A 230686-nucleotide genomic window follows, 5' to 3' on the forward strand; every position below is an offset into this window, starting at 1 on the left:
GCGTCGACGAGCAGGCAATGGCGAGCGAGTCAAGGGACTTAATCATCGGAATGTTAAATGAAATTAACTTGGTGTTTACGGCCGCCCCCGCGCCGCCTCGCCTGCTGCAAATTTGCCCGCGAAGTTATGGCATGTTCGCCGGGATCGCCGGGGATCGATCCTCACGCGCGGTTATGGTGAGCCCGGTCGTCATCGCGTCTTGCCGCACGGGCGCCCGCGGCGGCGCGAGGCAAATTTTTCTCTGCTTGAGTTAAACCCGACGGCCCGGCGTCGGCGGCCATGATCGGTTGGCGCACAAACGATCGACAGTCCGACGTCACCAGCGGAGCGTGGTATCGATGCGTGCACACCAACGCCGGCGTCCCCCGGCCGCCGGGATGGCAAACACAAGCCATCCGTCGCGCCCCGGCAAAGACCGGGATGGCCTACTTCGCTGAGCCTCTCGCGCTCGTTTGCTGACGAGGCTGCTGCGGGGACCATGGCTGGTCAACCCCGCGACCGGAAAACTCCCGTAAGTTGACCATCTTTACTTGTAGGCTGGTTCTAATCCGGTTTGCTTGATAAGCAAGATGGTGAAGGTGCGCGGCCGTCGGCGCCGTAGCTGCGTATCGCAAGGGTCGCCGCCGAGCCGGCGCGATGGCCGGCCGCTACCGACTTCGTTGGAACAGGACCTGGACATGTCGAACAACATCACCTGGCACGAACACAAGATCAGCCGCGGCGAGCGCGAGGAACTCAATGGCCACCAGGGCTGCGTCATCTGGTTCACCGGCCTGAGCGGCAGCGGCAAGAGCACGGTCGCCAACATCGTCGAGCAAAAGCTCTACGAGCGGGGCATCCGGAGCTACCTCCTGGACGGCGACAACGTCCGCTACGGGCTCAACGCCGGGCCGGAGCTGCTCGAGGAGCGCCACGGGCCCGAGTTCGCCCAACGGTTCGGGCTGGGATTTTCGGCCCAGGACCGGGAGGAGAACATTCGCCGCATCGGCGCGGTCGCGAAGCTGTTCTGCGAGGCCGGCGTCATCGCTTTGACGGCCTTCATCAGCCCTTACGTGCGTGATCGCGACGCGATCCGGGCCACGCTGGGCGACGGCGACTTTCAGGAGATCTTCATCGACACCCCGATCGAGATCTGCGAACAGCGCGATCCCAAAGGCCTCTACAAGAAAGCCCGGGCGGGGGAAATCAAGGGATTCACCGGGATCGACGACCCCTACGAGGCGCCGGTGCGGCCGGAGTTGCGCCTCGAGGGCGGAACGAAGGACGCGGACACGCTGGCCGACGAGGTGATCGCCCACCTGGAGAGGACCGGCGTCATCCGGGCCCCGGATCGAGATCACGAGGGCGGGGACAGGAGCGAGGTCACGGCATGAGCTACACGGGTCACAACGGGAAGCCGATCGTGGAGCGGGTGTCCACGGACGATGCGGCGGGCCGGATCGAGGGGCTGCCGCATGTGCCGATCTCGAAGGCCACCGCGCACGAGGTGATCAGCCTTTCCTACGGTTTCTTCACCCCGCTGACCGGATTCATGGGCCGCCACGAGGTCGACGGGACCCTGGACAACTTCGCGCTGCCGGACGGGACGCTGTGGAGCATCCCGATCGTCTTCGACATGTCCGCCGAGGACATTGCGAAGCTCGACATCAAGGAAGGCGCCAGCGTCGTTCTCGACTATCTCGGCGCCCCCATGGCCATCTTCGACGTCGCCGAGATCTACGAATACGACCTCGAGCGCATGGCCGAAAAGACCTACGGCACAACCGATCCCCGACACCCTGGCGTCAAGAAGACAATGGGTTACGCGAACCGGTTCATCGGCGGGGATGTCACGCTGATCAACGAACCCGTATTCAACGAGCCCTTCAAAAGTTTCTGGCTCACCCCGAAGCAGCACAAGGACGCGCTGGCCGAGCGGCACTGGCAGCGCGTCGTCGCCCACCAGACCAGGAACGTGCCGCACACCGGCCACGAGGCGTTGATGAAACAAGCGTGGCTGGCCGCGAACGAGGACCAGCCCGTCGACAACCTGAACACCGGCGTGTTGGTGAATGCCATCATCGGCCAGAAGCGCGTGGGCGATTACATCGACGAGGCAATACTGTTGGCGCAGAACGTGCTACGCACCAGCGGGTATTTCCGTGAGAACGTGCACATGGTGTCCTTCACCCTCTGGGACATGCGGTATGCGGGGCCGCGCGAGGCGATCTTCCACGCGATCCTGCGGACGAACCTGGGCTGCACGCATCACATGTTCGGGCGCGACCACGCGGGCGTGGGCGACTTCTACCACCCGTACGACTCCCAGAACATCCTCAAGCAATACCGGAGCCAGCTGGGCATCAAGCCGGTGTTCCTGCGGGAAAACTGGTATTGCCCGGTGTGTTTGGAGGTCACCAACTCTGCTCTGTGCGGCCATGATGCACAAGCGCAGAGTTTCAGCGGCAGCCTGATACGAAGCATCCTCACCGACGAAGTCAAGCCGACGCAGAAGGTGATGCGGCATGAGGTGTTCGAGGTCGTGATGGAGTGCGCCGCCGAGCATGGTCAGGGTTCGCCGTTCGTCACCGAGGAGTATTTGCGGGACCGACGGCCCGTCTTCACGCTCAACCAATTGGAGGGTTCGTGAGCAGCGACGAGACAAAGATCAAGGTCAACGTCTGGATCAACGAGGAGCGGCTGGAAGCGTTGGCGAACGCCGGGATGGCCGACCTGGCAAATGAGGCTTTCGCAGGAATGAAGCTGCTGGAGATCTACACCACCGAAGAGCAGAAAAATATTGTCCTGCAACGCTATCCGGGGTCCAAGTATGATTCCGCCACCACCCGGTCCATCGAGCTGCTGCCCAAGCATGCCAAGGACAGGCTGTTAGAGCTGTCTATCGCCATGCATTCCACCGGGCCCGACGTGATGGGCCGTTTTCTCGAGGAGACGAAGCCCTGAGTTGCCTCCGGCCGTTCTCACAGTTCGGCTAAGCCCACCACCAGCAGGACAAGCCCGACCGCGGCAAGCAGTGCGGCAACCTCGATGCGACGCCGCGACCGTATCCAATCCTGGAGCGCGGTCATCGCCGCGCGCGTTGCCGTTGGCGCCAACAGGTAAGCGACGACTGGGATCTCGACAAGTGAGAACGCGATGACGTTGAACATCAGCAGCGCTCCCAATTGCGTCATGACCGGCGCGCCGGACGCCAGGATGACCGCCAGGGCGGCCAGATAATCCACCGACGGCAGCGCAATCCCGAGGCCCGCGGCGGCGGCGACCCACAGGGAACGTCCGTCCAGCAGTCGTCGGGCCCGAGTCCTCAGCCAGGCGGGGCCGGCGCCGTCGCCGTCGGGAGGAACGTGGCGCGTTCCGCGCCGCCGGTCCGCCACGATCTTGGCCGCCAGGCCCGCGGCGGCCACCAGCGCGAGTGCGCCGATGAGGATTTGCACCCGGGGCAAGGTGAAGTACGTCGAGCGCAGCAGAACGCGCCGGAAGAGGAACAAGGCGGTCGCACCCACCGTCAACCCCATCGCGAATCCGCCGGTTAAAAACGCGAGCAGTTGCATCAGCGGCCTGGGGCGATTCAGCATCAGCACCGTCATGCCGATCCGGAACGGTTCCAGGCTCACGGCAATGGCCATCACACCGATGGTGAACAACATCGCAGATATGGGACCGTTCAGGCGTCTAACCGGGCGAACTGTTGCCGTCGGTACTGCTCGACGCAGGCGGCCCGCCGGATCTTGCCGCTCGTCGTGGTGGGAATCGATCCCGGTGGCACCAGTACCAGGTCGGCGACGTTGAGCCCGTGCGAGTTCGAAATCGCGGCGGTGACATCGTTCTTGACGGCGTCGAGGGTGTGTAGCGCGTCCTGGCCGGAGCCACCGCGGTGTTTCAGTTCGATGATGGTCACCAATTTCTCGGTCTCGTCCACCGGAACCGAGATCGCCGCGACGCGGCCCCCGGTGATCGCCTGCACCGTCGACTCGATGTCCTCGGGATAGTGGTTGCGCCCGTAGACAATCAGCAAATCCTTCATCCTGCCCACGATGAACATCTCGCCGTCACAGACGAAGCCGAGGTCACCGGTGCGCAGCCACGGCCCCTCGGGGGTACCCGGCGCCGGATCGGCCAGGACCGCGCAGAAGGTGCGCCGCGTTTCCTCCGGCTTTTGCCAGTAGCCGTCGGCCACGTTGTCGCCGTTGACCCAGATTTCACCGACGGTCCCGTCCGGGCACTGTGTGCTGGTGTCGGGGTCGACGATTCGTACCGTCGGCGATTGCGGCGTCCCGTAGCTCAGCAACGGCGAGCCGGTCCCCGGTGAGCACGGCTGGGCGTTGCCCTCCGACAGCCGCTCCGGCTCGAAGTGAACGACTTTCGGGGCGCCGGTCTGCGCGCGGCTGGCCACGTAGACGGTCGCCTCCGCCAGGCCGTAGGAGGGTTGCATCATGTCTTCGCGAAAGTTATACGGGGCGAACTGCTTACAGAACCGGTCGAGCGTGGCGGGATGGATTCGTTCGGCGCCGCTCACGATGCTGATGATGTTGCCGAGGTCGAGTCCGGTCATGTCCGCATCCGTCGTCTTGCGCGCGGCCAGCTCGAAGGCGAAGTTCGGCGCGGCCGAAAACACCGGATCGGCTTGGGCCATCGCTTGGATCCACCGCGCGGGCCGCTGCAGGAAGGCAACCGGGCTCGTCAGATCACCGGGGTAGCCGCCCAGGATGGGGGCGATGACGCCTTGCATCAGGCCCATGTCGTGGTAGAAGGGCAGCCACGACACGCACACGCTGTCGCGCGGGGCCACGCCAGCGAAGTCCGGGAAGTAGGCGGCCATCAGCTGCTGGAAATTCACGTGCAGGTTCCGGTGCGAGACCATGACTCCGGCCGGAAGACGAGTCGAGCCCGACGTGTACTGCAGGTACGCGACGCTCGGGGCGCCCCCGATTGGGATGCTCGACGGATTCGGATCGTCGAGGCCCAGGGAATCGACCTCGATGATGGCCGGGGTTGCTCCGTCCGGTTGGTGCAGATAATCGCCAATGGCCGCGGCCGCCGCGCAGGTGGTGAGGACGACGGTCGGGCCGGTGTCGGCCAGCACGGCACTGACCCGCTCATCGCGCGTACCGGGCTGCGGAACCAACAGCGGAACCGCGATCAGCCCGGCCTGCATCGCGCCGAGGAACGCCACGATGTAGGAGAGGCCTTGGGGGGCAAGGATCACGGCCCGGTCCCCGCTGCTGCCGTGCCGCTTGATCTCGTGCGCGACGTTCAGGGTCCGCCGATACAGCTGGACCCACGTCAGCGATTCGGTGACGCCCGCCCAGTCCTGCTCGTAATCGGTATAGCGAAAGGCCACATCGTCGGGCTGCAGACCGGCGCGTTCCCGCAGCAGGGAGACGACCGACGAATGTTGCATGCGGGCTAGGTTACCGCTTCGGCTTTTTCGCGTACGACGGTCGTGCGAGGCCCGGGGCCCGAGAAACCGTCGCGGCCCAAACAGTCTATGCCGCTTAGGGTTTCGGTCCCGTCGGGTCGGCATCCCAGGTTCCCGGCACCATCGGCGTGCGGGGGCCGTCGTCGAACTCGTCGACGACGAGCGCGCTCAATCCCGCCGGTGCGGTGGCGGTCTTCGTGGGGATGGTTCCGGCGAACCCCATCGCGGGGGCGGGCCGGTCCGAGGCCGTCGTCGCCGGCTCGAGGTCCATGTATTCGTACCCGCGGCCGAGTTGGGTGGCCCTGACCCGCTGCCGGCGCTTCTTCGTCTCCTCTTCTTCCGGCAGTGCCACCGCCTCGGCCTCGGCGGCGCGCGCCGCTGCCGCCCTCCGCGCGCGGGCGCTGGTGCTCGCGGCCCTGCGCGCATCCGCGGCCAGGCCACCGACCATGTAGCCCAGACTTTGCATCGCGGCCGCCGGCGGTCCCGCCGGCGTCGGTGGTGGGGCCCCGGGCGCGGGCGGCGCGGGTGCCGTGGCGGGCGCGGAGGCGGGCGTCGGCGCGGGAGCCGGCGCCGGGGCCGGTGTGGGAGGCGGGGTGGGCGCCAGCGCGACGGGGACGAGCGCCGGGGCCGGGATGAGCGGCACGATCGGGATGGCGTGCAGCCCGGCCAGGCCCGTCAGGCCCGCCAAGCCCCCGACCAGGGTGGGGACGACCAGCGGCACCACGGCGACGGTCAACAGCGGCACGATGAGCGGGATCAGCACGATCATCTGCTCGAGCAATGTCTTGATCAGCGCGATGGTGTCGGTGATGATCGTGCCGATCACTTCGATGGTGGTGAACAGGATGGTCCACGCGATCGTCGCTGGGTTTCCCGAGGCGAACGCCGCCGCGAGATCCGCCGCGACGAAGCTGAACATTTGCCCGAGATAGGCGAAGTACGAACCGAAGTCCATCGGATAGCCCAGGGCGAAGGCGATGTTGAACGGGTTCAGGAAGCTCAACGGGTTGCCGAGTGACGGCAGCCACGGGTCGAAACCGGAGAACATGGACTGGAAGAACGGGTTGTTCATCAGCTGGTCGATCAACGGCTGGATGTAGCGGTTGTAGAAGTCGACGAACCCGGTCTTCTCCAGCCAGTCCATCCACTGGTTCTGCGTGTCGGGGGGATACGACGACGACTGCTCGGCCGTGGCGGCCAGCGCGGTGGCCTTCATGACCTCGGGAGCTGGCTCGGCCGGCGGCGCGGTGGCCACCGAGGCGGTCGCGACGCCCTCATACGTGCTCATCACGGTGGCCGCCTGAACCCACATCCGCGCGTAGTCGGCTTCGTTCACCGCGATCGGAATGGTGTTGATGCCAAAGAAATTCGTCGCCGTCAATACGGCGTGGGTGGCGTGATTGGCGGCCAGTTCGGGCATCGTCGGCATGGCCGCCAGCGCCACGGTGTAGGCGGTGGCGGCGATGTCCTGCTGGGCGGCCATGGTCGCGCTGTGCGCGCTGGCCTGCGCCAGCCACGCCAGGTAGGGCGCGTGCGCGGCCACGTACGCCGCGGCCGTCGGGCCGTCCCAGCTGCCGGACTGCGCGGCGCCCAGCAGCGCGGCCAGCTCGTCGGCCGACTCCGCGTATTCCACGCTCAACGAGCTCCAGGTCGCCGCGGCGGCCAGCAGCGGGCCGGGACCCGGACCGCTGCTGAGCAGCGTTGAATGCACCTCTGGAGGGGAGGCCATCCAGATCGGGGCGGTCATCGCTGGCCGCCGGTAGTCGTGTGGGCGCGGCAGCACGGCGCCGCAGTGGCGGCGTCGACGGCCACCCATGCCGGAGGAAACATGGACGCTGACAGCTCTCTCGGGGTACACCCGCCCCGGGTCGCAGTACGCGATGACGTGAGTGTCCTGGCTCTCGGATCGCCGCTCGCCTCGCCTTCCAGCTTTTCAGCCGTGGCCGTTGAGGTTCGCTCCCCGATGACAGTGGCGGGACCGCGCCGGATTCGCACCGGCTTCCTGCGTCGTCATCACCTTACGGGGTGACATTGTTGCATCCCCTGGGAGCAAATGTCGCCAAATCGTCCGGCGGCGGTCGGTGAGGACCGCCGGGTACCGGCGTTAGCGCCGTTCCAGGATCCGTAGCCCCAGCGAGAACAGCAGCCGGACCTCGGGATCGGCCAGCGAGGTCGACAGCAGCTTCTCGATCCGCCGCACGCGGTAGCGAACCGTATTCGGATGAACCTGCAACGCGTGCGCGGCCGCGGCGATGTCGCCGAAGGCGTCCAGGTAGGTCCGCAGCGTTTCCGCCAGCACCGGATCGTCTTCGCCCAGCCGCACGATCCGCGGATCGATCAGGCGCTCGTCGCTGCCGACCAGGGTCACGATTTCGTCGACCAGGACGGCGGTGCGCGCTTCGGCCAGCGACGTCACCTGTCCGAACGAAATGGGGTGGCGCCCAGCGCAGTCCAGCACCCGATCCACCTCGATGCGCGCGGCGGTGGCCTCGGCCAGGCCCGCGACCGGCGCCGCGATGGCCGCCCGCAGCTGCACCCCGAGCTCGGCGCGCATGGCGCCGATGGTGCCGCGCACCCAGGAGGTGACCGACCGGTTCTGGGTCTGGGGCTGGGTCTGGGGAAGCAGCACGTACGTTCGCGAACCGTTCGAGGCCACCTGGGCGTCACGCCGGAAAGCGCTGGCGCTCAACGCGATGATGTCGGCCAGCCGAGCATGACCGGCCGAACTGTCGGCGGCGTCCCATCCGATCAGGGCCGCGGTGGTGTCGGTGGCCAGGCCGAGTTCGCGGGCGATGGCCGTCGCGTCGGCGGGTTCGTCCGCCAGGCCCAGCAATTGCTGGACCCGCCGGGCATGGGTGGACGGGCGGGCCGCCAGCCGCCACATGATGCGGGCGGCCAGCACGGCGGCGCCGCGCAACATCTCCTCGGCGTCGTCGGCCAGCGGCTGCGAGCCTTGCTGCACCCAGATGGTTCCGGCGAACACCGGCGGACGCCGGGCGTCGGTCGCGGGCCGGTGGATCCCGATGGCCAGCCGCGGGCGCAGGCCCAGCTCGGGGCGCTCGTCGACGCGCACCACCTCGGTGCCCGATCGCAACGCATCGAAGATGCCCCATTTGCCGATCCACTCCAGATGCTCGGGCGGGCCGGCCCTGCCCAGGATGGAAAGGCGGCGCAACTCGTCGGCTTCGTCGTTGGAGGCCGAGTAGGCCAAGACATGGGATTGCGCGTCCTCGATGCTGACCATGCCGTGGATGCGCTCGGCGAGCGACTGCGCCAGCCCGAACAAGTCGGTGCCCGAGTCGTCCAGCGCGTCGGCGCGGTCGCCGTGGTGCTCGAGGACGTGGTTGACCAATTGGTAGAGGCGTTCCCACCGGGCGCGCGGATCGACGGCCACCACCGCCGAGCCCGCCGCGACGGCCGTGGTCACCAGCGCGGGCGAGGGCTGTTTGACGAAGACGGCCACCGGCACGCGCTCGCGCGCCTGCCTGCCCATCCATCGCCTCGCCTCGTCGTCGGCGACCCCCAACAGGAAGAAGACGTCCGCGGCGCCCGCCGCGGCCGCGAGACCCAGGCGCACGTCGTCGGAGTCGATCAGCGCGGCCGAACCCACCGGGAGGTCCAGCCCCCGGGGGGCGTCGGCGAGGCTGACGAGGGTCGCGTCCAGCGCGAGCAACAGCTGACCCAGCCCCACACCGGCCATGTTGTGCGATTTTACTATGAAACCAGTTCTGTCTTGTCCGATTGGCTAACTCCATGCGTGGTCGCCGCGAGGACCCTGGCGTTATGGACGCCATCACTGGATTTTCTGAGGTGCCGACGCCGGCAAACGAGCCGGTGCACGACTACGCGCCGCACTCCCCGGAACGCGCCCGGCTGCGCGCCGAACTGGCCGCGCAGGCCGATCATCCGATCGACCTGCCGCACGTCATCGGCGGCGACCACCGGATGGGCGACGGTGAGCGCATTGATGTCGTCCAGCCGCACCGGCACGCCGCGAAGCTGGGCACCCTGACCAACGCCGTGCACGCCGACGCGACGGCGGCGATCGACGCCGCGATGGCCGCGAAAAGCGGCTGGGCGGCGATGCCGTTCGACGAGCGGGCGGCGGTGTTCCTGCGCGCCGCCGACCTGCTGGCCGGGCCGTGGCGGGAGAAAATCGCCGCCGCGACGATGCTCGGCCAATCCAAGTCCGCCTATCAGGCCGAGATCGACTCGCCGTGCGAGCAGATCGACTTCTGGCGATTCAATGTTGGCTTCGCGCAACAGATCCTGGCGCAGCAACCCATCAGCGGGCCGGGGGAGTGGAACCGCAGCGAGTACCGCCCGCTCGACGGCTTCGTGTACGCGATCACGCCGTTCAACTTCACCTCCATCGCCGGCAACCTGCCGACCGCGCCGGCGCTGATGGGCAACACGGTGGTCTGGAAGCCCTCGATCACCCAGACGTTGTCGGCCTATCTGACCATGCAGCTGCTCGAGGCCGCCGGCCTGCCGCCCGGGGTGATCAACCTGGTGGCCGGCGACGGCTTCGCGGTTTCCGATGTGGCGCTGGCCGACCGGCGGCTGGCCGGCATCCACTTCACCGGGTCGACGGCCACCTTCCAGCGGCTGTGGTATCAGGTCGGCACGAATATCGGTCACTACCACAGCTATCCGCGCCTGGTCGGCGAGACCGGCGGCAAGGACTTCGTGGTTGCGCACGCGTCCGCGCGACCGGATGTGTTGTGCACGGCCTTGATTCGCGGGGCCTTCGACTACCAGGGGCAGAAATGCTCGGCGGCGTCGCGGGCCTTCATCCCGCAGTCGGTGTGGCGGCGGATGGGTGACGACTTCCTGGGGAAGACGGCCGCGCTGCGTTACGGCGACGTCACCGACCTCACCAACTTCGGCGGCGCGCTGATCGACCGGCGCGCCTTCACCAAGAACGTCGCCGCCATCGAGCGGGCGAAGGGCGCGCCCCACATCACCATCGCCGTCGGCGGCGAATACGACGACCACGAAGGGTATTTCGTGCGCCCCACCGTATTGCTGTCCGATGATCCGGCCGATGAGTCGTTTTCGACCGAATACTTCGGCCCGCTGCTGTCGGTGCACGTGTACCCCGACGCCGATTACGAGAGGATCCTCGACGTCGTCGACCGCGGTTCTCGGTACGCGCTGACCGGCGCGGTCATCGCCGATGACCGGGACGCGGTGCTGACGGCCCAGCACCGGCTGCGGTTTGCCGCCGGGAATTTCTATATCAACGACAAGCCGACCGGCGCGGTCGTCGGGCGTCAGCCGTTCGGGGGCTCGCGTGGCTCGGGCACCAACGACAAGGCCGGATCGATGCTGAACCTGTTGCGCTGGACGTCGGCGCGCACCATCAAGGAGACGTTCGTCCCGGCGACCGAGCACACCTATCCGCACATGGGTGCCGACTGATGGCCGGACTGTTCGCGAGCACCCTGCGCCCGGTGATCCTGGCGGCCGGCCGAAGCGAGGTAGCGCGACGCGCCGCCGAGCGGTTGCCGGTCACCCGTCGCGTGGTGCGCCGCTTCGTCCCCGGGGAGACGATCGAATCCGCGCTGGATCGCGTTGCGACGCTTCGCTCGTCGGCGCTGTTCGTCAGCGTCGACTATCTGGGCGAGGACGTTCTGAGCGCCGACGACGCCGACGCGGCGGTGCGGACCTACCTGGACCTGATCGAGCAGTTGGGCCGACTCGACGCCGGGGGAGATGTCACGCGGCCGCTGGAAGTCTCGGTCAAGTTGTCGGCGCTGGGGCAGGCGGTGGAGCGCGACGGGCCCAAGATCGCGCGGGAGAACGGGTGGTCGATCTGCGACGCCGCCCGGCGCGCGGGCGTGTGGGTGACGGTGGACGCCGAGAACCACACCACCACCGAGTCGACGCTGTCCATCGTGCGCGATCTGCGGGCCGACTTTCCTTGGCTGGGCGTGGCTTTGCAGGCGTACCTGCGGCGCACGCCGGGTGATTGCGAAGCGTTCGCCGCCTCTGGCGCCCGGGTCCGGCTGTGCAAGGGTGCCTACGACGAGCCCACGTCGGTGGCATATCGCGAGCCCGCCGAGGTGACGGAGGCGTACCTGCGTTGCCTGCGGGTGCTGATGGCCGGCTCGGGTTATCCGATGGTGGCCTCCCACGACCCGGCTGTGATCAACGCGGCCGGCACCCTTGCCCGCGAATCGGGCTGTGGCGCCGGGGAATTCGAATACCAGATGCTCTACGGCATCCGCGACGACGAGCAGCGACACCTCACCGCGGCCGGGAACCACGTGCGCGTGTATCTGCCGTTCGGCACGCAGTGGTATGGGTACTTCATGCGCCGACTGGCCGAGCGTCCCGCCAACCTGACGTTCTTCTTGCGGGCTTTGGTCGGGCGTTGAGCACGCGTCGCGTCGAGTGTGCGATCACGGCTTTCAGTGTGAATCGTGGGCTTTCGGTGTGCGCGTACGGCGGCGACACGCCGACGATCCCCGCCCAGGATTCACACGCAACGCCGACGATTCACACGCAAAGCCCAGGATTCACACGCAACGCCGACGATTCACACGCAAAGCCCAGGATTCACACGCAACGCCGTCACTGAGCGCGGCGGGGCCGCGGGCGATCGCTGGCGAAGCCGCGCACCACATGCGCGCGGACGAACTCCGCCGCCACCTCGGGATCGTCCATATCCAGGGTCGAGGACGGCGTGCTGAAGAGCGAGAACAGGATGCGCGCGAACCACTCACCGGCGGCCTCGACGTCGAGATCCTTGCGCACCTCACCCGTGAGCCTGGCGGCCGACAGGTAGGGGGCGAAGAACTCGACGCATTCGCGCAGCAGCACGGCGGCGTCCTTGGTCAGCAGCAGGCTGATCGCATCTTCGTCAAAGTACTTCTCGGAAGCGATGACTCGTCGCGCCTGGGTGACGAAAACCGCCGCGGAAGAAAGCTTTTCCTCGAGGCTGCTGCCGCGGTCCATCGCCTTGGACATCTCGCGGTAGAAACGCTCGGACGCGTGCTCGGCGCATGCCTCGACGATCGCGGCCTTGTCGCTGAAGTATTCGTAGATGGTGCTGCGGGATACCCCTGCCTGCTTGGCGATGTCGACGATCGTCGCCTTGTCCAATCCCTGCTTGCCGAAGCACGTGAACGCCGAGACGACGATGAGCTCGCGGGTATCGGCGGCCTGGGCCGGTTGAGTCGTCACGGGACCAACGCCCCTCATCCCGCCGGGGCGAGGATCAGCCCACTGGTGGGCACACCGGTTCCGGAGGTGACCAACACGTGCTCGACGTTATCGACCTGATTGTGCGAGGTGCCCCGCACCTGGCGCACCCCTTCGGTGATGCCGTTCATGCCGTGGATGTATGCCTCGCCCAACAGGCCTCCGTTGGTGTTGATCGGGAAATCTCCACCCAGCGAAAGCCGTTCGACGGTCGCGAAGTCCTTGGCCTCGCCGCGCCCGCAGAAGCCGAGCTCCTCGAGCTGGGTGAACACGAACGGCGTGAAGTGATCGTAGATGAAGGCGGTTTGGATGTCCTGCGGCTTGAGTCCGGAATCGCGCCACAGCTGCCGGGCCACCACCCCCATCTCCGGAAGCCCGGTGATGTCGTCGCGGTAGTAGCTCGTCATCATCTCGCCGTTGTAGGCCGCGCCCTGCGCGGCCGCGGTGATGACGGCCGGGGGCTGCGGCAGATCGCGGGCGCGTTCGGCGCTGGTGATGACGAGCGCGACACCGCCGTCGCTTTCCTGGCAGCAATCCAGCAGTCGCAGCACCGGTTCCACGATCCAGCGCGAATTCTGGTGATCTTCCAACGTGATCGGACGCTCGTAGAACCAGGCGTCGGGATTCTTCGCCGCGTGCGCACGATCGACGACCGCGATCCTGCCGAAGTCCTCGTTGGTGACCCCGTACGTCGACATGTAGCGCTGGGCGTGCATCGCAACCCAGGCGGCGGGAGTGAGCAATCCGAACGGCGCGTAATGCGCCATGAACAACGGGGTTTCGGCCATGCTGCGCCCGCTGCCGCCGAACCGGAACCCGGAACGTTCGTTGAAGGCACGCCAGCACACCACCACGTCGGCCACACCCGTGGCGACCGCCATCGCCGCGTGCACCACGGTCCCGGCGGCGGCGCCCCCGCCATGGTGCACGCGCGAAAAGAAACTCAGATCGCCGATGCCCACGTTGCGCGCGATGTCGATCTCGTCGCTGGAATCCATGGTGAACGTGACCATGCCGTCGACGTCGGCGGGCGTCAGGCCGGCGTCGTCCAGCGCCGCGCTGACCGCCTCGCACGCCAATTGCAGTTCGCTGCGCCCGGATTCCTTGGAGAACTCGGTCTGACCGATCCCGACGATGGCCGCGGCGCCCGGCAACGTCCGGCTCATGCGTCCGGACCGTCGAGCAGGCTGAGCACCGCCGTGCCGGAGACGTGGTCGCCCAGGCTGTTGGCGCCCGCGAAGGTCACCTCGACGAAATTCTCGCCGCCCGAGCCTTCACTCTTGCCGGTGACGCTGCCGGTGAACCGCAACGGGTCGTCGGGAAAACAGGGCACGCCCAGGCGGATCGACAATTTCTTCACCATCGCCTCGGGCCCCGCCCAGTCGGTGAGGAAGCGCACGCAATAGCCGTTGGTGGTCAGGATGTTCATGAACAGGTTGGGCGAACCCTGCTGCTTGGCGTAGTCGCGGTCGTGATGCACCGGCATGAAGTCACGGGTGGCGATCGCGCCGGCAACGATCATCGTTGTGGTGATGGGGATTTCGAGGGGCGTGACCTCGTCACCGACCGAAATGTCTCGCCATTGCAAAGTGCGGTTCGCGGTGGTCGTCATGCGTGTCCCTCCGAATACGTCGCGTCAAGGCGAACTGACTGACCGCGGGGCCGAAACTGGTGTAGCACGAGGCCGTCATCGAAGACCTGGTAATAGACCTCCACGGCCAATCCGGGTGTGATGCCGGAGGGATCCACGCCGGTCAGGTTGGACACCAGCCGGACCCCTTCCTCGAGTTCCACCAGCGCGACGACGTAGGGATAGTCGAAGAACGGAAACTTGGGTTCGTGTGGCATCACGTAGCTGTACACCGTGCCGAGGCCGGAGGCCTCGATCGTGTCCCACTCGAGCGAACGGCAGTGCGGGCACATCGGCCGGGGCGGATGGCGGAGCTGCCCGCAGCCACCGCAACGCTGGATCAGGAGCTTGTTCTCCCGCAAGCCATTCCAGAAGAATTCGGTGTCCGGGGTGATCGCCGGCGCCAGACGGGCCGCCATCAATTCGCCGGCCTGAATCGCAGCACCCGGAATCGCTGCCGGCCCAGCACTTCGCCGTTCTGGTCGGTGTAGGTGGTCAGCCAGGTCAGAAAGAAGCCGGTGCCCAGCGCCGTCTTCTTCTCGTCCGAGACCGATTCGTAGACCGTCGTCGCGCTGATCTCGTCGCCCAGTCGCGGGTAACGTTCGATCTCGAACTCCGAATTGGTCGCCACCGTGCTGGTGTAGCCGGCCTCGTCGAGGAATTCGGTTGGGTTGCTTTTGATCTCGATCGGCGCCCCGCCCCGCTCACCGATTCCCTCCAGTATCGGCGACGGCATTGTCCACGTCTGCAGCATCACCGGTGGCGACACGATGCCGCCGAACCGGGACGAGGCCGCGAACTCGGGGTCGAGATATACCGGGTTCATGTCGGCCATCGCGTACGCCCAGTGCCGGATCATCGGCTGGTTCACCGGGTCCGGTGCCAGCGACGGCTTTCCGGTGCCGCCGGTCGGCTGCCCGACGAGGGCCCGCACCTTGGCGCTGACGGATTCTGAGTCGGTCACGTAGCAAGCCCCTCTCGCAGGACACCTTGATCCGACAGATTGGCGCGATCTGTCTCGCGAGATGTGTGTACTCTGCGGCGTCGCATGCTGTCAATACAACAGCAAAGTGCGCGAGGAGCTCCGGAATTCGCGCAAATGACGATTGACGGCGGCCGCTGGTGCGGGTACACCAAGTGATCAGATGACCGGAGGAAACACATGGCCGATTTGCCCGCTCTCGTTCAGTCCTATCGGCTCTACATCGACGGCAACTGGGTCGAGCCGCAAGACGGCCGGTATGAGGACATTTCTCCGTCCACCGAGGCCGTGATCGCCACCGCGCCCGACGCCAGCGTCGCCCAGGTAGGTGAGGCGATCGCCGCCGCGCGCCGCGCCTTCGACAGCGGACCCTGGCGCACCATGAGCGCCGAGCAGCGCGCCGGGTGTCTCAACCAGCTGGGTGAGGCGCTGAGCAAACACGCCGACGACTTCTTCGCGCTGTCCCAGGTGGAATGGGGCTGCGTTGCTAATGAGCGCATCATGCAGATCGACGGCGCCGGGTTCATGTCGATGCACGCCGCTCAGCTGGCCACCCAGTTGACCGACCAAGAGGTCACCGGGATGGGCGCCGGAACCACCTTGTTGCGTCATGCGCCGCTGGGTGTTGTATCGGTGCTGACGCCGTGGAACTTCCCGCACTGTCTCAACGTGATGAAGCTCAATCATGCTCTGGCAGCGGGCAATACCGTCGTGCTCAAGCCCTCGCCGCTGACACCGCTGGCCGGGCTGGCGCTCGCGCGGATCATCGACGAACACACCGACATCCCGCCGGGGGTGGTCAACGTCGTCACGCCTTCCGGGGTTGACGCGGCCAAGCTGCTGACCACCGATCCGCGGATCGACATGGTGAGCTTCACCGGCAGCTCGGTGATCGGCCGACAGGTCATGTCCGCCGCCGGCGACACGATGAAGCGGATCCTGCTCGAGCTCGGCGGCAAGTCCGCCAGCATCGTCCTGGACGACGCGCAAGTCACCGACGAGATGCTGCAGCAGATGCTGTTCGACTGCTGTTCGCTGCACGCCGGACAGGCCTGCATCCTGCACAGCCGGCTGCTGCTGCCCGATTCGCTGCACGACGATGTCGTCGATCGGCTCGCCGCGTTGGCGCGTGAGGTCAAGGTGGGCGATCCCGCCGATCCCGACGTGCAGATGGGCCCACTGATCAGCGCGGCGCAGCGGGACCGGGTCGAGGCGCACGTCGCCGGTGCGCTCGACGACGGGGCGAAGCTGGTGACCGGCGGTGGCCGTCCGGCCGGCCTGGACGTGGGGTTCTACTTCGAGCCGACGATTCTGTCCGACGTGGAGCCGAATTCGACTATCGCGCAAGAGGAAGTGTTCGGTCCGGTGCTGACGGTGCTGCGCTACCGCGACGACGACGACGCGGTGGCCATCGCGAACAATTCGCAATACGGGCTCTCCGGGGCGGTGTGGGGCGGCGACGTCGACCGCGCCGTCGGCGTCGCACGCCGCATCCGTACCGGACAGATCGCGGTCAACGGCTGCGGTCCGGGCGGCGCGCCGTTCGGCGGCTTCAAACTCAGCGGCCTGGGCCGCGAGGGCGGCGGAATCGGCGGGCTACACCAGTACATGGAGCCGATGGCCATCGGGGTTCCCGCGTGACGACGTGGCAGAAGTCCGGCAGCGCCCCACCCCGGAGCCCGTTCGGCACCGGCCCGAAGCGCCTTTGGTAAAGCGCGCGTCCCGTGCCAAGCTGCTGACATGGCCATCGAGATCGCCCGCCCCAAGCTCGAAGGAAACGTCGCCGTCGGCGAAGACCGCCAGATCGGCTTCGCCGAATTCGGTGATCCCCAGGGCCGCGCGGTCTTCTGGCTGCACGGCACCCCCGGCGCGCGTCGCCAGATTCCCACCGAAGCCCGCCTCTACGCCGAAAACCACAAGATCCGGCTGATCGGGCTGGACCGGCCCGGGATCGGCTCGTCGACACCCCATCGCTACGAGAACATCCGGGCGTTCGCCGACGACCTGCGGACCATCGCGGACACGCTCGGCATCGACAATATGGCCGTCATCGGCCTGTCCGGCGGCGGTCCGTACGCGCTCGCGTCGGCCGCGGTGCTGTCCGACCGGGTCGTCGCGGCCGGAATCCTCGGCGGCGTCGCGCCCTTCGTCGGCGACGAGGGGATCACCAGCGGCCTGATGAACCTGGGCAAGCGGTTGGCGCCCCTGCTGCGGCTGGGCGGTGACCCGCTGCGGATCGGTGCGAGCCTGGTGGTCCGGGCGATCCGCCCGGTCGCCAATCCCGCCCTGTATCTGTATGCCGCGATATCGCCCGAGGGCGACCGGCGCCTGCTGACCCGCCCCGAGTTCGGGGCCATGTTCCTCGACGACCTGCTCAACGGCAGCCGCAAGCAGCTGGCGGCCCCGTTCAACGACATCATCCTGTTCACGCGGGACTGGGGATTCCGGCTCGACGAGGTCAAGGTCCCGGTGCGCTGGTGGCACGGCGACAGCGACCACATCGTCCCCTTCGCCCACGGCGAGCACGTCGTGTCCAGGCTGCCCGACTGCGAGCTGATCGTGCTCCCGGGCGAAAGCCACCTCGGCGGGCTGGGCCGCGGCGAGGAGATCTTGTCCACCCTGATGAAGATCTGGGACGAGAAAAGCTGATACCTCTACGCCGGGTAGCCTGCTGACGTGCTGCTGGCGTCGTTGAATCCCTCGGCCGTTACCGCCACCGATATTGCCGACGCGGTCCGCATCGACGGCTCGGTGCTCAGCCGCAGCGACCTGGTCGGTGCCGCCACCTCGGTGGCCGAGCGGGTGGGCGGCGCGGGCCGGGTCGCCATCCTGGCCGCCCCAACCGCCGAGACGGTGCTGTCGGTCACCGGGTGCCTGATCGCCGGGGTGCCTTTCGTCCCGGTGCCCGCCGACGTGGGCACCGCCGAGCGCCGGCATATGCTCACCGACTCCGCGGCGCAAGCGTGGCTCGGGCCGGTCCCCGACGAGCCCGAAGGGCTCCCGCACATCCCGGTGCGCCTGCACGCCCGCTCCTGGCACCGCTACCCCGAGCCCTCGCCCGACGCCACCGCGATGATCATCTACACCTCGGGCACCACCGGGCTGCCCAAGGGGGTGGTGCTGAGCCGGCGCGCGATCGCCGCCGACCTGGACGCGCTGGCGCAAGCCTGGCAATGGACGGCCGACGACGTGTTGGTGCACGGCCTGCCGCTCTTCCACGTGCACGGCCTGGTGCTGGGCCTGCTCGGCTCACTGCGGGTCGGGAATCGCTTCATCCACACCGGGAAACCGACGCCGGCGGGCTACGCCGCGGCCCGCACCGACTTCGGCGGCACGCTGTTTTTCGGCGTGCCCACCGTGTGGTCGCGGGTGGGGGCGGACGAGGCGGCCGCCCGGGCGCTGGGCCCGGCGCGGCTGCTGGTCTCCGGAAGCGCACCGCTGCCGGTGCCGGTGTTCGACCGGTTGGCCGCACTCACCGGACATCAGCCCGTCGAACGCTACGGCGCCTCGGAATCGCTGATCACCATTTCGACGCGGGCCGACGGCGAGCGGCGCCCGGGGTGGGTGGGCCTGCCGCTCACCGGCGTGCAGACGCGGGTGCTCGACGACGACGGCGGTACGGTGCCGCACGACGGCGAAACCGTCGGGAAGCTCCACGTTCGCGGTCCGATGATGTTCGACGGCTACCTGAACCGGCCGGACGCCACCGCCGAGGCGTTCGACGCCGACGGCTGGTACCGCACCGGTGACGTCGCGGTCATCGACGGCGGGGGGATGCACCGCATCGTGGGTCGCGAGTCGGTCGACCTGATCAAGTCCGGCGGCTACCGCATCGGTGCGGGCGAGATCGAGACCGTGCTGCTCGGACATCCGGGCGTGCAGGAGGCCGCGGTGGTCGGGATGCCCGATGCGGACCTGGGGCAGCGCATCGTCGCGTACGTCGTCGGATCCGCCAACGGCGACGAACTGATCGACTATGTCGCGCAACAACTTTCGGTGCACAAGCGCCCGCGCGAGGTCCGCGTCGTCGACGCGCTACCCCGCAACGCCATGGGCAAGGTCCTCAAAAAGCAGCTGCTGTCCGACGGCTGAGCGCGGTGCGTGGGCCCGTCACCACACCGCGAATTTCAGCTCGATTCTTCGCAGTCCCGTTACGCCCGCAGTCCAACCGGCGGCAGGTACCGTCGTAAAAGTGCAAGGACGGAACCTACCCCCGGCCGGCGCCGCCGCGACCGTCGTAACCGGGCCCACGCCGATGAGGCGGATCGCGGTCGCCTGCCTGGTGGGCTCGGCGATCGAGTTCTACGACTTCATGATCTACGGGACCGCGGCGGCACTGGTGTTCCCGATGGTGTTCTTCCCGCACCTGAGCCCCTCCGGCGCCACGATCGCCTCGATGGGGACGTTCGCGACGGCTTTTTTGTCCCGGCCCCTCGGCGCGGCCGTGTTCGGATACTTCGGGGATCGGCTGGGCCGCAAGAAGACCCTGGTCGCCACGCTGCTGATCATGGGCGTGTCAACGGTGTGCGTCGGCCTGGTCCCCAGCTCGGGGGTGATCGGTGCCGCGGCGCCGCTGATCTTGGTCGCGCTTCGGCTGCTGCAGGGGTTCGCCGTCGGCGGCGAATGGGCGGGTTCGGCGTTGCTGAGCGCCGAATACGCGCCCGACGACCGGCGCGGCCGGTACGGCGTGTTCACCTTGATGGGCGGTGGCATCGCCGCCGTGCTGAGCAGTGCAACCTTTCTGGGGGTGAACCTCACCATCGGCGAAGGCAGTCCGGCGTTTCTGCAGTGGGGATGGCGGGTGCCGTTCCTGCTCAGCGCGGTGTTGGTCGGGCTCGCGCTGTACGTGCGCCTGAACATCGAGGAGACCCCGGTGTTCGCGGAGGAGAAGGCGCGTGAGCTGATACCCAAAACCCCGCTCGCGGAGCTGCTGCGGCTGCAACGCCGTGAGATCGCGCTGGCCGCGGGCAGCATCCTCGGCGCGTTGGGGTTCATCTACATGGCCCACACCTATCTGGCGATGTACGCGCACTCGCACCTGGGGTATTCGCGCAACTTCATCTGGTTCGTCGGCGCGCTGTGCGGGGTCGCGAGCATGGCGTTCATGGCGGTATCGGCCACTCTGTGCGACCGGCTCGGGCGTCGCCGCATCATGCTGGTGGGGTGGAGCTGTTGTCTGCTGTGGTCGTTTCTGGTGATGCCGTTGCTGAACACCGGCAAGCCCGTGGGGTACGCGGTGGCGATCGTCGGCATGTGCACGGCCGCGGCGATCGGCTCCGGCCCGACGGCGGCATTCATCCCCGAACTGTTCGCCACCCGCTACCGCTACAGCGGAACGGCGCTGGCGCAAAACCTCGCCGGCATCGTCGGTAGCGCGGCGCCGCCGCTGATCGCCGGGACCCTGCAGGCGACATACGGCAGCTGGGCGATCGGATTCATGTTGGCCGCCCTCACAGCGGTCAGCCTGGTGTGCACCTACCTGCTGCCCGAAACCAACGGCACGGCGCTCGGAGTCGGTTAGTTGGCGTGCAGGTCCTCGTTGAGGGCGATGCCCTGGCCGCCGCGGGCCACCACCTCGACGGCCCCGCTCAGCGAATTGCGCCGGAACAACAGGTTGTTGCCGCCGGAGAACTCGCGCGCCTTCATCTCTTTGCCCTCGGGCGTGATGACCTTGGTGCCCGCGGTGACATAGAGGCCGGCTTCCACCACGCAGTCGTCGCCCAGTGAGATGCCCAGGCCGGCATTGGCGCCGAGCAGGCAACGCTTGCCGATCGAAATGACCTCGGTGCCACCGCCGGACAGCGTGCCCATGATCGAGGCTCCGCCGCCCACATCGGAGCCGTCGCCCACCACCACGCCGGCCGAGATGCGGCCCTCCACCATCGACGCTCCCAGCGTGCCGGCGTTGTAGTTGACGAAGCCTTCGTGCATCACCGTGGTTCCCGGGGCCAGGTGGGCGCCGAGCCGCACCCGGTCGGCGTCGGCGATGCGCACCCCGGTCGGCAACACGTAGTCGACCATCCGCGGGAACTTGTCGACGCCGTAGACCATCACCGGTCCGTGGCGGCGCAGCCGGGCCCGCACGGCCTCGAACCCCTCGACGGCGCAGGGCCCGCGGTTAGTCCAGACGACATTGGTTAATACCCCGAACAAGCCGCCGGCGTTCAGCCCATGCGGCGCCACCAACCGGTGCGAAAGCAGATGCAGCCGCAGGTAGGCGTCGTAGGCGTCGGCGGCCACGTCGTCCAGTGAGCCGATGACCGTGCGCACGGCGACGGTCTCGGTGCCGCGGTCGTCGTCCCGGCCGATCAGCGCCGTCAGTTCGGGGGGAACGTCGGACAGCGCCAGCCGCGACGTCGCCCCGGTGCCCGATTCGGTCAGTTCCGGTGCGGGAAACCACGTGTCGAGGATCGATCCGTCGGCGGCCAGCGTTGCCAGCCCGATACCTGCAGCTCCAGTCACGGCGGTCAGGTTACTTGCCGGCCCGCTTCACCGGTCCGCCCGCCCTGCGGGCGACGACGCCCCGGGGGTCGTGAAATGGGCCGAGTGCGCCGCCGCCTGTGAAAAGCTGGCCCGCGCAACGTGATTCGGAGGTCCTCGCTGCGCGGTCGCTGCAGTGTGCGTTTCGAGGCCGCCGTCTTGCCAGGTCAACCGAGTGAACTGGGCCGTTTCGGGGTACCTCGCTCCCGGGCATCGGCTGGTCACGTCCTGGGCCTGGTGGAGAGCCACCGGCGCGGGTCCGCAAGGGACCGGCTCGTTTAGAGAAGGAGAACACCATGTCCTTTGTCACCACACGGCCCGAGGCGCTGATGGCCGCGGCGAGCATGCTCGAAGCGCTCGGCTCCTCAATGGACGCCCAAAACGCCGCCGCCGCGGCGCCCACCACGAGCATCGCTCCGGCGGCGGCCGACGAAGTGTCCGCGCTGCAGGCCGCGCAGTTTTCCGCCTACGGCGCCTGGTATCAGCAGGTCAGCGCCCAGGCGAAGGCGATCCACCAGACGATGGTGAACAACCTGGATACCAGCGCCGGTTCCTATGGCGAGACCGAAACCGCGAACCGGGTGACGACCGCCGCCTCGTCGTTGTCGCCGTTTGCCGCCGGACAGGCCGCGGCGGCCGACCCCCCGCCCGCGGGAAGCACCACCCTCGGGACCGGGATCGGGTGGGGTCAGAACGTCGGTGCAGCCGCGTCGGACTTCATCACCTTGGGGGAGGGGCAATTCGCCCCCGTCACCGGCGCCGCAGGGATTCCCAACTTCACTCCCGGGCTCACCTCGGCGTCAGCGCCCGCGCCTGCGGCCCCCGCCGCAGTGGGTGCCGCGCCGGTGCTGGCGAGCATGGGCCGCGGGCCTGCGATCGGCGCGTTGTCGGTGCCGCCCAGCTGGGCGGCCGGTGGTGTCCCGTCGGTGAATGCGACCCCGGCGCAACTGGTCGGCGCGGGCTTCACCAGCGCCGCCCCGCAGGCCGCGCCGGTGACCACCGTCCCGGGCGGCCTGCCGTCGATGGCCACGAGCGGACGCGGCGGCTATGGCCTCGGCGCGCCGCGCTACGGGGTCAAGCCGACCGTGATGCCCAAACCGGCCATCTAGCACCCCACGAACAACAACCGAGAATAGGAGCGACGCAATGTCTTTCGACTTTGGAGCACTTCCCCCCGAGATCAACTCCCGCCGCATGTACACCGGGGCGGGGGCCGCGCCGATGATGGCCGCCGCGGCGGCCTTCAGCAGCCTCGCCGACGAATTGAGTACGACGGCCTCGGCCAGCCAGTCGGCGATCTCGAACCTAACCGGCGAGGAGTGGATCGGGCCTTCCTCGTCCGCGATGGCCACCGCGGTCGAGCCATACATCACGTGGATGCACACCACCGCCGCCCAGCTGCAGCAGGCGGCCTCCCAGGCCATGGCGTCGGCGGCGGCCTATGAGGCGGCCTTCGCGATGACGGTGCCACCCCCGCTGATCGCGGCGAACAGAGCCCAACTCGCGGCCCTGGTCGCGACGAACGTCTTGGGTCAGAACACCGCGGCCATCGCGGCCACCGAGGCGCAGTACGGCGAAATGTGGTCCCAGGATGCCGCCGCCATGTACGGCTATGCGGCGGCGTCGGCGGCCGCGGCCAAGCTGAGCCCATTGACCTCGCCGGCGCCGACGAACAACCCGGGCGGGCTTGGGGCGCAGGCCGCGGCCGTCTCCCAGGCCGCGGCCACGGGCGCGCAGACGAGCGGCCTCCAGCAGACCGTCGCCAACGCGCCCAACGCGGTGCGGACGTTTGCCGCCCCGCTGGCCGACCCTCCGTCGGCCCTGAGCGGGCTGGACAGCTTCCTCGGCAACCCGGTGGTGAACAACGTCGGCAACGCCGGTTTCGACGTGGTCTCCTGGAACGTGTTCAACACCATGGTGTCCAACATCCTCTACAACCACACCCTCGACGTGGCGGCGGCCACCGGCACGGCCGGCGATGTGGCGGGCGCGGTCGGCGGCGGCATGTTGGTGGGCGCGGCGGCACCGGCGAGCACCGCGGGCGTCGGCGCCGCGCCGGTGCTGGCGAGCATGGCTTCGGCCTCACCGGTCGGCGGGCTGTCGACGCCCGCCGCGTGGTCCGCGGCCACGCCCGCGCCTGCTGCCGCGACGCCCGTGAGTTCGGGGTGGACCGCGCCGGTCGAAGAGCCGCGCACGACGTGGGCGACGGGCATGCCGGCGGTCGCCTCGGCCGGGCGCGGCGGCTACGGCATGGGCCCGCGCTACGGGGTCAAGCCGACGGTGATGCCCACGCGGTTGCTCGTGTAAAGCGAGTCGCCATTGGCGACGCACTACCTAGATGGTGGCGACCCGCTGCGCCCGGCTCCGCCGCGCTTGCGATCGCCACTGGGTCAGATGGTGGCGACCCGCTGCGCCCGGCTCCGCCGCGCTTGCGATCGCCACTGGGTCAGATGGTGGCGACCCGCTGCGCCCGGCTCCGCCGCGCTTGCGATCGCCACTGGGTCAGATGGTGGCGACCCGCTGCGCCCGGCTCCGCCGCGCTTGCGATCGCCACTACCCTGAGACCGTGCTGGACTTACGCGGCGATCCGATCGCGCTGACCGCGGCGCTGGTCGACATCCCCAGCGAATCGAGAAACGAAGCGCGCCTGGCGGACGAGGTCGAGGCCGCGCTGCGCGCGCAGACCTCCGGCTTCGAAATCGTCCGCAACGGCAACGCCGTGCTGGCGCGAACCCGGCACCAGCGTCCGTCGCGGGTGCTGCTGGCCGGCCACCTGGACACCGTCCCGGTGGCCGGGAACCTGCCCAGCCGTCGCGAGGGCGGCGAGCTGCACGGCTGCGGCACCGCCGACATGAAATCCGGGGACGCCGTCTTCCTCCACCTCGCCGCCACCGTCGCCGAACCCGTGCACGATCTGACGCTGGTGATGTACGACTGCGAGGAAATCGACGCCGCGGCAAACGGTTTGGGTCGCATCGAACGGGAGCTGCCGGACTGGCTGGCCGCCGACGTGGCCATTCTGGGCGAGCCGACCGGCGGCTACATCGAAGCCGGCTGCCAGGGCACCCTGCGCGTGGTCGTCAGCGCCACCGGGACCCGCGCCCACTCGGCGCGATCCTGGTTGGGGGACAACGCCATTCACAAACTGGGTGCCGTACTCGAGCGGCTGGCCGCGTATCAGGCACGCAGCGTCGACATCGACGGCTGCACGTACCGTGAGGGCCTGTCCGCGGTGCGCATCGACGGCGGAGTGGCGGGCAACGTCATTCCCGACGCGGCCGCGGTGACGGTCAACTTCCGCTTCGCCCCGGACAGGTCGGTGCCCGACGCGCTGCAACACGTGCACGACGTGCTCGCCGGGCTGGACGTGCACATCGAACAGACCGACGCGGCGGCCGGGGCGATGCCGGGGCTGTCCCAACCGGCCGCCAAGGCCCTGGTCGAGGCGGCGGGCGGCAACGTGCGGGCCAAGTACGGCTGGACCGACGTCGCCCGGTTCGCCGCGCTGGGCATACCGGCGGTCAACTTCGGCCCCGGCGACCCGAATTTGGCGCACCGGCGCGACGAACGCGTGGCGGTCGACAACATCACCGCCGCGGTGGACATGCTGCGCCGCTACCTGAGCGGCTAGGCGCCACACCGCCGTGCCTGCGCGGCGGCGTCGGCGGCGGCCGCGTGCATCCCGATCGACGTCAGCTCGTCCGACACCGCCCGCAACGCCGCGGCATCACCGGCGGTGAGCGCGCGGGCGTGGGCCAACGCGATTCTGCCTACGACACAATCGATCTCGTCGCAGAGCCGGGCCAACGGATCGGCGGCCCGGCTATCGCCCAGCCGCACGGCCTCGTGCCAGATGCGCACCGCCACGGCCCGCTGGCCGCCGCGCTCGGCCGTGCGGGCGGCGTCGCGAGCGGCGGCCACCGCGCCGTGCGCGTCGCGCATCAACGCCAGCCGCCATGCCCGCGCCACCCCGAGCTCGGGCGCGAACAACGCCGACTTGGTTCCGTGCCGGGATTCGGCCCTGCTCAACGCTTTTGCCGCGGCCGCGGTATCGCCCAGTTGGGACAGCGCGGTGGCCAGCAACGTCAGCGACAGCGGCCCCCACGAATAGCCGGTGCGTTCCAGGGTGGCGGTCGCCGGAATCAATAGTGCTGCCGCAGACGAGAATTCGCCTTCGGTCAACAACACATGCGCCAGCAGCACCTCGCCGATCGCGCGGCCGGGCTGCTGCAGTTCGGCGAAGTCGGTGAACTGCCGGGCGAGCTGGCGGGCCTCGTCGAGCCGTCCCGCCAACAGCAGCGTGGTCGTCTGGGCCAGCCCGATGGTGAAGCGCAGCAGCCCGGGATGCTCGGCACCCAAGGCGCGCTGCGCCAACGGCTCGACGTCACCGAACCGGCCCTGCCGCGCCGCGCACAACGCGGCCGCGCTCCCGGCCCAGGCCACCGCCTGGTCATCGGCCGACGCCGAGGTGAGCACTTCGTCCGCGACCTTGACCGCGTGCCCGACATTGCCCGCGTTCATCGCGAAGGTTGCGCTCAGCGCGTCGAGGGTGGTCCGCGGGCCGGCCTCCGCGACGCGGTTACGCACGGTCCGCAGGAAAGCCGTCGCGCGCTCCGGCTCGCTGAGCATCCAGAACTGGTTCGCCGCCCGCAGCAGCGCCCAGTCCATCAGCGCGGCTTCGGTCAACCCGGTGGAGTCGACGTCGGCCAGCACCGCATCGGCCTCGCGGCCACGGCCCTGCCACGCCACCGCGTGGGCCAGCGCGAGCCGCGCCGCCAGACCGCCGGAGCGCTCCAGCGCTGAGCGGGCCAGCCGCTCGCCCAGCGTCAGGTCACCCAGGCGCAGCGCCTGCTGCGCGGCGGCGACGACGTCGGCCGGCCGCGGGAGCGCGTCGCTGTCCAGCGCCAACGACACCAGCCGCAGCCGGTCGCTGAGATGGTCCGACGGGCGCTGCGACATCAGTTCGACCAGCTCGGTGCGTCGTTGGCGCGCGTCGTCGGGGTCGAGCGCGGCGCGCGCCCGCTCGGCGAACAGCGGGTGGGCCGCATAGACGACCGGGTCCTCGGAGGCCCCGCCCCGCACCCGGGTCTCGGCCGCACCCCACTTGACCGCCTCGGCCACCGCGCCGTCGCCGGCCAGCACGGTCAGATCGGTGAGCGACAGCGGCTCGCAGACGGCGAGATACTCCAGCACCGACCGCGCCGGCGCGGGCAGTTCGGCGAGGAAGGTGTCGACCTCAGCGGGCGCCGTCGTGCCGCCGGGCGGCTCGATGTCGATCCGGTCGAGCAGGCCGTCGGTCCACAGCGCGGCGATCGCGTCGGGGGAGGACTCGGCGCGGGCGGTGACGATCAGCCGCGCCGCGCCGGCCCGCGCCAGCTGGTAGACCAGCGTCGCCGACAGCACGTCCAGATGTTGGGCATCGTCGACGACGAGCAGCAGGTCCTCGCCGCCCAGCGAGACGCGGGCGGCCCGCAGCAGCGCGGCCGGCTTGCCGATGTCGGCGATCTGCACCAGGTGGCTGAAGGCCCCGAACGGGACCGCGCGTTCGGTCGGGGTGCCGGTGACCCAGCGGACGAGGGTCTCGGGGTGCTGACCGGCGAAGTGCTCGGCGGCCACGCGGGCCAAGGTGGATTTGCCGACACCGTCGGGTCCCAACACCACCGCTCCCCGACCCCCGTCGGCCAAGGCGCCATCCAGCCGCTCTGAGGCCGTCGCATGTTGGGGGACGTTCCATCGAATCGGCACTGCCGGATTTTATGGCGCACGGGCCGTCGGCAAGGCGAAAGCCCCAGATATGACGGGCTATTGCGCTTGGTCTACCTTTGGCGGATATGCCCGGGGAACGCGATTCAGCCCGCGAGTGGGCGGTGTGTGTGTACTGCGCGTCGGGTCCGCAGCATCCCGAATTGCTCGGTGTCGCTGCGGAACTCGGCGAGGCGATCGCGGAGCGGGGCTGGACGCTGGTGTGGGGCGGTGGCCGTGTTTCGGCGATGGGCGCGGTGGCGAGCGCGGCGCGGGCCCGCGGCGGCCGCACCGTCGGCGTCATCCCCCAGGTCTTGATGCGCCGCGAGATCGCCGACGCGGACGCCGCCGAGCTGATCGTGAGCGACACCCTGCATGAGCGCAAGCAGATCATGGAGGACCGCGCCGACGCGTTCATCGCGCTGCCGGGCGGCATCGGCACCCTCGACGAGTTGCTCGACACCTGGACGACGGCCTACCTCGGCCTCCACGACAAACCCATCGTCCTGCTCGACCCCGTGGGTCACTACGAAGGGCTGTGGATGTGGTTGTGCGGATTGCTGGACAGCGGTTACGTCTCCCAGGCGGCGATGGACCGATTGGTGCTGGTCGACAAGGTGAGCGCCGCGCTGGACGCGTGCGCGCCCGGCTGAGCCCGCCGGCCGGTCCCAGCCCCTACTAGGCTGTCCGCCGAGCTTGACTTTTTGGAAACGAATCGAGGGGATCACGTGTCCGATCGTGACGGGGGAGCGCGCACGGCGGTCAAACTGACCGACATCGCATCTCGGGTGCCGGCCGTGCTGGCCGACCTGCCGGTGATCGCGCGCGGGGCGCTGACCGGGCTGCTGGCCCAGCCGGGCTCCAAGAAATCGATCGGCACGGTGTTCCAGGAGCGGGCCGCCCGTTACGGCGACCGGATCTTCTTGCGGTTCGGCGACCAGCAACTGACCTACCGCGACGCCAACGCGGCCGCCAACCGGTACGCCGCGGTGCTGGCCTCGCGCGGCGTCGGCCACGGCGACGTCGTCGCCATCATGCTGCGTAACTCGCCCAACGCCGTGCTGGCCATGCTGGCCGCGGTCAAGTGCGGCGCGGTCGCCGGCATGCTCAACTACCACCAGCGCGGCGATGTGCTCGCGCACAGCCTCGGCCTGCTGGAAGCCAAGGTGCTCATCGCCGAGACCGATCTGGTCAGCGCCGTGGCGGAGTGCGGGGGCTCGGGCGGCACCCAGACGCTGACCGTCGAAGACCTGGAGCGGTTCGCGGCGAGCGCCCCGGCCACCAACCCGGCGTCGGCGTCGGCCGTGCACGCCCGGGACACCGCGTTCTACATCTTCACCTCGGGCACAACCGGTTTCCCCAAGGCCAGCGTCATGACGCACCTGCGGTGGCTGAAGGCGCTCGCGGCGTTCGGCGGCATCGGGCTGCGGCTCAAGAGCGCGGATACCCTCTACTGCTGCCTGCCGCTGTATCACAACAACGCGCTGACGGTCGCGTTGTCGTCGGTGATCAACTCGGGGGCGACGCTGGCGCTGGGCAAGTCCTTCTCGGCGTCGAAGTTCTGGGACGAGGTGATCGCCAACGACGCCACGGCCTTCATCTACATCGGCGAGGTGTGCAGGTACCTGCTCAACCAACCGGCCAAGCCGACCGACCGGGCGCACAAGGTGCGGGTGATCGCCGGCAACGGGCTGCGCCCGGAGATCTGGGACGAGTTCACCAAACGATTCGGGATCGCGCGCGTCTGCGAGTTCTACGCCTCCAGCGAGGGCAACGCCGCGTTCATCAACGTCTTCAACGTGCCCCGCTCCACCGGTGTTTTTCCGCTGCCGTTGGCCTACGTCGAGTACGACCCGGACACCGGCGCCCCGCTGCGCGGCGACGACGGGCGCGTGCGCCGGGTGCCGGCCGGGGAGCCGGGCCTGTTGCTCACCCCGGTCAACCGGCTGCAGCCCTTCGACGGCTACACCGACCCGGAATCCAGCGAAAAGAAGTTGGTGCGCAACGCTTTTCGTGAGGGCGACTGCTGGTTCAACACGGGCGACGTGATGAGCCCGCAGGGTCTGGGCCATGCCGCGTTCGTCGACCGGCTCGGCGACACCTTCCGCTGGAAGGGCGAGAACGTGGCCACCACCCAGGTCGAGGCGGCACTGGCATCCGACGAGTCCGTCGAGGACTGCACGGTCTTCGGGGTCGAGGTGCCGCGCACGGGTGGTCGCGCCGGGATGGCGGCGGTCAAGCTGCGCGACGGCGCCGAGTTCGACGGGCGGTCGTTGGCCCGTGCCGTCTACGAGCAGCTGCCCGGCTACGCGCTGCCGTTGTTCGTGCGGGTGGTCGAGTCGATCGAGCAGACCACGACCTTCAAGAGCCGCAAGGTGGAGCTGCGCGAGCAGGCCTACGGCCCCGACGTGGCCGACCCGCTGTACGTGCTGGCCGGACGCGACGACGGCTACGTGCCGTTCTACGACGAGTACCCCGACGAGGTCGCCGAGGGTAAACGCCCGTAGGGGGCGGCCGCGCCGATCAGTCGGTCGCGAGCGTAACCACACTGCGAGATGGCGAGTCGGATTTCGCAGTGCAGTTACGCTCGCGACCTGGCACTGCACGCTGTTCGGCGACCAGGCACCATAGACGCGTGCAATCGTCGTTCTGCGGCCGTCCCGTGTCAGCCGATCGCGCGCTGATCATGGCGATCGTCAACCGCACCCCGGACTCGTTCTACGACAGGGGCGCGACCTTCAGCGACGAGGCCGCCCGCGCGGCCGTGCACCGGGCCGTGGCCGACGGAGCCGACGTCATCGACGTGGGCGGCGTCAAGGCCGGCCCGGGCCAAGAGGTCGACGCCGACACCGAGATCGCCCGGCTGGTGCCGTTCATCGAATGGCTGCGCGACGCCTATCCCGACCAGGTGATCAGCGCCGATACCTGGCGATCCGAGGTCGCCACGGTGGCCTGCGCGGCCGGGGCCGACCTGATCAACGACACCTGGGCCGGCGTCGACCCCGCCCTGCCGGAAGTGGCCGCGGAGTTCGGGGCGGGTCTGGTGTGTTCGCACACCGGGAACGCGCAGCCGCGCACCCGCCCGTTCCGGGTGAACTACGGAACGAGCACGCGCGGCGTGGTCGACGACGTGATCGCCCAAGTCGCCGCCGCCGCCGAGCGAGCGGTCGCGTGCGGCGTGGCCCGCGACCGGGTGCTGATCGACCCGACCCACGACTTCGGCAAGAACACCTTCCACGGGCTGCTGCTGTTGCGCCATGTCGACGATCTTGTTAATACCGGGTGGCCCGTGCTCATGGCTTTGAGTAACAAGGACTTCGTCGGGGAGACTCTGGGTGTGGAATTGACCGAGCGGCTCGAGGGAACGCTGGCGGCCACCGCGCTCGCCGCGGCCGCCGGTGTGCGGATGTTTCGCGTGCACGAGGTCGCCGCCACCCGCCGGGTGCTGGAAATGGTGGCCTCGATCCAGGGGACGCGCCCGCCGGCCCGCACGGTGAGGGGGCTCGCATGACGATGTCAGACCTGGTCGCGGGCGATCTCGCCAGCGACGGGATGCTCGCCGCGAGGCCGGGGGACACCTGGCTGGCCGACCGCAGCTGGAACCGCCCGAGCTGGACCGTCGCCGAACTGGAGGCGGCCAAGGCTGGGCGGACCATTTCGGTGGTGCTGCCCGCCCTCGACGAGGAAGAAACCATCGAGTCGGTGATCGAAAGCATCTCACCGCTGGTCGACGGGCTGGTCGATGAGCTGATCGTGCTGGACTCCGGCTCGACCGACGACACCGAGATCCGGGCCGTCGCCGCCGGCGCCCGCGTCGTCAGCCGCGAGCAGGCGCTGCCCGAGGTGCCGATACGGCCCGGCAAAGGCGAGGCGTTGTGGCGTTCGCTGGCGGCCACCCGCGGCGACATCGTGGTGTTCGTCGACTCCGACCTGATCAACCCGCACCCGATGTTCGTGCCGTGGCTGGTCGGCCCCCTGCTCACCGGCGACAGCGTTCACCTGGTCAAGAGCTTCTACCGGCGGCCCCTCAACGTCGCCGATGTGGGTGGCAGTGCGGGTGCCACCGGCGGTGGGCGGGTCACCGAGCTGGTGGCCCGGCCGTTGCTCGCGGCGCTGCGGCCCGAGCTGGGCGGGGTGCTGCAGCCGCTCGGCGGCGAATACGCGGCCACCCGCGAGTTGCTGACCTCGGTGCCGTTCGCCCCGGGCTACGGCGTGGAGATCGGCCTGCTGGTGGACACCTTCGACCGGCTGGGTCTCGACGCGATCGCCCAGGTCAACCTGGGCGTGCGGGCACACCGCAACCGGCCGCTGGCCGAGTTGGGCGCGATGAGCCGCCAGGTCATCGCGACCCTGCTGTCGCGCTGCGGGATCCCCGACTCCGGGGTCGGCCTGACCCAGTTCGTGGCCGTAGGGCCCGACGGTCAGGGCTACTCCCAGCACACCTCGCCGGTGTCGCTGGCCGACCGGCCGCCGATGCAGGTGATCAGGCCCCGATAAGCCCCAAGGGGTCACGCTGGACATCGCCGTGTCGGCGGCATAGGGCAATATCGATCCCGTGGCGTTGGTGTTGCTGTACCTGGTGGTGCTGGTGCTGGTGGCGATCGTCCTGTTCGGCGCGGCCAGCCTGATGTTCGGTCGCGGCGAGCAGCTGCCGCCCCTGCCGAAAGGGACGACGGCGACGGTGCTGCCGGCCTACGGGGTGACCGGTTCCGACGTCGACGCCGTCAAGTTCACCCAGACGCTGCGCGGATACAAGACCAGCGAGGTGGACTGGGTGCTGGACCGCCTCGCCCGCGAGCTGGAGGCCCTGCGCGGCCAGCTCGCCGCGGTGCACGCCGCGCCCGCGGCCGAACAGGACACCGAGGACGATTCCGCGGAACCCGGCGAGGGCGAGGATCGTCAGGACTGAATGTGAGCGAAGACGAGCTGGTTCGGTGCAGCTGGGCGGCCATTCGGCCCGGGCCGGACTTCGAGATGTACCGCAACTACCACGACCAGGAGTGGGGTCGCCCGCTGCGCGACGGATTGGGCCTGTTCGAGCGGATGAGCCTGGAGGCCTTTCAGAGCGGCCTGTCGTGGCTGATCATCCTGCGCAAACGGGAGAATTTCCGGCGCGCGTTCTCCGGGTTCGACGTCGCGACGGTCGCCGAGTACACCGACGACGACGTGCAGCGGCTGATGGCGGACCAGGGAATCGTGCGCAACCGCGCCAAGATTGACGCGACGATCGCCAACGCCCGCGCGGCCGCGGAGCTGGGAACCCCGGCGGACCTGGCGGAGCTGCTGTGGTCGTTTGCGCCGTCGCCGCGGTCGCGCCCGGCCGACGCAACCCAAATTCCCTCGGCCACTGACGAATCGAAGGCCATGGCCCGTGAACTCAAGCGGCGTGGGTTCCGCTTCGTCGGTCAGACCACCGCCTATGCGTTGATGCAGGCGACCGGCATGGTCGACGACCACATCCGGGGTTGCTGGGTGCCCCCGACCGCCCGCTGAGCACACAGTTGTGGGTCTTTGTACGAGCGGTGACCTGGATAGGGAACAATGGAGGGGTGATAAGTCAGTTCGATGCCGGGCATGGCTTGAAGTTCGCTGGCGGGGCGTGCTCGGTGCCGACCAGGTCCGCGCGGGCGGGCCAGCTCGAACCTGGAGGGAGCACTCGATGGCGGCGATGAAGCCCCGGACCGGAGACGGTCCTCTGGAAGCAACCAAGGAGGGGCGCGGCATCGTGATGCGGGTACCACTTGAAGGTGGAGGTCGACTGGTCGTCGAGCTGACGCCCGACGAAGCCGCTGCCCTCGGTGACGAACTCAAGGGCGTCACGAGCTCCAGCTAGGGCTTGCCGCCGAACGAGAGTCGGCGGTGCTACGCACACACCTTCCGATAGATCTCCAGGGTCTGCTCGGCGACGTGGGCCCAGGAGAACTCCTCGACGCAGCGTTGGCGTCCTGCCTTGCCGTAGCGCTGCGCTTTTTCGCGGTCGGCGATGAGGTCGTTGACCGCCTCGGCCAATCCGGCCTGATAGCCCGCCACATCGTCGGGGTCGTAATGCACCAGGGTCCCGGTGACCCCGTCTGCGACCACCTCCGGAATACCGCCCACATCCGAGGCCACCACCGCGGCCGCGCAGGCCATCGCCTCCAGGTTCACGATGCCCAACGGCTCATACACCGACGGGCACACGAAAACCGATGCGGCCGATAAGATTTCGCGCAATTCCCCGATGGGAAGCATTTCCCGGACCCAGAAGACGCCGGTGCGGCCGCGAGCCAGGCCGGCGACCGCATCCCGAATCTCGTCGGCGATCTCCGGGGTGTCGGGGGCCCCGGCGCACAGCAGCACCTGCGCCTCCGGGCTGAACCGGTGGGCGGCCGCCACCAGGTGCGCGAGCCCCTTCTGCCGGGTGATGCGACCCACGAACACCACCAGCGGGCGGGCGGGATCGACGCCGAGTGCGGCCAGCATCGACCCGGTCTGCGGTGGGGTCGCGGGGAACCAGACGTCGGTGTCGACGCCGTTGCGGATGACGTGTACGGCGCCGGGATCCAGCGCGGGGTAGACGCGCAGGATGTCCTCGCGCATCGCGGAGCTGACCGCAATGACGGCGTCGGCGGCCAGCACCGCGGTGTGTTCGACCCAGGTCGAGATCCGGTAGCCCCCGCCGAGTTGTTCGGCCTTCCACGGGCGCAGCGGCTCGAGCGAATGCGCGGTCAACACGTGCGGGACGTCGTAGAGCAGCGCGGCCAGGTGACCGGCCATGCCGGTGTACCAGGTGTGTGAATGCACCACGCTGGCCGCCGATGCCGCGGTGGCCATCATCAGGTCGGCGGACAGGGTCGTCATCGCCGCGTTGGCCCCCTGCAACCGCGGGTCGGGCTGGTGCACGTGCACTCCCTGGGCTTCCGGGCGGGGCGCGCCCATGCAATGCACGTCCACCGCGCACAGCCGGCGCAGGTGGCTGACGAGTTCGGTGACGTGTACCCCCGCCCCGCCATAGACCTCTGGGGGATATTCCCGAGTCATCATCGCCACCCGCATACCCGCACCGTAGTTCGGCGACGACGAGGGCCGTGAGTCGGGCGGGGTCGTCTGTTTGCCCGCAGACCCAAATACCTTGACGGACAGCCCCACAGAAGCGGGCAATGACGCCGTCCCCCTGGCAGCGTTTCGCGGCGGCCGATAGGTTTGACACCATGAGGGAAGCACCACACGTGCTGGGCATCGTCCTGGCCGGCGGTGAGGGCAAGCGGCTGTATCCGCTGACCGCGGATCGCGCCAAGCCCGCGGTTCCCTTCGGGGGCGCCTATCGGCTGATCGACTTCGTGCTGTCCAACCTCGTCAACGCCCGCTATTTGCGGATCTGCGTTCTGACGCAGTACAAGTCGCATTCACTCGACCGTCACATTTCGCAGAACTGGCGGTTGTCCGGTTTGGCCGGTGAGTACATCACGCCGGTGCCCGCGCAGCAGCGCCTCGGCCCGCGCTGGTACACCGGTTCGGCCGACGCGATCTACCAGTCGCTGAATCTGATCTACGACGAAGACCCCGACTACATAGTGGTTTTCGGTGCCGACCACGTGTACCGGATGGACCCCGAGCAGATGGTCCGGTTCCACATCGACAGCGGGGCCGGCGCGACGGTAGCCGGCATCCGGGTGCCCCGCAGCGAGGCCACCGCGTTCGGCTGCATTGACTCCGACGAGTCCGGGCACATCCGCCAATTCGTGGAGAAGCCGCTCGATCCGCCGGGCACCCCGGATGACCCCGAGACGACGTTCGTGTCGATGGGCAATTACATCTTCACCACCAAGGTGCTCATCGACGCGATCCGCGCGGACGCCGACGACGACCATTCCGACCACGACATGGGTGGTGACATCATCCCGCGACTGGTGGCTGACGGGATGGCCGCGGTTTACGACTTCAGCGACAACGAGGTGCCCGGCGCCACCGATCGTGACCGGGCCTACTGGCGGGACGTCGGAACGCTGGACGCGTTCTATGACGCGCACATGGACCTGGTGTCGGTGCATCCGGTGTTCAACCTCTACAACAAGCGCTGGCCGATCCGCGGCGAGTCGGAGAACCTGGCGCCGGCCAAGTTCGTCAACGGCGGTTCCGCGCAGGAGTCGGTGGTGGGTGCCGGCAGCATCATCTCGGCGGCGTCGGTGCGCAACTCGGTGCTGTCGTCCAACGTGGTGGTCGACGACGGCGCGATCGTGGAAGGCAGCGTGATCATGCCCGGCGCTCGGGTCGGTCGTGGCGCGGTGGTGCGCCACGCGATCCTGGACAAGAACGTCGTCGTGGGGCCGGGCGAGATGGTCGGGGTGGATCTGGAGAAGGACCGGGAGCGCTTCGCGATCAGCGCCGGTGGCGTGGTCGCGGTGGGCAAGGGCGTCTGGATCTAGGGGATCTCCGGGATCAGCAGGTGCGCGCCGCGTTCCGGGCCCCAATGCAGGGTGACGCGCCCGCGCGGTGAGCTCTGGTAGGCCGCCGGGAATTGGCCCGTCAGCGGGTTTCTCGGGCACAACCAGCGCCCGGCGACCACCAGCCGCAGCTGCTCGCCCGCGCGGAACAACGTCGCCGACGGGCCCAGCGCGACGTTGACCTCGACCACCTGGCCGGCGGAGACCGGCCGCGGATCGGTGCCGGTGGTGACGGGTTCGGCCGGGCGGGACAGCTCGGGGTCCAGGGTGCGCAGCGAGACGCGCTGCCAGCCGGTGCTCACCCGGTCTCGGCCGTAGCCATACGAGCCCTCGAATCCGACGAAGCGGCCCCCGCGCCACTTCTCCACCCCGACGAACAGGTTCGCGTCGTCGCAGCCGGTCAGCTCGACCCACAACCGGGCGGCCATCGGCCCGGTCAGTTCGATGTCGTCGGGAACCGTCCAGGTGAAAGTTGCCGCGCGCGAACGTGTTCCGAATGTCACGCGGCCGGGGTGCGAGGGAGGATCGGACGTCAACACCCCGCTGGTGCCCAAATAGATTGGGCGCCATCGGGTTCGGTTCAGTGGCCACTCGGCTTCTTCGCGCACCGCCGCGACGGTGTCGCGGTCCTCGCGTACCTCGAGGCGCACACTGCGCGACGCGGGGGCGCCGTTGAGCACACCGCGAAAGAACGCCAGCTGCTCGGCCAGCGCGTCCTCGGAGTAGAAGGTGGCCCACTTGCCGCCCCGATGCATGTAGAGCCGGGCGTGGCCGGACCCGCCGTGCGTGAACGCGCGGAGGGAGCCGCGGGTGTGCAGGTTGTTGTCGGACAGGCTCCCGCACACCAGCATGGGCACCGTGATCGAGGCCAGGTCCGGTGCCAGGGAGCGCCAGAACTCGTCACGCTGCGGGTGGAGGTCCTGCATGCGTTCGAGGTCGTAGGTCTGCCGCGTAGCGCGTCGCACGTTTCGCGACCACATCCGGGTGAAGCCCCGCTCCCGGACGCCGCCCGGAAACGTCAGGTCGCGGTAGGCGTCGGTGAAGCCTTCCCACGGACAGATCGCGCGCAGCGCCGGCGGCCGCAGCGCCGCGACGGCGTACTGGCTGATGGCCAGGTAGGACACCCCGAGCATGACGACGTTGCCGTCGCTCCACGGTTGGCCGGCGACCCACTGCACCAGGTCGTAGGTGTCCTCGGCCTCTTGCCGCGACAGCAGGCTCCCGGTGCCGTCGGAGTGCCCGCAACCGCGCGAGTCGGCGTTCACCACGACGAAGCCCTGCGCGGTCCACCACGCCGGGTCGGGCGCCTCCCAACCGGTCAGCGCCGAGAAGGTCACCGGCCGCGGCTGGCGCAGTACCCGGTACTGCGCGGAGAACGTCCACGTGTCACCCCGCCGCTGCGGCAGGTTGTCCTTGCCGTAGGGGTGGATGCTGAGGACGACCGGTCGTGCTTCGGCGCCGGCACTGCGAAAGACGTTGATCCGCAACACCGTTCCGTCGCGCGTGGCGACGGCGACGTCGCGCTCGACCTCGAGGTCGGCGGGCGGGTCGGTGACGGTGACGGGCGGTCTGGCGACGCCGCGAATCCGGCTCAGTGCGTACCGCAGCCCACCGCGCCGTCGCCACGGGCGGTCCAGGGCCGGTAGCCGATTGGGCGCCACGGCAATACCCTAGGCGCGCCGGCTACCAGATGTAGGGAACCAACCGATAGCGCACGCGCTCGGCGTATTCGCGGTAGCCGGGCAATTCGTGAATGAGCAGCTTTTCCTCGTCAAAGATGCGCAGCGCGAGCACGATGGTGCCGGGGATGACGAAGAGCAGCCCCCAATACGAGTCGAGTGCCAGGGGGATGCCGATCATCATGATCACGTTTCCGACGTACATCGGATGGCGCACGAATTGATACAGGCCGCCGGACACCACGGTCTGGTCCGCTTCCACCGTGACCGTGGCGCCGGCATAACTGTTCTGGACGATCACCAGCATGGCGATCCCGAGCCCGATCGCCACCAGCACGTCGCCGAGCAGCGACAGCCACGCCGGCACCGACGACCAGTCGAACCGATGGTCGAGCGCGCTGAAGACCATCGTCGCGAACAGACCCAGGAACGAGCCGGTGATGATGAATTTCTGAGCGGTTCTGGGTTCGGCCCGCGGGCCCGCACGCATGCGCCGCTGCAGGGCCGCGGGGTTGGCCCGGCTCAGGTAGACCGTGGGCACGATGGTCGCCACGGTGAACACGGCGATGAAGACCCACGCCTGCCAGTAGTGCAGCGTGCCCGCCGGTAGGAGCAGGATCAAGACCCAGGAAAGAATGCCTCCGAGGGATGTCGTCGTCACGCGGATGCCGGTTTTCATCACGCTCCTAGCAGCGTAGATCGCGGCGCCGAAAAGCCATGGCACCCAGAACCACCAACCCTACGTCGATGGCCAGTAGCCATAGCAAGGGCACGGCGGTGAAATCAGCGCCAATTCTCGGGATGTGCCCGAACGGTTCGAGGTCGAGCAGCCACTGCGGGAACCGGGCCAACGATCCGATCAGGTACAGGGCGATGAAACCGATCAGCACGCCCCAGGCCACCGGTGTGAACCGCGGCGTGACGCCGAAGACACCAACCGTCACGGCCGACAACAGCCAGACGGCGGGCAGTTGGACCGCCGCGCTTGCGACGACCGTCGCGAGTTTGCCACCGACATCGCCGGCCGCGATGCCGTAGACAACCCCGGCGGTCACCCCGCTGGCCAGCATCGCCAGCGCGGACCCACCCAGTGCGGTCACCAAATGGCTTGCGAGCCAACGGGTTCGCGACACCGCCGCGGCCAACACCGTCTCGGCCCGCTGGGTGGACTCTTCCTGGTGCAACCGTAGTGTGAGCGAGACGGCGAACGCGGCTGCCACCATGCCCATCATGGCGAACGCCACGGTGATGAAGGCATCCTCGAGGGCGCTGGTGCCGCCCATCCGGGCGACGATGTCGCGGGCCGCGCCGCTGTCGCCCAGCTCGTCGCCGATGCCGTGCACCACGCTGCCCACCAGCAGCCCGTACAGGCACAGTCCGACCGTCCACAGCAGCAGCGCCGCGCGGTCGAGGCGCCACGTCAGCCCGAACGCGTTGCTCAGCGCCGGCGAAGCGGTCGCGGGCCCGGGGCGTTCGGCGATGAGCCCGGCGCCGACATCGCGGCCGGCGAGTAGCCGATACGCCAGGAGGGTCAACGCGGTCGCCGTCGCCAGGTGCAGCAGCAGCACCCACCAGCGATCACCCGCATACGGTTTGACCAGCAGCGACCACCCCAGGGGAGACAGCCACGACAACGTTCCCGACCCGGCGTCGCCGACGGCGCGCAGGGTGAACGCGGTTCCCAGGACGGCGAATGCGGCACCGCGCGCGAACCTGGCGCTGGGCGACAACTGTGCGGTCACCGCGGCGACCGCGGTGAACACGAGGCCGGAGCAGGCCAGCGCCGCCCCGAACGCCAGCGACCCGGCGGGCGGGACGTCGGTGCTCAGCAGGCCCGCCGCGCCGATCGCGCCGGTGCCGATCGAGGCCCCGAACGACAGCAGCAGCGCCGCGCTCAGGCTGGCGTAGCGGCCGATCGCGGTCGAGTCCACCAACTCCGTCCGCCCGTTCTCCTCGTCGGCGCGGGTGTGCCGGATCACCGTGAGGATGACGGCCACCGCGATCAGCACGTGGAACATCCCGGCTTTCCAAATCCCCACGGCGCCAAGGCTGTCGCTGTAGACCTGGCCGTACAGCGCGCGCTGGGCCGGGCTGGCCATGATGGACGCGGCGAATCCGGCACGGCCGGCCTCGGTGGGGTAGATCTTTTCGATGCTGCCGACGTACACCGTCGCCAACGGCACCGACAGCAGAAACACCCACAGCGGCAACGAGACCCGGTCGCGGCGCAAGTAGAGCCGCAACATCGCAAGCGTTCCGGAAAAATTCGAACTGCGGGGTGGCGCAGGCGATGCCGACGCGTAAGGCCGGTCCAGTGTTGGCGCGCTCATGACAACGACACCTTTTCCGCGTCGCGCCCGTGCCGGCCGTCACCGCCGGAGGTGTCTCCGGACGTGTCATAGTGGCGCAAGAAGAGCTCTTCGAGCGTCGGCGGCTGGCTGACGAGGCTGCTCACGCCGGCGTCGCCGAGCACGCGGATGAGCTCGCCCAGGCTTTCGCTATCGACCTGGGCGCGCAGCGTATTGCCCTCGACGCTGACGTCCTCGACGCCTTTGATCCGCCTGAGATCGCCCGGGTCGCCGGTCATTTCGGCCCTGATCGAGGTGCGGCTCAGATGCCGCATGGAGTCGAGCGAACCACTTTCGATCGTCTTGCCCGCCCGGATGATCGTCACCCGTTCGCACAACGCTTCCGTCTCGGCCAGGATGTGGCTGGACAACAACACCGTCGTGCCCCGGTCGCGGGCGTGCGCCACGCACTGTTGAAACACGTTCTCCATCAACGGGTCCAGGCCGCTGCTGGGCTCGTCCAGGAGCAGCAGCCTGGCGTGGGATGAGAACGCCGAGACGAGGGAGACCTTCTGGCGGTTGCCCTTGGAATACGTGCGCGCCTTCTTGTGCGGGTCCAGGTCGAAGCGCTCGATCAGCTCCGCGCGGCGCCGCTTGTCGATGCCGCCGCGCATGCGGGCCAGTAGATCGATGGTTTCGCCACCTGTCAGGGAGGGCCACAGCGTCACATCACCCGGGACATACGCGATTTGGCGATGCAGCGCGACGGATTGGGTCCAGGGATCACCGCCCAGCAACCGCACGCTGCCACTGTCGGCTTTCACCAGACCCAACAGGATGCGGATGGTGGTGGACTTCCCGGCGCCGTTGGGGCCGAGGAAGCCGTGGACTTCCCCTTCCTGCACGGTGAGGTCGAGGCCGTCCAGTGCCCGCACCGCGCCGAAATTCTTGGTGAGCCCTCGGATCTCGATCGGGGCAGAGCCGATGGAATTTTCAGTTGCCATGGGATTCTCCTTGATCTTCGGCAGCCAGGAACGCGTCGTACATGGTCCGGCCGGTCAGCAATCCTTCGGTGTAGACCTCGAGGGCGGGCAGGATCATCTCACGCGCGTAGTCGCGCAGCACCGCGCGGAGATCCGTTGGTGTTTCATGCATTTGGATGTAGAGAAGGAACCCGCCGCCGCCGGTGATCGCCATATATTTCGCGCGGGCCTGGGGATCGCGGCTGGGCTTGATCGTCCCGGCGCGCACACCCTCTTCCATGTATTCTTGCGCGTTGTCAATCATCCTGCGCCACATCATGTTCGCCAGCTCGCCGCCGGTCTGCATGCTGCGCACCAGGTATGCCATCAGCGGTGCGTACTCCTCGATCTCGGCCATCTGGGCGAACCAGGTGGCCGGGTCGTTGGATTGGAGCGCCTCGGACTTGGTGTTGCGGATCTCCTCGGCGATGTGGTCTTCGCAGGCCTTGCGCAGGCCCTCCTTCGAGCCGAAGTGGTGGATCACCAGCGCGGCACTCACGCCCGCCGCTTCGGCGATGGCACGAAGCCCGACGCCGAACCCGTGCTCGCCGAACTGCTCGATGGCCGCATCGCGGATTCGGGCCGCGGCCGTCAGGTCGGCTGAACGCATGTTCAGTACGCTAAACACACGTTCAGTCCGCGGTCAAGGATGACTCGCGTCAAGAATGCGTAAAAGCGCGCGAATTCAGTCGCGAACCGCGGCCAGGATGCCGTCGCCGAGCGGCACCAGCGCCGGGGTGAGCCGCTCGTCCTCGGCGATGAGGCGGGCCGCCTCGCGCACCGCCACCACCTCGGCGTCGCGGGCAGCCGGATCGCCGGCCCGCCCGCCCAGCGCCGCCCGGTGCACCACGATCACGCCGCCGGGGCGTAGCAACCGGACGCCCTCGACGACGTAGTCCGGCTGATCGATCGGGTCGGCGTCGATGAACACCAGGTCGTAGGACTCGTCGGCGAGCCGGGTGAGCACCTCTTGGGCGCGCCCGCCGATCAGCCGGCTGCGCGAGGGGCCGATGCCGGCCTCGGTGAACGCCTGCTTGGCCAGCCGCAGGTATTCGGGTTCGATGTCGATGGTGGTCAAGACGCCGTCATCGCTCATGCCCGACAGCAACCACAGGCCGCTGACGCCCGCGCCGGTGCCCACCTCGGCGACGGCCTTGCCGCCGCTCAGCTTGGTCAGCAGGCTCAACAACGCGCCCACGGCCGGCGTCACCGCGCCCGCGCCGATGTCGACGGCACGCTCGCGGGCGGCCGCCAACACCGCGTCCTCCGATATCGATCCCTCGGCGTGGGCAAAGAGCGATGCGGCCCGACTGGGCGCTGTTTGGCCAGGGGCTTCTGCGTCGGTGCCGTCCATGCCCGCAGCGTATTCCAATTGATCGCGCGAACCGACAGGCGCGCCTAAAACCGCACGCCGGCGACACGCCCAACCGGCCCGGTGCGTTTAAGGTCACCGTGCGATGGATATTTCCTGCACAGCGCAGGTAACGAAACGGTTTCTCAGGCTCAGCTCAGACTGTTCATATACCGCACATACGCCGATACGCGACGGTGTCCGTATGGATCGCGGAGCGCGTTGGGCGGGGAATACCGAATGGCAGCTGCCTGTTGCCGTCAATGACGAAGTGCCAGTGATCGGCACACCCGATTCGGAGGAATTGATCATCACCACCTTGCTCAGCCCGTCCAGCATGTCTCACGCGCAGGAGCGCCCCACCGACGAGTGGGTGCAGCCGACGGATGCTCCGCAGGGGACCGCGGTTTTCGACGCGACCGGGGACAAGTCGGCCATGCCGTCGTGGGACGAGCTGGTTCGTCAGCACGCCGACCGGGTGTACCGGCTGGCCTATCGGCTTTCCGGCAACCAGCACGACGCCGAGGACCTCACCCAGGAGACCTTCATCCGGGTTTTCCGGTCGGTGCAGAACTATCAGCCGGGCACGTTCGAAGGGTGGCTGCACCGCATCACCACCAACCTCTTCCTCGACATGGTGCGCCGGCGCGCGCGCATCCGGATGGAGGCACTGCCCGAGGACTACGAGCGGGTGCCCGCCGACGAGCCCAACCCCGAGCAGATCTACCACGATTCACGGCTCGGCCCTGACCTGCAGGCGGCGCTGGATTCGCTGCCGCCGGAATTTCGTGCGGCCGTCGTCCTGTGTGACATCGAAGGTCTGTCCTACGAGGAGATCGGTGCCACCCTGGGCGTCAAGCTCGGGACCGTGCGCAGCCGCATCCACCGCGGACGCCAGGCCCTGCGTGACTACCTCGCCGCGCACTCCGATCGGCACGAGCTGCGCGCCCAGTCGGCGTAGACGGCGACGCCCGCCTGTCTCGGCAGCGGAGCGATCAGGTAGATATTCAGCGGCTTTGCGCCCGTAGCTGCGCTATTGCTCACCGGCTCGCGCTACATTCGAGACGAGGCGGCAAGGACAATGAGTGGCAAGGAGCTGGTGATGCCCGATCGAGGACATGTGTTCCGCCGCGCGTTCTCCTGGCTTCCCGCCCAGTTCGCCTCCCAGAGCGACGCGCCCGTCGGCGCACCCCGCCAGTTCGGTTCCACCGAACACCTGTCCGTCGAGGCGATCGCCGCGTTCGTCGACGGCGAGCTGCGGATGAACGCCCACCTGCGGGCCGCGCATCACCTGTCGATGTGCCCCCAGTGCGCGGCCGAGGTCGACGATCAGAGTCGGACGCGCGCGGCGCTGCGCGATTCCCACCCGATCCGCATCCCCAGCACGCTGCTCGGCATGCTGGCTGACATTCCCTACGATTCGCCCGACGACGCGACCGCGCCGGCATCCGACGGTTTCGCCGACCGCGATGCCCGCGAGCGGCGCAAGCGTCGATAGCAATCGAACCCGCTGCGCAATCGCCCCACACGCTCGTTCATGTCGACCCACGACGCGCCGTGGATACTAGGGTGGACACGGACAACGCCGCTGCCGCACATATCGACCGGTAAAGGCCCGTCTCGAGCGCTCAAGTAGAGGATCCAAAAGGGATAACGTGACCTCCGACCAAGGCTTCGACCGAAGCAATGACAGCGGCAACCGCCTAGCGCCGCGCCCCGTCTCGCGTCCGCCGGTCGACCCCGCATCGCGTCGGGAGTTCAGTCGTCCCGACGGGCTGCGCGGGTCGTTCGTGGCCGAGCGCGTCCGCCCGCAGAAGTACCGGGACCAGTCCGAATTCCGGCCGAGCGATCGCCCGGCCGACCCCGTCCTCCAGGAGGCCTTCCACCGGCCGCAGGGCAGCCTCGATTCGCTGCAGCGCCACCCCGTGGACGTCGGCGCGCTGGCCGCCGAGAAAGACGGCGGGGAGCCCGACGAGCTGGACGATCCCTGGCGGGATCCGGCGGCCGCGGCGGCCTTGGGAACCCCGGCGGTTGCGCCATCGACCTCGCGCTCCGCGCTGGGCTACGGCGGCAAACTGGGTGTGCGCGACGTGCTGTTCGGCGGCCGGGTGTCCTACCTGGCGTTGCTGGTGTTGGCGCTGATCGCGTTGGTCATCGGCCTGATCGGCGGGGTGGTGGGCCGCAAGACGGCCGAGGTCGCCGAGGCGTTCACCACCTCCAAGGTGACGCTGTCGACCAACGGCAACGGGGAAGGCCCGGCCGGGCGCTTCGCCAAGGTGGCGTCGGCGACCGCGAACGCCGTGGTGACCATCGAGTCCAAGAGCGACCAGGAGGGCATGCAGGGCTCCGGCGTCGTCATCGACGGGCGTGGCTACATCGTCACCAACAACCACGTCATCTCCGAGGCGGCGAACAACCCCAGCCAGTTCAAGACCACCGTGGTGTTCAACGACGGCAAGGAAGTGCCCGCCAACCTGGTCGGGCGCGACCCCAAGACCGACCTGGCGGTGATCAAGGTCGACAACGTCGACAACCTGAGCGTGGCGCGCCTGGGTGATTCCGACAAGGTGCGGGTGGGCGACGAGGTCCTGGCCGCGGGTGCGCCGCTGGGGTTGCGCAGCACCGTGACGCACGGGATCATCAGCGCGCTGCACCGGCCGGTCCCGCTGTCCGGGGAGGGCTCGGACACCGACACGGTGATCGACGCCCTGCAGACCGACGCGTCGATCAACCACGGCAACTCCGGCGGCCCGCTGATCGACATGGATTCCCAGGTGATCGGCATCGACACCGCGGGTAAGTCGTTGTCCGACAGCGCAAGTGGGCTCGGCTTTGCGATCCCGATCAACGAGGCCAAGGAAGTCGCCCAGACCTTGATCCGGGACGGGAAGATCGTGCACCCGACGCTGGGCGTCAGCACCCGCTCGGTGAGCAACGCGATCGCCTCCGGCGCCCAGGTCGCCAACGTGAAGGCAGGAAGTCCGGCGCAGAAGGGCGGCGTCCTGGAAAACGACGTCGTCGTCAAGGTGGGGAACCGCAAGGTCGCCGACGCCGACGAATTCGTGGTCGCGGTGCGGCAACTGACCATCGGCCAGGATTCCCCGATCGAGGTGGTCCGCGATGGCCGGCACGTCACCCTGACGGTGAAACCGGACCCGGATAGCGGCTAGATGTTCGCCAACGTCGGCTGGGGAGAAATGCTCGTCCTCGTCGTGGTCGGGTTGGTGGTCCTCGGCCCCGAGCGGCTCCCCGGCGCCATCCGGTGGTCGGCCAACGCGCTGCGCCAGGCGCGCGACTACCTGAGCGGTGTGACCAGCCAGTTGCGCGAGGATCTCGGTCCCGAGTTCGACGACCTGCGCGGTCCGCTCAGCGAATTGCAGAAGTTGCGGGGCATGACCCCCCGCGCCGCGCTGACCAAGCACCTGTTGGACGGCGATGACTCGTTCCTGACCGGAAACTTCGACAAGCCGGTGAACGGGGCCGCGCTGGAGACTCCGCCGCCCGCCCCTCCCGCACCGGCGAACGGACAACCGCTCGGGGCGGAACAGCAGACGGGCGGCCACACGCCGTTCGACACCGACGCAACCTAAACCGGCCCGGCCGGTTTCAGCGGCCTTTCGGATCGAGCCCCAGCGATACGCCGGCCAGCCCGCGCCGACGCGAGGACAAGCTGTCGGCCACCCCGCGCAGCGCCTTGCCCACCGGCGAATCGGGCGCGCTCAGCACCAGGGGAGTGCCGGAATCGCCCGCGGCCACCAGCTCGGGATCCAGCGGGATCTGACCCAGCAGCGGCACATCGGCGCCGACCGCGCGCGACAGCCGCTCGGCCACCTGCTCGCCGCCCCCCTCACCGAACACCTTCAGCGTGGAGCCGTCCGGCAGCGTGAGCCCCGACATGTTCTCCACGACGCCGGCGAGGCGTTGGCGCGTCTGCAGCGCGATGCTGCCGGCCCGCTCGGCGACCTCGGCCGCGGCCAGCTGTGGCGTCGTCACCACCAGAATCTCCGCGTTCGGGATCAGCTGCGCCACCGAGATGGCGATGTCGCCGGTCCCCGGCGGCAGATCGAGCAGCAGCACGTCCAGATCACCCCAATAGACGTCGGCCAGGAATTGCTGCAGGGCGCGGTGCAGCATCGGCCCGCGCCATACCACCGGCGTGTTGCCCTCGGTGAACTGAGCGATCGAGATGACCCGCACCTCGTGGGCGATGGGCGGCAGGATCATCGACTCGACCTGGGTGGGCCGGTCGGTGGTGCCCATCATCCGGGGGATGGAATGGCCGTGGATGTCGGCGTCCAGCACGCCGACGGACAGGCCGCGGGCCGCCATCGCCGCCGCCAGGTTGACCGTGACGGTGGACTTGCCCACCCCGCCCTTCCCGGACGCGACCGCATAGACTCGGGTCAGCGAATTCGGTTGTGCGAACGGGATAATCGGCTCACGGGCGTCACCACGCAACTGCTTGCGCAGCTCGGTGCGCTGCTCGTCGCTCATCACGTCGAGGCTGACCTTCACCGCGCCCGTGCCCTGGACGTCGGAGACCGCTTGGCTGACCCGTTCGCTGATCTCGTTCTTCTTCGGACAGCTGGCGGTGGTCAGGTAGATCGCGACATGGACCGAGCCGTCGGGTTCGGTGTCGATGCTTTTGACCATCCCGAGATCGGTGATAGGACGCCGCAGTTCGGGGTCGATCACCTTCCCCAGTGCGGCGCGGATTGCCGCGCTCAGGTCGGCGGAATCAGAAGAGTCATGGCTGGACATCACCGCCGAGTGTAGGCGTGCGCGATGGAGCAGTTCGGTGGCGACCCGTTGAGGATCAGTTGGCGGCGACCCGCTGCGCCCGGCTTTGCCGCGCTGGCGATCGCCGCGGCGTCAGTTGGCCGGACCCGGCGCGGGCTTGTGCACCGCGGGCGCGTTCGGCGCCGCCGCCGGGCCGGCCGGTTTGGGCGACGGCACGGCTTGCGGCGCGCCGGCGGCCGGCGGCGCGACGACATCCGGGGGCGGCGGAGCGAAAGGCTGCGGCGGAGCGAACGGTTGCGGAGGTGCCGCCGGAGGTGAGCTCTGGGTGCCGATGCAAATCACGGTGCACCCGGGAAGTTGGGCCGGCGCCTGCTGAGGCGTGGGAGACATCCAGGGGAACATCGGCGGGGGACTGACCATCGCGGGGCTGCTCAGGTCGATCAGTGGTACGCGCGCCAGCGGGTCGTCCAGCGGCAGGCCGTTGATGTTCATCGGCAGGTTGGGCCCCAGCCCTTCGGGATGCTCAAGGTGCGCGTCGCCCAACGGCGGCGGCGGTCCGGTCATCGGCGGCAGGTCGACCGGGACGACGCCCGTGGCGTAGGCCGCCGCCCACCCCAGCACGTTCTGCGCATAGGGCATCGAGTTGTTGTAGCGCAGAATCGCGCTCAACACCTGCGATTGATCACGCAGGTTCAGCCCCCCGCTGCACAGATACCGGGCAGCCGCGAGGGTGGAGTCGAACAGGTTCTGCGGGTCGGCCACGCCGTCGCCCTTGCCGTCGGAGGCGTAGCGCGCCCAGGTCCCCGGCAAGAACTGCATCGGTCCCATCGCGCGGGCGTAGGTGACGCGATTGGCGGCGCTGCTCTGGATGATGACTTCGTTGCCGGGCAGCGTGCCGTCCAGCGACGGGCCGTAGATCGGGGTGATCGCGGTGCCGCGTGCGTCGACCGCGCCGCCGCCCGCGTGCCCCGATTCAATGCGCCCGATGCCTGCCAGCAGGTTCCAGCTGACGCCGCAGCCCGGGGCGGCGACGGCCATCTTCTGCTCCGCGTTGCGGTATGCGGCCAATGCGATGCTCGGAATGCCCAGTGCGCCACGCGCATTGACGATCATCGCCGGCGGCGGCGCGGACAGCGCGGGCTCGGCGACGTGAAAGGCGGTGGGGCTGCGGTCGACCGCGACGACGGCGGGCCCGGTGAGGTCGGGGAAGGTGGGGGAGACCGCGGCCACCGGAGTGACGGCGGCATGAACCGGCGGCATCTGCGCCGGAAGTTCAGGTGCCGCCCCGCTGACGGCGCCCGCGAAGACCAGCGGAGTGATCATGGCGACGCCGAATATCGGCTTGCGCGTATTCCGAAGTGCTAGCTGCCGCGCAGTCGCGGCGGCCGGGCTCGCACCCCGGTTTCCCCCTATGCGCACTCGACCGTCCTAGGTGTGAGCTGGACTTACTTTCTGTTAGATCGGTGAACCAGATCACCATACATAACTCTTGTGGCGCGAGTGGCGCAATGGTCGAAGCGGATCTCACCTTGATTTCTTAGCCGCGCGCTCCAGGTTGTCGCCCTGCGGTGCCGGGCCCGCATCGGGGGATTCCGGCGTCAGATCGGCGAGCAGTTCGCGCAGGTCATCCAGTTCGTGGCGCAGGTATTCGCGGGTCACCACCTCGCCGACGGCCAGCCGCAATGCCGCCAATTCACGGGCCAGGTATTCGGTGTCGGCCTTGGTCTGGGCGGCGCGACGGCGGTCCTCTTCGAGTGCGACGCGGTCGCGGTTCTCCTGCCGGTTCTGCGCCAACAGGATCAGCGGGGCCGCGTAGGCGGCCTGTGTGGAGAAGGCCAGGTTCAACAGGATGAATGGGTAGGGGTCAAAGCGCGCCTTGGCCGCGAACAGGTTCACCGCGATCCACACCACCACCATGACCGTCTGCAGCAGAAGGTAGCGGCCGGTGCCGAAGAAACGCGCGATCGATTCGGTGAGCTGCCCGACGGTCTCCGGATCCAGCCGGGGGGAATACCTGCGCGATGTCCGCGGGGTGTACAGCCCTCGCGGAGCCGTGGATTTGCTCACGCGGAACCTCCCAATCCTTGGAATTGGCCGGCCGCGTCGAGTTCCTGCATGTCCACGCGCCAGTCGTGCGGCAGCAGGTGATCGAGCAGGTCGTCCACGGTGACCGCACCCAACAGGTGGTTCTGGTCATCGACGACGGGGCCGCACACGAGGTTGTACGCGGCGAGGTAGCGGGTCACCGCGATCAGCGGCGTCTCCGGTGTCAGGGTGAGCAACTCGCTGTCGACGATCCCGCCGACCAGCTCGGCTGGCGCCTCGCGCAACAGCCGCTGCAAGTGCACGCAGCCCAGGTAGCGGCCGGTCGGCGTCGCCGTCGGTGGACGCGCCACGAACACCATTGAGGACAGGGCGGTGCTGAGGTCCGGATCGCGGACCCGGGCCAGCGCCTCCGCGACCGACGTGTCCGGGGTGAGGACCACCGGATCGGAAGTCATCAGGCCACCCGCGGTGTCCGGCGAATGCGTCAGCAGCCGGCGCACGGGCGCGGACTCGTCGGGGTCCATCCGGGTCAGCAGCATCTCGGCGTCGGTGGGGTTCAGCACGCCGAGCAGGTCGGCGGCGTCGTCGGGATCCATCTCCTCGAGCACGTCCGCCGATCGCTCGGTGCCCAGCTGCGACAGCACCTCGGCCTGATCCAGCTCCGGCAACTCCTGCAGGATGTCGGCCAGCCGGTCGTCGTTGAGCGCCCTGAGCACCTCGTAGCGTCGCTTGGCCGGTAGTGCGCGGATCGCGTCGGCCACATCGATCGGCTTGCGCCCTTCAAACTGGCCCAGCAGCTGCGCCACCCCCTGCCCCGGCAAGGCCAGCGCCGACGGGGTCAAACCCTGCACGCTTTGCCAGTCCACGACGTGAACGGGACCGCGCCGTCCCAGCCGTCGGTGCGGGCGCACGGCGACCCGACTCACCATCCAGTCGCGCGTCCGGTTCTGTTCGATGCCCAGATCGGTGACCACGACGTCGAGGCCGGCCAGCTCGGGCAGTTCGGGGTCGTTGACCTTGACCTGGGTGTCCAGCACCTGGCCGATCGCCAGAACTTCCCCGGGCCGCTGCACGAAGTGGCGTAGGGACACGTTGCCGGTGCTCAGCGTCACGCCGTTGGGCTCGATGGACGCGACTCGCAGGATCGGGATGAAGATGCTGCGCCGGGTCGCGAGGTCGACGACCAACCCCAGGACGCGCGGCTGCTGGCGGACGATGCTGATGCTGATCACAACGTCGCGGACCCGGCCGACGGACTCCCCGAGTGGACCCAACACCAACATTCGCGCGAGCCGCGCGATGTACACCCTGTTGACCGATCCCATGGAAGTAGAGCCTAGGCAGCCATCGGTCCGATGGCAGACCGGCCGGGCTTATCGCGCCGGGCACTGATGCGGGGCGACCCGCTGCGCCCGGCTCCGCCGCGCTTGCGATCGCGCCAGGCACTGATGCGGGGCGAACGCCGCTAATGCGTGCGCAGCGCGAAGAGCACGATCACCAAAGTCACCACCAGCGTGGCGATTCCGATGACGATGCCGGCGACCGCCAGGCCGAAACCCTCCTGCCGGGTCCGCTTGATCTGGTCCAGGGCGATCGCGCCCAGCACCATGGCCACGATTGAGCCGATGCAGCACAACAGGCCGGTGAACGACGCGATGAGCGAGGCGATCGCCAGCGGGTTCGTCCCGGGCACAGCGGCCTGGGCCGGATAGCCACCGTGGTAGTCCGGCGGCGGGTAATAGCCGCCCGCATATCCGGGAGACCCGTAGGGGGGCGGCCCGGCGTACTGCGGTGGTGCCGGCGGGTAGGGCGATCCGCCGTAACCGGGTGGTTGTTCATAGCCCGGTGGTGGCGGGACGGGCGGGGGGTACGACGGCGGCGGATACCCGGCTGCGTAGTCGGTGGGATAGCCCGGCGGTGGATACGGCGGGGGCGCCGAATCGGCGGAGGGCGGTTCCCAGGGGGCCGGCTGGTCCTGCTGCTCAGAGGCGTCGCCGCCGGTGGGTGGGTCGGCCTTGTCGTCGTGGGCACTCTCGCCGAAGCCGCCGCCGGGAGCTGTCATGGTGTTCAACCTAACCCATGGGCAGGTGGCGGCCACCGTTGCGAAACGTCAGGGCGCCGCGCAGCCCCGGGCTGGTCACCCCGCGCCAGCGCGCCGTGTTTTCGCAGGTGGCGCCGGGCCGCGGGATAGGGTGGAAAGGCCCTGAGATGAAACGACGACCGAGGCGGAGGACAATGAACGGCGATGACTAATCCTTTCCAGCCTGGGCAGGTTCCCGGCGCGACGCCAGGAGGCGCGACGGGGCGTGGGCGAGGGTCGCCTGGACTGCCGACACCTCCGCGGGGCTGGCCGGTCGGGTCCTATCCCACCTACGCCGAGGCGCAACGCGCCGTCGACTACCTCTCCGAGCAACAGTTCCCGGTCCAACAGGTGACCATCGTGGGTGTCGACCTGATGCAGGTGGAGCGAGTTACCGGCCGATTGACCTGGCCCAAGGTGCTCGGCGGAGGCGTGCTGAGCGGGGCGTGGCTGGGCCTGTTCATCGGCCTGGTGCTGGGCTTCTTCAGTCCCAATCCCTGGGGCGCACTGGTCACGGGCCTGGTCGCCGGCGTCTTCTTCGGGCTCATCACTTCGGCTGTTCCGTATTCAATGGCCCGTGGCACAAGGGATTTCAGTTCGACCATGCAATTGGTGGCTGGGCGCTACGACGTGCTCTGTGATCCGCAAAACGCAGAAAAGGCGCGGGACCTGTTGGCGCGCTTGGCGATCTGAGGCGCGCACGAGAGGTGTGATCGGTGGTGAGTCGTCGTGTGCGCGTACGCCGGACGGGCGCAATCGCGCTGGCGACGCTCACCATCGCCGCGGCGGTATCGGCATGCGCTTCCGGAACGCACGGGCTGGTAATCAGCTTCTACACCACGGCTGCCGACGGTGCGACGTTCACCGCGGTCGCGCAGGATTGCACCAAGCAATTCGGCGGCCGCTTCGCCATTCAACAGATCAGTCTGCCCAGAGCCCCCGGCGAGCAGCGTTTGCAGCTGGCGCGGCGGTTGACCGGTCACGACCGCACGCTGGACGTGATGTCGCTCGACGTGGTGTGGACGGCGGAGTTCGCCGAGGCGGGCTGGGCGCTACCGCTGTCCGACGATCCCGCGGGGCGCGCCGAACCCGACGCGACGGCCGATATCCTGCCGGGCCCGCTGTCGACGGCGCGCTGGGAAGGCAAGCTCTACGCAGCCCCCGTCACAACGAACACCCAATTGCTTTGGTATCGGCCGGATTTGGTGCGTCAGCCGCCGCGAACCTGGGATGGGATGGTGCGCGAGGCCACCAGATTGCACGCCGCGGGGCAGCCCAGCTGGATCGCCGTGCAGGCCAACGAGGGCGAAGGCCTGGTGGTCTGGTTCAACACGTTGCTGGCCAGCGGGGGCGGCCAGGTGCTATCCGACGACGGCCGCCACGTCACGTTGACCGACACGCCGGCGCACCGGGCAGCCACCGTCACTGCGCTGCGGATCCTCAAATCCGTGGCGAGCGCGCCCGGGGCCGATCCGTCGATCACCCGCACCGACGAGGGCACCGCGCGGTTGGCGGTCGAACAGGGCAGGGCCGCGCTCGCGGTCAACTGGCCGTACGCGCTGGCATCCATGCTGGAGAACGCGGTGAAGGGCGGTGTGCCCTTTCTGCCGCTCAACCAGGATCCGCGGTTGGCCGGCAGCATCAACGACGTCGGAACGTTCGTGCCCACTGACGAGCAATTCCGCATCGCCTATCAGGCCAGCCAGAAAGTCTTCGGCTTCGCGCCGTATCCCGGTGTGACGCCGGGCCGTCCGGCCAAGGTGACCATCGGCGGCGCGAACCTGGCGGTGGCCAGCACCACCCGCCACCGAGCCGAGGCGTTCGAAGCCATCCGCTGCCTGCGCAGCCTGCAGCACCAGAAGTACGTGTCGATCGCGGGGGGCCTGCCCCCGGTGCGCACGTCGCTGTATTCGGACCCGCAGTTCCAGGCCAAGTACCCGATGTACACGATCATTCGCCGCCAACTCACCGATGCCGCGGTGCGTCCGGCCACGCCGGTCTATCAGGCGGTGGCCATCCGGTTGGCCGCGACGCTGAGCCCGATCACCAAGGTCGACCCCGAGCGGACCGCCGACGAGCTCGCCACCGAGGTGCAGAAGGCCATCGACGGGAAGGGGCTGTTGCCGTGACGGCCACGGCCCCCGAAACGCGCCCGGCCCGACTGCCTTCCGTCGCATCGCGTTTGCGGACCCGGAATCAGCACTCCGAACAGCGATTGGCTTTGTTACTCGCCGCCCCGGCGGCGATCCTGATGCTGACGGTGACGGCATATCCGATCGGCTACGCCGTGTGGTTGAGCCTGCAGCGCAACAACCTTGCCGTCCCCGACGACACCGCGTTCATCGGCCTGAGCAATTACGTGACGATCCTGACCGATCGGTATTGGTGGACCGCGCTGGCGGTCACCCTGGGCATCACCGTGGTTTCGGTGTCCCTCGAATTCGTCCTCGGCCTGGCGCTGGCGCTGGTGATGCACCGCACCCTCGTCGGAAAGGGCTTGGTGCGCACCGCGATCCTGATCCCGTACGGCATCGTGACGGTGGTCGCGTCGTACAGCTGGTACTACGCCTGGACCCCGGGGACGGGCTATCTGGCCAACCTGCTGCCGCATGGTAGTGCGCCGCTGACCGCTCAGATCCCGTCGCTGGCCATCGTCGTGATCGCCGAGGTCTGGAAGACGACACCGTTCATGGCGCTGCTGCTGCTGGCCGGGCTGGCGCTGGTGCCAGAGGATCTGCTGAAGGCCGCGCAGGTCGACGGCGCCGGCCCGTGGCGCCGCTTGACCGGAGTCATCATGCCGATCATCAAGCCGGCGGTAGTGGTCGCCCTGCTGTTCCGAACACTCGACGCCTTCCGCATTTTCGACAACATCTACGTCTTGACCAATGGCGCCAACAACACCGATTCGGTCTCGATCCTGGGCTATGACAACCTGTTCAAGGGGTTCAACGTCGGGCTCGGCTCGGCGATCAGCGTGCTGATCTTCTTCTGCGTGGGCCTCATCGCCCTACTGTTCATCAAGGTCTTCGGCGCGGCGGCGCCCGGTGGTGACGTCGATGGTCGTTGACGGGCAGGGCGCGCGGCGCACCGCGATCTGGGCGGTCATCGACATCGTGGTCGTGGTGTACGCGCTGCTTCCGGTGTTGTGGATCTTCAGCCTCTCCCTGAAGCCGACGTCAACGGTCAAGGACGGCAAGCTGATTCCGTCGTCGATGTCCCTGGACAATTATCGCGGCATCTTTCGCGGCGACTTCTTCAGCTCGGCACTGATCAACTCCGTCGGGATCGCGTTGATCACCACCGCGATCGCGGTAACTCTCGGGGCGATGGCGGGCTATGCGATCGCGCGCCTGGATTTTCCGGGCAAGCGACCGCTGGTCGGCGCCACCCTGCTGATCACCATGTTTCCCGCGATCTCGTTGGTCACACCGTTGTTCAACATCGAACGCTTCATCGGCCTGTTCGACACCTGGCCGGGCCTGATCCTGCCCTACATCACGTTTGCGCTGCCGCTCGCGATCTACACGCTGTCGGCGTTCTTCCGCGAGATCCCATGGGATTTGGAGAAGGCGGCGACAATGGACGGCGCCACGCCGGCTCAGGCGTTCCGCAAGGTGATCGTCCCCCTGGCGGCGCCCGGCGTGGTGACCGCCGCGATCCTGGTGTTCATCTTCGCCTGGAACGATCTGCTGCTGGCGCTGACCCTGACCGCCACCAAAGCCGCCATCACCGCACCGGTGGCGATCGTGAACTTCAGCGGCAGTTCACAGTTCGAGGAGCCGACCGGATCGGTCGCGGCCGGGGCCGTGGTGATCACCGTTCCCATCATCGCTTTTGTTCTAATCTTCCAACGACGAATCGTCGCCGGGTTGACCTCCGGCGCTGTGAAGGGATGACGCGATGGCCGAGATTGTGCTGGACCATGTCACCAAGAGCTATCCCGACGGCGCCGTGGCGGTGCAGGACCTGAACATCACCATCGCCGACGGTGAATTCCTGATCCTGGTAGGCCCGTCGGGCTGCGGTAAGACCACGACGCTGAACATGATTGCGGGGCTTGAAGATATCTCCTCGGGAGAGCTGCGCATCGGCGGCGAACGGGTGAACGAGAAAGCGCCCAAAGACCGCGATATCGCGATGGTGTTCCAGTCCTATGCGCTGTACCCGCACATGACGGTGCGGCAAAACATCGCGTTCCCGTTGACGCTGGCGAAGATGCCGAAGCCCGAGATCGCGCAGAAGGTCGCCGAGACCGCCAAAACCCTTGACCTGACCGAGTTTCTGGACCGCAAGCCTTCGCAGTTGTCCGGTGGGCAGCGGCAGCGGGTGGCGATGGGCCGCGCCATCGTGCGTCATCCCAAGGCGTTTTTGATGGACGAGCCCCTGTCCAACCTGGATGCCAAACTGCGCGTCCAGATGCGTGGCGAGATCGCCAGGCTGCAAAAGAGGCTGGGTACGACCACCGTTTACGTCACCCACGATCAGACCGAGGCCATGACCCTCGGCGACCGAGTGGTGGTGATGCATTCGGGCGTCGCACAGCAAATCGGCACCCCCGACGAGCTTTACGAACACCCGGCCAACCTGTTCGTCGCGGGCTTCATCGGCTCGCCGGCGATGAATTTCTTCCCCGCCACGTTGACCCCCATCGGGTTGACGCTCCCCTTCGGGGAGGTGATGCTGACACCGGAAGTCCGGGAGGTGATCGCTCAGCATCCGACACCGGGCAGCGTCATCGTGGGTGTGCGGCCCGAGCACCTGTCCGACGCCGCGTTGATCGACGGGTACCAGCGCATCAGGGCGCTGACCTTCGAGGTGAAGGTCGACCTGGTCGAATCGCTGGGCGCTGACAAGTACGTGTACTTCTCCACGGCGGCATGGGCCGCGCACTCGGCTCAACTGGACGACCTTGCCGCCGAGGGAGACGCGCACGAAAACCAGTTCGTAGCAAGGGTTCCCGCAGAATCCAAAGCGGTCATCGGGCAGTCGATCGAGTTGGCGTTCGACACGACACGGCTCGTTGTCTTCGACGCCGACTCGGGGGCCAACCTGACCATCGCGCCGTCGGAGCCGCGGTGACCCAGCCGTTGGAGCAGGTGCGTGCGCATGTACGCGCTCACTTCGGCGACCTCGAACCCGACTCGGCGAGCGTGACATTTCTGGGCACCGAAACCATCGAAGTGCTGCGATTCCGCGAGACAAGCGGGCTGGTCCATTACGTCTCGCTGGGCTGCTCGCGCCACCCGATGACCGAACCGACCCTGGATGTCGCCGACCCGGTGCGCGGCCCGCGCGCCGAAATCGTCCTGCAATTGCGCGATCCCGGCCCGATCACCGGAATCGCCCGCAGCATCGCGATACTGGCGGCAACTCCGGCCGTCGAGGGTGCCGTGCTGAGTGCCGATGCGCTGATCGACCTCGGCTCCCCGCTGTGGGCGTCGCCGTCGCGGAAGGTGCCGTTCACCGCGGTGTTGCTGGGCCGCAGCGAGATCGCGGATCTACCACTGGAACCGCCCCGGGACCCGGTGCGCTTCTTGTCGGCGACGCCCATCACCGCGACCGAGGCGGCGTGGGTGCGGCTGAAAGGCGCCGAGGCGATGCGGCAGGCGTGGGACAACGACGGCGTCGACGTGCTGAACACCAATCGCCCCGCCGCGCAACCCAACTGACCGCGCTGAGCGCATCGTCGAACGTGCACTCAGGGCGAGAATTCTGCGATTTCTTCGCCGTGGATACACGCTCGGCGAAAAAGCATCAGAGCCAGTTGCGGTTGCGGAATTGGAAATACAGCACCAGGCAGACGACGACCATGACGGCCATCACCCCGGGGTAGCCCCACGTCCAATTCAGCTCGGGCATGAAGCGGAAGTTCATCCCGTAGATGGCGGCGACCATGGTGGGCACCGCCAGGATGCCGGCCCAGGCCGCCATCTTGCGCATGTCGTTGTTCTGCTGCATCCCGACGCGGGCCAACGCCGCCTGGATCAACGAGTTGAGCGTGTCGTCGTAGCTGGCGATCTGGTCTGCGGCCTCGGAGTGGTGGTCGGCGACGTCGCGCAGATAGCGCCGAAGTTCCTTGGAGATCACGTCCTTGTTCTCCACCTGGATCCGGTGGAACGCGGCCGACAGCGGGTTGACGCACCGCCGGAGCTCGACGACCTCGCGTTTGAGTAGGTAGATCGGTTCGACGTCGATCTTGCTGCCCGGAGCGAACGCCAGGCCCTCGATGCTGTCGATGTCGGACAACATCAGACTGCTCACCTCGAGGTAGTGGTCCACCACATGGTCGGCGATCGCGTGCATCACCGCGAAGGGGCCCAGCCGCATCTGCTCGGGGTCGCCGTCCATCCGCTTGCGCACCTCGGACAGCCCGCCGTGTTCACCGTGGCGGACCGTGACCACGAAATCGCGGCCGACGAAGACCATGATCTCGCCGGTCTCGACGATCTCGCGGGCCAGCACCACCGATTCGTGGCGGACGTAGTTGACGGTCTTGAGGACGAGGAACAGCGTGTCGTCGTAGCGCTCCACCTTGGGGCGCTGATGGGCGCACACCGCATCTTCCACGGCCAGCGGATGCAGCCCGAACACGTCGGCCACTTCCTGCATCTGGGCCTGGCTGGGTTCGCGCAGACCCACCCAGACGAACCCTTCGTGGCCCAGCGTTTCGATCTCGCGCACTTTGTCCAGGGACGCGGCGTAATCGATCTTGCCGGGCAGCCGGTGGCCGTCGGCGTAGACGGCGCAGTCAACGAGCGTTTCCTTGGGGGGTCGAGGGTCGGCGCTCGGCTGCGGCTCCGGTTCCTGCGCGAGCGGCCGAAGCGCTTCGGGCAGTGCGTCGAATCCTTGGAACACATCCACCTCCCACGCAGCACAGGTCCGACCGGGCGGTGCTCCATGCTACGCGTCCCGGCTGTTCAAAGCCTGACGATCAGCCCTGGTAGCGGACCGGAGGACGCGGTCGGAAAAGGGTGCGCTAGTTTCGAGCCGAAACCCGAATCTGCACGACCTTCTCCACAAGGAGTACATCGACGTGAGCGCAAGTCCTCTCAAGGTCGCCGTCACCGGCGCCGCCGGCCAGATCGGCTACAGCCTCTTGTTCCGCCTGGCGAGTGGCTCGTTGCTGGGCCCCGACCGCCCGATCGAGCTGCGTCTCCTTGAGATCGAGCCCGCTCTCAAGGCGCTCGAGGGCGTCGTGATGGAGCTGGACGACTGCGCCTTCCCGCTGCTGTCCGGTGTCGAGATCGGCGCGGACGCGAACAAGATCTTCGACGGCGTCAACCTGGCTTTGCTGGTCGGGGCGCGGCCGCGCGGCCCGGGCATGGAGCGCAGCGACCTGCTGGAGGCCAACGGCGCGATCTTCACCGCCCAGGGCAAGGCGCTCAACTCCGTCGCCGCCGACGACGTCCGCATCGGGGTGACCGGCAACCCGGCCAACACCAACGCGCTGATCGCGTTGAGCAACGCCCCCGACATCCCCAAGGAGCGGTTCTCGGCGCTGACCCGCCTGGACCACAACCGGGCCATCTCGCAGCTGGCCAAGAAGACCGGTGCCGCTGTCACCGACATCAAGAAGGTGACGATCTGGGGCAACCACTCCGCCACCCAGTACCCCGACATCTTCCACGCCGAGGTCGGCGGCAAGAACGCCGCCGAGGTGGTCAACGACCAGGCCTGGATCGAGAACGACTTCATCCCGACCGTCGCCAAGCGCGGCGCGGCCATCATCGACGCCCGCGGCGCGTCCTCGGCCGCGTCGGCCGCGTCGGCGACCGTCGACGCCGCCCGGTCCTGGCTGCTGGGCAGCCCGGAGGGCGACTGGGTGTCGATGGCCGTCTATTCCGACGGCTCCTACGGCGTGCCCGAGGGCATCGTCTCGTCGTTCCCGGTGACCACCAAGGACGGCAACTGGTCGATCGTGCAGGGCCTGGAGATCGACGAGTTCTCCCAGGGCCGCATCGACAAGACCACCGCCGAGCTGGTCGAGGAGCGCACCGCGGTCACGGATCTCAAGCTGATCTAGCTCGGCGCTTCGCGCTCGGTATGACCCACGTCACCAATTAGGCCTACTAATGGGTAGTCAGTACCCTGAACCCCGTGTCCGAATTGCTTGAATCGATACAGACGCAGGCCGAGCATGGCGCGATCACCGACGAGGAGATCTTCGAGGCACACGTCGGCGGGAAGCTTTCGGTAGGCCTGACGTCCCCGCTGGACACGCAGCGCGCTTTGTCCATCGCGTATACCCCGGGTGTGGCGCAGGTCAGCCGTGCGATCGCCGCTGACCACGCTCAAGCGGCCCGCTACACCTGGGCGAACCGGTTGGTGGCGGTGGTCAGCGACGGCAGCGCGGTGCTCGGCCTGGGCGACATCGGGCCCGCGGCGTCGTTGCCGGTCATGGAGGGCAAGTGCGCCCTGTTCCAGGCGTATGGCGGGCTGAACGCCATCCCGATCGTGCTGGACACCAAGGATCCCGACGAGATCGTGGAAACCCTGGTGCGCCTGCGCCCGACGTTCGGCGCCGTCAACCTCGAGGACATCGCCGCGCCGCGTTGCTTCGAGATCGAACGCCGAGCCATCGAGGCGCTGGACTGCCCGGTGATGCACGACGACCAGCACGGCACGGCCATCGTTGTGCTGGCCGCGCTCATGGGTGCCAGCAAGCTGCTCGGCCGGGACATGAACTCGCTGAAGGTGGTGGTTTCCGGGGCCGGGGCGGCCGGCGTCGCGTGCACCAATCTCCTTATGGTGATGGGTGTTTCGGACATCACCGTCCTCGACTCGCGCGGGATTCTGCACACCGCTCGGGACGACATGAACGACGTCAAGGCGGCTCTGGCGCGGCGCACCAACCCCGACGGGCTGTCCGGCAGCGCGGCGGAAGCCCTGCGGGACGCCGACGTGTTTCTCGGTCTGTCGGGCGGCGTGGTCCCCGAAGAGATGATCGCCACCATGGCCCCTAACGGGATCGTGTTCGCGCTGTCCAACCCGGATCCGGAGATCCACCCCCAAATCGCGGCCAAGTACGCCTCGGTGGTGGCCACCGGTCGCAGCGACTTCCCAAACCAGATCAACAACGTGCTGGCATTCCCCGGGGTGTTCCGCGGTGCGCTGGACGCCGGTGCCCGCCGGATCACCGAGAAGATGATGGTCGCCGCGGCCGAGGCGATCTTCTCCGTCGTCAGCGACGACCTTGCTCCCGACCGGATCGTCCCCAGCCCGCTGGACCTGCGCGTCGGGGAAGCGGTCGCCGCGGCCGTGGCGATCGCGTCCGACACCACGGGGTGAGGATCGGCAGGCTGGCGGCACCGCTGCTCGCCGCCTTAATCGCTGTTTCCGGTTGCGCGACCGACACCGCGGGCGATCGTCGCGCCGGCGCGGAAGTGGTGGTCGGGTCCCGGTCCGACGCCGAGTCGACGCTGCTGGCCAACATCTACGTGGCGGCCTTGCGGTCCTACGGATTTGGCGCGCGGTTCCAGGCGACCGCCGACCCGAAGGGCCAATTGGATTCGGGCGCCGTCACCGTCGTTCCCGCCTTCACCGGCCGGGTGTTGCAGGCCCTGCAGCCCGGTGCGACGGCGATGTCCGACAAAGACGTCTACCGCGCGATGATCGCCGCGCTGCCCGAGGGCATCGTGGCGGGCGACTACACGACGGCCGCCGAGGACAAACCCGTGCTGCTGGTGAGCCGAGCCACCGCCAAGGCGTGGGGCGGCAGCGATGTCAGTGCGGACTTGAGCACGCTGCCGCAACACTGTGCCGGCCTCGTCGTCGGGGCCGTCGCCGGTCAACGGCCGCCGTCGGCCATCGGCCCCTGCCGCCTTCCCGCCCCGCGTGAATTCCCGGATGGCACAACGATGTTCGCGGCGGTCGCGGCCGGACAGCTGACCGCGGGATGGACGACCACCGCCGATCCCGGCGCGCACGCCGGCCTGGTCGCGCTGGCCGACGCCAAACCCACACTGATTCGGGCCGAGAACGTGGTGCCGCTGTATCGTCGCAACGCGCTCAGCGACCGGCAATTGTTGGCGATCAACGAAGTGGCCGGCGTGCTGGACACCGCCGCCCTGGTCGACATGCGCCGGCAGGTGGGTGCGGGCGCCGACCCGCAGGCGGTGGCGGCGGGCTGGTTAGCCGAGCACCCGCTGGGGCGCTGAACGTCAGGGCTGATGTGCCCCGGCTCTCTTCGCGCGTATTCACGCGCTCATCGACCGGGTCAGCGCTTGGGCATCAACCGGTGCACAAACTGCTGAAGCCGGCCCATGATGGGCCCACCCAGCAGCAGCTCCGGTCGCGAACCCGTCAGCCGCACGACCAGGTCCATCGCCTTGACGTCCGGCCCCACCAGCACCCGGGCCTTGTTCTTGCGCACCCCTTCGAGGATGAGCTGAGCCGCCCGTTCCGGGGTGGTTTTGGCCTGCTGTTCCTCGAAGAGGCTGGCCAGCTCGGCGTGGTCGACCCCCTCGACGCCGGTGGCGTTGCGGGCGAACGCGGTTTTGATGCCGCCCGGGTGCACCGTCGTCACCCGCACCGGGTGACCGGCGCGCGCCATCTCCTGGTGCAGCGCCTCGGTGAACCCGCGGACGGCGAACTTGGCCGAGACGTATGCCGCCTGGCCGGGCGCCGAAAACAGGCCGAGCGCGCTCGAGATGTTGATGATGTGTCCGTCGCCGGAGGCGATCAGGTGCGGGAGGAAAGCCTTGGTGCCGTTGACGACGCCCCAGTAGTCGACGTCAATCACGCGTTCGATGTCCTTAAACCGGCTGTCCTCGATGGATCCGATGAACGTGATGCCGGCGTTGTTGTAGATCTGGTTGACCGCACCGAAATGCTCGTTGACCGCGTCGGCGTAAGCCAGGAAGGCGCTGCGCTCGGTCACGTCGAGCTGATCGGACTTGACCGGCGCGCCGATCGCCGCCAGTTGCTCGGCGGTCTGCGCCAGTCCCGCGGTGTCGACGTCGCTGATCGCCACCTTGGCACCGGCGCGCCCCAACTCCACCGCCAACGCCTGGCCGATGCCCGAACCCGCGCCGGTGACCACGGCGACCTTGCCGGCGAACCCATCCATGCAATACTCCCTCGACCAGGCTTGACGCGTTGACGCTAATCGTTACCAGCGGCGGTGGCTAGCGCAGGGCGAAATGGTGAACATGCGGCCGCGCCGCACTGAGAGATCGATCACTGCTTGGGCAGCAGCCGGCCCATGACGGGCCCGAACAGCTGCTGATACCCCGAACCCGTCAGGCGAACCAAGATGTCCAGCACCTTGGCGTCCACCCCGACCAGCACCCGCGCCTTCTTCTTCCGCACCGCGTCGAGGATGATCTGGGCCGCGCGGTGCGGGGTGGTCTTGGCCAGCCGCTTGTCGAACAACTTGGCCAGCTCGGCCTGGTCGAGGCCCTCGGCGGTGGTGGCGTTGCGCGCGATCGCGGTCTTGATGCCGCCCGGGTGCACCGTGGTCACCGCCACCGGGTGGCCGGCCGCCACCATCTCCTGCCGCAGCGCCTCGGTGAAGCCGCGGACGGCGAACTTGGCCGAGTTGTAGGCCGCCTGCCCCGGCACGGAGAAAAGCCCGAACACGCTCGAGACGTTGACGACGTGTCCGTCGCCGGAGGCGATCAGGTGCGGGAGGAAAGCCTTGGTGCCGTTGACGACGCCCCAGAAGTCGACGTCCATCACGCGTTCGATGTCCTTGAACTGGCTGACTTCGACGTCACCGGTGAAGGCGATCCCGGCGTTGTTGTAGATCTGGTTGACCTTGCCGAAGTGCTCTTTAACCGCGTCGGCGTAGGCCAGGAACGCTTCACGTTCGGTCACGTCGAGGCGATCCGCCTTGACCTGCGCACCGATCGCCTTCAGCTGCTCCTCGGTGTGGGCCAGGCCTTCGAGGTCGACGTCGCTGATGGCCACCTTGGCTCCCGAGCGAGCCAGTTCCAGCGCCAGTGCCTGCCCGATACCCGAACCCGCACCCGTCACCACCGCGACCTTGCCGGCGAACCCTTGCATGAGCACCCTTCCTGTTGGCCCGTTTGCGTCGAGGCTAGCCGGTACCGGCGGTACCGCTCTCGTCGGGTGTGAACGTCGAGCAGTTGCGCGAATCCGGGCGTCTCCGCCCAACCAAGTCGACGTTCGTCGATCTAGCCGAAGGCGGTGTCGATGATCTCCTGCTGCTCGACGGCGTGCACCTTCGACGAGCCCGACGACGGAGCCGACATCGCCCGCCGGGAAATCCGCTTGAGCCCGGTCAGCTTGTCGGGCAGCAGCTCGGGCAATTCCAGACCAAAGCGCGGCCACGCGCCCTGGTTGGCGGGCTCCTCCTGAACCCAGAAGTACTCCCTGACGCTCGGGTAGCGGTCCAGCGTTTCGCCCAGCCGGCGCTTCGGCAGCGGAGCGAGCTGCTCGATCCGCACGATCGCCACGTCGTCCCGATTGTCCTTGGCCTTGCGGGCCACCAACTCGTAATAGAGCTTGCCGCTGGTCAGCAGGACCCTGCTGACCTTGCTGCGATCACCGATGCCGTCCTCGTAGGTCGGCTCTTCGAGCACCGAGCGGAACTTGATCTCGGTGAAGTCCTTGACGTCGCTGACCGCCGCCTTGTTGCGCAGCATCGACTTGGGCGTGAACACGATCAGCGGCCGCTGCACGCCGTCGAGGGCGTGCCGCCGCAACAGGTGGAAGTAGTTGGACGGCGTGGAGGGCATTGCGATCGTCATCGAACCCTCCGCCCACAGCTGCAGGAAGCGCTCGATCCGGCCCGAGGTGTGGTCGGGGCCCTGGCCTTCGTGGCCGTGCGGCAACAGCAGCACCACGTTGGACAACTGGCCCCACTTGGCCTCACCGGAGCTGATGAACTCGTCGATGATCGACTGCGCGCCGTTGACGAAGTCCCCGAACTGGGCTTCCCACAGGACGAGGGCGTCCGGGTTGCCCACGGTGTAGCCGTACTCGAAGCCGACCGCGGCGTATTCCGACAGCGGGGAGTCATAGACCAGGAACTTGCCGCCGGTGGGGGTGCCGTCGGGGTTGGTCGCCAGCAGCTGCAGCGGCGTGAACTCCTCACCGGTGTTGCGGTCGATGATCACCGAGTGCCGCTGCGAGAAGGTGCCGCGCCGGGTGTCTTGCCCCGACAGCCGCACCAGCTTGCCCTCGGCCACCAGCGAGCCCAGCGCCAGCAGCTCGGCGAAGGCCCAGTCGATCTTGCCCTCGTAGGCCATCTCCCGGCGCTTCTCCAGCACCGGCTGCACCCGCGGGTGCGCCGTGAAGCCCTCGGGCAGCGCCAGGAATGCGTCACCGATACGGGCCAGCAACGCCTTGTCCACCGCGGTGGCCAGGCCCGCGGGCAGCATCTGGTCGGCTTCCACCGATTCGCTCGGCAGCGCGCCGTGCTTCTCCAGCTCTCGGACCTCGTTGAACACCCGCTCGAGCTGGCCCTGGTAGTCGCGCAGGGCGTCCTCGGCTTCCTTCATCGAGATGTCGCCGCGGCCGATCAGGGCTTCGGTGTAGCTCTTGCGGACTCCGCGCTTGATGTCGACGACGTCGTACATGGCGGGGTTGGTCATCGACGGGTCATCGCCTTCGTTGTGCCCGCGCTTGCGGTAGCACAGCATGTCGATGACGACGTCCTTCTTGAACTCCTGCCGGAAGTCGACGGCCAGCTTGGCCACCCACGCGCACGCCTCCGGGTCGTCGCCGTTGACGTGGAAGATCGGCGCCCCGATCATCTTCGCGACATCGGTGCAGTACTCGCTGGACCGCGAGTACTCCGGCGCGGTGGTGAAGCCGATCTGGTTGTTGGCGATGATGTGAATGGTGCCGCCGACGCGGTAACCGGGCAGGTGGGTCAGGTTGAGGGTCTCGGCGACCACGCCCTGACCGGCGAACGCCGCATCGCCGTGCAGCATCATCGGCACCACCGAGAAGGCCTTGTCGTCGCCCTGGTCCTCGGCGCCCCGGTCCAGCAGGTCCTGCTTGGCCCGGACCAGGCCCTCCAGCACCGGGTCGACGGCTTCCAGGTGCGACGGGTTGGCGGTCAGCGAAACCTGAATGTCGTTGTCGCCGAACATCTGTAGGTATACGCCGGTGGCGCCCAGGTGGTACTTGACGTCTCCGGAGCCGTGTGCCTGCGCCGGGTTGAGGTTGCCCTCGAACTCGGAAAAGATCTGTGAGTACGGCTTGCCGACGATGTTGGCCAGTACGTTGAGCCGGCCGCGGTGCGGCATCCCGATGACCACCTCGTCGAGCCCGTGCTCGGCGCACTGGTCGATCGCCGCATCCATCATTGGAATGATGCTTTCCGCACCCTCAAGTGAAAACCGTTTCTGCCCAACGTATTTGGTCTGCAGGAAGGTTTCGAAGGCCTCCGCCGCGTTCAGTTTGCTCAGGATGAACTTCTGCTCGGCCACCGTCGGCTTGACGTGCTTGGTCTCGACACGCTGCTGCAGCCATTCCTGTTGCGAGGGCTCGAGAATGTGGGTGTACTCCACGCCGATGTGACGGCAGTAGGCATCGCGCAGCAGACCCAGCACGTCGCGCAGCTTCTTGTATTCGGAACCGGCGAACCCGTTGACCTTGAACACCCGATCCAGATCCCACAGCGTCAGACCGTGGTTGAGGATCTCGAGGTCGGGGTGGCTGCGGAACCGGCTGCCGTCCAAGCGCAGCGGGTCGATGTCGGCCATCAGATGGCCCCGATTGCGGTAGGCCGCAATCAACTCCATCACCCGGGCGGTCTTGTCGACGATCGAGTCCGGGTTGTCGGTGCTCCAGCGCACCGGTAGATAGGGGTTTCCCAGCTCGCGGAAGATCTCGTCCCAGAAGGCGTCCGACAGCAGCATCTCGTGGATGGTGCGCAAGAAGTCGCCGGATTCCGCGCCCTGGATGATGCGGTGGTCATAGGTCGACGTGAGCGTGATCAGCTTGCCGATCCCCAGCTCGGCGATGCGTTCCTCGCTGGCGCCCTGGAACTCGGCGGGATATTCCATGGCGCCGACGCCGATGATGGCGCCCTGGCCCGTCATCAGCCGCGGCACCGAGTGCACGGTGCCGATGGTGCCCGGGTTGGTCAGCGAAATCGTCACGCCGGCAAAGTCTTCGGCGGTCAGCTTGCCGTCGCGGGCCCGTCGCACGATGTCTTCGTAGGCGGTGACGAACTGCGCGAACCGCATGGTCTCGCAGCCCTTGATGCCGGCCACCACCAGAGAACGCTTGCCGTCCTTGCCCTGCAGGTCGATGGCCAGGCCGAGGTTGGTGTGCGCCGGGGTGATGGCGGTGGGTTTGCCGTCGACCTCGGCGTAGTGCCGATTCATGTTCGGGAACTTCTTGATCGCCTGCACCAGCGCGTACCCGAGCAGGTGGGTGAACGAGATCTTGCCGCCGCGCGTGCGCTTGAGTTGGTTGTTGATGACGATCCGGTTGTCGATCAGCAGCTTGGCGGGGACGGCGCGGACACTGGTCGCCGTCGGCACGTCCAGCGACGCCGACATGTTCTTGACGACGGCCGCCGCGGCGCCGCGCAGCGTCTGCAACTCGTCGCCTTCGGCCGGCGGGGGAGCGGCGGCCTTCGCCGGCGCGGGCCGCGCCGGGACCCCGTTGCCGGCGGCCGTGCTGACGGGGGGTGTCGTGCTGGAAGGGGGCGCGGGCTTGGGGCTTTGGGCGGGAGCCGGGGCCGGCTTCGCCGGCGCGGGGGCCGCGGCCGGCCGGCCATCGCCGCTGGTCGGGGCCGCGGGCGCCGCCTCGCCGGTGGGCTCGGGGTTGTAGTCGACCAGGAATTCATGCCAGCTCGGATCCACCGACGAGGGGTCATCGCGGAACTTGCGGTACATCTCCTCGACCAGCCATTCGTTCTGACCGAATGGTGAACTTATGTTGCTCACGACCGCAGTTCGCCTCAATCCCTTTGTCCTACAGGGTCACCGCAGCGCTATTGCGCGGCAGCACCCTCGTCGGCCCCGGCGGGCCGAGCACCTCATAGCCATGGCGGCACGCATTGCTTCCGCCCTATAAAGGCTAACCTCTCGCCACCAATCTGCCAGGCGGACCGGGGGGCCTCGGGGAGGGTCAGCCGGCTTCGGGGACCGGGGGCACCAGATGCAGGGCGCGGGGCCAGCGCGCGGGTGGGGCGCCGAACGCCCGCTTGGCGTTGCGGACCATCTTCTTGCCGGCGAGGTAATTGCCCACTGCCCCCACCACGACCCCGATCCCGACCGGCAGCAGTTTGCCGAACAACAGGGCGCCCCGCCGCACGGTGTACTTCCTGACCCACGACTTGAGCAGTCGCGAGTTCAGTCCCGACATCGACGACAGCGGCAGCGCGGCCAGGCTCTCGGAAATCCAGCCGCCGCTGGTGCGCCGCGGACCGAGCAGCTCCGCGACGGCGTGCTCGCTGTTGTCACCGACGAGCACCGCCAGCACCAGGGCGCGGCGTCGTTCGCGGTGATCGGCCGGAATGTCGTGGACCACCGCGACCGCCAACACGAAGAACGCGGTGGCCTCGAGGAACGTCACCGTTTCCGCGGCCGCCGCGGACAGGGCACTCAACGTGCCGATTCCGGGGACGGTCGCCGCGGCCCCAACCGCAACGCCGCCGGCCGTCACGATGGCCACGTAACGCTTCTGCAGCTTGGCCAGGATCTCCGCCGGGCTGGCCTCGGGATCGGCGTTGCGCAGCCGGTTCACATAAGCCTCGGCGGCGGGGCCCTGTATCCGCGAGCTGCGCTCGATGACCTGCGCCAACGCCCGCGCGGACATCTTGGGCCGACCGTCCTTGCCGGTCGGCGCCTCTCCCGCGTTGGCCATGTTGAAAAACCGCTTCCGCGACCTGTTCCGTCGGGCCCGCATACTGTCTCTCCTGCAAATGGGGTTCCTTCAGGCTAACGTGCCCGCGGCACATCCTGACGCGTTATCTGTCCCCACCGGATCCGTGGCTGCCGGCCCTCTTGCGCCGCCGGGAATAATGCAGGCTGGATGTCTGCGACGGCCGTGCCGTTGGTCGGTCGTCGTGGTGAACGGTTCGCCGTGCGCGCGGTCGATGACCTGGCAGTTCAGGCCGGTCGACCAGACGGGCCGATGCGGCGTAAACGGCATCGTCGGGAGCGAAACGAGGTGGGGTGGATGACCACGGCTGCGCCCCGCACGCCCGAGGGTGAGGGGCGTGCGGGTTCCGGGCCGGCGCGGGCCGCCCATCGCTGGGATTTCATCACCCGGAGCTCGCCGCACTCACAGAACCCCTGGAACCCGCTTTGGGCGATGATGATCGGCTTTTTCATGATCATGGTCGACTCGACCATCGTCGCGATCGCAAACCCGACCATCATGGCCAACCTGCGCATCGGCTACGACACCGTGGTCTGGGTGACCAGCGCCTACCTGCTGGGTTATGCCGTCGTGTTGCTCGTGGCGGGTCGCCTCGGCGACCGGTTCGGCCCCAAGAACCTGTACCTGATCGGCCTGGTGGTCTTCACTATCTCCTCGGTGTGGTGCGGACTGTCGGGCAGCGCCGCCATGCTGATCGCGGCCCGCGTCGTGCAAGGCATCGGAGCGGGCGTGCTCACCCCGCAAACCTTGTCGACGATCACCCGGATCTTCCCGCCGGAACGGCGCGGCATCGCGGTGAGCTTGTGGGGCGCCACCGCGGGAGTCGCCAGCCTGGTGGGCCCGCTGGCCGGCGGTGTCCTGGTCGACGGGCTGGGCTGGGAGTGGATCTTCTTCGTCAACGTCCCCATCGGGGTGATCGGGCTGGCGTTGGCGTATTGGCTGATCCCGGTGTTGCCCACCCAGTCACACCGGTTCGATCTGATCGGGGTGGGCCTGTCCGCGGTGGGCATGTTCCTGATCGTGTTCGGGCTGCAGCAGGGGCAGGCCGCGCACTGGCAGCCGTGGATTTGGGCGTTGATCGTCGCGGGCTTCGGGTTCATGACGGTGTTCGTCTTCTGGCAGTCGGCGAACCCCCACGAACCGCTGATTCCGTTGGTGATCTTCGGTGACCGCGACTTCAGCCTGTGCAACGTCGGGGTGGCAATCGTCTCGTTCGCCGCGACGGCGATGATGCTGCCGCTGACGTTTTATGCGCAGGCTGTTTGCGGGCTGTCGCCGACGCGCTCGGCCCTGCTGATCGCGCCGATGGCGATCGCCAACGGGGTGTTCGCGCCGTTCGTCGGCAAGATCGTCGACAACTACCATCCGCGGCCGGTGCTCGGTTTCGGTTTTTCGGTGCTGGCGATCGCGCTGACCTGGCTCACCTTCGAGATGGCGCCGACGACGCCGATCTGGCGGCTGGTGTTGCCGTTCTTCGCGATGGGCGTGGGGATGGCGTTCGTGTGGTCGCCGCTGACCGCGACCGCGACGCGAAACCTGCCCGCGCAGCTGGCCGGTGCGGGCTCTGCGGTGTACAACTCGGTCCGGCAGCTGGGCGCGGTGCTCGGCAGCGCCGGCATGGCCGCATTCATGACCTGGCGGATCAGTGCCGAGATGCCGCGGCGGCCGTCCGGTGGGGGCGTCGACGAGGACGCCATCGCGTTGCAGTTGCCCCCGTTTCTGCGCGAACCGTTTGCGGTCGCGATGTCGCAGTCGGTGCTGTTGCCCGCGTTCATCGCGTTGTTCGGGATCATCGCCGCCCTGTTCTTGGTGGGCTTCGCCCCCTGGTCGCGCACCGGCCGAGGCGGCGATCCCTTCGGGCCCGACGACGATGACATCGTCGACGACGACTATGACGACGACGAGTACGTCGAATTGCTCCTCCAACGCGAATCCGATGTCGAGCGCGGCGGGCCGCCGTCGGGGGAGAGGGCTAATGCGGGGCCCCCTCCCGCCGGCCCGCGGTCGCGGGGCCCGGCCGATTCGTCGCACAGCGTGTTCGACGAGCCGGTAGCGCCGGCGCAACCAATTGGCTTTGCCCACAACGGCTCTCATGTCGACAGCGGCAGGCGCCTCCGTCAGGTGGCGGTGCGACTCTCGGTCAAGCCCAGCCCGCCGGTGGAGCGGTTTACCCGACCGCCGCGCCGCCCCCACAGGGGTCCGGCGGGTCACCACTTCACCGAGGGCGACTCGCTGCGAGGTCACCACCACCGCGCCGATCCCGACGACGATCCCACCGGTTACGGCCGGCACTCGTCGGGAAATTAGGCGCCTCAGCGCAGATCGGGTTGGGTGAGCGCCAAGAATGCGCCCAGGTCGGTCAGGCCCGCGGGCGTGGCGGGCAGGTAGTCCGTCAGCGACGGCGACCGCACGATCACCGCTGCGTATTGCGCCCGGCTGACCGCCACGTTGAGTCGATTCCTGTTGAGCAGGAAGGACATTCCGCGTGGCACCACGTCCGTGGAGGAAACCGTCATCGAGATGAACACCACGGGCGCCTGGCCGCCTTGGAACTTGTCGACGGTCCCCACCCGCACACCGCCGAGCCCGGCAGAGCTCAACCGGCGACGCAGCAATGCCACCTGCGCGTTGTAGGGTGCCAGCACCAGCACATCGGCGGCCGTCAATGCCCGGCGGCCGTGCTCATCGGTCCATGGCGCGCCGAGCAGTTGCCCGATCTCGGCGGCGATCGCGTCGGCCTCCTCCGGGCTTTCGGTCGAATTACCCTGGTGCTCAACCGAAAGCAGCCGCACACCCGGCCCATACCCGTCCAGGCGGCGGGCGGCGGTGCATTCATCCGAATGCAGCCTGCCTTCGTAGGACAGCGAGGACACAGCGGCGCAGACGGCCGGGTGCATCCGGTAGGAACGGTCCAGAAAGTAGCCACGTTCGTCGGGCAGCGTCCGTTGACCGTCGACCAGCCAAGCCAGCGCGGACGTGTCCACCTGCTCCGGATGGGTGCCCTGGCTGACTTGCGGCAACTGTTGGGGGTCTCCGAGCAGCAGCAGATTCGCGGCGGCCGGAGCCACGGCGATGGTGTTGGCCAGACAGAATTGGCCCGCCTCGTCGATCACCAGCAGATCCAGGCTGCCCGGCGGTATCCGGTTGGCGTTGGCGAAATCCCATGCGGTGCCGCCGATCACACAACCCGGCGTGTCAGCGAGGAACGCGGCGTACGCGCTGCCGTCGATCTCTTGCCAGCGCGGAGCCTGGTGGTCGTTGCGCTTCTTCGCGATCCGTTGCGGATCCAGGCCGGCGTCGATCACGCAGTCCAGCAGGTTCTCCACCGTGGCGTGCGATTGCGCGACGACGCCGACGCGCCAGCCGCGCTCGGTGACCAGGTGTTGGATCACTCGCGCGGCCGTGTGCGTCTTGCCGGTGCCGGGCGGCCCGTGCACCGCCAGGTACGACGAATCCAAATCGAGTAGTGCGGCGGTGATGTCGGCTGTGATGTTCGAGGCGTCGGTGCCGCGCGGCAGGGGAGTGCCGCTGCGCGTGCGGGGCGCGCGGCGCAGCAGGACGTCGACGATGGCGCTGCAGGGTAGGCGCGGGAGTCCGTCGGTCAGTGCTGCGGCGGTCGCCTCGATCGACTCCCGCAGCGCCGTGGTGGGAATCGGCGGGCCGGGGGTCAGCGCGAAGGGCAGCTGGTGAAATGGCTTGCCGTCGCCGCCAACTCGTTCGAGGACGATCACTGTGGTGGGCACCGCCGGGTCGTCGGCTTCGAGGACCGTGGCCCGTCCGGCCGCCCGTCGGTCCGGGCTGTCGGTCATGCCGGGCGGCGCCGGCGGTTTGTACAGCGCAAAGACGTCGCTCTTCAGGTCGCCGCGGGCCAGCTCGCCGTGTAACTGCAGGCGTCGCTGCGGTTTGCGCGCGCGGGGCGGGGTGTGCCAGTCGACGCTGACGGACGCGTCCTCGGCGACGAAAACATCGGTGTTGTCCGCCCATTCGTCGACGGGGAAGTTCAGCCGGTCGAAATGCGCCCACCAGAACGGTTTGTCCTCGCGGCGGTGGTAGCCGCGTGCGGCGGCCACCAACGCCACCGCCGTCTGCTCCGGGGTGCGCTCGTCGATGCCGGCAGCCCCGGTGAACGCCGACAGCGTCACCGCCAGTGGGTCGCGGTCCTCGACGGTGTTGCCGTCGCCCACGGGCTGGGCGCCGATCGGTACGACGCCGGATTCATAGGCGCGCAGCAGCAGCCAGTTACGCAATTCCTGAGTCGACCGGCAGTCGTAGTGGTTGTAGTCCTCGATCTCCTTGAGCACGGACGAGGCCTCGTCGCCCCGGCCCTCTGCGCGCAGTTCGCAATACCGTGCGTAGGAGGTGATCGAATCGGTCGCGGTGGTCACGTCCCCCGCGCGCAGTTGGGACCCCATGTAGAGGGGCTCGAGCGCCTTGAGGCTGAATGACTCCGCGCCGACGCGAATGCTCCTGCGCACCAACGGGTAAAGGTCGACCAACGTGCCGCTGCGCAGCAGTTCGTCGACTTCGTCCTCGCCGACGCCGTAGCGCCCGGCCAGCCGCAGCAACGCGGTCTTCTCGTAGGGCGCGTAGTGGTAGATGTGCATGTTGGGGCGGCGCTTGCGCCGTTTGGCCACCATCGCCAAGAAATCGGTCAGTGCTTTGCGTTCATCGGTCCGGTTGTGCGCCCACAGCGGGCGGAACGTGCCCGTCGGGCCGGCCTCCAGGACACCGAACAGGTATTCCAGGCCCCACTCGCGGCCGTCGGTGGTCCACAGCGGGTCGCCTTCGAAGTCGAAGAACAGATCGCCGGGGTCCGGCTCGGGGAGTAGCGCCAACGGCTGTGGGTCGATGACCTCGACCTGCGCCACGCCTGTGTCGCGTTGGCGCACTTGCAGTTTCGCCTGAGTCGTCAACGTGGCGACGACACCGGGGGCAAGCCCGGGCACGGGTCCGTTGTGGGCGGCCAGTTCGGCGACGGTGGTGATGCCGGCATGGAACAGCTTGTCCCGCTGGCTTACTCGTAAGCCGGCGACCAGCAGCACATCGTCGGCGGCCCGTAGCTGCTCGAGGCACAACGGACAATGAAAACAGGCGGCCACGCTTTCGTCGTCCCACCGCACCGCGGCGCCGCTCGCATAGTGGTCGACGAGCAGCCGCTGCAGGCGCGCCCGCTGCGAACGGTAGACCGGGACCAGGTCGCAGACGCGGTGCCGCACGGCCGTTCCGTCACCGAGCCGCAGTTCGGCCTCCGGCGCGACCGGCACGCCCGAGGCGGCCAGCGCGTCGGCGTAGGCGGCGAGCTGCAACAGCGCGGTCACCTTTTCGGAGCGGGCCAACTTGGTGTCGACGACCCGATACTGCTCGCCGTCACGCACTAGGAAGTCGGCGAATCCGAGGAAGCGGCCGTCGAACATCGCGGCTTGATACACCGCGGGGGCGCGGTCGGCGACGGCGCGCAGCGTCGCGTCGGTGGCCGCCGCCAGCCCGGCGGGCGTGTACGCCGGGCGGCCGATGACCGCGACCTCATCGCCGAACCGCTCGCGCAATCGGGCGAGCTCGCGCCGCTCATGCTCGTCGCCGAGGGCGGCTGTCCGCGTGAGCAGTTCGTCCTCGATCGCGGTCGCCGGGCCGCGGCCGAGTTTCGCGTCGAAATCCCGCAGCAGCGCGAATTCGCAGCGGGCGGCGGCGGCAAGGTCCGACGCGCTGTAAACGATGCTGTCGCCGGTCACGAACACTGGAGCCACTGTAGGACAGGGCTCCGACAGGATGGTCGCGCTGGGCGGGCGTGCCCGGGATCAGTGCCCGGGCGTATTGCCGATCAGTTCGACCGCGTTGCCGTTCCAATGGAACTTCACGTCGGTGTTCAAGCCCTTGATCCCGCCCGGGTAGGTCAACGCCACGGTGTCGCCCGTGGTTTGCGCCGGGTCGATGCCGTTGAAGCCGTAGGTGTCGGGGACACCCTGCGGGATGAATTGGCCGAGGTGGAACAGCACCGCGCGGGTGGTCGGGCTGACCGCGTTGGTGTTGGCCTTGATGATCACCGCCGAGAGCTGCGCGCACTGGTTGTAGTTGCCGGCCAGCGGCTCGGGATTCCACGGCTGCTGGCTGCGCGGGTCGCGCGGCAGTTCGGACACCACCTTCGCGATGGTGGGCGAGGCGAGATTGACCGCGCATGGATCGGCCGGTGGCGCGTTGCCGGGCTGGGCAGCCGGCGACGGCGTGGCCGGGGCAGTGATCGACGGGGTTTCCGACGTCCTGGCCTGCGGTGTCTTTGCGACGGTGGAATCTCCTGAACCGCAGCCGGTCAAGGTGATGGCGATTAATGCAACAGCGGCCGAGCAGGTCAGTGGCTCGGTACGACACGGTAGCGACCACACATCGACGCACCGTACCGTCATCGGCTCCGCGGGTGTGGCAGGCGTGGCCGGGCCCCGCTCGGCTGTGCTGATGATCACGCGGACCGCCGGACGGCCGGTCACCACTAGACTCCTTGGGCGATGACCCTCTCAGACAGCTCGACCGGGGCTGCCTCTCCGACGTTTGCCGACCTGCAGATCCACCCTTCGGTGCTGCGGGCGGTCGCTGACGTCGGTTACGAATCACCCACCGGCATCCAGGCCGCGACGATCCCGGCGCTGATGGCGGGCTCGGACGTCGTCGGACTGGCGCAGACCGGCACCGGCAAGACCGCCGCGTTCGCGATCCCGATCCTGTCCAAAATCGACGTCACCAGCAACGCCACCCAGGCCCTGGTGCTCGCCCCGACCCGGGAACTGGCCCTGCAGGTTGCCGAGGCGTTCAGTCGGTACGGTGCCCACCTGCCCAAGATCAACGTGCTGCCGATCTACGGCGGCTCGTCCTACAGCGTGCAGCTGGCCGGGCTGCGCCGCGGCGCCCACGTGGTGGTCGGGACGCCCGGTCGGGTGATCGACCACCTCGAACGGGGGACGCTGGACCTGTCCCACGTCGACTACCTGGTGCTCGACGAGGCCGACGAGATGCTCACCATGGGCTTCGCCGAAGAAGTCGACCGCATCCTGTCCGAGACCCCGGAATACAAACAGGTGGCTTTGTTCTCCGCGACCATGCCGCCCGCGATCCGAAAGCTCACCACCAAGTACCTGCACGATCCGCTCGAGGTCAGCACCAAGGCGAAAACCGCTACCGCCGAGAACATTTCGCAGCGCTACATCCAGGTCGCCGGCCCCCGCAAGATGGACGCGCTGACCCGGGTCCTCGAAGTCGAGCCGTTCGAAGCGATGATCATCTTCGTCAGGACCAAACAGGCCACCGAGGAAGTCGCCGAAAAGCTCAGGGCGCGAGGTTTCTCCGCGGCCGCCATCAACGGCGACATCGCCCAGGCGCAGCGCGAGCGGACCGTCGCCGCCCTGAAGGACGGCAGCATCGACATCCTGGTTGCCACCGACGTGGCCGCGCGCGGGCTCGACGTGGAGCGGATCTCGCACGTGCTCAACTACGACATCCCGCACGACACCGAGTCGTACGTGCACCGGATCGGGCGCACCGGCAGGGCCGGACGTTCGGGAACCGCGCTGCTCTTCGTCTCCCCGCGAGAGCGCCACCTGCTCAAGGCGATCGAAAAGGCCACGCGGCAAACGCTCACCGAAACCGAGTTGCCCACCGTCGAGGACGTCAACGCGCAGCGGGTGGCCAAGTTCGCCGATTCGATCACCAACGCGCTCGGGGCCCCCGGCATTGACCTGTTCCGCAAGCTGGTCCAGGACTACGAACGCGAGCACGACACCCCGATGGCCGATATCGCCGCCGCGCTGGCCTTGCAGTCCCGCGACGGCGAGGCGTTCCTGATGGCACCCGAACCTCCGCCCGAGCGACGCGAGCGGCGCACCGAACGGCGCGATCGGCCCGAAAAGCCAAGGTCGACACGGCCGTTCGCCACCTACCGCATCGCGGTGGGCAAGCGCCACAAGATCGGTCCGGGGGCGATCGTGGGCGCCATCGCCAACGAGGGAGGGCTGCATCGCAGCGATTTCGGCCACATCTCGATCGGGCCGGATTTCTCGCTGGTGGAACTGCCGGCCAAGTTGCCCCAATCGACGTTCAAAAGGCTTGAGCAGACCCGCATTTCGGGGGTGTTGATCAACCTTCAGCCGGACAGGTCCTCCGCCAAGGCCCGCGGCGGCCGCGACGGCGGGAAACCGCGCAGGAAACACGGCGGATGACGCTGTCTGAAGAACAGGACGCCCAGGGCGGGCTCGAGCAGACCTCCCGCGTCGACCGCGTCGCCTCGCTGACCGGCGTCCGCGCCGTCGCCGCGCTGCTCGTCGTCGGCACCCACGCGGCCTACACCACCGGCAAATACACACACGGCTATTGGGGCCTGGTCGGTTCCCGGATGGAGATCGGGGTGCCGATCTTCTTCGTGCTCTCCGGTTACCTGTTGTTCCGTCCGTGGGTGAAATCCGCCGCAACGGGTGGCCCGCCGCCGTCGCTGAGTCGCTATGCGTGGCACCGGGTTCGGCGCATCATGCCCGCCTACGTCATCACCGTGCTGTTCGCCTACGTGCTGTATCACTACCGCGAGGCGGGGCCAAACCCCGGACACTCGTGGCTCGGGCTGGCGCGCAACCTGACGCTGACCCAGATCTACTGCAACGGCTACCTGGGCAAGTATCTGCACCAGGGGCTGACCCAGATGTGGAGCCTGGCCGTGGAGGCCTCGTTCTACGTCATCCTTCCGCTGCTGGCCTACCTGCTGCTGGTGCTGATCTGCCGGCGGCAGTGGCAGCCGAAATTGGTGCTGGGCGCCCTGGCGGGGATGCTGTTGATCAGCCCGGCGTGGTTGGTTCTCGTGCACACCGATCACTGGTTTCCCGACGGTGCCCGGCTATGGCTGCCTACCTACCTGGCCTGGTTCCTCGCCGGCATGATGCTCACGGTGTTGCAAGAGATGGGTGTGCGCGGCTACGGGTTCGTGGCCATCCCGCTGGCGATCATCAGCTATTTCATCGTCTCCACTCCCATCGCCGGCGCGCCCACCACCTCCCCGGCAACCCTGAGCGAAGCGTTGTTCAAGACCTGTTTTTACGCCGTGATCGCCGCGCTGGCGGTGGCGCCGCTGGCGCTGGGGGACCACGGATGGTATTCGCGGCTCCTGGCCAGCCGCCCCATGGTGTGGCTGGGGGAGATCTCCTACGAAATCTTCCTGATCCACCTGATCACCATGGAATTCGCGATGGACTACGTGGTGGGCGCGCGCGTCTACACCGGGCCGATGCTGTACCTGTTCATCGCGACGCTGGTGCTGACGATCCCGTTGGCATGGCTGCTGCACCGTTTCACGCGCGTCCGCGACTGAGCCCACAGATCGACAAAGATAGGTTACCCTTACCTAAGTTCAACTTGAGGAAAGGGCATCCGACGCATGAGCGATCACCAGGCTTCACGGGGATGGACCGGCACGGTGCTCAAGCTGCTGGGGGCCGGCGATTACCGGCTCACCGTGACCGCCCGCCGCGAGATCACCCCGCACTACCTGCGCCTGAGCTTCGCCGATGGCGGATTGCTCGGCCAACACGGGGTCCATCCCACGATGTGGGTACGGCTGTGGTTCGCCGACGGCGACAAACTGCACCAGCGCGGATACACGCTGGTGGACCCTGACCCGGCGGCCGGCGCACTGGACATCGAGTTCGCTCTGCACGACGGCACCGCGTCGCGGTGGGCGCGAACGGCGCAACCCGGCGACACGATCGACGCCACCGTGCTCGGCAGCAGGTTCGCCGTTCCCGATCCGGCCCCAGCCGGCTACGTCATCGTCGGGGACTGCGCGTCGCTGCCGGCGATCAACTCGCTGCTCACCTCGATCGGTGAGGTGCCGGCGCGGGTCTTCTTGGAGGCGGGCCACGAGGGTGACAAAGACCTGCCGGTGGCGCGTTGCGCCGATGTCATCTGGGTGGACCGCAAGGATGCCGGTCAGGCCTTGCTGGAGGCGGTGCGGTCGGCGGCCTTTGACGCCGGGGACCACTTCGGTTGGGTGGCCTGCGACAACCGCACCACCCGCTCGGTTGCCAAAGCGTTGCGGGAGGACTTCGGTATCCCGCGCAAATCGATTAAGGCGCAAGCCTATTGGGTGGCCTGATGAAGGAGAGGGGGACGGCTGCCAGCTAGCGGCGGGCGCTTGCCGGGGCGATGATCGGGACGACGAACTCCTCGATCATCGCCCGCTCCTCGTTATCGTCGCGGCCCGGATACATCAGCATCGACACGATCACCCGGACCACCCAGCGCGCCCGGCGCTCGACGATCGCGGGATCGTCGGCCCCCAGAGAGTGCAGGAACGCCGCCGCCAGGGCCGCGATGACGTCGGACTGGCCTGCCAACTCGCCGCCGACCGGCGGGCGGCTCGTCGCGAACCAAGACGCAAGCGCGGGACTCTCGCGCACCATCCCCAAGGTGACGAGAATGCTCACGATCAGCCGTTCGTGCGGGTCCTCGATGCCGCCGGTGCGCGCGAGGATCTCGCGGCCCAGTCGGTGGGTCTCACGGTGCACATAGGCGGTGCGCAGGGCCTCGCGGTTCTCGAAGTACCGGTACAGCGTCGCGCGGGAACACCCCGCGGCCCTGGCGATCTCGTTCATGCCGATCGAACCCGAGTCGCGCACGGTGTAAAGCTCCTCCGCCGCGTCGAGTATCCGGTCGACGGCCGCCTCGTTGCGGCGCGAGGAAAGCCAGTCGTTACCCGCCATCAGGACCGCATTCGGATCGGCACCGACAGCTGCCGCCGCACGTAACTGCCGCCGGCCCAGACGATGCCCGCCTCGTCGACCTCGAAGTCCGGACACCGCGCCAGCAGTTCGGTGAGCGCCACCCGGGACTGCATCCGGGCCGCGGCGGCGCCCAGGCAGTGGTGCGCTCCGTGGCTGAACGTCAAAATGTTGCGCGGGCATCGCGTCACGTCGAGTTCGGCGGCGTCCGGCCCGTATTGGCGTTCGTCGCGGTTGGCCGACCCGTACAGCAGCAGCGCCCGACGCCCGGCGGGAATGGTGGTGTCGCCGATCGTCACGTCGCGGGTGGTCGTGCGCGCCAACCCCTGGACCGGTGAGGTCATCCGTAGCAACTCTTCGACGGCGTCGGTGATCAATTCGGGGTTGTCCACCAGAAGCTTTCGCTGGTCGGGCCGCTCGTGCAGCAATGGCATCGACCCGCCGAGCATCCCGGTGACGGTGTCGTTGCCGCCGGTGACCATCGTGAACGTGAAGGCGAGGATCGACAGCGTGCCGGCGATGTCACCGTCGGCTCCGACGCCGGCAGAAACCAGGTGGGAGATGGTGTCGTCCTCGGGTTCGGTGCGACGCCATTCGATCAGGCCGGTGAAGTAGGCCATCATCGACCCGACCGCATCGCCGACGGTTTCCAGCGCGCCCGCGACGCCGCCCTCGGCGGTGTTGGCCGCGACGATCGCCTGGGTCCATCCGTCGAACTGCGCCCAATCCTCTTCGGGCACACCCAGATAATGCGCGACCACCATCGACGGCAGCGGTTTGAAAAGCTCGGTGACGATGTCACCGCCGCCGGCCGCGCGCAACCCCTCGATGCGCTCGACGACGAAATCCCGCACCTTGGGTTCCACCGCCTCGACCTGTCGCGGCGTGAACCCACGCGACACCAGCTTGCGGAACTCGGTGTGCACTGGCGGATCCTGCATCACAAACGGCGGATTGTCCTGCAGCCCAATCAATTCCAGATCGTCATAGTTGACGGTCAGGCCCTTTGCCGAGGAGAAGGTTTCGTGGTCCCGTGCCGCGGCCCACACATCGGCGTGCCGGGACAACACGTAGTAGTCGTCCGCGGGGGATTTCGGGGGAACGACGTGGTGCACGGGATCGTGGTCGCGCAGGGCGCGGTACATCGGCCACGGGTTCGGCCAGGTGGCGGCGGTCGCGAGCTGGAATGCGACCGGCACGTTCTGGGACATAACAGTAGCCATGTCTCATTCGTACGACAGTGGTAGCAATATGTCAACCGTCGCTGGCGACGACAGCGCGGCCAGCTTCACGTTCGGGACCGAGCGTGCGGCCAGCTTCACGCTCGACCAGCGGCTCGCCGCCGAGCCAAACCAGAACTAGATGCCCGACCCTGGGTTGAGGATGCCGAGCGGATCCAGCGCCTGCTTGATGCGCCGGTTGAGGTCCATCACGTCCGGCCCCAGATAGCCCGCCAGCCAGGGCCGCTTCAGCCGGCCGACGCCGTGCTCGCCGGTGATCGTGCCGCCGAGCCCCACGGCCAGATCCATGATCTCGCCGAACGCCAGGTGCGCGCGCTCGGTCATGTCGGCGTCGGCGGGGTCATAGACGATCAGCGGGTGGGTGTTGCCGTCGCCGGCGTGCGCGATCACCGAGATCATCAGGTCGCGTTCGGCGGCGATGCCCGCGATCCCGGTGACCAGCCGGCCGAGCGCCGGAAGCGGCACGCCTACGTCCTCGAGCAACAGCGATCCCTTGGCTTCGACGGCCGGGATGCAAAACCGCCGCGCGACGACGAACGCTTCGCCCTCATCGGGATCGTCGGTCGAAAACACTTCCGTCGCAGCGCTTTCCGCGAACACCTTGGCCATGATCTCGGCGTCCTCGCTACCGGCGCGGCCGCGCTCGTCGGACCCGGCCACCAGCATGGCCGCCGCCCCGCGATCCAGGTCCATGCGCAGGGTGTCTTCGACGGCGTTGATCGCCGTCGAATCCATGAACTCCAGCATCGACGGGCGAAGCCGCGCGGTGACGGCGAGCACCGCGTCGACCGCGTCCTGCACCGACGCGAAGCTGGCGACGACGATGCTGGACGCGTTCTGCTTGGGTACCAGCCGCAGCGTCACCTCCGTAACGACCCCCAGCGTGCCTTCGCTGCCGACGAAGAGCTTGGTCAACGACAGGCCCGCGACGTCCTTGAGTCGCGGCCCGCCCAACCGGACCGCGGTGCCGTCGGCCAGCACCACCTGCATGCCCAGCACATAGTCGGTGGTGACGCCGTACTTCACGCAGCACAGCCCGCCGGCGTTGGTGGCGATGTTGCCGCCGATGCTGCAGATCTCGAACGAGGACGGATCCGGCGGATACCACAGGCCGTGTTCGGCGGCGGCCTTTTTCACCTCCGCGTTGAACAGCCCGGGCTGACATACCGCGGTGCGGGTCACCGGGTCGACGGCGACGTCGCGCATCTTCTCCATCGAGAGCACGATGCCGTTATCCAGCGCGGTCGCCCCGCCGGACAAACCGCTGCCAGCGCCCCGGGGCACGACCGGAACCCGGTTCGCTGTGGCCCAGCGCAACACGGTCTGCACCTCTTCGGTGCGCCGCGGCCGGACCACGGCCAGCGGTTTGCCGGCCGAAGGGTCGAACGCGCGGTCCTGGCGATAGCCCTCGGTCACGGTGGGATCGGTGACGACCATCCCGTCGGGCAGGTCGGCGATCAGGCTGGCCAGGGCGTCGGAGCTCACGGCCCGATAGTAAGCCCGTGTCGCGGCCCCGGACGGCGCCCGGGTCGGCACGACGTGGCCGCTGAATGCAGGATGTTCATGTGCTCGACCACCCGCGTACCGGCCAGCCGTTCGACTCTCCGGTCGGCGCGGGCACCGGATGGCCGGGTGATCCGGCCACACCGCAGACCCCGGTAGCGGCCGATGCCGCCCAGGTCGTCGCGCTCGCGCAACGCGCCACCTCGATCCCCGAACTCGACGCCCTGGTCAGCGTGTGCCGGGCCTGCCCGCGGTTGGTCGATTGGCGCGAGGAGGTCGCGCTCATCAAACGGCGGGCCTTCGCCGACCAACCGTATTGGGGCCGGCCGGTGCCCAGCTGGGGAGCGGCGCGGCCCCGGCTGTTGATCGTCGGGCTGGCGCCCGCCGCGCACGGCGCCAACCGCACCGGCCGGATGTTCACCGGCGACCGCTCGGGCGACCAGTTGTACGCGGCGCTGTACCGGGCCGGACTGGTGAACCAGCCGACCAGCGTCGACGCCGCGGATGGCTTGCAGACCAAGCAGATTCGCATCGTCGCCCCGGTGCGGTGCGCGCCGCCCGCCAACGCCCCGACCCCGACCGAGCGGGACACCTGCTGGCCCTGGCTGCAAGCCGAATGGCAGCTGGTGGCCGACCACGTTCGCGTGGTCGTGGCCCTCGGAGGTTTCGGGTGGCAGATCGCGCTGCGGCTGCCGGGTCCCTCCGCTACAAGAGCGGGGCGCAAGCCCCGGTTCGGTCACGGCGTCGTTGCCGACCTGGCGCCCGGCGTGCGGTTGCTCGGCTGCTACCACCCGAGCCAGCAAAACATGTTCACCGGTAGGTTGACTCCAGCAATGCTTGACGACGTCTTCCGCGACGCGAAAGAACTGGCAGGGATCAAGTGAGCGAGGTTCTGGTTTCCGGTGCCAGCGTGGCGGGCACGGCGGCCGCGTTTTGGCTTGGGCGGCACGGCCATTCGGTGACGGTGGTGGAGCGTCATCGCGGGCCGCGCCCGGGCGGCCAGGCGATCGACGTGCGCGGCCCGGCGCTGACCGTACTCGACCGCATGGGGCTGCTGGCCGCCGCCGAGAAGCGCAGGACGCAAATCCGCGGCTCCTCCGTCGTCGACCGTGACGGCAATGAACTGTCCCGCGACACCGAGTCGACTCCGACCGGCGGACGCATCGACAGTCCCGACATCGAACTGCTGCGCGACGACTTGGTCGAATTGCTTTACGGCGCAAGCCAATGGACCACCGACTACCTTTTCGACGACAGCATCACCGCGCTGGAGGACGTTGGTGCGGCCGTCCGCGTCACCTTCGAGCGCGCCGCGCCACGCGAATTCGACCTCGTCATCGGTGCCGACGGATTGCACTCCAACGTACGGCGATTGGTGTTCGGGCCGGAGGAGAATTTCATCGAGCGGCTGGGCACGCACGCGGCGATCTTCACCGTGCCCAATTTCTTGGACCTGGATTACTGGCAGATGTGGCACTACGGGGACTCCACCATGGCGGGGATCTACAGCGCGCGTAACAACGCCGAGGCCCGGGCCATGTTGGGTTTCATGGAGCCAGAGCTGCGGATCGACTACCGCGACACCGAGGCCCAATTCGGCGAGCTGGAGCGGCGGATGGCCGGTGAAGGATGGGTCCGCCCGCAACTGCTGGAGTACATGCGGACCGCGCCGGATTTCTACTTCGACGAGATGTCGCAGATCAAGATGGACCGCTGGTCACGCGGCCGGGTGGCGCTGGTCGGCGACGCCGGGTACTGCTGCTCGCCCCTGTCGGGTCAGGGAACCAGCGTCGCGCTGCTGGGCGCCTACGTGCTGGCCGGCGAGCTCAAGTCCGCCTCCCAGGACGGGACAGCCGATTACGAACGCGGATTCGCCGACTACCAGCGCGAGTTCGGTGACTACGTCCAGCGCAACCAGTGGCTGGTCGTGGACAACATTCCGGGCGGCGCACCGATACCGCAAGTGGTGTTCGACCGTATCGTCTCCTCGATCACCCTCAAGGACTACTAGGGCGGGTTCGGGAACGTTTGCCGGGCCGCGCACGTTGACGCCATCGTGCGTCTTTCCGTCCTTGATCTCATCCCGGTGCGCACCGACCAGACGACCGGCGACGCCCTGGCGGCCACCGTGCAGCTGGCGCAGGCCGCGGATCGGTTGGGCTTTACCCGCTACTGGGTCGCCGAGCACCACAACATGCCTTCGGTCGGCGCCACCAGCCCGCCGGTGGTGCTCGCCTATCTTGCCCCGCAGACCTCGCAGCTACGGCTCGGCTCGGGCGGGGTGATGCTGCCCAACCACGCGCCGCTGGCGGTGGCCGAACAATTCGCGCTGCTGGAGGCGGCCGCCCCGGGTCGCATCGACCTCGGCATCGGCCGGGCGCCGGGATCCGACCCGGTGACCTCATATGCGCTGCGGGGTGGGCATGACGGTCGGGACATCGAGAACTTCCCCGAATACCTCGACGACGTGGCGGCGCTGATGAGCGCGCGCGGCGTGCGGGTTGCGCTGCGCTCCGGCGACTACACGCTCAAGGCCACCCCGGCCGCCGCGACCGAACCGCGCCTGTGGCTACTGGGTTCGTCGATGTATTCGGCGCATCTGGCCGCCGCCAAGGGGTTGCCGTACGTCTTCGCACATCACTTCTCCGGCAGGGGAACCGAAGAGGCGCTCGAGGTTTACCGCTCCCGCTTCAAGCCCAGTGCCGTGGCCGCCGAGCCGCGGACGTTTTTGACGGTCAACGCGGCGGTGGCCGAAACCCGGGAGGAGGCAACGGCGTTGATGTTGCCCAACCTGCAGATGATGGCCAGGCTGCGCACCGGGCAGCCGCTTGGGCCGGTGCCGCTGGTGGAGGAGGCGGCGACGGCCGAGCTGACGGGACCGCAGCAGGGGATCGTCGAGAGTGGTCTGCGACGGGCCGTCCTGGGTGCGCCGGCGGAGGCCGCCGAGCAGATCCGGGCGCTTGCCAAAGGGTTCGGCGTCGACGAGGTGATGGTGAACCCGGTGGCTTCGGCCCGCCGCGGCACCGACCCCGACGCCGCACCGGCGCGCGTCGCGACGCTGGAGCTGCTGGCCAAAGAGTTGTTCTGAGCCCCGCTCAGGCCCGCGGGTTGGACTGGCTGGGGCGGGGTTCGGGTGCGTTGTCGGCCATCCAGTGCCGCAACTCTTCCGGAGGCATGGGCGGGCTGTGCACGAAACCCTGGGTGATCATGCAACCATACCGGTGCAGGGCGTTCAGCGTGGTCTCGTTTTCGACGCCCTCGGCGACCAGGTCGGCGCCCAGGTTGTGCGCGAGCGCCACGGTCGAGCGCACGATGGCGACCGATCGCGTGTCGTGGGCCAGGCGGGTTACGAAAATCCGGTCGAGTTTGAGCTCGTCGACCGAAACCTCTTGCAGGCGAGCCAATGACGACCAGCCGGTGCCGTAGTCGTCGATCGATATGCGAATTCCCAGGCGTTGCAATGCGGCGACGGTGTTGCGGGATCGCGCGGAATCCATCAGCGCGCTCTCGGTGATCTCGAGGATGAGCGCGTCTGCGGGCAGGTCATAATTTGCGAGCAGCCGCTCGACGGTACCGACGAGCTCGATGTCGAGCAGGTTGGTCGTCGACAGGTTCACCGCGACGGTGAGCGTGATGCCCTGCTCACGCCAGCACCGGACCTGTTTGAGAGCCATGCTCAGTGTGCGGTTGGAGATCTTGCGCATCAGTCCGGCGCGTTCGGCGATGGGCAGAACCTCCTCGGGCAGCAGGGTTCCGCGGGTGGGGTGCTGCCAGCGCAGCACCGCCTCGACGCTGTGAACGCTGCCGTCGCGCCCGTCGATCTTGGGTTGGTAGTGCAATCTCAGCTCGTCGGTGTCGAACAATGCCGTGCGCAGGTCCTCGATGAGGTCGGGGTCGTTGTTCCGATAAGCCTCGAACGACGAGTCGTACACCGCGATCTTGCTGCGGGCGGATTTGGCGTGCGCCATCGCGGTTTCGGCGCGGCTCAGCAGCTCCTGCGGGCGGTCGCAGTGGTCGGGACACAGCGCGATGGCGATGCGGCCTTCGACTTGGACGGTGATCGGATCCAGGGCGATCGGCTCGCTCAACGACTCCAGCAGCCGGCCCGCCTGGGCGCTGGCGGCGGTGAGGTTGGCCCCGTCCGAGAGCAGCACGGCGAATTGGTCATCACCGACCCGCGCAAGCATGTCGTCGCGGCGGACGCTGCCGGACAATCGGTTTGCGATATGGCACAGCAACTCATCGCCGAATTGGCGACCGATCGAGTCGGTGATCTCGCGAAAATCGCTGAGGCTCAACAACAACAATGCCCGCCGCGCGTGCGCTTTGCTTGGCAGCGACGACGGCCCCGGCGACGCCGAAGCGGGCAACGCGGTCAGCGCCGCCGCCAGTGAATGCCGGTTCGGCAGCGCGGTCAACTCGTCGGTCATGGCGTGCTTGCCGTGCGTGTGCAGCAGGCTCACGTCGCGGAAGGTCAGCGAGAACCGCCCCGTCGCCACGACCAGGCTCAACGCCGCCAGCGTCGCGGCTGGTCGCGAATGATGCGCCAGGACAATCACTCCCAGTGCGACAACCGAGGTCATCGCCGGGGTGATATACGGGCTGAATCGGTACTTGGGCAATGGCGCCGCCGGCGACGAAGGGGACCAGCTGGCCATCGCGATGAGTAACGACGACGCCGGCCAGCAGGCATCCAGCAAGGTGCCGACCCGATACGAGCCGGCGGTCGTCTGGAACAGATACGCCCCGTCCGCCACCGCAAACAAGACGAACCCGGCCACCAGCAGAGCCCAACGAAATTCATTGCGCCAACCGAGTATTGGCAACATGCCGGCGGCCAGGGCCAGGAGCACCAGGTCGATCCAGGGGTAGACCAGGCCCATCCAAACCGTCGCCGGTGTGCGTAACGTCGCCGCGCGCATGGGGCCCTCGGTCAAGGCCACGGCCACCGCCGCCAACGTCAGGGCGCACACCAGCGAGTCGAGCTGGATCGGGATCGGCAGCCGCTTGAACCGTGCCCGCATGAGCAGCAGCAGCCCCGCGTAGACCAAGGGGTAGTACGCCAAGTACACCGGGTCGGCCACCGACGGGGACCGACCGTTGGGCACCCACACGGCGTAGACGATGTCGCCCGCGGCCGAGAACGCCATAGCGGCGGCGATCAGTGACCACGCCAAGCGGTCGCCCGGGACGCGGCACACGCGAAGGGCAACCAGACCGGCCGCCAACACGTTCAGCGCCGAATACAGCGTCGTGGCCGAGAACATGCCATGTCCCGTATCCGGATGTACGACGCTGGACGCGGCGAAGGCGATCACCCCGATGGCCAGCACCGCGAAGCCGGCCTGGACAACGCTCGGCGGTCGACGGGGGGCTTGCGCGACATCGGCGGCGGGCGAGGTCGTGGGTGTTGTCGCGACGTCGGACACGGGCGGCGGCGGTGTCGCCTCGGCGCTGACGGCGACACGCGACGCAACCGCGGAATCCTGCGAACCGGGAGACGGCGGAAAGGCATACGGCAGCGGCCGGTCGGGCATGAAGCTGCGGATGCATTGCCCGCCTTCGCGTTTGGCGGCGTACATGGCGAGGTCGGCATGCCGCAGCAGCTGATCGACCGTGCAGGCCGACGCGCCGGTGCACACCGTGAATCCGATGCTGGGCCGGACGGTGATCGGAATGCCGTCGATCAGAATGGCCCCGGTGAAGGCGTCGAGGATCCGATGCGCGGCCGCCTGCGATTCCGTGACGGAAGCCTCGATGACGGCCGCGAATTCGTCGCCACCAAGGCGGGCGATGGTGCCGGCTTCCCCCAACGCCGCGGTGAGCCGCCCGGCCACCCGGATGAGGAGCTCGTCGCCGGCGGGATGCCCCAGGGCATCGTTGACCGCCTTGAAGTTGTCGAGGTCCAGGCACAACACCGCGATGGGCATGCCGTTGGGATGCCGGCGCGCCACCGCCTGTTCCAGGCGCTGCAGGAAGAGGGCCCGATTCGCCAGACCGGTCAGGTTGTCACGAAAAGCTTCCCGCGCGACTTCCGACAACAGATGCTGGTTGTCGACCAGGACGACGAATTGGCGGGCCAGGACGGCGGCCACCAGTACGCCCAGCGCGGCCAGCATGGGATCGTGCAGCGAATTTCCCGCCGCGTGTGCCCAGACCGCCGCGGCGGCGAGGATCAACGGCAAGTAGGGCAGCCACAGCCGGGCCCGGAATTCGATCTCATCCGGCGATGCCGGCGCGGGACCCTCGTGCACCGCGGACAGCGCCGCGAGCGCCAACAACGCCAGCCCGGCCACGCGGATCAGGTCACCGACACCGCCCGTGTGATAGCTGGCGATGCCGGTATAGAAGACCAGCGCCATGTCGGCGAGGCAGATGGTCGCGACGCCACCGGCGAGCAGGGTGCGGCTCGGCCGGTCACCGGGACGAGCCCGGGACAGCATCAGGATCGCCGTCGTCACCTGGATGATGTCGGCGAAGACCTCCGCCGAGGTCACCAGCCGTGCACCGGAATGCTTTTGCAGCTGCGCTTCGACCACGAACACCCAGGCGATGACGAACAGCGACGTCGCCACGATGAGACCGTCGAGAAGCAGACGCCGGGGACTGTTGCGAGACAACTGGGACAGCAGCACCAACGACGTCATGGCGCCGACCGGCCACAGCAGCAGCACGAACTCTGTCGCCGCGGGGTGGGTGGCGTGGTCGAATTCCGGCCGCACGTCATAAACCGCCCAGATGACCTCCCCGGCCGCCCAACCGAGCAGGGCCGCGACCAGCGCCAGCCAGCCGTATCGTTGCCGCGGGGGCTTGGAGCGGGCCGCGCGCCCGGCGTATGCCGCCGCGACGGCAAGGCACATCGCGATGACGAACCCATTGACCGGGTGCGTCCCGTACGGGCCGCGCCATCCCCAGAACGACGACAGCACGATCAACAACCCGGCTACGCCGTATACGGCGACGAGGAGCCACCCGGCGGGCGCGGGCACCCCCGACCGCCGCCACGGATTCACCGCCCGCCGTTTCATGCCGCTCCAGCCGCTCCCCTGCTGTGTGGTGAAAACGAACAACTTCACCACGAGTTACAGGGCATTAAACCGCTGCGGATGTGCGCTGAGTGTGGCTTTTGCCAGGTTGGTGCGGCCCCTGCCCACCGAGCGGCGGCGGGCGCCGAGCCTAGTCCGGCTGACTTGCGTCGATACGGGCCAGCGCGTTGCGCAGAATCTGGCCGGTGGCGTCGCGGTCCGGGTCGCGGCGCAGCAGCATTCCTTTGGCCACCGACAGCTTGTCGCCGTTGCGGCGCGGCAAGACGTGCAAGTGGATGTGGAACACCGACTGAAAGGCCGCGCTGCCGTCGTTGATGGCGATGTTGGTCGCGTCGGCCAATTCCGTCGTGCGCGCGGCCCGGGCGATGCGTTGGCCCAGGGTGACCATCCCGGCCAGCGTTTCCGGTGCGGTGTCGGTGAGGTCGACGCTGTGCCGCTTGGGCACCACCAGCGTGTGGCCGCGAGTGAACGGGCGGATGTCGAGGATCGCCAGGTAGTCGTCGTCTTCGTAGATCCGGATGGCCGGAGCTTCCCCGGCGACGACCGCACAGAACACGCAGGACATGTCGCCCACGGTACTTGTTGCTGCGCCGCAACCCCGCCGGGACCAGCCAGGGCCCGGCCCGTTTACGGGGTTACGCTGCCGCAGTGACCGACGATCTCGCCTTCGCCGGCACGGCGGCGCAGGCGCGCATGCTGGCCAACGGTGAACTGACCGCACCGGAATTGCTCGAGGTCTACCTGGAGCGGATCGCGCAGCTGGACAGCCAGCTGCGGTGTTACCGCGTGGTGCTCGCCGACCAAGCCCGCTACGAGGCCGCCGTGGCGCAGGACCGCCTGGACGCGGGTGAACGGCTGCCGCTGCTCGGTGTGCCGATCGCGATCAAAGACGACGTCGACGTGGCCGGGGAGGTGACGACCTTCGGTAGCGGCGGGCACCGGCCTGCGGTGAGCTCCGACGCGGAGGTGGTGCGGCGGTTGCGCGCCGCGGGCGCCGTCATCGTCGGCAAAACCAATGTGCCCGAGCTGATGATGCTGCCGTATACCGAGTCGCTGACGTTCGGAGCTACCCGCAATCCGTGGGATCCCAGGCGCACGCCGGGCGGCAGCAGCGGCGGCAGCGCCGCCGCGGTCGCGGCCGGGCTGGCTCCGCTGGCGTTGGGGTCCGACGGGGGCGGGTCGATTCGCATCCCGGCGACCTGGTGCGGCGTGTTCGGCCTGAAGCCGCAACGCGATCGGGTGTCGCTGGAACCCCACGACGACGCCTGGTACGGGTTGAGCGTCAACGGCCCGATCGCCCGCACGGTGATCGACGCGGCCTTGTTCCTGGACGCGACCTCGACGGTGCCCGGCCCGGAGGGGGAGTTCGTGGCCGCGGCGACGCGCAGCCCCGGCCGGCTACGAATTGCGTTGAGCACCAAGGTCCCAACGCCGCTGCCGGTTCGGGTCGGCAAGCGAGAGTTGGCCGCGGTCGACCAGGCCGGCGCGTTGCTTCGCGATCTCGGGCATGACGTCATCACGGCCGACCCGGAATATCCGGCCTCGGCGATCCTCACCAACTACCTGCCCCGCTACTTGCGCGGCATCTGCGACGACGCGGACGCCCTGGCTCATCCGGAACGCTTGGAACCACGCACCCGCAACATGGCCCGCTTGGGATCGTTCTTCTCGGACCGCCGGATGGAGTCCCTCCGGGCGGCCGAAGGAGCCGTGGTCTCGCGGATCCAGGCGATCTTCGACGATGTCGACGTCGTCGTCACGCCCGGAACAGCAACGGGCCCATCCCGTATCGGCGCCTATCAACGGCGCGGTGCCGTGTCGACACTGCTGAGAGTGGGGCAATACGTTCCCTACCAACAGGTCTGGAACCTGACCGGACAGCCCGCGGCGGTGGTTCCGTGGGACTTGGACGCAGACGGTATGCCGATGTCGGTGCAACTCGTCAGCCGGCCTTATGACGAAGCGACGCTGTTGTCGCTGTCGGCGCAGATCGAAGCCGCTCGACCGTGGGCCCTTCGCCGGCCGCCGGTGTCATAAGAGCGGCCCAGCCTCCGCGATCGGCTGGATCTACGCGCGCCGACCCGCTTCGCCCGGCGGCGCCTCCGCGATCACTGCCCACGCCGCGAGCTTCGCGCCCGGCCGCATCACGTGGGCCGGGCTGGTCGACGGCAGCCGGGTGCACCGGATCTCGCTAGGCGATGCCACCCGCCTGCGGTAGAGCTCCGCGGCCTTGACGCCGTTGAAGTACACCGTCGTGAGGGCGGGGTAGTCGGCGAACAGCTCGCCGAAGTCGTTGACCGCCAGGCTGGTTGGGTCGATGGCTGAGTCGGAACTGCCGCGGCGACGACACGCGTGAAGCACATCCCAGAGCGCAATTCCGTGGGATTGCAGTTCGGCCAGGCGCCTGTCGTAGGGCGCGGCGGCATCGAAGCCGAAGAGCTCGCCGGTGATCGACCAGAACGCGTTGCGCGGATTGGCGTAGTACTGGCCCGCCACCAGTGATTGCGCACTGGGAAACGATCCCAGGATCAACGTCCTGGCGCGCTCGTCGATGACCGGCGGGAATCCCCGCAGCAACGGTGTGCTCATCACCTCACATCATGACGCCCCCGCGTTGTACGTTGGCGACGTGCACGACGGGGACGACCACACCATCGAAGACCTGCTCGAAGGGCTCGAGGGAACCGCGCGCACGGAACGGGCCGAACTGGTGCAGTGGCTGCTCGAACAGGGCATCACCGCCGAGGAGATCCGGGCGACCAATCCGCCTCTGTTGCTGGCCACCCGCCACATCATCGGCGACGACGGCACGTACGTGTCGACGCGGGAGATCAGCGAAACCCACGGCATCGACCTGGGATTGCTGCAGCGAGTGCAGCGCGCCATCGGTCTGGTCCGCGTCGACGACCCCGACGCGGCCGTTCACATGCGCGCCGACGGCGAGGCCGCCGCCTTCACCCAGCGGTTCGTCGAGCTGGGACTGGACCCCGAGCACGTGGTTCTCGTGGTTCGGGTGCTCGCCGAAGGTCTGTCGCGCACCGCCGAGGTGATGCGGTATTCGGCGCTTTCGGCGATCATGCGCCCGGGTGCCAGCGAGCTCGAAATCGCCCAAGCGTCAAAGGCTTTGGTGACCAAAATCGCGCCCATGGTGGGCCCGATGATCCAGCACATGTTGTTCATGCAGCTGCGCCACATGCTGGAGACTGAAGCGGTCAACGCCGCGGAGCGCGCCGCCGGCGAGCCGCTGCCGGGCGCGCGCCAAATCAGCGTCGCCTTCGCCGACCTGGTCGGCTTCACCCGGATCGGTGAGGCGGTCACGCCCGAAGAGCTGGGGCATTTGGCCAACCGGCTGGCCATCCTCGCCCGCGACATGACCGTTCCTCCGGTGCGTTTCATCAAGACCATCGGTGACGCGGTGATGTTCGTCTGCCCCGAGCCGCAACCGTTGCTCGACGTCGTCGTGAAACTAGTCGAAGCGGTCGATTCCGACAACGACTTCCCTCGGTTGCGGGCGGGCGTGGCCTCCGGCATGGCGGTGAGCCGGGCGGGCGATTGGTTCGGCAGTCCGGTCAACGTGGCGAGCCGTGTCACGGGCGTGGCGCGCCCGGGCACGGTGCTGGCGGCGGATTCGGTGTGGGACGTCATTGGGGAGCGCGGTGAGTTTTCGGCATCGTTCGCGGGTTCCCGCCACCTCAAGGGCATCAAGGGCGAGGTCAAACTGTTCCGCATCCGGCGGGGCGACGCCGACGACTGACGGCCGCGGCGGTGCCGGTATGGGCAGGCCCGGTGCGACTCTAGGGGGCGTCTGACTCCGTCTTACGCGTGTCCTACGCGGCCGGATTCCTACCCCGTGTTCCGGCACTTCGAATTGGTCGCTTCCCGGGCCTGCTTCGCTACCCAAAATACGCCGTCGAACAGCCCGGATCAACGGTTTTTCGGGTCCGGCGACGAGATCGGCGGCCGGTCGCCTTCAGCTCCCGGCGAACGCCTGTTCCGTTTCAAGTGCAACGGTGTAATCATGTAATCATGAAAGCTCATCACGCACACGGGCGGCGCTACGGCCGCCCCGGGGGCTGGCAGCAAGCCCAGCAACCCGACGCCGGCGACGCCGCGGAATGGTTCGCCGGACGTCTACCGGAGAAGTGGTTCGACGGCGACCCCACGGTGATCGTCGACCGCGAAGAGATCACCGTCATCGGAAAGCTCGCGGACACGGCGAGCGCCGAAGGTGGGGAGAGCGAGGCCCGCGCGGCCGGGCGGGCGTCACGATTCCGCGAGGAAACGCGCTCCGAACGGATGCATATCGCCGACGAAGCCCAGGATCGCTACGGACGCAAGGTTTCCTGGGGCGTCGACGTCGCCTCCGCATCCGGCACGGAACGAATCCTGTTCACCCACATCGCAGTACCCGTCATGACCCGGCTGAAGCAACCAGAACGTCAGGTGCTCGACACGTTGGTCGATGCCGGCGTCGCACGGTCCCGCGCCGACGCGCTGGCGTGGTCGGTGAAGCTGGTCGGTGAACATGCCGAGGAGTGGCTGGCCAAATTGCGCGACGCGATGACGGCGGTCGACGACCTGCGCGCGCAGGGCCCCGATCTGCAGTCATAGCAATCCCACAGCGCCCCAACGGCATTGGCGCGCAACCGCGTGCTACTCGTTGTCGATCCTGGCGACGATCTTGTCCGCGATCTGGCCGCCTTGATCGCTGATGTGGTACCCGCACGCATTGATATCGACGATCACGTTGTTGGCCACGCTCAGCGCGCGCTGACACTCCCAGCCGTCGGCGCCTTCCTGGGTGTCCATCAGCGTGATCTTCGGCGGACCGCCTTGCACCTGAGCGAACGTCCACCGGTATGTCTTGCTCTTGTTCGTGACGGTGACCGTCTTGCCCGCGCAGCCCTTCCACTTCTCCGCCGAGTTCTCCAGGAAGCTCTTGGCCTTGTCGGCGGACGGGAACAGCACGACCGCTTGGTTGAGCCAGTGGTCGTAGTTGTCGCCCGGCTCCGAGGACACCAGTCCGCTCACCGAGGTGTAGCCGGTGCCCGCGTACACCGGATCCTGGGTCGTGTAGAGCGCGCCCTGGCAGTCGGGCGTCGACACCGTCACCGACGAACTGTCCGTTGACGTAATGGGTTTGCCCGGCTGCATCGTCGACGAGCCCATCACGGCGTTGATGTCGGACGGGCTGAGCAGCAGGGCGCTGAGACGGTCGGCCGCCAGCGGGGCGGCAGGTGGCGGTTCCGGATCGGGCCGCACGGCGAGCCAGATGCCCAACCCGCTCCCGAGGAGAACAAACACCACGGCAACGGCCACTATGACGGGCCAGACGTTGCGGCGCGGCCTGGGTGGGGGCGGACCCCAGGGAGCCGCGTTGGCGAACTGCGGAGGAGGGGCGCCCCAATTGGCGCTGCCGCCTTGGTAATACGGCGCCCCGAGTGGCGACGGCGGCGGGGTATTGAAAGCGGGCTGGTACGGCGGGGGAGGCGGTACCGGCGGCGCCGGAGCGGTGTTCTGCCGGGCATCGGCGTTGCCGGCCGTGGGCAGTGCGGCTTCCTGGCTGCGACGCAAAATGGTGGCCGCGCGGTCTCGATCGGGATTGCTCAGCGCCTGCTTGGCGGCCAGCGCGAGGTCACCCGCGCTCGCGTAACGGTCCTCGGGCTTTTTCGCCATGCCGCGCGCGATCACCGCATCGAAGGCCCTGGGAATATCCGGGCGCTGCCGGCTGGGCGCGGGAATGGGGTCCCTCATGTGGGCGGAGACCAGCACGCCGGCGCTGTCGGCCCGATACGGCGGGGACCCGGTCAGGCATTCGAACAACACACACGCCAGCGCGTAGATATCGGCACGGTAGGTGACCTCAGCATCGGAAAACCGTTCGGGCGCCATGTATTTCCAGGTCCCGACCGCGGTGCCGAGCTGGGTGAGTTTTTCGTCGGTGGTCGCGCTGGCGATGCCGAAGTCGACGAGGTAGGCGAAGTCGTCGCTGGTGACCAGGATGTTTTGCGGTTTGACGTCGCGGTGCATGACACCGGCGGCGTGCGCGGCATCGAGAGCGGCGGCGATCTGTGTGATGATGGCGACCGCGCGTGGCGGGGCCAGCGGGCCGAAGCGTTTGAGCACGCTGTCCAGGTCGGTGCCCTCGACCAGGCGCATCTCCAAAAAGATCTGGCCGTCGATTTCACCGTAGTCGTGCACGGGCACCACGTGGGGTTCCTGCAAACGGCCGGCGGTGCGGGCCTCACGTTTCATCCGCTCGCGAAAGACGGGGTCTCTGCTGAAGCTTTCCGAGAGAAGTTTGACCGCCACGGTCCACTCCTTGACGGTGTGTTCGGCCTCGTAGACCTCACCCATCCCACCGCGGCCCAGCAGCCGTTTCAGGTGGTAGGGGCCGAACATCGACCCCGCCCGTGAGGCCTGCTCGTCGCTCATTCCTCATCCTTCCAACCCGACCCCGCACCCGCCGGTCCCATGACGATGTCTGCGGGCGGACGCACGATCGTGACCCATGACCGAGCAATCATGACGGTAAGCGCCCACCCGCCCCGGCGCACGATAACGGCGACAATCGCCGGGCACGCCCGCGCGGCAGGGCGCCCGCACTTCCTAGGCCTCGTTTTGGCCGTTACCGGCTATCTGGAAGGTGAATTCGTGGTCGCAGATGCGGATACGGTCACCATTCTGCAGGCTGGCGGCTGCGACGATTCGCCGGTTCTGCACGTGCACCCCGTTCGAGGACCGCAGGTCGTTGATCATGTAGCTGCTTCCTGTGTCGACGATGACGGCGTGGTGCCGGCTGACTTCAGGGGAGTCGAGGACGATGTCGTTGCCGCCAAGGCGCCCAATCGTTGTCGACGCGTGGAGCGGATACCGGCGCCCGGACGCGTCGTGCAGATGCGCGACCGCCTTCCGGTCGGATGCCACGGTGTATTGCTCGAGCACGGTGATCGTGGCCGCCGCGGTCGTCATGGCGTTCTTCTTGGCGTCCAGCGGTTCCTGGCGCAGGATCCGGTCGTTGAGGGTGCGCAAGTTTTGGCCGGGGTCGATCCCGAGGTCATCGGCGAGCGATCTCTGCACGCGGCGGTAGGCCGCCAGCGCGTCGGACTGGCGGTCGGTGAGGTAGTAGGCCGTCATCAACTGAGCCCACAGCCGCTCGCGGTACGGGTGTTCCCGGGTCAGCGCTTCCAGTTCGGTGATGACGGTAAATGCTCGCCCGCAAGCTATTTCGGCCTCGGCCTTCGCCGTGTGGGCCAGGATCTTCTCCTCGACGAGGGAGGTGGCGAACGCGTCGACGAACCGAAAGTCCGCCAGGTCCTCGAGCACCGGGCCGCGCCATTGGGCCAGCGCGGCCGATAGGTGCTGACTGGCGTGTTCGAACCGGCCGGAGGCCGCCGCGTGCACCCCGGCGGCGTTCTCGGCGATGAACCGGCCGAGATCGCATGCGTCTTTGGGGACATTGAGCCGATAACCCGGCGGCGCGGCGACCAACACCGCGCGCGGGTCGACCCCGGCGCCGGCTAGCAGCTTGCGCAGGTTGGACACGTAGGAGTGGATGCTGGCTCGCGCCCCCGACGGCGGCGACTCGTCCCACAGGGCGGTGATCAACCGGTCGACGCCGACCGGGTTGTTGCGGTTCATCAGCAGCATGGCCAGCACCGCCCGCTGCTTGGGCGTGCCCAACGGAATTAGGACGCCGTCGACGCTGCACTCCAACGGTCCGAGTAGCCGGAAGTCGAGACGTTTGTCGGTCATCGCGCCTACCAGCCTTTCGCGTTCGCGGCGCGGGGGGCGGTTGTCATGCCCGGGTCATCGCGTAGTAGGCGCCGTGGCGGGCCAGCAGTTCGGCGTGGTTGCCTTGTTCGACGATCCGGCCGGCCTCGACCACCAGGATCCGGTCGGCGTCGCGGATCGTCGAAAGACGATGCGCGATAATGAAACTCGTCCGATCTCGGCGCAGTTCGCACATCGCGTGCTGGATGTGGGCCTCGGTGCGGGTGTCGACCGAGCTGGTCGCCTCGTCCAGGATCAGCAGCTGCGGGCGGGCGAGGAATGCGCGCGCGATGGTGATGAGTTGTTTTTCGCCGGCGCTGATGTTGGCGCCGTCGCCGCTGACCCGGGTTTGGTAGCCGCGCGGCAACGACCGCACGAACCGGTCGACGTAGGCCGCTTCGGCGGCCGCCACCACCTCGTCGTCGCCCGCCTCGGGGCGCCCGTAGGCGATGTTCTCCGCGATGGTGCCGTCGAAGAGCCAGGTGTCCTGCAGCACCATGCCGATCCGCGACCGCAGCGAACGCCGGTCCAATGTGGTGATGTCCACCCCGTCGATGAGGATCTGGCCGGAGTCGACGTCATAGAACCGCATCAACAGGTTCACCAGCGTGGTCTTGCCGGCCCCGGTCGGTCCGACGATCGCTACCGTGCTACCGGGCTCGGCCACCAGCGACAGGTCGTCAATCACCGGGGCGCCGGGGCGATAGGCGAAGCTGACGTGCGCGAATTCGACGCGCCCGCCAGACCGCGGGGCGCCGTCGGTGGGCGGCGGGGGCCCGGCGGGCTCGGGATCCTGCGATTCTTCGGGTTCGTCGAGCAGGGCGAAGACGCGTTCGGCGCTGGCCACCCCGGACTGCAGGGTGTTGTACATCCCGGCCAGTTGGCTCAGGGGCGAATTGAACTGCCGCACATATTGAATGAAAGCCTGGATGTTGCCCAGGGTGATGTGGCCGGTGGCCACCTGCAGGCCCCCCACCACGGCGACGGCGACGTAGCCGAGGTTGCCGATGAACGTCGTCGCGGGCGCCACCAGCCCGGAGAAGAACTGGGCGCCGAAACTGCTCCGGTAGACGTCGTCGTTGAGGGCGCGGAACTGCTCCCGGGCCGCGGCCTGGTGGCCGAACGTCTTCACCACCGTGAACCCGCTGTAGGTTTCCTCGATGTGGGCGTTGAGGCGCCCGATGCTCGTCCACTGGGTGAGGAACAGGCGCTGCGAACGTTGGGCGATCGCCCGCGTCGCCAGCAGCGACAGCGGCACCGTCAGCACCGTGATCCCCACCAGCAGTGGCGAAATGGACAGCATCATCGCCAGCACCGCCACCACGGTGAGCACCGATGTCAGCAGCTGGCTGACCGTCATCGACAGTGACGATTGGACGTTGTCGATGTCGTTGGTGACCCGGCTGAGCAGCTCGCCGCGCTGGCGTCCGTCGAAGTACGACAACGGCAATCGGTGGATCTTGTCCTCGACATCGGAGCGCAGCGCCACCATGGTGCGCTGCACGGTGAGGTTGAGCAGCCGGGCTTGCGCCCAAATCAACACCGAGGCAACGAGATAGAGGGCCAGCGCCAGCGTCAGGGTCCGCGCGACCGCCCCGAAGTCCATGCCGTGGCCCGGCACCACGTTCATCCCGGACAGCAAGTCGGCGAAGGTGTCCTCGCCTCGGCCGCGCGCGGCGGAGACGGCTTGTGCCTTGCTGATCCCGGCGGGAAGCTGCCGCCCGATGACGCCGTTGAACAGCAGATCGGTGGCATGGCCGAGGATCCGTGGAACGATCACGCCGATCGCGGTGCCCGCGATGCCCAGCGTAATCACCCCGATGCTCAGCCCGCGTTGTGGCGCAAGTTGTTTCACCAACCGGGCGGCCGAACCCCAGAAATCGCGGGACGCCCCGGCCGGCGCCGCGCCGCGGGTCGCGGTGTTGGTCATTGCGCGCCCCCGACTTGCCCTGATGGCAGGGCGCCCACCGCTTGCGAGTCGGCGAATTCCGCGTAGGTGGGGCACTCGGTGAGCAGCGACTCATGCGTGCCGGCGCCCACCAGTCTTCCGCCGTCGACGACGAGCACCTGGTCGGCCTGGGCGGCAGTCGAAACCCGTTGAGTGACAACGATGACGGTGGCTTCACCCGATAGGTGTTCGAGGGCGGCGCGCACTCGGGCATCGGTGTGCACATCGAGGGCGCCGAAGGAGTCGTCGAACAGATAGATGGTGGGGCGGCGGATGACCGCGCGGGCGATGGCGAGTCGTTGCCGCTGCCCGCCCGAAAAGTTGATGCCGCCCTGGGCCACCCGCATGTGCAGCCCGTCATGGTGTGCGCGCACGAACCCGTCGGCGTCGGCCACCCGCAACGCTTCCCACATGTCCTCGTCGGTGATGTCCTGCCCCGGGGCGGCGCCGTACCGCAGGTTGTCGGCGACCGTCCCGGAAAAGAGGTAGCCGCGCTGGGGGACCAGACCGATCGCCGACCACAGCCGCTCGGTGTGGTAATCGCGGACGTCGATGCCGTCGATCAGGACAGCTCCGCCGGTCACGTCGTAGAGCCGGCAGATCAGGGAGATCAGCGTCGACTTGCCCGAGCCCGTGCCGCCGACGATCGCGGTGGTGGTTCCGGGCCGGGCGCAAAACGAGATACCTTGCAGCACGGGGCGATCGGCGCCCGGGTAGGTGAATGTGGCGCCATCGAGGCGGACCACGCCGGTGATGCCGCCCGGGGGAGATGTTGGGCTCGGTGGGTCGGTGACGGCGGGACGGGTGGAGAGCACCTCGGTGATCCGCTCGGCGCATACCGACGCTCGCGGCAGCACCACCAGCGTCATCGTCGCCATCAACACGGCCATCAGGATCTGGGTGAAGTACGCCAAAAATGCGGTCAACGAGCCGACCTGCATTTGGCCGCGATCGATGCGCAGCCCGCCGAACCAGATCAGCGCGACGCTGGACACGTTGATGGTCAGCGTGGTCACCGGCAGCATCAACGCCTGCCAGTTGCCCGCCGTCAGTGCGGTATTCGACAGCGCGGTGTTGGCCCGCGCGAAGCGGTCACGCTCAAAACCTTCCCGCGCGAACGCCCGGACCACCCGGACGCCGGCCAGCTGGTCCCGCATCACCCTGTTGATGCCGTCGATCAGGCCCTGCATCCTGCGGAACAGGGGCAGCATGTGCGACATCACCCAGTAGTTGGCCACCGCCATGATCGGCACGCTGACCAGCAACAGCCACGTCAGCGCCGCCTCCTGGTGGATGGCCATGACGATTCCGCCGAGGCACATGATCGGGGCCGTCACCAGCACGGTGCCCGTAATCTGGACCAGGTACTGGATTTGCCGCACGTCGTTGGTGCTGCGTGTCAGCAATGTCGGCGCGCCGAATCGGGCGCTCTCACGCTCGGAAAAGGTGACGACGTGTTCGAACATCGCCGCGCGCAGATCGCGACCGAAGCCCATCCCGGTCCGGGAGCCGAAATAGGTCGCCCCGACCGAACACAACACCTGCAACCCGGTGGCCCCGAGCATCACGATGCCGAGCCTGACGATCGTGGCGGTGTCGCCCTTGGCCACACCCTCGTCGATGATGGCGGCGTTGACGGTCGGCAGGTACAGCGACGCGAGGTTGCTGATCAGCTGCAGCACCATCAGCACCGCGACCAGCCGGCGGTACGGCTGGATGTACTGGCGCAGCAGTGCCAGGAGCATGGGGTAACTGTCGCACACCGGCGGCCCGGCCGTCCGCGCCAACCGCCGACGGCCAACGCCCGCACGGCACGGGTTGGCGGCGTTGAAATTCCTGCTCAGGCGCGTCGGTGGTTGACCCGCTGGGCTGCCGCTACAGTGCATCGTGTGGACCAGCAGCGGGCGGAACGGAAGCAGGGTAGCGGTGCGGCGTAATGCGAGGGCGCTGGCTTTTGTCGCGTCAGCATTGACGATCCTGATTCCCGCGGTTGCAGCCTGCTCCGATTCCGGCGGCAACAAACCCGGAGCGACGGCGTCGTCGACGCCGCAGAAGGGGCAAGGCAACCACGGGCCGATGTTCCCGCAATGCGGCGGCATCAGCGACCAGACGGTGGCCGAGCTCACCAGGGTGACCGGACTGATCAATACCGCCCGCAACTCCGTCGGGTGCCAGTGGCTCGCCGGCGGCGGCATCCTCGGGCCGCACTTCTCCTTCTCCTGGTATCGCGGCAGCCCGATCGGACGCGAACGCAAGACCGAGGAGCTTTCACGTGCCAGCGTCGACGACATCAACATCAACGGCCACGGCGGTTTCATCGCCGTCGGGAACGAGCCGAACCTGGGTGACTCGCTGTGCGAAGTAGGCATCCAGTTCCAGGACGACTTCATCGAGTGGTCGATCAGTTTCAGTCAGAAGCCGTTCCCGCCGCCGTGCGATATCGCGAAAGAGCTGGCTCGGCAGTCGATTGCGAACTCGAAATGACGGCCCCGATGCGCGCCGTGGCGGCCGTCTTCATGGTTGCGCTGCTGGTGTTGACGGGCTGCTCCAGGTCGGTCGGGGGCAACGCGGTCAAGGCGGGCGGCAACGTGCCCCGCAACAACAACTCCCAGCAGCAGTACCCGAACCTGCTCAAGGAATGTGAGGTGTTGACCAGCGACATTCTGGCCAAGACGGTCGGGGCGGACCCGCTCGACATCCAGAGCACGTTCGTCGGCGCGATCTGCCGGTGGCAGGCGGCCAACCCGGGCGGCCTGATCGATATCACCCGGTTCTGGTTCGAGCAGGGCAGCCTGAGCAATGAGCGCAAGGTCGCGGAGTTCTTGAAGTACAAGATCGAGTCGCGGCCGATCGCCGGGATCGACTCGATTGTGATGCGTCCCGACGACGCCAACGGCGCGTGCGGGGTGGCCAGTGACGCGGCCGGTGTGGTCGGCTGGTGGATCAACCCGCAGGCGCCGGGCATCGACGCGTGCGGGCAGGCCATTAAGCTCATGGAGCTGACGCTGGCCACCAACTCCTAGCTCTCCGCGCCGCTCGTAGCCATTTCACCCCGCCGAACGTCGATATCGTGTTTCGAGCTCAACAAGTCCACGTTCGGCGCAGCGGTGGGCGCTTAGCGCGGAACGACGAAGTCGACCAGGGACGCACCCCCGAGTTCGAGCTCGTTCCACGCGCACGGCACCGCAAGGACAGCGATCGCCGACGTCGGGAACTTGGCCGAAATGCGTTGGGCCGCAGCGGCGTCGGTGCCGCCGGCACGGCCCAGCCCCAGGGCGAGGGTCGACATCGTCGGCTCGTGTCCGATGACGAGCAGCGTGCGGATGCGGTCGTCCACCGCGTTGATCTCGTCGATGATCGTGCCCGGGGTGCTGGCATAGAGGCGCTCGCTGTATCGCACGGGCGCATCGATGCGGGTGTTCCGCAGCGTCTCGCGGGTCCGCGTCGCCGTGGAGCACAGCACTTCGTCAATGGTGGGCGCGTGGGCGCGCAGCCAGTCTCCGGCGAGCCCGGCCTGCCTGATGCCGCGGGGCGCCAACGGCCGATCGTGGTCGGCGACCCCGGCCGGATACTCGGACTTCGCATGCCGCATCAACAGCAAGGTGCGCTCGGCAGTCACGAACAATCAGATTAGTCAGAGCGGCAGCCCGGCCGGCCATGCCCTGCGCGCCGGTATTTGGCCAGTGCCAAGACCTGCCGATCGAGGTCCCGCGTCTTGTCGGTGCGCAGACCTAAACTCGCGATGCCCCGGTAAACACGCAGTTCGAAAGGGGGTCGCCCGCATGCGATTCCTGCATACCGCCGACTGGCAACTGGGCATGACCCGGCACTTCCTCGCCGGCGACGCCCAGCCACGCTATTCGGCGGCCCGCCGCGACGCGGTTGCCGGTCTGGGTGCGCTCGCCGCGGAAGTAGGCGCCGAGTTCGTCGTCGTGTCGGGCGACGTCTTCGAGCACAACCAGCTTCCGCCGAAGGTGATCGGTCAGTCCCTGGAAGCCATGCGCGCCATCGGAATTCCGGTCTATCTGCTTCCGGGCAACCACGATCCCCTGGACGCCTCATCGGTGTACACCAGCGCGCTGTTCACCGCCGAGCGTCCGGACAACGTCGTGGTGCTCGACCGTGCCGGCGTCCATCAGGTGCGTCCCGGGCTGGAGATCGTCGCCGCGCCGTGGCGGTCGAAGGTGCCGACCACCGACCTCGTGGCCGACGTTCTCGACGGCCTGCCCGCGGCCGCGGGCACCCGAATCCTCGTCGCGCACGGCGGAGTCGACGTCCTGGACCCCGACAAGGACAAGCCCTCGCTGATCCGGCTCGCCACGCTCGACGAAGCGCTGTCCCGCGGCGCGGTGCACTACGTGGCGCTGGGGGATAAGCACTCACTGACCCAGGTCGGCAGCAGCGACCGGGTGTGGTACTCCGGCGCGCCGGAAGTCACCAACTTCGACGATGTGGAATCCAAGCCCGGCCACGTGCTGGTGGTGGAGATCGATGAGGCCGACCCGGGGCGCGCGGTCTCCGTGACCGCGCGGCACGTCGGATGCTGGCGCTTCGTCACGATGCACCGGCAGGTCGACACCAGCCGCGACATCGCCGACCTCGACGTGAACCTGGACCTGATGACCGACAAGGACCGAACCGTGGTGCGCCTGGCGCTCACCGGCTCGCTGACGGTCACCGACCGTGCGGCGCTGGACGCCTGCCTGGACAAATACGCGCGGCTGTTCGCGTGGCTGGGCCTGTGGGAACGGCACACCGATCTGGCGGTGATCCCGGCCGACGGCGAATTCAGCGACCTCGGCATCGGGGGATTCGCCGCCGCGGCGGTCGAGGAATTGGTGGCCACGGCCCGCGAGGAGGATTCCGCCGCCGCCGTCGACGCGCAGGCGGCGCTGGCGTTGCTGCTGCGCCTCACCGATCGGGGCGCCGCGTGAAGCTGCACCGGTTGATCCTGACGAACTACCGCGGCATCTCGCACCGGGAAATCGAATTCCCCGACCACGGCGTCGTGGTGGTGTGCGGCGCCAACGAGATCGGCAAGTCGTCGATGATCGAGGCCCTGGATCTGCTGCTGGAGTCCCGGGATCGCTCGACGAAGAAGGAAGTCAAGCAGGTCAAGCCCACTCACAGCGACGTGGGATCCGAGGTGTCTGCCGAGATCAGCTGTGGCCCCTACCGTTTCGTCTATCGCAAGCGGTTTCACAAGAAATGCGAAACGGAGCTGACGGTCATCTCGCCGTGCCGCGAACAACTGACCGGCGACGAAGCCCACGAACGGGTCCGGGCGATGCTGGCCGAGACGGTGGACAGCGACCTGTGGCATGCCCAGCGCGTGCTGCAGTCGGCGTCGACGACCGCGGTGGATTTGTCCGGGTGCGACGCGCTGTCGCGCGCGCTCGATGTCGCCGCCGGTGACAGCGGCGGCCTCTGCGGCACCGAGCCGTTGCTGATCGAGCGAATCGACACCGAATATGCACGGTATTTCACGCCGACCGGGCGTCCGACGGGGCAGTGGGCCGCCGCGATTGCCCGGCTGGCCGATGCGGAGGCCGCGGTCGCCGAGTGCGCGGCCGCCGTCGCCGAGGTCGATGACCGCGTGTCTCGTCACGCCGTCTTGACCGAGCAGGTGGCCGACTTCTCCCAGCGGCGCATCGCCGCCGGCCCGCGAGTCGCGGCCGCGCAGGAAGCGGCCGACAAGATCGCGGAGCTCACCGCGCAGCGGCGCGAAGCCCAGTTGATGGCCGCCGCGGCGGAAGCCACCAGCGCGGCGGCGGGCGCCGCCCACGCCGGACGCTTGCAGCTGCTCGCCGAAATCGACACCCGCGCTGGCACTGTCGCCGAAACGGAAGCCCACGCGCACCAAGCCGCGGCCGCGCACTCGGCGGCGCGTGCGGAGGCGGAGGCGTGCGACGCCACGCTCCAGCGGGCCACCCAGGTGCTGGCCGACCTGCAGTGCCGGGTCGACGCTGCACGGCGCGCCGTCGACCGGCTCGCCGACCGCGAGGAGGCCGACCGGTTGAGCGCCCGGCTGGCCAGGGTCGATGCCATCGAGCGGGATCGTGAGCGAATCTGCGCCGAGCTCAGCACGATCGCCGTCACCGAGGAAGTGCTGCGCCGAATCGAGGACGCCGCCGCCGCGGTCGATCGCATCGGCGACCAGTTGGCGTCGACGTCGGCGGCGGTCGAATTCACCGCCTCCGCCGACATTCACCTCGTGGTCGGCGGCGAACGGATCACCTTGGCGGCGGGGCAAAGCTGGTCGACCACCGCCGCCGGGCCCACCGTCGTCGAGTTCCCCGATGTCCTGACCGCCCGGGTCACCCCGGGCGCCACCACGCTGGATATTCACGCGAAACACGCCGCGGCACAACAAGAAATGACCACGGCGCTGGCAGCGGGCGAGGTGGCCGATCTCGCCGCCGCGCGCTCGGCCGACCGGCGACGCCGCGAGCTGCAAAGCACCCGCGATCAGCTCAGCGCCACCCTGGCCGGTTTGTGCGGCGACGAAGTGATCGAGGAGATGCGCTCGCGCCTGGCGCAGCTTCGCGCCGAACACCCGGCCGAACCGGAGCCGGGCGTCACGGACATCGGCGCTGCCCGCGCCGAACTCGACGCGGCCCGACAGGGTCACGCGGCCGCATCGAGCGACTGCGAGGCTCGCCGTCAGGCCGCCACCACCGCCGCCGCGGCACTGGCCGAATTATCAACCCGGACAAGCGTTCTGCAGAACACGTTGGAAGCCCAACGCGCCGAGCTCCAGGCGGCCGCGGCCCGGCTGGACACCGAACGCGCCTCGGTCAGCGACGAGGAACTGGCGGCATCGGCGGACTCGGCGTTGCGGGCCCGGCAGGCCGCCGAACAACGGCTCGGCGAGCTCGACGCCGCCTTGGCCGCCGCGTCCCCCGAAGCGGTAGCCGCCGAATTGGCCGAGGCCACAAAGGAAGCCGAGTCGTTGCAGGAGCGCTACGAAGAAGCCGCCCGCGCGTTGCGCGAGATCACCATCGAACTCTCGGTGTTCGGCAGCGAGGGGCGCCAGGGCAAGCTGGACGCCGCGGAAACGGAACGCGAGCACGCCGCCACGGAGCACAGGCAGATCGGCGGGCGGGCCCGGGCCGCGCAACTGCTGCGCTCGGTCATGACGCGCCACCGCGACACCACCCGGCGACGCTACGTCGAGCCCTATCGCGCGGAGCTGCAGCGGCTCGGCCGTCCCGTGTTCGGCCCCAGCTTCGAGGTCGACATCGACAGCGACCTGTGCATCCGTAGCCGCACGCTCAACGGCATCACGGTGCCCTACGAATCCTTGTCCGGCGGCGCCAAGGAGCAACTCGGCATCCTGGCCCGGCTGGCCGGCGCCGCCCTGGTCGCCAAGGAGGACGCCGTCCCGGTGGTCGTCGACGACGCACTGGGTTTCACCGACCCCGACCGGCTGGCCAAGATGGGGCAGTTGTTCGACAGCGTCGGCACTCACGGCCAGGTGATCGTGCTGACCTGCAGTCCCGACCGGTACGACGGTGTCCGGGGCGCACACCGCATCGACCTCAGCGCCTAACCCAGGCGGCTGACCTCAACCGATACGGCCGGCGTGACGACTCGTCACCGCCGGATGCGCTGCCTGCAGAATGGGACCATGGCGGTCCGACACGAATGACCATGAACGCGAAGCGCAGCCGGGTGCAGCAGAAGCTGGCGGAATTGCCCGGCGTGCGCGCCGTGCGCCGGCCGATCTCGCCCCACAGCGCCGAAGAGTTCGATCTGTACTACCTGCGCACGGGCCGCAAATCCCCCCACCCGCTGGTCATCATCCCCGGCGGGCCGGGGGTCGCGTCGGTGCAGATGTACCGGGGGCTGCGCAGGCGCGCCGCGGCGGCCGGTCTCGACGTCATCATGATCGAACACCGCGGGGTGGGGATGTCGCGCCACGACGATTCGGGTGCCGATCTGCCCCCGCAGGCGATGACGGTGAATCAGGTGGTCGACGACGTGGCGGCGGTGCTCGACGACGCCCACGCGGACGCGGCCGACATCTACGGCGCCTCCTACGGCACCTACATCGCGGCCGGGGTCGGTGTGCGCCATCCCGACCGCGTACACGGGATGGTGCTCGATTCGCCACTGCTGTCGCGGCACGACATCGTCATCGTGCGACGGGCGATCCGCCGACTGCTGCTCAAAGGCGATAGTCCCGAAACCGCCGCATTGGCACCGAAAATGCGCAAACTCGTCGACGCCGGCGTCATGACCCCGGCGGCAACGCATGTCGTCGCGACCATTTACGGCTATGGTGGGGCAGCACTGCTCGAGCGTCAACTCGACCTGTTGCTGGAGCGCCGAAAACTCTTGTGGTGGGCGCTATCCCGGTTCACCACCCTGAGCAACCTGCCGTACCGCTACGAGGAAGACCTGGTGAGCCGCATCGCGTTCCGCGAGCTGGACTACGCGGCCGAACCCGACGGCCTGCCGCTGGATCCCGCGGTGGCCGAACGCGAATCACGCACGCAGCGGGTGTCGTTCGAGGACGAGCCCTATGACCTGCCCGCCGAAATGCCGAATTTCAACTGGCCCACCGCGGTGATTTCCGGCGGCCGTGACCTCATCACCCCGCCCGCGGTGGCCGAACGCGTGGCAGCGCTGCTGCCCAGCGCGGTGCTCGTGAGCCTGCCAAGCATGGCGCACAGCGCGCTGGATTTTCGTGAGCCCGTCGCGCTCGCCGCCGCCGACGCCGTTCGGCGCGGTGACCTGGATGGCCTTGCCGCCCAAGCGTCGTCGCTGGACGCGCTTCCGCCGCGCCCCGAGGTGCGCCTGCTGTGGAAGTTGGTCGGGACGGCGGCCGCCGCCGAAGGGGCGCTGCCGATCCCGTCGCGGCTGCTGCGGCGGCTCAACTCCGCGTGAAACCGATGGCGGTGTAGTCCAGGTCGCCGAGGCCGGCCGCGCCGAAGTTGGCCAGCGTGCTGCGCACCGCGACATCGCCGGGCGATTGGGTGAGCGGGAGGCTGAACCCCTCCGCCCAGATGAGTTTGTCGAGGTCGTTGGCCAGCGCCCGCGCCTTGTCGGGGTCGAGTTCTTCCAGGGTCCGCTCGATGGCGGCGTCGATCTGCGGGCTGCCGATCTTGCCGAAGTTGCTCTCCCCATCGGATTTGTAGATCTGGGTCAGCCCCGAGAGCGGGAAAGCGTCTCCGAGCCAACCGAATTGGGCGAGATCGAAGTCTCCGACGTTGACGTAGTTGGTGAAGAAGCCGCTGCCCGCCCGGGCGACGAGTTCGAGCTTGACGCCGATTTAGGCGAGGCTGTGCTGGGTGATCTGGGCGAACTGTCGGCTGCCCTGGGCGTCGTAGAACAAATCACGAATGACCAGCTGTCGACCGTCCTTCTCCCGGAACTGGCCGACCTGCCGCCAGCCCAGGGCGTCGAGCTCGCGTTTGGCGGCGGCCGGGTCGTAGGGAACCACGGCGGCGTTGTCCTGGTAGCCCTTCTGGCCCGCGACGTAAATGTGATTGCCCAGCGCCACCGGGTCACTGGTGAGGCCATATTGGACCACCTTGGCGATGGTCTGCCGGTCGATGCCCTTGGACACCGCGACCCGCAACGCCTTGTCGGCCAGGATCGACCCCGGCGCGCCGTTGAACGTGATGTGAGACCAGGCCGGGCCCGGGGCGCGCCGGATCGTGATTCCCTTGGCGCGCTGCGCGATGGTCAGTTGATCGATCGTGCCGACCCCGGCGGCGTCGATCGTGTTGTTTTGCAGCGCCGGCAGCCGCGCGGCGTCGTCGAGCACCAAGTAGGTGATGCTGTCCAGGCGGGGCCGCGGACCCCACCATCTCGGGTTGCGACTCAACACAATCCGCTGGGTCGTCCGATCCAACGACGATGCGACGAACGGGCCGCTCGACGGGCCCGGCCCGTCGAGCTGGCCCTTGTTGAACGCCTCCGGGGTGGCGGTCATGCTCTTGGGCAGCAGCATCCCGTTGCCGGCGAACATGCCGCGCCACTCCGCGTACGGCTTGGCGAAGGTCATGACGGCCTGCCGGTCGTCGACCCCGCGGGTTACCGAGGCGACGCGGTCGGCGCCGCTGGGCCCGGCGATCTCGAAATTCTTGTCGGCGCCGCTCAGGGCGTGCACCTGGCTCGCGATGTCCTCCCAGGTGATCGGTGTGCCGTCCGACCACACCGCGTGGGGGTTGATCGTGTAGGTCACCACTTGCGGTGCGGTGCCGGTCAGTTCGATGCTGGTGAAGTAGTTGGTGTCGACCGTCGTCGAGCCGTCCGGCCCGATGATGAAGGCGCGCGGCAAGGTGGCCTTCATCATCGCGGCGACCTCGGCCGAATTGCCGTCGATGTGCAAGATGTTGAAGTTAGGCGGGAACGCGGTGAGCGCGAGCCGCAGGTCGCCACCGTCTTGCAGGGTCGCCGGATCGTGCGGATTGATGTCGCTGGTCGAGCCGATGCGCGCGTTTTGACCCGTCTCCGGAATCACGTTGATCGCCGGTGAGCAGCCCGGCAGCGCCAGCGCCATCGTGAAAAGCGCTGCCGCGAACCGGATGCCGCGGTTAGACACGATTGCCCGGATCCGGTTGCGGCACCGCATTCAGCAGCTGCCGGGTGTATTCGTGTTGCGGGTTGGCGAAGACCTGCCGGCTGTCGCCCTGCTCGACGATCGCTCCGGCATGCATGACGACCACCTCGTGCGCGAGGTGCTTGATCACCGAAAGGTCGTGCGAGACGAACAGATAGGACAATCCGAAGGTTGCCTGCAAATCGAGCAGCAGGTTGATGATCCCGGCCTGGATGGAGACGTCGAGCGCGGAGACGGGCTCGTCGAGTGCGAGAATCTTCGGTTGCAGTGCCAGCGCACGCGCGATGCCGATGCGCTGCTTTTGCCCGCCGGAGAACTCGGCGGGGTAGCGGATCGCGTCGGCGCGGCGCAGCCCCACGATGTCCAGCAACTCGGCGACGCGCGCGTTGGTGTGGCTCTTGTCGAACCCGTTGGCGCGCAGGGGTTCGGCGAGCAGCTCGAACACGGGCAGCCGCGGGTCCAGCGAGGCGACCGGGTCTTGGAACACGACCTGAATGTCGCGCCGCAGCGAACGTCGACCGGCCGGGCTCAGGGTGGTGACGTCGGTGCCCAGCACCTCGATCGATCCCGATTCGGGCCCGGTGAGCTCCAGGATCTCGTGCAACGTGGTCGATTTCCCCGAACCGGACTCGCCGACGATGCCCAGGGTGCGCCCCTGACGCAATTCGAAGCTGACACCGTCGACCGCGCGGACCTCGCCGACACTGCGGCGCAACACGCCCTGCGTCAGTCGGTAGGTCTTGGTCAGGTCACGCACCCGGACGACGACCGACGAATCACCGGATTCCGCCGCATGGGCTTCGGTGCTGACGCCGTAGATGTCCGCGGCGCTGCGGCCCTCGACCTGGTCGGTGCGGATGCAGGCCGTCCGATGATCGGCGCCGACGGACAGCAATTCCGGCTCCTCGAGCCGACATTCGTCGATGGCCAGCGGGCAGCGCGGCGCGAAGGGACAGCCGGGATCCAGGCCGGCCAACGACGGCGGTGCCCCGGGAATCGGCACCAGCCGGGTGCCCTGTGCGGCGTCCAGGCGCGGAACCGAGCCCAACAGCCCGACGGTGTAGGGCATGCGGCGGTCCCGGTAAAGCGTGTGCACGTCGGCGGATTCGACGACCCGTCCCGCGTACATCACCAGCGCCCGGTCGGCGAACTCGGCGACCACACCGAGGTCGTGCGTGATGATCAGCACCCCGGCTCCGGTGACGTCGCGTGCGGTTTTGAGGACCTCGAGGATCTGCGCCTGCACGGTGACATCGAGTGCGGTGGTGGGCTCGTCGCAGATCAACAAGTCGGGGTCGTTGGCGATCGCGATCGCGATGACGACCCGTTGCCGTTCGCCGCCGGAGAGTTCGTGCGGAAACGCGCGGGCGCGTCGCTCCGGCTGGGCGATGCCCACCAATTCGAGCAGCTCCACCGCGCGGCGGCGGGCCGCTCTCCTTCCCACCCGCGGCTGGTGGATCTCGATCGCCTCGGCGATCTGGTCGCCGACGGTGTAGACGGGCGTCAGCGCCGACATCGGATCCTGGAACACCATGCCGACCGTCTTGCCCCGGAACCGCGACATCGCGCCGTCGTCCAGGCCCAGCAGCTCGGTGCCGTGCAACCGGACCGAGCCGCTCACCCGCGCATAGTCGGGCAACAGGCCCACCACCGCCATCGCGGAAACGGACTTGCCCGAACCTGATTCGCCGACCATGGCGACGACTTCTCCCGGTTCGACGCGGTAGCTGACGCCGCGCACCGCGGTCACCGGGTCGCCGCCGGTTGCGAAGGTCACGGCCAGGTCGGTCACCTCGAGCAGGGTGCTCATCGGTCGCCCCCTCGGCCCGCTGTGCTGCCGGGGTCGAGCGCGTCCCGCAGGCCGTCGCCGGTGAGGTTGGCGCACACCAAGATCAGCACCAGCACCCCGGCGGGGAACAGGAACACCCACGGGAACGTGGTCGCCGACTGGGTGCCATTGGCGATCAAGGTGCCCAGCGACACATCCGGCGGCTGAATGCCGAAACCCAGGAAGCTCAGGCCGGTTTCGGCCAGGATGGCCGACGCGACGTTGAGCGCCGCGTCGATGATCAGGATGGAAGCCACGTTGGGCACCACATGCCCGACGATGATGCGGCGACTCGATACGCCCATATACCTTGCGGCGCGGATGAATTCGCGCTCACGCAAACTCATGGTCATCCCGCGCACCATGCGGGAACTGACCATCCAGCCGAACCCGGCCAGCAGCAGAACCAGCATCAAGATATTGGCCGAATCCTTGGTTCGCGGCGTCACGATGGCGATCAGGATGAAGCTGGGCACCACCAACAGCAGGTCGACCACCCACATCAGCACGCGGTCGCGCCAACCGCCGAAATAGCCTGACACCGACCCGACGGTGGCGGCGATGCCGGTGGAGATCACCGCGACACAGACACCGATCAGCATCGACTTCTGCATTCCCCGCAGGATCTGCGCCAACAGGTCCTGCCCCAGCGCGTTGGTGCCCAGCCAGTGGCGTGCGCTGGGCGGCTGCAGCAGCGCGGTGAAATCGAGGTCCTCGTAGGAATAGGGCAGCACCGCGGGCAGCGTGTAACAGCCGACGAACAGCAGCACCAACAATGTCAGCGACGCCACCGCGAACCGGTTGCGCGCAAACCGGCGCAACACCAGCGTGCGGCGCGAGGTGAAGCCCGCCACCTCGTGACCCGAAAACCCCTGGGCGCCATCGATATCCGCCGCGGAGGTCCGTGGACGCCCCTCCTCCTCATCGCTTCGCCCTGCATCGTCGGCGGCGCGGGTCATGACACCCTGACCCGGGGATCGAGGGCCGCGTAAAACACGTCGGAGAGCAGGCCGGCCAGCAACACCACCGCGCCGGAGAACAAGGTGATGGCCGCGACGATGTTGGTGTCCTGCGTCGCGATGCCCTGCACCAGCCATTCGCCCATGCCGTGCCAGCCGAAGATCTTCTCCACGAACACCGCTCCGGTGACCAGCCCGGCCACCCCGTAGGCGAACAGGGTGGCCAGCGGGATCAGCGCGGTGCGCAAGCCGTGCTTGACCAGCGCACGCCGGCGGCTCAGCCCCTTGGCGCGGGCGGTGCGGATGAAATCCTGGCCGAGGACGTCGAGCATCGCGTTGCGCTGATAGCGGCTGTATCCCGCCGCGGCCACCAGCGCCAGGGTCAGTGACGGCAACACCAAATGCCGCAGCCGGTCGAGCAACTGCGCGCCGGCCCCGCCGGACACACCCGGTGAGGTCTCCCCGGTGTAGTCGAAAATATGCAGGCCCACGGCCCAGTTCACCCGCAGCGCGGCGAGGATCAACAGGTTGGCGATGACGAACGTCGGGGTGCTCAGGACCAGCAGAGCCACCATGGTGACGACGCGATCGCTGAGCCGGTACTGCCGAATGGCGCCCCACGCCCCGGCCGCGATGCCCGTGGCGGTGCCCACCAGCGAACCAATGATTAACAGGCGCAGCGTCACTCCGACGCGGCGCCACAGTGACTCCCCGACGGGCTGGCCGGTGATGGTCTTGCCGAAGTCACCGCGGACGGCGTGCGAAGCCCAGTGCGCGTAGCGGATCGGTATCGGCTCGTCGAGACCGAGCGCGTGGGCCTTGGCGTCGATGACGGCTTGTGGCGGTCGCGGATTGCGCTGCAGCAGGCTGTCCAGCGGCTTGAAAGCCACCGACGTCAGGCAAAACGTCAAAAACGATGCCAGCGCGAGCAGCACGACGTAGTTGAGCAACCGGCGCGCGAGGAACCGAGTCATACCCGTCCGCACAGCCCGCGTCGCATTGGGACAGGTTATCGAGCCGACGGCACAGCGTCGCGGGTGCAGCACCCGGCGCGTTCGGTGACCTTTGGATCTGCTTGATTCTCATGCGTGCATCGCGTGTGATCGGTTGTTAGCATCCACCGCGGTACCGAGCGGTGCGGCACTTGCGGCACGCCTCAGACCGCGACACTCCCGAGGAGGCTTGCGTGACGGTTACCGACGATCTCCTGGCCAACAACGCCGAATATGCGAGCACCTTCAAGGGCCCGCTGCCGATGCCGCCGGGCAAACATGTGGCGGTCGTCGCGTGCATGGATGCGCGGCTCGATGTGTATCGCCTCCTCGGCCTCAACGAGGGGGAGGCCCACGTCATCCGCAACGCCGGGGGAGTCATCACCGACGACGTCATCCGCTCGCTGGCCATCAGCCAACGACTCTTGGGGACGCGCGAGATCATCCTGATTCACCACACCGATTGCGGGATGCTCACCTTCACCGACGATGACTTCAAGCGCGGCATCCAGGAGGAGACCGGGGTCAAGCCGTCGTGGGCGGCCGAGGCGTTTCCGGACGTCGCCGAGGACGTCCGTCAGTCGCTGCGCCGCATCGAGGGCAATCCGTTCGTCACCAAGCACGTCTCCCTGCGCGGCTTCTTCTTCGACGTCGCCACGGGCAAGCTCAACGAGGTCAAGATCTAGAAGCGTGCGCCGAGCGTGTAGCCACGGCGAAAAATCGGCCCAATCCCCGCCATCAGTGCACGTTCGGTGGCCCTTCAGCCGACCTTGTAGGTCGCCAAGGCCTTGGCGACCAGCGTGCCCCCCGAGTCGACGATCTCGGCCTCGCAATTGACCAGCGATCGGCCGCGGCGCAGCACCCGGCCGATGCCGATCACGTCGGTGGCCCGAGCCGGGGCCATGTAGTCCAGCGCCATCGACACCGTCACGCCTCGTAGTTCCGGCGGGGCCGGGACGCCGCACCACGCCGCCGCCATCACGGTGAGGTCGGCGAGGGTGGCGATGGCCCCACCGTGAACCATGTCGCCGAGCGTCACGTTGGACGGGTCCCAGGGCAGCCGCAGCCGCACCTCGTCCTCCTCGAGCCGGTCGGCGACGATGCCCAACTTGACGACGAACGGGGACTGGGGGAGGAACTGCGCGATAACGTCGCGGCCGCTCGGCGTGGGCGGGTGAGAAGGTCCGGAGGTAGAAGTCATTCGTTTATGCTTTCGCACCCCAGGTTGACAGGTCCAGCGCCAGCTGGTCTCATATATCGCTAAGGTGCTAAATATGGTCAATTCTGCCAGGTTTTAGCGATTGCGAAGGAAGCGATGACCAGTGATCTGAAGGCGGCCCCCGCCGTCGGACAGTACGAATTGAGCCATCTGCGCTCGCTGGAGGCAGAGGCGATCCACATCATTCGGGAGGTGGCGGCCGAGTTCGAGCGGCCGGTGCTGCTGTTCTCGGGCGGCAAGGACTCCATCGTCATGCTGCATCTGGCGCTGCGGGCGTTCCGTCCCGGCCGGCTGCCGTTCCCGGTGATGCACGTCGACACCGGGCACAACTTCGACGAGGTGATCGCCACCCGCGACGAGTTGGTCAACGAGCACGGGGTGCGCCTGGTCATCGCCTCGGTCCAGGAAGACATCGACGCCGGCCGGGTGGTCGAGCCGCGGCAGGGGCGCAACCCGATTCAGACCGTGACCCTGCTTCGCGCCATCCGGGAGAACAAGTTCGACGCCGCGTTCGGCGGGGCCCGCCGCGACGAAGAGAAGGCCCGGGCCAAGGAGCGCGTGTTCAGCTTCCGCGACGAGTTCGGTCAGTGGGATCCGAAGGCGCAGCGGCCGGAGCTGTGGAACCTCTACAACGGCCGGCACCACAAGGGCGAGCACATCCGGGTCTTCCCGCTGTCCAACTGGACCGAGTTCGACATCTGGTCCTACATCGGCGCCGAGAACATCGCGCTGCCGTCGATCTATTACGCGCACCGGCGCAAGGTCTTTCGCCGCGACGGCATGCTGCTCGCGGTCGACCGGAACATGCAGCCGGGCGCCGACGAGCCGGTGTTCGAGGCGACGGTGCGCTTCCGCACCGTCGGGGATGTCACGTGCACCGGATGCGTTGAGTCGCAAGCCGCCACCGTCGACGAGGTCATCGCCGAGACCGCGGTGTCCCGGCTCACCGAACGCGGGGCGACCAGGGCCGACGACCGGATCTCGGAGGCCGGCATGGAAGACCGCAAACGACAGGGATATTTCTGATGGCCACCTTGCTGAGGCTCGCAACCGCGGGTTCCGTCGACGACGGCAAGTCCACCCTGATCGGTCGCCTGCTGTACGACTCTAAGGCCGTCATGGAAGACCAGTGGGCCGCGGTGGAGCAGACGTCCAAGGACCGCGGTCACGACTACACCGACCTGGCGCTGGTGACCGACGGCTTGCGGGCCGAACGCGAGCAGGGCATCACGATCGACGTCGCCTACCGCTACTTCGCCACTCCCAAGCGGAAATTCATCATCGCCGACACTCCCGGTCACATCCAGTACACCCGCAACATGGTCACCGGGGCGTCGACCGCCCAATTGGTGATCGTGCTCGTCGACGCGCGGCACGGCCTGTTGGAGCAGTCGCGCCGGCACGCGTTCCTGGCGTCCCTGCTGGGCATCCAGCACATCGTGCTCGCCGTCAACAAGATGGACCTGATCGGTTGGGACAGAGAGAAATTCGAAGCCATCCGCGACGAGTTCCACGCGTTCGCCGCTCGGTTGGACGTGCACGACGTCGCCACCATCCCGATTTCCGCGCTGCACGGCGACAACGTCGTGACCAAGTCGGACCAGACGCCGTGGTACGACGGGCCGGCATTGTTGTCGCACCTCGAAGAGGTGTACATCGCCGGTGACCGCAACATGGTCGACGTTCGGTTCCCGGTGCAGTACGTCATCCGGCCGCACACCCGCGAACATCAAGACCACCGCAGCTACGCCGGCACCGTCGCCAGCGGCGTCATGCGTGCCGGGGATGAGGTCGTGGTGCTGCCCGTCGGCAAACACACCCGCATCACCGCGATCGAGGGGCCGAATGGTCCGGTCGAAGAAGCGTTCCCGCCGATGGCCGTATCGGTGTCCCTCGCCGACGAGATCGACATCTCGCGGGGAGATCTGATCGCGCGCACCCACAACCAGCCCAGGGTCGCGCAGGAGTTCGACGCGACGGTGTGCTGGATGGCCGACAACGCGACGCTCGAGCCCGGCCGCGATTACGTCATCAAGCACACCACCCGCACCACGCACGCCAAGGTGACCGCGCTCGATTACCGGCTCGACGTCAACACCCTGCACCGTGACAAAACCGCGACGGCGCTGAAGCTCAATGAGCTTGGCCGTATTTCGCTGCGCACCCAGGTTCCGCTGTTGCTGGACGAGTACACCCGCAACCCGAGCACCGGCTCGTTCATCCTCATCGACCCGCACACCAACGGCACCGTGGCGGCCGGCATGGTGTTGCGCGACGTGTCGGCGCAGGCGGCGAGCCCAAACACCGTGCGGCACAAGCCCTCGGCCACCGCCGAGGCCCGGCCCCGCGGTAAGACGGTGTGGTTCACCGGCCTGTCGGGTTCCGGCAAGTCGTCGGTGGCCATGCTGGTCGAGCAGAAGCTGCTCGAAAGCGGTTCTCTGGCTTACGTTCTCGACGGTGACAATCTGCGGCACGGGTTGAACGCCGACCTGGGCTTTTCCATGGCCGACCGCGCCGAGAACCTGCGCCGGCTCGCGCACGTGGCGGCGCTGCTCGCCGACTGCGGCAACGTGGTGCTGGTGCCGGCGATCAGCCCGCTGGCCGAGCAACGCGAACTGGCGCGCAAAGTGCACACCGACGCCGGATTCGACTTCATCGAGGTGTTCTGCGACACCCCGATCGACGAATGCGAAAAGCGTGATCCGAAGGGCCTGTATGCGAAGGCGCGCGCGGGTGAGATCACGCAGTTCACCGGAATTGACAGCCCGTATCAGCCGCCGGTGAATCCCGATCTGCGGCTCACCCCGGACGGCACTGTTGAGGAGCAGGCGCAGCGGGTCCTCGACCTGCTGGAATCACGCGGCTAGCCTGCCGGTCCAGCCCGGCTGCACCGAAATGCACGCTCTGGATGGCACAATCCTGAGAGTGCGCATGTCAGCGAAGGCGGAGTACGCCGTGCGGGCGATGATCCAGCTCGCCACGGTGTCCGACGGGACGCTGGTGAAGACCGACGACTTGGCCCAGGCCCAGGGCATCCCGCCGCAATTTCTCGTCGACATCCTGACCAACCTGCGCACCGACCGGCTCGTGCGCAGCCATCGCGGCCGCGAGGGGGGCTACGAATTGGCCCGCTCTGGCAGCGACATCAGCATCGCCGACGTGCTGCGCTGCATCGACGGGCCGCTGGCCAGCGTCCGCGACATCGGCCTCGGCGACCTGCCGTATTCGGGACCGACCGCCGCGCTCACCGACGTCTGGCGTGCGCTGCGCGCCAGCATGCGATCCGTGCTGGAACAAACGACCCTGGCCGACGTCGCTACCGGTGGCCTGCCCAAGCATGTCGCGCAACTGGCCGATGACTATCGGAAACAGGAGAGCCAGCGGCACGGCTCGGCGCGCACCGGCGACTAGGCGACGCGCTCAGCGGCTCAGCCGGCTGACCCGTAGGGACGAGTGAGAATCTCCATGGCATGGCCGGACGGGTCGAGAAAATACACCCCGCGCCCGCCGTCGTTGTGGTTGATCTCGCCGGGACGCTGGGCGCCCGGATCGGCCCAGTGCTGCAGGCCGCGCGACCGGATCTTGTCGTAGATGGCGTCGAACTCCTGCTCGGACACCAGGAACGCGTAGTGCTGACGCGGGATGTCCGCGCCGTCAGGAGCGTCCGCGTAGTCGAGGTTGGCGCCATGTTCGAGTTCGACAACCATGAAGTGGCCGAACGGCTTTGGGCTGGGCAGCCCGAACAGCTCGGTGAGAAACTCGGCGGATTCTCGTTTGTCGCGCGACGCGACGAGGGTGTGGTTGAAACTGATGCTCATAGTTCTGTCCAGTCAACCACCGGTCGCCCTGCGCGACAACGCTGAAAGAGCGTTGCGCTACTTCGGCGCGGTCAGCTCCAGGGCGATGTTGTCGGGGTCGCGGAACTCCAAAATGTATGACGGCCCGATGTCCTTGACCGGCTCGTGGGCCACCCCAAGATCATCGAGATGCGCTGCCGCCGAATCCAATTCGGCCCTACTGGTCAGCCGGAACGCGATGTGGTCCAGCCCGACGCGATCCTCGTCGAAGCGGTCCGCGGCGACGGGCCGCAGCCCGAGCAGCGTGCCGCCGAGGTCGTAGATGACACCGCCGAACAGAAAGCTCAACTGATTGCGGGTGGATTCGTCGGCGTTGTCGGGGACCTCGAGCAACACCGGCCAGCCGAACACGCTCTCGTAGAACTGCCGGGATCGCTCGATATCGGTCACCGTCAGCCGGACATGCGCGATGGAAGTGCTGGTGAAGTCCACTCGCTCCATGGTTCCACTGATGGGCCGTATGTTAAACATGCCAGAATCGCCGTCGTGCAGATAGCGATGACCATGCCGGTGATGGAACCAGACCTGGATGCGACAGTGCTCGAGGCCTGGGCGCGCACCATCGACGACGGACCGTTCTCGTCACTGTGCTGGGGCGAGCGCATCGCATTCGACAACCCGGACAACCTCACGCTGCTGGGCGCGCTGGCCGCCTGGACCAGCCGGGTGCGGCTGCTGACGACCGTGATCGTGCCGCAACTGCACGACCCGGTCATGCTCGCCAAGGGTCTGGCGACCGGCGACATGCTCAGCGGCGGCCGGCTGACCGTGGGCGTCGGGGTCGGCGGCCGGCACGAGGATTACCACGCCGTCAGCGCCGACCCGGCCACGCAGACGATGCGCGGGATGGCCGAACGGGTGGCCGTGATGAAGCGCGTCTGGGCGGGGGAAAAGACCGCCGACTCGGTGCTGCCCGTCGGGCCGGCGCCGGTGCAGCCCGGCGGTCCGCCGCTGTTCGTGGGCAGCATCGGTCCGAAAACCATCCGCAGCGCCGCGGCGTGGGCCGACGGGCTGGCCGGCACCACCCTGGACCTCGACGTCGCCAAGCAGAACGAGCTGTTCGACGTGACGCGGGACGCCTGGGCGCAGGCCGGCAAGCCCAAGCCCCACCTGATCACCTCGTTTTGGTTCGCGTTCGGCTCGCCCGAGGAGTCCCGCGCCCAGATACACCGCCATCTGCGCCGCTACATGAATTGGATACCGGCCGAATACGTCGACGCGATGGCGCCGATGACCGGCTGGGCCGGCAGCGAGGACGAGCTGCTGGAGGTCTTGCGCCAGTTCGAGGAGATCGGCACCGACGAGGTTCAGCTCATCCCGACGAGCTCGGATGTCGAGCAGCTGCGCCGCGCCGCGGAGGTGGCCGCGCGGCTGTAGCTCGTCCGACGCAGGGTGAATTGCCGCATCGGCGCCGCGGCGTTTTCATTAGCGAATGACGCAGCAGGAGTTGCCCGCCCCGCTGGCCGAAATGACCGGGCTGATGGCGCAGTGCGCGAACAACGGCGATTTCGCGGGGGCCGCGGTGCAGGCCAACGAGCTGGTGACCCTGTGCCGGGCAACGCTAGGGGAGCGCGATCCCAACGTCCTCGAGCTCAAGGTGGCGCTGGCCACCGTGCAGCTGCGGGCGGGCGAGGACGCCGCGGTCTACGCCGACCTCGACGGGCTGATTCCCGATCTCGTCGAGGTGCTCGGTCGCGATCACCTGAGCACCTTGACCGCTCGTCACCTGCTGGCGGGTCGCCAACAATCCCCGCTGTCCTCGCTGTCCGAATGGTCACAGCTCGTCGCCGACGAACAGCGCATTCTGGGGGCCGATCACGAGAGCACGCTGATGGCCCGCGAGAGGGTCGCTGAGAAGCATTGGGAGACCGGTGATTTCGCCGGAGCTATGACCGAGGGGCAACACGTGCTCGCGGCACGGCGCCGGGTGCTCGGCGACGATCACGCCGACACCCTCGGGACGCGGTTGATGCTGGCGATCTGGCGGGGCCGGGCGGGTGACATCCCGGCGGCGGTCACCGAACTCGAGTGGTTGATCGGCGAACTGCGCGACAAGCTGGGAAGCGACCACGTTCACCTGCTCATGGCGCGGCACATGTTCACGCTCTGGGCCCCGGACCGGGCCGGCGTGACGGACGGGGTCGCCGCATGGGAGGCGCTGGTCGAGGAAGAGGCGCGCGTGCTTGGCGACGAGCATCCGGTGACGGTCGCGGCCCGCCACGAATTGGCCGGCTGGTGTGCCCGGCACGGCGGCCGCGCGGACAAACCCGACACCCACGGGTCGGTGGACTGGTCTGCGTCCTGACCTCGATGTGCCGCTGTCAGGTCACCGCTTTATCCGCCGGGCGTTCGTCGTCGACGGAAGGCTCCTGGTGCGGCTGCCCCTTGCGGAGCGTCTCGAGCAGCTCGCGGTACGGCCCGACCAGGTAGACGGTGTCGCCGCCGCGAAGCCAGGCGTCGCGGCGCGGGTGCAGCTCGACCGGGGTATCGCGACGGGTGATCGCGATGACCCGGGTCTGGGTGGACATTTCGAACATTCGCAGCCCATCGAGTTCGCTGCCGGCCGCTACGTGCATGGCGCCGACCATGAACGAACGCTGCCCGACCGAGAACGTGCCCAGCACCTGCAGGCCCATCGCGGCGCCGATGAACCAGGGGGCGGCCAGGTCGACCGTCGACCGGACGTTCTCGAACCCGAACCGTTTGGCCACCGCGTCGCCGAGGGTGCGGTCGTAGATGCGCAGCACGATCGGCACGTCGGGCCGGTTGACCTCGGGCATCACCCGGGGGCCCAGCATCTCGCGCAGCACGATGCCGATCTCGATGTTGACCATGTCGTCCTGGGTCAGCACGGCGACGGCCCGCGCGCGATCGACGCGGGCCGACTCCAGCGTCTGGCGCAGCGTCGCGTCCCCGAAGATCACCGGCACGTCGAGTTCGGCCGCGGTCGACAAAAACCGGTTGTTCTCGTCGCGTTCGATCACCGCGACGTCGTATCCGGCCGCGGTCAGATCGCCGACGACGCGGCTGCCGAAAGACCCCAGCCCCACCACGATGATGTGGTCGCGCAGGTGGCGCGCGCGCCGCACTCCGGCCGATTGCAGGACGCGGCGCGACAGCAGCAAGTCCGCCACGAAGGCGACGAGCAGCGCGGTGGTGGTCACGCCGGCGAACATCAAGGCGACGGCGAAGATCCGTAGCCACGCGGATTGTTGGGCGAAGGTGAATTCGCCGTATCCCACCGTGGTGATGGTCTCCGCGGTGAAATACATTGCGTCCAACCAGGACAGCCGCGGCTTCGTGTAGGAGAAGTGCACGATGATCGTCGATGCGAGCAGCAGGCCGAGCGCGAGCAGCATTGCGGGGAAGAGCATGGGGTTCACGTCGTCGCGCATGGCGCGCGCGGCGTCCGAGGCCCGCCGCACCCACGATCGGCGAGAGCGCGTCCCGGCCGGTTGGGGCGTTTTGATGCCGCGCGCGGCCAGCTCGTCGGCGCTGCCGATCATGGCGGTCCAATCACCGGCGCGCACTCGATGGTCGCGGCCCGGACAGGGCACCACCTCGTCCGGGGTGGCGGCGTCTTTGCCGTGGATCACGGCCACCGGTGCCAGGTCGCCGTAGATCTCTCGAAGGGTCGCGTCGCGTGGCGCCTCGGCCCCCGACACGACGAAGTTGATGCCGGCCGCCTCGACCGGGTGGGTGTTGCTCGCCAAGCAGGCCTCGACGACCGACGGCGCCGCCAGGTCGGCGACGTCGAGAATGGCGCCGGGACCGTTGTCGGCGGCCACCGCTCCGCGCAGCACGTCGTTGCCCAACCGGGCGACCACACGCAGATCCGGATTCGTTTTCCTTGCCAACAAAGCGTTTTCGAGATTCTTCGCGTCGTCATGCCCGGCGCAGACGATGGCGCTCGCTCGGGCCAGGTCGGCGCCGGCGAGCTCCTCGCTGGGCAGTTTGACGATGGTGGCGCCCGCGCGGTTCAGTTCCGTGGCGATCGTGGTCGCGAGCACGTCGTCGCCGCTGACGATGATGTGACTGCGCGCGCTCATGGACGTTTCGCCGCGACGGTGACGGCACAGTCGCGGTCGTTTTGGCGTGGTGAGTCGTCACGCATAAACCCCACCTCTGATGACTTGGCGCTCACTTGTTGCTACGACTATCGGGCACCGTGTCGATTGACGCCAGTGCGACATGTGCTCGAGCGCGAATTGAATTGGGTGGCCGCCACGCCACGGCGGCGGCCACGGGCACGCGCGATCACCGCCCGCTTCCGAGTTGAGCCGTCCGCCAACGGAATTGGCCAGGTTAGTTACAAAACCTGAACGTCCGCAGGTGACCAAAACGCCCGCATCGACGTGATCTTGGCGTCCGCGTCGAAGGACATCGTCGAGATGGGCGAGATCCGGGTGCGGCTGTCACCGGCGTCCAGCGTGAGGTGCCAGAGGAAGGCGGCTTCGCTGCCAGAGACCCGCAATTCGGCGAGTTCGGTGTCTTTCTTGGCGTCTTGGAAACCGGCATAGAAGCCGCGGATGGCGTCGTGCCCGCGGCGAATGTCGGCTCCGATCGGATCCTCGATGGTGGCGTCGGCAGCGTACAGGGTCACGATGTCGTCGGCGGTGCCCGTGGCGACCAGCGCCAGGTAGCGATTGACGGTCTCGGTGATGGCTTCTGGGGACGGCATGGATTCGGACGCTACTCCCTCGCGCTTCAGGTGCGGTATGGCGGCGATACTGGCGGCGTGACTTTTATCGAATGCCTCGCGAGCCGCGAGGTCTACCGGAATCCGTGGATGGTGCTGCGCGAGGATGACATCCGCCGCCCGGACGGCAGCACGGGCCTCTACGGGGTCGTCGACAAGCCGGCGTACGCGCTTGTGATGCCCTATGACGGGCACCGCTTCCGGTTGGTCGAGCAGTTTCGCTACCCCATCGGGGAGCGTCGTTGGGAGTTTCCGCAAGGCACCGCTCCAGGCCTGGCCGACGCCGCACCGGCCGAGTTGGCCGAGCGTGAGCTGCGCGAGGAAACCGGATTGCGCGCAACGACGTTCGAGGTGCTCGGCGAGCTCGACGTGGCTCCGGGGATGACCAGTCAGCGCGGCCGGGTGTTTCTGGCCACGGGGATCATCGAGGGCGAAGCCGACCGCGAACACGAGGAGCAGGACATGCGCAGCGCGTGGTTCGCGCGCGACGAGGTCGAGCAGATGATTCGCGGGGGAGTCATCGCTGACTCGCAGTCGATCGCCGCCTACGGCCTGTTCCTCTTGCGCTGAGGACCGACGTCGCGCAACACCGTGATCGTGTCCTCGCCGAGATCGCACTGCGTCATCGGACACCCACCATTGACCAATGCGGCCGAGGTTTCGGGTAGTTGCGGTGCTCACTGCCGTGACTGCCTCGGTCGCCGGTACACCCGCTGTCGGCGCGCACGCGGTGTCGCCGTCGTGGAACGGCAAATATTCACTGGTGCGGTATGCGGCCGGCAAATCCGGCACCAGCGTCGCCGCGACGCAAGCCGAACCCACGTTCAGCGCCGACTACGTCTTCACCACCGCATGCTCGTCGGGCACGTGCGTGGCCACCGCCACCAACGGCCCCACGCCCAAGAATCCGACCCTTCCCCAGCCGTCGCATTACACCTGGGATGGGGCGAAATGGGTGGAGCGCTTCGACTTCCAGTGGGATTGCTATATGGGAGACAGCGCTGCGAAGGTGTGGGCCCCGGCGCGATCCTGGGCCTTCTACACACCGCAGGCGGACGGATCGTTGCGCGGGCTCTGGCACACCGACATCAACGGCGGCCCGTGCGGCGGGACCGTCGAGATGCCGGTGGCGGCGTTTGCCGCCGAGCGGGGCTGACGAAGACGCCGTCGATCAGTCCGGCGGCGCGCTGGTCATGGAGGCGATGTAATAAATCTCGTGACCGGTGGGATAGCCACCACCGTCGGTGGCGATGTGAACGTGGTCGTAGTGGTCGGCGGTTTCTGAGCCCAAGTCGGCCATCCAGTTTCCCCCGCCGACGCCCGGGTAGATCTTCTGCCGCCAGATGACGTGGTTGATTCCCCACCGCTTCGCATTTGCCAGCGCATACCCGGCGATCTGATTGCCGAGCTCGATGCCCTCCGGGGTGTGGAAGTTCGGGATCATCACGTCGATCGCCAACCCCTTGGGATGCCACGGCAGCGGGTCTTCCCGATACCCGTAGATGGTCTTGATCTGGGGGAAGAGCACGCCGATGGCACGGGCCGCCCAGATGGTCTTGACCTGCAGCCGATCCTCGGACGCGACGCCGCGGGGTAGCGGGAGCTGGAATTGCTGACCGGCGGAAGGCGCGGGGGGCGCCAGCGCGGTCAGCGCCTCCAGCTCGGCCGGACTGGCGGTGCGCGGCGCGCCGGGTGGCGGAGTCGCCGCGGTGGAGGTGGTGGGGGTCGCTGCCGGGGTCTCGACGCAGCACCGCGGCTTGGTGCCCTGGGCGTGGATCATGGCGGCGGAGACGACGAGCGACGCCGCGATCGCCAGCCATCGGCCACTGCCCTTAGCGAACACCTTCGCCCCCACGACCAGCAGCTTAACGTTGTCTGTGACCTGTGGGGCGAGGTTTTCAGAAGACTGGCGTGCGAAGCGTCGTTCAAGCAAATGACCGTCTCGGCGACGGCAGAAGTGGGTAAACAACGCACTAGCGCGCGGAGTTCACGTTCGAGAGCGAGTCACCGGTCGAAAGGCGGCATCACATGGTTCGTCACGAGGGAGGCCGATGGGACGTCGGAATCAAGGATGCCGCGGTCTACGTCGAACGTATCTCTGACAGCGACGAGCGCCTCTTCGAGGATTCGTTGGCCGCTGAGGAGGCCCGCGACCTAGCCGGGCTGCTGACCAAGTATGCGGACAAGCTCGACGAGGCGAAGGATTCCGACAAGGCCAAGGAGGCCGAGGAATCCGAGGAATCCGAGGACTCGGAGAAGTCCGATAAGTCCGACGGGTCGGAGGACTCCGACGGATCCGACAAGTCCAACGGGTCAGAGGACTCCGACAACTGACGACCTGAGCTGGTTAACCGCGCACGCTATAACGTTGTTGCGCAGTGCAATACCTCGTGAGAGAAGTCAGCCTCGCCGCCCGGCCCGCTCGGCGAATGCGTCGAGCGCGGCCAGCACTTCAGGAGAACGCCACACTCGGTTGCGGGGTCCACTGGCCGTTTCGACAAGGATTCCCGCCTCGGTGAGCGGGTTGAGGTAGCGGTGAGCGTTGGTGGATTCGATGCCGAGCTCCTGCGCCAGGAGCGCAGCGTTGACGACCGGGCGGCGGGGCAACAAATCGGCGACCTTCCACACCGCCGAGTCGGACCGCGCGGTGATCACATCGTTCCAGCTCTCCCGGATCCCGCGAATCTCGACGACCAGCTGACGCCCGTTCGCGATAGCCAGGACGCTGGCGTTGGAGAAGCGCTCGACAATCGGGGCGGCATCACCGTCGCGGTACGCGGTGAGAGCGGCGAAGTAGGAGTCGGTGTCGGCCAGCAGCCCTGCCGAGACCGGGACCGTCACCTGGTGGGTCAAACCTTTGTTGCGCAGCATGGCTTGCACCAGTGCCCGGCCCGTGCGTCCGTTTCCGTCGGTAAACGGGTGAATGGTCTCGAACTGCGCGTGGGCCACTGCGATCTGCGGCAGCGCGGGGACATCGGCGCGCTGCGCGAACGTGAGCAGGTCATCAATGGCCCCGGGGATTCGCTCGTGGCGCGGCCCGACGAATGTCGCGCCGATGGGAGTGGATCCACCGCCGATCCATACCGGCTCGGTGCGGAATTCGCCTGGGGTATGGCGTGGCTCGTTGGCCATCAATGCACGGTGCATCGCCAAAATGGCGTTGGAGTCGACAGTGTCGGACAGGGCGATCGCTGCTTGCATCGCGGCTGTGTTGGCGACGATCATTTCGGCGTTTCTCTTCGCCTTGCCGCCGGGCAGCTCGGCCTCGGCGATGGCTCGAGACGATGCGGTCAGGTTTTCGATTTGCGAGCTGGCGGCGGATTCCGACCGCATCAACACGGCGGCAAATGGTGCGATCTCGCCTCCGAGCTCGGCGTCAAAACGCGTGATCTCGCGGCTGGCGGATTCGGCCTCCGCCAACACGGACGGCGGCAAGTCCAGGATCAGGTCGGCAACGTTGGCCGGCACTGCCGGGTGGTACGTGCCGTACTTCGGCCGCGCCGCGTTCGCATACCGCGTCCCCTGTGGTTCCCAACGAACATGTTCGTGAGTGACCGGCTGAAGTGAAGTCATTGGTCCCAGTTAACCTCACTTGCGCGGTTAAGTGAAGTCAATAGTGGTGGTCGACGTCACTTACAGATCTGGTGCGTCAAGCGCGTGCGATCTCGGCGCCTTAGCGCAATTGTTGTGCCGAGCTTGACAGCGGCGACGAAGTCGAATCACACCTCAGCAAAACCATGCCTGAAGTGCGGTGACACTACTATTACGATCTCTCGCGGCACTACCCGTCGCGAAGGCGTATGCAGAATCGACACTCCCAAGAGCGGCAAGGGCCGCACTGTCGTGGTGCCGCCGCACATTCGGGTGGCGTTGAAGGACCACCTGGCGAACCATGTCGGTGAGTCTGCCGACTCGCTGTTGTGGTCGCCGGCGCGCGGCGGCTGCCACCTCGACGGCAAGGTGTTCCGCGATAGCTACTTCGTGCCCGCGCTGGACCGCATCGGCCGCGACGGCGAGAAGCTGCCCCGGCCGACGATCCACGACTTGCGACACTTCGCCGGCACGTCGGCGGCGAGGGTAGGCAACCTCCGCGAAACAATGGACCGCCTCGGACATTCCACGGCGAAGGCGAGTCTGCGGTATCAGTCGATCGCGGCGGGCCGCGACGCTGAGGTGGCCGTCGCGTTGTCGAAACTTGCTGAGCCGCCAGCAAAATCGTCCAGGCGACACTAGAAGGGTTTCGAACTCTGGACCCGATGATTTTTGTCAGCAAGTTTGCAATTGACAACCACTACAGCGTGCGCGTTTGTCTGCGCCTGTGTTCAACGGTGCCCTAAGTACAGCTAACTGGACCTAAGTTTCTAGGCGACACTTTTTGCTGACAGCAATAAGCGACACCGAAATATGCTGCAGTAACGTCTAATTGCTAATCGTCGACATTTGCGCGCGTTCGTTCGCTGTGCTTAGCCGTGCGATTGCAAGTTGATCCGCACGAGGAGCCGAAAATGACCTCCACAAGAACCGAACTCAGCCCCGCCGAGGCGGCCGAATACAAGGGAGTGCACCCCGCGACGATACGGCGGTGGCTGGCGTCGGGCGCACTGATCGGCAGGCGCTGTGGGCCAAAACTAATCCGCATCAAAGTCTCCGACCTCGACGCTATGGGCGCACCTGTCGGCGGTGCGGCGTGAGCCCGCCGGGGCCGGCGCGGCGATGGCGCCACGTCGGGGAGGGTGGTAATTGGGACACGGTGGCCGATAGGCCGCTCACCGCGGTGCGCGCCGCTGGGCATAACGGGGGGCGGCGCTGATGGCGCGCCTACGGGTGCCGGCCGCGCAACCGGTGTCGGATTACGACGACTCGGGTGACTGGTTTCGGGCCGTCCACTGCCTGCGGTACGCGAAACACGCCGGTGTTGTGGATGATTCGTGCTCCGCGGTCGCGAACTTCCTGGACGGCTGGGAGGCTGCGAACGGCGGGGCGCCGAGGCGGCTGGATGGGGAGCGCATGTCGTCGTGGCCGGCGTTCTGCGGCAGCCGTGAACGGTTCCTGGTGCCCGGGTTCCGCGGGGAGCGGAAGCTGACCGAGCTGGCGGTCCGCGAGGGCTGGTACGCCCCAGTTGATTTCATGGACCTGTGATGCGCTGGGTGTCGTGGCCGCGGTGGTGGTCGCTTCGTCGGCGGGTCGCGGACCTCGAGCGGCGGATCGCTGCGTTGGAGGCCAGGCGGCCGCGGGTGTGCGGGTGTGCGGCGTCGCGTCACCCTCGGAGCGGGGCGTCTGACCCGACAACGACATTAGGGTCATGGCCACGTTCTTCCAGCAATCCTCGTGCCATCTCGATTCGGCTCGGTTGATCTGAACCGGGGCCGACGACAAGCTTCGCGATTGTCGTCGGAACATCCGTGTCGTTCATGTTCACCGCCATGTCGAGATACGGAAGATCCTTCCCGCCGGGGCCGTTCCGAGTTTTGGCCGGGTACTGTGGCTCGCTCACTGCGACCAGTCGCCACTCTCGTTCGTGGCTCCACGCGCCGTGCTTGACCGACGCGAGTTGGCCTAATACAACTGTTGCTAGGAACATCTGTCCGATGTAGCCGCCCTCTACCATCATGCGCACAACCCCGGGTTGTGCATAGGTATCCCGCAGCCAGCTGACAACATCATCCGCTACTGCCGCGGCGTTTTGGTTGTCGTATGACACCCGGCGCAGACCGGATGGAAACGGGGTGGTGCCTGCGACCGTTGTCCCTGGATGAAATGCGAAGGAGTGCTCGGCTACTGCATCCCACGAAAAACCAATCGCGTAACCACCGGTCCCACCTGCGTAGCTCTGCCATTGGGTCATTTGGTCACCCGCCTCAGTCAGCGACGCCGCGTAACACTTCAAGTCCCAGCTGAGAACGTCCTCGTTGCTGAATACGTCTGCGAGCCAAGTAAGGGTGGGTATTAACCCCGTCGGCGTGACCGAGTCAGTGGCGGCCGCACGGAGCCGCTGCACCAGCGGCACGGCTCCGAACAGCAGCTCTTTCACGTCGTTCATGTACCTCACGTCGGACGCCCACAACTGTGCAGCCCGATCGAGCGCGGAACTGTTAAAGTCCCACGACGGCGGGCTCACAATTCCCTTCAGCCCTGCCTCGCTGGTCTAGTGGTAGAGAATTTTCGGGTGGTTCCCCCGGGCGCTCAGCTGTCTGGCGAATACCCGGGGGTCGAATAGAGCCGAGATTGGGAATGTCTGGATGAAGTTCGGCCGGCCGGTAGTCATAGGGGCATGAGTTTATTCGGCCGAGGTAAACCGTAGGTTGGCGTCCCTACGGGAATCGCCCCGTGTCTGAACGCAGCGATGCGCACACGGCCGTTTCAGTGCCCTCCGCCCAGTTCGGCGGCGAACTGGATGGCGATGTCGCGCCAGCCGTCCGCCCGTTCCCGCAGTTTGGTGATCTGCCGCTGGGCGGCGACGAGAAGCGCCACGCATACCGCGCAGGCGATGAGCGCGATGACGGCGAGTTGCACTGCTGGGGTCATGCTGTTCTCCCGGGTGGTCGTTGCGCCCGATGCTGGCACGCCGTACCCCTGTCCGGGCACTTATCGGGCAAACTTGGTGAAAATCGTTGCGGCAGGCTCGGAGATGGTGGCGGCCCGCATCGTCAGGGGCTGTCGCGCATCTCGCGAGTTGGTCAATTGCGTTGCGTTCCTTTGGATGTTGGGTGGGATTGGTCAGTGGAATAGGCTCACGATGAAGCCGAGAAGCATGCAACCGCCGACCAGTGCGCCAATGACGACCAGGGTCGCCTCGTTCTCCGACATGCGGCCGAGCCAATTCGCGGTCGGCGACGCCGGCGGCCGGTTTGTGCGTTGCACATTGCCGTTTTCGTCAACGCTGACGGTGGTGCGTTTCTCGCCGCCGTTGACGGCCATGATGATCCATACCGGCAACCAGAAGCCGACCAAGAGCACGGTTATCAGCAGGTGCAGAATGTGGTTGACGGGCTTGCCCGTGGTCACGATCGCCGAAGTCGATGTCCGTGTCTCAACGCGGCCGCCATGCGCCACCATCCTCATCAGCTCCTGGTCGCGAGCGCTCGCGCGCTGCTGTTCAGACAGCATGTACGGCACCTCCGGGTAGGGCGATGGGAAACGGCTCACGGTACCAATGCGCGGCTCCCGCGCGGGCGGGAATCGACGCCCTCATACGGATGTCACAGACAGCGCCCCGCCGAGGTTGCGAAACGCAGCTACGTTGCGTTGTGGGTCTATTGCTGGTTGGTGCGGCGCTTGCCGAACCAGGCTCGGTAGGCGAGGTACCCCATCAACACCGCTAGGCCTCCGGTACTGATGAGGCCCAGCGTCGTGCCGTGGGTGCAGACGTTGAGCACGAACAGGGCAAGGACTAGCACGGCCAGCCCTGTGTAGAACGCTGGACCGTACAGGAAGGGGGGCAGGCCCCGATGGTCACCCGATTTATTCACGTCGTCTAATCCTTCACGGGCGCTTCGCGTTTGGCCGGTAGCTGCCGCCAGCGGTTTTGTATGGCCAGGTACGCGGCGTTGCCGGCCATTACCGCCCCGGCGATGATTTCCGACGTCGCTACCACGCCGGTGGAGCTGTACCACCCGGCGACGATCACGAAGAGGCCGCATCCAAGAGAAATGAAGGGCACCAAGCGTTTCCATTCTTCGGCCGCGTCCAGATCGCTCCGAACGAGAAGGCGCACCATCCCGACGACCAGAACCCCGACAACAATGACTGCCGCAGAAATCTCGAGGGCTACCCCGACCGTCAACGTGCCTGCTAGTTACGCGGTGAAGAACCGCTGCGGTCGTCGACGTTGCCACTGCGGTTGTCTAGCGCTCTCGCGGTGAACGCGATCGTCCACAGCAGAACGACGTAAGCGAGCGCGTAGCTGGGGGCCATGACCCACAGCGATTTTCCGCCCATGAACAGTCCAGCAATCGCGCTCACAGTGTCACCTACGAAGCCCGATACCACCACCCCTGCCATGATGGCGATGTAGGCGTGTTCACGTTTCGGTGTGACCTTCCCGGCGCTCCGTTGCGTGAAGTACCAGATTCCAACGGCGACAACGATAATCGCGGAGGCGATGAAGCCGACCACTATCCAGACCGGAAGAGGTTTGGTGGGGCTGACGTGGGCTGAGTTGAACACAATGTCCACGGTGATCATGGCCGCGACGTACAGCGGCAAAAGAAGAACCGCCCGCTTCAAGTTGATCATGGCACCCCTGGGATCGGATCGACGGCGCATTCCACCGCGCCCTCAACTGCGGCTTTAACCGGCGCTTCCAAAAGCCCTTTCGCGAAGCCGCCGACAAAGCCTAGGACAGCGCCGGGTATCGCACCGGCGCCGCCGATTTCCGGGGTGATTACCCCGCCACCTACAGCACCGCCGATAGCGCCCTTGATCGCGGTCTCGTATCCACTTTTGATCATATCTTTGCCGATGTTGGCCTTCACTTTTCCTTCCACGCACTGCCCGAAACTCGGTGGGGGTGTGACAGTCGGCATCGGCCCCGGCGCCGGTTGCGGTCCGGGGTCGGGTGGCTTACCGAACGCTGGCATGGGTGTGACGGGTGGCTGTGATTGCGGGCCGGCCGAGGTCAGTTGGCGCTCATACTGATCCATGAAGCTGGGCTGTTGCCCGGGCTGCGGGAGCCCAGGTTGGGGCTGGGGTTGCGGGCCGCCGTCCTGCTTGAAGTCGACCAGCTTGACCCCGTTGTGGTTCGAGCCGGGCGCAGTCCGGTTGTCGGCCGGGGCACTGCGATTAGAGCCGCCTTGTGCTGGCGCAAAGCCGCCGCCGGTGAGGCCGGCAGTAGCGGCGGTGAGTTGACCGGAGACCTTGGTGTCGGCCCCGTCGAGTTGCTCGGCGCGCAACCGAATGTCAGCGGCGAACGCTTCCGCCTGTGCTTGCCGCGTGGCACGTTCTGCCGGGCTGGTGCTGCGGGTGTCGGTGACCGACAAGTCTTCTCCGACCGCGAATCCTGCGTTTTGCGCGTCTTCGACGCCGTAGAGGACTCGGCGTTGGGCTGCGCTGATGTCGCTGGCGCCATTGCGCGCAATGCCTGCTGCTTGGCGGAGTAGGTCGGCTTTGCCGGTGACGACGGATACGTCGGCTCCCGTGCGTTGCCGCAGCGCGTCGCCGCCGGCGCCGTGCCAGGTGATGGATTGCGCCTGGTTGCGCATCGTCAGGAATGCGTCTTCCCAGCGGTCGGCGGTTTGGGTCCAGTAGGCGGCGGCGTCGATGAGGTGTTCGGTGCTCCACGCGTGGATTTGTGAGAGGGTGGCGGGCATCTAGATCACCGTTATCCCGGTGGCGATGCCCATCTCGGCCGCTGACGTGGCTTCTTGGGCGGTGTATCCGCAGGCGGCCTGGGTGACCCCACCGACGGTCTCCTGCGTCCGCGCCGCAAAGGATGCTGCAGTGACGCCGATCGCCGCGTTGACGGCGTTCACGGCCGCCGTGGTGGCCTGGAATGGTTGCCCAGGTGCCGGCGGCGCTCCCACGAGTTGGGAGCTGAGCGCCTGCCACTGGCCGGCTGTAGCTACTAGCTCGGCGGGGACGACCTGCAATGGATCTTGCCCCATGCTGCAGCAGTTTATGCGGTTCGCGCGTGGATCGGTATTCACCGACCGGGTGTTGAAGCCGGGCGGCCAGTGATCGTGCGCGTGGGCGGCGCTACTTAATCGGCTGGTGTCGCCGCTGGCGGACGATCACGGCGACGTCGCTGGCGGCCATCACCAGCAACGCGGCCGCGGCGGCCGCGACTGGCAGGCCGTGGGTTGTGACCAGCAGCCAAACGGCAACTGCGACCAGTGCAGTTGCCCGCAGCGCTAGTTTGGTCACTTCCCGCATTTGGGTGGCTCGCTTTCTGTTGCGCCCTCGATGAATGCTTCGATCCCGCCAGGCCGCCCATGATGCCGCCAGTTCCGACGCGGGATAGGAACTTTCGCCAGAAGTTGCTGTTGTAGTTAGGGTCGTCGCACGCGCGTAACGCGGTTAGTTCTCCGCGTCGTCGTCTTCGATGATTATGTCGGCGAACATGAAAGCATCCTTACTCGCTTCGTGAGTACGGAGAATGAAGCCGGCCAGAAGCGGGACGGCGAAGGAGTATTTGCCGAATCTGTTTTTGTGTACTAGGCCACGCTCGATCAGGCTCGCGAGCATCTGGCTCGCGTGGCTTGAGGAGAACGGTTTTGGCAGCAGCACTCGGGCTTTCTCGACAATCTCGGAGATAGAGAATTCGGCGTCGGGCTCGTCCACATGCGCGATGACCCACAACAGATCCCGCTGCCTGTCTGTCGCCCTCTCCCAGCGTCCGGCAAAGAAATCGTCGTCGAGCCGCGCCTGGATGGCGTCGATGTGCACGGTCGGATCCTTGCCCATGCTCATCTGTGAAATCCAGACGTCGAACACCTCGCGGCAGATGAACTGGATGAAGTAGGGGTAGCCGCCCGATCGCTGGCAGATGTCTTCGATCGTCTCGTCCCGAAATCGAATGGGGCAGCTCGCGGTATCGAGCGGCTTGATGATGGCTTCGCGGGCGTCCGACCGCTCGAGCCTGCCGAGTGTCACGACGCGAAACATGCGCTCGCTGTAGGTCCGCGCCTCGACCAGTTTCGAGAACATGGTCGGTAAACCGGTGAGGACGAGCATGAACGGAATCTGTTCACGCTGTAGGTACTGGAAGACGTCCAGCAGGGTGGAGAGCGGATATTCTTCGCGCGAGTGATTGTCGCTTAGGTTCTGTGCCTCGTCGTAGGCGAAAACAACACGGCTGTGGCCGTATTGGGCTTTCATCTGCATCGCCACAAAAGTCAACAAACTCTTGAGCTTGTCCGCGACAAGTCCGGGCGCATTCTCGTATATCTGGCGCAGCACCTGATATGACAACGGGATGTCAGTGGTTGCCGGGGCCTGCTGCTGACCGAAGCCAAAGCCTGCGGGCGTAGGTGTCGGTACGGACATCGCCGACGTGACTACGGCAAGATCAGTCATCACGCGGACGGCCAGATTGTCTTCTGAGACGCTCGCGCTCTGCGACAAGTCCGTTCCGACCCAGTTCCACCCGGCCTTCACGGCGCGCGGCTTGAATGTCTCGAGCAGGACGGTCTTGCCGACACCACGAAGCCCCGTAAGAATTAGGTTCTCGAGGACCGGATCTTGTGCGAGCAGTCCGTCGAAGACTTCGTATTCGCGTTCCCTGCCGGCGAGGTAGGGCGGCATGTGACCCGCTCCGGGGCGATAGGGGTTGGTGAATCCCAGGTCGACTTCAACAGTTTGTTCGGCCATGTACTAAATTTAGCGTGTACCCTAAATTTAGTAAAGACACTACACACAGCTAATCGGATGGGGGTCTTCTGTGAACAAGCCAACCTTGCGGGAGGGTCAACCGCTGCTCGCGCCCGACTACGTGACCATCATTCCCGGCGATACCGAGCCTGAACTGCGTGCGGATGGAAGCGTTGGCGAGCGTCACCTGAAACCCGGCATCTACGTCCCGGGCCAGGTCATTCCCGCCGTAGAAAAGCCGTAGTTTTCTGCTGACCCGGCCAGCGTGGCATGGGCGTGTGGCCGCGGCAAGTGCATGCGTTGCGAGACCAACCCAGGTGCCTGCCGACTCGCAGCGCGTTGACGGCGTTCACTGCCGCTGTGGTGGCCTGGAATGGTTGGGGCCGCATCAGGTGGCGCGGGTGGTGTGCCTGCCGTACACATCTGTTGCAGAAACCAGCGGTACATGACTGCGCCCAGCGGGTTTTGGACGTCGAGCCGCGGGTCGGCTGGTATGAGCTGTCCGCTGCATTCGACGTACCCGGGCGGGGCTGGTGCTGGGTCGGCGGCAGCGGCCGGCGCCCATGCCACCCATGCGGCGGCCATCGCCCAACGGATCACCAGGCACCGCCTGCAAGCTGACCGAACAGGACGCGCGGCCAACCGACGACCGCTGGGTCGAACGCGGCCGGGTCGGCGTGCAGCAGCACCCAACCCACGGCGGCCAGCGTCAGGGCAGCGAACCACGCCCAGCCTCCGCGGGTCACCGTGCACTCCCGGCGGGGTGGCGCTGCTTAGCCTCGCCGATCGCCTGGCGGCGGTCGTCGAGGGCAGGGCTGCGGAAGCCGTCGAGGTGGTCGAGCAGGTTGGCGCAGGCCCGGGCCGCCGCGGTGACGTCGACGCACAGCTCCGCGGCGCGCAGGGCGGCGGGTGTGGCTTCGCCGAGGTCGGCCATGGAGCGGCCCGCACAGCGCAGCGCGTGCCGAAGGTGCCGCAGGGCATTGGTCAGCGCGGTGTGCGCCTCGGTGGGGACGATCTCAGTGGTTGGCATGGTGTCCTCTCGGTGGTGTCGAAATTTGCTGACACCGGACCGGAGGATTTCGAGGGGCATGCCGGGGGCATTCGATGTTTGGCCAGGTAGCGGAAAACCCGCGTTCACCTGCTTTAATGCTCAGTGCCCCCGGCAGGATTCGAACCTGCGGCCTTCTGCTCCGGAGGCAGACGCTCTATCCCCTGAGCTACGGGGGCGCGACAACTTTGTTGGTGCACCATTGGGCTCCGACAGACTAGCGCATCGAGGCGGCTGCCCCGCCACCGCAATGGATTCGGGGCGCGGGCGCCCCAGCCAATAGGATGGACGCTCGTGACCCCCGCTGACCTCGCTGAGCTGCTCAAAAACACCGCCGCCGCGGTGCTGGCCGAGCGTGGGCTGGACGCTGCCGTGCTGCCGGCGACGGTGACCGTCGAGCGGCCCCGCAACCCCGAGCACGGCGATTACGCCAGCAACCTGGCGATGCAGCTGGGCAAAAAGGTGGGCGCCAACCCCCGCGAGCTCGCCGGATGGCTCGCCGAAGCACTCATGCAGGCCGACGGCGTCGCGTCGGCGGAGGTGGCGGGGCCGGGCTTCATCAACATGCGCCTCGAGGCGTCGGCGCAGGCGGTCGTCGTCAACAACGTCATCGGCGCCGGCGCTCGCTACGGCCACTCCGACGCGCTGGCCGGCCAGCACATCAACCTGGAATTCGTCTCGGCCAACCCGACCGGACCGATCCACATCGGCGGAACCCGCTGGGCCGCGGTCGGCGACGCGCTGGGCCGGCTGCTGTCCACCCAGGGCGCCGACGTGGTGCGCGAATACTATTTCAACGACCACGGCGCCCAGATCGACCGATTCGCCAGCTCGCTGATCGCCGCCGCCAAAGGCGAACCCACCCCGGAAGACGGCTACGCGGGCGCCTACATCAACGACATCGCCGCCCAGATCATGCAGAAGGCGCCCGACGCGCTGAGCCTGCGCGACGCCGAGATGCACGAGACCTTCCGCGCCATCGGTGTCGACCTGATGTTCACCCACATCAAGGAGTCGTTGCACGAATTCGGCACCGACTTCGACGTCTACACCCACGAAGACGCCATGCACACCAGCGGCCGGGTCGATCAGGCCCTCGCCAAGCTGCGTGAGACCGGCAACATCTACGAGAAGGACGGCGCAACATGGTTGCGCGCCAGCGCCTTTGGTGATGACAAGGATCGCGTCGTGATCAAGAGCGACGGGAAGCCCGCCTATATCGCCGGGGACATCGCCTATTACCTGGACAAGCGGCAACGCGGCTTCGACCTGTGCATCTACATGCTCGGGGCCGACCACCACGGGTACATCGCCCGCCTCAAGGCCGTGGCCGCCGCCCTCGGCGACGACCCGGCCACCGTCGAGGTGCTCATCGGCCAGATGGTCAATTTGGTCCGCGACGGCCAGCCGGTCCGGATGAGCAAGCGCGCGGGAACCGTGCTCACGCTCGACGACCTGGTCGAGGCGATCGGCGTCGACGCCGCGCGCTACAGCCTGATCCGGTCCTCGGTGGACACCCCGATCGACATCGACCTGGCGCTGTGGTCGTCGGCGTCCAACGAAAACCCGGTCTATTACGTGCAATACGCGCACGCCCGGCTCTCGGCGCTGGCCCGCAACGCCGCCGAACTCGGCCTGATTCCCGACACCGGGAACCTCGGGCTGCTCAGCCACGACAAGGAGGGGACGCTGCTGCGCACCCTCGGCGAATTCCCCCGGGTGCTCACCACGGCGTCGTCCCTGCGCGAACCGCACCGGATCTGCCGCTATCTGGAAGACCTCTCCGGCGACTACCACCGGTTCTACGACTCCTGCCGGGTGCTGCCCCAGGGCGACGAGCAGCCCACCGATCTGCACACCGCGCGCCTGGCGCTGTGCCAGGCGACCCGCCAGGTGATCGCCAACGGCCTGGCGATACTCGGCGTCACTGCCCCGGAGCGAATGTGAACGTTCATCCCGCCGGTCCCCGGCACGCCGAAGAGACCCGCCACGCCGAAAGCCCGCCACGGCCGCAGTCCGCCGAGGAGCTGCTGCTGCTGGCGCCAAACGTGTGGCCCCGCAACACGGCTCGCGATGAAGCCGGCGTCGCCAGCATCGCGGGCATCGCGGTGACCGACCTCGCCCAGGAGTACGGGACCCCGCTGTTCGTCGTCGACGAGGACGACTTCCGTTCCCGCTGCCGCGAGATCGCGTCGGCGTTCGGTGGGGGCAAGAACGTGCACTATGCCGCCAAGGCCTTTCTGTGCAGCGAGATAGCACGCTGGATCGACGAGGAAGGCCTGTCGCTCGACGTGTGCACCGGCGGCGAGTTGGCCGTCGCGCTGCACGCCAACTTCCCGCCGGAGCGGATCACCTTCCACGGCAACAACAAGTCGGTCGCGGAGTTGACCGCGGCGGTCAAAGCCGGTGTCGGCCATGTGGTTTTGGATTCGATGACCGAGATCGAGCGTCTCAATGCCATTGCCGGGGAGGCGGGCATCGTCCAGGACGTCTTCGTCCGTCTCACCGTCGGCGTCGAGGCGCACACCCACGAGTTCATCTCGACCGCGCACGAGGACCAGAAGTTCGGGCTGTCCGTGGCCAGCGGGGCGGCGTTGGCCGCCGTCGGCCGGGTATTCGAAACCGAACACCTGCGGGTAGTCGGTCTGCACAGCCATATCGGTTCGCAGATCTTCGATGTCGCCGGCTTCGAACTCGCCGCGCGCCGTGTCCTCGGACTGCTGCACGAGGCGGTCGAGCAGTTCGGTGTCGAGAAGACCGCGCAGATCTCCACAGTGGACCTCGGTGGCGGACTTGGTATTTCGTATCTGGCGGCGGACGACCCGCCACCGATGGGAGAGCTGGCCGCCAAGCTGAGCGCGATCGTCAAGAACGAGTCAGCGGCGGTCGGGCTGCCGACACCGCGCCTGGTGGTCGAGCCCGGACGCGCCATTGCGGGACCCGGCACCATCACCCTCTACGAGGTGGGCACGGTCAAGGACGTGGATGTGAGCGCCACCGCACACCGGCGTTACGTCAGCGTCGACGGCGGCATGAGCGACAACATCCGCACCGCCCTCTACGACGCACAATACGACGCCAGGCTGGTCTCCCGGCTCAGCGATGCGCCCGCGGAGCTGGCGCGCGTCGTCGGAAAGCATTGCGAGAGCGGCGATATCGTCGTGCGCGACACCTGGGTGCCCGGCGACCTGCACCCCGGCGACCTGATCGGGGTGGCCGCCACCGGCGCCTACTGTTATTCGTTGTCGAGTCGTTACAACATGATCTGCCGGCCCGCCGTCGTCGCGGTGCGCGACGGGCGCGCGCGCCTGGTCCTGCGCCGCGAGACGGTCGACGATCTACTGAGTCTGGAAGTGAGGTGAACTGTGCCCCGTGACGAAAAGCCGGTCGGTGTAGCGGTACTCGGGTTGGGCAACGTCGGAAGCGAAGTTGTCCGAATCATCGAGGACAGCGCCGATGACCTCGCGGCTCGTGTCGGTGCGCCCCTGGTGCTGCGCGGCGTCGGAGTGCGCCGCGTCGCCGACGACCGCGGCGTTCCCGCCGAGCTGCTCACCGACGACATCGAAGGGCTCGCCGCACGCGACGACGTCGACATCGTCGTGGAGCTCATGGGGCCGGTCGAGCCATCTCGCAAGGCCATCCTGTGCGCCCTCGAGCACGGCAAATCGGTCGTCACGGCGAACAAGGCGCTGCTGTCCGTCTCCACCGGCGAGTTGGCGCAGGCGGCCGAAAGCGCGCATGTCGACTTGTATTTCGAAGCCGCGGTCGCGGGCGCCATTCCCGTCATCCGGCCGCTCACCCAGTCGCTGGCCGGCGACACGGTGTTGCGGGTCGCCGGCATCGTCAACGGCACCACGAACTACATCTTGTCCGCGATGGACAGCACCGGCGCCGACTACGACACAGCGCTGGCCGAAGCCAGCGCGCTGGGCTACGCCGAGGCCGACCCCACCGCCGACGTCGAGGGCTACGACGCCGCCGCCAAGGCCGCGATCCTGGCGTCCATCGCCTTCCACACCCGCGTGACCGCCGACGACGTCTATCGCGAAGGCATCACCAAAGTCACTCCGGCCGACTTCGAATCCGCCCGGGCGTTGGGCTGCACCATCAAGCTGCTGTCCATCTGCGAGCGCATCGCGGGCGACGATGGCCAGGAACGGGTTTCGGCCCGCGTCTATCCGGCGCTGGTGCCGTTGGCGCATCCGCTGGCCTCGGTCAGCGGCGCATTCAACGCGGTCGTGGTCGAGGCCAAGGCCTCCGGAAGGCTGATGTTCTACGGCCAGGGCGCCGGCGGTGCGCCGACCGCGTCCGCCGTGGCCGGTGACTTGGTGATGGCCGCACGCAACCGGGTGCTGGGCAGCCGCGGACCCAGGGAATCCAAATACGCCCAACTCCCCGTGGCCCCAATGGGTCTCATCTCCACGCGCTACTACGTCAGCATGAACGTGGCGGACAGGCCCGGTGTGCTGTCCTCGGTGGCAGCCGAATTCGCCAAGCGCGAGGTCAGCATCGCCGAGGTGCGGCAGGAGGGGGTCGCGGACGAAGGCGGACGACGGGTGGGGGCCCGGATCGTCGTGGTCACCCACCGCGCCACGGACGCCGCGCTGTCCGAAACGGTCGACGCCCTCGCCGATCTCGATGCCGTGCAGAACGTGGCAAGCGTGCTGCGACTGGAAGGGACCACCCTATGAGCGCGCCGCGCACCGCCGTCCATCAGCCGTGGCCCGGCCTCATCGAGGCCTACCGGGACCGGTTGCCGGTGGGCGACGACTGGACCCCGGTCACCCTGCTCGAGGGTGGCACCCCGCTGATCGCGGCGACCCGCCTGTCGGAAAAGACCGGCTGCAGCGTTCATCTCAAGGTCGAGGGCCTCAATCCCACCGGCTCTTTCAAAGACCGGGGCATGACGATGGCGGTCACCGATGCGGTGGCACGCGGCCAGCAGGCCGTGTTGTGCGCCTCGACCGGCAACACCTCGGCGTCGGCGGCGGCGTATGCGGCCCGCGCCGGGATCACCTGCGCGGTGCTGATCCCGCAGGGCAAGATCGCGATGGGCAAGCTGGCGCAGGCGGTCATGCACGGCGCCAAGATCATCCAGATCGACGGCAACTTCGACGACTGTCTGGAACTGGCCCGCAAGATGGCCGCCGACTTTCCGACGATCTCGTTGGTCAATTCGGTCAATCCGGTGCGCATCGAGGGCCAGAAGACGGCCGCGTTCGAGATCGTCGACGCGCTGGGCGTCGCGCCGGACGTGCACGCCCTTCCCGTCGGCAACGCGGGAAACATCACCGCGTACTGGAAGGGCTACACCGAATATCACCACGAGGGCCTGATCGAAAAGCTGCCGCGCATGCTGGGCACCCAGGCGGCCGGCGCCGCCCCCCTGGTGAACGGTGCGCCGGTCAAAAACCCGGAAACGATTGCGACCGCAATCCGCATCGGCGCCCCCGCATCGTGGACCGCCGCGGTCGACGCGCAGCAGCAATCCAACGGCCGCTTCCTGGCGGCCGCCGACGAGGAGATCCTGGCCGCCTACCACCTGGTGGCCGAATCCGAAGGTGTCTTCGTCGAACCCGCCTCGGCGGCCAGCATCGCCGGTCTGCTCAAGGCCGTTGACGACGGCTGGGTGGCTCGCGGGTCGACGGTCGTGTGCACGGTGACGGGCAATGGCCTCAAGGATCCCGATACGGCACTGCGGGATATGCCCACCGTGACTGCGCTGCCGGTCGATCCGGTCCTGGTGGTCGAAAAGCTGGGGCTGGCCTAGTGACGATCGCAAGCGCGGCGGAGCCGGGCGCAGCGGGTCGGCACGCATTGGGATCGGTTGAAGCTTGCGCGACGAAGGGCTGTTGGTGACCTCGACGCTGCCCGCCGGGCTGGTGGCCACCGCCGTGGTTTCGGCGTCCAGCGCTAACCTCGGCCCGGGCTTTGACAGCATCGGTCTGGCCTTGAGTCTCTGCGACGAAATCACCGTGGAGACAACACCTTCCGGCTTGTCGGTTACGGTCGAGGGTGAAGGCGCCGGCCAGCTACCGGCGGGTCCCGACCATCTGGTGGTGCGCGCTCTCGAGCGCGGCCTGCAAGCCGTCGGGGTCCGCGCTCCCGGCCTCGCGGTGCGCTGCCGCAACGCCATCCCGCACTCCCGCGGCCTGGGCTCGTCCGCGGCGGCGGTGGTCGGCGGCCTTGCGGCCGCGAATGGCCTTGTCGCGCAGACGGATTGGGACCCGCTCGACGATACTCAGCTGATTCAGCTGTCCTCGGAATTCGAGGGTCATCCCGACAACGCGGCGGCCGCTGTGCTGGGCGGGGCAATCGTGTCGTGGGTTGACCGCAGCGGTGATCACCCTCGGTACGCGGCGGTGCCGCTGCGGCTGCACCCCGAAATCCACCTGTACTGCGCCGTTCCCGAGGACCGCTCCCTGACCGCGGAGACCCGCGTGCTGCTGCCGGCGCAGGTCAGCCATGACGAGGCACGCTTCAACGTCAGCCGCACCGCGTTGCTGGTGGTCGCACTCACCGAACGCCCCGACTTGCTCATGGCGGCCACCGAGGATGTGCTCCACCAGCCGCAGCGCGCGCCGGCCATGCCCGCCTCGGCGGAATATTTGCGTCTGTTGCGGCGTTATGACGTGGCAGCGACGCTATCCGGGGCTGGTCCATCGCTCATCGCGATGACCACGGCGGCGGAGTTGCCCTCGGAGGTGGTGCAGTACGGCGCCACCAACGGATTTGCCCTCTTCAAGATGGCCGCCGGCGAACGAGTTCGCTGGAGTCCGGGAGTCGCCGTCGCGGGTTGATCAACAGCGTGGCCGGAGGGTTTGCTTGCTTCCAGCAGGGATGGGGGCTATCCTCGGAGCCGTCCAGCAATCGCAGCATCTGCATCTGCATCCATACTGCCTTGCCGCTAGGACAACACCAATTCTTCTCGTGGACGAGGTTCGCCGTTTACTCCGCCGATCCAGGCGATCACCGTTGCAGAGTCGATGATTGGGCGCACTCGGCAATTTGGCTGAATGCAACGAACCCCCCTATGACGTGATCAGCGGGGGAAGAAAGGAACTCCGTGACTGATACGGACCTGTTCACGGCTGGCGAAAACACTGACGCCAATCAACTGTCTAATGCCGTGACCACCACCGACACTCCCGACGCGAAGACGAACGCTCCGGCCGGTGCCTTGTCCACCATGGTGCTGCCCGAGCTACGCGCGCTGGCCAACCAGGTCGGCGTCAAGGGGACGTCGGGCATGCGTAAGAACGAACTGATCGCCGCGATCAAGGAAGTCAGGGGACGGGCCAACGGCGCTCCCGCCAACGGCACGAAGTCCGCTGAGGACAGCGGTAAGTCGGACATCAAAGTCAACGACGCCAAAGACAACAAGGACGACAGCGGCGCTGAAGCACCGCCGGCCAAGGAAAGCCAGAACGGTGCCACCACCGAGGCGCCCCGCCGCGAACGACGCGGCGCGTCCCGCGACGCCGGATCGGCCGCCCGCGGCAACGACGACGCCGATCGCGAGCGCACCGCCAGCCGAGAGGGCGGCGCCACCGGCGAGACCGACGGCCGCGAGCAAGGCAAGCAAGACAAAGACACCCAGAGCGAAGACCGCGGCCAGGGCGGCGGCAACGAGGATCAACAGAACTCCGGCGGCCAGCAGGGGCGCGGTGGGTCGAACCAGCAGGACGACGACGGCGAAGGACGTGGGGGCCGGCGGGGACGCCGCTTCCGCGACCGCCGGCGCCGGGGCGAGCGATCCGGCGAGGGCGGCGATGCCGAACTGCGCGACGACGACGTCGTTCAGCCCGTAGCCGGCATTCTTGACGTCCTCGACAATTACGCCTTCGTGCGGACGTCCGGTTACCTGGCCGGTCCGCATGACGTCTACGTGTCGATGAACATGGTGCGCAAGAACGGCCTGCGCCGCGGTGACGCCGTCACCGGCGCGGTGCGCGTGCCGAAGGAAGGCGAGCAGCCCAACCAGCGCCAGAAGTTCAACCCGCTGGTGCGCCTGGACAGCGTCAACGGTGGCTCGGTCGAGGACGCCAAGAAGCGGCCCGATTTCTCCAAGCTGACGCCGCTGTACCCCAACCAGCGGCTTCGTCTGGAAACCACGCCCGACCGGCTGACCACTCGGGTCATCGACCTGATCATGCCGATCGGGAAGGGCCAGCGTGCGCTGATCGTGTCGCCGCCCAAGGCGGGTAAGACGACGATCCTGCAGGACATCGCGAACGCGATCACCAGGAACAACCCGGAATGCCACCTCATGGTCGTGCTCGTCGACGAGCGGCCCGAGGAGGTCACCGACATGCAGCGTTCGGTCAAGGGTGAGGTCATCTCCTCGACCTTTGACCGGCCGCCGTCCGATCACACCCAGGCCGCGGAGCTGGCCATCGAGCGGGCCAAGCGGCTCGTCGAGCAGGGCAAGGACGTCGTCGTGCTGCTGGACTCGATCACCCGCCTCGGGCGCGCCTACAACAACGCGTCGCCGGCGTCGGGCCGCATCCTGTCCGGTGGTGTCGACTCCACCGCGCTGTACCCGCCCAAGCGCTTCCTGGGGGCCGCGCGCAACATCGAGGGGGGCGGCTCGCTGACCATAATCGCCACCGCGATGGTCGAGACCGGGTCCACCGGTGACACGGTCATCTTCGAGGAGTTCAAGGGCACCGGTAACGCCGAGCTCAAGCTGGACCGCAAGATCTCCGAACGGCGGGTCTTCCCGGCGGTCGACGTGAACCCCTCCGGTACCCGCAAGGACGAACTGCTGCTGTCGCCGGACGAGTTCGGCATCGTGCACAAGCTGCGCCGTGTGCTGTCGGGCCTGGATTCCCACCAGGCCATCGACCTGTTGATGTCGCAGCTGCGCAAGACGAAGACCAACTACGAGTTCCTGGTTCAGGTGTCCAAGACGACGCCTGGGATGGACAACGACTAGCCCGGTCGGAGAGACCTGAGCGCACCCGGGAATGCGCGGGCGCGGCTCGCTGTTTGGGATGATGGCGGTTGACCTGGCATAATCGGGGCTCGATTATCCGCCAACCGCATGAGGTTCGGAGTTCACGCCCGACCGTCTGATTCCTGGACGGGGGCGGGCGACAAACGATCGAAGAGGACACCATGAAAGCTGACATTCACCCCGCTTACGCGGAGACCACGGTGCTCTGCGGGTGCGGTAACACGTTCCAGACCCGCAGCACCAAAGAGGGCGGTCACATCACCGTCGAGGTCTGCTCGCAGTGCCACCCCTTCTACACCGGCAAGCAGAAGATTCTGGACAGCGGTGGCCGGGTCGCGCGCTTCGAGAAGCGCTACGGAAAGCGCAGCACCGGAGCTGCTGCCGACAAATAGCTCGGTTTCCGACGCCCGAACTGTGCGTGCAGTCGCACAGGCCGGGCGTCGGTTTGCGTTTGCGGCAGTGACGGGCGACAGCGAGGCAGGAGGTGTGGCATGACGAAGCCGGTACAGACCATTGACGTGCTGCTGGCCGAGCACGCCGACCTCGAGCAACGGCTGGCCGACCCCGAACTGCACAGCAACCCCGACGAGGCCCGCAAGGCCGGACGCCGGTTCGCGCGGCTGGCCCCGATCGTCGGCACCTACCGCAAGCTGATGGCCGCCCGCGAGGACCTCGAGGCCGCACGCGAGCTGGCCGCCGACGACGATTCGTTCGCCGCCGAGGCGGCCGACCTGGAATCCCGGGTGGCCGAGTTGGACACTGCGCTCACCGACATGTTGGCCCCGCGCGACCCGCACGACGCCGACGACATCGTGCTCGAGGTCAAATCCGGGGAGGGTGGTGAAGAGTCGGCGCTGTTCGCCGCCGACCTGGCCCGGATGTACATTCGCTACGCCGAGCGGCACGGCTGGACCGTCACCGTGCTCGACGAAACCACCTCGGACCTCGGCGGTTACAAGGACGCGACGCTGTCCATCGCCAGCAAGGGTGATTCGGCGGACGGGGTCTGGTCGCGGATGAAGTTCGAGGGCGGGGTGCACCGCGTGCAACGCGTCCCGGTGACGGAATCCCAAGGCCGCGTTCATACTTCGGCGGCGGGTGTGCTCGTGTACCCCGAACCCGAAGAAGTCGGCGAGGTGCAGATCGACGAGTCGGACCTGCGCATCGATGTCTATCGCTCTTCGGGGAAGGGCGGCCAGGGTGTCAACACGACCGACTCCGCGGTGCGAATCACGCATCTGCCCACCGGAATCGTGGTGACCTGTCAGAACGAGCGCTCCCAGTTACAGAACAAGGCGCGGGCGCTGCAGGTGCTGGCGGCTCGCCTGCAGTCATTGGCCGAAGAGCAGGCGCTGGCCGATGCGTCGGCGGACCGGGCCAGCCAGATCCGCACGGTGGACCGCAGCGAGCGCATCCGCACCTACAACTTCCCGGAGAACCGGATCGCCGACCACCGCATCAACTTCAAGTCACACAATCTCGATCAAGTGCTCGACGGCGACTTGGACGCGTTGTTCGACGCCCTGGCCGCGGCCGACAAGCAAAGCCGGCTGCAACAAGCATGACGTCCCCGCGATGCAGAGGGAAGCGCTGAGGATGATTCAGCTCAGTCTGCGGCGCGCGATCGACGATGCGGCGGCCATCCTCGCCGACGCGGGAATCGATTCTGCGCGTTGGGATGCCGAGCAGCTGGCCGCGCACCTGGCGGGCGTCGACCGCGGTCGCCTGGCCGTGCTGGAATCGCCCGGCGAGAACTTTTTCGGGCGGTACCGCGACGCCGTGGCCGCCCGGTCGCGACGTGTGCCGCTGCAGCATCTGCTGGGGACGGCGGCGTTCGGGCCGGTGCTGCTGCGCGTCGGCCCTGGCGTATTCATACCCCGACCCGAAACCGAGGCGCTGCTGGAATGGGCTGGCGCGCAACAACTGACGCCACGGCCGGTGATCGTCGACCTGTGCACCGGGTCCGGCGCCTTGGCGGTGGCGCTGGCCCACCACCGGCCGGGGGCGCGCATCATCGCCATCGATGTCTCCGACGCCGCTCTCGAGTACGCGCGCCGCAACACCGAGGGCACCGCGATCGAGGTCGTGCGGGCCGACATCACCGAGCCCGGCGTGCTCCCGGAACTGGACGGTCAGGTCGACTTGGTCGTGGCCAACCCGCCCTATGTTCCCGACGGCGCCGTGCTGGATCCTGAAGTCGCCCAGCATGATCCCCACCAAGCGGTGTTCGGCGGGCCGGACGGTCTGGCGGTGATCGCTCCGATCGTCGGCCTCGCCGGCCGCTGGCTGCGCGCCGGAGGGCTGATCGGCGTCGAGCATGACGACACCACCTCGCGGGAGACGGTGGAATTGTTCGAGCGCACGGGGCTTTTCGAGGACGTCCGGGCGCGGCATGATCTGACCGGCCGGCCACGCTTCGTGACGGCCCGCAAGAAGTCGGCCGTTGGGACGAGTGGCGCCGATGACGCGCGTCGCGACGATGCAGAGCGCAGCGATGAGGAGGAGTGGCGCCGATGACAGACGTTTTTGACTGCGCCGATCCCGAACAGCGCGCACTCGGAATCGCCGCGGCGGCGGGAGCTCTCAAGGGCGGGCGACTCGTGGTCATGCCGACCGACACCGTGTACGGGATCGGCGCCGACGCCTTCAACAGCGCCGCGGTCTCGGCGCTGCTCTCGGCAAAGGGGCGGGGCCGTGACATGCCGGTGGGCGTGTTGGTCGGCTCCTGGCACACCATCGAGGGACTCGTCTACACCATGCCGGACGGCGCCCGCGATCTGATCCGCGCGTTCTGGCCGGGCGCACTCAGCCTGGTCGTGACCCAGGCGCCGTCGTTGCAGTGGGATCTCGGCGACGCCCGCGGCACCGTGATGCTGCGGATGCCGCTGCACCCGGTCGCCATCGAGCTCCTGCGTGAGGTGGGGCCGCTGGCGGTGTCCAGTGCCAACATCTCGGGCCGTTCGGCCGCCGTGGACGCCGGCGAGGCGCGCAGTCAACTCGGCGATCTCGTCGACGTATACCTGGAAGCGGGCCCGTCCGAGCAGGGCGCCGCCTCCACGATCGTGGACCTGACCGGCGCCGCGCCGCGCATCCTGCGGCCGGGCCCGGTGAGTGCCGAGCGCATCGCCGAGGTGCTCGGCATCGATCCGGAAACCCTGACCGCCCAGGCCTGACTGGAGCGGTTGTCGAGCTCCCAGGTTGGTGCACTACGGTCTCGTTGGTGTCCAGCGATGTGACCAACCTTGCCGGTGGTTTGCTCGCCCTTTCTGATCGCGGCGCCGGTGTTCCGCTGCGCGAGCTGGCGCTGGTGGGATTGACCGCGGCGATCATCACCTATTTCGCCACCGGACCGGTCCGCGTGCTGGCGACCCGGCTGGGCGCCGTCGCCTATCCGCGGGAACGCGACGTTCATGTGACGCCCACCCCGCGCATGGGCGGGCTGGCGATGTTCCTCGGCGTCGTCACCGCCGTGTTCCTGGCCTCCCAGCTTCCGGCGCTCACCCGCGGGTTCGTTTACTCCACCGGCATGCCCGCGGTCCTGGTGGCCGGCGCGGTCATCCTGGGGATCGGGCTGATCGACGACCGTTGGGGTCTGGATGCCCTGACCAAGTTCGCCGGCCAGATCACCGCGGCCAGCGTGCTGGTCACCATGGGCGTGGCCTGGAGCGTCCTGTACATCCCCATGGGCGGGGTCGGCACCATCGTGCTCGACCAGGCCTCGTCGATCCTGCTGACACTGGCGCTGACCGTATCGGTGGTCAACGCGATGAACTTCGTCGACGGGCTCGACGGGCTGGCCGCCGGGCTGGGCCTCATCACCGCGTTGGCGATCTGCATGTTCTCGGTCGGGCTGCTCCGCGACCACGGCGGCGACGTCCTGTTCTATCCGCCGGCGGTGATCTCGGTGGTGCTCGCCGGGGCGTGTCTGGGCTTTCTCCCACACAACTTTCATCGCGCCAAGATCTTCATGGGCGACTCCGGCTCGATGCTGATCGGCCTGATGCTCGCCGCCGCGTCCACGACGGCGGCCGGCCCCGTTTCGCAGAACGCCTACGGCGCCCGCGACGTGTTTGCCCTGCTGTCACCCTTCCTGCTGGTGGCGGCGGTGATCTTCGTGCCGATGCTCGATCTGCTGCTGGCGATCGTGCGTCGCACCCGCGCGGGCCGCAGCGCGTTCAGCCCCGACAAGATGCACCTGCATCACCGGTTGCTGCAGATCGGCCATTCGCACCGCCGCGTGGTGTTGCTGATCTATCTGTGGGTCGGCATCGTCGCGTTCGGCGCGGCGAGCACGATCTTTTTCCGTCCCCGCGACACCGCCGCGGTCATGCTGGGCGCCATCGTGGTCGCCGGTGTCGCCACGGCGATCCCGCTTTTGCGCCGGCGCGACGAGTACTACGACGAGGAGTAGTAGTAGGGGCCTATTGTGTGGTACGGTCCAGGTAGAACCCCAAAAAGCCGCACAGGCAACCGGCCCCTCGGAGGCTAATCCGATCGGGCTGGTTCAAGACCGGCCTCGGGAGATACCCCTTGGGTGATTCAACTGTGACGTGCGATACGCTCGGCGGGCCACCGATCAGTCGGTCGAGGGGTTCCCGTATCACCAACCTGGGATTGAGGTGCTGCAGTGACGACACCAGCGCAGGACGCGCCGTTGGTGTTTCCCTCTGTTGCTTTCCGTCCGGTTCGGCTCTTCGCGATCAGCATTGCCATCACGGCGGTGGCGGTGCTCGCCGCCGGATTGTCCGGGCACTTGATGGTCGGCGTCTTCTTCGGGATCGGGCTGCTGCTGGGTTTGCTCAACGCGGTACTGGTGCGCCGCTCCGTTGAGTCGATCACCGCGAAGGACCACCCGCTGAAAAGGTCGTTGGCCGTCAACTCGGCGTCACGGCTGGCCATCATCACCATCGTCGGGCTGATCATTGCCTACGTCTTCCGGCCTGCCGGCCTGGGCGTGGTGTTCGGGCTGGCGCTGTTCCAGATCCTCTTGGTGGCATCGACGGCGCTGCCGGTGTGGAAGAAGCTGCGCGCCGGCGACTGGGCGGAATCCGCGGACGGTGCCGGAAGCAACGCAGGAACGGAAGGTACGGAAGGAAGGAACACCACCGATGCCTGAGACGACGTTCCTGGCCGAAGGCGCGATCGAGGTCGGCGAACACAGCCACGCCACCTGGCTCGGCATGACCGTCAACACCGACACCATCCTGTCGACGGGGATCGCCGCGCTGATCGTGCTCGCGCTGGCCTTCTTCCTACGGGCGAAGATCACCTCGACCGGCGTCCCGAGCGGCGTGCAGTTGTTCTGGGAGGCCATCACGGTCCAGATGCGCGATCAGATCGAGGCCGCGGTGGGCATGCGCATCGCGCCGTTCGTGTTGCCGCTCGCGGTCACCATCTTTGTGTTCATCCTGATCTCCAACTGGCTGTCGGTGCTCCCGCTGCAATACACCGACGCCGCCGGGCACACCACCGAGTTGCTGAAGTCGGCGGCGGCGGACATCAATTACGTTCTGGCGCTGGCCCTTTTCGTCTTTGTCTGTTACCACGTGGCCGGCATCTGGCGCCGCGGCGTCGTCGGACACCCGCTCGCCGTGCTCAAAGGCCACGTGGCGTTCCTGGCGCCGATCAACGTCGTCGAGGAGTTGGCCAAGCCAATCTCGTTGTCACTCCGACTTTTCGGCAACATCTTCGCCGGCGGCATCCTGGTCGCGCTGATCGCGCTGTTCCCGCCGTACATCATGTGGGCGCCCAACGCGATCTGGAAAGCCTTCGACCTGTTCGTCGGGGCGATCCAGGCCTTCATCTTCTCGATTCTGACCATCTTGTACTTCAGTCAAGCCATGGAGATCGAGGATCACCATGACTAAAGCCAGCATGAATTGTTTTGTCCCACGCACCATTACAGAGGCCTGGTAGACCCCTACCAGATATCAAGGAGGATAAGAATGGCTCTGGACCCCCAAGTCGCTGCCGCTGCACTCATCGGCGGTGGACTCATCATGGGCGGCGGCGCGATCGGTGCCGGTATCGGTGACGGTATCGCCGGCAACGCGCTGGTTTCCGGGATCGCCCGGCAGCCCGAGGCGCAAGGCCGGCTGTTTACGCCGTTCTTCATCACCGTCGGTCTGGTTGAGGCGGCCTACTTCATCAACCTGGCCTTCATGGCGCTGTTCGTCTTCGCCACGCCCGTCGGCACCTAGTTCGCTGTGATGGGTGACGCGAGCCTGAGCGTTCTGGCGTCCAGCCAGGTGGTGGCAGAGGGAGGCAACAACTTCCTCGTTCCCAACGGCACCTTCTTCTTCGTGCTGGCCATCTTCCTGATCGTGCTGGCCGTCATCGGCACGTTCGTCGTGCCGCCGGTCATGAAGGTGTTGCGCGAGCGCGACGCCATGGTCGCCAAGACGGCCGCCGACACCAAGAAGGCGGCCGAGCAGTTCGAAGCCGCCCAGGCCGATTACGAAGAAGCCATGACCGAAGCCCGAGTGCAGGCGTCGTCGTTGCGCGACAACGCGCGCGCCGAGGGCCGTAAGGTCTTGGAAGACGCGCGCGCCCGGGCCGAGCAAGAGGTGTCCTCGACGTTGCAGCTGGCCGCCCAGCAATTGAAGCGGGAAAGGGACGCCGTGGAACTGGATTTGCGTGCCAACGTGGCGTCCATGGCGGCGACGTTGGCCAGCCGAATCCTCGGCGTCGATGTCGCCCCCGCCGCAGCGACCACATCCGCAACCAAGACATCCGGACGGTAATCACGTATGTCGACTTTCATCGGCCAGTTGGTGGGCTTTGCGGCCATCGTGTTCCTGGTGGTGCGTTATGTCGTGCCGCCGGTGCGTCGCTTGATGGCCGCGCGGCAAGCCGCGGTGCGCCAACAATTGAAGGACGCGGCCGCGGCGAGCGATCGGTTGACCGAGTCGACCACCGCGCACAGCAAGGCCGTGGAGGACGCCAAGGCCGAGTCGAAACGCGTTGTCGAAGAGGCGGAGTCGGACTCCAAGCGCATCACCGAACAGTTGGGGAACCAGGCCGGCGTCGAGGCGGAACGCATCAAGTCGCAGGGCGGCCGCCAGGTCGACCTGCTGCGCACCCAGCTGAGCCGTCAGCTCCGCTTGGAGCTCGGTCACGAAGCGGTGCGCCAGGCGGGCGAGCTGGTGCGTAACTTCGTCGCCGACGCCGCACAGCAATCGGCCACGGTGGATCGATTCCTCGACGACCTCGACGCGATGGCGCCCGCCTCGGCCGAGGTCCAGTATCCGCTGATGACCAAGATGCGCTCGTCGAGCCGCGTCGCGCTGACCAACCTGCAGGAGCGGTTCAGCACCCTCGCCAAAGACCTTGACAACAAGGGGCTTTCCACCCTGTCCGGTGAACTCGTCGCCGTGGCCCAGACGCTGGATCGCGAAATCGTTGTCACGCGGTATCTCACCGTGCCCGCCGAGGATGGGGCGCCCAGAGCCCGATTGATCGAGCGGTTGCTCGCCGGCAAGGTCGGCGACCCGACCCTCGACGTTCTGCGCGCTGCCGTATCGGAGCGTTGGTCGGCCAACTCCGACCTCATCGACGCCCTCGAGCACGTGTCGCGGCAGGCGCTGCTCGAAGTTGCCGAACGTGAGGACAAAGTCGACGACGTCGAGGAACAGCTGTTCCGGTTCTCCCGCATCCTGGACGCGCAACCGCGACTGGCCATCCTGCTGGGCGACTACGCCGTTCCGGTGGAAGGCCGAGTTGCGCTGCTGCGCAAGGTGCTCGACAGCGCGAGCGCCAGGGTCCAGCCGATCGTGGCCGCACTGCTGACCCAGACGATCGAGTTGCTCAGGGGCCAGCCCGCCGAGGAGGCCGTCCAGTTCCTCGCCGAGGTTGCGGTGGCGCGTCGCGGCGAAGTCGTTGCGCACGTCAGCGCGGCAGCCGAACTGAGTGACGCCCAGCGCACCCGCCTCACCGACGTGCTCGGTCGCATCTACGGTCATCCGGTCGCGGTGCAGCTGCAGGTCGACAGCGAACTGCTGGGCGGACTGCTCATCTCCGTGGCTGACGAAGTGATCGACGGGACGCTCGCGTCCCGTCTGACCGCGGCCGAGGCGCAGTTGCCCGACTGACCACCTGACCAATCACAAACCATTCCGACACAAGCGTTACGAAGATCAAGTAGGAAGACGAAAAGCCATGGCCGAGTTGACAATCTCCGCTGATGACATTCAGAGCGCCGTCGAGGAGTACGTAGGCTCTTTCACCTCCGACACCGCCCGCGAAGAGGTCGGTACCGTCGTCGACGCCGGTGACGGCATCGCCCACGTCGAAGGCCTGCCGTCCGTCATGACCCAGGAGTTGCTCGAGTTCCCCGGCGGCGTGCTCGGCGTGGCGCTCAACCTCGACGAGCACAGCGTCGGCGCGGTGATCCTGGGTGACTTCGAGAAGATCGCAGAGGGCCAGCAGGTCAAGCGCACCGGCGAGGTCCTCTCGGTCCCCGTCGGCGATGCGTTCCTGGGCCGTGTGGTCAACCCGCTGGGCCAGCCGATCGACGGCCAGGGCGACATCGAAACCGACATCCGGCGCGCCCTGGAGATCCAGGCGCCCTCGGTGGTTCAGCGGCAAAGCGTGAAAGAGCCGCTGCAGACCGGGATCAAGGCCATCGACGCGATGACGCCGATCGGCCGCGGCCAGCGCCAGCTGATCATCGGTGACCGCAAGACCGGCAAGACCGCCGTCTGCGTCGACACCATCCTCAACCAGCGGCAGAACTGGGAGACCGGCGACGAGCAAAAGCAGGTGCGCTGCGTGTATGTGGCCATCGGCCAGAAGGGCACCACGATCGCCTCGGTGCGGCGCGCGCTCGAAGAGGGCGGCGCGATGGACTACACCACCATCGTCGCGGCGCCGGCGTCGGACTCCGCCGGGTTCAAATGGCTTGCGCCCTACACCGGTTCGGCGATCGCCCAGCACTGGATGTACGACGGCAAGCACGTGCTGATCGTCTTCGACGACCTGAGCAAGCAGGCCGAGGCCTACCGCGCGATCTCGCTGCTGCTGCGCCGCCCGCCCGGCCGCGAGGCCTACCCGGGTGACGTGTTCTACCTGCACTCAAGGCTTTTGGAGCGTTGCGCCAAGCTTTCCGACGAGCTCGGTGGCGGCTCGTTGACCGGCCTGCCGATCATCGAGACCAAGGCCAACGACATCTCGGCCTACATCCCCACCAACGTCATCTCGATCACCGACGGGCAGTGCTTCCTCGAGTCCGACCTGTTCAACCAGGGTGTGCGGCCGGCCATCAACGTCGGTGTCTCGGTGTCCCGCGTGGGCGGTGCCGCGCAGATCAAGGCGATGAAGGAGGTGGCGGGTTCGCTGCGTTTGGACCTGTCGCAATTCCGCGAACTGGAATCGTTCGCCGCCTTCGCCTCCGACCTCGACGCGACGTCGAAGGCTCAGCTCGACCGCGGTGCACGGCTGGTGGAGCTGCTCAAGCAGCCGCAGTACCAGCCCATGCCCGTTGAGGAGCAAGTGATTTCGATCTTCCTCGGCACCGGTGGTCACCTGGACTCGGTGCCGGTGGAGGACGTCCGGCGCTTCGAAACCGAACTGCTGGACCACATGCGGGCCTCCGAAGAGAAGATCCTGTCGGGGATCCGCGACACCCAGAAGCTCTCCGACGAGGCGGCCGAAGAACTCGAGAAGGTGATCAACAACTTCAAGAAGGGCTTCGCTGCCACCGGTGGGGGATCGGTGGTGCCCGACGAGCACGTCGAGGCGCTCGATGAGGGCGAGCTGGAAAAGGAATCGGTGAAGGTCAAGAAGCCTGCACCCAAGAAGGCAAAGAAGTAGCAACCTATGGCTGCCACACTTCGTGAATTACGCGGACGCATCCGCTCGGCCGGGTCGATCAAAAAGATCACCAAGGCCCAGGAGTTGATCGCGACATCGCGGATCGGTCGGGCGCAGGCTCGGCTGGACTCCGCCAGGCCGTACGCCTTTCAGATCACCGCGATGCTCACCACGCTGGCCGCCGAGGCCGCGCTGGACCACCCGTTGCTCGTCGAGCGGTCCGAGCCGAAGCGTGCGGGCGTGCTGGTGGTGACTTCTGACCGGGGTCTGTGCGGTGCCTACAACGCGAGCATCTTCCGCCGGGCCGAGGAGCTCTTCTCCTTGCTGCGGGAACAGGGCAAGACGCCGGTGCTGTACGCCGTCGGCCGTAAAGCGCTGAATTACTACACGTTCCGCAACTGGGACATCAAAGGGTCCTGGACCGGTTTTTCCGAGCAACCGCAGTACGAGAACGCCGCCGAGATCGCCGAGACGTTGGTCGAAGCATTCATGCTGGGCACCGGCGACGAGGACGACGGTCAGTCTGACGCCGAGGGTGTCGACGAGTTGCACATCGTCTACAGCGAGTTCAAGTCGATGTTGTCGCAGGCGGCGGTCGCCCACCGGATCGCCCCCATGGTGGTCGAATACGTCGAGGAACAGCCCGAAGTGCGGACGTTGTATTCGTTCGAGCCGGACGCGACAACGCTTTTCGAGTCGCTGCTGCCGCGGTACTTGACCACCCGCGTTTACGAGGCGCTGCTCGAATCGGCGGCATCGGAGCTGGCGTCGCGCCAGCGCGCGATGAAGTCGGCCACCGACAACGCAGACGACCTCATCAAGGCCCTGACGCTGATGGCGAACCGCGAGCGGCAGGCCCAGATCACCCAGGAGATTAGCGAAATCGTCGGTGGCGCAAACGCGCTCGCCGACGCCCGCTAGGTAGCACCACTAGGAAGCGAAAGAAAATATGCCTGCTACGACAGCAACCGACGAGAAGTCCACGAAGTCGGCCAAGAGCGACACCAGCGGCCGGGTGGTACGGGTCACCGGGCCGGTCGTCGACGTCGAGTTCCCGCGGGGGTCCGTGCCGGAACTGTTCAACGCGCTGAACGCGGAGATCACGTTCGAGGAACTGGCGAAGACGCTCACGCTCGAGGTCGCCCAGCACCTCGGGGACAACCTGGTGCGCACCATCTCGCTGCAGCCCACCGACGGCCTGGTGCGTGGGGTCGAGGTGACCGACACCGGTCGTTCCATCTCGGTGCCCGTCGGCCAGGAGGTCAAGGGCCACGTGTTCAACGCCCTGGGGCACTGCCTGGACAAGCCGGGCTACGGAGAAGACTTCGAGCACTGGTCGATTCACCGCAAGCCGCCGCCGTTCGAAGAGCTCGAGCCGCGCACCGAGATGCTCGAAACGGGTCTGAAGGTCGTCGACCTGCTCACCCCGTATGTGCGTGGTGGCAAGATCGCGCTGTTCGGTGGTGCGGGCGTGGGCAAGACCGTGCTCATCCAGGAGATGATCAACCGTATTGCCCGTAACTTCGGTGGTACGTCAGTGTTCGCCGGGGTGGGGGAGCGCACCCGTGAGGGCAACGACCTCTGGGTCGAGCTGCAAGAAGCCAACGTGCTCAAGGACACCGCGCTGGTGTTCGGTCAGATGGACGAGCCGCCCGGCACTCGTATGCGGGTGGCGCTCTCCGCGCTGACCATGGCCGAGTGGTTCCGTGACGAGGCCGGCCAGGACGTGTTGTTGTTCATCGACAACATCTTCCGGTTCACTCAGGCCGGTTCGGAGGTGTCGACGCTGCTCGGTCGTATGCCGTCGGCGGTCGGTTACCAGCCCACGCTGGCCGACGAGATGGGTGAGCTGCAGGAGCGCATCACCTCGACCCGTGGCCGGTCGATCACGTCGATGCAGGCGGTCTACGTGCCCGCCGACGACTACACCGACCCGGCGCCGGCGACGACCTTCGCGCACCTGGACGCCACCACCGAGCTGTCGCGTTCGGTGTTCTCCAAGGGCATCTTCCCCGCGGTGGACCCGCTGGCCTCGAGCTCGACGATCCTCGACCCGAGTGTCGTCGGTGACGAGCACTACCGCGTGGCGCAGGAAGTCATCCGAATCCTGCAGCGGTACAAGGACCTTCAGGACATCATCGCGATCCTCGGTATCGACGAGCTGTCCGAAGAGGACAAGCAGCTCGTGCAGCGCGCACGGCGCATCGAGCGGTTCCTGTCGCAGAACATGATGGCGGCCGAGCAGTTCACCGGTCAGCCGGGTTCGACGGTACCGCTGAAGGAGACCATCGAGGCGTTCGACCGCGTGACCAAGGGCGAGTTCGACCACGTGCCCGAGCAGGCCTTCTTCTTGATCGGTGGCCTGGACGACTTGGCCAAGAAAGCAGAGAGCCTTGGCGCCAAGCTCTAACTTGCAGCCGGGCCGAAACCGGCCCGCAAGCTATCGAAGGGGTCTGTGGCATGGCCGAATTGAACGTTGAGATCGTCGCCGTTGACCGAAAGATCTGGTCGGGTGAGGCAACCTTCCTGTTCACCCGCACCACCGTCGGTGAGATCGGCATCATGCCCCGGCACATCCCATTGGTGGCGCAATTGGTCAACGACGCAATGGTGCGCGTCGAACGAGAGGGCGACGACGATCTACGGATCGCGGTGGACGGCGGATTCCTGTCGGTCACCGAGGAGGCGGTGACCATCCTCGCGGAATCCGCCGAGTTCGAGTCGGAAATCGACGAGCACGCGGCCAGAGAGGCTTCTGAGTCGGACGATCCGCGTATTGCCGCCAGGGGGCGCGCCCGATTGCGCGCCGTCGGCGCGATCGACTAACCGCCGATGAGCGCGCCCATGACCGCCATGGTCGTGCTCGTCGTCGTGCTGGCGGCCGCCGTTGTCGCGCTGAGTTATCGGCTGTGGAAGCTGCGTCAGGGCGGCACCGCCGGGATCATGCGAGACATCCCCGCGGTGGGTGGTCACGGGTGGCGACACGGGGTAATCCGTTACCGCGGCGGCGAAGCCGCGTTCTACCGGCTTTCCAGTCTGCGATTGTGGCCGGACCGACGGTTGAGCCGGCGGGGCGTGGAGATCGTGGCCAGGCGCGCGCCGCGCGGCGACGAGTTCGACATCATGACCGACGAGATCGTCGTCATCGAGCTGCGCGATACCACCCAGGACCGCCGGTCCGGCTACGAGATCGCGTTCGACAAGGGCGCGTTGACCGCGTTCCTGTCCTGGCTGGAGTCGCGTCCGTCGCCGCGTTCGCGCCGGCGCAGCATCTAGGCCGCATCACCAAACGTGTTGCCGTTTCGGCTAGCTCGGAGCATCCTTCCCGCCGCCCGGCTTCCAGAGCACATCGCCGTCTGGGTTGGCCACTCGCGACAGGATGAACAGCAGATCCGACAGGCGGTTCAGGTACTTCGCGGGCAGGACGTTGACCTGTTGCGGCGCCGCATCGACCGCCGCCCACGCCGAGCGCTCGGCCCGACGCACCACGGTGCGGGCGACATGCAGCAACGCCGACAACGGCGAACCCCCAGGCAACACAAAGGAATTCAGCTTCGGCAACGACTCGTTATATGTGTCACACCACTTTTCGAGCCGGTCGATGTAGGGCTGGGTGACCCGCAGCGCCGGATACTCGGGGTTTTCGACCACCGGGGTGGACAGATCCGCGCCGGCGTCGAAGAGGTCATTCTGGATCTGGCGCAATACGGCGCTGAGCTCGTCGCCGGGCTGACCGATGGCGACGGCGACGCCGATCGCCGAGTTCGCCTCGTCGCAGTCGGCGTAGGCCACGAGGCGGGGGTCGGTTTTGGGGACCCGCGAGAAGTCGCTCAATCCCGTGGTGCCGTCGTCGCCGGTCCGGGTGTAGATGCGAGTCAGGTGCACTGCCATGAGCAAAACGGTACTGCGGCGCGTAAAGGGGCCGGGACTTGCCTCGAGTGCTCGCTGCTCCGCACTCCGCTGCGCGGTGCGCATCGTCGCCACGTGGCCCCGATGGCTTGGCTCCTCCGCACTCCGCTGCGCGGAGCGCATCGTCACCACGTGGCCCCGATGGCTTGGCTCCTCCGCACTCCGCTGCGCGGAGCGCATCGTCACCAAGCTGGCCGACTGACAAGCCGATACCGCTTCACTAGACTGACGCGGATGGCTGAGCGATTCGTGGTGACCGGCGGCAACCGGTTGTCAGGCGAAGTCGCGGTCGGGGGCGCAAAGAACAGTGTGCTCAAGCTCATGGCCGCGACGTTGTTGGCCGAGGGCACCAGCACCATCACCAATTGCCCCGACATCCTCGATGTGCCGCTGATGGCGGAGGTCCTGCGCGGCCTCGGCGCAACCGTCGAACTCGACGGCGACGTCGCCCGAATCACCTCGCCCGACGAGCCGAAATACGATGCCGACTTCGCCGCGGTGCGACAGTTCCGGGCTTCGGTGTGCGTGCTGGGGCCATTGGTCGGTCGGTGCAAGCGCGCCCGCGTCGCACTCCCCGGCGGAGACGCGATCGGCTCGCGGCCGCTGGACATGCACCAGGCCGGCCTGCGCCAGTTGGGCGCGCAATGCAACATCGAGCACGGATGCGTGGTGGCGCAGGCTGATACGTTGCGCGGCGCGGAGATTCAGTTGGAATTTCCGTCGGTGGGGGCCACCGAGAACATCCTGATGGCCGCGGTCGTGGCCGAAGGCGTCACCACCATCCACAATGCTGCGCGCGAACCCGACGTCGTCGATCTGTGCACGATGCTGAACCAGATGGGCGCCCAGGTCGAAGGCGCCGGTTCGCCGACCATGACCATCACCGGCGTCCCGCGGCTACACCCCACCGAACATCGCGTCATCGGGGATCGCATCGTCGCCGCCACGTGGGGCATCGCCGCCGCGATGACCCGCGGAGATATCTCGGTCACCGGCGTCGACCCGGGGCACCTGCAGGTGGTGCTGCACAAGCTGCACGACGCCGGCGCCACGGTCACCCAAACGGAAAGCAGCTTCCGGGTGACCCAGTACGAGCGGCCGAAGGCGGTCAACGTGGCGACGCTGCCTTTTCCCGGGTTTCCCACCGACCTGCAGCCCATGGCGATCGCGCTGGCCTCGGTCGCCGACGGCACGTCGATGATCACCGAGAACGTATTCGAGGCGCGCTTTCGTTTCGTCGAGGAAATGATTCGGCTGGGCGCCGACGCCCGCACCGACGGGCACCACGCCGTCGTGCGCGGACTGCCGCAATTGTCGAGCGCGCCGGTGTGGTGTTCGGACATTCGGGCCGGCGCCGGCCTGGTGTTGGCGGGGCTTGTCGCCGACGGCGACACCGAGGTCCACGACGTCTTTCACATCGATCGCGGCTACCCGTTGTTCGTGGAAAACCTGGCGATTTTGGGAGCGGAGATCGAGCGGGTAGAGTAACCAAAGTCAGTGCCCCACAAGCGCGATCACCAACGCGAAGGTGGACGAGAGCGGGGCCTTGACTCCCTCGCTGGATTGGTACTAGCCTGGCACGGCTGCTCCCGACACGGTCTCTGGAAGACCAAAAACTGGGAGTTGACTCCACTGCCGGACTTGTATTAAGCTGGCAGGGTTGCCCCAAAACGGGCGAAACAAGTGTTGTTTGAGAACTCAATAGTGTGTTTGGTCTTTTTATTTGTTGTTGTTTTTTGGCCATACCTAACACCCCCCGTGTGTGGGTATGGCAATTTTTGATGCCAGTTTTTGGTGTCTTTTTGTTAGGTCAGATTTTCTCTGATTGTGAATTCGCCTCGTTCATCGAGGAGTTTTTGTTTGGAGAGTTTGATCCTGGCTCAGGACGAACGCTGGCGGCGTGCTTAACACATGCAAGTCGAACGGAAAGGCCCCTTCGGGGGTACTCGAGTGGCGAACGGGTGAGTAACACGTGGGCAATCTGCCCTGCACTTCGGGATAAGCCTGGGAAACTGGGTCTAATACCGGATAGGACCTTTAGACGCATGTCTTTTGGTGGAAAGCTTTTGCGGTGTGGGATGGGCCCGCGGCCTATCAGCTTGTTGGTGGGGTGACGGCCTACCAAGGCGACGACGGGTAGCCGGCCTGAGAGGGTGTCCGGCCACACTGGGACTGAGATACGGCCCAGACTCCTACGGGAGGCAGCAGTGGGGAATATTGCACAATGGGCGCAAGCCTGATGCAGCGACGCCGCGTGGGGGATGACGGCCTTCGGGTTGTAAACCTCTTTCACCATCGACGAAGGTTCGGGTTTTCTCGGATTGACGGTAGGTGGAGAAGAAGCACCGGCCAACTACGTGCCAGCAGCCGCGGTAATACGTAGGGTGCGAGCGTTGTCCGGAATTACTGGGCGTAAAGAGCTCGTAGGTGGTTTGTCGCGTTGTTCGTGAAATCTCACGGCTTAACTGTGAGCGTGCGGGCGATACGGGCAGACTAGAGTACTGCAGGGGAGACTGGAATTCCTGGTGTAGCGGTGGAATGCGCAGATATCAGGAGGAACACCGGTGGCGAAGGCGGGTCTCTGGGCAGTAACTGACGCTGAGGAGCGAAAGCGTGGGGAGCGAACAGGATTAGATACCCTGGTAGTCCACGCCGTAAACGGTGGGTACTAGGTGTGGGTTTCCTTCCTTGGGATCCGTGCCGTAGCTAACGCATTAAGTACCCCGCCTGGGGAGTACGGCCGCAAGGCTAAAACTCAAAGGAATTGACGGGGGCCCGCACAAGCGGCGGAGCATGTGGATTAATTCGATGCAACGCGAAGAACCTTACCTGGGTTTGACATGCACAGGACGCGTCTAGAGATAGGCGTTCCCTTGTGGCCTGTGTGCAGGTGGTGCATGGCTGTCGTCAGCTCGTGTCGTGAGATGTTGGGTTAAGTCCCGCAACGAGCGCAACCCTTGTCTCATGTTGCCAGCGGGTAATGCCGGGGACTCGTGAGAGACTGCCGGGGTCAACTCGGAGGAAGGTGGGGATGACGTCAAGTCATCATGCCCCTTATGTCCAGGGCTTCACACATGCTACAATGGCCGGTACAAAGGGCTGCGATGCCGCAAGGTTAAGCGAATCCTTTTAAAGCCGGTCTCAGTTCGGATTGGGGTCTGCAACTCGACCCCATGAAGTCGGAGTCGCTAGTAATCGCAGATCAGCAACGCTGCGGTGAATACGTTCCCGGGCCTTGTACACACCGCCCGTCACGTCATGAAAGTCGGTAACACCCGAAGCCAGTGGCCTAACCCTTTGGGAGGGAGCTGTCGAAGGTGGGATCGGCGATTGGGACGAAGTCGTAACAAGGTAGCCGTACCGGAAGGTGCGGCTGGATCACCTCCTTTCTAAGGAGCACCACGAAAAGCACTCCAATTGGTGGGGTGCGAGCCGTGAGGGGTTCTCGTCTGTAGTGGATGGGAGCCGGGTGCACAACAGCAAATGATTGCCAGACACACTATTGGGCCCTGAGACAACACTCGGTCGATCCGTGTGGAGTCCCTCCATCTTGGTGGTGGGGTGTGGTGTTTGAGTATTGGATAGTGGTTGCGAGCATCTAGATGAGCGCATAGTCCTTTGTGGCTGATGCGTTTATCAAAATGTGTAATTTCTTTTTTGGTTTTTGTGTGTAAGTAAGTGTTTAAGGGCGCATGGTGGATGCCTTGGCATCGAGAGCCGATGAAGGACGTAGGAGGCTGCGATATGCCTCGGGGAGCTGCCAACCGAGCATTGATCCGAGGATTTCCGAATGGGGAAACCCAGCACGAGTGATGTCGTGTTACCCGCATCTGAATATATAGGGTGCGGGAGGGAACGCGGGGAAGTGAAACATCTCAGTACCCGTAGGAGAAGAAAACAATTGTGATTCCGTAAGTAGTGGCGAGCGAACGCGGAACAGGCTAAACCGCACGCATGTGATACCGGGTAGGGGTTGTGTGTGCGGGGTTGTGGGAGGATACATCTCAGCTCTACCTGGCTGAGGGGTAGTCAGAAAGTGTCGTGGTTAGCGGAAGTGGCCTGGGATGGTCTGCCGTAGACGGTGAGAGCCCGGTACGCGAAAACCCGTCACCTACCTTGTATCAATTCCCGAGTAGCAGCGGGCCCGTGGAATCTGCTGTGAATCTGCCGGGACCACCCGGTAAGCCTAAATACTTCTCGATGACCGATAGCGGATTAGTACCGTGAGGGAATGGTGAAAAGTACCCCGGGAGGGGAGTGAAATAGTACCTGAAACCGTGTGCCTACAATCCGTCAGAGCCTCCTTGTGGGGTGATGGCGTGCCTTTTGAAGAATGAGCCTGCGAGTCAGGGACACGTCGCGAGGTTAACCCGTGCGGGGTAGCCGCAGCGAAAGCGAGTCTGAATAGGGCGCATCCCCTTTGGGGTGTAGTGGCGTGTTCTGGACCCGAAGCGGAGTGATCTACCCATGGCCAGGGTGAAGCGCGGGTAAGACCGCGTGGAGGCCCGAACCCACTTAGGTTGAAGACTGAGGGGATGAGCTGTGGGTAGGGGTGAAAGGCCAATCAAACTCCGTGATAGCTGGTTCTCCCCGAAATGCATTTAGGTGCAGCGTTACGTGGTTCACCACGGAGGTAGAGCTACTGGATGGCCGATGGGCCCTACTAGGTTACTGACGTCAGCCAAACTCCGAATGCCGTGGTGTAAAGCGTGGCAGTGAGACGGCGGGGGATAAGCTCCGTACGTCGAAAGGGAAACAGCCCAGATCGCCGGCTAAGGCCCCTAAGCGTGTGCTAAGTGGAAAAGGATGTGCAGTCGCAGAGACAACCAGGAGGTTGGCTTAGAAGCAGCCACCCTTGAAAGAGTGCGTAATAGCTCACTGGTCAAGTGATTGTGCGCCGATAATGTAGCGGGGCTCAAGCACACCGCCGAAGCCGCGGCACATTCACCGTACGGTGGATGTGGGTAGGGGAGCGTCCCTCATTCAGCGAAGCCTCCGGGTGACCGGTGGTGGAGGATGGGGGAGTGAGAATGCAGGCATGAGTAGCGATAAGGCAAGTGAGAACCTTGCCCGCCGTAAGACCAAGGGTTCCTGGGCCAGGCCAGTCCGCCCAGGGTGAGTCGGGACCTAAGGCGAGGCCGACAGGCGTAGTCGATGGACAACGGGTTGATATTCCCGTACCCGTGTATGGGCGTCCCTGATGAATCAGCGGTACTAACCACCCAAAACCGGATCGACCATTCCCCTTCGGGGGCATGGAGTTTCGGGGCTGCGTGGGACCTTCGCTGGTAGTAGTCAAGCAATGGGGTGACGCAGGAAGGTAGCCGTACCAGTCAGTGGTAATACTGGGGCAAGCCTGTAGGGAGAGCGATAGGCAAATCCGTCGCTCATTAATCCTGAGAGGTGATGCATAGCCGATTGAGGTGAATTCGGTGATCCTCTGCTGCCAAGAAAAGCCTCTAGCGAGCACATACACGGCCCGTACCCCAAACCAACACAGGTGGTCAGGTAGAGAATACCAAGGCGTACGAGATAACTATGGTTAAGGAACTCGGCAAAATGCCCCCGTAACTTCGGGAGAAGGGGGGCCGGAATACCGTGAACACCCTTGCGGTGGGAGCGGGATTCGGCCGCAGAAACCAGTGGGTAGCGACTGTTTACTAAAAACACAGGTCCGTGCGAAGTCGCAAGACGATGTATACGGACTGACGCCTGCCCGGTGCTGGAAGGTTAAGAGGACCCGTTAACCGTAAGGTGAAGCGGAGAATTTAAGCCCCAGTAAACGGCGGTGGTAACTATAACCATCCTAAGGTAGCGAAATTCCTTGTCGGGTAAGTTCCGACCTGCACGAATGGCGTAACGACTTCCCAACTGTCTCAACCATAGACTCGGCGAAATTGCACTACGAGTAAAGATGCTCGTTACGCGCGGCAGGACGAAAAGACCCCGGGACCTTCACTACAACTTGGTATTGGTGTTCGGTACGGTTTGTGTAGGATAGGTGGGAGACTGTGAAATACAGACGCCAGTTTGTATGGAGTCGTTGTTGAAATACCACTCTGATCGTATTGGACACCTAACGTCGAACCCTTATCGGGTTCACGGACAGTGCCTGGCGGGTAGTTTAACTGGGGCGGTTGCCTCCTAAAATGTAACGGAGGCGCCCAAAGGTTCCCTCAACCTGGACGGCAATCAGGTGACGAGTGTAAGTGCACAAGGGAGCTTGACTGCGAGACTTACAAGTCAAGCAGGGACGAAAGTCGGGACTAGTGATCCGGCACCCCCGAGTGGAAGGGGTGTCGCTCAACGGATAAAAGGTACCCCGGGGATAACAGGCTGATCTTCCCCAAGAGTCCATATCGACGGGATGGTTTGGCACCTCGATGTCGGCTCGTCGCATCCTGGGGCTGGAGCAGGTCCCAAGGGTTGGGCTGTTCGCCCATTAAAGCGGCACGCGAGCTGGGTTTAGAACGTCGTGAGACAGTTCGGTCTCTATCCGCCGCGCGCGTCAGAAACTTGAGGAAACCTGTCCCTAGTACGAGAGGACCGGGACGGACGAACCTCTGGTATACCAGTTGTTCCACCAGGAGCACGGCTGGATAGCCACGTTCGGACAGGATAACCGCTGAAAGCATCTAAGCGGGAAACCTTCTCCAAGATCAGGTTTCTCACCCTTTTAGAGGGATAAGGCCCCCCGCAGACTACGGGTTCGATAGGCCAGACCTGGAAGCTCAGTAATGAGTGCAGGGAACTGGCACTAACCGGCCGAAAACTTACCAACACACAATCGCAACCACAGTCCATTTCCGCGGCAATTTGCTGCGGAAAGCTTCGACACCGCACCCCTCCACCAAACAAATTTAAATAGAGTTACGGCGGCCACAGCGACAGGGAAACGCCCGGTCCCATTCCGAACCCGGAAGCTAAGCCTGTCAGCGCCGATGATACTGCCCCTACGGGTGGAAAAGTAGGACACCGCCGAACATACACAAAAACACCCCCGGCAACGGGGGTGTTTTTGCATTTGCGCCCAAAACCATTGGGGCGCCGGCATTTATAGACATATGTCGACGCGCGCGAGGGATCGCAGTGTGCGGTTTGCCTTGGCCGGCGACACGGGGTGCGCGGTGGGCGGACCACCGCGCAGCATCCGAACCTCCGTCGCCACACCGCGTGTCGACGTGCGCACGCAGCGCCCGTCTGGTCGATCGAACGTCGTTGCCCTGAACCGGGTCTCGACCAAACTACGAGGTGTCGCCGTCCGGCTATCCGGCAAACGGAGGGCGCGCCATCACCGTCGGACGGATCCCGTAGCGCGGGCCAGTGCCGGCCGAACTTCCGCCGACACCCGCCAGCGGCATCCCGCCCAACAGGTTTCCGGGCCCTGACGTGTCCGGGGTGGTGATGAAGCGGCTGACCGGAATTGATGATGCCCCAGAAGGGACCGCCGGGGTCGCGGCAGACCAGGTGGGCGGCACGGACAACCCACCGACCGGTGCTGCAGAAGCCAGGCTTGCCGATATGGCGCCCCCACCACCCGTGAGGCCGCGCAGCGACGCGCCAACGGTGGGCAGGGCCGCGGCAGCCTTGGCTCCCTCGCTGGCCGCCTTGGCGGCAGGCGCCAAACCCTTTGAGAGCGAGAGGAAATGGGTCGACATCCCGGTAACGCGATACATCATCGCGAGCGTGTTCTGCGCGGGGCTGGCGTATTCGGCCCACATGTCGAACACGGGATTCTGTTCGAGCACCTCGGTGATCGGCGGCGGCGGCGTGTTCGCCGCGGGCGACGCGAGCGCCTGCAGCGTGGGCGGTACCGAGGACAGCAGCTGCGCCTGCGTCGACTCTGCGCCGGCCGAGGTGCCGGCCGCCTGGGCGACCGAGGCGGCTTGCATGGCCTCGCCGGCCGGATTGGTGGTCTCCGTCGGCCGAGTGAACGGCGTCACTTGGGTCACCGGTGCGGCCTGGCCGGCGTACCCGTACATCGCGGTGGCGTCTTGCGCCCACATTTCGGCGTACTGCGCCTCGAGTTGCACGATCAGCGGCGTGTTTTGGCCCAGCACGTTGGTCGACACCGCCTGCGCGAGCTGGGTGCGGTTGGCTTCGATCAAAGGCGGGGGCACCGTGGCGGCAAACGCGGCTTCGTAAGCGCCCGTCGCGGCCCTGGCCGAGATGGCGGCCTGTTCGGCCTGCACGGCGGTGGTGCGCATCCACGTCACATAGGGTTTGGCAGCCTCGGCCATTTGTGCCGACGCGGGACCCATCCACTCTTCGCTGACCAGTTGCGTGATGATCGTGTCGTAGTCATTGGCTGCGGAATCCAACTCCGCGGCCAGCATGTTCCACGCCCATGCCGCGGCCATCATCGACGACGGGCCGGGGCCGGAATACATGCGCCCAGAATGGATCTCCGGGGGTAACGCTCCGAAATCCAGCATGTATCGCCCTCCTCAGCTGGACGCGGCGGCGTTGATGGCTTCGGTTGCCGCATACGAACCGGCGCCGAAGTGCAACATCCTCACGAAGCTGTCGTGAATCACCGTGGCCTGGGCGCAGACGGTCTGATACATCTGGGCGTGCGTGGCGAATTGGGCGGCAACCAGCACCGAGACTTCATCGGTCGCCGCGGGAACCACTCCCATCGTCGGCGCCGATGCCGCTGCATTCTGTGCGGCCAGCGCCGCGCCGATGGCAGCCAGGTTCTGGGCTGCGGCGGATAACGCTTCCGGCTGGGTGGTCACGAAGGACACGGTGAATTCTCTCCTCGCTGGTTCCGGTTTCAACGGTGTTGAACGGCCGCTAAAAGCCGCTCCTCCGCGAGGTTAAGTGCTGCGCGCCCAATAGTGTATGGGCCAAGACAAATGTTCATCTTCAGCTAGATTCAGTTCAGATTCGTGAACTATGACGTACATATATGTTCCTACGATCACATATGTGTACAAACGTCCACTCATGAAACACAGCCGCCGCGGCCGAAGAACGGCATCGCGTTCGTGACTCCCTCGCCGACGGTGTCGGCTGCGCCGGACGGTACCCGCGCACCAGTATCTGACCACAGTTTCGGGCGGCGTTGGTGTGCGTGTGACAGCCGTCGAAAAGACGAGGGGACCCATTAGTGGATTACGGGGCGCTTCCGCCGGAGATCAACTCCGGGCGGATGTACGTCGGCGCGGGTTCGGGGCCGATGCTGGCGGCCGCCGCAGCCTGGGACGGGTTGGCCATCGATCTGTACACCACGGCAGCCTCCTACAGTTCGTTGATCGCCGAACTCACGGGCGTGTGGGTGGGTCCGGCGTCGGCGACGATGGCCAACGCCTCGGCCCCGTACACGGCGTGGCTGACCGCGACCGCCGCACAGGCTGAGCAGACGGCCATCCAGGCGAAGGCCGCCGCGGGCGCCTATGAGGCGGCGTTCGCGATGACGGTTCCGCCACCGGTGATCGCGGCGAACCGCGCGCAACTGATGACGTTGATCGCAACGAACTTCTTTGGTCAGAACCTGCCGGCGATTGCTGCCACCGAAGCCCACTACGCCGAAATGTGGGCCCAGGACGCAGCCGCGATGTACGCCTACGCCGCGGCGTCGGCCGGCGCCTCAACGTTGACCGCGTTCGACCAGCCGCCGTCCACCACCAACCCGGCGGGGCAAGGGGGTCAAGCCGCGGCGGTCGCCCACGCGGCCGAAACAGCCGCCGAGACAAGCGCCCAGCCCGGTACGTCCTCGGGGCTGGCAAACTCCGGCTTAGCCGCCGGCGGAGCGGTGGAGGGATCCGCCGGGACAACCGGATCGTCCGCGTCGGAGTCCTGGAAGAAGTGGACAGGACTGTATACCAACCACCTTGGTATGGCCTACAACCACCTGGGCGACTGGGAGCACATGATGAAGATCTGGGAAGGCGTGGTGCCGGCCGCCGCCGACAGCAAAGGCCTGGCGGCCGCCGCCACCTTGCGCGGTATGGGTGGAACGCTGGGCGGTGGCCCGATGCCCTCGGGCGCGTCCTCGACGGTCTCGGCGGGTCTGGGCAGGGCGGCCACGGTGGGCCACTTGTCGGTGCCGCAGAGTTGGGCCGCCGCGGCTCCCGCGACAAGCGCGGAAACAGCGCCGCCAGCGGTCAGCAGCGTCGGCGCCGGCCCCGAAGCCAAGGGAAGCGGGTTGCTCCGCGGCATACCGCTGTCCGGCACGGGCCGGGGGGCCGGGGGCAAGATCGTCGGACAGCGGTACGGGTTCCGTCCGATGGTCGTGGCACGGCACGTGGTGGGCGGATAAACGCTCAGGTTGCCGAAGGCGCGGGGTGGCCTATTCGCCGGACGTGAACCAGGCGACCTTGGCCTGCCAAGATCGCGCGGATCCGTAGGCGAAGCCGATGGCGCTCAGGCAGGCGCACAACCAGACGGGCAAGGCGATATCGGTGCCCGCCCAGGCGGTGCCGATTTGAATCACGCTCGCCGCCACCCCGAATCCGGCCGAGATCAGGTAGAGGTCGACGGTCGTCGTGGAGCGGGGATCCGTTCGCAGGATCAGCAGCACTCGCCCGGCGTAGGAGAGGAGGTAGATCATCAGGGCGCCCAGGACCAGCCAATAGGCCAGCAGCCAGAAGTCGGCGGGGGCCGCGAAGAAGTCGAGGTGATGGCCTTCGTCGGCGATGACGAACAGCACCACCAGCAGCGGAACCGCGATGCGTAGCGGGCGCGTGACGTGCTTGCGCAACAGTTCGCTCTCGTGGGTTTCGTCGACCAGGCGGATGAGCCCGTGCCGGATGATCGCCGTCACCGCGAAGATCCAGCAGATGTGGCCGAGCAGATGTTGGACGTTCCACAGCCCGAAGATGCGGTGCAGCGGGGGTCCGAGCGCGGCCGCCGCCCAGTGCGACATCAGCAGCACGGCACAGCCATGCAGGGCGATGTTGCGGGTCGCGCCGGCCTCCCATCGGGAGCGCCAGGTGTCGCGTCGGATCCACAGGCTGCACGCGAGGGCGGCCAGGGTGGCGATGATCAGTGCGGTTTTGATCATTCAGACGGTCCCGGCAGTGCCGCTCATACGGGCGGACTGTTGGGATCGGGGCGAAGGTCGCGCAGCCTGGGCGGGCCGGCCTGGGACTCCAGGTACTCGGTGACGGAGTCGGGGTCGATCAAGCCATAGCGGACTTGCAGGTCAATCGGGTTCAACCCCAAATACTTGGCCGCCCTGATCAAGTTGTCGGCGGTGATCAGCCTGCCCTCGCGAGCCGCCTTGTAGTACGCGGACTTGCGGTAGCCGAACGCTTCGTAGACCTCGGTGGCCGCCAGGGGCCGACCGACCAGATACGGCAGCACCACCGCCGGATCCTTCGCACTGTCGTCCACAAATATGGACGATAGCGTCGTACGACGGACCTCGCAAAAGAAACGCGACCGCGCCCGGCGGTTAATCGAACAGCGTTGCGCAACTGTGGACCTTTTCCAGGTCCAGCAGGGCGCGTTTGCGCTGCAGGCCGCCGCCGTAGCCGGTGAGGGTGCCGTTCGCGCCGATCACCCGGTGGCACGGCACGACGATGGCGATCGGGTTATGCCCGTTGGCCAACCCCACGGCGCGCGCGGACCCTGGAGCGCCGATCTGCTCGGCGATCCATCCGTAAGACCTCGTCTCCCCATAGGGAATTGTCAGCAGCGCGTTCCACACGCGCCGCTGAAACTCGGAGCCATGCAGATCGAACTCGAAATCGAAGTCGGTGCGCTCGCCGGCGAAGTAGGCGGCCAGCTGCTCGACGGCAGCGCCGAACGCCCGCGGGTTCGGCGACCAGCCGGCGCGGCTCGGCTCGTAGGTCTGGTCGACCATCCGTAGGTTCGTCAGCACCGAGCCGCGACCGGCCAGGGTGAGCAAGCCGATGGGGCTGTCGACGGTGCGGTACTCGATCATGCGACCTCCTGTGGCGGCCAATGGTTTACCGGATGCGCGAGGGTGGTCCAAAGGTATTGGGTGGCATACGAACGCCAGGGGCGCCAACGGGCACCGCGTTCGACGAGGGAGCGTTCGTCGGACGGCAACCCCAGCTGTTTGGCGGCCAGGCGCAGCCCGAGATCGCTGGCGGGGAAGGCGTCCGGATCTCCGAGGCCGCGCATCGCGATCACTTCCGCGGTCCAGGGGCCCACCCCGGGTAGGGCGAGCAATTGTCTGCGGGCACTGTCCCAGTCGCATCCCGTGTCCAGCACGATGCTGCCGTCGGCGAGGCCGGCGACCAATGCGCTCACCGTGCGCCGCCGGGCCTTGGGCACCGCCAGATGGACAGGGTCGATCTCGGCGAGATCCTCGACGGAGGGGAAGGTGTGGGTCAAGGTTCCCCCGGCATCGGTGACGGGGCGTCCGTACGCGGCGACCAGGCGGCCGGCATGGGTGCTCGCGGCCCTGGTCGACACCTGCTGTCCGAGCACCGCGCGCACCGCGAGTTCGGCTTCGTCGACGGTGCGCGGGATGCGCTGCCCGGGCGCCTTGGTCACGACGGGACGCAGCTCGGCGTCCCCGCCCAGCGCTTCGTCGACCGCTTCCGGGTCCGCATCGAGGTCCAGTAGCCGCCGGCAGCGGGCGATCGCCGTGGTCAGATCGCGGAAGTCGTCGAGCACGAGGACGCAACGGACATGGTCGACGGCGGGCGCCAGGGTCACGATGGCGTTGCCGAACGGAAGGCGCAAGCTGCGCCGGTACGCGCCGTCGCGGACCTCCTCGCAACCGGGAACGGTGCCGGCCGCGAGATGGCCGAAGACGCCCTCGTAGGCGAAGGGTGTGCGAACCGGGAGCCGAAGGCACACGGTGCCAGGCGAATTGGCCTCGGACGCGGACCGTGCCGCGGCGCGCTGGCGCAGCGCGCTCGGTGAGCCTTCGAACACCGAACGCACGGTGTCGTTGAACTGACGGATGCTGGAAAAGCCCGCGGCGAATGCAACGTCGCCGAACGGCAGGTCCGTCGTTTCGATCAGCACACGGGCGGTCTGTGCGCGTTGCGCACGGGCCAGCGCGAGGGGGCCGGCGCCGACCTCGGCCTGCAGGAGCCGTTCGAGCTGCCGAGTGGTGTAACCGAGGTGGGCGGCCAGACCGCCGACGCCGTCGCGGTCCACCGTGCCGTCGGCGATGAGCCGCATCGTGCGCGCCACCACGTCGCCGCGCACGTTCCATTCGGGCGACCCCGGAGAGGCGTCGGGGCGGCACCGCTTGCAGGCCCGGAAGCCGGCGCGCTGGGCTGCCGCCGCCGTGGGATAAAACCGCACGTTGCGGGCGAACGGCGGACGCACGGGGCAGCTGGGGCGGCAATAGATCCCGGTGGTGAGCACCGCGGTGACGAACCAGCCGTCGAACCGCGCGTCCTTGGACTGGACGGCGCGGTAACAGCGGTCGAAATCGTCGTGCACGCTTCCAGACTTACACCCGCGCACCGACAAAACTAGCGGGAAAGCGACATCGTGGTGGGCGGGTGTGCCGGGGCGGCGCTTCGGCGTTGGTCGGCCTCACCTCGGACCGGCTTTCTTGTCGATTCGAGGTACTTAGTGCACGCGATGGTATTTACTGTGAGCCAACTCGCCGGCTCTGACGGCGTGACCCGACGGGGTGAGTTCGGGGAAAGGCGAACGATGAAGCGGCTGGCGACGTGGTGGGGGCAGGACGACCACTTCGATTGGCTGACAGGCTATTTGCAAGCGCATGGGCTGAGCACCAACACCCGCAGGGTGCTGGCTGTGGTGGCGGCCTCATTGGTGCTGGTGCCCGTCAACGTGTACTGGGGCCCCGCCCCGTTGTATCCCCATGTGGCGCTGACGGTTTCCCTCGTGTCCGCCGTGATCGGACTGGGCATGACCGTGCTGTGGTTGAGCGGGTGGCCCACTCGGCGCCAGTCCATTTTTTACATCATGACCGGCTGCGTATCCATTGGCGGCGGCTGCCTGTGGCAGCCCCAGCCGCTCGTCGGGCTGATGTCCTGCTCGGCGCTCTCGGTGACCGGCGGCTATATCGCGTTCTTCCACACCACCAGGCTCATGGCGCTGAACTTCTGTGTGGCCAGCGCGATCGGGGCCTGGCAAGCGGTGCGCCTGGCGGCCGAGGGCCAGGCGGTGTTGGCCTTCACCGGCTACTTCTTGGTCCTGGAACTCAACGTCGTCGTTCCGCTTGCCATTCAGGTCGTCGTGCGCGCGCTGTGGGTGGATCTTTCGCGCGCCAACCGCGACCCGTTGACCGGCTTGCTGAACCGGCGCGCCTGCGACAGGGCGATCGTCGGGCGGATGCTCGCCGGCGCCCATCACATGTTCCTGGCGGTCGCGATGGTTGACCTGGACCGCTTCAAAGAGCTCAACGACACCCGCGGGCACGCCGCCGGCGACGAGGCGCTCATCGAGGTGGCCGGCACCCTGACGACCGCCTGCGGTGAGACCGCCATCGTCGGCCGCGTCGGCGGTGAGGAATTCTTGGTCGCCGACATCGTCACCGCAGAACAACTGCCGGAGTGGGGCCGAGACCTTTGTGACGCGATTGCCGCGATGAACGCATCGGTCACCGCCAGCGTCGGAATCGCCACCCTGGCGTTGCGCGGCGTCGTCTCGGACTATGCCGAGCACGCGTTCCACCAATTGGTGGCCCAGGCCGACACCGCGATGTATGAAGCCAAACGGTGCGGCGGCAACCAAAGTCGCCACCGCCAGGTGGCGGTCTGAGCCCGCCGAAAATTTACTGAGCGGGCGGAGCGGCGTCGACGAGTGACGCCAGCCGGGTGGGACGCTCGTGCCCGCGCAGGGTGACGGTGTCGCCCAATGACCAACGGGCGCGCTCGTTTTCGCTCGCACCCTCGAGGGCGTCGGCCGTCGCAAGCACCCGTCGGTGGTGCGACTTGGCGAGCTCGCACAGCCGGGCCGCCTCGTTGACCGGCTCACCGATGACGGTGTATTCGAATCGTTCTTTGGCGCCGACGTTTCCGGCGACGACTTGGCCCGCCGCCACGCCGATGCCGGCCTCGAGGTCGGGCATTTCGTCGGCCAGTCGCTCGGCGATACACCGCGCGGCCGCCAGCGCCGCATCCTCAGGGCGGTCCAGGCGGTTCGGCGCTCCGAAGATGGCCAGCGACGCATCGCCTTCGAATTTGTTGACCAGCCCGCAGTAGCGGTCCACCTCCTCGACGACGATCGCGAAGAAACGGTTCAGCACCGCAACGACTTCGGCCGGAGGCCGGCTCGTCACCAGCTGCGTCGACCCGACGATATCGATGAAAACGACGGCCACATGGCGTTCTTCGCCGCCCAGCTTCGGCCGTTCGCGCTCCGCGGCCAACGCGACCTCGCGCCCGACGTGGCGGCCGAAAAGATCACGGACACGTTCGCGCTCCCGCAAGCCATCGACCATCGTGTTGAAACCGCGTTGCAGCTCACCGAGTTCGGTGCCGTCGAAGACCACGAGGTTCCCTCGCAGATCGCCCCGCTCGACGCGTGCCAGCGCCGCGCGGACCACCCGCACCGGTGTCGCGGTGAGCCAGGCCAGAATCCACATCAGGACGCATCCGAAGATCAACGGGGCCATCGACACGATCAGCACGCCCACCGCGAACTGAGTCTGGGTCAGATTCCGCAGCACGAGCTCGAAGAAGGCCAGCATCATGATCCCGATGACGGGCACGGCCGAACCGAGAAACCAGACCACCATCGTTCGGCCCATGATGCCCGCCGCCAACCGTCGTGGCGGTGGCCCGGCCTCGAGCGCCTGCGCGGCGACGGGCCGCAGCGCGAATTCCGCGAGCAGATAACTAGCGGTGGCGACCACCACTCCGCCAAAGCTCACGACGAGAAGAAACCGCGGAATGAACTGCGTGTTGACCAGGCCGTACAGCGTCGTCAGCAGCGCCGTGCCGACACCCCACAACACGAGGTCGACAAGGGCGATGCGCCACGGGGCGACAAAGGTGTTGCGCTCGTCCTCTGCAGTCGGCTTGCGCTCTTCGATCGCCCAGCGCAGGGCGATCACGGTCCGCCGGGTGATCCAATACGTGCCCCACGCCGAGGCCGCCACGATGTAGGCGGGTGACACACCGAACGTGAGCCACGCCGGCGCGTCGTCGAACACGCTCGGCACCGGGATGGCGACCGTCACCAACAACAGCGCGACGGCGATGCCGATCAGGTTCGCCCCCAGCACCAGCACCGTCATGATGATCTGGATGCGCACCCGGCGACGGCCCTGGCTTTCCGACACCCGCCCGAGCAGCAGGGAGCCGTACGCCGGCGTCTCAGGAAGACGGCCGCTCTGACGGGTGACGCGCTCGAGCACCCGGCCTATTCGTTGCGCCAAGGACGTGTTGGCCGACATGGTGGCGTCAGCCTAATTTGTCGGTCACGCTCTAAGGTGAGTCGGGTGCGTCTAGTGATCGCTCAATGCACCGTGGACTACGTCGGCCGGCTCACCGCGCACCTGCCCTCCGCGCGCAGGCTGTTGCTGTTCAAAGCCGACGGATCGGTCAGTGTGCACGCCGACGACCGCGCCTACAAGCCGCTGAACTGGATGAGCCCGCCCTGTTGGCTGAGCGAACAGGCCGGTGATCACGCACCGGTATGGGTCGTCGAAAACAAGGCGGGCGAACAACTGCGCATCACCGTGGAGGAGATCGAACACGACTCCAGCCACGACCTCGGCGTCGACCCGGGGCTGGTCAAGGACGGCGTCGAAGCGCACCTGCAGGCGCTGCTCGCCGAGCACGTGCAGCTGCTCGGCGAGGGGTACACGCTGGTACGTCGCGAGTACATGACCGCCATCGGCCCCGTCGATCTACTGTGCCGCGATGAACGCGGCGGCTCGGTGGCAGTGGAAATCAAGCGACGCGGCGAGATCGACGGCGTCGAGCAGCTCACGCGTTACCTCGAGCTGCTCAACCGGGACAGCGTGCTGGCGCCGGTGCAAGGGATCTTCGCGGCGCAGCAGATCAAGCCCCAGGCGCGCACCCTCGCCGTCGATCGCGGGATCCGTTGTGTGACATTGGATTACGACAAAATGCGCGGCATGGACAGCGACGAATACCGGTTGTTCTGAAGCCTCGTCACTAGACTGATCGCATGCCTCGGCGCCGCCCACCGCCACGTCGGCAGCGCCCGTCGGCGCCGCCGCCGCCGGCATTGCGCCGGGTGGAGGTCGGGCCCGACGGCCACGAGTACGAAGTTCGTCCCGTCGCGGCGGCCCGTGCGGTCAAGACTTATCGGTGCCCCGGCTGCGATCACGAAATCCGCTCCGGCTCAGCACATCTGGTGGTATGGCCGATCGATTCGATCTGCGGGGGAGACGCGGGTCACGTCGAGGACCGCCGCCATTGGCACACGCCGTGCTGGGCGCACCGCGCTACCCGCGGTCCCACCAGGAGGTGGTCTTGAGTATCGGGTCTCAGGCGGCCGGTTCGACGAGCTCGATCAGAACTCCGCCGCCATCCTTGGGGTGGATGAAGTTGATCCGGGAGTTTGCCGTGCCGCGACGGGGCGCGTCGTAGATCAACCGCACGCCCTGCTCGCGGAGCCGCTCGACCATGGTGTCGAGGTCGCTGACCCGAACGGCCATCTGCTGGATGCCCGGCCCGCGCTTGTCGAGGAACTTCGCGATCGTCGAGGAGTCGTCGATCGGGGCCATCAACTGGATCTGTGCGGTGCCCGCCGGGGCACCCCGCACCGCCAGCATGGCCTCGCGGATTCCCTGCTCCTCGTTGACTTCCTCGTGCACCAGGATCATGCCGAGGTGGTCGTGATACCAGGCGATGGCGGCGTCCAGGTCGGCGACTGCGATGCCGACGTGATCGATCGCCGTCACCAGCGAGGTGGCCAGGATCTGACGGGCGTCAACTTGATCGGTCGTCATCACATAACGGTAACCTGGCGGCAAAGATTGCGCTTCTCCGGGAGGCCGAAACGGCCGTCGGGGGAGCGCCCAGCAGGCCTTAGGAGTAGTCATGACGACGTCGGTGATCGTTGCTGGAGCGCGTACACCCATCGGCAAGTTGATGGGTTCGCTGAAGGATTTTTCGGGCAGCGATCTGGGCGCCATCGCGATCGCCGGCGCGCTGGAGAAGGCCAATCTGCCGGCCTCCGCGGTCGACTACGTGATCATGGGCCAGGTGTTGACGGCCGGGGCGGGTCAGATGCCGGCACGCCAGGCGGCCGTGGCCGCCGGCATCGGCTGGGACGTGCCGGCGCTGACCATCAACAAGATGTGCCTGTCCGGAATCGACTCCATCGCGCTGGCTGACCAGCTCATTCGCGCCGGGGAATTCGACGTGGTGGTGGCCGGCGGTCAGGAGTCCATGTCGAAGGCGCCGCACCTGCTGATGGACAGCCGTTCGGGCTACAAGTACGGCGACGTCACGGTCTTGGACCACATGGCCTACGACGGCCTGCATGACGTGTTCACCGACCAGCCGATGGGCGCGCTCACCGAGCAGCGCAACGACATCGACAAATTCACCCGCCAGGAGCAGGACGAGTTCGCTGCGGGTTCGCATCAGAAGGCGGCCGCGGCGTGGAAGGACGGCGTCTTCACCGACGAAGTGGTGCCCGTCAACATCCCGCAACGCAAGGGTGATCCGCTGCAGTTCACCGAGGACGAGGGCATCCGCGCCAACACCACGGCGGAGTCGCTGGCCGGCCTCAAGCCGGCGTTTCGCCGCGACGGCACCATCACCGCCGGTTCGGCTTCTCAGATCTCCGATGGCGCGGCAGCGGTCGTGGTGATGAGCAAGGCCAAGGCGCAGGAGCTGGGGCTGAGCTGGCTGGCCGAGATCGGTGCGCACGGTGTGGTGGCCGGCCCGGATTCCACCCTGCAGTCGCAGCCGGCCAACGCGATCAAGAAGGCGATCAGCCGCGAGGGCATCTCGGTTGACCAGCTCGATGTCGTGGAGATCAACGAGGCGTTTGCGGCGGTGGCGCTGGCCTCGACCCGCGAACTCGGCGTGAATCCCGACATCGTCAACGTCAACGGCGGTGCGATCGCCGTCGGGCATCCCATCGGAATGTCGGGAGCGCGCATCACGCTGCATGCGGCCCTGGAATTGGCCCGCCGCGGGTCCGGCTACGCCGTCGCGGCGCTGTGTGGGGCCGGCGGGCAGGGCGACGCCCTGATCCTGCGGGCGAGTTAGCCAGGGATCGGGGTTCGCTGCGACGTTGCTGGGGCGGTGCGGCCTGGAGAATTGTGTGATCTTCGTCATACGGGCCGATCACACCCCATTTTGAGGTGATTTCGGGCCCCGTCCACCCGCCGCCCGAACGCCGCCGCCACCGGGTGGATCGGTAGCCCGCGCGCATGACAAACTTGACGGCGTGACGCGTCCGCGACCTTCCATCGGCCCCGCACTGGCGGGTGCTATCGATCTGTCCGGTCTCAAGCAGCGCGCGCAGCCGCCCGGCGCCGCTCCCGGCGGCCCCGCGCCGTCGACTGCCGAGGGCGGCGCCGGCATCACCGCGGTCACCGAGGCCAACTTCGAGGCCGAGGTTCTGCTGCGGTCCGAGGAAGTGCCGGTCGTCGTGCTGCTGTGGTCGCCGCGCAGCGACGCGTGCGTCCAGCTTCTCGACACGCTGTCCGGGCTGTCCGGCCAGGACAACGGCAAATGGTCGCTCACGACCGTCAACGTCGATGTCGCGCCCAGGGTCGCGCAGATATTCGGTGTCGACGCGGTCCCGACCGTGGTGGCGTTGGCGGCCGGGCAGCCCATCTCGAGCTTCCAAGGCGTGCAGCCGGCCGAGCAATTGCGCGGCTGGCTGGACCAAATCCTTTCCGCGACGGCCGGGAAGCTCAGGGGGGCAACGGGTTCCGCGGAGTCTGACGTCGTCGACCCCGAGCTGGCCGCGGCCCGCCAGCAGCTGGAAGACGGCGACTTCGAGGCCGCCAAGGCGTCGTATCAGTCGATCCTGGATGCCAATCCGGCCAGCGCGGAAGCCAAGGGCGCGATCCGCCAAATCGATTTCCTCACGCGCGCTACCGCGCAGCGCCCGGACGCCGTCGCGGTCGCCGACGCGGCGCCGAGCGACATCCAAGCCGCGCTCGCGGCCGCCGACGTGCAAATCCTCAACCAGGATGTCGCCGCGGCGTTCGAGCGTCTGATTGCCCTGGTGCGCAGCACATCCGGCGATGACCGCGCCCTGGTGCGCACGCGCCTGGTGGAGTTGTTCGAACTCTTCGACCCGGCCGATCCCGAGGTTGTCGCCGGGCGACGCAACCTCGCCAACGCGCTGTACTAGAGCGCATCTCAGCTCCACGAACGTCGAGTTGTGGCGGCCGACAGCGCCGAAATCGCGCAACTAGTCCACGTTCGGCGCGCAGGTAAGTTGCCCTACTCCGGTTCCAGCCACAGGGCCGACGTCGGCGGCAACACCAGCACCGCCGAGGCCGGGCGCCCGTGCCACGGGTCCTCGGTGGCGTCGACGCCGCCCAGGTTGCCGATTCCCGTGCCGTTGTAGACCGTTGCGTCGGTGTTGAGCACCTCGCGCCAGCGGCCGGCCGACGGCAGGCCGAGCCGGTATCCGCCGTGCTCGGCGCCGGCGAAATTGAACACGCACGCCATCACCGAGCCGTCCTTGCCGTAACGCAGGAAGCTCAACACGTTGTTACCCGAGTCGTTGGCGTCGATCCAGGAGTAGCCGTCGGGCACGGTGTCCTGGCTCCACAGCGCCGGGTGGCTGCGGTAGATGGCGTTGATGTCGCGCACCATGCGCAGGATCCCGTTGGAGAATCCCTGCTCGTCCAGCTGCCACCAATCCAGGCCACGCTCTTCGGACCACTCCGCGTGCTGGCCGAATTCCTGTCCCATGAACAACAATTGCTTGCCCGGGTGCGCCCACTGGTAGGCGAGCAGGCTGCGCAGGCCAGCGGCTTTGACGTGATTGTTGCCCGGCATGCGTCCCCACAGCGTTCCCTTGCCGTGGACCACCTCGTCATGGCTGATCGGCAGCACGTAGTTCTCGCTGAACGCGTAGAGCATCGAGAACGTCATCTCGTGGTGGTGATAGCTCCGATAGATCGGATCGCGACTGATGTAGTCGAGCGTGTCATGCATCCAGCCCATGTTCCACTTCATCGAAAAGCCCAGGCCACCAAGGTTTGTCGGCCGGGTGACCCCGGGCCACGAGGTCGACTCCTCGGCGATGGTGACGATGCCCGGGGCGGTCTTGTGCGCCGTGGCGTTCATCTCCTGCAGGAACTGGACCGCCTCCAGGTTCTCCCGCCCGCCGTAGATGTTCGGCGTCCAGCCGCCCTCGGGACGCGAGTAATCCAGGTACAGCATCGACGCGACCGCATCCACCCGTAAGCCGTCGATGTGGAATTCCTCGAGCCAATACAACGCGTTGGCCACCAGGAAGTTGCGCACTTCGCGTCGTCCGAAGTCGAATACGTAAGTGCCCCAGTCGAGTTGCTCGCCGCGTTTCGGGTCGGAGTGTTCGTAGAGCGGGGTGCCGTCGAACCGTCCCAGCGCCCACGCGTCCTTCGGGAAGTGCGCCGGCACCCAGTCCACCAGCACGCCGATGCCGGCCTGGTGCAGGGCGTCGACCAGGGCGCGGAACTCGTCCGGCGTGCCGAACCGCGACGTCGGGGCGTAGTACGACGTCACCTGGTAGCCCCAGGAACCGGCGAACGGATGTTCGGCGACCGGCAGCAGCTCGACGTGGGTGAAGCCGTGCTCCACAACGTAATCCGTCAGCTCGCGGGCCAACTGGCGATAGTTGAGGCCGGGTCGCCATGAACCCAGGTGCACCTCGTAGGTGCTCATCGGCTCGAACACCGGGTTGCGCCCGGCGCGCTGGGCCATCCAGTCCGCGTCTTCCCAGGTGTACTTGCTGCGTGTCACCCGGGAGGCCGTGTGCGGGGGCACCTCGGTGGCAAAGGCCATGGGGTCGGCGCGCTCGGTCACGACTCCGTCGGCGCCGTGGACGCGGAACTTGTAGAGCCCCTCGAGCGGAAAGCCGGGCCAGAACAGCTCCCACACACCCGACGAGCCCAGCACCCGCATCGGGGCTTCGTTACCGGTCCAGCCGTTGAACTCGCCGATCAGGCTGACGCCCTTGGCGTTGGGCGCCCACACCGCGAACGACACCCCATTGACGACGCCGTCGGCGGTGGTGAACGAGCGGGGGTGTGCGCCAAGGACTTCCCAGAGTCGCTCGTGGCGCCCTTCGGCGAATAGGTGCAGATCGACCTCGCCCAGGGTGGGCAAGAAACGGTAAGCGTCGGCGACGACGTGCGGGTCGGAACCTTCGTAGGTGATGCGTAGGCGGTAGTCGATCAGGTTGGTGAACGGCAGCGCCACGGCGAACAGGCCGGATTCGACGTGCTGCATCGGGAATCGATCATCGCCGACGAGGGCGACGACTTCGACCGCGTGCGGGCGGTACGCCCGAATGACGGTGTGGTCGCCGTATTCGTGTGCCCCCAGCACGCCGTGCGGGTTGTAGTGTGTGCCGGCGACCAGGCGCGACAGATCGGCAGGATCGGGCGCCAGGTGCGTCCGAGCGAGTTGGTCGGCTTGGCTCATGTCCCTATCGCCTCCGGTCCGTTTCATGTCCCGTCTCAATGCCTGCGCAGCAGTGTCAAGCGAGCGTCACGCGGCACGAGCGGCATGTTGATGATGTGCGCGACCGCCTGCCCAGGATCGATGCGAACGTAATTGGCTTGCCCCCATTGGAATTCCTGGCCGGTGATCTCGTCGCGCACCCAAAACCGCTCGTAGGGCTCCATACCCAGTGCGGCCATATCCAAAAACAGCGTCGCTTCCTCGGCGCCGAACGCGTTGAGGGTCACCACCACCAACACGCAGTCGCCCGTGGCCGGGTCGAACTTGCTGTAGGCGAGCAGCGCGTCGTTGTCCACGCTGTGGAAATGGATGGTGCGCAGCTGCTGCAGCGCGGGGTGGACCCGGCGAATCGCGTTGAGCTGCGTGATGAATGGCTCGAGCGAGCGTCCTTCGGCGAGCGCACCCGCGAAATCGCGAGGCCGCAATTCGTACTTCTCCGAGTCCAGGTACTCCTCGCTGCCTTCCCGCACCGCGCGGTGCTCGAAGAGCTCGTAGCCCGAGTACACGCCCCAGGCGGGCCCCATGGTCGCGGCCAGCACCGCGCGCACGGCGAACATGCCGGGCCCGTTGTGCTGCAAGATCGCGTGCAGGATGTCGGGGGTGTTGACGAACAGGTTCGGCCGGCGGAAGTCGGCGAGCGCGGCGATGTCGGTGCCGAATTCGGTCAGCTCCCACTTCGCCGTGCGCCAGGTGAAGTAGCTGTACGACTGCGTGAATCCCAGTTTGGCGAGCCCGTACTGGCGGGCCGGTGGCGTGAAAGCTTCGGAGAGAAACAGCACATCGGGGTCGATGGCCTTGACCGCGGAGATCAACCACGCCCAGAAATCCGGCGGCTTGGTGTGCGGGTTGTCGACGCGAAAGAACTTGACGCCGTGGTCCATCCAATGCCGGACGACGCGCAGCACCTCGTCGTAGAGGCCGGCCGGGTCGTTGTCGAAGTTGATCGGGTAGATGTCCTGATACTTCTTCGGCGGGTTCTCCGCGTAGGCGATGGTGCCGTCGGGCAATTCGGTGAACCAGTTGCGGTGGCTACGCGCCCAAGGATGGTCCGGAGCGCATTGCAGCGCGAGGTCCAGCGCCACCTCCATGCCCAATTCGCGTGTTGCGGCGACGAACGCGTCGAAGTCCTCGATCGTGCCCAAATCCGGGTGGACGGCGTCGTGGCCGCCCTCGTCGCTGCCGATCGCCCAGGGGGACCCCACATCTCCGGGGGCGGCGGTGGGGGAGTTGTTGCGCCCCTTGCGATGTACCTTGCCGATCGGATGGATCGGCGGCAGGTAGACGACGTCGAATCCCATTGCCGCGATGCGCGGAAGCGCGGCGGTTGCCGTGGCGAATGTGCCGTGCACGGGGTTGCCGTCGGCGTCCCACCCGCCCGTCGAGCGGGGAAACATCTCGTACCAGGAGCCGAACCGGGCCAACGGCCGGTCCACCCAGACGCTGTACTGCTCGCCCCGGGTGACGAAATCGCGGAGCGGGTAGTCCGCCAGGATCTCTTCGATCTCCGGGCCCAGCGCCAGCGCGGTTCGGGTGACCGGGTCCCCAGGCGTGCGCAGCGCTGCGGCGGCGGCCAGCAGCGGTTCGCGCCGGGCCCGCGGCACCTCCGCGGCGGCGCGCTCGAACAACCCGGCACCGACGAGAAGATCGTTGGACAGTTCCTTCTCGCCCTGACCGGCGTCCAGTTTGGCGACCAACCCGTGCCGCCAGGAGTGGATCGGATCGCCCCACCCGTCGACGCGGAAAGTCCACAGCCCGACCTGGTCGGGGGTGAACTGGCCGTGGAACACATAGGGTTCCAGACCCATCGTCATCGGCAACGCCAGCGGCTTGATCCGTTGCTGGTCAGCCTTGCCGTCGCGGTCGGTGACCGGCTTTGCCGGGGCCTGAACCGCTTTGACGCGGCGAGTCTCCGTTACTTGCGGATAGCCTGGCCCGAGGTAGCGCACGACCAGGGTTGCCGCTACGGCCTCGTGGCCTTCTCGCCATACCGCGGCGCTGACCGGCACGACCTCGCCGACCACAGCTTTCGCGGGATACGCGCCACAGGAAACGACCGGCTGGACGCTATCGATCTCGACACGACCGGGCACCACCACTCCGTTCCGATTTTCCCGCTTCCTCCGCGCCCCGCGCCGCGGGCCGCGTCGTCACCGGGTGCGTTCCGATTTTCCCGCTTCCTCCGCGCCCCGCGCCGCGGGTCGCATCGTCACCGGGTGCGTTCCGATTGTGTGCGGCCAATCCGGGTGTGCTCCCCGCGGAACGCCGCTCGTCGGGAAACTTCCTGTCGTGGGGAACTTTCTGTGCGGGGAGGCATCGTTGCGACCCCGATAACTAACCGATACCCACCCTAGTCTTCGGTCACACCCCGCTGCGGAAAAGCGGTCTTTCCCGCCGCCGTGCGCGGGGCGGAATCCTCAGTAAGGTAGGGACGCGTGAAAGCCCTCCGCCGGTTTACCGTCCGTGCTCATCTTCCCGAGCGTTTGACCGCGCTGGACCAGCTCTCGACCAACCTGCGTTGGTCGTGGGACAAGCCGACGCAGGATTTCTTCGCGACGATCGACCCCGACCTCTGGGACCGCTGTGGCCGTGACCCGGTGGCGTTGCTGGGCGCGGTGAACCCGGCGCGGCTCGACGCGTTGGCGATCGATGAGGCGTTCCTTCGCCGGCTCGACGAACTGACCGCCGATCTGAACGATTACCTGACCCGCCCGCTGTGGTACCAGCAACAGCAGGAACACGGGGCCGAAATGCCGGCGGCCGTCGCCTACTTCTCGATGGAGTTCGGCATCGCCGAAGTGCTGCCGAACTACTCCGGCGGGTTGGGAATCCTTGCGGGTGACCACCTGAAGTCCGCATCGGATTTGGGCGTGCCGTTGGTGGCGGTGGGCCTCTACTACCGCTCCGGCTACTTCCGGCAGTCGTTGACCGCCGACGGGTGGCAGCACGAGAACTACCCGTCGCTGGACCCGCAGGGGCTGCCGCTGCGGCTGCTGACCGATGCCACCGGCGATCCCGCCCTGGTCGAGCTGATGCTGCCGGACTCCGCGCAGTTGCACGCCCGGATCTGGGTCGCGGAGGTCGGCAGGGTCCCGCTGCTCTTGCTCGATTCCGACGTCCCCGAGAACGAGCATGATCTGCGCGGCGTCACCGACCGCCTGTACGGGGGCGATCAGGAACATCGGATGAGGCAGGAGATCCTGGCCGGCATCGGCGGGGTGCGGGCGATCCGCGCCTACACCGCCATCCAGGGCCTGCCCGCACCCGAGGTGTTCCACATGAACGAGGGGCACGCGGGGTTCCTGGGCGCCGAACGCATTCGCGAGCTGATGACCGGTCCGGGGCTGGACTTCGACACCGCGCTGACGGTGGTGCGCTCGAGCACCGTGTTCACCACCCACACCCCGGTGCCCGCCGGCATCGACCGTTTCCCCATCGACATGGTGCGGCTCTACTTCGACGACCATCGTGGCGACGAATCGGAATCCGGCCAGAAAGGCGCGGCGGCCGATGCCACGAGCGCGCCCGCGTTGCTGCCCGGGGTGCCGACGGCGCGCATCCTGGCGCTGGGGGCCGAGGACGACCCGGCCAAATTCAACATGGCGCACATGGGTCTGCGCCTGGCCCAGCGGGCCAATGGGGTCTCGTCGCTGCACGGCCGGGTGAGCCGGGCGATGTTCAACGAACTGTGGCCCGGATTCGACGCCGGCGAGGTGCCGATCGGGTCGATCACCAACGGAGTTCACGCGCGCACCTGGGCGGCGCCGCAGTGGCTGCAGCTGGGCTACGAGCTGGCCGGGTCGGATTCGTTCAGCGATCCGGGGGTGTGGTTGCGCCTGCAGCAGGTCGATGCGGGCCACCTGTGGTGGATTCGCTCACAATTGAGGTCTCTGCTGGTCGACGACGTGCGGCGCAGGCTGCGCCGCTCATGGCTGGAACGTGGCGCCTCGGATGCCGAATTAGGTTGGATAGCAACGGCTTTCGATCCAGAAGTGCTGACCATCGGGTTCGCTCGGCGGGTGCCGACGTACAAGCGGTTGACGCTGATGCTGCGGGATCCGGATCGGCTGGAACAGCTACTCCTGGATAGCGAACGACCGATTCAGCTGATCGTCGCCGGTAAGTCGCACCCGGCCGACGACGGCGGCAAGGCGCTGATCCAGCAGGTGGTGCGGTTTGCCGACCGGCCCGACGTGCGGCACCGCATCGCGTTTTTGCCCGACTACGACATGTCAATGGCCCGGCTGCTGTATTGGGGCTGCGACGTCTGGCTGAACAACCCGCTGCGGCCGCTGGAGGCCTGCGGCACTTCGGGAATGAAGAGCGCACTCAACGGCGGGCTGAACCTGTCCATCCGCGACGGCTGGTGGGATGAATGGTACGACGGCGAAAACGGTTGGGAGATACCGTCTGCCGACGGTGTGGCCGATGAGGGGCGCCGCGACGACCTCGAATCCAGCGCGCTCTACCGGTTGCTGGAAGAAGCCGTGGCACCGAAGTTCTACGAGCGCGACGAACGCGGGGTGCCACCCCGCTGGATCGAAATGGTGCGCCACACCCTGCAGACGCTCGGCCCGAAAGTCCTTGCGTCCCGCATGGTGCGCGACTACGTCGAGCAGTACTACACGCCCGCGGCCCAATCGCTGCGCAAGACGATCGCACCCGACGACGCGGGCGGCGGCGAGTTCGGCGCCGCCCGCGAGCTGGCGGCCTATCGCCGGCGCGCCTACGAGGCGTGGCCGAAGATCGTGATCACCGACGTCGACAGCACCGGCCTGCCGGACAGTCCGGTGCTCGGTTCCAAGCTGACCCTGACCGCCACCATGCAGCTGGCCGGGCTGGCGCCCGACGAGGTCACGGTCCAGGCGGTTGTCGGACGGGTCGACGCCAGCGATGCGCTGCTGGAACCGGTCACCGTCGAGATGTCGTACACCGGCACCGCCGAGGGCGGCAACCAGGTGTTCTCGACGACGACGCCGCTGCCGCTGGCGGGATCGGTCGGATATACGGTGCGTGTGCTGCCCCGCCATCCGATGCTGGCCGCCGGCAACGAGCTCGGTCTGGTCACCCTGGCCCGGTGATCGGGACGCCTCAGGCCGACAGGTCTTCCGCTGCGGTACGCAGCCGCCGCAGGGCCTCGCGCACCTGCGCCCCGTTGGTGGTCTGCCAGAACGGCGGCAGCGAGGCTCGCAGGTAGCCGCCGTACCCGGCGGTGACCATGCGCGAGTCGAGCACCGCGACCACCCCGCGGTCGGTGACGCGGCGCAACAGACGGCCGGAACCCTGCGCCAGCAGTAGCGCCGCGTGGTTGGCCGCGACCGCCATGAAGCCGTTGCCGCCCCGCGCGGCGACCGCCCGCTGGCGCGCCCCCAGCAGGGGGTCGTCCGGGCGGGGGAACGGGATGCGGTCGATCAGCACCAGCGACAGCGATGGCCCGGGCACATCGACGCCCTGCCACAGCGACAGGGTGCCGAACAGCGACGTCTGCGGCTCGGCGCTGAACTGCTCGACCAGCGCGGACGTGCTGTCGTCGCCCTGGCACAACACCGGCGTCGAGAGCCGTTCGCGCATGGCCTCGGCGGCCGCGCGGGCCGCCCGCATCGACGAGAACAGCCCCAGGGTGCGCCCGTCGGCTGCGGTGACGAGCTCGGCGATCTCGGTCAGCTGCTCGGCCGAGCCGACGCCGTCGCGCCCCGGCGGCGGCAGGTGCGCCGCCACGTACAGGATCCCGGCCTTGGCGTGCTGAAACGGCGATCCGACGTCGAGGCCGCGCCATCGCGCGTCTCCGCCGTCGTCGTCGCTCGCGGGAGCGGTCAGACCCCACGCCGCGGCCATGGCGTCGAACGAGCCGCCGATCGTCAGCGTCGCCGACGTCAGCACCACGGTCGAGCGCGAGAACACGCGCTGACGCAGCAGGCCGCCGACCGACAGCGGGGCCACCCGCAACACCGGGCGCGGTGAACCCCGGTTCTCCTCGTGTTCCAGCCACACCACGTCGGTGCGGTCGGGGATGGCCGGTCCGAACGACGCGAGCACCCGCGACGCGGTCTCCGAAATCTCGCTGAGCGCGGCGACCGCTTCGGCGCGCGCCGACGCCGCCTTGGCGTCGTTCGTGGTGTCGATCGCCGAGCGCGCCGCGGTCGCGACGTCCCGCAGCGCGGCGAGGTAGGTCGTCATGTCCTCGTCGAGGCGGTCGATGCGCCCCGGCGTGCCGTCGTGGATGGCGGCGGCGAAGTTGGCCGTCGTCGCGTCGAGGCGCTGGACCAGTTCCGGGCTCACCAACCGGCTGATCCGCCGCGAGGCGACCCCGAGCGCGGCCGACGTCAGCTCCGCGGTGGCCACCGAGGTCACCCGGTCCACCAACTCGTGCGCCTCGTCGACCACCAGCAGCGCGTGCTCGGGCAGCACCGCGGATTCGGACACCGCGTCGATGGCCAGCAGCGCGTGGTTGGTGACCACGACGTCGGCGCGGCCGGCCAGGCCCCTGGCCCGCTCGGAGAAGCACTCGGTGCCGAACGGGCAGCGGGCCACCCCGAGGCATTCCCGCGCGGACACGCTGACCTGAGACCAGGATCGGTCGGGGACGCCCGGCTTCAAGTCGTCGCGGTCGCCGGATTCGGTGGTCGACGCCCACTCGGTGAGCCGCTGCACGTCGCGGCCCAGGGCGCTGACCGCCATGGGGTTGAAGAGTTCCTCCTGCGGCCGCCCGTCGGGGTCATCACCGTCGGCCGCCCCGCCGTTGTGAATTTTGTTGAGGCACAAGTAATTTCGTCGCCCCTTAAGCAAGGCGAACTGCGGGCGGCGCGGCAGCGCGTCGGCCAGGGCATCGATGAGCCGGGGCAGATCGCGGTCGACGAGCTGGCGCTGCAGGGCGATGGTGGCCGTCGACACGACGACGGGGGAGTCATCGCCGAGGGCCTGCACGATCGCGGGCACCAGATAGGCGAGCGACTTGCCGGTGCCGGTGCCGGCCTGCACGACGAGGTGCTCGTCGGTGGCGAAGGCCCGCGCGACCGCGGCGGCCATCTCCTGCTGGCCGCTGCGTTCACTGCCGCCGAGCGCGGCCACGGCGGTGGCCAGCAGCTCGGGCACGGACACGTCGGACGTGGTCACTCCCTCGGTCAGGCCCGGATCTGCGTCGTCGTGACCGCGGGTTCGCCGTGCGACAAGTTCAAACCCTCCCACGGCAGACTGCGCAGCCCGGAAGCTACCAGCTCGCGCGCCGCGGCGAGGTTCGGTTTGGACACCAGCTCGCCACCGCGGACCAGCGGGACGGTCAACACCCGGGCCGGTTCACCGACATCGGGCTGACGGCCGACCGGATACAGGATCTCCTCGGTGATGGTGCCGGAGCTGCGCGAGGTGCGCAGCGCCTCTTTGTGTCCGCCGTGGGATTCCTTGTGGCTGCTGCGCTTCTGCACCGCCAGGCCGTCCACTTCGACGAGTTTGTACACCATGTTCGCCGTCGGGGCGCCCGAGCCCGTCACCAGCGACGTGCCGACGCCGTAACTGTCCACGGGCTCGGCGGCCAACGCGGCGATGGAAAACTCGTCGAGGTCGCCGGAGACCACGATGCGGGTATTCGTGGCGCCCAGCCGGTCGAGCTGCTGGCGCACCTGGCGGGCCAGCACGCCCAACTCGCCGGAGTCGATGCGCACAGCGCCGAGCCCGGTGCCGGCGGCGGCCACCGCGTTGGCCACGCCGGCCGTCACGTCGTAGGTGTCCACCAGCAGGGTGGTGTCGACGCCGAGCGCCTCGACCTGGGCCCGGAAGGCCGCCAATTCGGTCGATTCCGCGGGGGTGTCGGCGCGGGCGTGCAGCATGGTGAACGCGTGCGCGGAGGTGCCCTCGGCCGGTATTCCGTAGCAGCGCTGAGCCTCCAGGTTGGAGGACGCGGCGAAGCCGGCGATGTAGGCGGCGCGGGCGGCGGCGACCGCCGCCTGCTCGTGGGTGCGCCGTGACCCCATCTCGATCAGCGGGCGCCCCCGCGCCGCGCTCACCATCCGCGCGGCGGCTGAGGCGACGGCGGTGTCGTGGTTGAAGATGGACAGCGCAAGCGTTTCGAGCACCACGCATTCGGCGAACGTCCCGCTCACCGACAGCACCGGGGACCCGGGGAAGTAGAGCTCGCCTTCGGCGTAGCCGTCGATATCGCCGCCGAACCGAAAATCGCGCAAGTACCGCAACGTATCTGGATCGAGGAATTGGCCGAGCGACTGGCAGGCCTCGTCATCGAAGGTGAACTGCGGCAGCGCCTCGAGCAGCCGTCCGGTTCCGGCGACCACGCCGTAACGACGGCCCTCGGGAAGGCGGCGGGCGAAAAGTTCGAAGGTGGTCCGCCGATTGGCGCTGCCGTTCCGCAGCGCCGCCGCCAGCATCGTCAACTCGTACTTGTCGGTCAGCAGGCCCGTGACGACCGGGTCGTTCATTCCATAACGGTATCGGCTGCCCGCTGGGCTCGGTAACGTCGTCCATCCCTCGGTATCGTGGAGGCCATGGTTGTTATGTCAGCGCCCACTAAGCCGGGCACTACAGGACAACGCGAGTCCGCTCCGGTCGAGGTGACGGCGAGTCCCTGGGTCACGATCGTCTGGGATGACCCGGTCAACTTGATGACCTACGTGACATACGTGTTCCAGAAGTTGTTCGGCTACAGCGAGCCGCATGCCACCAAGCTGATGCTGCAGGTGCACAACGAAGGAAAGGCCGTGGTGTCCGCCGGCAGCCGGGAGTCCATGGAAGTCGATGTGTCCAAGCTGCACGCCGCCGGTTTGTGGGCGACACTGCAGCAGGACCGCTGACGCTCGAGGCGCTGGCGAATCCCTGTGCGCAAATGGAAGCGCGTCGAGACCGCGGACGGTCCCCATTTCCGGTCGGCCCTGGCGTCCCACGAGGCGGCCCTGCTCAAGAACCTGGCCACCGCGATGATCGGTCTGCTCAACGAGCGTGAATCCTCTTCGCCGGCAGACGAACTCGAGGAGATCACCGGCATCAAAACCGGCAACGCCGAACCGCCGAAGGACCCGACCCTGCGCCGGCTGCTGCCGGATTTCTACCGCAACGACGACCAGGACACCGCGCCTCCCGATGCCGCGGACAGCCTGAACGCCGCGCTGCGCAGCCTGCACGAGCCGGGCATCGTCGAGGCCAAACGCGTTGCGGCACAGAGGTTGCTGAGCACCGTCCCCGAGGACGGCGGCCGGTTCGAGCTGAGTGAGGACGACGCAAACTGTTGGGTCGGGGCGGTCAACGACATCCGGCTGACGTTGGGGGTCATGCTCGAGGTCGGGCCGGAGGGCCCGGAGCGGCTGCCGGCCGATCATCCGCTGGCCGTGCATTTCGACGTCTATCAGTGGCTGACCGTCCTGCAGGAGTACCTGGTGTTGGTGCTGATGGGGTCCCGGTGACCGCGATGGGCGCCATCACCGACGTCGGGGGGATCCGCGTCGGCCACTACCAACGCTTGGACCCCGACGCCGCGTTGGGTGCGGGCTGGGCCTGCGGCGTCACCGTGGTGCTCCCGCCACCGGGGACCGTCGGCGCGGTCGATTGCCGCGGCGGTGCTCCCGGCACCCGGGAGACCGACCTGCTGGACCCGGCCAACACCGTGCGGTTCGTGGACGCGGTGCTGCTCGCCGGGGGCAGCGCCTACGGCCTGGCCGCCGCCGACGGCGTCATGCGCTGGCTGGAAGAACAGGAACGCGGCGTGGCGATAGGCGAGGGCGTGGTGCCCATCGTGCCGGCAGCGGTGATCTTCGATCTGCCGGTCGGCGGCTGGCAGTGCCGCCCGAGCGACGAGTTCGGCTACCTGGCCTGTGCGGCCGCCGAGCAAGGCGCGGCGATGACCGTCGGGAACGTCGGCGCCGGGGTGGGGGCCCGGGCCGGGGCGCTCAAGGGCGGCGTCGGCACCGCCTCGACGGCACTGCCGAGCGGCGTGACCGTCGGCGCGGTGGCGGTGGTGAACTGCGCGGGCGAGGTTCTCGACCGGGCGACCGGCTTGCCGTGGATGGCGGACTTGGCCAAGGCGTTCGGGCTCCAGCCGCCACCGCCCGAGCAGATCGACGCGCTCGCCCAGCTGCCGTCGCCGTCGGACCCGATGGACAACCCCCTCAACACCGTCATCGCGGTGATCGCCACCGACGCCGCCCTGAGCCCGGCGGCGTGCCGGCGGGTGGCCATCTCGGCCCACGACGGCCTGGCCCGCAGCATCCGGCCGGCGCACACGCCGGTCGACGGGGACACGGTGTTCGTCCTGGCCACCGGGGCGGTCGAGGTCGATCCCCCGTCGGCCGCTTCGAAACCCGTGCCGGCCGCGTTCTCCCCGGAAACGCGGCTCGTCACCGAGGTCGGCGTCGCGGCGGCCGATTGCCTGGCGCAAGCGGTGCTCGGCGGTGTGCTGGCCGCCGAATCGATCGCCGGGATACCGAGCTACCGCGACGTGCTGCCCGGCGCGTTCGGCCGGTGAGGAATCCGCCTGCCACGCCGGTAGCCTTGACCATGCTGGAAACGCGCTGGAAGGGCAGCTATGGGTAAGACCGCGCCGAGGGCACCCGCCGCCCAGGCGAAAAAGCGGTCCACGCCGATCGTCGGCGCCGCCACGATCCTCACCTTCGTCGTGTTGCTGTACCTCGTCGAGCTGATCGACCAGATGAGCCGGCATTCGCTGGACGCCAACGGCATCCGGCCCCTGGAGCTCGACGGCCTGTGGGGGATCGTCTTCTCCCCGCTCTTGCACGCGAGCTGGGAGCACCTGATGGCCAACACGGTGCCGCTGCTGGTGCTGGGATTCCTCATGACGCTGGCCGGGCTGTCCCGGTTCGTCTGGGCGACCGCCATCGTGTGGATCCTGGGCGGCCTGGGCACCTGGCTCATCGGCGACGTCGGCAGCAGCTGCGGCCCCACCGACCACATCGGGGCTTCCGGCCTGATTTTCGGCTGGCTGGCCTTCCTGCTGGTGTTCGGGATATTCGTCCGCCGCGTGTCCAACATCATCATCGGGCTGGTCGTGATGTTCGCCTACGGCGGCGTCCTGTTCGGCGCCATGCCGGTGCTCGGAGTCTGCGGTGGCGTGTCCTGGCAGGGGCATTTGTGCGGGGCGATCGCCGGCGTCGTGGCCGCATATTGGCTGTCCGCCCCGGAACGCAAGGCCCGGACGGGAAGGACGGCCGGCACCGCGTCGCCGCGCCCCAAGACATGAGCGGACCACTGGCTCCCGTCGGGGTCTTCGACTCCGGTGTCGGGGGACTCACCGTCGCGCGGGCGATCATCGACCAGCTGCCCGACGAGGACATCATCTACGTCGGCGACACCGGCCACGGGCCCTACGGTCCGCTGAGCATCCCCGACGTCCGGGCGCACGCGTTGGCCATCGGCGACGACCTCGTCGGCCGCGGCGTCAAGGCGTTGGTCATCGCCTGCAACACGGCATCCGCGGCCTGCCTGCGGGACGCTCGCGAACGCTACGACGTGCCCGTCGTCGAGGTGATCCTGCCCGCCGTGCGCCGCGCCGTCGCCACCACGCGCAACGGACGCATCGGCGTCATCGGCACCCAGGCGACCATCAACTCGCACGCCTACCAGGACGCGTTCGCCGCCGCCCGCGACACCGAGATCACCGCGGTGGCCTGCCCGCGGTTCGTCGACTTCGTCGAGCGCGGCGTGACGAGCGGGCGTCAGGTGCTCGGACTGGCCGAGGGCTACCTGGAGCCGCTGCAGCGCGCGCAGGTCGACACGCTGGTGCTCGGATGCACGCACTACCCGCTGTTGTCGGGCCTCATCCAGCTGGCGATGGGTGAGCACGTGACGCTGGTGTCCAGTGCGGAGGAAACCGCCAAGGAAGTCCTTCGGGTGCTCACCGAGCGGGATCTGCTTCGCCCTCATGACGTGTCGCCCGCGACTCGGGTCTTCGAAGCCACCGGCGACCCCGAGGCATTCACGACATTGGCGGCCCGATTCCTCGGTCCCGCCGTCTCCGGAGTACGGCCTGTTCAACAGGTGCGCATTGACTGACGGCCGGGCGAGATTCTCGTCACACCAATGCGGCCATGTTTTCGTCATGGCCCCGTCGGGCATGGCACAGTAGTGTCCGTGCGAATAACCGTGCTCGGCTGCTCGGGCAGCGTGGTGGGTCCGGATTCGCCTGCGTCGGGTTATCTGCTCCGGGCACCGGACACTCCGCCGTTGGTCATCGACTTCGGCGGGGGTGTTCTCGGCGCACTGCAGCGCTACGCCGACCCCGGTTCCGTGCACGTGTTGTTGTCGCATTTGCACGCCGATCACTGTCTGGATTTGCCCGGATTGTTCGTGTGGCGGCGCTATCACCCGACGCGCCCGCTCGGAAAGGCGTTGCTGTACGGCCCCGGCGACACCTGGTCGCGGCTGGGTGCGGCGTCCTCACCCTACGGCGGTGAGATCGACGATTGTTCGGACATTTTCGACGTTCGCCACTGGGTCGACGGCGAGCCGGTGACGGTCGGGGCGCTGACGGTGACGCCGCGCGTGGTGGCTCATCCGACCGAGTCCTACGGATTGCGCATCACCGATTCGTCGGGCGCATCGTTCGTCTACAGCGGTGACACCGGCGCCTGCGATCAGCTCGTCGAGCTGGCGCGCGACGCCGACGTCTTTCTCTGCGAGGCGTCCTGGACGCATTCGGCGGACCGGCCGCCCGCGCTGCATCTGTCGGGGACCGAGGCGGGGCGGGCCGCGGCCGAGGCCGGCGTTCGCGAACTGCTGCTGACGCACATCCCGCCGTGGACCTCGCGTGAGGACGTGATCAGTGAGGCCAAGGCCGAGTTCGACGGTCCCGTGCATGCGGTGGTGTGCGGTGAGACGTTCGATATCCGCCGCTCCGAGAGGGTCTGAGTACTCCACGTTAGGGTTGCGTCGTGACGAGACGAGAAGACGGCCGCCTTGACGACGAGCTTCGGCCCGTCGTCATCACCCGCGGTTTCACCGAGCACCCCGCCGGTTCGGTACTGATCGAATTCGGCCAGACCAAGGTCATGTGCACCGCCAGCGTGACCGAGGGTGTGCCGCGCTGGCGCAAGGGTTCGGGTCTGGGGTGGCTGACCGCGGAGTACGCGATGTTGCCGTCGGCGACCCATACGCGCTCGGACCGCGAATCGGTGAAGGGGCGGCTGTCGGGGCGGACCCAGGAGATCAGCCGGCTGATCGGGCGGTCGCTGCGGGCGTGCATCGACCTGGCGGCGTTGGGGGAGAACACAATTGCCGTCGACTGTGACGTGTTGCAGGCCGACGGGGGTACCCGCACCGCGGCCATCACGGGTGCGTTCGTGGCGCTGGCCGATGCGGTGACGTATCTCGGGGCGGCGGGCAAGCTGTCCGATCCCCGACCGTTGTCGTGCGCCATCGCGGCGGTCAGCGTCGGAGTGGTCGACGGCCGGGTCCGGGTGGATCTGCCCTATGAGGAGGACGCCCGCGCCGAGGTGGACATGAACGTCGTCGCCACCGACACCGGGACCCTCGTCGAGGTCCAGGGGACCGGCGAGGGGGCGACCTTCCCGCGTTCGACGTTGGACAAGCTGCTCGACGTGGCGTTGGCCGCCTGCGACAAGTTGTTCGCCGCCCAGCGCGAGGCATTGGCGCAGCCGTACCCCGGTGAGCTCCCCGAGGGAGCTCCGGCGCCGAAGGCGTTCGGCAGCTGACCGTGCCCGATGGTGACGACCCGCCGCGCCCGTCACGCCTACTGGTCGCCAGCCGCAACACGAAGAAGCTGGTCGAGTTGCGCCGGGTGCTCGACGCCGCCGGCCTGACGGGCTTGACGTTGGTGTCGCTCGACGATGTGGCCCCGTTCGAGGAGGCGCCGGAGACGGGCGCGATCTTCGAGGAGAACGCGTTGGCCAAGGCGCGTGACGCGTTCACCGCGAGCGGGTTGCCCAGTGTGGCAGACGATTCCGGGCTGGAGGTGGCCGCGCTCAACGGCATGCCCGGAGTGCTGTCGGCGCGCTGGTCGGGCAACCACGGCGACGACGCCGGCAACACCGCCTTGCTGCTGGCGCAAATGCGCGACGTGCCCGATGAACGGCGCGGCGCGGCGTTCGTGTCCGCCTGCGCGCTGGTGTCGGGGGCCGGTGAGGTCGTCGTGCGCGGCGAATGGCCCGGCAGCATCGCCCGGGAACCGCGCGGCGACGGCGGTTTCGGGTATGACCCGGTTTTCGTGCCCGACGGGTGCGAGCGCACGGCGGCCGAGCTCAGCCCGAGTGAGAAGGACGCGGTCTCGCATCGCGGTCGCGCGCTGCGGCTGCTGTTGCCGTCGCTCGAGACGCTGGCCCGGTCCGAGGGCTGAATCCCCGGTCCCTTGCGAGGCATGGGCCACACGGGTCACGGGTGCGGCCTACAAGCCGAAGCGGGCTTTGACCTCTCGGGTTTGGAAGTGCTCGACGATGATCCCGAGCAGCGGGATGGTCCCCGACAGCAGCACGCCGACCGTCTTACCGATCGGCCAGCGCACCTTGATCGCCAGGTTGAACGCGGTCAGCACGTAGATGAAATACACCCAGCCGTGGACCACTTCGATCCACCGGATCTCGTGGTCGAAAACCAGGTGCGAGACGATCTCGTAGCACAGCGCGATGAGCCACAGACCCGTCGTCCAGGCCATGATCCGGTAGCCGAGCAAGGCGGTGCGGATCTTGTCGGCGGGCACTGCGGGCACTGATCCGCCGGGCGTCTGCGGAGTGGTCATGCGGTTGTCCTCTTTTGTTTTTCGGCGTCTTGCGCGGCGAGCTCGGCCAGGTAGTTGTTGTACTCCCGCAGCGCCGGGTCGTCGGGCGGCTGGGGCGTGCGCGTGGGTCGCTCGGGCAGCAGCCCGGCGGGTATCTCCGTCATGGCGTCGTTGCTGCGCGGCTGTGGTGGTTCCTCTTCGTAGCGCACGAATTTGCGGTACGCGTACACACAGAACCAGGCGAACAGCGGCCACTGCAGCGCGTAGCCGAGGTTCTGAAACGAGCCGGAGACGGATTGGAACCTGGTCCACTGCCACCAGCCCAGGGCCAGGCAGCCGCACGCCGCGACGATCACCAGCGCGATCAGCGCGGGTCTGCGACGGTGTGTAGTGGACACCTCTTGACCGTACCGCGCGCCAGTAAGCGCCCGTCGCCAATAAGTTGGCCATGTCACAAGCGATACGATCGGCAAGCCGCGGGCGTGGCGAAATTGGCAGACGCGATGGTTTTAGGTGCCATTGCTCGAAAGAGCTTGAGGGTTCGAGTCCCTCCGCCCGCACTGATGTTTATGCAGTTCAGGTGGTGTTTTCGGCTCCATCCTGGCCAGCCGTGGTCACACTATGAGCACACTTCAAACGCGCGTGGTCGCTGTGGCAAACACCGTCTTGGCGCTCGCCTTCGGCGCGTACCGCGCCTGCAGGTTCTCGGCGCCGTGGTGGTGAACCGAGCTGAGAATTGAGTAGATCGTCCCGACGGACCTTAGACCTACTTCATGAGCAACAAACCTAAGTCCCGAAGCCGCTTGCGGTACCCACAAAGGAAACAAGAAGTCCCCAAACCGCCCAGGTCAGGTCGAGTGCTTGTCGGCTGTCGAGGTTCCGGTCGAATGTCTGGATCTGAGTGGCCGTGTGTGCCTTCATGTTTCGCTCTAACTCCGTCACGGTATCTTTGACCCCATCGATATCCAGCCTCAATTTGGTGATATTGATCGCCATCTCCGATGCCTCGCCGGTTCTGTCGTTCACGTACTGAACAAGGCGTTTGACCTGCTCGTCGAGGCTCTGGGTGATGTCGATGATGTGCGCCGGCGGCGTTTGCGTGACACCCACGCGCCCAAACTTTGCCGTTGACTGGATAGTTGGGACAGTGATCGTTTGGGGCAGGCGCAAGAGCCGTCCCCAGAACATCTTGATCCCGTTGACAATTCGCACCGAGACGGATTGGGCATACGTTGCTCGGACATAGGCGCGGAGCAAACCATAGAAAGCGACCAGCGCCCCCATCGCCTGGATTTCGACGGCGATGTTTTTCCGGCTGAGTAAGCAATGTCGGACAAAGAGCCAATGTGCATTCCACCCGATGGCGGCGCTGCCGGTGTGTTGCCCAACCAACACGGTGGCCGCAAGTATTGCGGCGACGCTACACAGCGCTTTGAGCAACAAACGGGCATCATCACGTCCCATGCGGATTTTTGCTCAATTCGCCTTGCGGCGAATCACATTGCCCGCCGCCCAGCCTGGCCCCGGCTGCGGCTCGCCTTCGAAGAAAATCGTGAACGTCCAACGGCCTGCGTCATCGCGGTCGATCCGCCACGACCGCGACGAACCGTCCCGGACGCGCTCGATTGTTACCCATTGATCATTGAACACGTCAAACAGGCAGTCGCCTACTTGCACGGCAGAGGCCGGAACAATCGCGCGGTCGGATTCGGGAACATCGTGGATGTGCACCGGGGGCTTGGCGGTCATGCCTGGCGACGCTAGCGCCGGATAGTGGGCATACGGAAGTGGTATGCCACCGGCGTGTCTCGCAACACTTCGCGCACCCGGTCCAGCGCGGCCACTATGGCAGCGTTATCGGGTCACGCCCGAGCCGATCCTCGTACCATGTGGCGGCGGGGGCAGGATCGAATTCATGACCCTGCAACGCGGCGGCTTCAATAGTTGTCCACGGTTGATTTGACGCCGACACGTCGGCGTCTGTCTCACGCCGACGAAAACACCCTAGCGTTGCGTTGAGCCAGGGTGTCTAGTCACCACGCACCAAGTCTGAGCGCCGCGCTGTCCCCGAATTGGTGAGTTCTGGTTTATGAGGGGATTGCGCGGGCACTACGATTCGGCGAGTTCCTTGACTCGTGGATCGACCTCGCGGCCCGTCTTTTCACTGGCAGCTACCGCCGCCTGCGCGGCGGCCTTGCGCACGTCGAGGCTGCGTTGCTCGGTTCGGGGGCCGTTATCCGATGTGTGTTCCGTTGTCATCTTCATCCCCTTCACGTCCCGCCCAATGCCGTCTGCTCCGCGATGATCTGAATGATCTCGGAATCGTCTTTAGTCGCCAGTTTAGAAGCCGCCAGCTTAGAGAGCATCTTCCAGCCAACTACGGCTTCGTCATACTCAGTGGTGAACGTACGCTCAAATGCCCACTGTGTGCGCCTCCACCACTCACTGCGCCTGTCGGCCTGATTCTTCTGTTGCCACGTGACGATGACGCCGATGGTCGCTAAGCCCCCGACGATCAGCGTCACCCATGCTTGCGCGGGCATCTGTCCACTATCGCAGATCGGACCCAGCTACGTTGCACGTCGCGAGCAATCACACTCGTGAGCACATTTTGAGCACAACTTCAGCGGAGTTGCACATAACTCATTTGAACCCATCTGACCCTAAAGAGCAGGTCAGTTCGGACTTGAGCGATTGAACAGGATAGCTGAATAGGGTTCGAGTCCCTCCGCCCGCACAGATCTTCAACGCCCGTCAGCAGCGGACGCGCCTCAGTCCTCCACGAAGCGGGCGCGAACCTCCGGCGACGGCAGCGGACAGCTGTCGTACTTCCCGAAAGCCCGGTAGCGGATCGCGGCGAACCTGTCGTAGAGCCAGTCGCGCAGGGGAGCCGGCAGGATGCGGGCGACCGTTAGCACCCGCCATGCCCCGCCGAGGTAATCCGCGACGCGTAGCGCGGCTTCGGATCGGACAGCCACCCGTTCCGACGGCTGGCCGGGGTCGTCGACGAACACCATCGAGTCGACGTTGCCGATCTCCGGGTGCCGCTCGACGATCGCCTTGGCGAACACGCTCTGCAGGGCCGCAAACCGCAGCGGACCGGCGGCATCGAAACGGATTATCGTGCGGACCGATCGATTGCAAAACCCGCAGACACCGTCGTACAGCAGGACCGGGGCCACTGACTCGCCGCTCTCACCGCTCATACTTCCCAGGTTACTGACCGCCGCGCAGCGTGGACAGCGACCGAGGTTGACCTATGGTAAGGCAACCCTTAGTTTGTGGGGGTAACGTACCGAGTCGTGACCGGCTGGCCGGTGATCCGCGGCGGGGTGCCGCCCGCGCGGGATCGTGGCAGGCGTCGAATCCACAGTGTGTGCGGTCCTCACCGGCCGCATCGATCCGCGGCCTCGTGGCGGTGATCCCGCCGGATCGTCAGATCGCCGCCGCGGCGCGGAGCGCCGCGAGAAAGGACCGCCAATGGCACGCGGATTCTCCGGTGTGATGTTGCGCAGCTTCGGCGCACGCGACCACACCGCAACGGTGATCGAAACCGTCCGAATAGCACCGCACTTCGTGCGCGTGCGCATGACGTCTCCGACGCTGTTCGAAGACGTCGATGCCGAACCCGCCGCCTGGCTGCGGTTCTGGTTCCCGGATCCGGACGGATCGAAAACCGAGTTCCAGCGCGCCTACACGATTTCGGAAGCGGACGTTGCGGCCGGCCGCTTCGCGGTCGACATCGTGCTGCACGATCCCGCGGGCCCGGCGTCGCAGTGGGCGCGCACCGTGCAGCCCGGCGCCACCATCGCCGTCATGGCGCTGATGGGTTCATCGCGGTTCGACATGCCCGACGAGCAGCCGGCCGGATATCTGCTCATCGGCGACTCGGCTTCCATCCCCGGAATGAACGGCATCATCGGCGTCGTCCCCGACGACGTCCCGATCGAGATGTACCTCGAACAGCACGACGACAACGACACACTGATCCCGATCGCGCCGCACCCCCGTCTGCGACTGCATTGGGTCGCCCGTCATGACGAGAAATCCCTTGCCGCGGCGATCGAAAGCCGGGACTGGTCCGACTGGTATGCGTGGGCGACGCCGGAGGCCACGACCCTGAAGCAGGTGCGGACCCGGCTGCGCGACGAATTCGGATTCCCCAAATCCGAGGTGCACGCTCAGGCCTACTGGAGCGCCGGGCGCGCGATGGGCACCCGCCGCGGCGACGAGGCCGAGGGATCCGAAAGCGTCGCACCCGCCGTCTCTGCGGAAGAGGTTGCGGCGCAGCTGGAGTCGGCTCAACGGGTCCCGGAGACGACGCCCGCCCCGGTGTCCCGCGGGAACTGGCGCGCCCAGGCTGCCGGCCGATTGCTCGCGCCGCTGCGTTCGGCGTTGATCCTGTCCGGTGTGTTGCAGGCGGTGATCACGCTGGTGCAGCTGGCGCCGTTCGTGCTGCTGGTGGAGCTGGCCCGGCTCCTGGTATCCGGGGCGCCCGCGTCGCGGCTATGGAACGTGGGCATCGCCGCGGTGTCGTTGCTGGGCCTGGGGGCGTTGCTGGGCGCGGCCCTCACCCTGTGGCTCCATCTGGTCGACGCGCGCTTCGCCCGCGATTTGCGTACGGGATTGTTGCGCAAGCTGTCTCGGCTCCCGCTGGGCTGGTTCACCGCACGCGGATCGGGGTCCATCAAGCAGCTGCTGCAGGACGACACGCTGTCCCTGCACTACCTGGTCACCCACGCCATCCCGGACGCCGTCGCCGCGGCCGTCGCGCCGGTTGCGGTGCTGGTCTACCTGTTCGTCGTCGACTGGCGGGTGGCGCTGGTGCTGTTTGCGCCCGTCCTGGTTTACCTGGTGCTGACGTCGTCGCTCACGATTCAGTCGGGTCCGCGCATCCCGCAGTCGCAGCGCTGGGCGGAGACGATGAGCGGCGAGGCCGGCGCCTACCTGGAGGGCCAGCCGGTGATCCGCGTCTTCGGCGGGGCCGCGGCATCGAGTTTCCGGCGGCGCCTGGACGAGTACGTCGGCTTCCTGGTCGCCTGGCAGCGCCCGCTGGCCGGCAAAAAGACGTTCATGGATCTGGTCACCCGCCCGTCGACGTTCCTGTGGCTCATCGCGGCCACCGGCACCCTGCTGGTGGTCGGGGGGCGGATGGATCCGGTGAACCTGCTGCCATTCTTGTTGCTGGGAACCACCTTCGGCGCACGCCTGCTCGGGATCGCCTACGGCCTCGGCGGCATCCGCGCCGGCATGTTGGCCGCCCGGCGCCTGCAGAACACGCTCGACGAACCCGAACTCGCCGTGCGCGATCACGGCGAACCCGCGGGGGAGTCGTCGAAGGCGGTCGTGTTCGACGACGTCAGTTTCGGCTATCGCCCCGGCGTTCCCGTGATCCACGACGTGTCGCTGACCCTGCGCCCCGGCACCGTCACCGCACTCGTCGGCCCGTCGGGATCCGGCAAGTCGACGCTGGCCGCCTTGCTGGCCCGGTTCCACGACGTCGACGGGGGCTCGATACGCGTTGGGGGACAAGACATTCGGTCGATGACCGCCGACCAGCTCTACGCCCAGGTCGGTTTCGTGCTACAGGAGACGCAGTTGGTGCACGGCACCGTGGCGGAAAACATCGCGCTGGCCGCACCCGATGCCACCGCCGCGCAGATCGAACGGGCGGCGCGCGAGGCGCAGATCCACGACCGCATCATGCGCCTGCCGGACGGCTACGACACCATGCTGGGCGCCGGCACCGGCCTGTCCGGCGGGGAGCGCCAGCGCCTCACCATCGCCCGTGCGATCCTGGCCGATACCGAGATTCTCATCCTCGACGAGGCCACCGCGTTCGCCGATCCGGAGTCGGAATACCTTGTGCAGCAAGCGCTCAACCGTTTGACCCAGAACCGCACCGTACTGGTGATCGCGCACCGGCTGCACACCATCACCCGCGCCCACCAGATCGTCGTGCTCGACCACGGCCGCATCGTCGAGCGCGGCACCCACGACGAGTTGCTGGCCGCCGACGGCCGGTATCGGCGGCTGTGGGAGGGCGGCCGCCGCGACCGGGTGGCCGCCGGCGCGGCCGGGGAGGGTGCCCGATGATCCGCACGTGGTTGAGCCTGGTCCCGGCGGATCGCCGCAACCGGGTCGTCGCCTACACGGTGCTGGCGTTGATCTCCGTGGTGGTGCGGGCGGTCGCCACCGTGCTGCTGGTCCCCCTGGTGGGCGCGTTGTTCAGCGACACCCCGCAGCGCGCGATGGTGTGGCTGGGCTGGCTGACCGCCGCCACCGCGCTCGGCTGGGTGATCGACACCGCGACGGCGCGTATCGGCTTCAACCTGGGCTTCGCGGTGCTGGACCACAGCCAGCATGACGTGGCCGACCGACTGCCCGGCGTTCGGCTGGACTGGTTCACCGCCGAGCACACCGCGACCGCGCGGCAGGCGATCGCGGCGACCGGCCCCGAACTCGTCGGCCTCGTCGTCAACCTGCTCACGCCGTTGATCTCGGCCGTGCTGCTGCCCGCCGCCATCGCGGTGGTCCTGTCGCCGGTCTCATGGCAACTGGGACTGGCCGCCCTGGGCGGACTGCCCCTGATGTTGGGCGCGCTGTGGGCGTCGGCCCGCCTGGCGCGTCGCGCCGATTCCACTGCGGCCGAGGCCAATAGCGCGCTCACCGAGCGGATCATCGAGTTCGCCCGGACCCAGCAGGCGTTGCGCGCCGCGCGGCGCGTCGAACCGGCCAGGAGCCTGGTCGGCGACGCGCTGGCCGCCCAACACGGCGCGACCATGCGGCTGCTCTCCATGCAGGTCCCGGGTCAGCTGCTGTTCAGCCTCGCCAGCCAGCTGGCTTTGATCCTGCTCGCCGGGGCGACCACCGCGCTGACGGTGAACGGAACGCTGTCGGTGGCCGAGGCCATCGCGCTGATCGTCGTCATCGTGCGCTACCTCGAGCCGTTCACCACCATCAGCGAGCTGGCGCCGGCGCTGGAGAGCACCCGCGCCACGCTCGACAACATCCGCTCGGTGCTCACCGCGCCGCTGATGAACGCCGGCGCCGCGACGCTGCCGGGCGCCACGGCGCCGCGTATCGACTTCGACGACGTGACGTTCGGGTACCCAGCTGTCGGTGGCGCCACCGACCTGGTGCTCGACGGGGTGAGTTTCTCGTTGGAGCCGGGAAGCACGACGGCGATCGTCGGACCGTCCGGATCCGGCAAGAGCACCATCCTGGCGCTGATCGCCGGGCTGCACGAGCCCACCCGCGGCCGGGTGCTGATCGACGGTGTCGACGCGGCGACGCTGGACGCCGACGCCCGGCGCGCGGCAAGCAGCGTCGTGTTCCAGCATCCCTACCTGTTCCACGGGTCGATCCGCGACAACGTGTTCGCCGGGGACCCGGGCGCCGGCGATGACCGGTTCGCGCGGGCGGTGGCGCTCGCCCGCGTCGACGAGCTCGTCGCACGCCTGCCCGACGGCTCCGACAGCGTCGTCGGTGAAGGCGGCTCGGCACTCTCGGGCGGTGAACGCCAACGCGTCAGCATCGCCCGTGCGCTGCTCAAACCCGCGCCGATACTGCTGGTGGACGAGGCGACCAGCGCTTTGGACACCGAGAACGAAGCCGCCGTGGTCGACGCGCTGACCGCCGACCCGCAATCGCGCACCCAGGTGATCGTCGCGCACCGGTTGGCCAGCATCAGTCACGCCGACCGCGTCCTGTTTCTCGACAGCGGCCAGGTGGTCGAGGACGGCACGGTCGACGAATTGCGTGCTGCGGGCGGGCGTTTCGACGAATTCTGGCGCCAGCAGCACGAGGCCGCCGAATGGCGCATTCTGGCCGACTAAATCACCGCGGTTGACCGCAAATCTTGCGGTATGCCTTACAGTTGGTCAGTCGAACCGAGCTGTCCCCGTACAGGAGGCGTGCCGCTTATGAGTGCTGTGCTGTCGTCGATACCGCGTTACCCCGGCGACGTGACCCCGGCATGGTTGTCGGCCGCGCTCAGTGGGCGCGGCGCGCCGGTGGAGGTCGCCGAGGTGGACGTGGTCGCGATCGGAACGGGGCAGACCGGGGCGACCTACCGGGTGACCGCCCGCTATGCGACGGATCCCGGTGACCTGCCGCGGACCTTTGTGATCAAACTGCCGGCCCAGGACGACACCGTGCGCGACAGGGTGGTCATCGGCTACCGCAGCGAATGCGCGTTCTACTCCTCGGTGGCGGATCGGGTGCAGGTGCCGACCCCGCGCTGCTTCTACTCCGAGATCACCGAGGATGCAATGGATTTCGCCCTGCTGCTCGCCGATCAGGCGCCGGCCGTGCAGGGCGATCAGCTCATCGGTTGCGGTGAAGCCGAAGCGCGGCTGGCGGTGAACGCGCTGGCCGGCCTGCACGCGCCGACCTGGTGTGACCCCGCCTGGCTCGATTTCCCCGGCATCGCGTTTGGGCGCCCCGATGAGTCCGGCGCAGCCGGCATGGGCGAAGTGGCGAAGATGAGCGCCGACATCACGCTGGAGAAGCTGGGCGCTCGCATGAGGGCCGAAGACCGCGATACCTTCAGCGCGGCCATGGGTGTGATCACACCGTGGCTGCTGTCCGAGTACGACCGGTTCGCCCTGCTGCACGGCGACTACCGGCTGGACAATCTGCTGTTCGATCCGGACCGGACCCGGGTCAGCGTGGTCGACTGGCAGACGCTCGGGGTGGGCCTGCCGACCCGGGATCTCGCGTACTTCACCGCAACCAGCCTCAATTCGCAGCTGCGAGCCGCCATCGAGGAGGAGCTGGTCGCCGACTACCATCGCGCGCTGACCGCCGGCGGTGTCAGCGACTACGACCGCGAAACATGTTGGCGCGATTACCGGCTCGGGGTCCTGCAGGCGCCGCTGATCTCGGCGCTGGGATTCGCGTTCGCCGCCGCGACCGAGCGTGGCGACGACATGGTGCTGGCCATGCTCAGCCGCGGCTGTCAGGCGATCCGCGAGCTGGGCACGCTCGAATTAATCGAGCACTGATCGCCGGGTTGCCTCCTGAGCCAGCTGCATCCGCGACGTGAGCCCGAGTTTCGCGTAGACGTGGGTCAGGTGCGTCTGTACGGTGCGCGGGGAAATGAAGAGGCGTTCGCCGATGTCCTTGTTGCCCAGTCCCTCGCCGACGAGGCGGACGACATCGCGCTCGGTCGGGGTCAGCGAGTCCCAACCGCTGGGCGGGCGTTTGCGTTCACCCCGCCCGCGGCGGGCGTAGGCGATCGCCTCGTCGGTGGACAGAGCGGCTCCTGCGGTCCAGGCGTCATCGAACTCCTTGTCCGTCAAGGCGTCGCGGGCCTTTTCCACCGACGCCTGGTAGTCGGCGTCGTACACCCGGAAGCGGACTATCCCGGTGCGCTCGCGGACGGCGTGCGCCGCGCCGAGAAGCCGCGTCGCTTCCGGGTGGCTGCCGGCGTCTCCGGCCACCCGGGCGAGGCACTCCAATAGGTCGGGAACGAACAAGTGGGCCTGCGTGTCCGCGGCGCGGGTCAGCGCGTCATGGAGATCGCGTTCGGCTCGCCCGGGCTCGTTTTCCGCCAGGGCCACGCGCGCCCGAGTGAGCAGCGCCTGCACCGTGAACCAGCCCACCCCCGTCGCGACGTCTTCCTCGGCGAAGCGACGCGCGGCCGTCAGATCGCCCCGGGCGAGCGCGGCCTGTGCCGAGGGTTTGTTGGCAGGGCTCGCCAGCGGCAAGCCGGCGAACCGCTCGCGCGCCGCATCGCTGGCATCGGTGGCCGCGCCCACGTCGCCACCGGCGAGCGCTGCGAACGCCAGCGCCGCGTAGACGACACCTTCCTGGTAGCGGCCGATCCCCGCGGCGTCGTCGAGCGCCTCCAGCGCAAGCGCCCGCCCCACGTCCGCCTGTCCGCTGTGGGCCAGCACGTGGCCCAGGGCCGCGCGGGCATTGACCTGCCAGATCAGGGCGTGTGCCGCATCCGCTTCGATCATCAATTCGCGATGCCCCGCTTCGGCCCCCGCGACGTCGCCCCGCACCCATTGCACGCCGGTGAGACACCACCGGCATGCGCGCGAGTAGCCCCGGTCGCCGGCCTCGTCGGCGAGGTCACGGCCTTCCGTCGCTGCCGCCGCGGCGGCGTCCAGATCCCCGCCGCCGAGCAGGGCGGCGAGCGCCTGGCTGTAGAGGAGCTGGCTCAGCCTCCACCGGTCGCCCATCGCTCGGGTCAGGTTTTCCGCCTCCGATAAGTAGGGCCGGGCCAGTTCGGCGTCCAAGGCGGCGAGGCGTCCGCATGCGGTGAGGGTCCGCGCCAATAGCGCCGGATCGTCGAGCTCGCGCGCGATGGCCAGCGAACGCTGCGCGCGGGCAAAGCCTTCCGCGTCGCGCATGTTGTCCAGGAATGCCTTGTCGGCCAGCGCCCGCGCGATCGCGTGGAGAGCCACGTCGGCGCCCGGACGCTCCGCGTCGGCAAGACCCGCGTCGAGCCAGTCCGATCCCTCCCGGAGGCCGCCCCGGGTGAGCCACAGCGGCTGCAGCGACGTCGCCAGCTGCAATGCGCTGTCGGTGTCGGAGTTCTCCCGGCTCCACGCGAAGGCGGCACGCAGATTGTCGATTTCGGTCTGCGCTCGATCGAGCAGGGGCTCCAGGCCGATGTCCCCCGGAACGTCGAGCGCCGTCGCCAGCGCGGTGAAATGGTCACGGTGCCGTTGCCGCACAGCGATGCTTCCGGGGATTCGCTGAGCTTTTCCTGCGCATACTGGCGAATCGTCTCCAGCAATCGGTATCGCATTGGGCCGCCGGCGGATTCGGCCGTCACCAGCGACTTGTCGATGAGCAGCGCCAGCACATCCAGCACCTGGTGCTGGGCCAGGCCTTTGTCACAGACCACCTTTCGGCAGGCGTCGAGGTCGAACCCGCCCATGAACACGCCGAGCCGGCGGAACAAGATCCGCTCCGGCTCGGTCAACAGCGCGTGCGACCAGTCCACCGAGGCGCGCAGCGTCTGCTGGCGGCGCACCGCCGTCCGCGATCCGCCGGTCAGCAAGCGGAACCGGTCCTGCAGGCCGGCGAGAATCTCGTTGGGCGACAACGCGCGTACGCGTGCCGCGGCCAACTCGATCGCCAGCGGCATGCCGTCGAGGCGGCGGCAGATTTCTTGCACGGCGGCCGCGTTGCCGTCCTCGAGGTTGAAGCCCGGGCGCGCGTGCCCGGCGCGGTCGGCGAACAGCCGCGCGGCGTCGTCGTCGAACGACAGGGACGGCACCCGCCACGTCACCTCGCCGCTCACCCCGATCGGCTCGCGGCTCGTCGCCAGCACCGTCAACCGCGGGCAGGCGCCCAGCAGCGCACCGGTCAGCGCGGCGCTGGCGTCCAGCAGGTGCTCACAGTTGTCGAGCACCACCAGCATGCGCCGGTCGCCGATGAACTGCAGCAGGCTTTTCTCCGGGGATCGCCCGGGCTGATCCGGTAGCCCCAACGCCCGGGCGGTGGTGAGCGACACCAGGTCGGGGTCGGTGAGCGGAGCCAGGTCCACATACCAGATTCCGTCGGCGTAGTCCCCGGCGACACTGGCGGCGACCTGAACGGCCAGCCGGGTCTTGCCCGCGCCGCCGGCGCCGGTCAGCGTCACGAACCTGTTCTGCGCGAGCATGTCTCGCACCTCGCGCATTTCGGCTTCGCGCCCCACAAAGCTGGTCAGTTGCGCGGGAAGGCGTTGAGAGACAACAGATTCGCGTTTCCGAAGCGGCGGAAACTCGTTGCACAGGTCGGGATGGCACAGTTGCACCACCCGCTCCGGGCGCGGCAGATCTCGCAGCGCATGGGTTCCGAGGTCGGTCAACCAGGCGTCGTCGGCGAGCGTGTCGGCGACCAGATCGCCGGTGGTGCCCGACAACACCGTCTGGCCGCCATGCGCGAGCTCGCGGAGTCGCGCCGTGCGGTTGATGGCCGGCCCCACATAGTTGTTCTCGTCGCGCAGCTGAACCTCGCCGGTATGCACACCGATCCGCAGTCGCAACGGTGCCAATGGCGCCCGTTGCAACGCGAGCGCGCACGCCACCGCGTCGGACGCGCGGCTGAACGCGATGACGAAGCTGTCGCCCTCACCCTGCTCGACCGGGCGGATTCCGCGATGGGCCCCGACCAACTCGGCCAGCGTTTGATCCAGATTGGCGATCGCCGCGGTCATCTCCTGCGGCTGGGAGTCCCACAGCTGCGTCGAGCCCTGGACGTCGGCCAGCAGCAGCGTCACGGTGCCGGTCGGCAGGGGCTCGTTCATCGCTTCGCCTACGCCCAGGTCGCTCCACTCGATCTCGCTCATGTTAGCCAGCATGGGCCGGGCGCACGCCGCAAAACATCGGCGGATGCGCGTAGATTTCCGGCGGTTTACAGATCGCCGGTGAAGTCGGCGCTCAGCCAGCGGTCGGGCCGGATGGTGAAGAGCACCTCCTCGACGCCTTCCATGCTTTGGACGAACGCCCGCCCGCCTTCTTCGCCGAGGTAGCGAACGGCGATGGCTTCCTGCAGATCGGCCGGGGCCGGCTTGGTGGTCTCGACCACCGCGCCCTCGACCACCACGTACTGGTACGGCGGCTCCTCGCGCTGGACGACGAGCGTCACCACCCCCGCCCGCTCGATGAGCCGCGCCTTGCGGCTGGACGCGCCGGTCATGATCCGGACGTTGCCGCCGGGCGTGTAGTCGTACCAGATCGGGACGCTAGCCGGCGGCCGGCCATCGGTGGCCGCGACGGACAGGACGCCGACGTGCTTGGCGGCCAGGAACTCCTGACGTTCGGTCTCGGTGAAGGCTTTCATGTGGCGTGAAAGCGCGGATGCTCCGCGATCTATTCCCGCCGCGCTGGTCTCAGTACTGCGTCGAGCCCTGATCGACGGGGATCTGCGCGGCGGTGACCTTGCGGGACTCGTCGCTGGCCAGCCAGCACACGGTGTCGGCGATCTCCTCCGGCTCGGCGATCCAGTCCGGCAGGAACGGGGTGAGGACGTGCGACAGCTGCGGGTTGGTCTCCATCGTCTTGCCCACCGCCGTGACCATGTCACCCGACCCCATCGGAGTGTTCACCGGGCCCGGGTGGACGCTGTTGACCCGGATCGAGTGCTTGCCCAACTCGGCGGCGAACGCCCGCGCCAGCCCGGTGACGGCGTGCTTGCTGGCGGTGTAGTGAATCATGAACGGCTGCATCTTCATCCCGGCAGCGGAACTGATCAGGATGATGGAGCCGCCGCGGCCGCCGTCGATGATCTTGTCCGCGCCGGCCATCACGGTGTTCCACGTGCCGGTCACGTTGATGTCCATGACGTCCCGGAAGTCTTCCGGCGTGATGTCGTCCCATGCCTGCGGCGCCGCGACCCCGGCGTTGGCGACGATGATGTCCAACCGGCCCAGCGCGGCGACACCGTCCGCGACGACCTTTCGCAGTCCGTCGAAGTCGCGCGTGTCCACGACCGACGCGATGATGCGGCGGTTCGATTCTTCGACCAGGCGAACGGTTTCGCTCAGGTCGTCCGGGCTCGCCGGGTCGTAAGGTACGCAGGACGGCAGCTTGCCGGCGATGTCGACGGCGATGATGTCCGCGCCTTCGGAGGCCATGCGCACCGCGTGTGCCCGGCCCTGGCCGCGCGCCGCGCCGGTAATCAATGCCACTTTTCCGGCAAGCCTGCCTGCCATTAACGCTCCTTCGTTGTGCTGGTCCGCCCCGCCGCCTTGACCAGATTCGATCCGATGATCAGACGCTGAATCTCGCTGGTGCCCTCGTAGAGCCGCAGCAGGCGCACGTCGCGGTAAATGCGCTCGACCACAACGCCACGCATGTAGCCGCTGCCGCCGTGGATCTGCACCGCGAGATCCGCGACGTTGCCGGCCATTTCGGTGCAGAACAGCTTGGCCGCCGACGGGGCGATCCTGCGGTCCTGATCGGTGACCCATAGCCGCGCCGCGTCCCGCACCAGCGCGCGGCCGGCCATCACGCCGGCCTGCTGGTCGGCGAGCATCGCCTGCACCAACTGGAAGCTTCCGATCGGCGCCCCGCCCTGCGTCGCGGTGGCGGCATACGCGACGGATTCGTCGAGCGCGCGTTGGGCGGCGCCCACGGCGAGGGCGGCGATGTGTACCCGGCCGCGGGCCAGCGAGGTCATCGCCGCCCGATAGCCGATGTCTTCGCTGCCGCCGATCAGCGCGCCGTCGTCCACCCGGACATCGTCGAAGACGACGTCGGCGGTCCACGCGCCTTCCTGGCCCATCTTGGCGTCCTTGGCACCAACCTGCACGCCGGCGGCATCGGCCGGAACCAAAAAGACCGCGATCCCGGGTCCCTTGTCGTCGGCCGGGCGGGTGCGGGCGAACACCACGAAAAGGTTGGCGACTGGCGCGTTGGTGATGAACCGCTTCTGCCCGGAGATCACCCAATTGTCGCCGTCGCGAACCGCTTTGGTGCGCAGGCCGGCGGGGTTCGATCCGGCGCCGGGTTCGGTCAGCGCGAAGGAGGCGACGACGTCGCCGGACGCGATCGACTCCAACCAGCGCGACTTCTGTTCGTCGGTGCCGAACCCGACCAAGACCTGTCCGGCGATGCCGTTGTTGGTGCCGAACATCGACCGCAGCGCCAGCGACGTGTAGCCCAGCTCCATCGCCAGCTCGACGTCTTGCATCAGGTTGAGGCCGAGGCCGCCCCATTCCTGGGGGATCGCGTAGCCGAACAGGCCCATCCTCTTGGCCTCATCGCGCAGGTCGTCGGGGACGCGGTCGTCGTCGAGGAACTCCTGCTCGCGGGGGACGACCGCGCTGCGCACGAATTGCCTTGTCTGAGCCAGGATCTCGCGGAAGTCCTCGTCGGAGACTTCGGCGATTTCGGCGGTGGCCATCGGCTCCACGCTCCTCTCCCGATCCGGGGCACCCCGGTTCAGGGGAGGATCCTATATCAAATATGATATTTGCCTTGAGGGTGCCCGATGGCGGCGATAACAGAGAAGGATGTGTGATCCAGGTGGCGTTGTTGACAGGTCAGACCGCGGTAATCACCGGCGGAGCGCAGGGACTCGGTCTGGCCATCGCGGAGCGCTTTGTCGCCGAGGGGGCGCGGGTCGTTCTCGGCGACGTCAATCTCGAGGAGACCCAGGTGGTGGCCAAGCAGCTGGGCGGTGACGACGTCGCGATCGCGGTGCGCTGCGATGTCACCCAGTCATCCGACGTCGAGACCCTGATCCAGACCGCGGTCGAGCGGTTCGGCGGCCTGGACATCATGGTCAACAACGCCGGGATCACCCGGGACGCGACGATGCGCAAGATGACCGAGGAGCAGTTCGACCAGGTCATCAACGTCCACCTGAAAGGGACCTGGAACGGCACCCGGCTGGCCGCCGCCATCATGCGGGAAAACAAGCGCGGCGCCATCATCAACATGTCCTCGGTGTCGGGCAAGGTCGGCATGGTCGGCCAGACCAACTACTCGGCGGCCAAGGCCGGCATCGTCGGCATGACCAAGGCGGCCGCCAAAGAGCTGGCGTACCTGGGCGTGCGGGTCAACGCGATCGCCCCCGGTTTGATCCGGTCGGCGATGACGGAGGCCATGCCGCAGCGCATTTGGGATTCGAAGGTGGCCGAGGTGCCGATGGGCCGGGCCGGTGAGCCGAGCGAGGTCGCCAGCGTTGCGCTGTTCCTGGCCTCCGACCTGTCGTCATACATGACCGGCACCGTCATGGAAATCACCGGCGGCCGACACCTGTGAGAACCCCCGCGAGCAGTCCCCCGCAAGCGGGAGGTGCCCCCGGCAAAATCGCACAAATCTTGCCGCATCAATGCGATTCTGCGTCTGCTCGGCATCAGGACAGGAGTCACAATGCGTGAAACCGTCATCTGTGAGCCGGTGCGGACGCCGATCGGCCGCTACGGCGGAATGTTCAAGGCGCTCAGCGCCGTCGATCTCGGTGTCACCGCCCTGAAGGGTCTGCTCGGGCGAACCGGGCTGGCGCCCGACGCCGTGCAAGACGTGATCCTCGGCCACTGCTATCCCAACAGCGATGCGCCGGCGATCGGGCGCGGGGTGGCGCTGGATTCCGGTCTGCCGGTGACGGTTCCGGGCATGCAGGTCGACCGGCGTTGCGGTTCGGGCCTGCAAGCGGTGATCCAGGCGTGCCTGCAGGTGGGGAATGGCGACCACGATCTCGTCGTCGCCGGGGGCTGCGAAAGCATGAGCAACGTCGCCTTCTACTCCACCGATATGCGCTGGGGCGGAGCCCGCGGTGGCGTCCAGGTCCACGACGGGCTGGCGCGCGGACGCACGACGGCCGGCGGGCGGCACTACCCGGTGCCGGGCGGAATGCTGGAGACCGCCGAGAATTTGCGCCGCCAGTACGGCATTTCGCGCCAGGAGCAAGACGAGCTGGCGGTGCGGTCGCATCAGCGCGCGGTGGCGGCGCAAAAGGATGGCATCCTGGCTGACGAGATCATTCCGGTTGCCGTCCCCACGCGCAGCGGCGAGGAAGTCATCGACACCGACGAGCACCCGCGCGCGGACACGTCGGTGGAGTCGTTGGGCAAGCTCAAACCCGTTCTGCTGAAGGAGGACCCGGAGGCGACGGTCACGGCCGGCAACTCCAGCGGGCAGAACGACGCGGCGTCCCTGTGCGTGGTGACCACACCGGAGAAAGCCGACGCGTACGGACTGACGCCGTTGGTGCGCCTCGTGTCCTGGGGGGTGGCGGGGGTGGCGCCCAACATCATGGGCATCGGGCCGGTCCCCGCGACGGAGGTGGCGCTGTCCAAGGCGAACCTGGCGCTGTCGGACATCGATCTCATCGAGCTCAACGAAGCCTTTGCCGCGCAAGCGCTTGCGGTGATGCGGGAATGGAATTTCGGCGCGGCCGACCATGAGCGCACCAATGTGCACGGTTCGGGAATCTCGCTGGGCCACCCGGTGGGCGCCACGGGCGGACGGATGCTCGCCACGCTGGCGCGCGAGCTCGATCGCCGGCAGGCGCGCTACGGGCTGGAGACCATGTGCATCGGCGGCGGCCAGGGACTTGCCGCCGTCTTCGAACGGGTCGCATCGAGATGACCGAACCCGGGTTACCTCTGAACGGCCTCACCGTCGTGGAGGTGTCCAGCTTCGTCGCCGCGCCCCTATGCGGCATGACGCTGAATCAGCTTGGCGCAGAGGTGATCCGGGTCGACCCGATCGGCGGCGCGTCCGACGTGCAACGCTGGCCGCTGTCGGCGGACGGTACGTCGATCTATTGGACGGGCCTGAACAAGGGAAAGCGTTCGGCCACCATCGATCTGCGCTCCGAAGACGGCCAGGCATTGGTTCAGCGGCTGATTGTCGAGGGCGACGGCATCGTCGTGACCAACGCCGCCGGGCTGTCCTGGCTGAGCCACGACGTCCTGGCGGCCCGGCGCCCCGACGTCATCCACGTCCAGTTACTCGGGCGCGGTGACGGTTCTACGGGCGTGGATTACACGGTCAACGCAGGGCTGGGCTATCCGCTCGTCACGGGCCCCGCCGATCATGCCGGTCCGATCAATCACGTCTTGCCGGCCTGGGATGTGTGCTGCGGACTGTACGCCGCGCTGTCCGTCGTCACCGCCGTCCACCGCCGTGACAAGTCCGGGGCGGGGACGCGAATCAGCCTGGCGCTGGAGGACGTGGCGCTGGCCACCGCCGCCAATTTGGGGTTGCTCACCGAGCCGCAAGTCAATGGGACGCAACGGGAACGGCTGGGCAACGCCATCTACGGCCAGTACGGGCAGGACTTCACCTGTCGTGACGGCGCCCGGTTCATGGTCGTCACCCTCACCAAGCGGCACTTCCGCGATCTGGTCGAGGTCACGGGTACCGGCGCCGCGGTGTCGGCGCTCGCCGGGGCGCTCGAGGTGGATTTCGGATCCGAAGGCGATCGGTACCGGTACCAGGATGTGCTGTCCGGGCTGTTCGCCACCTGGTTCAGCGATCACAGCGCCGACGAGGTCACCGCCGCTCTGTCGGAGACCACGGTGCTGTTCGAGCGGTACCGAACCTTCGCCGAGGTCGCGGCGGGGCCGAAAGTCGCTGATAATCCGCTGTTTTCGCGATTGCATCAGCCGGGTCTCGGCGACTACTTCGCGCCCGGCCTGCCGGCCGCGTTCGACGGCGCCCATCCCGCCAGCGCGCCCGCGCCCGCTTTGGGACAAGACACCGCCCAGGTCCTCCAGCGGGTCTTGGGGCTGACCACCGCCGACGTCGAGCGCCTGACGGACGCCAAGACGATCGCGGGCTGAGCGGCCGGAAGGGAACCACGCACATGACCAAACTCGCCCAGACGCTTGGATTGACCGACGTCCAGACCGAGATCATCGCCACCGTACGGCAATTCGTCGAAAAGGAAGTCATCCCCAACGCGGTTGAGCTGGAACGCGCCGACACCTACCCGCAGGCCATCGTCGACCAGATGCGTGACATGGGCCTGTTCGGTCTGATGATTCCCGAGGAGTACGGCGGCCTGGGGGAATCGCTGCTGACCTACGCCCTGTGCGTCGAAGAGCTTGCGCGCGGGTGGATGAGCGTGTCCGGGGTGCTCAACACCCATTTCATCGTGGCGTACATGCTGCGCCAGCACGGCACCGACGAGCAGAAGCAACGGTTCCTGCCGCGCATGGCGGCCGGTGAGACTCGCGGCGCCTTCTCGATGTCGGAGCCCGAGCTGGGCTCGGACGTTGCCGCGATCCGGACCCGGGCGCGACGCAACGACGACGGCACCTACACGATCGACGGCCAGAAAATGTGGCTGACCAACGGTGCCACCTCGACGCTGGTGGCGACGCTGGTGCGCACGGACGAGGGCTCGGACAAGCCGCACCGCAACCTGACCGCCTTCCTGGTCGAGAAGCCGGTCGGCTTCGGCGAAGTCGTTCCGGGCCTGCGCATTCCGGGCAAGATCGACAAGCTGGGCTACAAGGGCATCGATACCACCGAGATGATTTTCGACGGCTACCAGGCGAGCGCCGATGACGTCCTCGGCGGGGCGACGGGGCAGGGCTTTTTCCAGATGATGGATGGCATCGAGGTCGGTCGTGTCAACGTGTCGGCCCGCGCGTGCGGGGTCGGGATTCGCGCTTTCGAGCTCGCGGTGCGCTACGCACAACAACGCGAGACCTTCGGCAAGCCTATCGCCGAGCATCAGGCCATCGCCTTCCAGCTGGCGGAGATGGCGACCAAAGTCGAAGCCGCACACCTGATGATGGTGAACGCGGCGCGGCTGAAGGACTCGGGGGAGCGCAACGACGTCGCCGCCGGAATGGCCAAGTACCTGTGCAGCGAGTACTGCGCCGAGGTCACCCAGCAGAGCTTCCGGATCCACGGCGGCTACGGCTATTCCAAGGAATACGAGATCGAGCGGCTGATGCGTGACGCGCCGTTCCTGCTCATCGGCGAGGGAACCAGCGAGATCCAGAAGAACATCATCAGCAAGCGACTGCTCGCCGAATATCAGGTGTGAAACCATGAGCGTTCCGGATTTCGCTGCGCGCCCTCAACTTTCCGAGGACGTTGCGCGCTTGATCCGCAGCAGGATCTTCGATGGCACCTATGCCGCCGGGTCGTACGTCCGGCTCGATCAACTGGCTGCGGAGCTGGGCATCAGTGTCACACCGGTGCGTGAGGCGCTGTTCGCGTTGCGCGCCGAAGGCTTGATCGCCCAGCAGCCGCGCCGCGGTTTCGTGGTGTTGCCGGTCACCGGGCGCGACGTCACGGACGTGGCGAACGTGCAGGCGCATGTGGGCGGTGAGCTGGCCGCGCGGGCCGCGCTCAACATCACCGCCGACCAGCTACGCGAGCTCAAGGAGATCCAGGCGCAGCTGGAGGATGCCTATGCCGGCGATGAGCACGAGCACACCGTGGGCCTGAACCACGAATTTCACCGGGCCATCAACATCGCCGCCAATTCGCCGAAGCTGGCGCAGCTGATGTCGCAGATCACCCGCTACGCACCCGAATCGGTGTTTCCCGCCATCGAGGGCTGGCCCGAGCAGTCCATGAAGGACCATCGGCGGATCTTGTCCGCGCTGAAAAAGCGTGACGGCGAGCTGGCGCGGGCGGCCATGTCGGAACATCTCGCCGCCGGCGCGGTTCCGTTGATCGATCACCTCGTCGCGCGCGGTGTGGTGGTGGAGGAATAGCCACCACCATCCCTTGTCGCACAGCCGGGCTCGGCCTACGCTGCGATCAGGGTGGGCGACGGACGGAGAGAACAAGATGCCCGCAACGCTTCGCGCATCGGCCCTATTCGTTGCAACGCTGACAGGCCTCGCCGTCGCCGCGCCGGCCCGCGCCGACCAAATCGACCCGATCCCCGGCAACGGTGTGTTTGTCGTGGGGCCCGATATCGCGCCGGGCCTCTACCACACGGGCGGCTCGGGTTCGGCCTTCGGCGTGTGGATAAACAATGTGCCGACGCAGGACTCGATGTGTTCGTGGTTCACCTACAGCACCCCTGATGCGAACAAGGACCATGTGCTGCAGACGAATACCTCCATCGGCCCGATGTACGCCAACATCAATTCCGCCGTCAAGGCCTTCGAGTCGCAGAACTGTCAACCCTGGACGCGGGTCCCCTAGGGCCGGTTCGCGTCGATCAACATCTCCCGCAGCCGGCGGACGTCGACCTTTCCGGTGCCGCCGCGGGGAACGTCGTCGTCGGAGTTCAGCAGCAGCCACACTGTGGGTACCTTGAAGGCGCTCAGCAACTTTCGGGCCGACGTCTGAAGCTGCTCGGGGGTGAGCGCGTCGTCGCACACCACCGCCGCGCCGACCCGTTCGCCCGCCGCGCCGGGCACATTGGTGACGAGGGCGTTGCCGACGCCGTCGATGGTGCGCAGCGCGCGCTCGACCTCGCTGGGGTAGACGGTCGCGCCGCTGACTTTGAACATGTCGTCGGATCGCCCGTGGTAGAACAGGAATCCCTGCTCGTCGAGGTGGCCGAGGTCACCGGTCGAATAGAAGCCGTCGGGGGTGAAGAGTTCTTCGCGCCGGCGGCCGCAGATGCCGCGCAGGGTGTGCGGTCCGCGGATCTGGATCATGCCGGCGGTTCCCGCCGTGGCGGGCTTGCCGCTTCCGGGGTCGACGATGCGGACTTCCATGCCGGGAAACGGCTTTCCGCAGCTTCCCCACGCGGTCGTGGGCATATCGGTGTCGGCGGGGTAGCCGCAGTACGGCCCGAATGCCTCGGTCATGCCGAACAGCGTCGCGCGCGCCCCGGGCTGAGCGCGCTGCTCCGGCGGCAACAGGGCTTCCAGGCTGCCGGGTCGCAGCGCCGAGAGATCAACGCCGACCGAGTTGGCGTGCCGTGCCAGTGCCTCGGCCTGATCGGGCCAGCCGCGAAACAGGGTGACTCGTTCGCGCTCCAGCAGTCGCAGGGTGGTTTCGGGCCGGGGGATCTCTTCGGTCACCAGGGTGGCACCGGCCAGCAGGACGGACAGGATTCCACTGCCGAACCCGCCCACCCAGAAGAACGGCATCGGCAGATACAGGCGGGTTTCGGCGGTGATGCAGCGCGCCGCCAGCCCCGACTGCACGGCGCCCAACGCGTTGCCGTGCGAGTGCAGGACCCCCTTGGGCGATCCGCTACTGCCCGAGGTGAACATGATCACCAGTGGGTCGGCGGGGGTGACCGTTTCGGTCATCGCGTCGATGATCCGGCGGGCCCGGTCGCTCGCGGGTGCGCTGTCGAGCCGATCGGTCGACCAAACCTGCTGCAACGCCGGAAGTTCGGGTCTCCCCACGGTCCGCAGGTCGTCGAGATAGCGATGGCCGCGGAATTCCTCGACGCTCACCAGGAACTGGACGGCGGCGACCCGCAGTTGCGCGACGAGTTCGCGGGGCTGCAGCAGCGTGCTCAGTGGCACCAGGACGGCGCCGATGCGGGTCAGCGCGACGGCGATCTGTATCCAGCGGGTGCCATTGGGCATGATCAATCCGACTCGCGTGCCCTTGCCCACGCCGGCCTCGACGAACACCGCGGCCAAATCGCTTGTGGTGACGTCGAGTTCGCGGTAGCTGAGCCGCGACGCGGGATCGATCACCATCGGTGTGTCCGCATTGTGCTGGGCCCGATACCTCACCAGTTGGTCGATGGTGCTAGGCATCGAAGAGCTCTCTCAGCCGTCGCGTGTCGACCTTGCCGCTGGACAACAGCGGGAGGTCGGTGCGGGAGAGGGCGAGGAACCGCTTGGGAATCTTGTACGACGACAGCTCGCCTTTGAGCCGTTCCCGCACGGCCGATTCGTCGAAATCCGGTTGGACAACGACCGCGGCGACCAGCTCTCCCCGTTGGGTATCGGGGACGCCCACCACGTAAGCCTCGGCGCCCGTGACCCTGGCGATCGCCTGCTCGACCTCGGCGGCCGACACGTTGGCGCCCGCCGTCTTGACCATCGCGCCGAGCCTGCCGACGAAGTAGACGAAGCCGTCGGCGTCGGTGCGCACCAAATCGCCGGTGTGAAACCAGCCGTCGGCGTCGAAGCACTCCTCGCGGCTGCGCTTGTAGTAGCCCTGCATCACGTACGGTCCCCGGATGCAGAGCTCACCGACTCCGGAGGTGTCCGGGTCCACGATCATCGTCTCGAAGCCGGGGGCGGGCTTACCGTATGACCCGCGCCGCGTTTCGGGTTGGTCGGATTCGTCCTCGCTGATCAGCACGACGCTGCCGGCCTCGGTCATCCCGAGCATGTTGTGCCGCAACTCCGGGTCGGCCGGCCTTTTGTCGGGGGCCATGATCGGGTAGAGGTTACCGCGCCGCATCGACGACAGATCACGCTCGGCGTAGCTGGGGTGGTCGGCGAGGTGAGCGACCCCGGCGGCGAACCCGTTGGTCATGGTGGGCCTTTCGGCCTCCAACAGGTCGAGTGTGGCCCCGGCGTCGATGGCGTTGGAGCAGACCAGGGTCGATCCGGCCACCACGGTGGCCAGCAGGCCGAACGCGAATCCGCCGATCCAGAAGAACGGCGAATTGCAGAACAGCTTGTCCGAAGCGGTCAGGCCACGGATCGTATTGAGGTTCCGCTGATGTCCGAGCAGCGCGGCATGCGTATGCACCACCCCTTTGGGGACACTGGTCGATCCGGACGTGTAGACGATCGCCAGCGGATCGCAGTCGTAGACAACGTCTTCGGTCGCCCGCAACAGCGGCGGTTCGACTCTGCCGGCCAGCGCGCGCAGCGTCTCGTGAGCGAACGCCACGCGGCGCAGTTGCGGCACTGCGGCGCAGAACAAGCGATCGCCGGAATCGAAATCGGCCCCCGGAAGAACCTCGGACAGTCGCTGTATGTAGTCGTGAGACCGAAATGATGTGGCGCTCAACAGGATTTCGACGTCGCTGTCGACCAGCTGCTCGCGCAGTTCTCGGGCGGTGACGAAAGTGGAGAACGGGACGACCACGGCGCCGATCCGCGCCGCCGCCAGCATGCCGACCACGAAGTCGGGTCCGTTCGGATGGAGGAGGCCCACATGGGTTCCCTTACCGGCGCCGAGTGCCATCAGACCGCGGGCGAGCTCCGCCGACCGGCGGTCGGCTTCGGCGTATCCGATGCGGTCGTCGTCGCAGACCAGCAGCGGGTGATCCCCGCGCACCCGGGCCTGGTGTCGCAACGTCGCGGCGACGGTCAAACAATCAGCGCCCATGGTTGCGCGGCGCCGCGGGCTCGCGGAAGTAGTCCTGGATGGCGCCGAGATCGGCCTTGCCCGACGGCGTTCGCGGAATGGCGTCGACGATCGCGATCTCGGTCGGAATCTCGTAGCGCGCCAGCCGCTCTCGCAGGTGCTCCACCAGTACGTCGGCGTCGGCGGCATCCGATTCGCGCAGTTCGACCATGGCGACCGGCGTCTCGCCGAGCCGCTCGTCGGGCCGGGCGATCACCGCCGCGCCGGACACCGCGGGGTGGCTCTCCAGCGCGGCGCGAACGTCGTCGGGCATCACCTTGAAGCCGCCGCGGATGATCGCCTGGTCGGCGCGGCCGACAATCCAGAGGAACCCGTCGGCGTCGATGCGCGCCATATCCGTGGTTCGCATCCATTGCGCTTCCGGCCCCAGCTGACCCGGCTTGACCTCCAGCAGGCCGACTTCGTCCGGGCCTAGCGGTGTTCCGTCGTCGGCGACCACCCGCAGCTGAGCGCCCGGATTGGCCCGGCCGACGCTGCCCCGTTTGGCCCGCCAGTACCGCTGATAGTCGGGAAGGGTCCAGCCCGCCACGCCGCCCCCGAACTCGGTTGCGGCATAGGAGGTCAGCACCGGGATGCCGTACTTGTCGGTGAAGGCGTCGGCGTCGTCGGCCGACAGCGGCGCCGTCCCGCAGGTGACAACCCGGACGCTGTCCAGGTCGGCGGGCGGCACATCCGAGTGCAAGACGGTGCGTAGGGCCGCCGGTACCAGCGATACGGCGCGGGGCCGGTGCTTGCGCACCGCCTCGGCCCATGCGTTGAGCTCGAATCGCTCCAACAGCACGAACGGTCTGGCCTCGGCGATGCATTGCAGCACCCGGAATACGCCGCCGATGTGCACCAGCGGCGAGTTCACGATGGCGACGCCGCGCCGCAGCTCGGTGGGCGCGGGTGCGCGGTCGGGTTCGGCGCCCATCACGCTGTGCGCCAACATGTCGTAGCTCAGGTCGATTCGTTTGGGCGGTCCCGTCGTGCCGCTGGTCAGCATGCGCACCGCGACACCGGTCGGTGGACCCGCCCCGACGCCGGGTTGCCCGGACACGTCGACGTCGTCTGCCGGTCCCGAAATCGCGACCGTCGGGGTGCCCACCGTCACCAGCGACGCCAGATCGTCGCGCTCGCCGACGATCAGCGGAAGCTGCAGTCGCGCGATGTCGGCCTTGGTGCGCTCGTCGCCGCGCGACGGGTTGATGACCACGACGGTCCCACCGCCTAACAGCACGCCAAGAAAGGCCGCCACATGCCCCGGCCGGTTGCGCAGCAGCATCCCGACCTCGGCGCCGGCGGCCAGGCCGGCGATGCGCCGCGCCAATGCGTCGATCTGGCCCCACGAGATCCATTGGCCGCCATATTCGATGGCGTGTGAGTGGGGCTCGAGGTCGAGCACGTCGGCGATGCGTTGGATGAGCGGGTGACGCGGCATCAGCGGATCTTCGGTGTGGGCTTGGTGGCCCGGACGCGGGCGCCCTGCTGCGCGGCCAGTTCCGCGGTGCCGAGCGGGTTTCCCAGCCGGGTATAGATGAGGCCCTGTTCCAGGGCGGCGCGATACGGCTTGTCCAGCGATTCCCAAATCGCCTTCACCGTACCCTGAGTCGCCGTCGGAGGCTTGGCGGCGATGGTCGCCGCGATCTCGTGGGCGCGGTCCCAGAGCTGATCGGATGAGACGACCTCCGAGACCAATCCGATCCGCAGCGCGGTGTCGGCGCTGACCCGTTCATCGTTGCCCATCAGGGCGATGCGCAGCGTCTCCCCGAGGCCGACGCGGCGCATCAGACCGATCGGCTCCAGCGCACAGATTAGACCGGCCGACACGTGGGAGTCGAAGAACGTGGCGTCTTCCGAGCAGATGACCACGTCGGATTCGTTGATGAAGTAGAACGCGCCCGCGGTGCACATGCCCTGGACCGCGCAGACCACCGGCTTCCACATCTTCTGCCACTTGGGGCTCAGAGCCTCGCCGGGATCCTCGTGGTTCCAGATGTTTTCGGGCTGACCGTAGGGCGTCTTGATGTCCAGCCCCGCGCTGAATGCCCGGTCGCCGGCGGCACGCAGTACCACCGCGTGCACCGACTCGTCGAGTTTGACCGTGCGCCAGGCGCGGGCCATTTCCTCACACATCGTGCGGTTGAACGCGTTCAGCTGCTCGGGCCGGTTCAACGTGATGGTCGCGACGTGGTCGGCGGGGTCGGCCTCGAGGAGGATCGTTTCGAACTTCATCGGCTCGCTCATCGACACTGCCAATTCGGTTTGCGCTTTTCGACGAAGGCCTTGGGTCCTTCGGCCGCGTCCTCCGTCCGCAGCACACGTTCGCGGAACGTCTCGGCGAGTATCTCCGCCTCGTGCAGCGGCACATTCAGGCCCTTGAGGATGGCCAGCCGGGTACCCCGAACCGCCAGCGGTGCATTGGAATTGACGATGTCGGCGATCTCATGGGCCCGGTCCAGCAGCCGGTCGTGCTCGACGACTTCGCTGATCAGTCCGAGTTCGTAGGCGCGCTCTGCGCTCATCCGCTCGTGTTTGCCCATCAGGGCCATGCGCAGGGCGATGGAGCGGGGCAGCACGCGAGACACCCGCACCAACTCGCGGCCCGCCACCAGTCCGATGCTGACGTGCGGATCGAAGAAGGTCGCCTGCTCGGAGGCGATGACGATGTCCGTCGTCGTGACCCAATCCATGCCGGCGCCGCAACAGATCCCGTTCACCGCGGTCAGCACCGGCTTGGCCGTGGTGCGGAACGGCGGCGTGCCCTCCTGCGGCGCCTCCCACTGGTCGTACGTCGACAGGTATGGGCGCTCGTAGATCACCTTGCCGTCTTCGGGAATCTCCTTGACGTCGGCGCCGGTGCAGAACGCGCGGCCGGTGCCGGTGACGATGGTCAGCCAGACGTTGTCGTCGTTTTCGGCCTCGTCGTAGGCGGCCCGCAGTTCGGTGATCATGTGCGGGCTGAGCGCATTGAGGGCGTCTGGGCGGTTCAAAGTGATCGTCGCGGTGTGCCCGTCGACGTCGTACTTGATCGTGTCGAACGAATCAGTGGGCATCAGTCATTCCTTCGCTTTGTATCGAACGTCGCGTGGGGCATATGGGCGAATTCGAGGCAGTTTCCGTGCGCAGGGCCCACATTCGACGCCCAAGGCCTAGCGTCCACGAAAGTCCGGATCCCGCCGCTGCCGGAAGGCCTCCAGGCCCTCCTTGAAATCGACCGTCCGGCAAGACAATTCCAGATTGAACAACTCCTGGTTCAGCGACTGGCTCAGCGTTGCATGCTGCCCGAAGTTCAGGGCCTGCTTGGCCAGCCCGATCGCCGCCGTGGGTCCGGAGGCCAGCCGGCCGACCAGCTCCTCGGCGGCGCGGTCGACGTCGGGGCCGCTCACCGCCTGGTGAATGAGCCCCCACTCGGCCGCGTCGTGCCCGCTCACCTTCTCGCCGAGCAGCAGCATCCGCCTGGCCCGCGCCAGGCCGACGAGCCGGGGTAGCAGCCAGGTGGACCCGGAGTCGGGGCTGAATCCGCGGTCGAGGAACGGCTCCCAGAACACCGCATCGCCGGCGGCCACGGTGAAGTCAGCGGCCAGCGCGAGATTGCAACCGAATCCCACCGCCCATCCCCGCACGCTGCACACCACCGGCAGCTGAATGCCCGCGACGAGTTCGATCACACGGTGAGCGGCATGGGGAATCCGCCGCACCAGATCGCCGACGCGGGGGCGTTGGCCGCCGGGATCGTTGGCGGCCACCCAGTCGGCGCCGGCGCAGAAATCGTCTCCCGCGCCGCGGATGTGCACGGCGCGTAGCGAGTCGTCGGACGCGGCAGTGGTCAGCGACTCGACCAGGGCCCCGATCATCAACTGCGTCAACGAGTTACGCCGTGATGGGCGATCGAGCGTCACCAGTAACACCGCACCCTCTCGGTGCACTGTCACCGAACCCTCGACTCCGGCCGCGCCGGCCCCTTGACTCACCGTCGATCCGGCCTCTCTCCGCCGATACGGTTACCCATACAGTAGGCAATACGATTGATACGCTGTATAAGTTAGCAAGGATACGCTGCCTGCGAAACTACTGAGGTGAAAGAGGGAATCATGGCCCGCGCCGGCGATGATGCGGCGGGCGCACCTCCCGCCTGCTGGGGACGCAGCGATGAGGAGGAGTGGTGCCTATGACCCTGCCGGAGGGGCACGCGTCGACGCGTGGCGACGACGCCAGATTCGGCGAGGCGCCGCTTGCCCAGACCGTGGCCGCGGCCGCCGCCATGCGCCGCCTGAGCTCACTGCTGGTGTCGATGGAGCATCCGCACCCCGCGGTGGACGCCATGTTGGACAAGTTCACCGAGTGGGAGGGCGAATTGTCCGCCGCCGCGCCGGCGGACAACGCACCGCGCATCGGCGACCTGCCGGACGATCCCCGGCGCGTGTATCTCAATCACGCGACCGACATCGGCGCCTACAACCCGTGTTTTCCCGAGTACCGGTTCACCGAATTCGATGCCGAGAAAGCAACGGGAGGCGTCGAATTCCCCGTGATATACGAAGGGCCACCGGGATTGGTGCACGGCGGATTCCTCGGCGTCTTCTTCGACTGCGTCATCCAGCACCACAATTGCGTCACCGGCCTTTCCGGCAAAACCCGGTCCTTGGCGGTGACCTTCCGCAGACCCACACCGGTGTTGACCGACCTGCGATTCGACATCGTGCGCTCGGAAAGCGAACGGGGCATCACGTCGACCGCGCGACTGTTGCTCGACGACGAAGTGCTGTGTACGGGCGAGGTCAACACGTTGGCGTCACGGCCCGAAAAGCTTGCCGGATCGCGATTCGGCAGGCGCCGAAAGGAGTCCGACAAATGACCGCTTCGAGCACCTCTGACGATCGCGTGCTCTTCGACATCGATCCCGACCGGCGCATCGCGACGGTCACGCTGAACAATCCCCAACAGCGAAACTCCTATGACGCCAGCATGCGCGAGGCCATCGCCCGTTGCCTGGACCGGGTCGCCGATGACGACGACCTCACGGTGGTGTTGTTGCGCGGAGCCGAGGGGGTCTTTTCCACCGGGGCCGACATGAACAATGCGTACGGGTGGTACGGCGACAAGTCCAGGCCGCCCGACGACGCGGCGGCCAAACGTCGCCCGAGTCAGCGGCGCCGACTCACCGTGGACCGCAAGTCTTTTGGCTTCTACCACAATTTCATGGGCTTCCCCAAGGTCACGGTGGGGGAGATCGCAGGCTACGCGCTCGGTGGCGGCTTCGAGATGGCCCTGATGACCGACATCTCGGTCATCGCGCGCGACACCAAGATCGGCATGCCGGCAACCCGCTTCCTGGGCCCCGCGCTGGGCAGCCTGCACATGTTCTTCCACCGGCTCGGCCCGGTGCTGGCCCGGCGCCTGCTGTTGACCGGTGACATCATCGAGGCGGGCGAGGTCGAACACCTCGGAATCTTCACGGACACCTGCGATCCCGGTGCGGTAACGGCGCGGGCGCGCTACTGGGCCGAGAAGGCGGCGAAGATGCCGGCCGATGGTGTCGTCATCGCCAAGGAGGCGTTCCGGCTTGTCGAGCAGAGCCAGGTGTACCAGGGTGAGGAGGTCGCCAGCTATCTGTTCCACGCCTTCGGCACCAACCTGCAATTCGGGCCGGGCGAATTCAACTTCGTCAAGACCCGTGCGCAGCACGGCGCCAGGGAGGCGTTCCGGCTACGGGACGAGCACTTCCACGTGCCCGAACCCGAGGCGTAACAAGCGGTTTCGGGCGGGATTAGCGACTCGCCGGCGCCTTGGACCGCCCTCGCGCGGTCGAGGCCTTGCGCTGGCGGCCCGCCGCGGCGGCCTTGCCTTTTGATGCGTTGCTCTCGTCGATCAGCCTGCTGGCGTGATCGAGGATGCAGGTGAGGCCGTACTCGAAATTGGTTTCGTCGGGGGCCCCGATCCGGTGTCCGATTCGGGTTACTTGAGAAAGCAGCGGGGTCTTTTCGGGGTCGATGGCGACGGCGTCCTCGATGGCGCGGGGTCCGATATCCGACGATTGGTTCTTTTCGTAAAGGCGTTGCAGCACCACCGATCCGCGAACGTGAACCGAGACCGCCGAATAGGTGTCGAACGCGTCCTCCGGCGACAAGCCGGCCTCCACCAGATTGGAGACCGCCTTTTCCATCTCCTGTGCGCCCATCCGTGCCGCTTTCGGGGACAGCGCCGCCCGGATCAGAATCAGGTCGCACAGAATTGGGTTGCCCATGAACGTCTTACGCATCAAGCGCGCGTGGTTGCGCAAGGTCTCACGCCAGTCGCTGGCTTCGACATAGGGAGTGGCGAACACATACTTGCTCAGGGCGCGGTCGGTCATCGCGTTGAGCAGGTCGTCCTTCTTGCGGAAGTACCAGTAGATGCTCGTCACGCCCACGCCGAGGTGTTTGCCGAGCAGCGGCATGCTGAGGTTGTCGATCGACACCTCTTCCGCGAGTTCGAATGCGCCGCTGATGATGTCGTCGGGGTTGATGGACCCGCGCTCGCGTCGTTGGCGCTTATCGGCGGTTGCCTGCTTTGCCACTACGGGCACCTCCATCAAAATCTGTTTCGTGCATTCGGTCTGCCAGCCGTGCTGCAGGTAAAGTCGAATTTACCGGCTGTTCTGTTCTGACCTGCGTATACGCTTTCGTGTCGTATTTTCCCTCTGCTACTGTAATACCTATCGTAGGCTTTTTGGTAAATCGGCTGGACAGGCGAAAATGACCAGGTTAGAGCTACGGATTAAGCAATGGATCTAGGGCTGGCGAACGCCACCGCGGTGGTGGTCGGCGGTAGCCGCGGTATGGGTCTGGCCACCGCGCGCTGCCTCGCCGACGAGGGGGCCCGCGTCGCGGTGGTCGGCCGTAGCCGTGACGCGCTGGACTCCGCGGTGACCGATCTCACCCAACGAGGTAGCCCTGACGCACTCGGGCTCGCCGCCGACATCGGGGACGACGCCGCGGTCGACACGGTGTTCGGTGAGCTTTCCCAGCGCTGGGGCGGCGAACTCAACGCTCTGGTCATCACGGTGGGGCCGGGCGCCGCGGGCACCTTCGAGGATTTGACCGACGACCAATGGCGACAGTCGGTCGAAGACGGGGTGCTGGGCATGGTGCGCTGTGTGCGGGCGGCGCTTCCGCTGCTGCGTAAGGCGCAATGGGCGCGGATCGTCAACTTCTCGGCCCACTCGACTCAGCGACAAAGTGTCATGCTGCCCGCATATACGGCGGCGAAATCGATGTTGACGAGCGTTTCGAAGAACCTGTCCCTGCTGCTGGCCAAGGACGAGATCTTGGTCAACGTGGTATCGCCGGGCAGCATCGCATCGGAATCGCTGGTCGGCTGGGCGGATTCGGTGGGTGTCGACGGCCACGATCCGTATGCCCTGATGGAGGCGATCGGCAAGCATTTCGGTCACCCCGCGCACATGCCGCGGGCGGGCCTTCCCGAAGAAATAGGCCCGGTCGCGGCGTTCCTGGCCTCGCGGCGTAACTCCTACATGACCGGAGCCAACATCAACGTCGACGGTGGTTCAGACTTCACCTGACTTCACCTGACCACAGGTCGATGAAATCGATTGACAGACAGAAGGAGTCGAGTGTGGCTACGGCAGCAGAGGCTCGGGCGTGGGCGCCCGGCGCGTTGCGGGGGATCGGTGACTCCCTCTACACCCCGTTTTGCGGCACCGAGGGTGACGACATCGACTGGGACGCCTATCGGACGTTGGTGCGCTACTGCGTCGGTGACCTCGGGCACCCGATGTTGTGGTGCACCAGTGGCATTGCGGAGTTCTGGTCGCTGACCCTCGACGAGCGGAAGCGCCTGCTGGAGGTCGCGGTCGAGGAGGCGCGCAGCATCAACCCCGGTGTGGTGGTGCAGGCCTGCACGGCGGCCATGTCGGCGAAGGACTGTCTGGATTTGACGCTGCACGCCCAGGAGGCGGGCGCCGACATCGTCTACATCCAGACGCCGATGATGGAGGCCCACGGGGGAGAAGGCGTGCTGCGCTTTTTCCACTACGTGGCTGCGCGCACGAACATCGCTCTGGGCATGTTCAATTCGCCGTCGTCGGGCTACGTGTTGACCCCGGCCGAGAGCGCACGCATCTACGACGAGGTGCCCGCGGTGTGCGCCACCAAGGAGGGCGCCTTCCGGCCGGCCGGCAGCCGCCTGCTGCATGAGCTCGCGCCCGGCCTGGCGGTATGGGAATGCGACAAGACGGTGTACCGGGCCGGGTGGCTGCGTGACGGGATCGTGTGCCCGGCACAACTAGGCACCGCGGGCTACCTGTTCGAGACGCCCGAACGGCGAATATATTCCGAATATTGGGATTTGGTGCAGAGCGACAAGCTCATCGAGGCCATGGACTACGGTCGCGAGTCCGGGCTGGATCAGTTCGACCTCGACGTCGGATCGTGGTGGACGTGCTACCCCGGACGCGCGGACTACTTCACCCACTGGGGCGGCGCGTTCAAGTACGCCGCTTCCCTGCTGGGGCTGCCGATCGGTGCCTACCCGCATTCCCGCCCCCCGCAGGCCGAATTGCCCGCCGAGGCGAAGGCCCAGATCGAGAACGCCTACCAGCGCCTGGGTTTGATCCAAACGGTGTTGCAGTAGAACGGATTACAACGCGAAGCGGGCCCGGTGGATAACCGGGCCCGCTCGCTCAGCCGACCGATTACTGCTGTTCGGCCCGCTCACGTTCCTCGTACGCCTTGGCCTTGCCGCGGGCCTTCTCGGCGGCGGCTTCCTTTTTCCCGGCGCTGCGCTGCGCATCCGCCTTGTCCTGCTGGGCCTTGCCCTCTTCGATCAGGTCGTTGTGGCCGATGATGATGCCGACGACCTGCTTGGTCTTTCCGAGGACCTCTTCCACGATGCCCCGAACGAATTCGACCGGACCGCTCTTGGTGTCAACCATTGCCTCTCCTTCCCGGATGTGATGATTGGCTTCTTAACGCGTTCCCGATCACGGGGTCGAGGCAAACATGGGTCAGCGTGTCGATGGCCACAACCGTCGCCAACGCCCGACCCGCGGGGCGGTCGCCGCGCCGAGCCGACGCCCAAAATCGCTGTTTAGTCGCCGTTCACGGGGGTGCGGACGCAGTTGTGGAATGCGGTACCGATAGGTATACAGTATGGGTACAAACTCGCCAGTTGGTCAGCTATGAGGGGACGGTCATATGGGCGCCGCCGACCGTGTGGTCACCGATGAGGCGGTGCTGTATGAAACCACCGAAACCGGTGTTGCGGTCGTGACCTTCAACCGCCCCGAGCGGCTCAACGCCTGGGGCCCCGACCTCTCGCGGGGCTTCTACGCGAGCATCGACCGTGCCGAGGCCGACCCCGCGGTCCGAGTGATCGTGTTGACCGGTGCCGGCAAGGGATTCTGCGCGGGGGCGAACCTGGGTGGCGCGGGATCCATCGACGAAAAACTCGGCGACGGCGACACCGACGTCACCAAGTTGGTCGGCGACCGCCACCCGCACTTCCTCACCGAGCTGCGAAAGCCGATCATCGCCGCGGTCAACGGCGCCTGCGTCGGCATCGGCCTGACCCACGCCCTGATGTGTGACGTCCGGTTCGCGGCCGCCGGGGCCAAATTCGCCACCGCGTTCACCCGGCGGGGCTTGATCGCCGAGTACGGGATCTCCTGGATCCTGCCGCGGCTCGCCGGCTGGGGCGCGGCGATGGACTTGCTGCTGAGCGGGCGCACGTTCTTCGCCGAGGAGGCCGCGGAACTCGGCCTGGTCAAGGACGTCGTCGCGCCCGAACAACTGTTGTCTTGCGCCATGGCGTACGCCGAGGACATCGCGCGCAGCTGTTCGCCGGCGTCGCTGGCGGTCATCAAGCGGCAGGCCTACGGCGATGCGCTGCGCGATGTCGCCGACGTCAGCGCCCGCGCCGAAACACTCATGCACGAGTCGCTACTGCGGCCCGACGTCGTCGAAGGCATCACGAGCTTCCTGGAGAAGCGGCCAGCGCGGTTCCCGCCGTTGGCCACCTAACCAGCCGGAAAGGAACATCATGACCACCCTGAACTATCAAGCGATCGATGTCGACAATCACTACTACGAGCCGTTGGACTCGTTTACCCGCCACTTGGACAAGCGATTCAAACGGCGCGGTGTCCAGATAGTCAGCGACGGCAAACGCAGCTGGGCGTTGATGGGCGACCGCATCAACCACTTCATCCCGAACGTCACCTTCGACCCGATCATCGTGCCCGGCTGCCTCGACCTGTTGTTCCGCGGCGAGATCCCGGAGGGCGTCGACCCGGCGTCGCTGATGAAGGTCGAGCGGCTCGCCGAGCACCCGGAGTACCAGAACCGCGACGCCCGGATCGCGGTGATGGACACCCAGGACATCGAGACGGCGTTCATGCTGCCGACATTCGCGTGCGGGGTCGAAGAGGCGCTCAAACACGACATCGAGGCGACAATGGCCTCGGTGCACGCGTTCAACCTGTGGCTCGACGAGGACTGGGGCTTCGACCGTCCCGATCATCGCATCATCTCCGCCCCGATCGTCTCGCTGGCCGATCCGGTCAAAGCCGTCGAAGAGGTCGAGTTCGTGTTGGCGCGCGGCGCCAAGCTGGTGCTGGTGCGGCCCGCACCGGTGCCCGGGCTGGTCAAGCCGCGGTCGCTGGGCGATCCCAGCCACGATCCGGTGTGGGCCAGGCTGGCCGAAGCGGGAGTGCCGGTGGGATTCCACCTGTCTGACAGCGGTTACCTGGCGATCGCCGCGCTATGGGGCGGCAAGTCGACCTTCGAGGGCTTCGGCGCGAAGGATCCGCTGGATCAGGTGCTCCTGGACGACCGGGCCATTCACGACACCATGGCCTCGATGATCGTGCACGGCGTGTTCACCCGCCATCCGAAACTCAAGGCCGTCAGCATCGAAAACGGGTCCTACTTCGTGCATCGACTGATCAAGCGACTCAAGAAGGCGGCCAACACCCAGCCCCAGTATTTCCCCGAGGACCCGGTGGAGCAGCTGCGCAACAACGTGTGGATCGCCCCCTACTACGAGGACGACCTACCGGAGCTGGCCGAAGTCATCGGCGTCGACAAGATCCTGTTCGGTTCCGACTGGCCGCACGGGGAGGGCCTCGAATCGCCGGTGTCGTTCGCCGATGAGCTGAAAGGCTTCAGCGAGTCCGACGTCCGAAAGATCATGCGAGACAACGCCCTCGACCTCCTGGGCGTCCAAGTCGGCTCGGCCGCTTGATCATCGGGGCCCGGTTACTTCCGTGAGCGAATGGACCATCGGGGCGGTGCTCGACGAGATCGCCGACGTCATCGGTGACCGGACGATGACGGTGTGCGGCGACCGTCGCAGCACCTTCGCCGAGTCGGCGGACCGCACCCGCCGGCTGGCGAACTTCCTGGTCAGCAAGGGGTTCGGCGCACACCGGGAGCGGGCGGACCTGCAGAACTGGGAATGCGGGCAGGACCGGGTTGCCCTGGTGATGCACAACGACCTGTACCCCGACATGGTCATCGGGTGCCTCAAGGCCCGCACCGTCCCGGTGAACATCAACTACTACTACACGCCGCGCGAGGTCGGTGAACTTCTCGATTACGTACAGCCCCGGGTGGTCATCTACCACCGCGCGCTGGGCGCCAAGTTCGCCGACGTCCTCGCCCGTGCGGGCGTCGATCTGTTGATCACGGTCGACGACGGCAGCGACGCACCCGACCTACCGGGCGCGATGTCGCTGGAAGACGCTCTGGCGCAAGGGGAAACTGACCAGCGCGTCATCGCATCGCCCGATGACCTGCTGATGATCTGCACCGGGGGCACAACCGGTCGGCCCAAGGGTGTGCTGTGGCGGCAGTCCGACATCTATGTCTCGTCGATGGTGGGGGCAGACCACGCCTGTGCCCAGGAGATTCACGACAAGGTGCGCGGGGCGGCCGGGGCGCCGTGGTTCGCGGTGTCGCCGCTGATGCACGCCGCCGGCATGTGGACGGCGTTCTCGGCGATCATGGCCGGCACGCCCGTGGTGATGTACGACACCGGCAAAAAGCTCGACCCGCGAACGGTCTTGGAAACGGCGCAGCGCGAGAGGGTCGGCTTGATGACGATGGTCGGCGACGCCTACGCCGCGCCGCTGGTGGCCGAACTGCGCCGCGGCTCCTACGACCTGTCGTCGCTGTACGCAATAGGCACCGGCGGCGCCGCAACGAACCCGAAATACCAACGCGCCCTGGTGGAATTGATCCCCCAGGTCACGGTGATCAACGGGTACGGCTCGTCGGAGACCGGAAACATGGGATTCGGCCACAGCCGGCGCGACACGCAATCCGACACGTTCACCCTGCGGGAGGGTGGACTGGTTCTCTCCGAGGACTACAGCCGCTTTCTCCGTCCGGGCGAGGCCGAGGTGGGTTGGGTCGCCAGGGAAGGACGAATCCCGTTGGGGTACTTCAACGATCCCGACGCGACCCGCAAGACCTTTCCCGAGATCGACGG

The 230686-nt window shown here is 67.3% G+C and carries 208 protein-coding genes, 2 tRNA genes, 3 rRNA genes, 2 pseudogenes and 1 riboswitch (1 of these 216 only partly in view); of the genes and pseudogenes, 118 read left to right on the plus strand and 97 right to left on the minus strand.

The features are described from left to right. Positions 1–677 precede the first annotated feature (677 nt). Genes cysC (AC0KTM_RS04135) through AC0KTM_RS04145 form a run of 3 tightly spaced genes read left to right on the plus strand, consistent with a single transcriptional unit; the run spans position 678 to position 2943 of the window. Positions 678–1373: an adenylyl-sulfate kinase gene (cysC, locus tag AC0KTM_RS04135; RefSeq protein ID WP_238958139.1), complete on the plus strand. Its 696-nt coding sequence runs from the start codon at positions 678–680 to the stop codon at positions 1371–1373. Further along, complete coding sequence (gene sat, locus AC0KTM_RS04140) at positions 1370–2629, plus strand: sulfate adenylyltransferase (protein WP_225329951.1); 1260 nt, start codon at positions 1370–1372, stop codon at positions 2627–2629. The genes cysC (AC0KTM_RS04135) and sat overlap by 4 nt, the downstream gene beginning before the upstream one ends. Further along, a complete protein-coding gene (locus tag AC0KTM_RS04145) occupies positions 2626–2943 on the plus strand; it encodes a DUF6955 family protein (RefSeq protein WP_225329950.1) in 318 nt (105 codons plus the stop codon). Before sat ends, AC0KTM_RS04145 begins: the two co-directional genes overlap by 4 nt. A gap of 17 nt (positions 2944–2960) precedes the next feature. Here the strand turns inward: AC0KTM_RS04145 and AC0KTM_RS04150 are convergent, their stop codons facing one another. The 4 genes from AC0KTM_RS04150 to AC0KTM_RS04165 all read right to left on the minus strand — a co-directional run bounded on the left by AC0KTM_RS04150 (position 2961) and on the right by AC0KTM_RS04165 (position 9119). Next, complete coding sequence (locus tag AC0KTM_RS04150) at positions 2961–3647, minus strand: GAP family protein (protein WP_225329949.1); 687 nt, start codon at positions 3645–3647, stop codon at positions 2961–2963. Positions 3648–3664: 17 nt separating this feature from the next. Further along, positions 3665–5401 (minus strand): fatty-acid--AMP ligase FAAL21/FadD21, encoded by a 1737-nt coding sequence (gene fadD21, locus AC0KTM_RS04155; protein ID WP_472415023.1) that lies wholly within the window; start codon positions 5399–5401, stop codon positions 3665–3667. A gap of 94 nt (positions 5402–5495) precedes the next feature. Beyond that, a complete protein-coding gene (locus AC0KTM_RS04160) occupies positions 5496–7166 on the minus strand; it encodes a PPE domain-containing protein (RefSeq protein WP_472415025.1) in 1671 nt (556 codons plus the stop codon). A 120-nt stretch (positions 7167–7286) separates the two neighbouring features. Then, a riboswitch (cobalamin riboswitch) is annotated at positions 7287–7468 on the minus strand. 55 nt (positions 7469–7523) lie between these two features. Further along, positions 7524–9119, minus strand: coding sequence for a PucR family transcriptional regulator (locus tag AC0KTM_RS04165; RefSeq protein ID WP_472415027.1), 1596 nt, complete (start codon positions 9117–9119; stop codon positions 7524–7526). Between the two features lie 83 nt (positions 9120–9202). Between AC0KTM_RS04165 and pruA the strand changes: the two genes are divergently transcribed. After that, positions 9203–10843, plus strand: a complete 1641-nt coding sequence (gene pruA / locus AC0KTM_RS04170; protein WP_472415030.1) for an L-glutamate gamma-semialdehyde dehydrogenase — start codon at positions 9203–9205, stop codon at positions 10841–10843. Then, positions 10843–11802, plus strand: coding sequence for a proline dehydrogenase family protein (locus tag AC0KTM_RS04175; RefSeq protein ID WP_472415031.1), 960 nt, complete (start codon positions 10843–10845; stop codon positions 11800–11802). Before pruA ends, AC0KTM_RS04175 begins: the two co-directional genes overlap by 1 nt. A gap of 196 nt (positions 11803–11998) precedes the next feature. On the opposite strand, the gene AC0KTM_RS04180 is transcribed toward AC0KTM_RS04175, so the two are convergent. Genes AC0KTM_RS04180 through AC0KTM_RS04200 form a run of 5 tightly spaced genes read right to left on the minus strand, consistent with a single transcriptional unit; the run spans position 11999 to position 15222 of the window. Beyond that, complete coding sequence (locus tag AC0KTM_RS04180; RefSeq protein ID WP_225330203.1) at positions 11999–12610, minus strand: TetR/AcrR family transcriptional regulator; 612 nt, start codon at positions 12608–12610, stop codon at positions 11999–12001. Positions 12611–12624: 14 nt separating this feature from the next. Beyond that, on the minus strand, positions 12625–13794 hold the full coding sequence (locus AC0KTM_RS04185) for a lipid-transfer protein (protein WP_225330204.1): 1170 nt from the start codon (positions 13792–13794) through the stop codon (positions 12625–12627). Continuing rightward, complete coding sequence (locus AC0KTM_RS04190) at positions 13791–14240, minus strand: MaoC family dehydratase (protein WP_225330205.1); 450 nt, start codon at positions 14238–14240, stop codon at positions 13791–13793. The genes AC0KTM_RS04185 and AC0KTM_RS04190 overlap by 4 nt, the downstream gene beginning before the upstream one ends. Further along, on the minus strand, positions 14237–14677 hold the full coding sequence (locus tag AC0KTM_RS04195; RefSeq protein ID WP_238958134.1) for a Zn-ribbon domain-containing OB-fold protein: 441 nt from the start codon (positions 14675–14677) through the stop codon (positions 14237–14239). Before AC0KTM_RS04195 ends, AC0KTM_RS04190 begins: the two co-directional genes overlap by 4 nt. Beyond that, a complete protein-coding gene (locus tag AC0KTM_RS04200) occupies positions 14677–15222 on the minus strand; it encodes an FAS1-like dehydratase domain-containing protein (protein WP_225330207.1) in 546 nt (181 codons plus the stop codon). The genes AC0KTM_RS04195 and AC0KTM_RS04200 overlap by 1 nt, the downstream gene beginning before the upstream one ends. A 198-nt stretch (positions 15223–15420) precedes the next feature. Between AC0KTM_RS04200 and AC0KTM_RS04205 the strand changes: the two genes are divergently transcribed. The 4 genes from AC0KTM_RS04205 to AC0KTM_RS04220 all read left to right on the plus strand — a co-directional run bounded on the left by AC0KTM_RS04205 (position 15421) and on the right by AC0KTM_RS04220 (position 20761). After that, the gene (locus tag AC0KTM_RS04205) at positions 15421–16881 is read left to right on the plus strand and encodes an aldehyde dehydrogenase family protein (RefSeq protein WP_238958133.1); all 1461 of its coding nucleotides are present in this window, start codon (positions 15421–15423) and stop codon (positions 16879–16881) included. A 99-nt stretch (positions 16882–16980) separates the two neighbouring features. Next, entirely contained in the window at positions 16981–17889 is a 909-nt protein-coding gene (locus tag AC0KTM_RS04210; protein ID WP_225330209.1) for an alpha/beta fold hydrolase, read from the plus strand. A gap of 27 nt (positions 17890–17916) precedes the next feature. Next, positions 17917–19332 carry an acyl-CoA synthetase gene (locus AC0KTM_RS04215; RefSeq protein ID WP_225330210.1) on the plus strand — a complete coding sequence of 472 codons (1416 nt, stop codon included), beginning with the start codon at positions 17917–17919 and terminating at the stop codon, positions 19330–19332. A gap of 163 nt (positions 19333–19495) precedes the next feature. Continuing rightward, on the plus strand, positions 19496–20761 hold the full coding sequence (locus AC0KTM_RS04220; RefSeq protein ID WP_225330215.1) for an MFS transporter: 1266 nt from the start codon (positions 19496–19498) through the stop codon (positions 20759–20761). On the opposite strand, the gene dapD is transcribed toward AC0KTM_RS04220, so the two are convergent. Further along, positions 20758–21711 (minus strand): 2,3,4,5-tetrahydropyridine-2,6-dicarboxylate N-succinyltransferase, encoded by a 954-nt coding sequence (gene dapD, locus AC0KTM_RS04225; protein ID WP_225330216.1) that lies wholly within the window; start codon positions 21709–21711, stop codon positions 20758–20760. The genes AC0KTM_RS04220 and dapD overlap by 4 nt on opposite strands. A gap of 305 nt (positions 21712–22016) precedes the next feature. Here dapD and AC0KTM_RS04230 point away from each other — a divergent pair, with 305 nt between their 5' ends. The 3 genes from AC0KTM_RS04230 to dapE all read left to right on the plus strand — a co-directional run bounded on the left by AC0KTM_RS04230 (position 22017) and on the right by dapE (position 25351). Beyond that, on the plus strand, positions 22017–22829 hold the full coding sequence (locus tag AC0KTM_RS04230; protein WP_225330211.1) for a PPE family protein, SVP subgroup: 813 nt from the start codon (positions 22017–22019) through the stop codon (positions 22827–22829). 37 nt (positions 22830–22866) lie between these two features. Beyond that, positions 22867–24027: a PPE family protein gene (locus tag AC0KTM_RS04235; protein ID WP_225330212.1), complete on the plus strand. Its 1161-nt coding sequence runs from the start codon at positions 22867–22869 to the stop codon at positions 24025–24027. Between the two features lie 259 nt (positions 24028–24286). Beyond that, on the plus strand, positions 24287–25351 hold the full coding sequence (gene dapE / locus AC0KTM_RS04240) for a succinyl-diaminopimelate desuccinylase (protein WP_238958130.1): 1065 nt from the start codon (positions 24287–24289) through the stop codon (positions 25349–25351). On the opposite strand, the gene AC0KTM_RS04245 is transcribed toward dapE, so the two are convergent. Next, entirely contained in the window at positions 25348–27465 is a 2118-nt protein-coding gene (locus tag AC0KTM_RS04245) for an AAA family ATPase (protein ID WP_472415033.1), read from the minus strand. The two genes, dapE and AC0KTM_RS04245, sit on opposite strands and share 4 nt — an antisense overlap. 86 nt (positions 27466–27551) lie before the next feature. On the opposite strand from AC0KTM_RS04245, the gene AC0KTM_RS04250 reads away from it, so the two are divergent. From AC0KTM_RS04250 to AC0KTM_RS04280, 7 genes are all read left to right on the plus strand, one after another. Next, positions 27552–28115: a TIGR00730 family Rossman fold protein gene (locus tag AC0KTM_RS04250; RefSeq protein WP_238958127.1), complete on the plus strand. Its 564-nt coding sequence runs from the start codon at positions 27552–27554 to the stop codon at positions 28113–28115. Positions 28116–28190: 75 nt separating this feature from the next. Beyond that, on the plus strand, positions 28191–29969 hold the full coding sequence (gene fadD6, locus AC0KTM_RS04255; RefSeq protein WP_225330165.1) for a long-chain-acyl-CoA synthetase FadD6: 1779 nt from the start codon (positions 28191–28193) through the stop codon (positions 29967–29969). Positions 29970–30148: 179 nt separating this feature from the next. Further along, positions 30149–30973, plus strand: a complete 825-nt coding sequence (folP, locus tag AC0KTM_RS04260; RefSeq protein ID WP_238958383.1) for a dihydropteroate synthase — start codon at positions 30149–30151, stop codon at positions 30971–30973. Then, the gene (locus AC0KTM_RS04265; RefSeq protein ID WP_472415035.1) at positions 30970–31959 is read left to right on the plus strand and encodes a glucosyl-3-phosphoglycerate synthase; all 990 of its coding nucleotides are present in this window, start codon (positions 30970–30972) and stop codon (positions 31957–31959) included. The genes folP and AC0KTM_RS04265 overlap by 4 nt, the downstream gene beginning before the upstream one ends. Before the next feature lie 58 nt (positions 31960–32017). Then, positions 32018–32371 carry a DivIVA domain-containing protein gene (locus AC0KTM_RS04270; RefSeq protein ID WP_238958125.1) on the plus strand — a complete coding sequence of 118 codons (354 nt, stop codon included), beginning with the start codon at positions 32018–32020 and terminating at the stop codon, positions 32369–32371. A 2-nt stretch (positions 32372–32373) separates the two neighbouring features. Next, positions 32374–32955 carry a DNA-3-methyladenine glycosylase I gene (tag, locus tag AC0KTM_RS04275; protein ID WP_472415036.1) on the plus strand — a complete coding sequence of 194 codons (582 nt, stop codon included), beginning with the start codon at positions 32374–32376 and terminating at the stop codon, positions 32953–32955. A 166-nt stretch (positions 32956–33121) separates the two neighbouring features. Beyond that, positions 33122–33295, plus strand: a complete 174-nt coding sequence (locus tag AC0KTM_RS04280) for a DUF3117 domain-containing protein (RefSeq protein WP_003878471.1) — start codon at positions 33122–33124, stop codon at positions 33293–33295. A gap of 29 nt (positions 33296–33324) precedes the next feature. Here AC0KTM_RS04280 and glgA read toward each other — a convergent pair whose 3' ends face one another. Next, positions 33325–34497 carry a glycogen synthase gene (glgA, locus tag AC0KTM_RS04285; RefSeq protein ID WP_238958123.1) on the minus strand — a complete coding sequence of 391 codons (1173 nt, stop codon included), beginning with the start codon at positions 34495–34497 and terminating at the stop codon, positions 33325–33327. Between the two features lie 155 nt (positions 34498–34652). Here glgA and glgC point away from each other — a divergent pair, with 155 nt between their 5' ends. Beyond that, positions 34653–35867: a glucose-1-phosphate adenylyltransferase gene (gene glgC, locus AC0KTM_RS04290; protein ID WP_225330170.1), complete on the plus strand. Its 1215-nt coding sequence runs from the start codon at positions 34653–34655 to the stop codon at positions 35865–35867. Here glgC and AC0KTM_RS04295 read toward each other — a convergent pair. From AC0KTM_RS04295 to AC0KTM_RS04320, 6 genes are all read right to left on the minus strand, one after another. Further along, positions 35864–37546 carry a CocE/NonD family hydrolase gene (locus AC0KTM_RS04295; RefSeq protein ID WP_472415038.1) on the minus strand — a complete coding sequence of 561 codons (1683 nt, stop codon included), beginning with the start codon at positions 37544–37546 and terminating at the stop codon, positions 35864–35866. The genes glgC and AC0KTM_RS04295 overlap by 4 nt on opposite strands. Positions 37547–37568: 22 nt before the next feature. After that, complete coding sequence (locus tag AC0KTM_RS04300; protein WP_225330172.1) at positions 37569–38243, minus strand: methyltransferase family protein; 675 nt, start codon at positions 38241–38243, stop codon at positions 37569–37571. 7 nt (positions 38244–38250) lie between these two features. Next, positions 38251–39894 (minus strand): ABC transporter permease, encoded by a 1644-nt coding sequence (locus AC0KTM_RS04305; protein WP_238958122.1) that lies wholly within the window; start codon positions 39892–39894, stop codon positions 38251–38253. Further along, positions 39891–40856 (minus strand): ABC transporter ATP-binding protein, encoded by a 966-nt coding sequence (locus AC0KTM_RS04310; RefSeq protein WP_238958121.1) that lies wholly within the window; start codon positions 40854–40856, stop codon positions 39891–39893. Before AC0KTM_RS04310 ends, AC0KTM_RS04305 begins: the two co-directional genes overlap by 4 nt. Next, positions 40846–41484, minus strand: coding sequence for a TetR/AcrR family transcriptional regulator (locus tag AC0KTM_RS04315; RefSeq protein WP_238958120.1), 639 nt, complete (start codon positions 41482–41484; stop codon positions 40846–40848). Before AC0KTM_RS04315 ends, AC0KTM_RS04310 begins: the two co-directional genes overlap by 11 nt. Before the next feature lie 75 nt (positions 41485–41559). Further along, entirely contained in the window at positions 41560–42228 is a 669-nt protein-coding gene (locus AC0KTM_RS04320; protein WP_238958119.1) for an O-methyltransferase, read from the minus strand. 202 nt (positions 42229–42430) lie between these two features. Between AC0KTM_RS04320 and sigE the strand changes: the two genes are divergently transcribed. The 4 genes from sigE to tatB all read left to right on the plus strand — a co-directional run bounded on the left by sigE (position 42431) and on the right by tatB (position 45815). After that, positions 42431–43186, plus strand: a complete 756-nt coding sequence (sigE, locus tag AC0KTM_RS04325) for an RNA polymerase sigma factor SigE (protein ID WP_238958118.1) — start codon at positions 42431–42433, stop codon at positions 43184–43186. A gap of 141 nt (positions 43187–43327) precedes the next feature. Continuing rightward, a complete protein-coding gene (rseA, locus tag AC0KTM_RS04330) occupies positions 43328–43723 on the plus strand; it encodes an anti-sigma E factor RseA (protein ID WP_238958117.1) in 396 nt (131 codons plus the stop codon). 157 nt (positions 43724–43880) lie between these two features. Next, the gene (gene htrA / locus AC0KTM_RS04335) at positions 43881–45395 is read left to right on the plus strand and encodes a serine protease HtrA (protein WP_225330177.1); all 1515 of its coding nucleotides are present in this window, start codon (positions 43881–43883) and stop codon (positions 45393–45395) included. Then, positions 45396–45815, plus strand: coding sequence for a Sec-independent protein translocase protein TatB (gene tatB / locus AC0KTM_RS04340; protein WP_238958116.1), 420 nt, complete (start codon positions 45396–45398; stop codon positions 45813–45815). A 16-nt stretch (positions 45816–45831) separates the two neighbouring features. On the opposite strand, the gene AC0KTM_RS04345 is transcribed toward tatB, so the two are convergent. From AC0KTM_RS04345 to AC0KTM_RS04365, 5 genes are all read right to left on the minus strand, one after another. Continuing rightward, complete coding sequence (locus AC0KTM_RS04345; RefSeq protein WP_238958115.1) at positions 45832–46986, minus strand: Mrp/NBP35 family ATP-binding protein; 1155 nt, start codon at positions 46984–46986, stop codon at positions 45832–45834. Positions 46987–47097: 111 nt separating this feature from the next. Continuing rightward, positions 47098–48384 (minus strand): lytic transglycosylase domain-containing protein, encoded by a 1287-nt coding sequence (locus AC0KTM_RS04350; RefSeq protein ID WP_238958114.1) that lies wholly within the window; start codon positions 48382–48384, stop codon positions 47098–47100. Positions 48385–48489: 105 nt separating this feature from the next. Next, the gene (locus tag AC0KTM_RS04355; RefSeq protein WP_225330218.1) at positions 48490–49032 is read right to left on the minus strand and encodes a DUF1003 domain-containing protein; all 543 of its coding nucleotides are present in this window, start codon (positions 49030–49032) and stop codon (positions 48490–48492) included. After that, positions 49029–50336 carry a magnesium transporter MgtE N-terminal domain-containing protein gene (locus AC0KTM_RS04360; protein WP_225330219.1) on the minus strand — a complete coding sequence of 436 codons (1308 nt, stop codon included), beginning with the start codon at positions 50334–50336 and terminating at the stop codon, positions 49029–49031. The genes AC0KTM_RS04355 and AC0KTM_RS04360 overlap by 4 nt, the downstream gene beginning before the upstream one ends. Before the next feature lie 140 nt (positions 50337–50476). Beyond that, entirely contained in the window at positions 50477–51073 is a 597-nt protein-coding gene (locus AC0KTM_RS04365; RefSeq protein WP_238958113.1) for a DUF4190 domain-containing protein, read from the minus strand. A 183-nt stretch (positions 51074–51256) separates the two neighbouring features. Here AC0KTM_RS04365 and AC0KTM_RS04370 point away from each other — a divergent pair, with 183 nt between their 5' ends. Genes AC0KTM_RS04370 through AC0KTM_RS04395 form a run of 6 tightly spaced genes read left to right on the plus strand, consistent with a single transcriptional unit; the run spans position 51257 to position 56760 of the window. Next, positions 51257–51784, plus strand: coding sequence for a YflT domain-containing protein (locus AC0KTM_RS04370; protein ID WP_225330221.1), 528 nt, complete (start codon positions 51257–51259; stop codon positions 51782–51784). A 23-nt stretch (positions 51785–51807) separates the two neighbouring features. Further along, positions 51808–53220: an extracellular solute-binding protein gene (locus AC0KTM_RS04375; protein WP_225330222.1), complete on the plus strand. Its 1413-nt coding sequence runs from the start codon at positions 51808–51810 to the stop codon at positions 53218–53220. A gap of 32 nt (positions 53221–53252) precedes the next feature. Further along, positions 53253–54158: a carbohydrate ABC transporter permease gene (locus AC0KTM_RS04380; RefSeq protein ID WP_238958382.1), complete on the plus strand. Its 906-nt coding sequence runs from the start codon at positions 53253–53255 to the stop codon at positions 54156–54158. Then, entirely contained in the window at positions 54148–54987 is an 840-nt protein-coding gene (locus AC0KTM_RS04385) for a carbohydrate ABC transporter permease (protein ID WP_238958112.1), read from the plus strand. The genes AC0KTM_RS04380 and AC0KTM_RS04385 overlap by 11 nt, the downstream gene beginning before the upstream one ends. A 4-nt stretch (positions 54988–54991) precedes the next feature. Further along, positions 54992–56170, plus strand: a complete 1179-nt coding sequence (locus AC0KTM_RS04390) for an ABC transporter ATP-binding protein (RefSeq protein WP_238958111.1) — start codon at positions 54992–54994, stop codon at positions 56168–56170. Then, a complete protein-coding gene (locus AC0KTM_RS04395) occupies positions 56167–56760 on the plus strand; it encodes a suppressor of fused domain protein (protein WP_225330225.1) in 594 nt (197 codons plus the stop codon). The genes AC0KTM_RS04390 and AC0KTM_RS04395 overlap by 4 nt, the downstream gene beginning before the upstream one ends. Before the next feature lie 85 nt (positions 56761–56845). Here the strand turns inward: AC0KTM_RS04395 and corA are convergent, their stop codons facing one another. Next, positions 56846–57946, minus strand: coding sequence for a magnesium/cobalt transporter CorA (gene corA, locus AC0KTM_RS04400; protein ID WP_225330226.1), 1101 nt, complete (start codon positions 57944–57946; stop codon positions 56846–56848). 178 nt (positions 57947–58124) lie between these two features. On the opposite strand from corA, the gene AC0KTM_RS04405 reads away from it, so the two are divergent. The 3 genes from AC0KTM_RS04405 to AC0KTM_RS04415 all read left to right on the plus strand — a co-directional run bounded on the left by AC0KTM_RS04405 (position 58125) and on the right by AC0KTM_RS04415 (position 61248). Then, entirely contained in the window at positions 58125–59114 is a 990-nt protein-coding gene (locus tag AC0KTM_RS04405; protein WP_472415039.1) for a malate dehydrogenase, read from the plus strand. A gap of 74 nt (positions 59115–59188) precedes the next feature. Continuing rightward, positions 59189–60379, plus strand: coding sequence for an NAD(P)-dependent malic enzyme (locus tag AC0KTM_RS04410; protein WP_472415041.1), 1191 nt, complete (start codon positions 59189–59191; stop codon positions 60377–60379). Beyond that, positions 60376–61248, plus strand: coding sequence for a glycine betaine ABC transporter substrate-binding protein (locus AC0KTM_RS04415; protein ID WP_472415043.1), 873 nt, complete (start codon positions 60376–60378; stop codon positions 61246–61248). Before AC0KTM_RS04410 ends, AC0KTM_RS04415 begins: the two co-directional genes overlap by 4 nt. A 59-nt stretch (positions 61249–61307) precedes the next feature. Here AC0KTM_RS04415 and AC0KTM_RS04420 read toward each other — a convergent pair whose 3' ends face one another. The 4 genes from AC0KTM_RS04420 to AC0KTM_RS04435 form a co-directional block, all read right to left on the minus strand. Beyond that, positions 61308–62159, minus strand: coding sequence for an SDR family NAD(P)-dependent oxidoreductase (locus tag AC0KTM_RS04420; RefSeq protein ID WP_472415045.1), 852 nt, complete (start codon positions 62157–62159; stop codon positions 61308–61310). A 110-nt stretch (positions 62160–62269) separates the two neighbouring features. Continuing rightward, positions 62270–63097, minus strand: a complete 828-nt coding sequence (locus AC0KTM_RS04425; protein WP_225330231.1) for an SDR family NAD(P)-dependent oxidoreductase — start codon at positions 63095–63097, stop codon at positions 62270–62272. 131 nt (positions 63098–63228) lie between these two features. Beyond that, complete coding sequence (locus AC0KTM_RS04430; RefSeq protein WP_238958106.1) at positions 63229–66963, minus strand: multifunctional oxoglutarate decarboxylase/oxoglutarate dehydrogenase thiamine pyrophosphate-binding subunit/dihydrolipoyllysine-residue succinyltransferase subunit; 3735 nt, start codon at positions 66961–66963, stop codon at positions 63229–63231. Positions 66964–67147: 184 nt separating this feature from the next. Next, on the minus strand, positions 67148–67927 hold the full coding sequence (locus tag AC0KTM_RS04435) for a hypothetical protein (protein WP_225329980.1): 780 nt from the start codon (positions 67925–67927) through the stop codon (positions 67148–67150). Between the two features lie 273 nt (positions 67928–68200). On the opposite strand from AC0KTM_RS04435, the gene AC0KTM_RS04440 reads away from it, so the two are divergent. Further along, positions 68201–70210 (plus strand): MFS transporter, encoded by a 2010-nt coding sequence (locus AC0KTM_RS04440; protein ID WP_472415047.1) that lies wholly within the window; start codon positions 68201–68203, stop codon positions 70208–70210. A 5-nt stretch (positions 70211–70215) separates the two neighbouring features. Here the strand turns inward: AC0KTM_RS04440 and AC0KTM_RS04445 are convergent, their stop codons facing one another. Then, positions 70216–73638: a TM0106 family RecB-like putative nuclease gene (locus AC0KTM_RS04445; protein WP_472415049.1), complete on the minus strand. Its 3423-nt coding sequence runs from the start codon at positions 73636–73638 to the stop codon at positions 70216–70218. A 60-nt stretch (positions 73639–73698) separates the two neighbouring features. Next, on the minus strand, positions 73699–74301 hold the full coding sequence (locus AC0KTM_RS04450; protein ID WP_225329983.1) for an LppP/LprE family lipoprotein: 603 nt from the start codon (positions 74299–74301) through the stop codon (positions 73699–73701). 99 nt (positions 74302–74400) lie between these two features. On the opposite strand from AC0KTM_RS04450, the gene AC0KTM_RS04455 reads away from it, so the two are divergent. The 3 genes from AC0KTM_RS04455 to AC0KTM_RS04465 all read left to right on the plus strand — a co-directional run bounded on the left by AC0KTM_RS04455 (position 74401) and on the right by AC0KTM_RS04465 (position 78023). Beyond that, on the plus strand, positions 74401–76104 hold the full coding sequence (locus AC0KTM_RS04455) for a DEAD/DEAH box helicase (protein WP_225329977.1): 1704 nt from the start codon (positions 74401–74403) through the stop codon (positions 76102–76104). Beyond that, a complete protein-coding gene (locus AC0KTM_RS04460; RefSeq protein WP_225329976.1) occupies positions 76101–77240 on the plus strand; it encodes an acyltransferase family protein in 1140 nt (379 codons plus the stop codon). The genes AC0KTM_RS04455 and AC0KTM_RS04460 overlap by 4 nt, the downstream gene beginning before the upstream one ends. A 66-nt stretch (positions 77241–77306) precedes the next feature. Continuing rightward, positions 77307–78023: a siderophore-interacting protein gene (locus tag AC0KTM_RS04465; protein WP_225329975.1), complete on the plus strand. Its 717-nt coding sequence runs from the start codon at positions 77307–77309 to the stop codon at positions 78021–78023. A 25-nt stretch (positions 78024–78048) separates the two neighbouring features. Here AC0KTM_RS04465 and AC0KTM_RS04470 read toward each other — a convergent pair whose 3' ends face one another. From AC0KTM_RS04470 to AC0KTM_RS04480, 3 genes are all read right to left on the minus strand, one after another. Beyond that, the gene (locus tag AC0KTM_RS04470; RefSeq protein ID WP_472415051.1) at positions 78049–78630 is read right to left on the minus strand and encodes a TetR/AcrR family transcriptional regulator; all 582 of its coding nucleotides are present in this window, start codon (positions 78628–78630) and stop codon (positions 78049–78051) included. Then, positions 78630–79871 carry a cytochrome P450 gene (locus AC0KTM_RS04475; RefSeq protein ID WP_238958102.1) on the minus strand — a complete coding sequence of 414 codons (1242 nt, stop codon included), beginning with the start codon at positions 79869–79871 and terminating at the stop codon, positions 78630–78632. The genes AC0KTM_RS04470 and AC0KTM_RS04475 overlap by 1 nt, the downstream gene beginning before the upstream one ends. A gap of 135 nt (positions 79872–80006) precedes the next feature. After that, on the minus strand, positions 80007–81374 hold the full coding sequence (locus AC0KTM_RS04480; protein ID WP_238958101.1) for an FAD-binding oxidoreductase: 1368 nt from the start codon (positions 81372–81374) through the stop codon (positions 80007–80009). 65 nt (positions 81375–81439) lie between these two features. Here AC0KTM_RS04480 and AC0KTM_RS04485 point away from each other — a divergent pair, with 65 nt between their 5' ends. The 3 genes from AC0KTM_RS04485 to AC0KTM_RS04495 are packed head-to-tail and all read left to right on the plus strand — an operon-like array spanning position 81440 to position 84480. Then, complete coding sequence (locus tag AC0KTM_RS04485; protein WP_238958100.1) at positions 81440–82276, plus strand: uracil-DNA glycosylase; 837 nt, start codon at positions 81440–81442, stop codon at positions 82274–82276. After that, positions 82273–83403 (plus strand): FAD-binding protein, encoded by a 1131-nt coding sequence (locus AC0KTM_RS04490; RefSeq protein WP_472415052.1) that lies wholly within the window; start codon positions 82273–82275, stop codon positions 83401–83403. Before AC0KTM_RS04485 ends, AC0KTM_RS04490 begins: the two co-directional genes overlap by 4 nt. A gap of 45 nt (positions 83404–83448) precedes the next feature. Beyond that, positions 83449–84480, plus strand: a complete 1032-nt coding sequence (locus tag AC0KTM_RS04495; protein ID WP_238958098.1) for an LLM class flavin-dependent oxidoreductase — start codon at positions 83449–83451, stop codon at positions 84478–84480. A 7-nt stretch (positions 84481–84487) separates the two neighbouring features. Here the strand turns inward: AC0KTM_RS04495 and AC0KTM_RS04500 are convergent, their stop codons facing one another. Then, positions 84488–88420, minus strand: coding sequence for a diguanylate cyclase domain-containing protein (locus AC0KTM_RS04500; RefSeq protein ID WP_472417373.1), 3933 nt, complete (start codon positions 88418–88420; stop codon positions 84488–84490). A gap of 148 nt (positions 88421–88568) precedes the next feature. Continuing rightward, entirely contained in the window at positions 88569–89003 is a 435-nt protein-coding gene (locus AC0KTM_RS04505) for an HIT family protein (RefSeq protein ID WP_225329968.1), read from the minus strand. Between the two features lie 83 nt (positions 89004–89086). Here AC0KTM_RS04505 and AC0KTM_RS04510 point away from each other — a divergent pair, with 83 nt between their 5' ends. Then, positions 89087–90475 carry an amidase gene (locus AC0KTM_RS04510; RefSeq protein WP_472415054.1) on the plus strand — a complete coding sequence of 463 codons (1389 nt, stop codon included), beginning with the start codon at positions 89087–89089 and terminating at the stop codon, positions 90473–90475. A 30-nt stretch (positions 90476–90505) separates the two neighbouring features. Here the strand turns inward: AC0KTM_RS04510 and AC0KTM_RS04515 are convergent, their stop codons facing one another. Next, positions 90506–91027 carry a DNA-deoxyinosine glycosylase gene (locus AC0KTM_RS04515; protein WP_225329966.1) on the minus strand — a complete coding sequence of 174 codons (522 nt, stop codon included), beginning with the start codon at positions 91025–91027 and terminating at the stop codon, positions 90506–90508. Here AC0KTM_RS04515 and AC0KTM_RS04520 point away from each other — a divergent pair. Beyond that, a complete protein-coding gene (locus tag AC0KTM_RS04520) occupies positions 91026–92192 on the plus strand; it encodes an adenylate cyclase regulatory domain-containing protein (protein WP_472417375.1) in 1167 nt (388 codons plus the stop codon). The genes AC0KTM_RS04515 and AC0KTM_RS04520 overlap by 2 nt on opposite strands. A gap of 272 nt (positions 92193–92464) precedes the next feature. Further along, positions 92465–93049, plus strand: a complete 585-nt coding sequence (locus AC0KTM_RS04525) for a hypothetical protein (RefSeq protein ID WP_238958095.1) — start codon at positions 92465–92467, stop codon at positions 93047–93049. A gap of 42 nt (positions 93050–93091) precedes the next feature. Here the strand turns inward: AC0KTM_RS04525 and AC0KTM_RS04530 are convergent, their stop codons facing one another. From AC0KTM_RS04530 to AC0KTM_RS04545, 4 genes are all read right to left on the minus strand, one after another. Beyond that, positions 93092–94873 carry a serine/threonine-protein kinase PknH/PknJ gene (locus AC0KTM_RS04530; RefSeq protein ID WP_238958094.1) on the minus strand — a complete coding sequence of 594 codons (1782 nt, stop codon included), beginning with the start codon at positions 94871–94873 and terminating at the stop codon, positions 93092–93094. A gap of 174 nt (positions 94874–95047) precedes the next feature. After that, positions 95048–96193, minus strand: coding sequence for a BTAD domain-containing putative transcriptional regulator (locus AC0KTM_RS04535; RefSeq protein WP_374109655.1), 1146 nt, complete (start codon positions 96191–96193; stop codon positions 95048–95050). A gap of 43 nt (positions 96194–96236) precedes the next feature. Next, on the minus strand, positions 96237–98141 hold the full coding sequence (locus AC0KTM_RS04540; protein WP_472415057.1) for an ABC transporter ATP-binding protein: 1905 nt from the start codon (positions 98139–98141) through the stop codon (positions 96237–96239). Further along, a complete protein-coding gene (locus tag AC0KTM_RS04545; protein WP_238958092.1) occupies positions 98138–99904 on the minus strand; it encodes an ABC transporter ATP-binding protein in 1767 nt (588 codons plus the stop codon). The genes AC0KTM_RS04540 and AC0KTM_RS04545 overlap by 4 nt, the downstream gene beginning before the upstream one ends. Before the next feature lie 181 nt (positions 99905–100085). Between AC0KTM_RS04545 and AC0KTM_RS04550 the strand changes: the two genes are divergently transcribed. Together AC0KTM_RS04550 and AC0KTM_RS04555 are read left to right on the plus strand one after the other, a co-directional pair. Beyond that, positions 100086–100643, plus strand: a complete 558-nt coding sequence (locus tag AC0KTM_RS04550; RefSeq protein ID WP_225326745.1) for a DUF3558 domain-containing protein — start codon at positions 100086–100088, stop codon at positions 100641–100643. 8 nt (positions 100644–100651) lie between these two features. Continuing rightward, the gene (locus tag AC0KTM_RS04555) at positions 100652–101182 is read left to right on the plus strand and encodes a DUF3558 domain-containing protein (RefSeq protein WP_225326744.1); all 531 of its coding nucleotides are present in this window, start codon (positions 100652–100654) and stop codon (positions 101180–101182) included. A gap of 92 nt (positions 101183–101274) precedes the next feature. On the opposite strand, the gene AC0KTM_RS04560 is transcribed toward AC0KTM_RS04555, so the two are convergent. Beyond that, positions 101275–101778, minus strand: coding sequence for a SixA phosphatase family protein (locus tag AC0KTM_RS04560; RefSeq protein ID WP_472415059.1), 504 nt, complete (start codon positions 101776–101778; stop codon positions 101275–101277). Positions 101779–101941: 163 nt separating this feature from the next. Between AC0KTM_RS04560 and AC0KTM_RS04565 the strand changes: the two genes are divergently transcribed. From AC0KTM_RS04565 to AC0KTM_RS04575, 3 genes are all read left to right on the plus strand, one after another. Continuing rightward, the gene (locus tag AC0KTM_RS04565) at positions 101942–103093 is read left to right on the plus strand and encodes a metallophosphoesterase family protein (protein ID WP_472415061.1); all 1152 of its coding nucleotides are present in this window, start codon (positions 101942–101944) and stop codon (positions 103091–103093) included. Beyond that, positions 103090–105711: an AAA family ATPase gene (locus AC0KTM_RS04570; protein ID WP_472415062.1), complete on the plus strand. Its 2622-nt coding sequence runs from the start codon at positions 103090–103092 to the stop codon at positions 105709–105711. Before AC0KTM_RS04565 ends, AC0KTM_RS04570 begins: the two co-directional genes overlap by 4 nt. A 95-nt stretch (positions 105712–105806) precedes the next feature. Then, the gene (locus tag AC0KTM_RS04575; RefSeq protein ID WP_472415064.1) at positions 105807–107051 is read left to right on the plus strand and encodes an alpha/beta fold hydrolase; all 1245 of its coding nucleotides are present in this window, start codon (positions 105807–105809) and stop codon (positions 107049–107051) included. On the opposite strand, the pseudogene AC0KTM_RS04580 reads toward AC0KTM_RS04575, so the two are convergent. The 4 genes and pseudogenes from AC0KTM_RS04580 to AC0KTM_RS04595 all read right to left on the minus strand — a co-directional run bounded on the left by AC0KTM_RS04580 (position 107038) and on the right by AC0KTM_RS04595 (position 112493). Continuing rightward, positions 107038–108744, minus strand: a pseudogene (locus tag AC0KTM_RS04580) (ABC transporter family substrate-binding protein). The gene AC0KTM_RS04575 and the pseudogene AC0KTM_RS04580 overlap by 14 nt on opposite strands. Beyond that, positions 108707–110542, minus strand: a complete 1836-nt coding sequence (locus tag AC0KTM_RS04585; protein WP_472415065.1) for a dipeptide ABC transporter ATP-binding protein — start codon at positions 110540–110542, stop codon at positions 108707–108709. Before AC0KTM_RS04585 ends, AC0KTM_RS04580 begins: the two are co-directional and overlap by 38 nt. After that, positions 110539–111414, minus strand: a complete 876-nt coding sequence (locus tag AC0KTM_RS04590) for an ABC transporter permease (RefSeq protein ID WP_225326760.1) — start codon at positions 111412–111414, stop codon at positions 110539–110541. Before AC0KTM_RS04590 ends, AC0KTM_RS04585 begins: the two co-directional genes overlap by 4 nt. Before the next feature lie 101 nt (positions 111415–111515). Beyond that, positions 111516–112493, minus strand: coding sequence for an ABC transporter permease (locus tag AC0KTM_RS04595; RefSeq protein WP_472415067.1), 978 nt, complete (start codon positions 112491–112493; stop codon positions 111516–111518). A 212-nt stretch (positions 112494–112705) separates the two neighbouring features. Here AC0KTM_RS04595 and AC0KTM_RS04600 point away from each other — a divergent pair, with 212 nt between their 5' ends. Then, positions 112706–113197, plus strand: a complete 492-nt coding sequence (locus AC0KTM_RS04600) for a beta-class carbonic anhydrase (protein WP_472415069.1) — start codon at positions 112706–112708, stop codon at positions 113195–113197. Positions 113198–113271: 74 nt separating this feature from the next. On the opposite strand, the gene AC0KTM_RS04605 is transcribed toward AC0KTM_RS04600, so the two are convergent. Next, positions 113272–113712: a PaaI family thioesterase gene (locus tag AC0KTM_RS04605; RefSeq protein WP_238958086.1), complete on the minus strand. Its 441-nt coding sequence runs from the start codon at positions 113710–113712 to the stop codon at positions 113272–113274. Positions 113713–113826: 114 nt separating this feature from the next. On the opposite strand from AC0KTM_RS04605, the gene cysD reads away from it, so the two are divergent. From cysD to AC0KTM_RS04620, 3 genes are read left to right on the plus strand one after another with little or no spacing between them, the layout of a single operon-like run. Then, positions 113827–114756, plus strand: coding sequence for a sulfate adenylyltransferase subunit CysD (cysD, locus tag AC0KTM_RS04610; RefSeq protein WP_238958085.1), 930 nt, complete (start codon positions 113827–113829; stop codon positions 114754–114756). Then, on the plus strand, positions 114756–116597 hold the full coding sequence (gene cysC, locus AC0KTM_RS04615) for an adenylyl-sulfate kinase (RefSeq protein WP_238958084.1): 1842 nt from the start codon (positions 114756–114758) through the stop codon (positions 116595–116597). Before cysD ends, cysC (AC0KTM_RS04615) begins: the two co-directional genes overlap by 1 nt. A 58-nt stretch (positions 116598–116655) precedes the next feature. Continuing rightward, positions 116656–117141 (plus strand): Rrf2 family transcriptional regulator, encoded by a 486-nt coding sequence (locus AC0KTM_RS04620; protein ID WP_008254753.1) that lies wholly within the window; start codon positions 116656–116658, stop codon positions 117139–117141. A gap of 17 nt (positions 117142–117158) precedes the next feature. Here AC0KTM_RS04620 and AC0KTM_RS04625 read toward each other — a convergent pair whose 3' ends face one another. Then, complete coding sequence (locus AC0KTM_RS04625; protein WP_238958083.1) at positions 117159–117548, minus strand: VOC family protein; 390 nt, start codon at positions 117546–117548, stop codon at positions 117159–117161. Between the two features lie 57 nt (positions 117549–117605). Then, positions 117606–118019: a VOC family protein gene (locus AC0KTM_RS04630; RefSeq protein WP_225326759.1), complete on the minus strand. Its 414-nt coding sequence runs from the start codon at positions 118017–118019 to the stop codon at positions 117606–117608. A 66-nt stretch (positions 118020–118085) separates the two neighbouring features. On the opposite strand from AC0KTM_RS04630, the gene AC0KTM_RS04635 reads away from it, so the two are divergent. After that, positions 118086–118964: an LLM class flavin-dependent oxidoreductase gene (locus tag AC0KTM_RS04635; protein ID WP_238958378.1), complete on the plus strand. Its 879-nt coding sequence runs from the start codon at positions 118086–118088 to the stop codon at positions 118962–118964. A gap of 55 nt (positions 118965–119019) precedes the next feature. Then, positions 119020–119892: a tetratricopeptide repeat protein gene (locus AC0KTM_RS04640; RefSeq protein WP_238958081.1), complete on the plus strand. Its 873-nt coding sequence runs from the start codon at positions 119020–119022 to the stop codon at positions 119890–119892. A 16-nt stretch (positions 119893–119908) separates the two neighbouring features. Here AC0KTM_RS04640 and AC0KTM_RS04645 read toward each other — a convergent pair whose 3' ends face one another. Together AC0KTM_RS04645 and AC0KTM_RS04650 are read right to left on the minus strand one after the other, a co-directional pair. Then, positions 119909–121636 (minus strand): NAD-binding protein, encoded by a 1728-nt coding sequence (locus AC0KTM_RS04645; protein WP_238958080.1) that lies wholly within the window; start codon positions 121634–121636, stop codon positions 119909–119911. A 260-nt stretch (positions 121637–121896) separates the two neighbouring features. Further along, complete coding sequence (locus AC0KTM_RS04650; RefSeq protein ID WP_067176198.1) at positions 121897–122268, minus strand: nuclear transport factor 2 family protein; 372 nt, start codon at positions 122266–122268, stop codon at positions 121897–121899. 108 nt (positions 122269–122376) lie between these two features. Here AC0KTM_RS04650 and AC0KTM_RS04655 point away from each other — a divergent pair, with 108 nt between their 5' ends. Together AC0KTM_RS04655 and AC0KTM_RS04660 are read left to right on the plus strand one after the other, a co-directional pair. Further along, a complete protein-coding gene (locus tag AC0KTM_RS04655) occupies positions 122377–122856 on the plus strand; it encodes an NUDIX domain-containing protein (RefSeq protein WP_238958377.1) in 480 nt (159 codons plus the stop codon). 76 nt (positions 122857–122932) lie between these two features. Continuing rightward, positions 122933–123442 carry an Rv2253 family sensor-like surface protein gene (locus AC0KTM_RS04660; RefSeq protein WP_275254816.1) on the plus strand — a complete coding sequence of 170 codons (510 nt, stop codon included), beginning with the start codon at positions 122933–122935 and terminating at the stop codon, positions 123440–123442. 15 nt (positions 123443–123457) lie between these two features. On the opposite strand, the gene AC0KTM_RS04665 is transcribed toward AC0KTM_RS04660, so the two are convergent. Continuing rightward, positions 123458–124129: a VldE C-terminal domain-containing protein gene (locus AC0KTM_RS04665; RefSeq protein ID WP_374109658.1), complete on the minus strand. Its 672-nt coding sequence runs from the start codon at positions 124127–124129 to the stop codon at positions 123458–123460. A 185-nt stretch (positions 124130–124314) separates the two neighbouring features. Between AC0KTM_RS04665 and AC0KTM_RS04670 the strand changes: the two genes are divergently transcribed. Beyond that, entirely contained in the window at positions 124315–124620 is a 306-nt protein-coding gene (locus AC0KTM_RS04670; RefSeq protein ID WP_238958078.1) for a hypothetical protein, read from the plus strand. A gap of 66 nt (positions 124621–124686) precedes the next feature. Here the strand turns inward: AC0KTM_RS04670 and AC0KTM_RS04675 are convergent, their stop codons facing one another. Beyond that, positions 124687–125859, minus strand: coding sequence for a Fic family protein (locus AC0KTM_RS04675; RefSeq protein WP_472415072.1), 1173 nt, complete (start codon positions 125857–125859; stop codon positions 124687–124689). 123 nt (positions 125860–125982) lie between these two features. Between AC0KTM_RS04675 and AC0KTM_RS04680 the strand changes: the two genes are divergently transcribed. The 3 genes from AC0KTM_RS04680 (at position 125983) to AC0KTM_RS04690 (ending at position 127425) form a co-directional block, all read left to right on the plus strand. Beyond that, a complete protein-coding gene (locus tag AC0KTM_RS04680; protein WP_238958076.1) occupies positions 125983–126519 on the plus strand; it encodes a site-specific integrase in 537 nt (178 codons plus the stop codon). Between the two features lie 272 nt (positions 126520–126791). Continuing rightward, positions 126792–126977: a helix-turn-helix domain-containing protein gene (locus AC0KTM_RS04685; protein ID WP_238958075.1), complete on the plus strand. Its 186-nt coding sequence runs from the start codon at positions 126792–126794 to the stop codon at positions 126975–126977. Positions 126978–127095: 118 nt separating this feature from the next. Beyond that, positions 127096–127425 (plus strand): hypothetical protein, encoded by a 330-nt coding sequence (locus AC0KTM_RS04690; RefSeq protein WP_238958074.1) that lies wholly within the window; start codon positions 127096–127098, stop codon positions 127423–127425. 118 nt (positions 127426–127543) lie between these two features. On the opposite strand, the gene AC0KTM_RS04695 is transcribed toward AC0KTM_RS04690, so the two are convergent. The 10 genes from AC0KTM_RS04695 to AC0KTM_RS04740 form a co-directional block, all read right to left on the minus strand. Beyond that, a complete protein-coding gene (locus AC0KTM_RS04695) occupies positions 127544–128326 on the minus strand; it encodes a DUF2971 domain-containing protein (protein ID WP_238958073.1) in 783 nt (260 codons plus the stop codon). A gap of 320 nt (positions 128327–128646) precedes the next feature. Further along, positions 128647–128811, minus strand: coding sequence for a hypothetical protein (locus tag AC0KTM_RS04700; protein ID WP_238958072.1), 165 nt, complete (start codon positions 128809–128811; stop codon positions 128647–128649). Between the two features lie 192 nt (positions 128812–129003). Next, positions 129004–129402, minus strand: a complete 399-nt coding sequence (locus tag AC0KTM_RS04705) for a hypothetical protein (RefSeq protein ID WP_472415074.1) — start codon at positions 129400–129402, stop codon at positions 129004–129006. Between the two features lie 137 nt (positions 129403–129539). Continuing rightward, on the minus strand, positions 129540–129728 hold the full coding sequence (locus AC0KTM_RS04710; protein ID WP_238958376.1) for a hypothetical protein: 189 nt from the start codon (positions 129726–129728) through the stop codon (positions 129540–129542). Between the two features lie 32 nt (positions 129729–129760). Next, positions 129761–130069, minus strand: a complete 309-nt coding sequence (locus AC0KTM_RS04715) for a hypothetical protein (RefSeq protein WP_238958070.1) — start codon at positions 130067–130069, stop codon at positions 129761–129763. An 8-nt stretch (positions 130070–130077) separates the two neighbouring features. Continuing rightward, positions 130078–130551 carry a hypothetical protein gene (locus AC0KTM_RS04720; protein ID WP_308193103.1) on the minus strand — a complete coding sequence of 158 codons (474 nt, stop codon included), beginning with the start codon at positions 130549–130551 and terminating at the stop codon, positions 130078–130080. After that, positions 130518–131594, minus strand: a complete 1077-nt coding sequence (locus AC0KTM_RS04725; protein ID WP_238958068.1) for a hypothetical protein — start codon at positions 131592–131594, stop codon at positions 130518–130520. Before AC0KTM_RS04725 ends, AC0KTM_RS04720 begins: the two co-directional genes overlap by 34 nt. Then, positions 131595–131888 (minus strand): hypothetical protein, encoded by a 294-nt coding sequence (locus tag AC0KTM_RS04730; RefSeq protein WP_238958067.1) that lies wholly within the window; start codon positions 131886–131888, stop codon positions 131595–131597. 91 nt (positions 131889–131979) lie between these two features. Next, positions 131980–132147 (minus strand): hypothetical protein, encoded by a 168-nt coding sequence (locus AC0KTM_RS04735; protein ID WP_238958066.1) that lies wholly within the window; start codon positions 132145–132147, stop codon positions 131980–131982. 153 nt (positions 132148–132300) lie between these two features. After that, on the minus strand, positions 132301–133593 hold the full coding sequence (locus AC0KTM_RS04740) for an ATP-binding protein (protein ID WP_238958065.1): 1293 nt from the start codon (positions 133591–133593) through the stop codon (positions 132301–132303). Between the two features lie 70 nt (positions 133594–133663). Here AC0KTM_RS04740 and AC0KTM_RS04745 point away from each other — a divergent pair, with 70 nt between their 5' ends. Continuing rightward, positions 133664–133837 (plus strand): hypothetical protein, encoded by a 174-nt coding sequence (locus AC0KTM_RS04745; protein WP_158084862.1) that lies wholly within the window; start codon positions 133664–133666, stop codon positions 133835–133837. Positions 133838–134189: 352 nt separating this feature from the next. On the opposite strand, the gene AC0KTM_RS04750 is transcribed toward AC0KTM_RS04745, so the two are convergent. The 3 genes from AC0KTM_RS04750 to AC0KTM_RS04760 form a co-directional block, all read right to left on the minus strand. After that, positions 134190–134339: a hypothetical protein gene (locus AC0KTM_RS04750; RefSeq protein ID WP_238958064.1), complete on the minus strand. Its 150-nt coding sequence runs from the start codon at positions 134337–134339 to the stop codon at positions 134190–134192. Next, positions 134336–134623, minus strand: a complete 288-nt coding sequence (locus AC0KTM_RS04755; RefSeq protein WP_238958063.1) for a hypothetical protein — start codon at positions 134621–134623, stop codon at positions 134336–134338. The genes AC0KTM_RS04750 and AC0KTM_RS04755 overlap by 4 nt, the downstream gene beginning before the upstream one ends. A gap of 124 nt (positions 134624–134747) precedes the next feature. Continuing rightward, positions 134748–134820, minus strand: a tRNA-Arg gene (locus AC0KTM_RS04760). A gap of 115 nt (positions 134821–134935) precedes the next feature. On the opposite strand from AC0KTM_RS04760, the gene argS reads away from it, so the two are divergent. The 21 genes from argS (at position 134936) to AC0KTM_RS04865 (ending at position 156686) form a co-directional block, all read left to right on the plus strand. Beyond that, a complete protein-coding gene (gene argS, locus AC0KTM_RS04765; RefSeq protein WP_472415075.1) occupies positions 134936–136588 on the plus strand; it encodes an arginine--tRNA ligase in 1653 nt (550 codons plus the stop codon). Next, on the plus strand, positions 136585–138003 hold the full coding sequence (gene lysA, locus AC0KTM_RS04770; RefSeq protein WP_472415077.1) for a diaminopimelate decarboxylase: 1419 nt from the start codon (positions 136585–136587) through the stop codon (positions 138001–138003). The genes argS and lysA overlap by 4 nt, the downstream gene beginning before the upstream one ends. A gap of 3 nt (positions 138004–138006) precedes the next feature. After that, a complete protein-coding gene (locus tag AC0KTM_RS04775; RefSeq protein ID WP_472415079.1) occupies positions 138007–139332 on the plus strand; it encodes a homoserine dehydrogenase in 1326 nt (441 codons plus the stop codon). Further along, a complete protein-coding gene (gene thrC, locus AC0KTM_RS04780) occupies positions 139329–140411 on the plus strand; it encodes a threonine synthase (protein WP_238958059.1) in 1083 nt (360 codons plus the stop codon). The genes AC0KTM_RS04775 and thrC overlap by 4 nt, the downstream gene beginning before the upstream one ends. An 82-nt stretch (positions 140412–140493) precedes the next feature. Beyond that, complete coding sequence (thrB, locus tag AC0KTM_RS04785; protein WP_425326385.1) at positions 140494–141441, plus strand: homoserine kinase; 948 nt, start codon at positions 140494–140496, stop codon at positions 141439–141441. A 266-nt stretch (positions 141442–141707) separates the two neighbouring features. Further along, complete coding sequence (rho, locus tag AC0KTM_RS04790; protein WP_472415081.1) at positions 141708–143579, plus strand: transcription termination factor Rho; 1872 nt, start codon at positions 141708–141710, stop codon at positions 143577–143579. A gap of 182 nt (positions 143580–143761) precedes the next feature. Continuing rightward, positions 143762–143992: a 50S ribosomal protein L31 gene (rpmE, locus tag AC0KTM_RS04795; RefSeq protein WP_225326719.1), complete on the plus strand. Its 231-nt coding sequence runs from the start codon at positions 143762–143764 to the stop codon at positions 143990–143992. A gap of 99 nt (positions 143993–144091) precedes the next feature. Continuing rightward, on the plus strand, positions 144092–145165 hold the full coding sequence (prfA, locus tag AC0KTM_RS04800; RefSeq protein WP_225326718.1) for a peptide chain release factor 1: 1074 nt from the start codon (positions 144092–144094) through the stop codon (positions 145163–145165). 34 nt (positions 145166–145199) lie between these two features. Continuing rightward, positions 145200–146117, plus strand: a complete 918-nt coding sequence (gene prmC, locus AC0KTM_RS04805) for a peptide chain release factor N(5)-glutamine methyltransferase (RefSeq protein WP_472417377.1) — start codon at positions 145200–145202, stop codon at positions 146115–146117. Then, positions 146114–146773 (plus strand): L-threonylcarbamoyladenylate synthase, encoded by a 660-nt coding sequence (locus AC0KTM_RS04810; RefSeq protein WP_225326716.1) that lies wholly within the window; start codon positions 146114–146116, stop codon positions 146771–146773. The genes prmC and AC0KTM_RS04810 overlap by 4 nt, the downstream gene beginning before the upstream one ends. A gap of 44 nt (positions 146774–146817) precedes the next feature. Continuing rightward, a complete protein-coding gene (gene rfe / locus AC0KTM_RS04815) occupies positions 146818–148011 on the plus strand; it encodes a glycosyltransferase family 4 protein (protein ID WP_225326715.1) in 1194 nt (397 codons plus the stop codon). A gap of 216 nt (positions 148012–148227) precedes the next feature. After that, the gene (locus AC0KTM_RS04820) at positions 148228–148716 is read left to right on the plus strand and encodes an ATP synthase subunit I (protein WP_238958056.1); all 489 of its coding nucleotides are present in this window, start codon (positions 148228–148230) and stop codon (positions 148714–148716) included. Then, the gene (gene atpB / locus AC0KTM_RS04825) at positions 148709–149467 is read left to right on the plus strand and encodes a F0F1 ATP synthase subunit A (RefSeq protein WP_238958055.1); all 759 of its coding nucleotides are present in this window, start codon (positions 148709–148711) and stop codon (positions 149465–149467) included. Before AC0KTM_RS04820 ends, atpB begins: the two co-directional genes overlap by 8 nt. 84 nt (positions 149468–149551) lie before the next feature. Continuing rightward, a complete protein-coding gene (locus tag AC0KTM_RS04830) occupies positions 149552–149800 on the plus strand; it encodes a F0F1 ATP synthase subunit C (protein WP_024636915.1) in 249 nt (82 codons plus the stop codon). A gap of 9 nt (positions 149801–149809) precedes the next feature. Further along, positions 149810–150343, plus strand: coding sequence for a F0F1 ATP synthase subunit B (locus tag AC0KTM_RS04835; RefSeq protein ID WP_225326712.1), 534 nt, complete (start codon positions 149810–149812; stop codon positions 150341–150343). 6 nt (positions 150344–150349) lie between these two features. Beyond that, positions 150350–151690, plus strand: coding sequence for a F0F1 ATP synthase subunit B/delta (locus AC0KTM_RS04840; protein WP_225326711.1), 1341 nt, complete (start codon positions 150350–150352; stop codon positions 151688–151690). Positions 151691–151757: 67 nt separating this feature from the next. Next, a complete protein-coding gene (gene atpA / locus AC0KTM_RS04845) occupies positions 151758–153410 on the plus strand; it encodes a F0F1 ATP synthase subunit alpha (RefSeq protein ID WP_225326710.1) in 1653 nt (550 codons plus the stop codon). A gap of 6 nt (positions 153411–153416) precedes the next feature. After that, positions 153417–154331 carry a F0F1 ATP synthase subunit gamma gene (locus AC0KTM_RS04850; RefSeq protein WP_225326709.1) on the plus strand — a complete coding sequence of 305 codons (915 nt, stop codon included), beginning with the start codon at positions 153417–153419 and terminating at the stop codon, positions 154329–154331. Positions 154332–154359: 28 nt separating this feature from the next. Next, a complete protein-coding gene (gene atpD / locus AC0KTM_RS04855; protein WP_225326708.1) occupies positions 154360–155820 on the plus strand; it encodes a F0F1 ATP synthase subunit beta in 1461 nt (486 codons plus the stop codon). Between the two features lie 50 nt (positions 155821–155870). Next, complete coding sequence (locus tag AC0KTM_RS04860; RefSeq protein ID WP_238958053.1) at positions 155871–156236, plus strand: F0F1 ATP synthase subunit epsilon; 366 nt, start codon at positions 155871–155873, stop codon at positions 156234–156236. Positions 156237–156242: 6 nt separating this feature from the next. Continuing rightward, positions 156243–156686 carry a DUF2550 domain-containing protein gene (locus tag AC0KTM_RS04865; RefSeq protein WP_225326706.1) on the plus strand — a complete coding sequence of 148 codons (444 nt, stop codon included), beginning with the start codon at positions 156243–156245 and terminating at the stop codon, positions 156684–156686. A gap of 30 nt (positions 156687–156716) precedes the next feature. Here the strand turns inward: AC0KTM_RS04865 and AC0KTM_RS04870 are convergent, their stop codons facing one another. After that, positions 156717–157301, minus strand: a complete 585-nt coding sequence (locus AC0KTM_RS04870; RefSeq protein WP_225326705.1) for a cob(I)yrinic acid a,c-diamide adenosyltransferase — start codon at positions 157299–157301, stop codon at positions 156717–156719. Positions 157302–157553: 252 nt separating this feature from the next. Here AC0KTM_RS04870 and murA point away from each other — a divergent pair, with 252 nt between their 5' ends. The 4 genes from murA to rrf all read left to right on the plus strand — a co-directional run bounded on the left by murA (position 157554) and on the right by rrf (position 164303). Beyond that, a complete protein-coding gene (gene murA / locus AC0KTM_RS04875; protein ID WP_225326704.1) occupies positions 157554–158807 on the plus strand; it encodes a UDP-N-acetylglucosamine 1-carboxyvinyltransferase in 1254 nt (417 codons plus the stop codon). Between the two features lie 369 nt (positions 158808–159176). Further along, positions 159177–160708 (plus strand): 16S ribosomal RNA (locus AC0KTM_RS04880). 283 nt (positions 160709–160991) lie between these two features. Next, a 23S ribosomal RNA gene (locus AC0KTM_RS04885) occupies positions 160992–164100 on the plus strand. 90 nt (positions 164101–164190) lie between these two features. Beyond that, positions 164191–164303: ribosomal RNA gene (gene rrf, locus AC0KTM_RS04890) — 5S ribosomal RNA — on the plus strand. The 16S, 23S and 5S rRNA genes sit together here, the layout of an rRNA operon. Positions 164304–164584: 281 nt before the next feature. Here rrf and AC0KTM_RS04895 read toward each other — a convergent pair. Both AC0KTM_RS04895 and AC0KTM_RS04900 read right to left on the minus strand, forming a co-directional pair. Further along, positions 164585–165754 (minus strand): PPE family protein, encoded by a 1170-nt coding sequence (locus AC0KTM_RS04895; RefSeq protein ID WP_275254638.1) that lies wholly within the window; start codon positions 165752–165754, stop codon positions 164585–164587. A 12-nt stretch (positions 165755–165766) separates the two neighbouring features. Further along, positions 165767–166066: a PE family protein gene (locus AC0KTM_RS04900; protein ID WP_225326703.1), complete on the minus strand. Its 300-nt coding sequence runs from the start codon at positions 166064–166066 to the stop codon at positions 165767–165769. 365 nt (positions 166067–166431) lie between these two features. Between AC0KTM_RS04900 and AC0KTM_RS04905 the strand changes: the two genes are divergently transcribed. Then, on the plus strand, positions 166432–167583 hold the full coding sequence (locus AC0KTM_RS04905) for a PPE family protein (protein WP_472415084.1): 1152 nt from the start codon (positions 166432–166434) through the stop codon (positions 167581–167583). A 30-nt stretch (positions 167584–167613) separates the two neighbouring features. Here AC0KTM_RS04905 and AC0KTM_RS04910 read toward each other — a convergent pair whose 3' ends face one another. From AC0KTM_RS04910 to AC0KTM_RS04925, 4 genes are all read right to left on the minus strand, one after another. Beyond that, the gene (locus AC0KTM_RS04910) at positions 167614–168327 is read right to left on the minus strand and encodes a hypothetical protein (RefSeq protein ID WP_238957430.1); all 714 of its coding nucleotides are present in this window, start codon (positions 168325–168327) and stop codon (positions 167614–167616) included. A gap of 23 nt (positions 168328–168350) precedes the next feature. Then, a complete protein-coding gene (locus AC0KTM_RS04915) occupies positions 168351–168659 on the minus strand; it encodes a hypothetical protein (protein WP_225326700.1) in 309 nt (102 codons plus the stop codon). 61 nt (positions 168660–168720) lie between these two features. Further along, a complete protein-coding gene (locus tag AC0KTM_RS04920; protein ID WP_225326699.1) occupies positions 168721–169212 on the minus strand; it encodes a methylated-DNA--[protein]-cysteine S-methyltransferase in 492 nt (163 codons plus the stop codon). Next, positions 169209–170696, minus strand: a complete 1488-nt coding sequence (locus AC0KTM_RS04925; RefSeq protein ID WP_472415086.1) for an AlkA N-terminal domain-containing protein — start codon at positions 170694–170696, stop codon at positions 169209–169211. The genes AC0KTM_RS04920 and AC0KTM_RS04925 overlap by 4 nt, the downstream gene beginning before the upstream one ends. Positions 170697–170915: 219 nt before the next feature. Here AC0KTM_RS04925 and AC0KTM_RS04930 point away from each other — a divergent pair, with 219 nt between their 5' ends. Then, positions 170916–171989, plus strand: a complete 1074-nt coding sequence (locus AC0KTM_RS04930) for a GGDEF domain-containing protein (protein ID WP_238957432.1) — start codon at positions 170916–170918, stop codon at positions 171987–171989. 13 nt (positions 171990–172002) lie between these two features. Here the strand turns inward: AC0KTM_RS04930 and AC0KTM_RS04935 are convergent, their stop codons facing one another. Then, positions 172003–173628 carry an adenylate/guanylate cyclase domain-containing protein gene (locus AC0KTM_RS04935; protein WP_225326696.1) on the minus strand — a complete coding sequence of 542 codons (1626 nt, stop codon included), beginning with the start codon at positions 173626–173628 and terminating at the stop codon, positions 172003–172005. Between the two features lie 45 nt (positions 173629–173673). Between AC0KTM_RS04935 and nucS the strand changes: the two genes are divergently transcribed. Further along, the gene (gene nucS, locus AC0KTM_RS04940; protein ID WP_225326695.1) at positions 173674–174345 is read left to right on the plus strand and encodes an endonuclease NucS; all 672 of its coding nucleotides are present in this window, start codon (positions 173674–173676) and stop codon (positions 174343–174345) included. A 23-nt stretch (positions 174346–174368) separates the two neighbouring features. Next, a complete protein-coding gene (locus AC0KTM_RS04945; RefSeq protein ID WP_472415087.1) occupies positions 174369–174680 on the plus strand; it encodes a hypothetical protein in 312 nt (103 codons plus the stop codon). Between the two features lie 10 nt (positions 174681–174690). On the opposite strand, the gene mce is transcribed toward AC0KTM_RS04945, so the two are convergent. Further along, a complete protein-coding gene (mce, locus tag AC0KTM_RS04950; RefSeq protein WP_472415088.1) occupies positions 174691–175158 on the minus strand; it encodes a methylmalonyl-CoA epimerase in 468 nt (155 codons plus the stop codon). Positions 175159–175246: 88 nt separating this feature from the next. On the opposite strand from mce, the gene AC0KTM_RS04955 reads away from it, so the two are divergent. Together AC0KTM_RS04955 and AC0KTM_RS04960 are read left to right on the plus strand one after the other, a co-directional pair. Beyond that, the gene (locus AC0KTM_RS04955; RefSeq protein ID WP_225326692.1) at positions 175247–176428 is read left to right on the plus strand and encodes an acetyl-CoA C-acetyltransferase; all 1182 of its coding nucleotides are present in this window, start codon (positions 175247–175249) and stop codon (positions 176426–176428) included. Between the two features lie 181 nt (positions 176429–176609). Beyond that, complete coding sequence (locus AC0KTM_RS04960; RefSeq protein WP_472415090.1) at positions 176610–177527, plus strand: co-chaperone YbbN; 918 nt, start codon at positions 176610–176612, stop codon at positions 177525–177527. A 92-nt stretch (positions 177528–177619) separates the two neighbouring features. Here the strand turns inward: AC0KTM_RS04960 and glgB are convergent, their stop codons facing one another. Together glgB and AC0KTM_RS04970 are read right to left on the minus strand one after the other, a co-directional pair. Next, positions 177620–179815 carry a 1,4-alpha-glucan branching protein GlgB gene (gene glgB, locus AC0KTM_RS04965; protein WP_225326690.1) on the minus strand — a complete coding sequence of 732 codons (2196 nt, stop codon included), beginning with the start codon at positions 179813–179815 and terminating at the stop codon, positions 177620–177622. Between the two features lie 35 nt (positions 179816–179850). Then, the gene (locus AC0KTM_RS04970; protein ID WP_238957436.1) at positions 179851–181944 is read right to left on the minus strand and encodes an alpha-1,4-glucan--maltose-1-phosphate maltosyltransferase; all 2094 of its coding nucleotides are present in this window, start codon (positions 181942–181944) and stop codon (positions 179851–179853) included. 342 nt (positions 181945–182286) lie between these two features. Between AC0KTM_RS04970 and glgP the strand changes: the two genes are divergently transcribed. Then, a complete protein-coding gene (gene glgP, locus AC0KTM_RS04975) occupies positions 182287–184932 on the plus strand; it encodes an alpha-glucan family phosphorylase (protein WP_472415092.1) in 2646 nt (881 codons plus the stop codon). Between the two features lie 10 nt (positions 184933–184942). Here glgP and AC0KTM_RS04980 read toward each other — a convergent pair whose 3' ends face one another. Beyond that, the gene (locus AC0KTM_RS04980; protein WP_472415094.1) at positions 184943–186964 is read right to left on the minus strand and encodes an ATP-dependent DNA helicase; all 2022 of its coding nucleotides are present in this window, start codon (positions 186962–186964) and stop codon (positions 184943–184945) included. Positions 186965–186972: 8 nt separating this feature from the next. Continuing rightward, the gene (locus AC0KTM_RS04985; protein ID WP_472415096.1) at positions 186973–188280 is read right to left on the minus strand and encodes a nicotinate phosphoribosyltransferase; all 1308 of its coding nucleotides are present in this window, start codon (positions 188278–188280) and stop codon (positions 186973–186975) included. Positions 188281–188346: 66 nt separating this feature from the next. On the opposite strand from AC0KTM_RS04985, the gene clpS reads away from it, so the two are divergent. The 8 genes from clpS (at position 188347) to rdgB (ending at position 194159) form a co-directional block, all read left to right on the plus strand. After that, on the plus strand, positions 188347–188652 hold the full coding sequence (gene clpS / locus AC0KTM_RS04990; protein ID WP_055404466.1) for an ATP-dependent Clp protease adapter ClpS: 306 nt from the start codon (positions 188347–188349) through the stop codon (positions 188650–188652). A 24-nt stretch (positions 188653–188676) separates the two neighbouring features. After that, positions 188677–189258: an oxidative stress transcriptional regulator AosR gene (aosR, locus tag AC0KTM_RS04995; RefSeq protein WP_238957439.1), complete on the plus strand. Its 582-nt coding sequence runs from the start codon at positions 188677–188679 to the stop codon at positions 189256–189258. Between the two features lie 5 nt (positions 189259–189263). Continuing rightward, a complete protein-coding gene (locus AC0KTM_RS05000) occupies positions 189264–190316 on the plus strand; it encodes a P1 family peptidase (protein ID WP_238958001.1) in 1053 nt (350 codons plus the stop codon). 60 nt (positions 190317–190376) lie between these two features. Then, positions 190377–191048: a rhomboid family intramembrane serine protease gene (locus AC0KTM_RS05005; RefSeq protein WP_238957440.1), complete on the plus strand. Its 672-nt coding sequence runs from the start codon at positions 190377–190379 to the stop codon at positions 191046–191048. Continuing rightward, positions 191045–191860, plus strand: a complete 816-nt coding sequence (murI, locus tag AC0KTM_RS05010; protein ID WP_238957441.1) for a glutamate racemase — start codon at positions 191045–191047, stop codon at positions 191858–191860. The genes AC0KTM_RS05005 and murI overlap by 4 nt, the downstream gene beginning before the upstream one ends. A gap of 72 nt (positions 191861–191932) precedes the next feature. Beyond that, entirely contained in the window at positions 191933–192715 is a 783-nt protein-coding gene (locus AC0KTM_RS05015) for a cyclic nucleotide-degrading phosphodiesterase (RefSeq protein WP_225326683.1), read from the plus strand. A 23-nt stretch (positions 192716–192738) separates the two neighbouring features. Further along, positions 192739–193518 (plus strand): ribonuclease PH, encoded by a 780-nt coding sequence (gene rph, locus AC0KTM_RS05020; protein ID WP_225326682.1) that lies wholly within the window; start codon positions 192739–192741, stop codon positions 193516–193518. A 2-nt stretch (positions 193519–193520) separates the two neighbouring features. Next, positions 193521–194159 carry an RdgB/HAM1 family non-canonical purine NTP pyrophosphatase gene (gene rdgB, locus AC0KTM_RS05025; RefSeq protein WP_225326681.1) on the plus strand — a complete coding sequence of 213 codons (639 nt, stop codon included), beginning with the start codon at positions 193521–193523 and terminating at the stop codon, positions 194157–194159. A gap of 48 nt (positions 194160–194207) precedes the next feature. Here rdgB and AC0KTM_RS05030 read toward each other — a convergent pair whose 3' ends face one another. Both AC0KTM_RS05030 and AC0KTM_RS05035 read right to left on the minus strand, forming a co-directional pair. Next, positions 194208–194558: a DUF3817 domain-containing protein gene (locus AC0KTM_RS05030; RefSeq protein ID WP_225326680.1), complete on the minus strand. Its 351-nt coding sequence runs from the start codon at positions 194556–194558 to the stop codon at positions 194208–194210. Next, on the minus strand, positions 194555–194935 hold the full coding sequence (locus tag AC0KTM_RS05035; protein WP_225326679.1) for a hypothetical protein: 381 nt from the start codon (positions 194933–194935) through the stop codon (positions 194555–194557). The genes AC0KTM_RS05030 and AC0KTM_RS05035 overlap by 4 nt, the downstream gene beginning before the upstream one ends. A 78-nt stretch (positions 194936–195013) precedes the next feature. On the opposite strand from AC0KTM_RS05035, the gene AC0KTM_RS05040 reads away from it, so the two are divergent. After that, positions 195014–195097: transfer RNA gene (locus AC0KTM_RS05040), tRNA-Leu, on the plus strand. A gap of 226 nt (positions 195098–195323) precedes the next feature. Here the strand turns inward: AC0KTM_RS05040 and AC0KTM_RS05045 are convergent. The 5 genes from AC0KTM_RS05045 to AC0KTM_RS05065 all read right to left on the minus strand — a co-directional run bounded on the left by AC0KTM_RS05045 (position 195324) and on the right by AC0KTM_RS05065 (position 197743). After that, positions 195324–196001 carry a hypothetical protein gene (locus tag AC0KTM_RS05045; RefSeq protein WP_472415098.1) on the minus strand — a complete coding sequence of 226 codons (678 nt, stop codon included), beginning with the start codon at positions 195999–196001 and terminating at the stop codon, positions 195324–195326. Positions 196002–196013: 12 nt separating this feature from the next. Further along, positions 196014–196286, minus strand: a complete 273-nt coding sequence (locus AC0KTM_RS05050; protein WP_225326677.1) for a hypothetical protein — start codon at positions 196284–196286, stop codon at positions 196014–196016. Between the two features lie 360 nt (positions 196287–196646). Then, positions 196647–196796 carry a hypothetical protein gene (locus tag AC0KTM_RS05055; protein WP_225326676.1) on the minus strand — a complete coding sequence of 50 codons (150 nt, stop codon included), beginning with the start codon at positions 196794–196796 and terminating at the stop codon, positions 196647–196649. An 11-nt stretch (positions 196797–196807) separates the two neighbouring features. Next, complete coding sequence (locus AC0KTM_RS05060; protein WP_225326675.1) at positions 196808–197080, minus strand: hypothetical protein; 273 nt, start codon at positions 197078–197080, stop codon at positions 196808–196810. A gap of 228 nt (positions 197081–197308) precedes the next feature. After that, positions 197309–197743, minus strand: coding sequence for a thiol-disulfide oxidoreductase DCC family protein (locus AC0KTM_RS05065; RefSeq protein ID WP_225326674.1), 435 nt, complete (start codon positions 197741–197743; stop codon positions 197309–197311). 274 nt (positions 197744–198017) lie between these two features. On the opposite strand from AC0KTM_RS05065, the gene AC0KTM_RS05070 reads away from it, so the two are divergent. The 3 genes from AC0KTM_RS05070 to AC0KTM_RS05080 all read left to right on the plus strand — a co-directional run bounded on the left by AC0KTM_RS05070 (position 198018) and on the right by AC0KTM_RS05080 (position 203545). Further along, entirely contained in the window at positions 198018–200633 is a 2616-nt protein-coding gene (locus AC0KTM_RS05070) for an ABC transporter ATP-binding protein/permease (RefSeq protein ID WP_472415100.1), read from the plus strand. Next, entirely contained in the window at positions 200630–202375 is a 1746-nt protein-coding gene (locus AC0KTM_RS05075) for an ABC transporter ATP-binding protein (RefSeq protein ID WP_472415102.1), read from the plus strand. The genes AC0KTM_RS05070 and AC0KTM_RS05075 overlap by 4 nt, the downstream gene beginning before the upstream one ends. An 87-nt stretch (positions 202376–202462) precedes the next feature. Then, entirely contained in the window at positions 202463–203545 is a 1083-nt protein-coding gene (locus AC0KTM_RS05080) for a phosphotransferase family protein (RefSeq protein ID WP_238957446.1), read from the plus strand. Here AC0KTM_RS05080 and AC0KTM_RS05085 read toward each other — a convergent pair. The 4 genes and pseudogenes from AC0KTM_RS05085 to AC0KTM_RS05100 form a co-directional block, all read right to left on the minus strand. Beyond that, positions 203531–206790 (minus strand): annotated as a pseudogene (locus AC0KTM_RS05085) (LuxR C-terminal-related transcriptional regulator). The gene AC0KTM_RS05080 and the pseudogene AC0KTM_RS05085 sit on opposite strands and share 15 nt — an antisense overlap. A 107-nt stretch (positions 206791–206897) precedes the next feature. Beyond that, the gene (locus tag AC0KTM_RS05090) at positions 206898–207326 is read right to left on the minus strand and encodes a pyridoxamine 5'-phosphate oxidase family protein (RefSeq protein WP_225326670.1); all 429 of its coding nucleotides are present in this window, start codon (positions 207324–207326) and stop codon (positions 206898–206900) included. A 49-nt stretch (positions 207327–207375) separates the two neighbouring features. Continuing rightward, on the minus strand, positions 207376–208197 hold the full coding sequence (locus AC0KTM_RS05095; RefSeq protein WP_225326669.1) for a mycofactocin-coupled SDR family oxidoreductase: 822 nt from the start codon (positions 208195–208197) through the stop codon (positions 207376–207378). After that, entirely contained in the window at positions 208197–209390 is a 1194-nt protein-coding gene (locus AC0KTM_RS05100) for an acyl-CoA dehydrogenase family protein (protein ID WP_472415103.1), read from the minus strand. Before AC0KTM_RS05100 ends, AC0KTM_RS05095 begins: the two co-directional genes overlap by 1 nt. Positions 209391–209503: 113 nt before the next feature. Here AC0KTM_RS05100 and fabG point away from each other — a divergent pair, with 113 nt between their 5' ends. From fabG to AC0KTM_RS05130, 6 genes are all read left to right on the plus strand, one after another. Next, entirely contained in the window at positions 209504–210253 is a 750-nt protein-coding gene (gene fabG, locus AC0KTM_RS05105; RefSeq protein WP_225326752.1) for a 3-oxoacyl-ACP reductase FabG, read from the plus strand. Between the two features lie 111 nt (positions 210254–210364). After that, positions 210365–211582, plus strand: coding sequence for an acetyl-CoA C-acetyltransferase (locus AC0KTM_RS05110; RefSeq protein WP_238957448.1), 1218 nt, complete (start codon positions 210365–210367; stop codon positions 211580–211582). Next, a complete protein-coding gene (locus AC0KTM_RS05115) occupies positions 211579–212781 on the plus strand; it encodes a CoA transferase (protein ID WP_238957449.1) in 1203 nt (400 codons plus the stop codon). The genes AC0KTM_RS05110 and AC0KTM_RS05115 overlap by 4 nt, the downstream gene beginning before the upstream one ends. Before the next feature lie 23 nt (positions 212782–212804). Then, entirely contained in the window at positions 212805–213998 is a 1194-nt protein-coding gene (locus AC0KTM_RS05120; RefSeq protein WP_238957450.1) for an acyl-CoA dehydrogenase family protein, read from the plus strand. 4 nt (positions 213999–214002) lie between these two features. Beyond that, positions 214003–214677 carry a GntR family transcriptional regulator gene (locus tag AC0KTM_RS05125; RefSeq protein ID WP_238957451.1) on the plus strand — a complete coding sequence of 225 codons (675 nt, stop codon included), beginning with the start codon at positions 214003–214005 and terminating at the stop codon, positions 214675–214677. A 76-nt stretch (positions 214678–214753) separates the two neighbouring features. Further along, positions 214754–215116, plus strand: a complete 363-nt coding sequence (locus AC0KTM_RS05130; protein WP_238957452.1) for a hypothetical protein — start codon at positions 214754–214756, stop codon at positions 215114–215116. On the opposite strand, the gene AC0KTM_RS05135 is transcribed toward AC0KTM_RS05130, so the two are convergent. From AC0KTM_RS05135 to AC0KTM_RS05160, 6 genes are all read right to left on the minus strand, one after another. Then, positions 215113–216642 (minus strand): class I adenylate-forming enzyme family protein, encoded by a 1530-nt coding sequence (locus AC0KTM_RS05135; protein WP_238957453.1) that lies wholly within the window; start codon positions 216640–216642, stop codon positions 215113–215115. The genes AC0KTM_RS05130 and AC0KTM_RS05135 overlap by 4 nt on opposite strands. Then, a complete protein-coding gene (locus AC0KTM_RS05140; protein WP_238957454.1) occupies positions 216635–218176 on the minus strand; it encodes a class I adenylate-forming enzyme family protein in 1542 nt (513 codons plus the stop codon). Before AC0KTM_RS05140 ends, AC0KTM_RS05135 begins: the two co-directional genes overlap by 8 nt. Beyond that, positions 218166–219635 (minus strand): class I adenylate-forming enzyme family protein, encoded by a 1470-nt coding sequence (locus tag AC0KTM_RS05145; protein ID WP_238957455.1) that lies wholly within the window; start codon positions 219633–219635, stop codon positions 218166–218168. The genes AC0KTM_RS05140 and AC0KTM_RS05145 overlap by 11 nt, the downstream gene beginning before the upstream one ends. Beyond that, positions 219635–220429 carry an enoyl-CoA hydratase/isomerase family protein gene (locus AC0KTM_RS05150; protein WP_225326660.1) on the minus strand — a complete coding sequence of 265 codons (795 nt, stop codon included), beginning with the start codon at positions 220427–220429 and terminating at the stop codon, positions 219635–219637. The genes AC0KTM_RS05145 and AC0KTM_RS05150 overlap by 1 nt, the downstream gene beginning before the upstream one ends. Positions 220430–220437: 8 nt before the next feature. Then, positions 220438–221250: an enoyl-CoA hydratase/isomerase family protein gene (locus tag AC0KTM_RS05155; protein ID WP_238957456.1), complete on the minus strand. Its 813-nt coding sequence runs from the start codon at positions 221248–221250 to the stop codon at positions 220438–220440. A 96-nt stretch (positions 221251–221346) separates the two neighbouring features. Continuing rightward, entirely contained in the window at positions 221347–222168 is an 822-nt protein-coding gene (locus tag AC0KTM_RS05160; RefSeq protein WP_225326658.1) for an enoyl-CoA hydratase/isomerase family protein, read from the minus strand. Between the two features lie 197 nt (positions 222169–222365). On the opposite strand from AC0KTM_RS05160, the gene AC0KTM_RS05165 reads away from it, so the two are divergent. Together AC0KTM_RS05165 and AC0KTM_RS05170 are read left to right on the plus strand one after the other, a co-directional pair. Beyond that, positions 222366–223052, plus strand: coding sequence for a hotdog family protein (locus tag AC0KTM_RS05165; protein WP_225326657.1), 687 nt, complete (start codon positions 222366–222368; stop codon positions 223050–223052). Further along, positions 223049–223945 (plus strand): enoyl-CoA hydratase/isomerase family protein, encoded by an 897-nt coding sequence (locus AC0KTM_RS05170; RefSeq protein ID WP_238957457.1) that lies wholly within the window; start codon positions 223049–223051, stop codon positions 223943–223945. Before AC0KTM_RS05165 ends, AC0KTM_RS05170 begins: the two co-directional genes overlap by 4 nt. A gap of 19 nt (positions 223946–223964) precedes the next feature. Here AC0KTM_RS05170 and AC0KTM_RS05175 read toward each other — a convergent pair whose 3' ends face one another. Further along, positions 223965–224768 (minus strand): TetR/AcrR family transcriptional regulator, encoded by an 804-nt coding sequence (locus AC0KTM_RS05175; RefSeq protein WP_238957458.1) that lies wholly within the window; start codon positions 224766–224768, stop codon positions 223965–223967. Between the two features lie 192 nt (positions 224769–224960). Here AC0KTM_RS05175 and AC0KTM_RS05180 point away from each other — a divergent pair, with 192 nt between their 5' ends. Next, positions 224961–225758, plus strand: a complete 798-nt coding sequence (locus AC0KTM_RS05180) for an SDR family NAD(P)-dependent oxidoreductase (RefSeq protein ID WP_238957459.1) — start codon at positions 224961–224963, stop codon at positions 225756–225758. A 53-nt stretch (positions 225759–225811) separates the two neighbouring features. After that, positions 225812–226828: a dihydrodipicolinate synthase family protein gene (locus tag AC0KTM_RS05185; protein WP_238957460.1), complete on the plus strand. Its 1017-nt coding sequence runs from the start codon at positions 225812–225814 to the stop codon at positions 226826–226828. Between the two features lie 61 nt (positions 226829–226889). On the opposite strand, the gene mbp1 is transcribed toward AC0KTM_RS05185, so the two are convergent. Further along, positions 226890–227129 carry a microaggregate-binding protein 1 gene (mbp1, locus tag AC0KTM_RS05190; RefSeq protein ID WP_225326652.1) on the minus strand — a complete coding sequence of 80 codons (240 nt, stop codon included), beginning with the start codon at positions 227127–227129 and terminating at the stop codon, positions 226890–226892. A gap of 262 nt (positions 227130–227391) precedes the next feature. Here mbp1 and AC0KTM_RS05195 point away from each other — a divergent pair, with 262 nt between their 5' ends. The 3 genes in view from AC0KTM_RS05195 to AC0KTM_RS05205 are tightly spaced (at most 22 nt apart) and all read left to right on the plus strand, a layout consistent with a single transcriptional unit that may run on beyond the window. Next, positions 227392–228216 carry an enoyl-CoA hydratase gene (locus tag AC0KTM_RS05195; protein WP_238957461.1) on the plus strand — a complete coding sequence of 275 codons (825 nt, stop codon included), beginning with the start codon at positions 227392–227394 and terminating at the stop codon, positions 228214–228216. Between the two features lie 19 nt (positions 228217–228235). Continuing rightward, positions 228236–229438 (plus strand): amidohydrolase family protein, encoded by a 1203-nt coding sequence (locus AC0KTM_RS05200; protein ID WP_225326650.1) that lies wholly within the window; start codon positions 228236–228238, stop codon positions 229436–229438. 22 nt (positions 229439–229460) lie between these two features. Further along, positions 229461–230686, plus strand: partial view of an acyl-CoA synthetase gene (locus tag AC0KTM_RS05205; RefSeq protein WP_472415105.1) — the 5' portion only. Its footprint extends 400 nt past the window's final position; the window shows 1226 of its 1626 coding nt (coding positions 1–1226); the start codon lies at positions 229461–229463; its stop codon lies off the right edge, out of view.

The organism is Mycobacterium sp. NTMscope_Eco_3 (genome assembly GCF_976985685.1).

Coding starts and splice junctions, on each gene's coding strand:
- cysC (WP_238958139.1), top strand. CDS start 678: ATGTCGAACAACATCACCTGGCACGAACACAAGATCAGCCGCGGCGAG.
- sat (WP_225329951.1), top strand. CDS start 1,370: ATGAGCTACACGGGTCACAACGGGAAGCCGATCGTGGAGCGGGTGTCC.
- AC0KTM_RS04150 (WP_225329949.1), bottom strand. CDS start 3,647: ATGTTGTTCACCATCGGTGTGATGGCCATTGCCGTGAGCCTGGAACCG.
- fadD21 (WP_472415023.1), bottom strand. CDS start 5,401: ATGCAACATTCGTCGGTCGTCTCCCTGCTGCGGGAACGCGCCGGTCTG.
- AC0KTM_RS04160 (WP_472415025.1), bottom strand. CDS start 7,166: ATGACCGCCCCGATCTGGATGGCCTCCCCTCCAGAGGTGCATTCAACG.
- AC0KTM_RS04165 (WP_472415027.1), bottom strand. CDS start 9,119: ATGGCCGGTGTGGGGCTGGGTCAGCTGTTGCTCGCGCTGGACGCGACC.
- pruA (WP_472415030.1), top strand. CDS start 9,203: ATGGACGCCATCACTGGATTTTCTGAGGTGCCGACGCCGGCAAACGAG.
- AC0KTM_RS04175 (WP_472415031.1), top strand. CDS start 10,843: ATGGCCGGACTGTTCGCGAGCACCCTGCGCCCGGTGATCCTGGCGGCC.
- AC0KTM_RS04185 (WP_225330204.1), bottom strand. CDS start 13,794: ATGAGCCGGACGTTGCCGGGCGCCGCGGCCATCGTCGGGATCGGTCAG.
- AC0KTM_RS04190 (WP_225330205.1), bottom strand. CDS start 14,240: ATGACGACCACCGCGAACCGCACTTTGCAATGGCGAGACATTTCGGTC.
- AC0KTM_RS04195 (WP_238958134.1), bottom strand. CDS start 14,677: ATGGCGGCCCGTCTGGCGCCGGCGATCACCCCGGACACCGAATTCTTC.
- AC0KTM_RS04205 (WP_238958133.1), top strand. CDS start 15,421: ATGGCCGATTTGCCCGCTCTCGTTCAGTCCTATCGGCTCTACATCGAC.
- AC0KTM_RS04210 (WP_225330209.1), top strand. CDS start 16,981: ATGGCCATCGAGATCGCCCGCCCCAAGCTCGAAGGAAACGTCGCCGTC.
- AC0KTM_RS04220 (WP_225330215.1), top strand. CDS start 19,496: ATGAGGCGGATCGCGGTCGCCTGCCTGGTGGGCTCGGCGATCGAGTTC.
- AC0KTM_RS04230 (WP_225330211.1), top strand. CDS start 22,017: ATGTCCTTTGTCACCACACGGCCCGAGGCGCTGATGGCCGCGGCGAGC.
- AC0KTM_RS04235 (WP_225330212.1), top strand. CDS start 22,867: ATGTCTTTCGACTTTGGAGCACTTCCCCCCGAGATCAACTCCCGCCGC.
- AC0KTM_RS04250 (WP_238958127.1), top strand. CDS start 27,552: ATGCCCGGGGAACGCGATTCAGCCCGCGAGTGGGCGGTGTGTGTGTAC.
- folP (WP_238958383.1), top strand. CDS start 30,149: ATGGCGATCGTCAACCGCACCCCGGACTCGTTCTACGACAGGGGCGCG.
- AC0KTM_RS04265 (WP_472415035.1), top strand. CDS start 30,970: ATGACGATGTCAGACCTGGTCGCGGGCGATCTCGCCAGCGACGGGATG.
- AC0KTM_RS04280 (WP_003878471.1), top strand. CDS start 33,122: ATGGCGGCGATGAAGCCCCGGACCGGAGACGGTCCTCTGGAAGCAACC.
- glgA (WP_238958123.1), bottom strand. CDS start 34,497: ATGCGGGTGGCGATGATGACTCGGGAATATCCCCCAGAGGTCTATGGC.
- glgC (WP_225330170.1), top strand. CDS start 34,653: ATGAGGGAAGCACCACACGTGCTGGGCATCGTCCTGGCCGGCGGTGAG.
- AC0KTM_RS04300 (WP_225330172.1), bottom strand. CDS start 38,243: ATGAAAACCGGCATCCGCGTGACGACGACATCCCTCGGAGGCATTCTT.
- AC0KTM_RS04305 (WP_238958122.1), bottom strand. CDS start 39,894: ATGAGCGCGCCAACACTGGACCGGCCTTACGCGTCGGCATCGCCTGCG.
- AC0KTM_RS04310 (WP_238958121.1), bottom strand. CDS start 40,856: ATGGCAACTGAAAATTCCATCGGCTCTGCCCCGATCGAGATCCGAGGG.
- AC0KTM_RS04315 (WP_238958120.1), bottom strand. CDS start 41,484: ATGCGTTCAGCCGACCTGACGGCCGCGGCCCGAATCCGCGATGCGGCC.
- AC0KTM_RS04320 (WP_238958119.1), bottom strand. CDS start 42,228: ATGGACGGCACCGACGCAGAAGCCCCTGGCCAAACAGCGCCCAGTCGG.
- sigE (WP_238958118.1), top strand. CDS start 42,431: ATGGATCGCGGAGCGCGTTGGGCGGGGAATACCGAATGGCAGCTGCCT.
- rseA (WP_238958117.1), top strand. CDS start 43,328: ATGCCCGATCGAGGACATGTGTTCCGCCGCGCGTTCTCCTGGCTTCCC.
- tatB (WP_238958116.1), top strand. CDS start 45,396: ATGTTCGCCAACGTCGGCTGGGGAGAAATGCTCGTCCTCGTCGTGGTC.
- AC0KTM_RS04345 (WP_238958115.1), bottom strand. CDS start 46,986: ATGTCCAGCCATGACTCTTCTGATTCCGCCGACCTGAGCGCGGCAATC.
- AC0KTM_RS04360 (WP_225330219.1), bottom strand. CDS start 50,336: ATGGGATCGGTCAACAGGGTGTACATCGCGCGGCTCGCGCGAATGTTG.
- AC0KTM_RS04365 (WP_238958113.1), bottom strand. CDS start 51,073: ATGACAGCTCCCGGCGGCGGCTTCGGCGAGAGTGCCCACGACGACAAG.
- AC0KTM_RS04370 (WP_225330221.1), top strand. CDS start 51,257: ATGACTAATCCTTTCCAGCCTGGGCAGGTTCCCGGCGCGACGCCAGGA.
- AC0KTM_RS04385 (WP_238958112.1), top strand. CDS start 54,148: ATGGTCGTTGACGGGCAGGGCGCGCGGCGCACCGCGATCTGGGCGGTC.
- AC0KTM_RS04390 (WP_238958111.1), top strand. CDS start 54,992: ATGGCCGAGATTGTGCTGGACCATGTCACCAAGAGCTATCCCGACGGC.
- AC0KTM_RS04420 (WP_472415045.1), bottom strand. CDS start 62,159: ATGGATGGGTTCGCCGGCAAGGTCGCCGTGGTCACCGGCGCGGGTTCG.
- AC0KTM_RS04425 (WP_225330231.1), bottom strand. CDS start 63,097: ATGCAAGGGTTCGCCGGCAAGGTCGCGGTGGTGACGGGTGCGGGTTCG.
- AC0KTM_RS04435 (WP_225329980.1), bottom strand. CDS start 67,927: ATGCGGGCCCGACGGAACAGGTCGCGGAAGCGGTTTTTCAACATGGCC.
- AC0KTM_RS04440 (WP_472415047.1), top strand. CDS start 68,201: ATGACCACGGCTGCGCCCCGCACGCCCGAGGGTGAGGGGCGTGCGGGT.
- AC0KTM_RS04450 (WP_225329983.1), bottom strand. CDS start 74,301: ATGACGGTACGGTGCGTCGATGTGTGGTCGCTACCGTGTCGTACCGAG.
- AC0KTM_RS04455 (WP_225329977.1), top strand. CDS start 74,401: ATGACCCTCTCAGACAGCTCGACCGGGGCTGCCTCTCCGACGTTTGCC.
- AC0KTM_RS04460 (WP_225329976.1), top strand. CDS start 76,101: ATGACGCTGTCTGAAGAACAGGACGCCCAGGGCGGGCTCGAGCAGACC.
- AC0KTM_RS04465 (WP_225329975.1), top strand. CDS start 77,307: ATGAGCGATCACCAGGCTTCACGGGGATGGACCGGCACGGTGCTCAAG.
- AC0KTM_RS04470 (WP_472415051.1), bottom strand. CDS start 78,630: ATGGCGGGTAACGACTGGCTTTCCTCGCGCCGCAACGAGGCGGCCGTC.
- AC0KTM_RS04475 (WP_238958102.1), bottom strand. CDS start 79,871: ATGGCTACTGTTATGTCCCAGAACGTGCCGGTCGCATTCCAGCTCGCG.
- AC0KTM_RS04485 (WP_238958100.1), top strand. CDS start 81,440: ATGCAGGATGTTCATGTGCTCGACCACCCGCGTACCGGCCAGCCGTTC.
- AC0KTM_RS04500 (WP_472417373.1), bottom strand. CDS start 88,420: ATGAAACGGCGGGCGGTGAATCCGTGGCGGCGGTCGGGGGTGCCCGCG.
- AC0KTM_RS04505 (WP_225329968.1), bottom strand. CDS start 89,003: ATGTCCTGCGTGTTCTGTGCGGTCGTCGCCGGGGAAGCTCCGGCCATC.
- AC0KTM_RS04515 (WP_225329966.1), bottom strand. CDS start 91,027: ATGAGCACACCGTTGCTGCGGGGATTCCCGCCGGTCATCGACGAGCGC.
- AC0KTM_RS04525 (WP_238958095.1), top strand. CDS start 92,465: ATGAAAGCTCATCACGCACACGGGCGGCGCTACGGCCGCCCCGGGGGC.
- AC0KTM_RS04530 (WP_238958094.1), bottom strand. CDS start 94,873: ATGAGCGACGAGCAGGCCTCACGGGCGGGGTCGATGTTCGGCCCCTAC.
- AC0KTM_RS04535 (WP_374109655.1), bottom strand. CDS start 96,193: ATGACCGACAAACGTCTCGACTTCCGGCTACTCGGACCGTTGGAGTGC.
- AC0KTM_RS04540 (WP_472415057.1), bottom strand. CDS start 98,141: ATGACCAACACCGCGACCCGCGGCGCGGCGCCGGCCGGGGCGTCCCGC.
- AC0KTM_RS04545 (WP_238958092.1), bottom strand. CDS start 99,904: ATGCTCCTGGCACTGCTGCGCCAGTACATCCAGCCGTACCGCCGGCTG.
- AC0KTM_RS04555 (WP_225326744.1), top strand. CDS start 100,652: ATGCGCGCCGTGGCGGCCGTCTTCATGGTTGCGCTGCTGGTGTTGACG.
- AC0KTM_RS04565 (WP_472415061.1), top strand. CDS start 101,942: ATGCGATTCCTGCATACCGCCGACTGGCAACTGGGCATGACCCGGCAC.
- AC0KTM_RS04575 (WP_472415064.1), top strand. CDS start 105,807: ATGACCATGAACGCGAAGCGCAGCCGGGTGCAGCAGAAGCTGGCGGAA.
- AC0KTM_RS04585 (WP_472415065.1), bottom strand. CDS start 110,542: ATGAGCACCCTGCTCGAGGTGACCGACCTGGCCGTGACCTTCGCAACC.
- AC0KTM_RS04595 (WP_472415067.1), bottom strand. CDS start 112,493: ATGACTCGGTTCCTCGCGCGCCGGTTGCTCAACTACGTCGTGCTGCTC.
- AC0KTM_RS04605 (WP_238958086.1), bottom strand. CDS start 113,712: ATGACTTCTACCTCCGGACCTTCTCACCCGCCCACGCCGAGCGGCCGC.
- cysD (WP_238958085.1), top strand. CDS start 113,827: ATGACCAGTGATCTGAAGGCGGCCCCCGCCGTCGGACAGTACGAATTG.
- cysC (WP_238958084.1), top strand. CDS start 114,756: ATGGCCACCTTGCTGAGGCTCGCAACCGCGGGTTCCGTCGACGACGGC.
- AC0KTM_RS04625 (WP_238958083.1), bottom strand. CDS start 117,548: ATGAGCATCAGTTTCAACCACACCCTCGTCGCGTCGCGCGACAAACGA.
- AC0KTM_RS04635 (WP_238958378.1), top strand. CDS start 118,086: ATGACCATGCCGGTGATGGAACCAGACCTGGATGCGACAGTGCTCGAG.
- AC0KTM_RS04640 (WP_238958081.1), top strand. CDS start 119,020: ATGACGCAGCAGGAGTTGCCCGCCCCGCTGGCCGAAATGACCGGGCTG.
- AC0KTM_RS04645 (WP_238958080.1), bottom strand. CDS start 121,636: ATGAGCGCGCGCAGTCACATCATCGTCAGCGGCGACGACGTGCTCGCG.
- AC0KTM_RS04650 (WP_067176198.1), bottom strand. CDS start 122,268: ATGCCGTCCCCAGAAGCCATCACCGAGACCGTCAATCGCTACCTGGCG.
- AC0KTM_RS04655 (WP_238958377.1), top strand. CDS start 122,377: ATGGTGCTGCGCGAGGATGACATCCGCCGCCCGGACGGCAGCACGGGC.
- AC0KTM_RS04660 (WP_275254816.1), top strand. CDS start 122,933: ATGCGGCCGAGGTTTCGGGTAGTTGCGGTGCTCACTGCCGTGACTGCC.
- AC0KTM_RS04670 (WP_238958078.1), top strand. CDS start 124,315: ATGGTTCGTCACGAGGGAGGCCGATGGGACGTCGGAATCAAGGATGCC.
- AC0KTM_RS04675 (WP_472415072.1), bottom strand. CDS start 125,859: ATGACTTCACTTCAGCCGGTCACTCACGAACATGTTCGTTGGGAACCA.
- AC0KTM_RS04685 (WP_238958075.1), top strand. CDS start 126,792: ATGACCTCCACAAGAACCGAACTCAGCCCCGCCGAGGCGGCCGAATAC.
- AC0KTM_RS04690 (WP_238958074.1), top strand. CDS start 127,096: ATGGCGCGCCTACGGGTGCCGGCCGCGCAACCGGTGTCGGATTACGAC.
- AC0KTM_RS04695 (WP_238958073.1), bottom strand. CDS start 128,326: ATGAACGACGTGAAAGAGCTGCTGTTCGGAGCCGTGCCGCTGGTGCAG.
- AC0KTM_RS04700 (WP_238958072.1), bottom strand. CDS start 128,811: ATGACCCCAGCAGTGCAACTCGCCGTCATCGCGCTCATCGCCTGCGCG.
- AC0KTM_RS04720 (WP_308193103.1), bottom strand. CDS start 130,551: ATGCGCCGTCGATCCGATCCCAGGGGTGCCATGATCAACTTGAAGCGG.
- AC0KTM_RS04725 (WP_238958068.1), bottom strand. CDS start 131,594: ATGCCCGCCACCCTCTCACAAATCCACGCGTGGAGCACCGAACACCTC.
- AC0KTM_RS04730 (WP_238958067.1), bottom strand. CDS start 131,888: ATGGGGCAAGATCCATTGCAGGTCGTCCCCGCCGAGCTAGTAGCTACA.
- AC0KTM_RS04740 (WP_238958065.1), bottom strand. CDS start 133,593: ATGGCCGAACAAACTGTTGAAGTCGACCTGGGATTCACCAACCCCTAT.
- AC0KTM_RS04755 (WP_238958063.1), bottom strand. CDS start 134,623: ATGCCAACCACTGAGATCGTCCCCACCGAGGCGCACACCGCGCTGACC.
- thrC (WP_238958059.1), top strand. CDS start 139,329: ATGAGCGCGCCGCGCACCGCCGTCCATCAGCCGTGGCCCGGCCTCATC.
- rpmE (WP_225326719.1), top strand. CDS start 143,762: ATGAAAGCTGACATTCACCCCGCTTACGCGGAGACCACGGTGCTCTGC.
- prfA (WP_225326718.1), top strand. CDS start 144,092: ATGACGAAGCCGGTACAGACCATTGACGTGCTGCTGGCCGAGCACGCC.
- AC0KTM_RS04810 (WP_225326716.1), top strand. CDS start 146,114: ATGACAGACGTTTTTGACTGCGCCGATCCCGAACAGCGCGCACTCGGA.
- atpB (WP_238958055.1), top strand. CDS start 148,709: ATGCCTGAGACGACGTTCCTGGCCGAAGGCGCGATCGAGGTCGGCGAA.
- AC0KTM_RS04835 (WP_225326712.1), top strand. CDS start 149,810: ATGGGTGACGCGAGCCTGAGCGTTCTGGCGTCCAGCCAGGTGGTGGCA.
- AC0KTM_RS04840 (WP_225326711.1), top strand. CDS start 150,350: ATGTCGACTTTCATCGGCCAGTTGGTGGGCTTTGCGGCCATCGTGTTC.
- atpA (WP_225326710.1), top strand. CDS start 151,758: ATGGCCGAGTTGACAATCTCCGCTGATGACATTCAGAGCGCCGTCGAG.
- AC0KTM_RS04850 (WP_225326709.1), top strand. CDS start 153,417: ATGGCTGCCACACTTCGTGAATTACGCGGACGCATCCGCTCGGCCGGG.
- atpD (WP_225326708.1), top strand. CDS start 154,360: ATGCCTGCTACGACAGCAACCGACGAGAAGTCCACGAAGTCGGCCAAG.
- AC0KTM_RS04860 (WP_238958053.1), top strand. CDS start 155,871: ATGGCCGAATTGAACGTTGAGATCGTCGCCGTTGACCGAAAGATCTGG.
- AC0KTM_RS04865 (WP_225326706.1), top strand. CDS start 156,243: ATGAGCGCGCCCATGACCGCCATGGTCGTGCTCGTCGTCGTGCTGGCG.
- AC0KTM_RS04870 (WP_225326705.1), bottom strand. CDS start 157,301: ATGGCAGTGCACCTGACTCGCATCTACACCCGGACCGGCGACGACGGC.
- murA (WP_225326704.1), top strand. CDS start 157,554: ATGGCTGAGCGATTCGTGGTGACCGGCGGCAACCGGTTGTCAGGCGAA.
- AC0KTM_RS04895 (WP_275254638.1), bottom strand. CDS start 165,754: ATGCTGGATTTCGGAGCGTTACCCCCGGAGATCCATTCTGGGCGCATG.
- AC0KTM_RS04910 (WP_238957430.1), bottom strand. CDS start 168,327: ATGATCAAAACCGCACTGATCATCGCCACCCTGGCCGCCCTCGCGTGC.
- AC0KTM_RS04920 (WP_225326699.1), bottom strand. CDS start 169,212: ATGATCGAGTACCGCACCGTCGACAGCCCCATCGGCTTGCTCACCCTG.
- AC0KTM_RS04930 (WP_238957432.1), top strand. CDS start 170,916: ATGAAGCGGCTGGCGACGTGGTGGGGGCAGGACGACCACTTCGATTGG.
- AC0KTM_RS04935 (WP_225326696.1), bottom strand. CDS start 173,628: ATGTCGGCCAACACGTCCTTGGCGCAACGAATAGGCCGGGTGCTCGAG.
- AC0KTM_RS04945 (WP_472415087.1), top strand. CDS start 174,369: ATGCCTCGGCGCCGCCCACCGCCACGTCGGCAGCGCCCGTCGGCGCCG.
- AC0KTM_RS04955 (WP_225326692.1), top strand. CDS start 175,247: ATGACGACGTCGGTGATCGTTGCTGGAGCGCGTACACCCATCGGCAAG.
- glgB (WP_225326690.1), bottom strand. CDS start 179,815: ATGAGCCAAGCCGACCAACTCGCTCGGACGCACCTGGCGCCCGATCCT.
- AC0KTM_RS04985 (WP_472415096.1), bottom strand. CDS start 188,280: ATGAACGACCCGGTCGTCACGGGCCTGCTGACCGACAAGTACGAGTTG.
- clpS (WP_055404466.1), top strand. CDS start 188,347: ATGGTTGTTATGTCAGCGCCCACTAAGCCGGGCACTACAGGACAACGC.
- AC0KTM_RS05000 (WP_238958001.1), top strand. CDS start 189,264: ATGGGCGCCATCACCGACGTCGGGGGGATCCGCGTCGGCCACTACCAA.
- AC0KTM_RS05005 (WP_238957440.1), top strand. CDS start 190,377: ATGGGTAAGACCGCGCCGAGGGCACCCGCCGCCCAGGCGAAAAAGCGG.
- murI (WP_238957441.1), top strand. CDS start 191,045: ATGAGCGGACCACTGGCTCCCGTCGGGGTCTTCGACTCCGGTGTCGGG.
- AC0KTM_RS05030 (WP_225326680.1), bottom strand. CDS start 194,558: ATGACCACTCCGCAGACGCCCGGCGGATCAGTGCCCGCAGTGCCCGCC.
- AC0KTM_RS05045 (WP_472415098.1), bottom strand. CDS start 196,001: ATGGGACGTGATGATGCCCGTTTGTTGCTCAAAGCGCTGTGTAGCGTC.
- AC0KTM_RS05050 (WP_225326677.1), bottom strand. CDS start 196,286: ATGACCGCCAAGCCCCCGGTGCACATCCACGATGTTCCCGAATCCGAC.
- AC0KTM_RS05055 (WP_225326676.1), bottom strand. CDS start 196,796: ATGACAACGGAACACACATCGGATAACGGCCCCCGAACCGAGCAACGC.
- AC0KTM_RS05060 (WP_225326675.1), bottom strand. CDS start 197,080: ATGCCCGCGCAAGCATGGGTGACGCTGATCGTCGGGGGCTTAGCGACC.
- AC0KTM_RS05065 (WP_225326674.1), bottom strand. CDS start 197,743: ATGAGCGGTGAGAGCGGCGAGTCAGTGGCCCCGGTCCTGCTGTACGAC.
- AC0KTM_RS05070 (WP_472415100.1), top strand. CDS start 198,018: ATGGCACGCGGATTCTCCGGTGTGATGTTGCGCAGCTTCGGCGCACGC.
- AC0KTM_RS05075 (WP_472415102.1), top strand. CDS start 200,630: ATGATCCGCACGTGGTTGAGCCTGGTCCCGGCGGATCGCCGCAACCGG.
- AC0KTM_RS05080 (WP_238957446.1), top strand. CDS start 202,463: ATGAGTGCTGTGCTGTCGTCGATACCGCGTTACCCCGGCGACGTGACC.
- AC0KTM_RS05090 (WP_225326670.1), bottom strand. CDS start 207,326: ATGAAAGCCTTCACCGAGACCGAACGTCAGGAGTTCCTGGCCGCCAAG.
- AC0KTM_RS05095 (WP_225326669.1), bottom strand. CDS start 208,197: ATGGCAGGCAGGCTTGCCGGAAAAGTGGCATTGATTACCGGCGCGGCG.
- AC0KTM_RS05100 (WP_472415103.1), bottom strand. CDS start 209,390: ATGGCCACCGCCGAAATCGCCGAAGTCTCCGACGAGGACTTCCGCGAG.
- AC0KTM_RS05110 (WP_238957448.1), top strand. CDS start 210,365: ATGCGTGAAACCGTCATCTGTGAGCCGGTGCGGACGCCGATCGGCCGC.
- AC0KTM_RS05115 (WP_238957449.1), top strand. CDS start 211,579: ATGACCGAACCCGGGTTACCTCTGAACGGCCTCACCGTCGTGGAGGTG.
- AC0KTM_RS05120 (WP_238957450.1), top strand. CDS start 212,805: ATGACCAAACTCGCCCAGACGCTTGGATTGACCGACGTCCAGACCGAG.
- AC0KTM_RS05125 (WP_238957451.1), top strand. CDS start 214,003: ATGAGCGTTCCGGATTTCGCTGCGCGCCCTCAACTTTCCGAGGACGTT.
- AC0KTM_RS05130 (WP_238957452.1), top strand. CDS start 214,754: ATGCCCGCAACGCTTCGCGCATCGGCCCTATTCGTTGCAACGCTGACA.
- AC0KTM_RS05135 (WP_238957453.1), bottom strand. CDS start 216,642: ATGCCTAGCACCATCGACCAACTGGTGAGGTATCGGGCCCAGCACAAT.
- AC0KTM_RS05140 (WP_238957454.1), bottom strand. CDS start 218,176: ATGGGCGCTGATTGTTTGACCGTCGCCGCGACGTTGCGACACCAGGCC.
- AC0KTM_RS05145 (WP_238957455.1), bottom strand. CDS start 219,635: ATGCCGCGTCACCCGCTCATCCAACGCATCGCCGACGTGCTCGACCTC.
- AC0KTM_RS05150 (WP_225326660.1), bottom strand. CDS start 220,429: ATGAAGTTCGAAACGATCCTCCTCGAGGCCGACCCCGCCGACCACGTC.
- AC0KTM_RS05155 (WP_238957456.1), bottom strand. CDS start 221,250: ATGCCCACTGATTCGTTCGACACGATCAAGTACGACGTCGACGGGCAC.
- AC0KTM_RS05165 (WP_225326657.1), top strand. CDS start 222,366: ATGACCCTGCCGGAGGGGCACGCGTCGACGCGTGGCGACGACGCCAGA.
- AC0KTM_RS05170 (WP_238957457.1), top strand. CDS start 223,049: ATGACCGCTTCGAGCACCTCTGACGATCGCGTGCTCTTCGACATCGAT.
- AC0KTM_RS05175 (WP_238957458.1), bottom strand. CDS start 224,768: ATGGAGGTGCCCGTAGTGGCAAAGCAGGCAACCGCCGATAAGCGCCAA.
- AC0KTM_RS05180 (WP_238957459.1), top strand. CDS start 224,961: ATGGATCTAGGGCTGGCGAACGCCACCGCGGTGGTGGTCGGCGGTAGC.
- mbp1 (WP_225326652.1), bottom strand. CDS start 227,129: ATGGTTGACACCAAGAGCGGTCCGGTCGAATTCGTTCGGGGCATCGTG.
- AC0KTM_RS05195 (WP_238957461.1), top strand. CDS start 227,392: ATGGGCGCCGCCGACCGTGTGGTCACCGATGAGGCGGTGCTGTATGAA.
- AC0KTM_RS05200 (WP_225326650.1), top strand. CDS start 228,236: ATGACCACCCTGAACTATCAAGCGATCGATGTCGACAATCACTACTAC.